We start from the raw sequence: 173,962 nt of genomic DNA on the forward strand, positions 1-173,962 counted from the left end.
AGAGTCCATTTTTCTCCCGGCTGCGGGTTCAGGTCTTCTCCGTTATAAACATACGCCTCATACAGATTTTCCCTCTCATCATTCTCCACACTCTTCATGAACAGGAAGACGTAGTCTTTTGTACCGTTACTCACCGTAACCTCTGCGTCTCGCACTACAAATCTCGAGGCATAATAAACAACCACATTACCAAAAATAGTGTCCCTCATAAGCGTGTTGGCAGCCTCGTCCACCCGGAGGGTCCGGTGTACCCGAACGAAACTGGTTACCAAAGAGTCTCCGGAAAGAATGCCCAGAATGTTGAGCTCAGGTTCATAGTCTGCCTGCACGTCTTCCCATTCCAATTCAGGAGAAAAGTCAGCAACGCAGGCCCAAAACAAAAGAAACAAACAGCTAATTTTAAACTGGCGCATCAAAATTCTATCCTATAACCAAAGGTGAGTAAAAAAGGAAACATGGGGACGGCTGCCCGTTCCAGTCCAAGTGCTTCATCTGTTAGTCTGTTAATTTTATTTCTGTACTGGTAGGTGAGTGCATTCACATGGTTCGTTACATTCACCAGTTGGATGAACCTCTCATAGGGAAAACGGAAAAATTGTTTTTTCTGCTTAAGACCTATGTCCAACCGAAAATAGCTGGAGAGACGGTCCGAGTTTTTTCTGCCCACCAAATTATTTTCGTAATAACTCCAGTTGGGCATATAAGCATCATGCCAGGCGTCCCACTTTTCGTAGCGCCCCAAAGGCGGTGTAAAGGGCTGGCCACTTGATGCCTGCAAGGCGGTACTGAAATATGTTTCCTTAATTATGGGTATTGCCACATCTCCCACAATATTCAAGGTGTGTTTTCGATCATACTTGGGGTAATACCAACCATGTTTTTCAATGTGGCGTTTAGTTTCAGCATAGGTGTAACCCACCCAACCACGTATCCGCCCTGCCGTCTTTTTGAACAACAGTTCAAACCCATAGGCATAAGCCTGTGTTTCGTCAAATTCATTGAAAGGTGTAAAGCGGACTTGATCCGTTTCCTCTGTAAACAGTTCTCCCTGTTTCAGGGTGATGAGGTTCTCAAAATGCTTATAATAGGTTTCGGCCCGGAAGAGCCAGTTTTTTCTCGACAGGTATTCCACACCCAAAATGGCGTGGTCTGCATATGTGGCGGGCCTGTCAGAGGGTAAGCCGAGCCAGAAGTCAATAATACGCAACGTCTCATCTTCCGGGTTGGCGATGGTGAGAAACTGGTGGTAACGTCCTAGAGCAAGTTTTAAGGAGAGGTCTTGGCGGAGCAAGTATTTCAAGCCAAACCTGGGATCGAAATAAAGCTCATTATGGAGAGAGTAATCCATAAGTCGGCCTCCCAACTGCAGTGCAAGTTTTGAGGTGACATCCCATTTGTCCTGAAAAAAAAGAGAGGTTTCCACCGTCTGGTCTTTCATGTTCAGGGGGTTGAGAAAAATTGTAGTGTCAAGGTTCGAAAATTCAAACTCCATGCCCAGGTTATAGTTCACGCGTTTCAGTTGCGCTCCACCCATAAGTTGGTGATTGTTAATACCGTGCCAGGACAGTTCCGTCTCCACTGTTCTGTCGTCAACTATATCAAAAAAGTCAAAGGAAAATTGGTCGCGATAGGTTCCTGTCTCACCCCCCATGCGCCAATCTCCTTCCTCCCGAGCAGTCATATCAAAATGGAACCTGTATCGGCTGCTAGCTATAAAAGAGCGCGCCACCAGCTTTGGGCTCACCAGCCACCGCCAGGTCAGACTATTGGTGTGGTTTCCCCAGGGCCAGTCTATTTCAAAAGACGACTTTGAATTCTCATAATAATCTTCTAAAACATCGTATTCCTCATAATTGTCAGAGATGTTTATCTCCAGAACATCGTCGCCGTAAAACCGGCTGTAGGTAAGGCGGTGGTCGGGGTTTAGATCTATGTTTGCCTTCATTTGGTAGTCGTAGAAATAATAAGGAAACTTGAAGCCGTCGCCACTCTTTCCACTAGATTTAAATAAAGCATTAATAATCTGGTCAAAATATGTTCGCCGGCCAGCCACCATCCAAGATCCTTTCATCCCCTTAAATTCTGGTATAGGGCCTTCCATTAAAACTTTGCTGGAAATGAGGGATATGTTTGCGTTGCCCTGAAATTTTTCCGTATTTCCTTCCCGGTTTATGACATTCAAGATGGCCCCCATTCTTCCCCCGTACCGGGCCGGGAACCCTCCGGCGTGAAAGTCCGCCTCCTTTATTGCGTCTGTGTTAAATGTGGAAAAAATGCCACCTAAGTGATAGGGGTTATAAATCGTAATGCCATCCATCATAATAAGGTTTTGATCCGGTGTACTACCCCGAACGTAGAGAGCGCTGGAAAAATCGTTAAGCGTTTGCACGCCGGGGAGCATTTGCACCGTTCGGAAAAGGTCTGGCTCTACAAAAGCCGGCGCAGTTTCTAGGGTCCGCATATCTAGTGTTACACGACTTGGCTCCACCAGCTGGCGCATTTTTTGTGCTTCACCAAACACATCAATAGTTTCTCCCTCCAGAACCGCCCGTTTCAACCGGAAGTCCAAGCGAAGCTCTTGGCCAGCCTGTATGGTTACCTCTTTTGTCACCATTCCGTAACCAATGATGGAGGCCACCACTTCCTTTGTTCCTACCGGTAAATTGGCAAGCACATAATAGCCATCAACATTTGCGGCTGAGCCTATGTTGGATTCCTTTACAAAAACATTCGTGTAAGCCAGCGGCTCACCTGAAGCATCCTCACGGACAAAACCACTAATAGTAGCCGCTTCCTGAGAAAAAACCATCGATGTCAGAATGAAGAAAAGAGTTAGATCCTGTTTTTTCACGGTTTTTTCTTTAGCTGGGGACTCTATTGTTGGGTCAGTTGGTTCCCAAAAAATTACTGAAAAACGACCAAATCAACTCGTTGGCGTTCGTCCCGGTGTTATCATAAGAATCGGGCCATTCATGTCCCCAATCATCAATTTTGTAATACCACACCTCATGATCATTTATACAATCTCTGTAATAGTAAGCGTGTGTTTTTTGGGGTAAAAACAGACTGTCCATGGTTATGCAACCATTTAAGCCAGACCAATAGTCAATTACTTTATCCATGTGAGGTGCCCCACTCCAGCCTCCCCCAGCGCTCATGCTTCCGTCTATTGGAACTATCTCATCTTTTACCCCTGATATTTGCAAAATGGGAACAGGCCCTGACGGGTCGCAATTCTCCCAGCTGTAACCACTCATGGTGCCAGTTACAGAAGCGATCGCTTTGAAAGTCTCCGGTACTTCACAAGCTAGTGTATAACTCATATATCCTCCGTTTGACATACCACAGGCAAAGGTTTTTTCTGGGTTGAGGTTGTGTTCTGTCTGTAAAAATTCAGCAAGTTCTGAAAGAAACCCAATATCATCGGTTTGGCTGATACTCAAGCGGGCATTCCAGTGGGCCGTACCGCCATAATCTGATGTTCCCTGGGGATAGCATACGGCAAATCCATTTGCGTCCGCAATGTCGTTCATACCAGAGTACCACTGTATTGTCTCCGCACTGCTCGTATAGCCGTGGAGTACAAAAATCAAGGGGGCATTCTGCTCTAATTTGTCTGGCTTGTAAAGAATATAATCCCTTTCAACTCCGTTGTGGTTAAATGTGGGGCTTTTATCGCTCGGTTCTTCCTCTTCACAAGCACTAAAGAAAACAAGTAAAACAAGCGCTGGTAAGAAGTTTTTCCTCCGCATTAATAATCTTACCTCTTTATTTTCTGACAACCTATGAGAAGACACGATGTTGACTGGCTGAGAGTCTTGGCCCTTGGGCTTTTAATTGTATACCATGTGGTGTTGAGTTTCCAACCCTGGGCCCAGTACATTTTCTTTATCCAGAACAAGCAGTCCTTGGAGGGGTTGTGGATCCTCATGGGGCTGATCAACATCTGGCGCATCCCCCTTCTGTTTATGGTTTCAGGCATGGGTGTGCGCTTTGCCATGGAGCGAAGAAACTGGAAACAGCTCCTGAAAGACCGCACCGTCCGGATTTTAATCCCCTATGTTTTTGGTCTCTTTTTCATTTGTCCCATCAGTGTATACGTTGCCATGAATTATTTCGGTAAAGAGGCTCAATATATACCTAACCCAGGCCACTTATGGTTTCTGGCCAATATTTTCTTTTATGTTTTGCTACTCCTTCCATTTCTTACTTACCTGAAAAACAGGCCGGGGAATTTCATCTTTAGATTCCTACCAAAGATTTTTCGGCTGCCCTTTGGAATTTATTTCATGGCTTTGCCTCTTGTGCTGGAAGCGTGGCTAGTGAACCCGGAGAACTATCCAGGGTATGCTCATACGGATCACGGCGGCTGGCTAGGAATGGTATGTTTTTTGACGGGATTTATATTTATTTCATTAAAAGATGATTTCTGGCTGGCGGTGGAACGTATTAAGCAAGGTGCTCTGTTCGTAGCCTTTTTACTGTATCTAGTACGACTGTTTATTTTTTCGTTAGAAGGTCCAAACGTCCTTACCGCTATTGAATCCATAAGCTGGGTGCTGGCCATTTTTGGGTATGCGTCACTGTCCCTCAATAAACCCTCTCGGAAGCTGGCCTATTTCAGCAAGGCCGTCTACCCGGTCTATATTGTTCACATGCCATTACAGTATTTCTTTTCTTACTATATCATTCCCCTATCGCTACCAGCGGCTATGAAGCTTGTTCTTCTTCTGGTGTTGACGTTTGGGGGTAGCCTAACTCTCTATGAGTTTGCTCTAAAGCGGATAAAATGGGTGCGACCCCTCTTTGGGTTAAAGCTTTAGCTCTTCCTCAGCTATTCGCGTGAACCCGGAACAATTTCCAGTTCAATTTTATTATTATCGCGAATAATAATAATTGACGTTGCTTGACCAATTTTTACAGCGTCTATAGCATAGGTATAATCATAAATGTTTTCAATCTTCCGGCCGGCTAATTCTACAATAATATCTCCTGCTGTTAAGCCCGCCTTGTCAGCTGGGCTTCCCTTGGAAACGCCTGAAATTTTGAGCCCAGGAATGCTTCCTTCCCCATAATCAGGAATAGTGCCTAGATAGGCCCGTAGTCCTGCCCGTGCGGATTGCTCTTGTGGCTTTTGCGGTTCCAGATAGTCTGGTTCTTCGTTTGTTACAGCTAGTCCGCGGGCAACAAAACCAAGAAATTTCGTAATGTCTTCCATCCCCTCATAGTTCAGCAGGTCTGGGGTATCTCTTGGTGAATGATATTCGCTATGTGAGCCTGTAAATACACTAAGAATAGGTACTTTTTTCAGGTAAAATGAGGTTGCGTCTGTTGGTAGGTAACTGTCTTCCTTTAATGCCAATCTCAAGCCAATGGGGGCGTTCCGCTGCTCAATCTCCCGCCTCCACATGGAGCTTGATCCCACTCCATTTACAACCAAGGCGTCTTCATAACGACCCACCATGTCCATGTTCAGATAGGCGGCGAACCGGTTTGAGAGGTCGTTACTGTGGTTGGCTGATGCCAGCTGGTCTACGTAATGGGCAGAGCCTAACAATCCCAGCTCTTCTCCCGACCAGGCTGCAAAAATGATGTCCCGCTTCATCTCAAATTTTCCCTGCTGTTTCTGATCCACAAGCCATTCGGCCATCTCTAAAGTGCTGGCTACGCCAGAGGCGTTATCGTCTGCCCCAAAATGAATCTTTCCTTTCTCGTCTTCCCGTGCAAGCGAGCTGGACCCGCCTTCTTTTCCAAGGTGATCAACGTGTCCACCAACAATCAGAGGGGGTTCATTGTTTCGGAGGTCTGACTTCAAGACAGCAAGCACGTTTCTTCCTGTCCGTTTTTCTTTCTTAAGGTCAATTCGCGCCGAAAGTTGAAAGCTTGTTGGGAACCCCATCTGTATACTTCCATCATCAAGTGTCTCTTGTAGTTTCTTTAGTGATTTACAATCTTTCCCACCCTTAGGACATAGTAGAAGTTCTGCTGTCTTATCGGAGGCTGAGATGACCGGTAGGCTAGCTGCCGATGTTGAAGCGTCAAGTCGTATGGGGATCAGCTGCTCCTTAACACCGGACTGTGGGCCACTTATAACAATCATACCCGCGGCCCCTTTGTCCCGTAACGTCATTGCTTTATATCTTAAGCTGCTGTATCTAGACAGGTGCTGTCTGTGCTCTGGGGAAATTTCCTCCGGCATGTATCGTAAGACCATAACCCACTTGTCTGTAACGTCTAGGTGAACAAAAGAGTCATACTCGCTAAATCCATTACCCTCTGGTGCAACAATTCCGTAGTTCCCCCAAACCACCTGTTTTAAAGGTGTCTCACCCGTTGCAGACCAAGTAACAGGCCGCCAGTCTAAATTTATTTTAGGGCTAAATCTTCTTGTAACTTTCCGCGGGCCATCCAGTTTTAGTGTGCTGCTTTTTTCAATCTCCATTCCAGCTGTAAAGTTAAACTGCTGAAAATATGTGCCATTTTCTCCAGCCGGTTCAAGTCCTAAGCGTCGGAATTCTTCCGCCACATACTGTGTTGCTTTCTGCTCCCCTATTGTGCCCGTCATTCGACCTTCAAGCTGGGGTGAGGCCAAGGTTTCAACGTGGCGACGCAGGTCCGCTGCGGTTATTGCGGGGCTTCCCATTGGTTTCAACTGTTCTGTGGTGGTTTTGATTTTTTCTTTTTCGTCCACACCATCCTCATTCAAAATCTCAAGTGCTGCACGATGGTTCCATTCTCCCAAAAATATTTGAGACTGTTTATTGCCAGTTCTTTGACTGGTCCATGCTAGGGTTTCCCCATCTGGAGAGAAGGCTGGAAGTCCATCAAAACGATCTGTCTGGGTCACACGTACAGGTGGGCCACCATTGGCACTCACCAGATATAGTTCAAAGTTTCCAAAACCGTGAATGTTTGTGGCATAGATAAGATACTCTCCCGAAGGGTGGAAAAATGGTGCCCAAGACATAGCGCCCATCTCCGTTATTTGCGTCTGGTTACTGCCGTCGGCGTTCATCGTAAAAATTTCAGCTGTAACGCCGTCTTCAGAAAACCGACGCCAACAGATTTTTTCGCCGTTGTGACTGAAAAACGGGCCGCCATCATAGCCGCGGCTATCTGTCAATTGCTGAAGGTTGCTGCCGTCCATTTTCATTCTATAGATGTCTATCATAAAGGCTTTATCAACCTTGAAAATTTTCTTGTCAGCCACTGACAGGGGTTTTGAATAGGCTAGGCGGTTAGAACTGAAAACAATCCAATTTCCATCTGGAGATATGGCACCCTCGGCATCATAGCCTATGGCATTTGTTAGTTGATTGTAGTTTTTGCTCTTGCGATCATAAAGGTAGAGTTCGAAAGCTTCATCATAGTCCCAAGAGTAGCGTCGTTCTTTTCCGGAGGCCCGAAGCTCAAGCTCTTTCTTTTGTTTGCTTCGTGCTTCAGGGTCGCCATGGGTGGATGCAAACAGTACCTCCTGTTGGTTTGGATGTATCCATGAGCAGGTTGTTTTCCCGTAACCAGGCGAAATTCTCTCAACATCCCCCGTCTCAAAATCCATAAGGTAAATCTGATAAAATGGGTTGTCTGCCTCACGTTCGCTCTGTAAAACCATAAGATTGCCGCTTGAACCAAAATACCCTTCGCCGGCGCGGCGCCCTTCAAATGTTAACTGCCGGACATTACTTAAAAACTGTGCCTCTTCCCCAAAGACGATACTGAAAAAGACAAAAATAAGGCTTTGTGTCGTCAAAAATTTCTTTAACATAAATAAAAAGGGGGCTGTGATTATATCAAAATTACCTAAGCAACTAAAAACCTTTTTAGGAAAAAGCCTTTATCGTTTTAAAAAGTTCATTTCCGCTAAGGTCACACTCTTCGTTCCAGCCAAGAGCACATGTTCTCCAACCTGCATAAGCGGCAGACAGTGAAACTAGAGCAACCGCCTCTGATGTGTTCGCTTCCTTTTTTTCCCCAAACCTTCCAGGCCCTACACAATTAACGACCTCCTTTGGCAAGCCCCTTTCCGTTCTGTCATACAGTTTGCTTACGTCGGGGAATCTGGGGTGATCATCAATTGGCGTTTTACCCATGAGAGGATTGATACCTGTCAGGTTTCGGTGGTCTATAATTTGAATGATGGGTTCGCTCGAGTGTGTTCTGTCAACAATTAACAGTTCATTACCCTCCAGTTCTCTTTTGAGATCAATCAGGTTTGCGGGCGTTGCGGCTTCAGTTAGTGATTGTTGCGGTGAAACAATTGTCTTTTCTCCCCATTTATAGACATTGTGGTGCGCTATTGATTTTTTTTCTTGGCTTACACAAGAAAATGTTTTGCTATACGCATCCAATGATAACGGAAGATAGACCGTCATCGTTGCCGTTCTCCAAATAGGGCTGTTCCGATCCGTACCATTGTTGCTCCTTCCTCCACTGCCATCTCATAATCAGAAGACATCCCCATGGAAAGTTCTGTCAGCTGACCTTCTTCAGGAAGGTGCGTGTTCAGTCTCTCTTTAAGCTGCCTCAGTTTTTGAAACGTTTTCCTAATAGTTGTTTCGTTGGTGGTAAGCTCGCCAATTGTCATCAATCCTTTTACACCAAGGTTTTTCAACTCCAAGACCTCTAATAGGGTGTCAATTTTTCCCGGCTGAAAGCCGTGCTTAGTTGGGTCCCGACCGATGTTTACCTGAAGCAGGGACTCATAGTTGTTGCAGTTTTCCGCCAAAAGCACGCTTAGGCGGCGGGCCAGTTTCAGTGAGTCAATCGAATCAATTGCGTCAAAAAGTTTTATAGCTTTACTTGCCTTGTTGGACTGAAGGTGCCCAACAAGACGTTTTTTTAATCGTGGAAGATCTGGTAGGTGCGGGAACTTCTGGGAGGATTCTTGAATTCGGTTCTCACCAATGTTTTTGATGCCGGCTCTATGTGCCGATTCGATTGCAGAAGCAGGGAAGGTTTTTGTTATTGCAACAATCTGAACGGGGGGGTCGTGCTCGCGGTTGGTGAGTTCTCTTGCTACCTCAATCCGCTCCTGAACGGATTTGAAGGCGTCTAAGTTTATCACGCTTCAGCGCTTTCTTCACCAGTAGGCTCTTGTTGGTCTGTGATTTCTTCGTCTGTGTCTTCCGATTCCACGCGCACTACCCTGCTTAGTGAGGAAATTTTTGCACCTTCATCAAGGCGAATAAGTTTTACACCCTGTGTTACACGTCCTATGGTTCGGATACTGTCAACGGGTTGTCGAATGAGAACACCCGTGTTTGTGATAACCATAAGATCGTCTGTGTCCACAACCTCCATGATTGCCACCATTTTGCCCACTTTTTTGTTTGTCCGCATGGCCAGCACGCCCTTTCCAGACCGCTTTTGAATACGGTATTGCATAACTTCCGTGCGCTTGCCAAACCCTTTTTCGGTCGCAACCAGCAGTGTCCCCTCTCTTCGTACAACAACCATTCCCACTACATAATCGTTTTTTGTAGAGAGTTTTATACCTATAACCCCGCGCGTCTTTCGACCCATGGGGCGGGCGTCCGTTTCTGAGAAACGAATTGATTTCCCTTCTCGTGTACCTAAAACAATGTCATTTTCTCCGGTTGTAATTTTTGCCTCTATGAGTTCGTCTCCCTCCCGTATATCAATGGCATAAATGCCTCCCTTTCGGGGGTTTCCGTAGGCCGACAGCTTTGTTTTTTTAATTATTCCCTTCCGGGTGGCCATAACTATATACTTTTCTTCGTCGAATGTTTTTACACTCACAAAAGCTTTTACCTTTTCACCTGGTTCCGTACCTAAAAGATTTACAATTGCCCGGCCTCTGGCGGCTCGGCCACCAGGTGGAATTTCATGTACTTTTAACCAATAGCATTTTCCTTTGTCTGTAAAGAAGAGTATATAGTCATGGGTGTTTGCCACAAATAGGTGTTCCACAAAATCTTCTTCTTTGGCTTTCGCGCCCTGTAGGCCGCGGCCACCTCTGCGTTGACTTCTATAGGTCGACGCCGCGGTCCTTTTCACATAGCCATTATGTGTAAACGTAAGAACAACGTCTTCTTCCGCAATCATGTCCTCAACTGAAAAAGTTGTCCCAATGGCTAGAATTTCTGTTCTCCTGTTTTCTCCATAACGCTCTTTAATTTCTGCTAATTCTTCTTTAATAATGGCCATCTGCCTTTGACGACTTTCAAGAATTCCTTTAAGCTGTGCAATTAGCTTTATAACCTCTTTATACTCTTGGACAACTTTTTCTACCTCAAGGCCGGTAAGCCTCTGTAGACGCATCTCCAAAATGGCTTGCGCCTGTCTTTCTGACAGCTCGAAACTATTCATAAGCCCTTCTTTAGCCTGTGTCGGATCTTTGCTTCCGCGAATAACTTCTATCACCTCATCTATGTTGTCCAGTGCAATTTTTAAACCCTCAAGAATATGTGCTCGCTCTTCAGCTGCATTAAGCTCATAATTTGTCCTGCGAACAAGAACGTCATGTCTGTGGTCAATGAAGCACCGCAGAATCTCTCTTAACGAAAGAACTTTTGGTATACCATCTACCAGGGCCAAAAGTATGACGCCGAACGTATCTTTCATTTGGGTGTGAACGTATAGCTGGTTGAGAATCACTTCTGGTACAATGTCGCGTTTTGTCTCAATCACGATGCGCATACCATCCCTGTCTGACTCGTCTCGTATATCGGAAATACCTTCTATTCTTTTGTTTCGAACCATGTCCGCAATTTTTTCTATTAATTTTGCTTTGTTTACCTGGTATGGTATTTCGTTTACAATAATATTGGATTTGCTACCTTTTATAGTCTCAATAAAGGCGTTAGCCCTCACGGTTATTTTTCCCCTCCCTGTTTCATAGGCTTGTCGTATGCCATCTAACCCCTCAATCGTCGCGCCCGTGGGAAAGTCAGGGCCCTTCACGTGCTTCATGAGGTCCTCAATTGTTGATTCTGGTTTGTCTATGAGGGTAGTGGTTGCATCAATAATCTCTATAAGGTTGTGAGGTGGAATTTTTGTGGCCATACCAACAGCAATTCCTTCTGACCCATTAACCAAAAGGTTAGGTATAACAGCCGGAAGCACCATGGGCTCTTCCATTGTTTCATCAAAGTTTGGCTGCCAGTCAACTGTCTCTTTTTCTAGGTCTCTAAGCATTTCGGCCCCAAAGCGTGACATCCGAGCTTCCGTGTATCTCATTGCGGCTGCATTGTCTCCATCAACAGATCCGAAGTTCCCTTGACCATCAACCAATTCGTGGCGCATTGAGAAATCTTGGGCCATTCTTACCAAAGAATCGTAGATGGAGGAGTCGCCGTGAGGATGGTATTTACCCATCACGTCCCCAACAATTCTCGCTGACTTTTTATAGGGGCGGTTCCAAAAGGAGCCTAGCTCACTCATGCCATAAAGGATTCTTCGATGAATTGGCTTCAGGCCGTCTCTTACGTCAGGAAGGGCCCGAGAGACAATAACGGACATAGAATAATTGAGATAACTCTCTTTCATTTCGTCCACGATGTCACGGTTCAAGAACATGTCTCTGGTAAGCTCAGCCATTGTTCTTTTTCCCGTTATACATCAAGGTTTACCACAAATTTGGCGTGGGTCGTAATAAACTTCCGGCGTGCTTCTACATCACTGCCCATTAGCTCCATGAAAAGTGTTGAAGCTTCGCTAATGCTTTCTACAGAAACCTTAAGTAGTGACCTTCGCTCTGGGTCCATAGTGGTTGACCAAAGCTGGTCTGCGTTCATTTCACCCAAGCCTTTATAACGCTGAAGATCAATTTTTTGTGTTTTATTATCTTTCTTAAAGCGCTCGACGATCATTTCTCGTTGGTCTTCGTCAAAAGCATATTGCTCTTTCTTGCCTTGTTTCACTTTGTAGAGCGGTGGTTGAGCAATAAAGACATGGCCATCGGTGATCAGCTCGGGCATTTTTCTGTATAAAAAAGTGAGTAAGAGTGTCCGGATGTGGCTACCATCGATGTCTGCGTCTGTCATTATTATTACTTTGTTATACCGCAATTTCAGGATGTCAAATTCGGCTCCCGTTGGCTTTTCGCCGTCTTCCATTTCCCCGTTTCCTCCAAAACCCGTACCCAGTGCTGTAATAATTGACTGGATCTCGTTGTTTGATAAAAGTTTGTCAATTCTAGCTTTTTCAGCATTTATTACCTTGCCTCTTAGTGGTAAAATTGCTTGGTATCGCCTATCTCTTCCCTGTTTGGCTGAGCCACCAGCTGAATCACCCTCAACTAGGAATATTTCACACATTTCCGGGTCTTTGCTTGAGCAGTCTGCCAGTTTTCCGGGGAGTGAGCCACCCTCCAGGGCGCTTTTACGCCTAATAAGCTCACGGGCTTTTCGAGCGGCTGCTCTACTGCGGGCTGACAACACAGCTTTTTCAACAATTCTCCTTCCAACAGAAGGGTTCTGTTCAAGAAACTCCTGTAGCCCTTCAAAAACAATAGAATCAACAAGGCCTTTTACCTCTCCGTTGCCGAGTTTAGTTTTGGTTTGACCTTCAAATTGCGGTTCTGCTACTTTTATGGAGATGACGGCGGTGATTCCCTCTCTAAAGTCTTCCCCAGACAGCGTTATTTTCTCGTTCTTGTTTGATTTAATAAGTTTGTTTTTTGTGGTGTAGCTGTTCATTGCTCGGGTTAGGGCTGACCGAAACCCGGACATGTGGGTGCCCCCTTCAATTGTATTTATGTTGTTCACAAAGGACAGGATGTTTTCGTTGTATCCGTCGTTGTATCGAAGCGCTACCTCCACCGGCATATCCCCTTTTTCTTTCAAAACGGTAATTACCTTCTTGTGTAGGGGGTTCGCGGAGCTGTCTAGGAACTTGACATAGTCCGACAGTCCACCCTTGTATTTGAAAACCTCTTTTCTACCCTCCCCTTCTGGTCGATTGTCATCAATGGTTATTTCAAGTTCCTTGTTTAGGTACGCCAGCTCTCTGAGGCGCTCTGAAATAATGTCAAAGTCCCAATTTCTCTCCTTAAAGATTTCTCCGTCGGGCATAAAGGTAATTTTTGTTCCACTCGTTTTTGCTTTACCTGTTGATTTTAGTTTTGTTTTGGTGTCTCCCTTTTCATATCTCTGATTGTAAATCTTTCCGTCTCTTTTAACCTCCGCCTCCAGCCAGGCGGAAAGAGCATTTACAACCGACACACCTACGCCGTGTAGACCCCCAGAAACCTTGTATGTCCCTTTGTCAAATTTGCCGCCAGCATGCAGTAGTGTCATAACAACCTCAAGTGCGGGCTTTTTTTCTTCTTTATGAATGTCTACAGGAATCCCGCGGCCATTGTCTTCTACAGAAAAGGAGTTGTCTTTGTTTATAGAGACGGCAATTTTCGTGCAGTGGCCCGCCATGGCCTCATCCACACTATTATCAACGACTTCATTAACAAGGTGGTGCAGACCTCGCTTTCCTAAGTCTCCGATGTACATTGCTGGACGTTTTCGAACAGCTTTGAGCCCCTTGAGAACGGTGATTTTCTCTGCACCATAATCTTTAGTTTTTTTTGCCATCTTTTATATAACCCGAATTTTCTTTATTGTTTCTTCCCCTAGTTTTTTGTTTAGTTTTTCAAGGATTTCTTTTTTCTTTATTGCCATTTCGTTTCGCCACACAGGAGTTGATGCCCTCACTATTAAAATTCCGTGCTTTACCTCCTCCGGTGTGCAATTTTTGGCAACGGATTTCCCAACAATATTTTCCCAAATTAAAAGGGCCTTGTTTTGGCGCATCGCCCTGTCAAGACCACCTTGTTTTAAAGCTGTGCTTAGTGCTGATTTAAGTGGTTGCACAGATAGGCCAAGTCTCCCGCTGTTTATAAACTAATATTTTCCGCTCGGCACGAACAGAAAAACTTCTTTTAAACCTGTTCTCCTCCAGTACGCATAGGCATTAGGAGCATTGTTGTTTCTTCGTTTTCTTCCTGTTTGTCTGGGCCTACCAGCGTTGCTGAAATAGGTGAGTTTAACCGAAGAACGACCTTCTCGGTGTCAATGTGCGTCAGAATATCCACAAGATAATTAGCATTAAAACCCACCGTTAAATCTTCGTCTTCATATTGTACCTGAAACTTCTCTTGGGCGCTTGACGCACTCTCCGGGTCTTCTGTTGTAACAACGGCCTCTCCATTTGAGAGTCTCAGTTCCACCTGCCTTGTGGCTCGGTTAGAAAAAATTGATACGCGCCGAACGGAGGCAAGCATTTCTTCCCTGTCCGCGGTTAGTATTTTACTGTTATCTTTGGGTAAAACCGTCTTATAGTCTGGATACCGTTCGTCTATCACTCTCGAAAAGGCTGTAATTCCACTAAATGAGATTGTGAGGTGGTTGTCCCCCACCCAAAGAACTGTTTCTCCTTGGCCGTCTAAGTAGGGCAATAACAAATTAAGAAACTTTTTGGGTACAATAACACGGCCCTCATACCCCCTCGACGAAAAATCAGACCGGGAACAGACGGACAGCCTGTGTCCGTCCGTCGCAACAACCGAAATGCTGTTTTCCAAAACTTCAAACAGGGCTCCCATCAGGGCTGGTTTCAGGTCATCTGAGCTCAAGGCAAAAGATGTTTTTTCAACAAGGCGCTTAAGAACAGAAGAGGCAATCCCAATCTCTTTTTTGTTGTCCACTTCCGGCATCGTAGGAAAATCCTCGGGTGGTGCACCGGAAATGTCGTAATTCCCAAAGGAAGTTTGAATAACAACCCGGTGTTCATCATTTGATTCAATCGTCACGTCTGTCTCTGGCAGCGCGTTCGTTATGTCCATAAGCGTGCGGTGCGGAATAGCAACGCCACCCTCACTCTCTACGGACCCCTGGGCTGTGGTCACAAGCGTAATTTCAAGGTCTGTGGTGCGCATTTCAAGTTCTTCCTTCCGCGCGGTGAACAGTACACTGCTAAGTATTGGAATGGTAGATCTTGTAGGCGTTGCCTTGGCTAGGTTTTGTAAAGCAGACTGGAGCGAATTTCTTGATATTGAAACATTCATAATTTTTTGATTTTGCTTAGCCCGAAAAGAGTAACCTGGGATAAAATCTTGATTTTACGTTACCTAAATTTCGTTTCTCGGACAACACCTTTTTCGTTATTTGTGAGTTTTGAATCTTAATTATTATGTTAATCTTTCTAAAATTTAAATCTTAGTTAATTATTATATACGGTGTGCAAAACAATAAAAACAAGACATTAATCCCCATAACGAGTAAGCCGGAACATTTATAAAGGGGAAGGCTCACTTTCTGCTTTATGTGTATAAGCTGTTGAGAAGTGAGCATCCATGGTTTCGCGCTCCAACAAAAAGAAAAACAAGGGGAACTATTAAGACTTATAGCTTGTTTTTGTGGTTAATTTCTGAAGAGAGCTTCACCGCTCTATCAAAAAGTTTTCCACATAAATAGAGGCGGAAGCCTCTCTGAGCCACTCGTTGAAATGACTTGACTTTTTCCTCGCAAGGGCGAGGCCTTCAATCTCTGACCAATGAGTTGCTAGCGTAGGGGTTCCTCCTTCCTTCACCTCAAGCAAAAGCAAGAGATGAAAGCCGTCTTTGGTCGTTACAGGGGGGGACGGAAACCCAACCTTAAGGGTCGGTAACACTTGGCCGATTTCTTCTATAGGAAATTGATTGGGATTGACCCAACCAAGTCGCCCACCCAGGTCCTTTGTGCTTATGTCGTCAGAGTACTTTTTTGCCAGGCGCGAAAAGTCATCCTCCGTAGTTGTGCTGTCTCTTATGTTTAAGGCAAAAGCGTAGAGACTGTCTTCATCGGCCGGGCTTACCTTGGGAGCAATCAAGATGTGTCGAACATTCACCTTGTCACCCATGGCCTCTAAGACTTCTATAATATGGTATCCAAACTCGGTTTCTATAATATCGCTTAATTTACCAGGTTCTAAAGCGTAAGCCGCCTGCTCAAAGGCAGGCACAAAAGTACCCCGAGTAACGAAACCCATCTCTCCTCCGCTCCTAGCCGAGCCGGGATCTTGAGAAAACATCTCAGCTAGTTGCGAAAAGCTATCGCCAAGGAGGACTCTCTTTTTTAGTGAATCTATAAAACTGTAAGCGAGGCGCCGGCTTTCTCTACCGGGTCTCAACTTGAAGAAAATGTGGTCTGTGTTGTATAGGGTTGGGACAGACCCAAGGCTGTCCTTATAATTGTTGTAAAACACAAACACCTCATCCCTAGTTATGGTTATGCCCCCAAAAAGCCGACCTTGGTACCGCTCGGCAATGAGCTGATCGCGCATATCGGGCCACCACATGCGCCGAATTTCACCTACACGCTTACCTAGAATTTTTTCTAGCTGTTCCTCTGACCCAGCCTGGGAGATTGACTGGGCAAGATACTGCTCGACCGCCTGATCAACCTCTCGGTCTTCCACCTCAATGCTTTCAACCTCAGCAATTTCAAGGATAAGCTTTTGGTTAATAAGAGACTGAAGAACTTGTTTTTGGAGTTTCTCGAGTTTATCCATATCAAGGCGAGGATCTAAGCGTTGCTCAATGGCTGTCATTTGTACAAGTTGTGCAACATCACTTTTAAGTATAACATGCTCCCCCACAAGAGCGGCCACACCATCAATAAGATTTTGCCCCGAGAGGAGAAGGCCAACCCCAAACAGGACAAAAAAGAGGCCGGGCTTTTTGTTTTTCATCTTGGTTTCTGTGCCCCTCCAACATCAGCGTTGGGTGGATAGACATTTCTTAGGCTGTCTAACAAGAGACCATACAGCTTGGCCCGCTTAGACCGGTAGATGTTCTGGCTAATTTCATCATAAACTTCGTCAAGGCCCTGATAAGAACTTTGAGGGAAGAACTCGAGAACCTCTAGAACGTGATATCCATATTGTGTTTTCTCTGGACCCAAGACGCCACGGGGACGGGAAGACCCAAAAAGGAGGAGGTCTAATTCTTCTGGCATGTCACCAGGCGAAACAGTGACGGGAGAGACCCGGTTCTCTTTCAATAAAGAAATTCTTAGCCTGGCATCGTATTGTAAGAGGGTGAATTTGACTTCATTTGCAGAACCCTCGTTTTGGGTAAGGAACTGTATTAGTCGAACCTCGTCTGTGCGCCGCCGATAGGTTGGCCTATTAGAGAGATAGCGATCTCTAATTTCATCCATGGTTACTTTTATTTTTGAGGAGAGGTAATGTTCCAAATACAGGTTTCCATAAACAGTTTTTCTATAATCATCAATTAATTGTCTAACAGAAGCCTCGTTTTGTAAGTTGCTCGAAACAGCGGCACGGTAGAGCAGCTCACGAGAAGCTGGCTGACCCTCGTTTGTTTTGTTGCGCTCTTCAGTTGTAGTGCTTCCAACCCTAGGGGTTGTGGAAGGTTCCTTGTTTGTGTCTTTTTTAGCGCAGCTTGAAATTATGCTCATAAAGAAAGTAAAACAAAAAAGACGAAAAAGAGCTGTCGAAAAGAAGAAAAACACAGCGAAAAACTAACCGGGAGGGCCTTGTGATTCAAAAAGGATTTCCACAGTTCGCAAAGCAGAAGAAAGGGAGCTTGTTTCGACATCAATCCCAGTCCGCTCACCATCATTGACAACGGTAAACGAAGCGTTGTTTTTTTTCAGCACACCGCAGTAGCGGTGGACAACATCAACAACGTTGCCATTGTTGTTCGAGCCTAACCAGAGTTTGGCACCACCCTGTCCAGCCTCCACGGACTCAACGGCGCACCCAGGGGAAGCGAGCCGAATTTTCTTTATATAAAGGAGATTTAACACAGGTTCTGGAAGAGGACCAAACCTGTCTAGGATTTCCTCGGCGGTGTCCTGTATCTCTGAGGTAGAATTCGCGCTTGCCAGTCGGCGATAAAAGTGAAGACGGTCTTCCTGTTGTTGAACATATTTTTCAGGTATTAAGGCGTCACCTTCCACAGACAATGAAAGTTGCGGTTGTGTTTTCTTTTGGGGTGTTTTTTTTTGTTTTTTTTCTTCCGCCACCTCTTTTACAATCTTGCAATAAAGATGGAACCCAACAGTTGCGAGGTGGCCACTCTGCTCTTTCCCAAAAAGGTTACCACCACCCCGAAGCTCTAGGTCTCGAAGAGCAATATCATATCCCGAGCCAAGAGCAGTGTTGTGTTGGATTGTTCTAAGACGCTCATGGGCTTCTGGACTTACATCGGCCCCCGGAATTAACAGGTAGCAGTAAGCCTGTTGAGAAGAGCGGCCCACACGCCCCCGCATTTGGTAAAGCTGGGAAAGACCGTACAGATGAGCGTTATTAATGAGAATTGTATTCACATTAGGCAGGTCGAGCCCCGCCCCAATAATTGTGGTGGAAACCAAGACGTCAACATCTCCCTGGTACATTCTTAGCATAACAGATTCAAGCTCGTCACTAAGCATTTTTCCGTGTGCAACCCCAATGTTTAGTTTGGGAAAAAGGCTTCTAATGCGGCGAGCAATCCGCCCAAGACCAGAAATGTTGTGTTGTACAAAGAAAACCTGTCCTCCGCGATCAATTTCATAGGCAATCGCATTTTTAATTTGATTTACATCAAAATTTTCTATGGACGTAATGACAGAAAGGCGCCCAGGGGGTGGTGTTCTGATTGTTGAAACATCACGAACCCCCATGAGAGAAAATTGTAAAGTGCGCGGAATGGGTGTTGCACTCATGCTTAAAACATCACAACCCGACTGGAGCACACGCAGCATTTCCTTGTGTTTGGCGCCAAAGCGATGCTCCTCATCGATGATAATTAGACCGAGGTGAGGAATTGAGACGTCTTTGGAAAGCAAACGGTGTGTTCCAATGACAACATCAACAGTTAACATTTTAAGCCCAAGCAGTGTTTTCTTTATATCTGTAGGCTTAGCAAAGCGAGAAAGGTGTCGAACCACAACACCAAAAGGTTCAAGCCGAGAAAAGAAGCTATTAAACAATTGATTAACTAAAATTGTGGTTGGAGCTAAAAGTGAGACCTGTTTGCCACTACAAACAGCCTTAAGGGCGGCTCGAATAGCAATTTCTGTTTTGCCGAAGCCCACGTCACCGCAAATAAGACGGTCCATGGGGGCATCTTTCTCCATGTCGAGACAAACATCTTTATAGCAGTTCATTTGATCAACAGTTTCAGTGTAGGGAAACGTTTCTCTAAGGCCGCGAAGGAACTCACCATCGGGTGAGAACGAAAACCCACGTGCCCCCTGCCTATCACTATATATTTGAATGAACTGATCTACGACCCTACCCACAGACGCTCTTGTGCTTTGTTTTGATCGCTGCCAATGGCTCGTACGAAGGTCAGTAAGTGCCGGCTTTTCTTCTGAACCAAGGTATTTGTGCACAACGTCAAGCCTTTCTAGCGGCACATGAACCAAGTCACCATGTTTAAACTTGAGAGCAACACACTCCGTTTTAACACCATTTTTTGTAATCTGAGAAAGACCCCTATAGAGGCCAATTCCAAGGCCTTCATGAACAACAGGTCCATTCCAAGGCAAGCCAACAAACCCGAGACTGGGCTCAGAAGAAACCTCTTTTTCCCGAAAAGGGGCGTCAGGTACCCTAGGGAGATCAATGAGCTGGTCTAATGAAACCCAGAAGAAGCCAAGAGGGGCCGACGCAAAAGAACCACTAAGAGGTAAGTGACAAAACGAAAAGAAATCCAAAACCCCAACTGTTAAGGCCCGGTCAACAAAGGTCTTGTGGAGGAAAACAAACTGTTCAACTATTTGACTTTCTTTGAATTGAGCAACTAGCGCCGTAAAAACCCTGGGGTTGTTTTTAAAACCTCGATGAGAGACACAACCCAAGTCCAACTCACGACCATCCTCATCCATGTAAACAGGCTGAAGATTAAAAATATCGGGGGAACCGGAGGGTTCAACAAAAAAACAGGTAACATTAACAGGGTTTTTGGTGAAGGGATCCTTCTCTTGTTGGGAGCCCATAACCAAAGGGGCCGAAAGGACGACGCCACTGACATCAACCTGCCGGAGCATTCTTTGTGTCGCGACATCAAAAAACCTTGCAGAGGAAAGCTTCTCCTCAGCAAACTCAACTCGAAGAGGCCCAGCAGCCCCAAAAGAGAAAAAGTCAACAATGGCGCCCCGAAGAGCGAACTGACCGGGGGCGCTAACAGCAGGGGCTTGTTTCATTTTCCAGCCCAACAGAAGAGAAACCAAAGCTTCGCGGCTTTTCAGAGAAGAGAGTTTAATACTGTCTTCAGGACCACCAAACAGACTAGACCAGACAAGGCGATACCGGTGCTGGGGCACAATAAGCAAAGGTGTCTCACCAGCAGCAAAAAGATTTAAAACGTGAAGATCTGCACCAGTAAGATGTTCTTCTTCCCCAGAACCAACAAAAGCCAACGCCAAACCAGGCGACAAGGCCGCCAGGGACTCATAAAGCTTCTTTTGAACAGAATAATCGTCAACCACAACAACACATTTTTTTGTTTTTGAACGAGCCAGAGCGATAAAAAGAAAAGGCAACAAGGAACCATGAACGTTGGTGTATGGAGTCCAAAACGAAGGCTTATCACCGCCAAGCTCGCAAAGCCGGCGGGTAATTGACCGCACAATCTTGTCAAGTGAAACCGTAGGCACCGTTTCACGTGAAACAGTCATTCTCGAGCGACCAAGAGGACCGCAAGCGCCGCAACGTCAGAGGGAGAGACACCTGAAATGCGTGAGGCCTGTCCTAACGTTTCAGGCCGAACAATATTGAGTTTCTCTCGGGCCTCGGAAGAAAGGGCATTGCACTCATTAAATTTAAAAGAAGCCGGGATGTGGGAAGACTCATTTTGAATTAACTTTTTAATCAGGGAGTCTTGACGACGAATGTAACCCTCATATTTAATTATTGTTTCCAACTCATCAAGGAGGTCTTCCTGTTGTTCTTTAGAGAAGCCACGCAAATCCAAAGAAAGGACCCCCTCATCAATTAACATCTTTAAGCTAACGGTAGGCCGCCGAAGAAGCCCAGCCAAAGAAACCTTCTCAGGGGCGGGAGTTTCTTTAATAGAAGAGAGAAAAGCATTGGTGTTATAAAGCTCGGGTCGAGAAGTTTGTATTGTTCTAGTACTGTTGTTTAGAAAACGTGATTTTTTACAAACCAAATTAAAGCTAGCACCATCTAAAAGCCCAAGGCGATAACCAGTCTCCGAAAGGCGAAGATCTGCGTTCGTATGCCGAAGCAACAACCGATATTCGGCACGAGCAGTAAACATGCGGTAGGGCTCCAAAGTATCCTTTGTAACAAGATCGTCAATCAACACCCCCAGATAAGCCTCATTGCGACGGAGAACCAACGGATCTTTTTCAAGAAAATACATAGCAGCATTAATCCCAGCAATCAAACCCTGGGCAGCAGCCTCTTCATAGCCAGAAGTACCATTAAGTTGACCAGCAAAGAAAAGTCCTTGAAGGTCTTTTGTTTCAAGAGAGGCTTTTAGCTGAGACGGCAGAAAAAAATCATATTCGATAGCATAGCCCGGCCTGTAAAAGGAGACGTTTTTTAAACCAGGGACCGTCCGGAGGGCCAGCAACTGTGCTTCCTCAGGAAGACTTGTTGAAAAGCCATTTGTATATATTTGGCTAGACCCCAACCATTCCGGCTCTAGGAACAGGTGGTGACTGTCCCGTTCTTTAAACCTTACAACCTTGTCTTCAATAGAGGGACAGTAGCGAGGACCAACACCCTTAATCTCGTTACAGTACATGGGAGAATCAGAAAGGTGATCCAAAATAATCTCGTGTGTCAGCTGGTTGGTCTGAGTTGTATGACAAGCTATGTTTGGTGGGTTGAAGCCACCCGTGCGAAAAGAAAAAGGTCTTGGGTTTTTATCTCCAGAGAACGGATGTACAGCGGCCCAATTTATTGAGGCCCTCCGAAGGCGTGGCGGCGTACCAGTTTTCAGCCTTCCGTGAGCAAAGCCGAGGGAAGCAAGAGACTCAGTAATGCCATCAGAGGCCTCCTCTCCCATTCTACCAGCACGAATTTTTCTCCTCCCCACATGAATGAGACCATTAAGGAACGTTCCACAGGTTAACACAAGGGAGCGACAACCAACCCGAATATCATCACCAACAGTAATACCAACCACCTCACCGTTTTTACAGAGAACCTTGCGCGCCTCTCCTTCTAGGGTGTGGAGATTTGGTTCTAATTGAACCACAGAAAGAACAAGCCGCTCATAAAGCTTTTTGTCTATTTGCGCCCGAGGAGACCATACAGCCTTACCTTTGGATTTGTTTAGCATTTTAAACTGAAGTCCAGCAGAATCAGCGAGAAGGCCCATTTGTCCGCCAAGTGCGTCAACCTCCCTCACAAGGTGTCCCTTTGCAAGGCCACCAATAGCAGGGTTACAAGACATTCGCCCCAACACAGAAAGATCCAAAGAAATAAGGGCGGTCTGCAGGCCCAAGCGGGCGGATGCGAGGGCCGCCTCAACACCAGCGTGACCACCACCAACGACCACCACGTCGTAATTTTTCTTTAGAAACATGGTTTCACGTGAAACATTATTTGCCTATACAAAAGTTTGAAAAAATATTATCGAGAATATCATCAACGGTTGTAATGCCCAAAATTTCATCAAGATGAAAAAGCGCCCCCCGGAGCTCAACGGCTAAGATTTCAGAGGATTCGTTGGAAGAGATAACATAGAGAGCACGCTCGAGAGACTCCGCCACCCCATCAAGGGCAAGCTTGTGCCGGGCATTTGTTAGAACCACCCCCCCAACAAGAGCTGAACGCTGAACAAACCTCTTGTAGATGGACCTTAGCAAATCATCGACCCCATCACCACACAGGGCTGACGTTATTGAAACATTGGGGAACATTGAAAGCCACTGTTCGGAAGGGCCATTGTTCAAGAGATCACATTTATTTAAAACATGAATGACGGGACGTTGGTTATCAGAGTTAATAATGTCCTTTTTTACAGCTGTTTTGGGTTGAGAAATGTCCACAACATTTAAAAGAAGATCGGCCTTATTTACATAATTTCGTGTGAAGTCCATTCCACGTCCCTCGACAGCACTGTTGGGCTTCCCGAGGCCGGCAGTGTCTACCAACCTGACAGGGAAGTTGTTGATTAGGAAAGGAACCTCAACAGCGTCTCGTGTTGTGCCCGGATTTTCCGAAACAATAGTTCTTTCCTCGGATAGGATCGCATTCAACAAACTTGACTTTCCAACATTTGGTTTCCCTACAAGTGCAACCAAAGCACCACGATGCAGAACCTTTCCTGTTGTATAGGTTGAGAGAACCTCTTTTGTTTGGGACAAAACAAGGGAAACAAGGGCAGCCTTGTCTTTTTGCGGTGTTGGTTTTATTTCATCGTCAGTGAAGTCGAGCTCAGCCTCTAAAATGGTGACAAGCCCAAAAAGAGAACTCTTAAGCTTTAACACAAGGTCTGAAAATCTACCAGTTAAAATTTTATAGTTAACCTCTTTGTCCATTGAGGATTCTGACATAATAACACCAGCAACAGCCTCAGCCTGACACAAGTCTATCTTGCCGTTCATAAAGGCACGCCTTGTAAACTCACCTGGGTGGGCAGGAACACAACCTAAAGAGAAACATGCGTCTAGTAGTTCGTTGGCAACAACAACACCACCATGACAAGAGAGCTCTAAAACGTCCTCACCCGTATAAGAATGTGGTGAAGGGAAAAAGGTGAGAACACCTGAATCAATTTCAAGACCCCGGGGAGAAAAGAGGGGCGTATATAGGGCGTATCTTGGCTTAAAAACTTCTTTTCTTTTCCTACTCAATTTTTGCGCGACCGAGAGAGAATTAGGACCACTGATTCGTACGACAGCTATTCCGCTAATACCAGCAGGTGTTGCGAGAGATGCAATTGTTGAGCTTAAACTGGAGGAGAGAGTACTAACCGAAGAAATCACGCCTTCTTTGTAGAAACATTTACCACCCCTGTGGGGTGGATCATATATTTTTGTTGAAGAATTGTCAAAACGTTAAAGAGCGTATAGTAAAGGTTAAGACCTGACGGAAATTGGTTGAAAAGAACAACAAAAAAGACAGACATAAACTGAGTCATCATCTTCTGTTGTGGGTTGGCCTGAGTGGTTGACATTTTTTGTTGTATAAACATGGAGACACCCATTAGAAGGGGCAATAGGCTAATCTGGTTTCCATAAAGTGGAAGAGAGAAAGGGAGGGGGATTAGGGCGTCAGGCTGAGAAAGATCATCTATCCAAAGAACAAACGGGGCGCCCCGAAGCTCAATTGTAGACCTAAAGACAATAAAAAGGGCGAACAAAAGGGGCATCTGAAGAAGCATAGGGAGACACCCACCAAGAGGGTTTGCGCCACGCTCTTTATACATTTTCATTGTTTCTTTATTAAGCCGCTGGGGGTCTCCCTGGTATTTGTCCTTGAGCTTCATAAGTTCAGGCTGAAGAAGTTGCATCTCTTTCATGGACTGATAACTTTTTTTGGTTAGGGGGTAGACCACAATTTTAACAAGCACTGAAAAAACGATAAGCACCACACCATAATTAGGAATGAAACCATAAAAAGCCGTTAAAAGAAACAGCACGCCCCGACCGATGCCACGTATGGGAGCAAGGCCAAAGCTCATAGTGTTCTCAAGCCCCACGTTAAGGGACTTTAAACTATTATACTGTAGAGGCCCGAGATAGACAATAGCAGCTGAGGGAGCAGCGGATGAGAAGCCAACAGACAGGTTGTATATGGGTGCTTTGCTGTTGCCATTGACAAGAGGGGTTGTTCTGGTTCTCCCACTTACTTCTCCGTAATTACTAATAGAGGTAGGGACGATAGCGACAGTAAAGTATTTTGACCTAATGGCGGCCCAATCCGTTCTGCCCGTTGAAGAGACAACATTTCCATCCTTGCCGTTGTGCTTGGTCACCTCCCGACCTTGGGAAAGATTGGCGGCGTAGAAAGATGCCTCATCGCTCTTGTTGGGCTCTGTGGATGGAAGGCCTCCATTCCAAACAAGTGTGAAGCGTTCTTGAGACATCATGTCGCGGCCAACACTTTGTAGGTCCATGGTTAAACCGATGGTATAACTATCAGGATTAAACGTGAGGGCCTTGTTTATAATCTTCCCATCTATTGTAGATGAAAACTCTAGAGACCTGCTTTCATCCATTGCAAAGACAGTGTCATTCTGAGCGTAAGGGTCAGATAATATCCAAGCGTTGTCAAGGATTACGTTTTCACCCGTGAAATCCTTGAATTTGATTAAAAGATTGTCCCTGTTGATTTCGGCCACAACAAGATTAACAAGAGAGGAATCATTTAACGTGTAGTTTTTTAACACAAAAGACACTAGGGAACCACCTCCCCGGGAGGAGACACCAGCCACATAGAGAGGAGTCTTCACATATACTATTGTTTCTTCAAAAGCTGTTTTTATCGGCCAGCCTGGGCTTGCAGTGACCACACCTCCGCGTAAAGCTTTCGGGGTTGACAAAGCCGATTTTTCTGGAGATGTATTATTAGGAGCTGCCGCCTCTTCCTGTGGGGGTGGTGGAGCAAGACCAATCATTTCATAGTAATAGGGCATAGCCATCAGGATGAGGGCGATAAACAGGAAGGCAAAAATGGTTTTCTTGTCCATCAGTCTGGGACGGGATCCTCTCCATGAGTGCCCCATGGGTGACAGTTGGAAATTCTTATGAGCGTCAATATCATGGCCTTACCTGGAGAGTGCTTTTGAAACGCTTCCAGTGCGTAGTTAGAGCAGGACAAGGAGAAGCGACAGGTGGAGGGAAAAAGTGGAGAAAAGACAAACTGATATGCTTGAATTAGAAACCGGGCCAAAAGTGATAAAACAATCGAGGGTAATCGGACAGCCCAACGAGAGCAAGAGCAGAGGGCTAACCGAAACCGTTTTAGGGAGGTCGGCATAAGACTATCGTGTTGAAAATTAAAAAGTGTGGTTAGGCCGAGATCTTCTTTCTCCCCTTACTTCGTCTGCGACGAAGAATGCGTTTTCCACCAGGAGAGGAAGAACGGGAACGGAAACCGTGCTTCTTTTTCCGCTTCCGGTTACTCGGTTGATAAGTCCTTTTCATGATACACCATTTTAAAGACGTGGAAATTAACTATTATAGAAAACCTCAGCAACCACTCCTTCAAGTTTACTGCCTGTGTACTGATTATACCAAAAAACAATTTTTCCGCTTGATATCAGAGGAGAGAAAGGGATAAATTTAAACCCTCCCACAGTGTGGATAAGTTGTGGATAAAACTATTTTAACAGCATCAGATTTATGGACAAATTTGTCAGGAGAAGTCCAATCTTCTATTAGTAAACAAACTTATGCAACATGGTTTGAACCGATTAGAGCGGTTAGCTTAGACGAAAACAGCTTGACACTAGAAGTCCCTAGCAAGTTTTATTATGAATGGATCGATCGTCATTATCGAAGGATGCTATTGTCAAAACTCAAAACTGCAACAGGAAAAGATCTAAAAGTCCGTTATAGTGTCGTTGTGAGTGAACCTGGCAACGGTGAGTTTCCAACAGAGCCAGACACCCTTGTTGAACAAAGAGGTTCGGGTCAGAACTATGATAGTGGCAGCAGGCTGAACAAACGCTACACTTTTGATAGTTTTGTGGAAGGATCAAACAACCAGCTGGCCAAAGCGGCCGCTGTTTCAGTTGCAGACTCGCCAGGACAGACATCATTTAATCCACTGGTTGTTTACGGTGGCGTTGGTTTAGGAAAGACACACCTTCTTCAAGCCATTGGGAACAAGGTCTTGCAGCGGTTGCCGAGGCCACGAGTTCATTATACCACTAGCGAAAAGTTCACTCTTGATTTTATTACAGCTATTCAAAACAACAACAGCGCCCCGTTTACGGAGAGACACAGAAAAGTAGATGTTCTACTGGTGGACGACATTCAGTTCTTGCAGAAAAAGGAGCAAACCCAAGAACAATTTTTTCACACTTTTAATGATCTTTACCAAAGAGGAAAGCAAGTGGTTTTAACAACAGACCGTCACCCGAGTGAGCTATATGGACTAAAGGACAGGTTGCTTTCCCGTTTTAAATCAGGGTTGATTGTTGATGTTCAAGCACCAAATCTTGAAACACGCATCGCAATCCTTCAGAAAAAAGCAGAAGATGACAGTTTAGAAATTCCCTACGAAATCATAGAGTTTATCGCCACTAATATCCGCACCAACATCCGGGAGATGGAAGGGGCCCTCATCAAACTATTAGCATATTCATCGCTGTCACATTCGGACATTACCATGTCTCTGGCCAAGCGGGCTCTTCGTGAAACATTGGGCCGCCCCGGGACTAAAACAGTATCCATTGAAGACGTGATACAAAGTGTTAGCGAAGCCATGGATGTACCTGAGAAAAAACTTGTAGGGCGAGGCAGGAAAATGGATGTGGCCAGAGCTAGGCAGGTGGCCATGTACCTGTCCCGGGAAATTGTGGGCACTTCTCTGGAAAACATAGGGATGCACTTTGGTGGGCGCGATCACTCCACTGTTATACATGCTTGCCGGGCGGTGAAGGGCAAGATGAAAGAAAAGGCAGATTTTTGTCGCAGGGTTGACGGAATTCGCTCACAGCTCGAATTCTAATCTATAGTTTCAACATCTTTATTTTTTCGTGCAATTGGACTAAATTTGTACGCTTTTTGTACTCATGTTCTTAACGAAGCGACAGAAAGAAATTTTCGACTACCTGAGAGGATATATCTCAAGGCATGGCTATGCACCCACCTTTGATGAAATTGCTTCAAGTTTCGGGTTTACATCAAAAGGCACCGTCTATAAGCACATTCGGGCGCTAAAAGAGAAGGGGGCCATTCGTCACGAGTGGAACAGAACTCGTTCCATTGAACTCCATCCAGCCGATTCCTCCTTCAACACCCTTGAAGTGTTAGGAATGGTAGCTGCCGGAAAACCGATTGATGCCATTTCAAACCCGGAGGTCATTGAGGTTCCCGCATCATTTCTCCGGCGCGGCAAACACTATGTTCTAAAAGTGTCAGGCGATTCCATGATAGAAGAACATATTCAAGATGGCGACTTTGTCATTGTACAAGAAAAAATTGAAGCTCAAAATGGTCAGACTATTGTGGCGTTAATTGACGATCAGGAGGCAACCATAAAAAAACTTTATCTCCGCAATGATGAGATAGAATTAAGACCAGCAAACAGAACATTAGATCCTGTGATATACTCAGTGGACAGGGTGAGAATACAGGGCGTGGTGGTTGGTGTTATGCGGAAATACAACGGAGAGTTGTTATGATTGAAGTTGGTGAAACAGTAGACGATTTGACATTGTTAGACCATAACGGCGAGCATAGAAGTCTGGAGACCTCCAGGAAAAAGGTGATTTTTTGTTTCCCCAAAGCAAGCACTCCAGGATGAACGATTGAAGCGACTGAGTTTCAGTCGATATTGAAAAGGTTTGAAAGGAGAAATGTTGATGTTTATGGTCTGTCCGCTGACCCGCCCAAGGCTCTGAAGAAATTTGTGGTTAAATGTGGTCTCACCTACCCGCTTCTAAGCAATGAAAACCACATGATGCTAGACAAGTTGGGTGTGTGGGGAGCCAAGAAAATGTACGGGAAGCAATATGAAGGTGTCATGCGGGGTACCATCGTTCTAGATGAAAACAATGTAGTTATTCACACATTCCCAAAAGCCTCGCCAAAAGGTCACGCTGAGGAAGTAGCTAAGACTCTTGCAGTATAATTGATGAAACTGATTACAGAAGAGAGTCAGCTTCTTGTGATTGATGTGCAGGAGAAGATATTTGCTGTCATGCAAGAACAGGAACAGACCAAGAAAAATATCTGTCGGCTTATTAAAGGTATCAGAGTTTTGGGTATTCCCATCAATTGGACCGAACAGTACCCGGCCGGGTTGGGCCCCACAATGAGCGAGGTAGCTGCGGCCCTGAACAGCACGGAAAGAATGGAAAAGATAACATTCAGTTGCTTGGGTGATAATATTGTATCGGAAAAGATAAAATCTTATGAGAAGAGACAGATTTTGGTCTGCGGAATTGAGACACATGTCTGTGTTTATCAGACCGTACAGGATCTGCTGATAGAAGGTTACGAGGTGCATGTCGTCACTGACGCTGTCATGTCACGACACGAGTCGAACCACAATCTCGGCCTTCAAAAAATGGGAGCCCTGGGGGCTAATATGACCTCGGTAGAAATGGCTTTATTCGAACTACAGCAGGTAGCCAGCGGTGACAACTTCAAGGCTATTGCGAGCATTATAAAATAAACTTTACCTTCCCTTTTTATTTTGACATAAAAGTTGTCCTGTGAGTAAAACCATCAAACAATTTATTCCTGTGAAAGAATCAGGAGGAATTACCGAATATCGGCATAAAAAAAACGATCTCACCGTCCTGCTGCTAGAGAACCACCACGCCCCTGTTATTACCTTTATGGTTACCTATCATGTGGGTTCCCGGAACGAGGCTATTGGCCACACGGGATCGACACACCTTTTAGAACATCTTATGTTTAAGGGATCAAAACAGTTTAATAAAGAAGGAGGAACAGCCATTTGGAATGTACTTCAGGATGTAGGTGCCATGATCAACGCCACAACCTGGTTCGATCGAACCAACTATTTTGAGCTGTTGCCAAAAGAACACTTGGAAAAAGCCATGGAAATAGAGGCCGACAGAATGAGAGGTGCGTTTATTAAAGACGAGGACAGACAGTCAGAAATGACTGTTGTAAGAAATGAGTTCGAGCGCGGTGAAAACGATCCATATGAGGCACTAGACAAAAATATCTGGGCGACTGCTTACCAGGCTCATCCGTATCATCATTCCACCATTGGTTGGCGTTCGGACATTGAAAACGTGACGACGGAGCGACTGAAAAAGTTTTACAACACCTTTTATTGGCCGAATAATTCCACTATCTCTGTCATAGGTGATTTTCAGAAAGACGTTGCTCTTACTCTTTTGGACAAACATTTCGGATCGATTCCAAAGCCGTCACACAGTATCCCCCAAATGTATACCAGTGAACCGCCTCAAGAAGGACCCCGGCGGGTCATGGTGAAAAGAGCGGGAGAAATGCCGATTGTGGGCTTAGCGCATAAAACACCTGAAGGTGTTCATGAAGACACTCATACCTTGCAAATCCTCGGGCGCATTCTGGGCCATGGAAAGATGAGCCGCTTCTACAAAAGGTTCATCGATTCCGGCAAAGCAGCTGATGTGAATGTCTGGTCTCATCCCCTTCATGATAATGGCCTTTTTGTTACCTATGTCTTTCTAGCGGGAAGCATCACATGTGAAGAAGCAGAAAAAGGTGTGTTGGAAGAATACGGCACCATTATTGCTAAAGATGTGCAGGAGAAGGAACTTCACTATGCAAAATCCCAGATACGTGCCGAAACCGCATTCACAAGAGACGGATCTTACTCCGTTGCCAGCAATTTAAATGAGGCAATTGCCCTTGGAGACTGGACATTTTATACCACATTCCTTGAAAAGATTGAAAGAGTCACAGTTAATGATGTTAAGCGTGTAGCTTCTAAATATCTGAAAGAAGACCAAAGCACCACCGGGTTTTTTATTCCTACTTCACAAGGGCCTAACGCTGAGTAAAAGTTTGGAGCTGGCCCCCAAAATAAAAAGTTCGTCACCGTTAGATGGGCTCAACCTTTATTTCCTGAAAACAGATATTAAAGATGTAATTACATTTCGTGGAAGTTTTCTAGGCGGGGATGTCTTTGCAACAAACAATATTGTTGTACCTGAAATAGCAGCTGCCATGTTGGATCTTGGTACACAGAAGCGGGACAAGTTTAAAATAGGAGACGCGCTAGAATCTGTTGGTGCAAAACTTGTATTTACCTCGGGCAGATACCGTGTACACTTCTCAGGTAAATGTCTTAGGGAAAACTTGCCTCTCCTGATCGAGTTGTTGGCGGAGCAGCTTATGATGCCGGCGTATAATGAGAAGGATTTACAATCGATTGTGCAGCGCCGGACAGCGGAAATGAGAAAATCAAAAGAGGACACACGGACTCGAGCCATTGAAGCATTTCTCATGCAACTCTACCCTGAAGGCCACCCAAACCGGGCCATGGGATTGGACCGAGAGATTGAGAACATGGAAAAAGTGACAACCAAACAGTTGCAATCGTTCCATGGTGAAAACTATGGATTAGGGACGGTCCACATCTGTTTTGTGGGTGATGTGGATCACAGAACTGTTGAAAAAGAGATTGCGAAAAGATTTGGAGGATGGAAGGAATCTCCCCTGACCTTGGGAACTGTTGCAAAATCTAAGGCAAACACCATTTACAAGCATCTGTCAGAAGTGGTTCACATTCCGGACAAGACCAGTGCTGATGTGGTAACGGGACACGGGATAGGCATAGATCGAGAGCACGAAGATTATTATGCTGTTATGATGAGCCATTTCATTCTGGGGGGAAATTTTTCGGCGAGACTCATGGCAACGGTGAGAGATAAAGAGGGGCTCACCTATGGGATTCAATCATCTACTGGCGGCGTGGAAGAAGGCAATGACGGCTATTGGTATATCTGGGGGACTTTTGCGCCGGACATCATTGACAAAGCAAAAAAGTCCATGGAGAAACAGCTTAACCTTTGGCTTAGAGGAGGTGTCACTAGAGACGAGCTGGAGGCCAAGAAGACAACCATATCTGGTATGTATCAGGTAGGTCTCGACACAACAGCCGGCATCGCCAACAGAGTTTTGACAACAGTGGAGAGAGGTAAAGAGTTGTCGTTCATGGATGAATATCCCAACCTTATCAATTTATTGACTCTTGAACAAGTTAATGATTCGATCCACGCCTATTGTGATCCCGGCAGGCGCATTACAGTTGTTGCAGGCACCCTAAACGGAACCAATTGAAAACTATGGATGTGATACTCACAGCCGCCGTCACGGTCAACGGCATGATAGCACGCCACCCCACGGAAGTAGTGGACTGGTCAGAAGACTTACAATTGTTTCGGGAGCAAACCATTGGTCAGACAGTGGTTATGGGTTCTAACACAGAATCAACTCTAGCCACAGAGCTTGATGGTAGGGAGGTGGTTGTGATGCACAGAGACATGGATCCTGAGACGGTCATTTCTCAGACCAAGACAGAAAAATGCTTCATCATAGGTGGTGCCCAGACCTATAGTAGGTTTTCTTTGTACTTAACACATATTTTCCTGACGAATCACCCGCATATTTTCCCAAGCGACTCTGTAACGCTATTCTCGAATCTTGAAAAAGAGATTTCACTTTCATACATAAGAAAAGTTGCGATAGACAAAGCCCTTGGAATTTATCAGTTTCAATATCGGGTGATGAGGGTTGATTGAGCTTCCACCAAAAGAGGGTCCGGCAAAGGTTGCTCTTATTGTTTTACACGGATGGGGAGCCAACCAACACGATCTTGTTCCTTTTGTCCAAAGTCTTAGGCTAAAAGGTACTCAAACTTTTTTTCCAGACGGCCTGTTTGATGTTCCTGGGACCGGAGGCCTTGGAAAAGGGTGGTTTTCATTTCCCTTGAATAAAGATTCTGAACAGGAAAGGATAGAGAGCAGAGAGTTGCTTATCTCTTTAGTAAAGGATGTTTGTGCTAAAGGATTTGCCTTTAAAGAGATTGTTCTTCTCGGTTTTTCTCAGGGTGCCGGCATGTGCTTGGATATTATGCTACACTTAGAAAATCCGATAGGTGCCGTTGTGGCCCTGAGTGGTTTTCTTATGGAAGGGGAGGATGTGAAGCGACGTGAAAACATGCCTATAGAGAGCCCAATTTTTGCTGCACACGGATTGTATGACCCTATATTGCCATTGCACCGGTCGAAGGAATCACTTCACTTATTAAAGGAAATAGGATTCAGCCTCACCTGGAGGGAGTATCCTATCGCCCACGAGATTTCGCAGGATGAGGCGCGAGATGTTCGCCAGTTTCTACAGGAAAACAGTCACATAACCGGAAATCCTTGATTGCAATAAAGACAATTGGTATTATATAATATTAGGAAGTAGAAATATTATTGAAGGGGGAATGTAATGAATAAGATGGCAAGACTACTGTGTGCAACCTTCATTGCGTTGTTTCTTGTGGGCTGCCCGATGAAGCAGACTGTTGGTGGAAAAACAATAAAAATTTCGGCGACGGGCGACCACTGCATTAATGATCCTAAATGTCATAACCGATGGCACTGGGCAATTCCACCTGTTGCTCATGCGGATCCAGGTGATGTGCTTGTTTATGAAACCAGGGATGCTCTGGACAGTCCGTTTACTGAGGAGTCAACCCCGGCCGATGTAGCGGGAGCAAATCTGAACGTGGTACACCCACTGACGGGCCCTGTTTACATCAATGGTGCGGAGCGAGGCGACGTCTTAGCGATAACGCTTATAGACATTGAGCCAGGCCCCTTTGGTTATACGGTGATCGTTCCAGGCTTTGGTTTCCTAAGAGATCTCTATCCAGAGCCACACATTGTACGTTGGAACCTGGACAGGGTAGCCGCCACCTCAATAGACATGCCAGGAATACATGTTCCTTTTGCTGGATTTATGGGGACTGTTGGTGTTGCACCTGGACCTGAAGAGGTAGAAAAGATGTATCAACGGGAAACTGCTTTGGCTGATGCCGGGGGATTTGCCCTCCCACCAGAACCAATGGACGCGCAACCATCTGATATCTGTGGCCCGGGAGGTCAACATGCTGAACGTTGTTTGAGGACCGTGCCGCCAAGAGAAAATGGAGGGAACATGGATGTAAAACAGATGCAGGTTGGGACTATCCTCTATTTACCGGTGTTCGTAGATGGTGCACTTCTTTCCATTGGAGATATCCATTATGCTCAGGGAGATGGCGAGGTGTCAGGGACTGCCATTGAAATGAGTGCAATCGTAGAAGTGAGAGTTGAGGTGCTGAAAGGGAAAGGGAAGGATATCACCCAACCTCATGTGGAAGGTCATGATGATCAGTTAAAGAACCTGGCACCAGGATCATTCTACGGAACGGTAGGCTACCCCATTAAGCAGAAGGATAAAGTGACTCCGCAACAAGCCTATCTTGATGGTGAACGGATTGGTGACCTTGAGAATCTGTCAGAAGATTTAACTCTTGCAGCCCGGGATGCTCTACTGCAAATGATCAGTTATTTAGTGAGAGAAAAAAGCCTAACCCGGGAACAGGCGTACATACTTTGTAGCGCCGCGGTTGATCTCAGGATCAGCCAGCTGGTTGACGTACCAAACTTTGGCGTCTTGGCTGTTCTGCCTTTGGAAGTGTTTGAATAGAGTCTTTGCATAGAGAGTGCAAAACGAGAGACCCTCCTTGCGAAAAAGTCACGCGCGCGTCAGTATTTTCTTTTTAATTATTATAGGCTCGGCCAGTTTTCTTTTTGCCCACAGCCCGTATGGTCTCTGGTACAAATGGAGGAAAGATCGACTATTTCTTGTTACCACAGCTTCTGATCCTCAATCTTATCCGATTGGTTTGGAGATTGCGACCGTTCTTGGAGAAGTTCTTCCAAAAAGTGAGGCTATTGCGGTTCGGGCTCCAACGACCCTTGCTGCCCTGAAGCTTCTGTTAAGTCATCAATTTGACGTTGCGCTTGTCCCAATTGATGATCTAGAACTAGCTATACGAGGAGAAGGTGAATTTGTTGAAATTACTCCGTGGCTGAACGGGACGGTATTCGGCAAACAGAAGCTGAAAGGAGGGGCAAAACCGCTAAGAGTAATTTCAGTTTTTGGTACCTACGTACTTATTAGCGAAAATCACTTCTCAGATCACAGAGCGCATATTCTAGCGGAGAAACTTACATCGAAACAAGGGATGTTGAGTTTAGTGTTGAGTGATACACGTGTGATTGGGTTACCGGTGCCTTTGCATGAAGGAACAATAGGCTTTAATGATGGGAGACCGCTTCCCCCGCTCCCACAGGGGGAGAAAAGTTGGCTCTGGTAGTCTATTGAACAAGAAGAGGGGAAAATTAAGATCATACACGTATGCGTGCAGACAAACGGAGATCAAACTTTTTATCCTTGGGCTCGCTTCGCCTTTGCTAAGGCCGACTTGGCTTTAGCCCGCAACACTCTGTCCCCTAGGCCATTGATAAGATCCATGTTGCCTTCCAGGGCGGCCCGAACGGCCTGATCTACGACCGTTTCAGGACCGTCTGAACCAGCAGGAGGAGTTGGGGAAGCTTCTTCTTGAGTTTCCGGAGCTAGTGGCTGGTCAGAAGTTTCAGAGACTTCTGGCATTATGCCGGTGCGTTTTGCCTTAACCAGTGCAGATTTCACTTTCGATCTTAATACACGGTCTTTGATACTAGAGATAGCTTCTTCATCTCCACCCATGGCCTTTGCAACGTAGGTGTTGACGAGAGTCCCTTCATCTATTTTCTGAGTGGGTATTGATGGAGCAGCCGCCGGCTCAGCACCCAGCGGAAGCGTGTCAGGTGGAACTTCCGGACGTTCACCGGTGCGTTTTGCTTTTGTAAGTGCTGATTTCACCTTTGAGCGAAAGACACGATCGTTGATGGAATTAATGATATCTGTATCTCCATCTAGCCCCCTGAGGATGTATTGATTGATTCGTATCTCCTCAGGGACCTCAACTGCAGGCGCTGATGGAGACGCCACACCTACTTGAGGAGCATCACCGGACAGGAATTGGTTGACCGCTTGTGTTGCATCAGGTGTTGTATTCGGAGGTTTTCCGACCCGCTTCGCTTTTATAAGACCGGATTTGGCCTTTCCGCGAACTACTTTTTCGGAAATGCTATTGAGGATGTCCGTGCCGTCGCTGTAAGCTTTTGCAATAAGGGCATTGATAAAATTGTCATCAAAGACGAACTGAGGTACTCTCGCCGCATCTTCGGCAGTATCTTCTTCATAATCGACCTTCGGCATTATGTTATTTAGATTTCTCAAAACTTCTTTTCCCCGCCAAGAAAACATGGCTGTTGTAAGAAAATTGAGGAGGCTATTGCTTGTGGCTGTGTAGGTTACCTCAACACAGTTTTTATAAGGGTGAAGATTGAACGTTACTAATTCTCTGTTTAGTGGAAAAAAGCGCATCTCCATGGCAAGTTTGTTAGGAGGGTCAATTGAGACAAAACGGCAGCTGTTATAGGGTGCCCCAAAAAAAGGCTGAATTTTAAACCGGCTTCCAACTTCCATTTTGTATTTCAAAAGGGAATGTTTATGTGCCCATCGTTTTGTGTTCTCATTTGTTACACGCAAGCGATGCACCCATGGATACCATGTTTTGTAATTAGCCATATCAGTAAGAGTATGCCAGAGGATCTCGGGATCAGACTCAATATCCAGAGTGGCGGTTGCTATAGCTTGCCGGCGGGCATATTCAGTGGAGTAATCAAGGTCGAGATGCTGATTCGCCCCCGTGCTTCGAACAAAATAGTAGATAAGGAATAAAAGAGAGATGGTAGCCGCACCTACCGCCATATTCTTCTCCAACACAGATTCTTCACAATATTTTCCTTAACAAAGAAGGTAAATCTAATATTCATCATGCCCTTTCTGGTATCACTTTGTCCTTAAGAAAATCTTGACTCTTTTTCTAGCATCAGGTAGAATCACTTATACTTCTTCGGGGAGAAACTCAATATGGACTCAAAACTTCTGTGGCTTACTATATTTGTGAGTGTTTACTGGGCCTATTGTTTGTTTTGGGGTTTTAAGGGTGCCCGAAGCGCCCGGACTTCTTCAGACTATTTTCTGGCCGGCCGGTCCATTGGCATTTGGGTCTTTGTCTTGGCTGCAACGGCCACCAGCTTTAGTGGTTGGACTTTTGTGGGTCACCCCGGGAAAATATTTACAGATGGGCTTCCTTATGCGTTTGCTTCCTTCTATGCTTTAACAATTCCGTTTACAGGAGTCCTTTTTCTGCGTCGGCAGTGGGTTCTTGGTCGGGCGTTTAAATACATTACTCCTGGTGAGATGTACAGTGACTATTATGGCGGTAATGCAATTAGGATGCTTACTGTTCTGGTCGCGCTTTTGTTCAGCGTCCCCTATCTCGGTGTTCAGTTGAGAGCTTCTGGAGATTTGTTTAATGTAGTTACTGACGGTCTAGTGAGTGCGAACTTTGGTATGTTTGCCTTGTCTACCGTGGTTGTTATATATGTGGCATCGGGGGGATTGAGATCTGTGGCTTACGTCGACTGCGTTCAGTGTATTTTGTTGGCGTTGGGAATATGCATTTTGGGTGGTTTGGCGATCCATTTTTCAGGTGGCTGGTCTGGCTTTGTTGCCGGCATGGCGGAACATGTAAAAGGCGATTTGACTTCTAATAGTAACTTAACACCGGCTGGACACTCCCCCATTGTTGCCATCCCTGGCAGTATTCAGATGGTGTCGGCCGGTAGCAAAGCTGCGGGAGGGACATGGACAGGTATTATGTGTATGACATACATGTTTGCCCTTATGGGGATTCAATCGTCACCGGCGTTTTCCATGTGGGCCTTCGCGAACAAAACTAGCAAACCATTTCGCTGGCAGCAGGTAGCTGCATCATCAGTAGTAATTGGTATAATTCTTTTTACCTTTACAATTTTCCAAGGAGTTGGGGGTCACGTGCTCATCGCTAACGGCACACTCGAAAGTGCGAACGACAAGAATCTAGTTCCTCAGCTCATTAATCTTATTTCTGACTCATCACCATGGCTGATGGGACTGCTTACTGTTTGTGCACTTGCAGCCATGCAGAGTACTGGCGCAGCTTATATGTCCACCTTTAGCGCAATGGTGACAAGAGATATATATAAAAGATATGTGGCGCCAGGCGCGACTGATTCTGTACAAAAGAGGGTAGGCCGCATTACAGTTGTCCTTGTGGCAGGAGCCGCACTGGTAGTGGCTGCAAAATCGACTTCAGCCATCGTCATGCTTGGCGGTCTTGCTGTTGCATATGGTTTTCAGATGTATCCAGCACTCATGGGTGTTTGTTATTTCCCATGGTTTACGAGAAAAGGTGTGGTGGCTGGATTGGTGGCGGGGTTGGTGGCTGTTACGCTAACAGACCGAACCTCAGCATGGTTTGGATTACCTTGGGGGGCCTATCCACTTACGATCCACAGTGCAGGATGGGGAATTCTCTTTAATCTCGCTATTGCCGTGATTGTATCAAAAATGACCAACAAAGACCCGAAAGAAAAGGAGGCAAAGGAAAAACGGCACAAATTCCTTCAATTAGTGTCAGGAATTTCACCCGCTCAAAAGAGAAAGGTTTCGTTGGCGTGGATATTAACAATCATATGGTTTTTGGTTGGTTTTGGACCGTTTGCAACGATTGGTAACACACTCTTTTCTAACCCAAATAGCCCAGCCACATGGGTACCGTTTGGCCTGCCGTCACTTTGGGTGTGGCAACTCCTTTTTTTGGTATATGGAATATTTGTTATGTGGTTTCTGGCGTTTAAGGTGGGGTTGTCTGAGCCGGTGGAGCCGGACAAAGTTGAAAGGCTACACAAGGAATACTTTAGCTGAATTTCTTAATATTAACCGTTTAAGCAAAAACAGGCGGTGAAGCTCTCTGTTCAGTTTTTGCTAGAGAAACTAATTCTAGTTGCATCTCGTCTAATCCTTGGGCAGTAACAAGAGCCTGTCGGAACTTGGCCGCGCCGGGAAATCCTCTGATGTACCACCCAAAATGTTTCCTCATAAGATTCATTCCCCAGTGCTCGCCCCTATTTTCAAGAAGAAGGTCGAAATGTCGTTGGCACATTTCGACGCGCTCAGAAACAGTGCACTTTTCAGGCAGTGGTTCTCCCCTCAACAGGGCAAGAGTCTCTCTGAAAAACCAAGGATTACCAAGAGCACCACGCCCCACCATGACAGCATCACACCCAGTGTCCTCAAACATTGAAAGCACATGCTTGGGGGTTGAAACATCACCGTTACCAATGACAGGAATAGAGACTGTTTGTTTTAGTTCCTTAATTAAGGACCAGTCAGCTTGACCAAGGTAGGATTGGACGGTTGTACGTGGGTGCAAGGTAATGGCTTTAATCCCGATCTTCTCCAGGCGCTCTCCTGCTTCAGGAGTCACGATCGACTCCTGGTTCCAACCGGAACGCATCTTTACTGTCACAGGGACGTCTGGGACAGATTCAACCACACTCGTCGTTATCTCATCCATTAGACAGAGGTCCTTTAAAGCTGCTGAACCAGCGCCTCGTTTTGTTACCTTCGGTACAGGACACCCATAATTGATATCAAGAATGTCAGGTCTGAAATTGTCAACCACGAAACGGGCGGCTTGAGCCATGACCTCCGGCGAGCTTCCGAACATTTGAATACCGATGGGCCGCTCTTCTTCATGGAAATGGATCAGGTCTAAAGTTTTCTGGTTTTCACGGATAATACCGTCAGCAGAGACAAACTCAGAATAGACCACGCCAGCTCCCATCTCCTTGCAGAGGATTCGAAAAGCATAGTCTGTAACCCCAGCCATGGGCGCTAAAAAAACAGGAGATTCGATCTTTACTGAACCGATTTTCATTGACGCAAAGAATTTACATTTTCCTTACTGTCCGATCTGCCCTAAACTTATATCAAGACTCGAGGTTGATTTAATATGAAAAATGCGATTTATTGCTATTTTTTGGCCCTGGTTATTGGTTTAGCATTTCTTTTTTCGAGCTGCTCCAGTCAAAACAATGAAATTTATCGTGCTCGTGCAGATATTACCGGAGCTGAAGGATCAGGCGTTTCCGGATATGCCGAATTTGTACAGAGTAGTAAAGGGGTGGTTCCAACAGTTCTTGTCACCCTGGAAGTGACTGGCTTGGAGCCTGGCTCGGTCCACGGCTGTCACATCCATGAGAACGGCACTTGTGAACCAACCTTTGGTGCAGCGGGGGGGCACCTGGATCCTGGACCATATGGAATGTCTAATCCAGACGCGAACCACCCATTCCACATGGGTGATCTGCCAAATCTTGTGGCCAACGAGAATGGTGTGGCGAGATTTGAACACCGAACCAGCCGAGTCACACTTTCTGACGGACCACTTACTCTTTTTGACGGCAATGGAAGTGCCATCATTGTTCATGTAGACCCTGATCTGGGGACAACCGGACAGAAGGGAGGCGCTGGCGGGGCAAGACTGGCGTGTGGCACTATCCAAAAGCGCTGAATTAACGGAACAAACACACACCTCTTTCTCAGAAAAGTTTTAGTTTCTCCCTGTGAAATATGAGATACAGCTATTCTTTAGCCTGACCTTTGTTGTGTCAATAAGTACTGGTCAAAATCTGCAAATTCACTATGACTTTGCTGAAGACCGCAGATATTTTACTTCGACGCTCGAGATGTATAAACCAGATGAAAAGGGAGCTACCTTCTGGTTTGTCGATTTTGAATATAACCAGCCAGGAAATAAAAGTGCTTCAGTGGGATATTGGGAATTCGCTCGTTATATGAACCTGTCATTCATGGAAGGACTCTCTGGCACTATTCAGTTTAATGACGGCGTGTCGCGATGGGGGCCGTTGGGCCATGTCTGGCTTACCGGAATTACCTACCCTGTTGATTTGAAAACCACCACAGTTTCAACAGAATTGCTCTATCGTGCTGCCTATGGTTCTAAATCACACGATGGGCAGTTGACGTTTGTATTCTATGTCCCACTGCTAAACGGGAAAGCTCACCTGACGGGCTACGCGGACATCTGGACTCAAGACAGATTTGATGATGAGGGTAAAGAAACGGCAGTTATGAGTCAGCCGCAATTATGGTATGCTGTTTCTTCCAAACTTTATGTTGGCGGTGAGGCACGAATTACGAAAAACTTTTTACCGAAGGATGGTTGGCAATTCTATGCGACTTTCGCGTTAAAATGGGACATGGAGTAAATGTGCCTGAAGCCACCTAATTACTGACCAGCTGATACTACCACGGCATTTAGCAGAGTTTTTTGAACTCTTTGCAGCGATTGTTCTAAAACCACCATCATTTTCTGGGCTTCGCGGGTGTCACCCTTTTCAATTGCCTCACGGACCCCTGGTAGCGTCTTTACGCCGTATCCCGTATAAAACCCGGGTGCGTAGATTTGGTGTCTGAACCAGGGCCTCCCAGGCAAACCACCGTTATCAGTAAAATTTTCTTCAGCCAAAAGAAGATAGCGGTTCACTTCTTTAATCAGTGCTCTATTGGCCCCAGGATTGCTTAGTAGCAGTTCGATCTGGTTGTTCAAAACTAGTGATGTAGCGTGGAGTATTTCGGTGCTCTTCCGTAATGAGGAAAAATTAAGGTGCTTAGCCACGTTTCTATCTTCACTTTCTTTCTCAACCTCATCAATGTATTGGTGAATGGTTTCCGCAGTGCTGGAATAATCGAAAGGATAAACAGTGCTGTTTGCCATTCTTAGAAGGAATTTTGCAACAAGGTCGGTTAAAGCTATTCCGTACACAAAACCGGGATCACCGTATTGGGTGAAAAACCAATGAGTGTCATAGCGGGAATGATAAATACCATTTCCCGACCCAAAACCGAGGTTGATTGAAGGAATTCCCAAATGATCAAGAAAAACAGTATAGTCACTTCCCGATCCAAGGGCCCCCAGCCTCACATTTTCATAACCATTATGCTTTATTAGGCGGTTTTCATTTGAATTTTCTTTCCAAGAGTCATACACAGTTCCCTGACTTCCCGGCATATTAATATCTTTTGTTAACTGGTTTATAAATGGTTGAAGAGAATGAACACCACTGGCACTGAAATTTCCAGCTGTGTAGCTTTCTCGGTTTAAATAAACAACAACGTTATTCTTTAATGTTTCTGCGAATTCTTCACCATACTCCACAGATCCGATCAACCCATATTCTTCTCCGTCCCAACTAGCAATCGCGATTGAACGTTTGGGCCTATATCCTTTTTCTGCAAGATCGCCTAGTAGCTTCCCAGTCTCAAGCAGAACAGTGGCGCCGCTTATAGGATCACGACCGCCGAAAGTCCATGCATCACGGTGACTGCCCACCATCACGATTTTTTCAGGCTCCTCACTTCCTCTCAAAATTCCAATGACATTCATTATAGTTCGGAGGGACCAATCGGATTTTAATTTCATACGGACTTCAGCGGGACCCGGACCTATATGATATGTAATAGCTAAGCCACCTTTCCAGGAATCGGGTGCGATAGGCCCTTCAATATTCCTTAATATTGGCAGGGCATCCCCGTAAGAAATAGGTAAAACGGGGATTTTTTGTAGAGTAGGGACTTTATCAAGCGGAAGCCTTTTAACATCTCCTTTCGCAGCTTGAAAGGGGGTTAGGGGGTCGCCGGGGTAAGTGGGCATATCCATTACGGATCCCCTCTGAACACCCCATTCGGGACGCCATTTTCCCTTTGGCATGACTTCTCCTTGAACAAAACCGTCGTCTTCTGGATCAGAATAGATTAGACAGCCGATAGCTCCATGCTCTGAAGCTATCTTTGGTTTAATCCCTCGCCAACTTCGACCGTATTTTGCCAGAACAATTTTTCCCCGTACGGAAACACCTAAAGAATCCAACACTTTATAGTCTTCAGGCAGACCATAGTTGACGAATACGATTTCACCGGTTATGTCTCCATCAGCAGCATAAGCGTTATAAGGAGGCAAAACGCCATCTTTGGTTAAATCTTGGTCTTCATCGTAGGGTGGTTCGACTAGTTTTAACTCATATCGCTCAGGTGAAATGAGGGTAACTGAACGTTCTATCGGACGGGGAAGAAGCACCTCGTAATGGGAAGTTTGAACTTCATCGAAGCCAAATTCTTTCAGTTTTTCGGCGTAGTAGTGTCCGATTTTGATATTGGCTTCAGTTCCAGCGTGATGGGGCTCAGCTGTCATGATAAGGTGATATTCGTTCATACGTTTGGGCAGCGCCACACCTAGGCGACGCTCCAAAGTCAATTCATCTGATGCTCCCTTTGAGTTAAAACCAAGAAGCTGCTTTTCTTTAGCCCCTGACAAAGAATTCAACATTATCAGGCAGACAACCACACTTTTTAAAATGCTCGTTCTCATCGCTCCCCCCTTTTTCATCTAACTAGAAACTTTACTTATTTTCTTAAACCCCAGATAAGTTACATTATTAAAATGAAAGAATCTTAACCATCCTCCTCTAGGATGAGACTTTTTAATACGGGGCAAAAGAAAAGGCAAGGATTGTTCCATACCTAACGCATTAAAGCCTTGATGGTAGCATTAGATCCCGACAGGCGCTCACTTAACAGTTCCACAATAAATGTGTGAAGTTCTACAGTTTTATCAGGTGTTTCAAGGTTCATTTTCTTAAAACTTTCTTTGGACAGGAAAAAGACCCGGCAGTCTGTGTCAGCTATAACGGAAGCAGATGCAGAGGATCCTAAATATAGACTCACTTCACCAACTACAGTTCCCGGGCCCAGGGTTTTAAGACGAATTTTTTTGCCGGTATCCAATTCCAGTTCTACGGTAATTTTTCCTGATTCTATAAAAGTGATTCCACCGGGGTCTTCACCCTGCTTAATCATTATTGTTCCGGAAGGACAATTTTTAGTTTCAAAAAAGTCTGCAATCTGGGAGAATCGATGCAGGAAAGATCCTGTCTTATCCTTACTCTCCAACCCATCGGTTTCAGGTAAAACACAATGTAGAATGTGTTGCTCACACCATTCCAAGCCGTGATCCAGGTCCTGAAAAATCCGGATAAGGCTGCTTTTTTCAGCAACAATCCCCTCAATATATAATTGAGCCTCCATTTCGTCATGCAGACCACAAAAAAGAATGTGAAATCCGCAATTCTCAGCCAATATTTTGAGTTTGTTAAAGCTATTTATTGCTGACGAGTCAAGACCTGTGACATGACGAAAATCAAAAACTAGGTACTTCAGCTTGCTGAGGTTTTGATTTTCCTGCCTTGATTGTACTTGCATTAGCAATCGGTTGGCGGTGCCAAAAAAAACAAAACCCTGTAAAGGCAGGATATAAATTTCATCACCGTGATCCTGAAGAACCTCTTTTAGGTGACTGGACCGTTCAACGTTGCTGCTGAATGTTTTCCCCGACAACTCGTACTTAATTACCTCAACCTTGGAGTAATTAATCACAAAAAGAATTATGGACATCAAAAGGCCAAGAACTATTCCCTCCAGAAACCCAATAGACCCAATAACGATTAGAATTAAAACAATCACCGCATAGTCAGTTTTGTGCAGTCTTTTCCAGGTATCGAAGAGCCATTCCACCATAAATTCAAGTCCCAAGTTCAATAATAGTCCACCCAGAATTACTTTGGGGAAAATAGACAACACATCAGCCCCGAAGACGAGTGTAATCATACTGATTACGGCCACAACGATACTTGGCAACCGGGTGCGGGCACCGAGATTATAGGACATGGATGTTTCGCTGAGGGTCATGTAACCTGCCGGAGCGCCAGCCATCCCAGCTAGAATGTTGCTGTAGCCAGTTAGGCGAAGTTCTTTATCCAGGTCAAAATCCCGTTTAACAATTAATTCCAGTCCACTATAATTAAATAATACCGAAACAGCGCTCAAGATCATCATTGTTGCAATAGCTGGCAGATGTACAAGAAAGAGATCCCAACGAAAAAAGGAGACATACTTAAATGGAAAACCGGGAAAAAAACCACCCCCAGGGAACGGACCTAATAAATATCCGTTTTGTTCCATGTTGGTAAAGGAAAACCCCAAGCCAAACATAATGATGTAGAACAGCACAATACTGCCGAATAGGATTCCCGGTGTCAACAGGTAATGACTAAAGTAGCGGGTCATTACTAACAGTGTTACTGCAAAAACAAGCCCAGGAAACCATTTGAAAATGGTGGAGCTTTCGAAAAGCATTCCCATATCTGCCAAGCCAAGGTCCAGATCCGTCATCATCATGAAGGAGAATTTGACAATTAGCCAACCTGTTCCAGCCAAGAACCCCCCAACAACAGGAAAGGGAATATAGCGCACTAATTTCCCGAGCTTAAAACGCCCTAAAATGTAAAAAAATAGCCCTACAAGGATGGAGCTAAGACCGATGGCAACAAAAATGAATTGGTACGCATGTTCAGCATCTAATTCACTGCCTACACCCGTAGCCACGGTTGCCGCCATGAGAGCAAGAATGGCAATGGGAATGTCCTGGGGAGCGATGAAGATTAGGGGATAGGTGGCAGTGAGGGCGGAAAAAACAGCAAAAATGACAGTCCCAAACAACAGGATTCCAATGCCCTGAGATAGAAAGCTTGCCAATGGACCAGTAAACACAAGAGCAGCCAGCGCCATGGCTGAAACGATGCAGACAATGGCATTAATAGTTCCAGCAATAATCCCCGGGACAAAATCAGACATTATGGTGTTTTTCTTCATCGCGATATTGAGCCAAGAGCAGGAAACAGCAATTTAGTTACGGGTAAATGCGGGTTTCCTATTATTTATTTTTCATCACTTGTAAACGGGATTAATTACCCGACGAGAACCAAGAAAAAGAGTAGTGCCATTGACCTATAGATCGTCCAAAATAAGAAAGGGCGACTAGATTGCCGCCCTTTAAGGATTTCAAACAACTATTTGTAGGCAAAAAATTATTCCTCTTCGTACTCCTCGCCACCGTCTTCGTATGCTTCAAAATAAGCTTCTAACATTTCCGGATCATATTCAACCTCGTATTCCTCTGGCATCCACATATTTATGTCATCACTCTCAACATCCTCCAGCTCAGTGGACTGAGGTGCGAGCGGAACTACCGGCTGTACAACAGAGGGAGAAGAGGTCACCTTAGGCTGCGCACTTTTCCAGTAGAAAAGAAAGGCACCAGGCGTCATAGCAAGTAACAAGACAACAAAAGAAAAAAGCGCAGCTTCGGGTAAAATGTGGTAACCTCCCCACATATCCTGCTCAATTGCCTGCTCCAGAAAAACGGCCGTCCCAGCAAGGAATCCGAATAGAGTTACCACAAAGGGGAGAGAAGCCACCCTGATTTTCATAAAACTCAGACTGACGAACCAAATAAGGAGCCCACTCACTACAGACATTAGGGCAAGGCGGAATTCACCCAGAGCGGCCGCAACCACAAACCCCGCAAGAGCCAACAGCACGACGACCGTACTGATAAATGCGTTTACATTACTGTTCATTGAATTCGGTATTCTCTACCTCGGAGTAGCTACCGGAGGGGAAATTGACCATAAGAACCAAACCAGGCAACATGAATCTACATATTGGGTGAGGGGACTTTCCCTTTCGGCAATTCGTCTAAACCTCTCTATATTCGTCCGAGAGACACTCTCATGAGTAATCCTAAATCTTTAAAAGCTATCGGAGTAATTGGTGTTGGCCACCTGGGAAAACGACACCTCAAGAATGTCATTAAGCTACCATCTGTAATTTGTGCTGGATTTTTTGATATTGATGGTGAGACATCTAATAGAATTACCCGTGAAAGAGGAGTGGAAGCGGCTGTTTCCATTCAAGAGATTATCGACAAGAGTGATGCACTGATTATTGCTGTGCCCACCTCAGAGCATTTCTCCGTTGGAAAAGCATGCCTTGAAGCGGGAAAGGATGTCTTTATGGAAAAACCGCTCTGTGCCTCACTGGAAGAGGCTGATATATTAGTGGAGCTAGCAGAGAAGAAAGAAGTGGTACTGCAGGTGGGCCACGTGGAAAGACTTAATCCAGCCATTTTAACCTTAAAAAGAGAGAAAATTCCTCTGGAGCCAAAATATATTGAGACTCACAGGCTGGCTCCATATCGGGTGCGAGGAACAGAGGTGCCTGTAGTTCTAGATCTTATGATTCATGATCTTGATGTGATCCTATCTCTAGTGAATTCACCCGTAAAAAATGTATCTGCCACAGGCGTTTCCATCATAACAGATTCCGTGGATATTGCGAATGCCCGGATCAGGTTCGAGAACGGCTGTGTTGCTAATATTACGTCTAGCAGAATAGCCAAGGATTATGTCAGGAAGTTGCGCGTATTTGAGCGAAATATTTATATCACCATCGATTTTTTGCAAGGCATCACAGAAGTTTACAAAGTGCTGGACGCTGAAGAAGAGAATCCAAATGCGTTAATCTCCGCACCCCTGGAACAGGATGGCCATCACAGACAGATTGTTTACGAGAAGCCAAGACAAGAGAAGGTGGATGCCCTTCAGTTAGAGTTGACAAATTTTCTAGAGGCTATCGAAGGTAAGTCAGACCCCATCGTGACCGCTGAAGAAGGTCGTGAAGCACTCCGACTTGCACTGCTCATACAGGAGAAGATCGAACAGGATCTTCAGTGACGTAACGGTTCGTCCAGGTTTTGATATGGATGTCCGCCAATTTTTCTTTAAGAATCGAAGTTATACTCCTATTCCTCTGGCCTTGGCTATTATCATCCTTGCTGACCCTGGTGGACCCGTTACAAGGATGGGGTTGCTCCTGCTCCTCGTTGGAGAGACCTTAAGATTAAATGGAGTTCACTATGCCGGAGGCGCAACACGAACGAGAAAAGTGGGAGCTCCACAACTTTGTACAGACGGTCCCTTCGCTTATGTGCGAAATCCTCTCTACCTAGGCAATATTATTCTCTATGTCGGAGTCGTATTGATGGCCGGCGGGACATTTATGTGGCAACTGTTTGGGGTCACCGTTACCTTCTTTTTTCTACAATATAGTTTTATTATATCTCTTGAAGAACAGACCCTCGCTGATAAGTTCGGAGAGGAATATAGATCCTACTTAGCAGCAGTTCCGCGCCTTCTCCCCCGCATTGTCCCTTGGCCGGGTCGCTACGGCATTTCACCCGCAACATGGAAAAAAACATTCCGTACTGAGCGTAGAACTTTGCAGATGATAGCCATTTATCTCTTGTTTATTATGGTAAAAACTGTGATCTCTCGATGAAATGAGAATGGAAAAAGAAATTCTTATTATAGCAGGGGAAACGTCAGCTGATCAACACGGTGCTGCCCTTGTAAACCAACTAAAAGCTTCTTCAAAAGGAATGTCCTTCTTTGGTATAGGTGGTGAAAAACTGAGGATGGAAGGTGTTCAGTTGGTAGAACATGCTGGAAACATGTCTGTCATGGGTTTTGTGGAAGTAGTGTCACATTACCGACGTATAAGAACTGTATTTAATAAGGTGCTTTCAGAATGTGAAAAGAAAAATCCTGCCCGGGCAATACTCATTGACTACCCGGGCTTTAATTTGCGTCTGGCCAAAGAGCTCAAAAAAAGAAATATTCCGGTGACATACTACATTAGCCCTCAGCTGTGGGCTTGGAAAGAAAAGCGCATTGATGTGATTCGAGGGTGTGTGGAACAGATGCTCTGCATTTTCCCTTTTGAGGAAGATTGGTATCATCAACGGGGGATAAAAGCTGTCTATGTGGGTCATCCGTTCCTAGATGGTCAATCTCAACCAATGGAGAGGTATGAGTTTTTTGAAAAACATGGAATCTCTCATGATGCTATTATTGTTGCTCTAATGCCCGGAAGCCGTCAACAGGAGGTAAACCGGCACCTGAAGACAATGCTAAAAACGGTGGAGATACTTAACAAAGAGGCAGAAATTACTGTTATTGTTGGTAAAGCTCCGGGAGTTGAACTCCCAAAAAATATTCAGGGAAAAATCTTTGTCGAATCAGACATACCTGAAATGGCACTGAAATATGCATCACTGGGTATTGTGAGCTCAGGCACAATCTCACTGCTGGCAGCAATTTTCGGCATCCCAAGCGTAGTCATATACAAAATGAATCCTGTGACCTGGATGGTCGCAAAGGCGGTCACCCAGGTTCCTTATGTCTCCATGACAAACCTTATTGCAAAGGAGGAAGTGTTACCAGAATTATTACAGAACAGTGCTAGGCCTGAAAAAATATCCGACTATCTGAAAGAATGGCTCCAATCAGAGGTAATGAGAGAACGGACGGTGAACCAATTGGCTGAAGTTAAAGACTGTTTGGGTGGCCCGGGCGCTTCAAAGAAAGCGGCCCGACTCATTTTAGATTGTTTAGAAACGTCTTAGATTTATGTTAGGAGTTAGAATGTCTCTCTCAGCATTTTTTGGTTACTGGTTTTTGAAGTTTTTCTTCAGCGTCAACAGGCGGACCGTGTTGAACTGTGAACGGTTAATAGAGACAATATCCACTGGTAGGCCAGTATTAATATGCTGCTGGCACGGTCGTCTACTTTTCCCGGTCTTTCATTGGAACAGATTTCGTTACTATGCACTGGCGGGGTTGCACAAGGACGCTGAAATTATTTCTAGGATTGCGACGAAGCTTGGATGGAGAATGTTACGTGGATCAAGCAGTCGGGGTGGTACTAAGGCCTATATGAAAATGATGCGGGTTCTGAATGATGGAGGTAAACTGTTCATTACCCCTGATGGACCACGGGGGTTGGAATATGAAGTGAAGGAGGGTGCTGTAAAAAGTGCTTTTCTCTCAGGAGCTATTATGGTGGCTGTTTCTGGTCAGGCATCGTGGCGGTGGGAAATAAAAAACTGGGACACCTTCGTGATTCCAAAACCGTTTGGTCGTATAATACACGTTGTGGGGAACCCTTTGGACGTCCGCGACTTTGAGGATAGTGAGAGTTTTAAGGAAGCTATAACTGTAGAAATGACGAGAGTACAGGCTGAAGCTGATGCGTGGATTAAAAGATAAGTTTAGATATCTATTTTTCCCTGTAGCTCTTTTTTACTGGGGGCTCTCCTTCTGGCGAAACCTGTTCTATGTAACAGGATTCTTCGTAAGCCACCGATTACCTGTTCCTGTGGTTAGTGTTGGAAATATTACCCTTGGGGGGACAGGAAAAACTCCCACAGTTGTGACTGTTGCACACATGTTACAGAAGCTTGGAAAACATCCAGCAGTCATTAGTAGGGGTTATATGAGAGAGACAACGGGAACGGTGGTTGTGTCAAAGGGAGAAAAAGTTCTTGTGCCTTGGAATGAAGCGGGCGATGAAGCCCTTCTTATATCACAGCGTCTTCCATCCGTTCCTGTGATAGTAGATGAGGTGAGGTACCGGGGTGCTATTTTGGCGGTGGAGCATTTTGACTGTGATGTGATTGTTCTCGACGATGCTTTCCAGCACCGCGCTATAGAAAGAGATTTGGATATTGTGTTGATAAACAGTTGTGAGCCACCGGAACATTATAAAATGATACCTTATGGCAGGCTTCGGGAGCCGATTTGGTCCTTAAAACGAGCTGACTTGGTAATCTGGAGTAGAGCTGACCAGTCACAGCCTGCGCCAGTCATCAGAAAATGGGTTTATCAACGTTCAATGAAAAGTTTGAAAAGCAGACTTTCCGCGGGGAATATTGAAAATTTGAAAGATTTAAAGTTATTCGCTTATTGTGGTATTGGAGACCCACAGTCATTTCTTTTTCTTTTGAACCAGCTGAACCTGAAAGTGATCGAGTTCCAACCTTTTCCCGATCACTATGTTTACAAAGAAGCCGAAATATTACGGCTGAAAACAAAAGCAAAGAGCTTAGGTGCTGCCCATCTTGTTACAACAGAGAAAGACTGGGTGAAACTTACGGAGGATGAAAGAGAGGAGGGGTTCATTCGCTTTGTCCCGGTTGACACAGTCTTTCTGAATAGTGGAGAGACGGTCCTTGAGGAAACTTTGAAAAAGCTCTTTTAGTGGTCTAGTTCATGGCAGCCACGCCAACGGTAAACATGGTGCCCACAAAGGCAAGCAGAAGTGGCCAGGTTGTGGAGATAAACTGTTGAGAAGAAGGGTCTTCGAAAACATGTACCTGAAATTCATGTGAGGTGGCAGAACCTCGGTCATCCACAGCAGTAATGACAATATCATTGACTCCCCGCTGAGCCATTCTCGGTTTCCACCTGAGCATTCCTGTCTCAGGATCAAAACGGGCGTATTTCGGAATCTTTACGGGCCTGAGTTTGACCTCATCACCATTGAGATCTTCAGTCACCATTCTGTAACGGTATTCAAAATTGGTGAGGGCCACAGGCTTTGGTTGAGTCAGGATACTGGGAGCGATATTCACAAAAAGTCTTGTCTCCTGTATATCAGTAGTGTAGCTGTCGCTTACCTCCACTGAAAACAGACGGCTGTTGATCTGAGATGGTGTCGGATTCCATGATATGCGCCCATCCCGGGAGACCTGCATCCCCTTTGGTGCTTTAGCAAGGCTGAAAGACAGATTCTTATCAGAATTTTTGTCCTCTACCACCACCTTGTACTTGTAAAGTTCATTGACGCGAGCGGTTTTAGGAGCAGTCGAAATAATAGTGGGAGGATGGTTGATATATAGTTCAAAACTTTGTTCATCCCTTGTATAGCCATCAGAGACCATGTAAGTGATGGTGTGGCTGTCGTACTGGTTGGGAGAGGGTGTCCAGGAGATTATTCCTGTGTGTTCATCTACAAACATGCCGTCCGGGAAATCGAGCAAGGTGTATCTCACAAAAGGCACACGATTCACCAGAACCTTGGGTGGTTTGCCTTTATTGCCCTCGAAGAAGTGCCAGAGAACATCCTTGATCTTCACCGTTCTGCCACCGACTTTCTTTATAACAATGATAAGCTGGTCATCCTCATAGAAGACATCTTGAACATAGCGCTTCAGGTTGATGCGTGATACCGTTTCTTCCTCTTTACCCTGTTTTTCACTGTCCAGCTCTTTTTCATCCACGTCTACGAGAATTGATTTCTTAGCTTTGAACTCACCAATATATCGATCAATGTTTTCTCGATATACATCATCATCAATTTCAACTGCAAAGACACGACTGTCTTTTACAGAATAGACAGGTGTAATCTTGGCAAAGGACATTAGAGACCCTTCATTCAAGTCTTTAATTCCTATCTTATAAGTTAACGCTTCACCTACAGAGCCGAGGGTGGGCGGCTCCGACACAATATGGATGGGAGCGTTTACAAAGAAGTCATATGACTGTACGTGAGACATGTGACCGTCTGAAATTTCAATCTCCGCAGTAGAAAAATCGAGAGCGGCTTCCGCCGGTACCCAGAGAATACGACCTGTGGAAGGATCCACACGCATTCCTTCAGGCAGATTGATAGGTTCGTATCTGATGATGTCAAATTCATTGGGATCATCCACCACAATTTGAAAATTGAAGGTGTCGTTTATAGCAATTTTTGTCATGAGCTCAGGGACCGAAGACAGAATTGGTGGATGATTGACAAACAAAGCGACACTTTGAGTGTCTACGGCGATACCGTGATTTGCGGCAATAACAAATCGCTGAGTATCGATTTGAGTGCTCTGGGGCGTCCATGTGATTTGTCCCACGTTATCAACCATCATCCCATATGGTGAAAATACTAGGGTGTAGATCAGTTCCTGCTGTTTGTCTTCGGGCATTCGAACGCCTACCTTATAACGATATTCTTCTCCAACGGTACCGCTCAACTCTGGTAGTGAGGTAATCACTACCTGCCCGCGGGAATAAAGCTTCAAGTTTTGCACGTCACGGTCAAATCCGTCTGAGGTGACAATTCTCACGTCGTAGATGTCAATATGAGAAGCCTCTGTCTGCCATCTCAGCAACCCGTCCTGTTCAATTGTCATTCCCTCAGGTGCTTTTTCAAGTGTATATCTAATTAAGGCATCCTCATTATTATCTGTAACATACACCTGATAGATGAAGGGGTCACCCGCTACAAACTCTGTCTCTCCGGGAGAAGATACGATTAGGGGAGGATCGTTAACATAAATCCAAAACCGGGACTCAATAGTGGCCAGTTCTGGCACTACCTGATATGTCACCACACCCTCTTCATCGGTAGTGATGATATCAACGGTTTCACCTACTTTCATTTTCAGTAGAAAGGACAACTGGTATGCACCCAGTTGCATCTCGTCCGGGACCCACTCAATGGATTTTGTCTCGTAGTGGAAGTACATTCCTCGAGGTGGAGCGTCGACCCATCGGAAGCTAAAAAATTCCCTGTCGTCTTCTTCCGGAATGGTGTAAGCGAAGGTCTGGTTAACAGGGAGGACATAAGTTGGCAGAATCCCGAGAGGCAGGGGTTGACCTTCAGTTGGCGGAACAATAGGCATTTCTTCAACTATCTCTTCCATCTGAGTCTGTGGGATGTACGTATCTACGAGAATTTCTTCAGGATACTCCGGTATGGAGCCCAGTTCAAAGTAGAATATTTCACTTTGTTGCCCGGTCCACCCACCGGCAATGACGGTTCCAAGATATATCCCATCCACAATTTCGGGAATTACAGAAAAGATTTGAGGCCCTTCAGTTCCTTCACCAGCAGCGATAGAAAAGTATTCATTGAGACGCGGCGTATCCATACGGGTGCCGTAAGATGCTGTAACAATACCTTGTTGACCGCTGATAAGTAACAAATCTGTTAGACCGTCCTGGTTAAAGTCAGCGTGTTTTAGATCAGAAAGAGGTCCGGCCTCTATGCCGAGCTCTGCAACCTCAATTTTTTGATCAATCATGGTGAGTGATATAACGTGCCCTGACTGAAAAGGGATTAATACATCATCGGTGTCGTCGCTGTTCCAGTTTAGGGTGGTAAGGGAACTGGTCAGCACGTTTGACATCCCGGGGACACGATGGAGCAGGTTAGGGCCGGCACTCAGGACGCCCCCAGAATTGAAAAAGGACTGAATCCTCAGGATGTTTCTTTCAGGACTGAATGCAAAAAGGTCTGTTAGACCATCCCGATCGAAATCAACGCCCGCCACGTGAACATCACCGGCGCTTGTTGAAAAGTCTTGAAGAAGGAACGACTGGACCTCACTAAAGAGACGTTCTTCCCCACCAGAAAGACCGATGACAGTCACCACAGCCTCAGGACCAGTCAGGGCAATGGCAACCTCTTCTTTGCCGTCCCCTTCAAGGTCTACGACATCCAGATTGCTGATAGCCTGACCGCTTTGAGGACCGGTGAGGGCTGTGGAGAGAGCCGGCGCTGTAGAGAAGCTGCCATCTATCCAATCGTAAACAGAGATCACCCCCTGGGTAAAATCTGGATTGTCCGGTATTCTCACATTTGCGGCGATGACTAGCTCGGCTGTGCCGCTTCCGTCAAGATCTGTGATTCGAGCAGCAACAATGCGTCCATCTATTTGCTGTGGCGTATCTAGATTCCAGATAAGTTGGGGAAAACCGAGAGCATCGATTTCGTAGTACGCAACCCTGGAAACAACCCCACCCGCTTCCCGCGGAAGTAGAGACGGAATTGGTTGTTGCATTGCTACTATGTCCTGCTCGAAAGCAATGAACTCTACGAGATCATCATTGTCCAAGTCATACACACCGTCCATATGGACTATCTGAAGATTTTGCGCCATGATGCTGGACAAAAGTGTAAAGATAAAAGCCACAGAGGGTTTTAGCATATTTTTCATTTATGGTTGTACAAGAACAGTAAACAGGACTGATTCTACTTTAGTGTTTGATCGAACAGTAACTCCTTGACCTCTAACTTCATCTACAACGGGACGACCAGCTCCGCCCTCTACTGTCATCTGAAATTCTATTTGATGTACACCCACTTGGGAAGGGGCTGGAGTCCAAGTAATGACCCTCGAGGAAGGGTCAAAACTTGCACCACCTGGCATGGAAACAGGCCTAAAGGAGACCATGGTGCCGTTGAATGGTTCAACGGGATAAACAAATTTTTCTCCGACATATAAAGTGTCGGAAATTCCAGAACCGGCCGGGGCTCCAGCCCCTTCTCCAAGAGTAGAGAGTTGTATCCGCCGTATTTTCCCAGCTGGCGGAGCTGTCATCGGTCGGGCAGCGGAGGAAGAAGTTATGTTGTTGGAGTTATTGTTCACTGATGAAAGAGCAATTTGTTGCATACGTCCACTGAGCGCAGCCTGGAGATGACTGGGTTCAGTGTCGGCTACCGTTTCAGACGGTATAACGGGAACGGCCGACAGTTGAACTCTGGATAGAGGGCTTTTTGAAACAGGCTCCGGCTCCTCCTCTGGCATCGGCTCAGGGACATCCTCCACCAACAGTGGGTTGAGTTGAGCTTGTGAAAGAGGTTGTGGTTTAGGCTCTACTTCTGCTTCACTTTCTTGGGCTATAACCGGAGAAGCACTTAGGCTTAGCTGTTTCAAAACAGAGCCGTCCATGCCCATTTCAGCGCGGTCAAGGAGAATAGCATTAATGTCATTTTCTGTTAGCGGATCCTTAAACTGGAACAGGGAAGCTTGAGATAAATCAACAAGAACAACCTGAAAATCATCACCCTGTTTTTTGATTGCCAGAACGGTTCCTGATTCAAAAGGCAGCACGACCTCCTTGGTTCCGTCTTGATCAATGTCCACTTCTGCCATACCGTTCGGGATGAGTACCGCAGACATAGGAACTTCATCCGGGTACATCAGTACGGCCGACGTCCCTTTGGAGAAACTGCTACCTTCATTAACAAAAACCTGGACCCTTACACGATTTTGCTCCGGGCTTATGGCCATTAAATCGGGCATTTCATCATCATTATGGTGAACCTTTGTGACAAGGAGTGGCCCGTAACCTACGTTAAGAACATCTGAAGATAAGTCTTGGAGTGTGGTTAACCCGTCGCCTATTTCATTGACCACTTTCACAGATACGAGACGTGTGGGGCTCCCTTCTGCATAAGCGATTTCATCGGTACCGTCATTGTCGAAATCGATAATCGTTAGTCCTGATGGACGGATGCGTACGTTGTCTTTTCCATCGCCGATTGTAAAGGATGGAGAAGGTGAAAAATCAACACCTGTCCATGGAAAAACTTTTAACCAAGGAGGATCATCCAAACCAGCTCCTAGAGACGAAGAACGGCTGAGAAGAACAATCTCCGGTGAATCGTCGCCATTGATATCACCCACTTGGGCTGTTACAAGAGGATCCACAGTCGTGTGGCGCCAGATTTCCATGTGGGCGCCAAAGTCGTCAATCTCATAATAAACAGCACTTGAGGGTTCCGTATCAACAATATTCTGCTTCTCTAATGCAAGGAATTCACTCAGGCCATCACCATCTAAGTCAAAGGTTGGACTCAGGGAGACGACCATTTTCTGAGCGCTAAGGTCAGACGGGAATAGAGTTATGACACAGAGAAGGGATGCAGTGTTCAACAAGGAACGAAGATCCAACGTACAGTGCCTTACTGTTCGGGTCCAATGAAACATTTCTACCTTACCTCGGCTAACGTTTAGAAAGATAGGTGACTATTCAACCTCTCTCCGTCAGCGAATATATCGGGTGTCCCCTGTAAAACCAAGTAAAAATGGCCGGGCAGCATTTGTTTCTTGTTCCTAAGATAGACGGAAAGTTAAATTGCATTCTCGCTTATCCGAGGTGAGCTGAATATGGGAACTCAGATAATTAAGAACTTGGTGTTCTGCCTAATAATTGTGCCCGTTAGTCTGGGTGCTCAGGATGATTATTATCCACCGGAATCTTTCTATGGTGGCGGTGTCGGCTTCAGTCAGATGTTTCTGTTCCAGAATCTAGGTCAGTTGCAAAGCTTTGAAATGTTGGGTTCTGTTGGCGATACAGCTGGTTTTGGGTTTGATTTGACGAAATTTGCTAACCCTTTCATAATTAACGGTGGTGAGGGTTTTTCAAACATAACTGAACGGATTCGCATCGGTGGATATGCTGGCGTTGGTACGTCATTTATAACTGTGAAACCTGATATTACTCTGGTTCTTGATGAGAACGGAGATGGTATATATGATATTAAGGAAGTCTTCGAGAAACCACCCGACCTTCAGGGAAAGATTTCCATGTGGCTCAGCGGGGCAACCATTGAATACCTGTTTCCTCTCTTTCGCGGTTTAGAAGTATCCATAGGTTCGTTCTTTGGCATTGGCCGCCTGAACCTTAACCTTTCTCAGTCTGCAGGCAGTCCTTCGTGGAAGAATCAGTTCAACCCTGTTTTTCAAATAGGGGAAAATGGATATGTACTTATTAAAGATGCTAATGCCGATGGTGCCATAGATTCCACCGATATTGACTATGTACAGCAAAATCAGTTTCCTACCATTGCTATCAATAGTACCATGACATCACCGTCTGGCACATTCTTTAATGTTCAGCCGTACATTGCGGTGAAGCTGCAGCTGCTTGACCGCATGGGGTTGCGGATGACTGTAGGCTTTAATGCCGGGACAATCAATGAAGGTGAATGGCGGACTGAAGACAGGAAGCCGATCCTAGACTCTCCAGAGACCGTGCTTAATTCCATGGCCATTCGGACAATGATTTACTTTGGTTTGTAGTTGCTCCCGCCGCTGACTGTACTGTAAACTTATCTGTTCGAGAAACATTTTATTGAAAACGTTGCGATACAAATGAATTACCTAAAGCGATATCTGGCTATCGGTGCCATTTCTCTCATATTTCTGTTCACCGTGGCCTCTGTAGGCCCTGCCGCCTACAGCAAAGTGGTTAACATATATGACAAAATTCGAGTTCTTAATCAGATTATTTCCATTGTGAATGAAAACTATGTGGAACCGGTGAACTGGGACGAAGCACTGGATGGTGCTTTCCTCGGCCTGCTTGAAGAACTGGATCCTCACTCTTCTTACATATCCCGGGACAAACTTGAGGCAGTGAATGAGCAGTTCCATGGGAAGTTTGAAGGTATCGGTATAGAGTTTGACCTGTTAGGCGGCTACATTACTGTCATTTCACCGGTAGTGGACTCCCCATCCGACCGTGCTGGACTGCAGCCTGGAGATAAAATTGTCGCCATAGATGGAGAAGATGCTTACGAAATCACTCGAGAAGATGTCTACAATACGTTGAGGGGTCCCAAGGGGACTGCAGTGTTGCTCACAATACGCAGGCCAGGCCAGGCAGAGACATTCGATGTGGAGATCATACGAGATCAGATTCCTATATATAGTCTAATCTCGTCTTTCATGATCGATGATCAGATAGGTTACATGAGACTGACACGGTTCGCTTCCTCTACGTCCCAAGAAGTTTTAGAGGCTGTTGAGTCTTTGCGGGCAGAGGGGATGACACGGCTCATATTCGATCTTCGCACAAACAGTGGTGGTTATCTCGAACAAGCGGTGAATGTGGCTGATCTTTTCATTACATCCCCGGATACGCTTGTTTACACGGCTGGACGGAAAACAGAAATGTCAGAAGTTTTCATTGCAAGTTCGAAACGGGGTTATGAAGACTTCGCTGTTATTGTATTGATAAACCGCTGGTCTGCCAGTGCCAGCGAAATTGTTGCTGGCGCTATTCAGGATCTGGATCGGGGCCTTGTCGTGGGTGAGACCAGTTTTGGAAAAGGGTTGGTCCAGCGGCAGTGGCCTCTTAAGGACGGTTCCGCACTCCGTGTCACAATCGCCAGATATTATACCCCTAGTGGAAGGCTGATACAGCGGCCGTATGATAATGGGACAAGGGAGTATTATGGGAATCTGGGCAAAGAAGATAGGGAGGAACTTCTGGACTCTCTGAGAATAGGTAAGCCCAAATACAAAACTAAGCGTGGAAGAGAAGTATACGGTGGCGGTGGCATTTCACCTGACGTGTATGTCCCCATCTCTAAGTATACAACAACCACAGTCCGTATGGTTGGCCACCCCAAGCGATTTACCTTCAATTGGGGAACAGATTATGCCAAAGGGAGGAAGACTGACTGGAAAGATCTCGTGGATTTCAATCGTGATTTTCAAGTTAGCGCCGATTTGGTGGAAGACTTTCTCACCTATGTAAAGGATCAGGATGTAGACTTTGAGAGGGAAGAACTTGATAAAGACATGGGCTATCTCAAGTCTGTTTTAAAGGCAGAGGTGGCAGGTGCTGTATGGGGAAAATCAGCATACTATCAAATGTTTGTAAGTAACGATCCGCAGGTAACCGCCGCCCTATCACACTTTGATGAGGCTGCCGAGTTTTTAGTTCACCATTAGTAAGTAGGTGTTTTGTAAAATCATGAAAGGAAGTTTGACATTCCTTAATGAAAGCATTATTTTCGTGGGCGTTAAAAAGACTTTAGTAAGGAGAAAACGGTAATGGTTCAATACTTTTTAGATGGTGGTCCGTTTATGTATCCTATTCTTGGCTTATTGATTTTTGGTCTCGGATTCGGCATTGAGAGGGTTTATACACTATTTCGTGCTTCTATTAATACGAAAAAGTTTATGAACGATGTACGCACAGCCCTTCATGAGGAAGGAAACGATAAGGCTGTTGAGGTGTGTTCTAACACCCGTGGGCCTGTCGCTGAGATATTCCACGCAGGACTGAGTCGGGCACACCGCGGCCTTGAAGCAGTGGAGAAAGGGATTGAAAATGCGGGAACCATAGAAATGGCTTTTCTGGAAAAGAACATGGTTTGGCTAAGCACCGTCGTCACTCTGGCACCTATGCTTGGGTTTACAGGTACGGTGGCAGGCATGATCCAGGCCTTCGATGACATTAAGGCAGCCAACGACATTTCACCGGCTGTCGTGGCTGGTGGTATTTCCATTGCACTGCTAACAACACTATTCGGTCTTGTGGTTGCTATTATCATTCAAACGTTCCAGAATTTTCTTATCTCCCGTGTTGACAAGCTTATCGTAGACATGGAAGAAAATTCTGTTATGCTGATGGACGAGCTTATTGAAATAGACTTAGCAAGCAAAAAGGAGTAGGGGCAATAATAAGAAGGAGCATTTGAATCCATGAAAAAACGGATTAGAGCTGGCGAAATTCCTACCGCTTCTATGGCTGATATAGCCTTTTTATTACTCATCTTTTTTCTTGTTACTACTACCATCGATACGGATAAGGGTCTCGGGCTTGTGTTACCCCCCAAAGGAGAGGAGAAAGAGATCCCTAAGAGAAATATTTCAAACCTTCTGATCAATGCTCGAGGTGATGTATTACTCGATAAGCAGCCAATTCAGATTCGTGATATCCGTCAGGTGGTTATGGAAAAGATGGCCGCAAACGATAAGCTGATTTTTTCAGTTAAAACGCACGCCAAGGCTAAGTATCAGGCATATATTAGCGTACTGGACCAGCTTAAAATGGCCAATGCAACGAGAATTTCCATTGCTGAGACCGAGAAATGAAGTTCTCTTCCAAGACAAAGGCCTCAGGTGAAATTCCTACAGCGTCCATGCCTGATATTATCTTCATGCTGCTCATATTTTTTATGGTGACTACAGTTCTTCGTGAGTATGAAGGTCTGAATGTTTTCTTGCCGCAGGCGAGGAAGATTGAACGCTTGGATTCAAAACGTCACGTCTCGCACATTTTTGTATCCAAAGATGGCATGATCTCTATTGATGACAAAATCGTCGCTATAGATAATGTAAAGCATGTAATGTATGATAAACGTGTGGCCGACCCCCAACTGACCGTATCACTGAAGGCAGACAGAGAAGCGTCTATGGGACTTATTGGTGACATGCATAACCAACTGCGCGAGGCTGACGCCTTGAAAGTCAACTATTCGTCTAAAGTAGCCCCACCGTTATGATCCTTAGAAAAAACCAGGAGGTATCTCTGAAACTACGTTATCCTATCACGGTACGGATGACGACACTGATAAGTGTTATAATGCTTATAATGTTTTCGGTTGCTTTCCCACGTTTTGAGGCTAAAGAATTTCTGGATAAAGAGATACAGATTGAGATCGAACAGTTCGATATTCCGCAAACTCAGCAGTTTGATCTACCACCGCCACCGTCTAGGCCTTCCATACCCGTGGAATCAGAAAACGAGGATTTGGCTGATGATGTCACCATTGAAGAGACGGAATTGGAGGATTTTGTAGAATGGGATGCGCCGCCACCGCCGCCGACCGAAGGCCCCCGAGTCCGATTTATTCCTTATGACGACCCCCCTGTTCCCTTAGGGGGATATTCCGCTATTCAGCGTAATATTATTTATCCTGAAATTGCACAAGAGGCTGGGATTGAAGGAACCGTAGTAATACAAGCTTTTGTTGATAAAAAAGGGAAGGTAACTGACACTGTAGTGCTTAAAGGAATCCCCAACACTGGCTTGGATGAAGCTGCAATGACCGCAATCGCAAAGACAAGATTTAAGCCCGCCAAGCAACGTGATCGACCTGTGGGTGTCTGGATATCCATTCCGGTGAACTTTCGGTTGAAGGGTTAGTAACCCCCGATTTTTCTAGTAGAATCTCCCTTAAATAGTCCAGAAGACAACAGCTGAGATGATTGTGCCGGCAATCGCCCCACCATAGCAAAGAATGGAGATGACGGTGCTCACGGACTTCAGCCCTACATCTACGAGGGTGAAGCGGAAGCGGTGAGCCCAGTGGAAGAGCGGCAGGGTAATTATGGTAAAAAGGATTAGTTTTATGAGCTGGTTAGATACTGCAGTACTAATCTTTTCGAAATTAAGAGGATCATCGCCTGCCCATCCAAATGGTACCAAGATGCCCGTTATGATGATCAGGATGGGAAGAATCATAGCTGCTACCATGCCGCCAGCGGAAAATAATGACCACCAAATCGGTTCGTTGGACTTTGGCATACCTAAACCCCTAATATCAGCCATGCAATAATCAAGGAAACCACTACCCACCCGGCGTAGAACGTCCCTGCCACTAGCCCTTGGGGAATCCGTTCCTCTCCTCTGTAGAGCACGAGAATTTTTGGCGTCAGGTTAAACCAGGTAATGGTATGGTAAAGCACGAAAGAGAGCGTGATAAAATGCAGCGCCACGCTACTGGGTGACTTCAAAGATGCCATGAAATTGCCGTAGACTTCGGCCCCTTGTGTCAGTTTGTAAACCAAGACCAGTAAAAAAATACAATATCCCGCAACGAAGACACTGGTTAACTCCCTAATCATGAATAAAATGTACGGTTTACGCTTAAGCCACCATGTATTGGGTACAAGTCTGTGGTAGGTACTCAATTCTTTTTCCCCCACGGGGTTAAAATATCCTTGAACCAGTCAACAGTACTGGAGACTTTTGCCCGCTGTATTGCAGCTGCTGGGTCCACATCCTTTGGACAAACAGCACTGCACTCACCCACAAAAGTGCATTCCCAGATTCCATCGTGGCTGGCGATGACTTCCTGCCGGGCATCCCTGCCCTGGTCCCGGGAGTCCAAGTTGTACCGTTGGGCAAGGGCAATGGCGGCGGGTCCGACAAAGGTAGAATCAAGAGCATAAACGGGACAGGCAGCATAACAGAGCATGCAGTTAATACACATAGAGTACTGTTTATAATGAGCCAGCTCATTAGGGGACTGAAGGTATTCACCCTCCTCCAGAGGCTTCTCCTCACCTTCCGTCCGAATAATGTATGGCTGTATCTCTGTTAGTTTTGTCATAAAGTCATCCATTTCGAAGATGAGATCCCGCTCTACAGGAAAACCTGTTAATGGTTCTATACGGATTTTATTTGGGTAGTAGTCCTTTAAAAATGCGGCGCATGATAGTTTCGGTACACCGTTGAGCATCATCCCGCAACTACCACAGACGCCCATCTGGCAAGACCAGCGGTAGGAAAGCGTTCCATCGATCTCGTCTTTAATGTGATTGATGGCGTCCAGCACTACCCAGTCTTCACGGAACGGGACCTTGTATGTCTGAAAGGAGGGCTCGCTCTCTTTCTCAGGTTGGTAGCGGAAGATTTCCAATTTCATGGTTTCTGCCATTGTTTATAATTTATCCTTCTTTTCCATAAACCCTTTCTCCAGGCGGCCATTTAGTAATCACCACATCTTTATAATCCATGCGGGGTTCAGTATCATTTCGGTATGCTAAAGAATGCTTTAAAAATTTTTCATCATCCCTGTCGGGGAAGTCAGTTCGCTGGTGAGAGCCCCTGCTTTCCGTTCTTTCCAGAGCACTATAGGTGATGGCTTCTGCAACATCCAACATGAACTCGAGTTCTAGTGCTGAGGTTAATTCAGTGTTAAAATTGAAACTTCTGTCCTCCATTATAATATTGGAAAACCGGTCTTTAAGTTCTTTTATTTTATTGCATGTTTCTTTCAAACTTTTCTCTGAGCGATAGATGCCGACACTCGTTTCCATCGTTTCGTTCATTTCTTGCCGAAGAGAAAAAATTCTTTCCGTCCCCCCTTCTTTTCTAAAGAAGTTTATCCCGATCCGTTCTTGTTCATCGGCAGCTTGCAGTTCCAGTGAGGCCGTGTTAAGATGGGGGTTCTCCAATGCAAACTGGGCCGCTGCCTTCCCTGCGCGACTCCCAAACACCAGAAGTTCCGTCAGGGAGTTCGATCCCAGGCGATTGGCCCCGTTGATAGAGATGCAGGCACACTCCCCGGCAGCGTACAAACCGGGAAGGGCAGTAGCCCCTGTGATGTCAGTATCGATCCCTCCCATCATGTAGTGGACGACGGGTCTCACTGGGATTGGTTCATATACGGGATCAATGCCAGCATAATTATTGGATAACTCCCGGACAAAGGGAATCTTTTTATCAATTTTCTTTTCACCTAAGTGACGAATGTCGAGATGGACTACGTGGCCATATGGACCGGAGATAGTTCTTCCTTTTTCTCTTTCCGCCACGAAAGCCTGACTCAGCCGATCCCGGGGACCCAGTTCCATGCTTTTTTTTACTGGATGCTTTGAATCATTAATATCCAACGGCTTGCCCAAGTCGTAATCCTGAAGGTATCTATAGCCGTCTTTATTCACCATGATTCCGCCTTCCCCCCGGGCTGCTTCCGTAATGAGAATACCCGTGCCAGGGAGTCCAGTGGGATGGTACTGGATAAATTCCATATCTTTTAGCGGTACACCGGCCCGGTACGCCATGGACATCCCGTCGCCCGTTTTGATGGCACCATTGGTCGTGAACGGGAAAACTCGTCCTGCTCCGCCTGTACACATTATCACCGACCTGCCGGTAATCGCCTCCACCTTGCCGGAGCGAAGTTCGATGGTAGCTACACCTTGGCACCGGCCATTCTCCACCAGAATTTTTGTGGCGAACCATTCATCGTAGCGGGTAATGTTGTTGTACTTAAGGGAGGTCTGAAAGAGAGTGTGGAGCATGTGGAAACCGGTTTTGTCAGCGGCAAACCATGTCCGCTCAATCTTCATCCCCCCGAAGGGCCTCGTCGCCACCGTCCCATCAGTTTCCCGGCTCCACGGACAACCCCAGTGCTCCATTTGGATTAATTCTCTGGGAGCTTCGTTCACAAAAAGTTCCACCGCATCTTGATCACACATCCAGGCCCCGCCGGCTATGGTATCATTGATGTGGTTTTCCAGAGAATCGTTATCTTTGATAACAGCCGCCGCGCCGCCCTCTGCTGCCACAGTGTGGCTCCGCATGGGATAGACCTTACTCACAACCGCGACACTTAAGCTTGGGTTCGTTTCGGCGATGGAAATTGCAGCTCGGAGTCCTGCGCCTCCGCCCCCGACCATGACAATGTCGTGATCTGTAATCATTTAAGATGGGCCAGAGAAGTAAAGATACTGGTGATCATGGCTGAACAGCTGGAAAAATTACAAAACAGGGAGGGGAAAAATCATCCCCAATTATTATGAATTTCAAAAAAACATAGGAGATCAGTTATCTCTCGATGTCAGCATCTATAATCTGAAAAAAGGATAGAAAGTGGTAAGGCATTCAGGCAAATAATCATTCTAGTCAAAGGCAGAAAAATCCCTGAGGCTAAATTGGAGAGCACCTCATTGGCAGCCGGTAATAATACGTCGGCCAAGCTGTTTGTAGTAGCTAAAATTTCGCAATTGGCACTTCTACCTCAACACCTAATTTCTTTGACACCAATTCTGACAGGGCTTAGTTTGTAGCTTTGACCTTACTAAGAAAGCAACTCTGTGGATAAAAACATCATAGCAGCAGGTGACAAGACTACCGTGGAAGCAGCCAAGGAAATTCTATGGCTAGGTGGCAATGCATACGATGCAGCTGTAGCAGCGGTGTTTACATCAATGACGGCAGAACCGTGTCTCACCAGTCTAGGCGGCGGCGGGCATTTTATGGCCTATCCGTCTGGTAGCAAGCCGATCCTGTTCGACTTTTTTGTTGACATGCCGAGCGGCGTGATTGAACCAAAACAGATGGAGTTTTTTGATATTGAGGTTGACTTTGGCCCGGAGCAACAGCAGTTCCACATAGGAAAAGGGTCCATTGCAGTGCCCGGAACAGCGGCAGGTCTCCTCCACGTTCACAAAGGGCTGGGAAAGCTAAAGAGAAAGGATCTAATGGCTCCTGCCATCCGCGCAGCTAAAGAAGGGACGGTTCTTTCTGACGCGCAAGCTTATCTAGTAAAGATTCTGGCACCCATTCTTAATTATGAAACAGCGGGTAGAAGACTTTTTTCACCTGATGAAAGACTGCTTCAAACTGGTGACAGATTGGCCATTCCCGACTTGGCTGATTTCCTGGATGGTTTGGCCTGTGAGGGGGTTGATCTGATGTATAAAGGTGAAGTGGCTGACAGGATTGTAGAATGGGTAGGAGAAGAAGGCTTCTTGAGGAAAGCAGATTTGGAGCAGTATGAAGTGAAGGAGAGGACACCTATTACTACTAATTTTTTCGGCCACAAGGTCTATCTCAATCCACCACCTGCTATGAGCGGCATTCTTGTCGATTTTACGTTCTGTCTTCTGGAGCAGGTGATTCTTTCCGCGGGGTCGTCAATCGAATTGAAAGATGTGGCCTTAGCCCTGTCGATGACTAATGAGGCGCGGCGGAACAAACTTCCTGAGGGAACTGTTATGAGCGGCCGCTCCCGTTTTTGCATGGACAAGGACTTCCAGACGTATGTTGAGGACTTCCCGACAAAACGGCCGAGGGGAGACAATAACCAAGAACCCACCTCCCGAGGTGCCACTACGCAGGTTAGCATTTTGGACACGGAGGGGAATGCCGCCAGCGTTACCACCACAAACGGTGAAGGGTGTGGTTATATACTGCCGGGTCTTGGCTTTATGTTGAACAATATGTTGGGCGAGGAGGATTTAAACCCTCATGGGTTTCATCTTCATAAACCCGGGGACCGCCTACCATCCATGGTGGCCCCTACCATTGTGACGAAAGATGGTGTGCCTGTCATGGTAACGGGCAGTGCAGGGAGTAACAGGATTCGTTCGGCAATTGTTCAGGTGATTACCAATGTTCTCTGCGGTGGCATGGAGATAAAGGAAGCCGTTGTGGCGCCGCGGATTCATGTAGAGGGGGACACGTTACAAGTGGAGCCAGGTGTGAATGAAGTACAACTGAGAAAGCTGACAGATTTTTTTGAGATTCATCAATGGAATGAGATGAATCTATATTTCGGTGGTGCCAATTCTGTGACATCCTACGGAGGTGCCGGTGATCCTCGCCGTGGCGGGGCTGCGGCAACTGTATAATCACGATATTTGATTGAAAGAGTGCTTTTCCTCGCCTGATTAGTCGGCAGCTTCTTCCACCAGCCATTTAAACAGCTTCATCTGTATTTCATCGTGCTGCATCTGTTCAGGATGCCACTGGATGGCGAGGAATTTTGCTTCTCCGTTAACGGATTCGACAGCCTCGATAAGACCATCAGGAGCATACGCCACTGGTGTGAGGTTTTTCCCAAGGTCACGAATGCCCTGGTGGTGAGTGCTGTTCACTGTAGGCGTGTTGCTTCCCAGAACATTCCTGAGAAGACTTGACTGGTGAATTTCAATAGCATGATTCACCACTGGACCTTTGTAATCACCGTGATCCAGTGCACCTTTAAGTTGCGAAGGGACATCTTCGTAAAGTGTGCCGCCGTTCATGACATTGATGAGTTGGATCCCGGCACAGATGGCGAGGATCGGCTTGTTCCTCTTAGCGAATGCGTCGAAAATCTTCCGGTCGAAGGAAACTCGAGCGGGGTGCATGGGCTCCTCACCCTTCAAATCGTATGGAGCACCACCATAGATTTTGATGGGGAGATCAGGACCACCGGTCAGAATCAACCCGTTTAGTTGATCGGCAATATTGGAAACGTGGTGTTCTTTTTCGGGATAAGTGAGAAGAAGTGGGACGCCATCCGCTTTCCAGATGCTCTGACTATATGTTTCTCTCGTCATGTGCCAATAGGCATTCTCCTTAACGAAGTATCCCGGTGCAATGCCGATTAAAGGATTAATTCTCACTTTTATATCTTCATGGCTTTGTTATCTCTTTTAACAGATCTTTTTGCTCTTCCCACCGGTCTTTCAGGAACTGTTCCACACTTTTCCCAGACTTTTCAAATGATGCCTGAGTTGAGAGAGAAAAAGGCCCTACCGATAAAAACTCTTCAGCAAAAAGTGCTAGAAATTGCTTTTCTCTATTGTCAGCCAACCCTTCCAAAGCAAAGGATAAAAACTGTTCACACCATGCCCGCAATGTTTGTCCCGCGACCTCATAGGATAAATCGAGCGTCTGCGCCATTGCATTCAGCTGTTGCCGATCTTCATCGGACCATTTTGCGCAAATCCCCATAACTTTTTCAAGCGAATCTGGTGAACGAAGTATCCCCTGGAAAAAAGCAGCGGGTACCAGTTCATAGCCAAAAGGGGGGCGGTCTGGGCCACGGATCTCAAGAACATGTTTAAAACGAACCTGTGTAAATATCTGGTGCAGAGCTGTCATGACGTCACCCGACTCTAGTTCACCGCGGCTGCCAAGAGAGTCGAGCCACCTTCCCAGGGTCCCGTCATAGGTGCCTATTGAGCCATCTTTTTCAAATGTGAAAAGGGTGGGAGTGTTAAGAACATAGGTTATAAAGTTGTCCACTAGGCCATCAGGCGATTTTATGCCGTGATCAAATAGGCAGTTGCTCCTGATGGGGTCCGTATTCCGCCAAATGATCTCTCGCATGTTCCGGCTGCCTGTAGGTTCACCTCTGTAAAAAGGGGCGTTTGCAAAAATAAGTGCAATGAACGGGTGAAGACAATCGGATACAAAGGCCAACCTTTCCGCCTCTTCCAGGGAAGTATAGTCCAGGTTGATCTGGACGCTGGCTGTGTTGAGCATCATTTCGTGACCGTGCGTTCCAGTCTCGGTAAACCGTTCGTGCATTAGTTTGTATTTCATGTGATTTATAATAGTTATATCACCGGCGGGGACAACAGGCTCCAGCGCAAGATCGGACACTATGAGATTTTCCTCTTCAGAGATGTGAAGAAGATTTGCTATATAAGTTTTCCATTCATTACCCAGATCGCGAAGAAACCTGTGGGGCTCTGAGGCGTACTCCATCTGGCCACCCGGTTCGATGGAGAGGATCGGGGCGATACCCTTTTCAGAGTTCTTATCTTCAAGGCGAACTTTCAAATCTGATGTAGAAATAGAGGTGCCCGGATTGACGGGAATTCTCTTCATTTCGTGATCGTAGATGAGATTCTCCACCTCTAGTCCGACGCAGAGATCACTCATGGATCGCAACTGTGAGGTGATCACCTTTTTTACTTCCGAGTTTAATTCAAAGGGTGACATGAGAAACGAAGTGGCTGGGTCAATAATGGAGATTACTCTTTTCTGGTGACTGGAGACAAGTAAAAGTTGGTGATGCACCTTGCCATAAGTTTATCTGTTTAGTACTTTCATTACCACAGCAAGAAACATCAAAAGTTTTTAATTGATATTTCTAAGGAGAATTAATTATGAGCGGAACATTGGTCTCTTTTCAAGCCAATGGCCGGACCTGTGACGGCTATCTTTCGGTTCCCGATTCCGGGGGCGGCCCGGCTGTCATTGTTCTTCAAGAATGGTGGGGTTTGGTTGATCATATCAAGGATGTAGCGGATCGTTTTGCAAACAGTGGCTTTACTGCTTTGGCTCCAGATCTCTATCACGGAGAATCAACAACTCAACCCGATGATGCCGGGAGGCTTATGATGGCCCTAAACATTGGGGAAACGGAGAAGGATCTTGCTGGTGCTGTAAAGTTTCTTGTAGATCACAATTCAGTTTCCAGTGATAAGGTTGGTACGATCGGTTTCTGTATGGGGGGACAGCTATCTCTCTTTGCCGCCTGTGCGAATCCACAGATCGGTGCCTGTATTGATTTCTATGGTATTCACCCGAACATCCAGCCAGACTTTAAGAATCTGGCGGCACCGGTGTTGGGAATTTTTGCTGAGAATGATGAGTTTGTGACTCCTGGGAATGTAGATGAACTGAAAGTATTGCTAGAGTCACAAGGTCACGAGCCGGATTTCCACATCTATCCAGGTGTAAACCACGCTTTTTTTAACGACTCCCGGCCGGATGTTTACGATGTGCAAGCCGCCACCGATGCTTGGGAGAAAGTAACAACTTTCTTTGGTGAGAATCTGTAACCTTTGAAAAACTTGCTGGACAGCCAGCGGGAATCGTTCCACGCTCGTGTCATCATCATTGAGGGGGATGGAGAGTCTTCTGTTCTCGATCTACTGAAAGTTGAACATGAGGTTCTTGTAGCAGATGATTCTGTACATCGGGGAATGATTACATCCATTGACGGGCTGCAAAATTCTGACTCCGAGTTCTGGAGGTACGCGGTGGGAAATACAAAAATCCCAAAGCCGGCCTCCAAGACTATACCGGGAAAAGGTGATCTTATTATATGGTGGTTTGGAATTGACCCTGAGCCGCCAAAACTCCAGACATAAAAAAACCGCGCTTTGGCGGTTTCTTTAGTGAAGGTCTCTCCTTTATGCGAGGGAGGGGTAGTCAGGCTTCTGTGGATGCTATTTTTTTACTGCCTTTGACCTGCTTGGAAAACAGTTCTCGAATATTCTTGGAGATTGTGTCTTTCAATGTCGTTTCCTTGAGAATCTGCTCCTGAAGTTTCAAGAGACCTTCAATGAGAGATTCAGGTCTTGGCGGACATCCAGGGACATAAACATCTACCGGCACCACAAGATCAACACCTTTAAGTACATGATAACCGTACTGCCAGTAGGGGCCACCACTGGTAGCGCAGCTACCCATGGAAACAACGTACTTGGGGTCGGCCATCTGCTCATATAGTCGTTTGACACGAAGAGCCATTTTCATGGTGACGGTTCCGGCAACTATCATCACATCAGCCTGTCTTGGTGATGACCTAGGCACCATACCGATCCTATCCAAATCGTGACGGGAAGCGGCGGTAGCCATCATCTCGATTGCGCAGCATGCAAGACCGAACTGGAAGTACCAGGGCGATGTCGCCCTTGCCCAGTTTACCAATTTGTTCAACGGTGCTACAATAATGTCGCCCAGTCCGCTTTTATTGCCTGCCTGATCTAAAGTCATTTTTTATTCCTTAATTTGCTGAGCTGTCATGTAAACTGGTTTTTCGCCCATGAAGTCGTGATGGGGGAGAATGGCGTAACCCTGTTGATTCCGTGTGGGGCACGTTGAACAAGAGGTTGTTCCGTTTGTTCGGTGCCTCACAATATCTAATATTTTGTTGTTAGTTTCATCACCGCCCGCCACCAGCTCTTCATCTGTCTCTACATACCATCGGAGGGTCACCAGGTAGCGATAAGATTTTCTCTCTTTTTCTTTACTCATCAGGATATCCCTCGGATTGATTGCTAAACTTTAATCGACTGTGAATTTATACATGGTCTCTTTTTTGGCAAATCTCTTTCGCTTAAAGTGTTGTGACAAGACTAAAGACACCATTAAGGAATGCTAAACAAAGTGTCGATTTTATACCGTTATTTGCAATTGTATCAATCATGCTGTAGTCTCGAACTCCAGTCTATCTGCCGATACGGGCATCATTATTAGGGATTACGCCTACAGTTCGGACTGGACAAAAGAAGAGGTGTGGTAGTATAAAACTATGCTTGTAGGTGAGGAGACACTGGAGTTCTAACAGTCAATTAATTCTTCGGCAAAAATTATAGATAACAGGTTTAAATTGATACCGAGACAGGTATAATAAATAGAATCATGTGACTATATTCACGTCCATTAAATTGGGGTTAAGAACAGTGTTATGACGAAACAAACTAAAACTATAGCAGATAGTAATGTAATGATTGCTTGGAATGAAACTAACATCTCTCGAACGGCTTGCGAATATCCCAATTGTTTTCTCAACAACCATGAAAAAGGTTTGTAATGAACTCAGATAAATATGATTTTGTCATTTCCATCGGCGGTGCTGCAGGACAGGGGATTGCTGCACCGGGTGATGTATTTGCTTGGATTTTTGTCCGTCGAGGACTCCACCTTTACACCTATAATGCTTACCAGTCCATTATTCGTGGTGGCCATATTTTCCTAACTTTTCGTGTATCGACGGAAAAGGTTTATAACCACGGCGATAAAACTGACCTGTTAGTATGCTTGAATCAAGACACGATGGACCGGCATCTGAAACACATGGAGCCGGGGAGTTGGGTCATCTACAACAGCGATACCATTAAGCCGGGCGAGGCTCAGGATGGTGTTCAGTTGTGCGGAATACCCGTTAAGGAGTTAAGTGACAACAACCGCAACAAGCTAGTGCAGAATACGGGGGCTCTTGGTGTCTGCATGCACATTCTCGGACTAGATTTTGGAATCTTGGAAAATATTCTCACTAAACAGTTTGTTCGGAAAGGCCAGACAGTGGTAGATGAGAACATTGGAGTTGCCCGAGCTGCGTGCGACTATGCAGTCGCAAACTTTACGCCTTGCTCGGAAGCGATACCGGAGGGTGAAAAACCCCAGGCTTGGTGGTCCGGGAATGAAGCTTTGGCAATGGGTGGGGCTTGCGCAGGTGTCAAGTTCTACGCTGCCTACCCCATGAGTCCCGCCACAGGCGTACTCCACTGGATGGCCAAGTATGCTCGTGACCTAGGCATCATGGTTCGACAGGTTGAAGACGAAATTGGAGTTGCGACCATGGCCATTGGTGCAGCGGCTACTGGTACCAGAGCCATGTGTGCGACATCCGGGGGCGGTTTTGCCCTGATGACGGAGGCAGTTGGCAGTGCAGGGATGATGGAAATTCCGGTCGTAATGATCAATGTACAGCGAGCCGGACCATCTACCGGAGTCCCAACCAAGACCGAACAGGGGGATTTGTGGCAGATGCTGGGTGCAAGCCAGGGGGATTTCCCAAGAATAATTGTTGCTCCTAAAGATGCTTTGGATGCTTTTAACACCGTCCCAGAGCTGTTCAACTTGGTGGATCGCTATCAGTGCCCCGGTATTATTATTTCCGATTTGTTGATTTCTGAAGGAAGGTCAAGCGTGGATCCTAACGACATCAATTTCCATCCCAATATTGACCTAGGTGAATTGATTACCAAGCACTCCACTAATGGCGACGAATATCTCCGCTACAAAAACACTGAAAGTGGAATCTCACCACGTGCTGTGCCGGGACTCAAGGGCTACGTCCATGTAATGGCAACCGATGAGCAAGACGAGGATGGTGTCCTGATCAGCGATGAATTTACGAACCCAGTCAAACGTCGGATGATGGTCGAGAAACGCGGTCGTAAAATGCAGGATATATTCGAGCACGTCGCAGCGCCGGAAATAGAAGGGCCGAAAGAGGCCGACGTAACACTGGTCGGATGGGGATCCACCTACGGCGTTATACATGAAGCTGTCGAACAGTTGAAAACCGAAGGCATTACCGCCAACCACCTACCGATCAAGTGGATTGTCCCTTTCCACGTTAAAGAAATTATGGAAATCCTTTCCAACTGTAAGAAAGTGATTATGGTTGAAAACAACTATTCTGGCCAGTTTTATCGCTATATGCGTAGTGAGACAGGACTGAATGTAGATACTCACATTCGCAAGTATGACGGCGAGCCTTTTATGCCCCATCAGGTTACAAATGGTGTAAAAGAGATATTGGATGGAGAGACTGAAGTCTTTGTTCCAGAACATAAAATAATGGTTTAAGGAGATTATCTCATGGTAACTGACACAGCAGTACAAGATGTAGAAAGACCTGTCAAAAAATTAAAGGCCAAGGATTTCAACGGAAAGGTCGATCCGGATTGGTGTCCTGGGTGCGGCGATTTTGGGGTCTTAAGTTCTCTTCAGAAGGCCTGTGTTGATCTAGAGCTGCATCCCCACGAGATTCTTACTGTCAGCGGAATTGGCTGCTCCTCTAATTTCCCTGGTTTTTTTAACTCTTACGGAATGCACACTCTCCACGGCCGCGCGCTTCCTTTTGCGACCGGTGCAAAGCTGGCCAACCATGAGCTTACGGTGATTGTTACCGGCGGAGATGGAGATGGCTATGGTATTGGGGGAAACCACCTTACTCATCTTGCACGCAGGAATGTTGATCTTACTTACATTGTTATGAACAACCAGATTTACGGGCTTACCGTGGGGCAGACTTCACCAACCAGCGAGTTCGGCATGAAAACAAAGAGTACTCCCTTTGGTAATCTCGAAACACCATTGAATCCAATTACCGCAGCCATTATGAACGGCGCAACCTTTGTTGCTAGAGGTTATAGTGCTGATCCTAAAGGGCTGACAGACCTGCTGTGCCAGGCAATCCAACATAAAGGGTTTTCATTGGTAGATGTCTTTAGTCCATGTGTCACCTTTAATAAGGATAATACCTACGCTTGGTTTAAACCGCGGGTTAAAAAATTGGAAGATGAAGGACATGATTTCCATGATTGGAAGGCTGCTTGTGAACAAGCCCTGGTCTGGGGGAAGAAGATTTATTATGGAAAGTTCTTTCAAGTTGAGAAGAAGCCCACACTTAATGATTTAGAACCTGTACTGAACGAAGGTGGTCCAATTTGTTTCCGTGAGCTGGGTCTTACTAAGGAGCAGTCGGATAAAATCCTCAAGGAGATGATGTAACTCAAGAACGAATCAATTTTTTTATTTACCAAAAACGGAAGGAGGCTCCACCGAATATTTTGACAAAGATGTGAATCTGGACGAACTTTTACAAGCCACCCAAGAAGAAAGACTTTCGAAGAGGCGTCTGTTTCAAGATTTGGCCAGAATTGAGAAGATTGAAGAATAAATCGAACAAATCTTCATCTGATATATCTTTTCCCAAAGGAATCGAACTTTTACATAACCCCCTTTTAAACAAAGGGACAGCGTTCACAGCCAAAGAGAGAGAACTTCTTCAGCTAGAAGGGCTGCTGCCTCCTCATATCCTGACGCAGGAAGAACAGAAAATCAAAGTTCTTGCGAGCGTAAGAGTTCAGAAAACCGATCTAGACAAATATATTTATCTAACATCGCTTCAAGATCGGAACGAAGCGTTGTTTTACCGCTTAGTAATAGATGAAATAGAAGAATTCATGCCGATAATTTATACGCCTACTGTAGGGTGGGCCTGTCAGGAATACGGCCATATATTCCGCCGTCCCAGAGGACTTTATATTTCTTTAAATGATAAGGGTTGTATAGAAAAAATATTGTGTAACTGGCCTCATAGGAACGTGGATGTCATTGTTATCACAGATGGGGAACGCATTCTGGGATTGGGAGATCTAGGTGCCGAGGGAATGGGTATCCCGGTTGGAAAATTGTCTCTCTATACAGTGTGTGCTGGGATTCATCCAGACAGAACATTACCGATCACCATTGACGTAGGTACAAACAATGAAGAACTTTTGGAGGATCCGCTTTATATCGGGTTGCGTCACAAAAGAATTGTTGGTGATGAATACGATGCTCTTCTGGATGAATTCATGGATGCAGCAACCCATGTTTTCCCTAATGTTCTGATCCAGTTTGAAGATTTTGCAAACCAGAATGCTTACAGGTTGCTGATAAAATATCGAAAACATTATTGCACCTTTAATGATGATATCCAGGGAACTGCTGGTGTGGTTTTGGCTGGACTGTTGTCCGCCATGCGCATTACGAACTCATCCTTGGATAAGCAGAGAATCCTGTTTTGCGGTGCAGGTTCAGCTGCCATAGGCATTGCTGATATTCTAGGCAGGGAAATGACGAACTCTGGGATAGATGAAAAGGCGGCTAGAAAAAAAGTATACTTATTCGATTCCAATGGTCTTGTTACAGTTGATCGAGAAGATTTGTCTGAAGCAAATATGAAGTATGCTCAGAAAGCTGATGCTGAAACTAACTTCTCTGCGGCTGTTGAGAAACTAAAACCGACCATTGTGATTGGTGTGTCAGGAGTCGGGGGCGTATTTGAAGAAAAAATGGTTCGTAATATGGCTAAAGAGAATGACAGGCCAATAATTTTTTCTCTGTCTAACCCTACCTCAAAATCGGAATGCACTGCTGAAGAAGCATATAGTTGGTCCGAGGGCAAAGCCATTTTTGCCAGCGGAAGTCCTTTTGAAAACGTAAGATTGAATGGAAAAACTTACCATCCGGGACAGGGCAATAACGCCTATGTTTTCCCTGGCGTGGGATTGGGGGTTGTTGCCAGCGGTGCTACCCGTGTTTCAGATGAAATTTTTCTTGTGGCGGCCCACGCACTGGCGAACACGGTGAAGGAAGAAAATCTTGAAAGGGGGACGGTCTATCCGGCACTCGCAGAGATTAGGGATGTTTCCAAACGGATTGCAGTAGCCGTTGCTCAAGAAGTTTACAATTCTAATTTAGCATCACAACCTTGCCCGGACGATCTTGAACGACACATAGAAGAAACGATGTATTCACCTCACTACGAATCCTATATAGATTAATTGGGAAAGAAAGAAGAGTGGTAAGCAGCTAATTTGACAAACGGTTAGCCCTGAAATCGTCTCTTAGCCGAACAACCCTATCGAAGGCTTCCTCAGGGACAATCCTCCCGCGAATGTAGGGGTAGACCGTCTTTACTATTGCTTCCCACTCGGCATATTCTTCATCTGTAATTTTGTGAGCAATGAGACCGTACTCGGACATCACTTCTACCGCTTTGTCATCCAGTTTGCGAATCTCCTCGGTCAATTCAATTTCGGCTTCCTTGGAAGCGGTTAGTATAAGCTCCTGTATATTGGGCGGGATTTGGTCCCACACTTTTTTCTGTATAATCGTGGCACCCATCAGAGGCGCCCACTTCACGTCTGTCATATGTTTTGCGCCTGCGAACCACTGATTCCCAAGAGCGAGTAAGGGGGTTGTACTGAATGCGGTAACCATGCTGGTCTGAAGCGCTATGGTGAGATCAGTTGCGGCAAGAGGTACAGGGCTCAGGCCGAGAGTTTTGTACATTTCAATATCAGTTCCTTCATCAGCCCATACGAATAATTTATGCTTCTTCAAATCGTTGGGAACTCTAACCGGTGATTGAGCAAAATAGCGTACCCAGCCCACCTCACCCCAGTGAATGAATGCATATCCTTTTTTTTCAAGTTTTTGAATCAGTTCAGGGCTCAACTTTTCACGAACGTAATCTTTTTCTTCATCGGAGTTGTAAAGCAGAGGGATGTGAGTGACAGCAGCAAATTCTGGCACGATGTAAGCGAGGCCACTGGTAGATAAGGATGCTGCGTTGAGTTGGCCGATACGCATTTTGCGGATGACCGCTGATTCATCACCTGCAACACCCCCAGGATAGATAGTGAGCTTAACCTCACCGTTAGATTCATCGCGCCAATTTTGACCCATCTCACGCAATCGAAGATCCCACGGAGAACCGTGACCAGCAAGTGTCGCAAGTTTTATATTGACTTTTTTCCCTTCGGCCGGGAAGACGGCCAGGCAAAAGATGAGTATGCAGGTTTGTCTTATCATGACTCTGAAGTTAAGATGAGTCAAAAGGAATCAGAAACGTTACTCTTCCAGGAAAAGTGACTTATCAAGACTGGCGAAAAATCGTTGGAAGAACTCAGGCTCATGTACACCACCGGTTTGTAAAATTTTTCCATCCTGCTCCGTTTCACCTTGCGCACTGACACGGACACTTATTTCATTATTGTTTGCCTCATCAAGGTTCACCGTTATTCGATAACGGTGAATTTTTGGGCCATCAGGGCTTTTATCATTACCGCCATGATGAATAACATGCGTTTTATTATCCCTGTCCTTCTTATCGCCATCTTTCCCACCGAACAGCAAGCTCAAGATTCCAATTATTAGAAACACACCCCCAACAGTAAGAACAACTTTTTTCCATGTGGGCATGGATGGTATAACCTCTTCATCTTCCGATAAGCGTGCCTGTTGTTCTTGAGTTGTTCTGCTGGCAGTCAGAAGGCCAAACTCAATATTGATGACATCCACTGTGTAACTGAGATCCTGCAGGACATTTACGGAAGATTTCAAAATTTTCTGCCTATCAGCAGTATAGGTTCGTGTCTCCATAGCGCGGGCTACAGTAGTGGGAGGAGCTGGTAGTCTTGGGGCCACACAGCTAAGAAAGGTTATGAGGTAAAACCTTAGGGCAAGCCCAAAACCTTTTTGTATTGGACTTGTAGGATTACGAAAACGGTTCAAGAGTTAAAATTCTAAACGCTGATATTTAAAGTTAGCCACCTGCTTGTTGTCATTGAAGGTGATTAACACTGTAATCGACTTGGAGGTAGTGGAGGATCTTGAGGCGGTTCCTGATGCAATACCGCCCAACCAGCTGATGGGGTTCCACCAAGACACCACCATGCCACTGCTTGCTTGTGCCTCCCTGGATATTCTATCATAAGTCCAGACTTCTTTGCCGTCTGAATCCTTGGTTATAATATTCGGCGCACCCATCGTTTCCATTATTTCAGCCTGATTTGCACCTTCATACACGGATTTTTGAATAGTTCCCAGTGTAAGCCTGTCTGTTTGCGGTTTGTTCGCTGCACAACCGAACAAAAACAATGTGGTGAAAGCAAAAGCAGTGATTTTATCCATTTGAGTGTCTCCTTTCAAGAAGGGTCAGTTTCATTAAAAGTTACATCTCTGAACAATCTCAATAATGAAAAAGTTTCAACCATGAGAAACATCTACTCTCATTATGGTTACTTTAATTCAGAACAGAAGGTTGAATATTGCCGGGAATGTGTGGAAATTTGATTTCGGCTTAATGGAAATAGGATCATCACCAAAAAAATGAAAAAGAAAGAGTAAACAGTGAGTTATCTCATAATGGATATTGAAACCGTTCCCAGAAAGGGACTGGACGATATGGTTGAGGCAGAAGTGGCTAAGCGGACGGAGAGACGACTTGAACAGAGTGGAGGTGATCCGGCAGAGGCTGAGTCATTGATTCGTTCCACGTCCCCTTTTTTCGGGGAAGTGGTTTGTGTCGGCATGCGTTGGCTCAAAGGTGATGGGACACATCGGGATAATGTCATCTGCGAGTCTAATGAACACGATACCTTGGAAAGATTCTTTGATGTGGTGAACCACGAATCAGCTCAATCGGTGCGGTTTGTGCACTACAACGGTCTCGGATTCGACATCCCTTTTTTAATCATTCGCGCAGCCCATCACGGAACCAAGATTACAAATCAAAAATTCACTGATCTTCGCCGGTTTAGTTATAAAAGCCATATTGATCTTATGCAGTTTCTTGCTAATTGGGATTTCCGGGGTCGAGTCAGTTTTGATATTGCATGCCGTTCTTTCGGCATCCCTTCGCCAAAGGAAGGAAAGGTGACAGGTGCAACAGTAGGAAAGGCTTTTAAAGAGAGAAACTTGGAAGGAATAAAGCAATACGCCATGGAGGATGTGAAAGCGACCCATAAACTATTTGAAAAACTGAGAGACTATATATCTTGATGCGTGTTAACATATGTCTAACCGCTCTTTTTCTTCTGAGTTGTGAGCCGCTGGTGACACAATTCGAAGATTTGGAAGAGGCGGTCTATTATCAAGCCGCTAAAATAACAACGCCACCTTACAGAATTGTTTCGTTTACAGTAGTTACTTGGAATATCCGTTTCGGTGCGGGCCGAATTGACTGGTATCTCGATTCATGCGGTGATCGTGTACTACTTACCGAGAAAGAGGTCGTTGAAAATCTGGAGACCATAGCCAGGGAGATGGGTGAGATCGGAGCAGACATTCTGTTGCTCCAGGAAGTGGATAGAAATTCTAAGCGCTCTGCTTACATAGATCAGATACAGTGGTTTCTCGATCATACAGAACTGAACTATGGTGTCTATGCTCCTATTCAAAAAAGCCAGTTTATTCCAAGCGATGGACTTGGTCGAATGGATCTGGGAAATGTGATTCTCTCTCGTTGGGAGATTAATGATGCCGAGAGAATCCAGATGGCACTCCGTGGTGACCAGAGTGCTCTGACACAATATTTTTGGCCCCGGAGGAACATTATCAAATGTAAGATTGAGGTTCCGGGACATGACAACTTTTGGGCGGTGAATATACACGCAGCGGCTTTCTCCACGGACGATACAAAAGAGAAACATGTAAAGCTCTTCAAGTCTGAATTGGATGAGCTTAATGGCATTGGGGCCACATTTGTTGGTGGAGGTGATTTCAACACGGTTCCACCGGGTTCGGAGAAAACAGAATATTGTGATGAGGACAGATGTCCTGGTGAAACCTCAGATCAATGCGGAGATGGTCTGGATTATACCACGGAACAAGACTGGCTCACTTCTTTATATGGTGACTACACACCAGCAGTGGCTCTGAACGATTATTTAATGGACAATTCTTCCTATTTCACCCACAATCGCTCAGGGACGGAGTGGTGGGACAAGAAAATTGATTATATTTTCACAAACGGCGGTTGGGCAAACACCACTGGTACAACCCACCAGGACATGTTCAATTTTTCTGATCATGCGCCTGTGAGCGCAGAATTTTTGTTGACCCAATGAGACGTACCATATTTTCCCTCCTTTTATTGTTTAGTCTACCAAAAGCCCAGGTCTGGTCAGGCGGTACGGCCGTGACCATACCTGCTGGGCGCTGGGAGATAGGGGTCTTTCAGCCATTGAAATACGGGCAAACAGAGGAGTTGGAATGGTCTGTCCATCCGATCTCCTTTTTAATCATACCCAACGTGCAAGTAAAGAAGTATTGGGGTCGTAGTGATTTTGGAATGGTATCGACACGCCACAGCTTGGTATATCCCACACCACTTCTGCGTAAGCTAAGGTTGAAAGGTTTCGGGAATAGTACACTTGCGGATATGGACGTAGGCGGAATTATCTCCGGAGATCCGGATATTTCTGAGATTCCTGTTGCCTTTTCTTCAAGAAACGAAGTGTTGATCACGCGTCATCTTGGTAATGGGATGCAGTTAACGGGAAAATTTGGCATGGCACTAGCGATTGCTTCAGGGGATTGGGACAAAAGGACAACAGTCGATCTGCCTTTGGTCTACCCAAGGATAGCTGTGCTTTATAATGGTTACGGCTTAAATGTCGGCGCTGATCTCATACGAGCTCTAACAAAGCGATTGCAATATCTCTTGGATGTGGATGTTCAACTTCTGCCGGGCTCGGAGAGCGATTTTTTTCTTGAACACAAATCACTGTTTCTTTGGAGCGGCAATGACCGTATCCGAATTTCTCTTGGCTACAAAATTGTTTACGGTCACTATCCTTTTGGTATCCAATGGCATCTATTTCCCCTATTTGATGTACAATGGGGATGGTAAATACCAAGACCGAGTTCCTGATATCTTGCAACTAAGCTTTCCTTCGGACAAAGGACGTGGCGAAACCAACAGGCACGGCTATATTCGCCAAAAACTGAACGGTTAGAGAACACTATGTCTTCCAATAGATTTATTATTCTTGTTAATCCTCAAGGGGGGACCAAGCGGGGACTGGAGATTCTTAAACAGGTAGAGCCTCTTTTTAGGGAGGTTGGTGCTGATCTTGATATTCGAGAGACAGAATATGCCGGCCACGCCACAGAGATTGCTTGCAAAATCGATCTTGAAGGTATCACAGGTTTCTGTCATATCGGCGGCGACGGGACGTTTCATGAAATCATAAACGGCCTGCTTACAAGGACTGATGGAAAGCAAGTTCCTCTTGGCTACATCCCGGGCGGGACGGGGAACTCATTTATGTATGACATGGAATGCCTCGATCCTGTGGAGGCTGCTAGACGAATTGTTTCCGGGGGCACTACACCAATCGATGTGGCTGAAGTTGAGATGCCCGAAGAGAAGGTTTACTGCATGAATATTGTAGGGTGGGGAATGGTAACCGATATCAATATGAGCGCCGAAAAATTGCGGTGGCTTGGTGAACAAAGATATAATGTTACAACACTTCTCCACGTGATGAAGCTGAAGCGACGTTCAGCAAAACTGGTCATAGAAAAAGAGGAGATTGATGACGATTTCCTATTCACAATTGCGTGCAATACACAGCACACAGGTCGTGGTATGAAAATGGCTCCCAAGGCTGAACTCAATGACGGACTCATAGATCTCGTTCTGGTAAGAAATGCCGGCCGTCTTAAACTTCTGCAGATGTTTCCGAAGGTTTTTGACGGATCTCATATTGATGATCCTATTGTGGAGTATCACCAAGTAAAAGAATTTTCAATCACACCGGCGGAAGATGAGATTCTTAATCTTGATGGTGAATTGAAAGGTTCCACACCATTCTCCGTTCGGATGATTCCGTCAGCATTTTCTGTATTTGCCTGATGAATAAATATCATTTTTTTCTTTTTTCTTTTGTCTTAAGCAGCGGAGTGCTTCCAGCCCAGGACTGGGAACTTGTGCTTGCATCAGGAGATACTGTTCGAGACCTTTCTTTCAAGGAATTGCAAGATGAAATACTGCTGGCTACGCAGCTGGGCAAACCGATAACTGATGTTCAAACTTTTGATATTGAAAAGATTGATGAGTTGAGGTATGTAGAAGAGAAAAAAGTTCGAGCGCCTTGGAAAACCCGAGCTGTGGGTATGACTGGCGGTACTTTTGTTGGTTATGGCGCTGGCTTCATGATGGGCAATATCATATTATGGTGGCTTTCTTACGAAGAGCTGGGTTCATTGAAACTGTTTGGTCCAAGACCAGAAAATATGGACAGCGGAGAAGAGCTTATCACCAAGATTGCAATTAAGATGGTAACGATGATGGGATTACTGGCTGGCTATGACTGGAAGATGGAAATTGTGGACAATGTGACAGGCTATGAACTGTCAGAACTTTCCATGAAAGAGCGGAAAACTACGGTTCAAAATGCCATCTGGCCGGAACGTCCAAAGCGACTCAAAGAGTTCATTAAAAAATCTGCCACCGCAGTGAGAGATAAAATAAGGAAAAAATGACCAAAGAATTACGCCGCCAGCTGGGGCTGGTGGCCGTTATGGCCGTAGTTGCCGGGGATATGATGGGCTCCGGCATTTTTTATACCCCTCAGGAACTTGCTCCCATTGCCCAGGCCACTTGGCAGATATATCTTTTCTGGGGGCTGTGTGGTGTTATTACACTGACGGGGGTTATGACCGTAGGGCAGTTGGGTGCTGCTCTTCCGCGATCAGGCGCGGACTATCATATCATCCGGAAAAGTTTCGGCGAGCTCTTGGGATTTGTGAAACTGTGGCAGAATGTGTGGGTGTCAGGGCCTGGCTCTGTGGCAGCGGTGGCAATCCTCTTTGGGAAGTTTTGTTCTGATATTCTTGCATCCGCAATCTCTCTTTCGCCTGTAGCGTGGGGTGTAGTGGCTATTGTCGTTTTTACAGGGATCAACCTTTTAGGCGTTAAATGGGGTGGCAGAACCCAAATTGTTCTGACTATAATAAAAATATCAGCACTGCTAGTGCTTGTTGCCGGAAGCCTTTTCTTGGTGGAGGGAGCTCACTCCACATCAACGGCAGATATGGCTGTCGCTAGTTTCTCTGAAGGGATTTGGGGATTTTTTCGCCTCATCGGACTTGGTATAGGTGCTGTCCTTTTCACCTATGACGGTTGGGTGGATATTATGCATGCTGCTGGAGAAGTAAGGGATCCGAAAAAAAATTTACCGCTGGGGCTTACTCTGGGTCTGGTTCTTATAATTATAGTGTATCTGCTTACAAACTATGCTTACCTGAGGGTTGTGCCTCTTCATGAAATGGCAGGAAGTGAATCATTGGCAGCTGTAGTGGTGGCTGAAAAAACATTTGGGAGCGCAGGGGGGAAATTTATTAGCCTGTTGATGATGATATCCATCCTTGGTGCTCTTGGCGGACTGGTGATGACATTCCCACGTCTGCTTTTCGCCGCGGGCATTCAGTACAGTGAGGAGGCAAAGAGAGGGGGAATAGTGGGGAGATTATTCCACCTTCTGGCCACTGTTTCATCAGGCTCACAAGCGCCATTAGGAGCCATTTTGATGAGCTGCGTTACGGCTGTTATAGCTTTGGTCTTTTTTCAATCTTTCAGCAGGATTGTGAACTTTTTTGTGGTGCCCAACCATCTGTTCAACATCTTGCTGGTGGCTTCCGTCTTTAAATTTGCCCGGGGTAATGATGGTGAGAAATTCAAGTCTTTTGGATTTCCCGTTATACCCATTATCTATATTGTCACAATTGCAGGATTTCTCATCAGTGCCCTTGTTTATCGTCCGGGTGATACTTTGATGGGTGTGGCCCTATCGGCGACTGGGGTTCCTGTTTATTACTGGCTTGAAAGGAGAAAGAAATGAAAGAGTTCGGTGTTGCCACGGCATACGGTACAATGAAACGGGTCCTTATGCATCGACCGGGGGAGGAACTGCAAAAAGTGACGGATGACACCCTTGAAGAGTTCCACTTTCAGCGCCCCGTGGAGAGAGACAAGTTTGTTGCTGATTACAACGGTATGCTGGAACTGTTCCAAAGCCACGGGGTGGAGACAATTCTTCTGACAGATGTTTTGAAGAGTGATGATGACGCCATGTCTTACATCTGTCACCGACCAAATATGACCTATACTCGTGATCTCGCTTCTGTTTTTTGTAGCGGGGCGATACTCATGGGACCCCATTTGAAGGGGCGGTGGGGAGATCAGTGGATTGTTGGACGGGCTCTTGAAAGATTGGGTGTCCCTATACTCGGGCGCATTGATCAGCCCGGATTTCTGGAAGGTGGTGGTGTGACACTCATTGGTGACGACATGGTAGTGGCATCCCTCTGCGACCGGGCCAACGAAACAGGGACTCGGGCATTGAGAGAGCTGATCATGGGCAAGGATGTAAAATATTTTCTTGAAGTACCCCTACCTCATGGGAATGTACATATTGATGGCCTGTTCATGGTACTCGATGAAAAGCTTTGTGTCATCTATGAACCTATGTTTGATGTCTTCCCTTGTCGGCTTTATGAGGACGGTAGTTCGGGTTTCAGGAATGTTATGTTTCGGGAATTACTGGATGAGCGGGGATTCGACTGTATTGCCACCAATCTTCAGGAAAGGGAAATGGGGATGTTGAACATAGTGGTGACGAAACGGTCAGAGCGTACCATCGGCTTCGCAGGTACTACAAGAATTGGAGAAGAAATGGCAAAGTATGGGATAGTCTTGGAGAGCTTTTCTGCTGATGAAATGTGGCAGGGAAACGGTGGTGCCCACTGCATGACCTGCCCAGTTTTATTAGGCTGAGCTTAGTTTACAAAACGGCTGAAAGGGCGTCAAACAGGCGGTATGCATCGTCATCGGTGTTATATAAATGAGGTGAAACCCTCACTGAATTTCCTCTCACGCTGACATAAACCTTTCTTTCCGCCAGTTTCTCTAAAAGTCCTTTAGGCACACCATCCAGAAAACGAATGCCCATAAGGTGTGATGCTCGTTCATTAGCCGGCACCACATTAAGGCCCAATTTAGTAGCTCGAAGCGCGATGGTTTCGGTGAAAGCAGCCAGCGTCTCACTTACATTTTCTACATCCCATTCAAGCAGTTGCTTCAACGCTGCCACAGCCATGGGCATAAGGGCAAAGTTGCTTCGTTCTCCCACATCAAATTTTCTGGCCCCGGGTTGAAATTCATCCCGGTAATTAACAAGACCGGCAAAGTCTTCACTATTAGCGCGGTCGATCCAGTTGTGCTCTAGAGGATCGCAACTTTGCCGTCTCGGTGCAACATAGAGGAACCCCAGTGAATAAGGCCCAAGAAGCCATTTGTAGCAGGGAGCAATAACGAAGTCGGGATCAATCTCCTTAACAGAGAAGGGCATGGCACCAGCGGATTGAGCTAGATCAAGAACGAGGGCTGAACCGGACTGTCGACACTTTTCGCTTATTTTTATGAGATCGATAACGGCCCCGTCTGTCCAGTGACAGTTGGGCAAGGCCACCACGGCTGTCTTTTCACTGATTGCTGTTAGGATAGCTGAAGTGATTGACCCTTCCGCCGGACGCTTAACGACAACCAGCTCTCCGTTCGCACGTTTAACATTTTCTGACCATACATAATAGTTGGATGGAAACTGTTCTTCCAATACTACCACATTTTCATCTTTCTTTATGGGCAGATTTAAGGCAGCTATGGCAATTCCGTAACTGACAGCGGGTATGATAGCAATGTCTTCCGAAAAGGAGCCTATGATCTGGGAGAAAAGACTCCGGGCCTCCTCCGATTCCTTAAAAAAGTCTGGAGGGGTTATGGACCACGGTTGAGATTTTTTCCCCATTCCCCGGCGCCCGGCCTCAGTAACGGACTTCAGAGAGGGTGAGATATAGGCGCAGTTGAGATAAGTTACGTCATCAGGGATATCAAAGAGATGATGCTGGTTGGGTAGTAACATGATTTTGTATTAAACGGCGGCAAATCTTGTGGTGGCTGATCTAAAGATGCAACGGAAAAACTGATCACACCTTGGTAACTTCTGGGAAATTCAGAGGGAGAGACGGTAATGATCAATCAAAAAATACTTACTCTTTTTTCCGTGTTATGGCTTGTAGGTCTTTCAACGCATCTTTTGGCTACCGAGGCGTCACACTACAGGCCTGTGTCAACATATTCCGTTATTGCTTTCGACCCCGAGACCGGGGAGTTCGGAGTGGCTGTCCAAAGCCACTGGTTTTCTGTAGGTTCATTGGTTCCTTGGGCACAAGCGGGCGTGGGTGCTGTGGCGACGCAATCTTTTGTGAAAGCTGATTATGGACCTGATGGGCTGGAACGGATGAAAAATGGATACACAGCGAATAAAGCATTAAAGGAATTATTGGCAGAAGATGATGGGGAGGCCTTACGCCAAGTCGCGATGATTGACATAAACGGGAATGTCGCAGTGCACACTGGGGATAAGTGTATTCAGGCTGCTGGGCATCAGATCGGTAAGACTTATTCTGTGCAGGCTAACATGATGGAGAAAGAGACTGTCTGGCCGGCAATGGCTAGAGCTTTTGAAAACACTCAAGGCGACCTTGCAGACCGCATGATGGCTGCGCTGGAGGCTGCTGAGGCTGAAGGTGGTGACATTCGCGGTAAGCAATCCGCGGCAATGCTTATCGTTGCTGGCGAACCGACCGGTGTTCAATGGAAAGATGTTGTTCTTGACTTGCGAATAGATGACCATGCCAATCCCTTAAGACAACTTAGGCGACTCATTCGCATTCATCGTGCTTACCAGCATGCAAACAGAGGTGATTTCCTCATGGAGAAAAATGATATTACGGGAGCACTTAAAGAGTATGAAGCCGCGACCAATTTTTACCCAGAGAACCTTGAACTGCCTTTCTGGACAGCCGTTACGTTGGCCAGCAGTGGTGAAGTTGAGAAAGCACTCCCCATATTTAGATCTATTTTCCAGCGTGATGAAAGATGGAAACGTTTTACGCCCAGACTGGTGCGGTCTGGACTTTTGCCTGATGATAAGAAACTTATTAAGCGAATTTTGAACCAGTAGCGCGTGCCGAAGATAACTTATCAGTGTACTTGGTGTGGAGAGGAATCACCTCTAGAAGGTGTTCAAACCGCCTGTGCCTGTGGTAAACCACTTGAGGTTGTTTTCGATTGGGAGAATACCCCACCGAAAAGAAGTGATCTCGATTCTGATAATAAGACGCTCTGGAAATATAGAGATGTGTTGGCCCCCATAGATGATGATCATATAGTGACACTGGGGGAAGGATGGACGCCCACAACTGATGGCGTTGATTATGATGGTGTAACAATCTTTTTCAAGGATGAAAGTGTCAATCCCACAGGATCTTTCAAAGATAGGGGTATGTCCATGGCAGTTTCACACGCCCGGGGAAATGGTATATCTGAGGTGTGTCTACCATCAGCAGGAAACGCAGGCGTAAGCGCCTCGGCCTATTGCCAAGCTGCGGGGATCGCATGCCATGTTTTCTTGCCTGAGACGATACCTACTCCCTTCATTGATGCGACGGAAGAATATGGTGCTGACTTGCGGCTGGGAGGAAGAACTATCGCCCAAGCCGCCAGTAAGATGCGTGAAGAGATGAAAAAAGAATGGTTTGACCTTTCCACGCTGAAGGAACCTTTCAGGGTTGAAGGTAAAAAGACCATGGGATACGAGATTGCAGAGCAACTGGACTGGAGACTGCCGAATGTTGTAGTTTATCCCACTGGAGGCGGCACAGGCCTCATTGGTATGTGGAAAGCGTTCAATGAAATGATTGATCTTGACTGGCTGGATCAAAAAGAGACAGACAGGCCGCGCATGGTGGTGGTCCAATCTGATGGGTGCGCCCCTATCGTGAAGGCATTTGATGAAGGGCTTCAGGAAAATGACCTGTGGGAGAAGAGTCATACAGGAGCGCTTGGTCTGAATGTCCCCTCTCCTTTAGGAGGTGCATGGATATTAAAGACGCTGTGGGACAGCGGCGGGATAGCTCTTATGGTAGATGAAGCTCAGATTATGGAGGCGTCACATGAGGTTAATGAACTGTCCGGTGTAGATGGTTCCTGTGAGGATGGTGTGTCATGGCTCGGATTTAAAACTTTGGTTGAAACAGGATGGATAAAGGAAGGTGAGAAGGTGGTGATTCCCATCACGGGCGCCGCTGAGAGATATGTTTGATCAAAATATGAGGATAGCAGTATGAACAGTCAGGAAGTACGTGATAAACACAAGAAACACCTTTTTGAAGCTGTAAAGAATTTTTACCAAGAACCTGTCGTGATAACGGAGGCTAAGGGAACCCGTGTCTCAGATATGGATGGTAATTCTTATTTGGATTTTTTCGGTGGCATACTGACTGTTTCTGTGGGGCATGCCAATGAAGAGGTGAATGACGCTGTTATTGCTCAGGTAAATCATTTGACACATATATCTTCTTTGTACCCCACAGTGCCGGTGGTGGAGTTGGCCGAGCGGTTGGCTAGGATCGCCCCGGGGAACCTTGAGAAGGTATTTCTCAATGCTTCCGGAACGGAAGCTGATGAAACAGCCGTCATGATGGCTCAGCTTTATACTGGGAACTCAGAACTGATAGCACTGAGGCACGGTTATTCGGGACGTTCTCTTTTGGCCCAATCCCTCACGGCTCATGCATCGTGGCGTGCCCTACCGACCCAGGTCTCCGCTGTAAAACATGCCGTGGCGCCTTACTGTTATAGATGTCCGCTGAAGCTCACTTACCCGGAGTGCGGTGTCGCCTGTGCGGAAGACGTTGATGAGTTGATCCGCACCACCACCACAGGACAGGTTGCCGGCATCCTGGCTGAACCTATTATGGGTGTAGGCGGGTTTATTACACCGCCTGACGAATATTTCAAGATCGTGGCGGAGATTGTCCGGAATTACGGTGGTGTTTTCATCTCAGATGAGGTGCAGACAGGTTTCGGCCGCACCGGGAAACGGTGGGGTATTGAGCACTACGGCGTGGAGCCTGACATGATCACCGTTGCTAAGGGGATAGCCAACGGCATGCCACTGGCTGCTGTGGTTACCACCCAAGAGATCGCAAGCACACTTACCAAGAATACCATTTCCACCTTTGGCGGGAGCCCGGTAAGCTGTGCTGCGGCAAATGCCACCATTGATATTATAGAAAGAGATAATCTGAAAGGTAATTCGGCGGAAATGGGCAAAATTCTCCGGGATGGGCTTGAGGGACTTAAAGAAAAATATCCAAAGGTCATAGGGGAAGTGCGTGGAAAGGGCCTCATGCAGGGGATAGAACTTGTGATGGATGAAACGGCAGGTGACAGGACACCCAACGTTGCAGCGACCGACCAATTGATGGAAGAGACAAAGAAGCGAGGACTTTTTATCGGTCGAGGTGGACTTTACGGGAATTCCATAAGAATATCACCGCCGCTTATCATCACAAAAGTAGAAGTGGAAGAAGCTGTTGGAATTATGGATGATTCATTTAAAGCCATAGAGGTATAATGTGAATTATGGGTACCAAAAAGCAAACCAGAGCTTGAAAACAGCCGTAGACGCTGTGTAAACTTTTAGTGTAGCTATGCCGATGTTCGATTACAAATGCGCCAGATGCGATCACACCTACGAGGAGCTTGTTTTTTCTTCTGGTGATGAACCTAAGGTGTGCCCCATTTGTAATGCCGAGACGCCAGAAAAACTGATGAGTGCCCCCGCACCGCTGGCAGGGTCAGCCGCTCCCATGTCATCTGAGGCGTGTCCCTGTGGAGAAAAACAGGGGACGGGTTTTTCTTGAGCTTAGCACAGCCCCCGGTCGGGGATATTTGACCTCCCTCATTCATTTTGACTCCTGAACATTACGGCCTCTGGTCTCTTCTGCCACCGGTGGGAGCTCTTGGCCTGGCCCTCTGGAAAAAGCAGGTCTACCCAGCACTACTATTTGGTTTATGGCTCGGTTGGCTGGTACTGAACAACTGGAATCCCATAAGTGCAACAGGTGCCACGGTGGCAAGTATTGTGAATGTTTTTTCCGATGCGGGTAACACACGAATATTGCTCTACAGCTTGGCCGTAGGAGGTACACTTACACTCATGAGTGCTACGGGAGGCGTTCAGGGATTTGTTAACTGGCTTGAGAAGAAGCGATGGGTCCGAAACAGAACCCAGGCGCAACTTGTCCCTTTTCTGGTAGGTGTACTGGTGACAGTAGAAAGTTCCATAACATCTCTGGTGGCGGGGACTGTTGGCCGGCCCCTCACAGACCGTTTTAAGGTAAGTCGGGAGAAGCTGGCTTATATATGCGACTCCACCTCAGCCCCAATCTGTATTTTGGTTCCGTTCAACGGGTGGGGAGCGTTTATTATCGGTCTGTTGGCGGTTCAAGGAATTGAATCACCGGTGGCTGTGTTGTTTCAGAGCATTCTGGTAAATTTTTATCCAATGGCGGCTATTGTAATTGTATTCCTGAGCATCGTGCGCAAATGGAACTTGGGCCCCATGAAAGCGGCCGAGCTAAGGGCTGAGCATGAGGGAAAAGTTTACGGAGATGATGCCCGGCCCATGGTGGCAGACGATGTGGTGGGTGTGAAGCCCCTGGAGGGAATTCAACACCGTGCGGTGAATCTTGTTGCACCTGTCATTACCATGGTGGTGAGCATTGTAGTGGGGATTTACGTGACGGGCCGACTGAATGTAGGAGAGGAGGCAGTGCTTTGGGACATAATCAAAGCCAGCTCCGGGTCAACGGCGGTGCTTTGGGCGGTGATAATGAGTCTAGTGGTCTTGGCAGCCCTTAATCTGTTTAGAGGACTCCCACTCAACACATTTGTGGATCTTATTTTCAAGGGGATGGGCGGGATGATTCCTGTGGTCAGTTTGCTTCTACTGGCTTTTGCACTGGGGGATGCAGTTCGCCAGCTGGGGACCGGCGTTTATGTGGCTGGTGTTATCTCGGGAGTCCTTAGTACAAAGATGGCAGTCATAGGGCTTTTCCTCATTTCATGTTTTGTGGCGTTCTCAACTGGAACTTCCTGGGGGACATTTGCTGTCATGGTCCCCATAGCGGTTCCCATGGCGGCGACTTTGGAGGGAAGTACTTCCATGTTTCTTGCTGCTGTTCTGGGGGGTGGGGTATTTGGTGATCACTGCTCGCCCATCTCGGACACCACCATCATCTCTTCCATGGCATCGGCTTCCGATCACATCGATCACGTCAGGACGCAGATTCCCTATGCATCTGTAGGTGCCGCTGTGACGGTTGTTTTATACCTCATAATCGCCTAGCTCAGCGGGGAAGCTATTTACTCAGTGCTCTATTTAAGAATATTAGGTACCAGCCGGTCTGTCTCTAGCGTTAGATCGAGGAGTCTGGCGATGAGTGAAGCTGTCTGTGTGATGTGGCTCGATTCTACGGTGGCACCAGACCGAATCCCCCGTCCCATGGCAAAGAGTGTTGATTTTAACTGAGGGTTATTCGGGTCTCCCCCGTGACCACCGCCAGGATGGGGATGAATGAATGGCTGGTCCAGCTCGCCGGGAAAGTTGTAGCCGTCTTTAGCCAGAACGACAAAATTCGTTTCGCCGTAGCCTTTCAGCGTTGCCGGCAGGTCTGACCCTTCAACAAGCCGCCCCCATTCTACATTTGCCAGTAGAGACCTCACTTTTTGACTTACTGCGGCGTCAGAGGGATTTTTCAGATGAATAAAAGCTGCCCCGCCGGACGGGTGAGCCACTGCTTCCCAGTTGGTGATACCCCCATTTTCTATAGTGAGGAGTCCTTTTTCATGCAAAAGAGCATTGAGACGGATGTCGGTGTGGTGATCCACGTGTCCGTGATCTCCGGTGACGATGAGTGTTGTCTGGTCCCACTGGTTGAGTTCGGTGATCAGATCCATGACGGCACCTACCAGTGAATCAGCGAACAGAAATGCTTCCCGGACGCGGTCGTGATGCCGGCCGTATGCGTGTTGTACGTCATCTGTTTGGAAAATGTGATAACCTGTGAGATGAGGGAGGCCTTTCCTGAAGATAGTTTTGAAAATATGGTGCAGGTTCAGGTCCCTCTGAAAGCCGTGAGTCGATTTTTCACTGGAGTTGAGATCACTGAAAAAAGAGAAATATTCAATCATCATTGAAGGTCGATCATGTTGTCGCACAAGATCGAGAGTTGACTCCTTTTCATCCCACACCGGCTCAATTTCGGGAATTAGGTAGTCAAACGGACCGTTCACGGAGACCGGCCAAGGCGTGGCCGCCGTCACTAGACCTTTCTTCTGAGCCAAGTGAAAGACAGTAGGGACTTTCAGACTATCGGCCCACCAGTACCATGGCTCAAAGTTACGTTTGGGGTCGAACGGGTGGTTGTGGTTGATCCCGTGTTCAAAAGGAAGCCGTCCTGTTACCATAGAAGTGTGGGCCGGGAAGGTGTGGGAAGGAAACACAGTAGTCACTTCCTTTATATGCGCGCCCTCAGCCGCCATCTTGTTCAAGCTGAGTAGATCCTCTGTTGAAAATCCGTTTACTTCGGGGTTGGTAAAAATGTCAGCCCGGAGGCCGTCTATAGAGATGAGGATTACCCTAGGATCTGAAGGTTTTCCTTTGGGGAGGCAGCCGACAATGAACAGACAGGAGAAAAGGAAAGCAAGTAGAGTGAAACGGGTGGCTGAGAGTCCTATGGTTCTGACCTCGTCCTACTTCAAGTAGAGAACTTTCCGGGAGTGTCGCTCAATCATGCCATGAAAGTTGGTCCGCTCCAGTGTGATAATATAGAGTCCGCCGGCAAATTGAGATGCATTCCAAGGTAATTCAAAGTGACCTGCCGGGAAAGGGCCTCTAGCAAGCATCTCCACTTCTTTGCCTAGCAGATCGAGGACTGAGATCTTTATATCGGAACGCTCATTGAGAGTGAAGCTAATCTTTGTGGAGCTATTGAAGGGTGAAGGATAGACTGATAGAAGGCTGTAGCCTTCAGGCGTAATATTATCAGCCACCCGTAGAGGTTGGCTCTTGTCCGTTAGACCCTGTATCCATGCAAACCCACTGAAAAGCAGTAACGCGGCTGCTTCTCCATGTGTCCCGCAGTCGCACTCGAACAATTCAACCTGGGTAGCGCCGTTTTCCTGGAATGTTTCATAAGCCAGTCGTGAATTTTCCACAGGGACCAGATCATCACCAGTGCTGTGAAACAGACGCATGGGTGACTGAGGCGCCCAGTCGTAGAGATCGTTATCACGCAACGCCTCACGAAGGGGGTGATTTTCATCTTTGCTGAACGCATCTACAACGTCCGGTTCCATAATCTCCATGGGTACTGCAGGCATGGCAGCGTTTATTTCGCTGGATGAGTGGGTTCCATCGAACAGTGGCGGGAGCAATGTGGCATATTCTTCCTTGAGAAAATCGGATGGACTTTCCCAGAGATTATAGTATTCGTCAAATGCGAAAAGCGTATAGGGGAGATAGAAGGGTGAGGGATACTCTTCTCCCGATAGCATGAGATCAACCATGACCCCAGACATATCATAGGCACCCGCTCCCGGGGCTGAGGCTGTTATGGTGAATTCTTCCGGGTGTTCTTCTTCTATCATCTTGTGGGCAGCCATCATGGTGTAGCCGCCTTCTGAATAGCCCGTGAGAAAAAGCTGTCCGTTAGTCTCTAACCCCTCTTGGTCGCAGAAAGTACGGGTTGCTCTAAGCATGTCGATAATGACGGTGGCGTTCGGTTTGGCCATCTGATAGGGGTGGAAAAGTTCAGATTCACCCAAACCCAGATAGTCGGGTATGACCGTCAAGTAACCAGAAGAAGCAGTCCACATAGCAACAATTCCGTACCCACCATCAAACCCTGTGGCCGAGGACGCTTCGTCCCGTTTTATCATGGTTCCCGATTGAAAGCTGAGTGTGGGTAGCGCAAAGGTCGGTTTTTTCGGGGCTGTAACCGATCCTGATGCGATGGTGGGCTCTCCGTTAGGGTCGATGGTTTCATAAATTAGCTTATAAATGGATGCGCCGTATGTGGCTCTAAAGAAAATGATTGAACCTGACAGTGCCTGGTCAATCTGGTATGCTGTTTTGTGCTCTAAAAGTTCTGATGATATGAGACGGCCCCGGTCACCAGTTAGGGATTGACTACCAACCAGATTGAGCACAGTGAAAATTGTGAGTATAAACAGTCTGTGTAAATTCTTCATTGTGTGGATTTTAAAGAGGTTGAGAAAGTTTATCCCTCGAAGAAGAACAAATCTTGATTGTTGTAAAAGTTATCGTAAAGACTGTCCATAGAGTCGAGGATAAAATAACGATCTTGAATGTTACTATAGTCGAAGCGTGTCATAACCACTTCTTTCATATCAAATTGAAGGAACTGAGAAAAATCCGACTCGCCTTTGCTGCAAGCGACTACATTCATTACTTCATCATAACCTGAGATAATGCCAGAACCGAAAATCTCGTGGTCAATGTCGTTAAGCAGAAACCGTCGTTCCTCGCTGCCAAGCTGCTTTTTTTGGATACCAAATTCATAACCCCACCAGACAAAATTCTGGAGACGTTTTAGATTGTGTGCTATAAGATCCGGCCCGAGCTCACGTTCGTCATTAAGGAGTTCCAATCCCAACTTGCCTACATCACACAGAAAGTCCCCAAACTTTTTGTTCATCAGCAAAGGTGTGTGACCAAGGATGTCGTGAACAATATCTGGCTCCGGCGTGTATTCGTCCGTGTTAGCGATGGGAGTGCTTTCATATTTCTGCTCAAGTCGCTCTGACTGGCGAATAATATCTGTAACGGGAAATTCCCGGTTAGCGTTTAATTCGAAGAAGGGCCGTTCCTCCAAAAAGCCGGCAACAGGTGTCAGTTTCCAGTCACTTGCAGCTTTGGTACGGCGTGAAAGTTCGGTGAAGTTGGGCCACTTTTCAGCAGTGAGCCCTAACGCTTTAAGACCGTCCAGGTATTCCATACTGGCATATCGTTTAAGAGGCTTTTCGAGATTGTCAAAGAGTCTTTGCCAAACTTCCAGCTCAGCTTCCGTCACTGCCTCATAATCTTGTTGAATGAGGTAGTCATCTTCTTTTGAAAAAATCTTAATATCGCCTACAGCGTTGGGGATAAGGTGGTGAAACAGGTGGTCGTACTTTGTATATCTGTCTATCACTGTTAAACAATTTACAGACTCTTACTAAAAACTGCATGGCTTACAATCTGAGGCTTTTGCATTTTTGCATTTTTTCTTGACATATATGACACAAACAGGTTACACTCGGGACGATTGGCCTCCCTAATCCGGGGTAGATAGCTAAATGACAAATTCGAGGTAAGCTGTGAAGCAAATAGCTAAAAGTGTATTCATATTGTCAAGCCTGTTTTTCTTAACAACGGCTCTACCTGCTAAGACGTACAAGATTTCCGGTAAGGTCATCGACCTTGAAGGTGAGGGTGTACCCGCAGCCCAGGTTGTCCTACTGGATGCCGATGGTGAAGAGGTGGGGAAAGAGACCACTAAGAAAAGGATCGGGAAAGGTGGTTTTGAATTCAAAAAAATAGATTCAGGAACTTATACTCTCAAGGCCAGTGGTGACGGCGGCGAAGCGACCCAGGAAGTGACTATTGATGAAGATAATGTTAAAGGTGTTGAACTGACGCTTGGTGCTGAACCTGCGCCAAAGAGAAGGGCTGCTGCTGGGGTTGGTGAAGGTGAGGAAGAAGGACCAGCGGAGCGATTGCCCCAGGAAGAGTATGTGATGACTGAGATCAGTTTTGAGCTGAAGAAAATGGCGGCTGAGCTGGATCATATGTCAGGGCAGGTCCGGGACCTTCAGGCCAGAAGTGAAATGTGGGTTAACCCACTCTCCATTTACCAGAAAGAGATTATTCTTGATAACGGTAGTACAATGTTCGGCAAAGTGGTCTATCAGGATGAGGATATCTTGAAGGTGGAAACAATTGTGGGCTACCTGGTCATTGACAGGAGTACTGTTGTGAGGATCGTGGAAAATGTAATGGCACAGGAGGAGCCTGAATATGTACCGGAGCAGATCCGGGAATCTTACAGTCCTCCACCCATGCCCAAGCTAGCTCAGCCTCGTTATGTTTCTGCCGAATCTGCTGACCGCGCCTCCAGCCGTCGTAGGGCCGCTAATATTGTTCTTGTAGGCAACATTTCTGAGAAAAAGGACCGATCTAATAACGTTGCACTGGCGGGGCAGGTGAAAAATGTAGGCGGCCACCGGGCCGATTTTGTTAAAGTTAACTTTGTTATCCGGAAAAACTGGAGTGGTGAGACCAGAACACTTACAACTTTCGTAGCTGGTTCTTATTACACTTTTGATTCCGGGATTACAACCGATTCTTCACTTCTCCCGGGTGCCACAGGGAATTTTGAACTTATCATTCCCGCTGATGTGGGGTCATTTCTCGGTTATTCGTATACTATTGACTGGGAAGAGTACGAATGAGTAACAGCTGGTGTCTCTGGCTAAGGTCGTTCTTGATTCTCGGCTTTGTTTTTTCCACTCTTATTGGTCAGCAGTCGTCATCTGCGTTCTCTTCAAATTCCGATGCCTTTTTTCTTGATCTGGGCGTGGTCATTGAACCCGCAACAGGGAAAGAGGAAGTAGACCGCTATATCAAATCACCTCCGGAGGAAGCTTCCTTTTTTCTTGATAAGAAGCCTAGCGGATCGGTCTACATGGCGACCACCAAACAATTGCATGAAACACTCCTGCGGATTCATGAAAAAATTGAAGGTCTTGAGACAAATCTTCATAACGAAATGACCGGTTTTAAAGAAGAGAATTTCCGGCGTATAAATGACCGTATCACTTTGTTAGAAAAGGCGCTTGGTGCTCAAATGACAACACTCCGGACAGAAAACAAGGATCTGCGGGGCATGATCTCCGATCTTCTTGCGCAGGAGGCACCTGTAATCGCAGAAGCGTTTTCTCCTTCTGTGATGGAAAAAATCGCCCCACCTGTTCCCGGTGTTACGTTGGAAGAGTTGACGGTATTAGAACCTGAAGAAGATGCTGTGACGACTTCAGAAGCGCCACCTTTCAACAGGATGGTCTACATGAACGGTGTTCTTGCTTACCAGCGGGGAGATTACGGTGCAGCGGTTGGACATTTTGAGAAACTGTCCCTGGCTGAACTGGATGATATCACAGCCGGCAACATTCTCTACTGGCTTGCTGAATGCTACTTCCGCCTGGACAACTTCCGTGAGGCGTTACGCCTGTTACAATGGGTTGATGTGCTATTCGAATCTGATAAACGTGATGACGCCATGGCCCTCACCGGCATGGTGTACCGAGAGATGGGAGAGTATAACCAATCGCAGCAAGCCTTTGCTGAAATCATTGACTTTTTCCCTGACAGTGAATATCTCCGCCTTGCCCAAATGGAGCTGAGGAAGGGAGTGAAATGAGATGATATCGCGGCGACTTTTAAGACTTCTCGTTCTTGCCCTCTGTTTTTTGGCTCATCTGTCTGCGGTGACGCGTGTGTCGTTCACTCATCCAGGTTTCATGATGAAAATCCCAACCACCTTTATTAAACGGTCCCCCTACCTATTTACCTCCGGTTTTACTACAGAGGTTCACAGCTTTTCACCGTTCAATACGGCGAAGGGGGTCTTTTTCAGTATGGATGTCTCCGACCGTTTTACCCTTGGTTTTTCTTCCGGACAAGGGGCGGACACCACAGCAGTGGAGAAGATTCTAGAGTCGACTTATATTCCCCCAGTGGAGTTCGGCTTTCATACACAGTACAAAGTTTTTGTTCGTCAGGATATGTCAGTCACAATTGGTTTGCATGACGTCATTTTTGAAAATGATGCAAGCGAAGGTTTAAGGCTCGATCCCAAGCAGCTTACCTTCTTTGTCGCCGTGGGGAGCGAGAAAGAATTTGGCCAGTATCACATGAGTACCTATATGGGGTTTGGGACTGGTGGCTTCTCTGTACAGCCCACAGCCCTTGCTCCCGGTACTGCTGAGGCTGACACCGTATCGCAGGGGATGGGTGCAGGTGTCTTCGCTGGCGTTTTGCTAAAGACACCATTCATGCCCAAGTGGGGCGGAATAGATTTTGTGGGTGAATTCGACGGTGCAGGCCTCAATGTGGGACTCCGCATCCCCCTTACCTCGGATTACCGCCTGGGCCTAGGATTCACCCACATAGAAAATTTGCCTGAGTTTTCTAATAAATATGATGCAAAGCACCCCGGTCTTGTGATGAATTTCACAATGACGATCCCGAAGGGTGTGCCTGGGTTACCTGGTCTTCCAGGAGCGCCGTCACCTGTGCCTGATAGAATTGCGGGCCCGGGGATCGGTATCATCGACTCAACACTCATGGCAGCGGACGGTGCAGTAACTGTACTGCGGGATTCACTAAAATTGTCACGACACCAAGTGCGAAACCTTGCCACGCAGGTTTCCCTTTTGCAACAGAAGTCAGTTTCCCTGGCAGATTCTGTGAAATCACTTAACCTTGAAAAGAATGTGTCGCAGAAAAGTATTAACCGCGCCATGCGCCATCTGTCCCGGTCGCTCCGTTATTTTCATTCCGGAGACTACAGGGAAGCACTTCAGGAAGTGGAGACAGCCCTTGATATGAACCCCAACCTGGCTCTTGCCTATGCTCGCCGGGGATCTATCTATTATCAGCTTGGCGATCCGCAGAGAGCGACAATTAACTGGAATCTTGCTCTCCAGATGGATCCAGAATATGATGATGTGCGAAACATTTTAAAGGCTCTTCATGAGAATAGACTTAAAACAACAAGTTTCTCCAGAGATGAGGATTAGTTCATGGATATTGCCACACTCGTAGGAATTCTTTTAGGGCTTGGCTTCACTATTGGGGGTATTGCCATGGCCGCTATAGCAGCTGGTGCTTCAGCCATGGTCTTTGTTTCCGGTTCCAGTTTTGTCATTGTATTCGGGGGGATGATTGCTTCCGTATCGGTGGCCTTTCCTCTTTCAGAAGTACTGAAACTGGGGGCAGCCATGGGTGCTGTTTTTAAAGGCAAAGACGAAAAGCTTGGCGGGCTGGTAGACGAAGCGGTTGATTTGGCCGATGTGGGGCGAAAAGGCGCTGCGGACCTGGAAAAAGGTGTTGAAAGCGTCAAAAATTTTTTCTTCAGAGACGGAGTTCAAATGGTGATAGATGGATACTCAGAAGAAGAGATTGTAGACATTCTTAATACACGAATTGATTACAGAGAGATCCGTGAGAAGAGTCAGGCTGAACTTTTTAAAACCATGGGAAACATGTCGCCGGCTTGGGGAATGATTGGTACGCTTATTGGCCTGGTTATCATGCTGTCCGGTTTCGGCGGTGAGGGCGGTGGTACTGACGCCCTTGGAATTGGTATGTCCGCAGCTCTTATCACTACTTTTTATGGAGCACTTATGGCAAATCTTTTTTTCTTGCCCATGGCAGCAAAACTGAATTCACGTATTAGCCAGACAAGCACGGCACAAGCCATGCTAGTGGAAGCATCACGGTTGATCCACCAGCGCAAACACCCTCTTATCGTTAGAGAAAAATTAAATTCGTTCATTCCTCCGAAGGAGTGGAAGAGAGAAGAATAATCCTCATGGCAGCTACTGCCCAAGAAAAGAAAAAATATATAGCTAAAGGCCGTGACCAGGTAGATGAAGGCCTGCCTGGCTGGTTTGGCACCTTTGCTGATATGATGACTTTGCTCTTTGCGTTCTTCGTATTGCTTGCGGCGATATCTACAATTGATCCGGTAAAGCTTCAGGAAATGGCTGATGGTATGGGTAAATCGGTAGGCAAAAAGGAAAAATTGGACAATCAGTCCATGTCCCTGTCTGATGTGAAGAAAGCGGCAGAAAAAATGGTAGAAGAGATGGAAGCTGATCCTGAGACGGGAGAAAAGCCCGTAGAGGTGACAACTGGGCCCAAAGGTGTTACTATCGGCATATCCTCAGATATCAGTTTCTCCTCTGGTTCTGCTAACCTTAAGTCAGGGATCGTGGACGTTCTAGACAAAATTGTGCCCACCATTCAGTCTTCCTATTTCATGGTGGCTGTAGAAGGACATACAGATACAGATATACTTCCTCAATCCATACAGTCAATATATCCCTCAAACTGGGAACTTTCAGGCGCCAGGGCTTCTGCTGTGGTAAGACAGCTGATAAATATGGAGGTGTCCCCCACGAGGCTTCAATCTGTCGGTTATGCGCAATATGTGCCGAGAGATCGACCACAAGACAGAGTAATAAATGATGAGCTCATCGCAGAGCTTAATGCTACAAAAGAAATGAAAGCCCGAAATCGTCGCGTGGAAATCACCTTTCTTGCGTCCGGTATTTCGGGATCACAATTGTCTAAAATCGAGGAGGAAACTCCCGTAAAACAGTAATATTCCGAGGTAAAGGGAGAGCGGTAAAATGAAAATGCGGATTATTAAGTCCTTCATAGGACTCACACTCATAGCGAGCATAACGGCCCAGGAGTCAACCTACCTAGCCCAGAAATTGATGCTCGAGAACGACCTGCGCAGCCGAATCGAATCGGCTCTGCAGAAAATCATGGACGATCACAGGTATGTCCTTGATGTGACTGTGGACCTTAAGTTCACGCCTACTATAACGGAGGAAGTGACCTTTCGTCCGGCAGGTTCTGATGATGCGAAGTCAGCAGTCATGTCAGGCAGACAGGAAGCGGAAAGATCCATTCCCATCACATCTGAATCTCGAGAGCCACGCTCACGGATGACAGGTATTCCCATACCGGGATTCGATTTTCAGAGTATGGAAGATGAAGAGCCTGTGGTGGAATCTGTAGCTGAAGAGCCAGCTGATATGCTGGTGGCAGCACCTAAAGGTCCCAGGGAAGGTTCTCAGATTTTGAGTCAGTCCTACAAGGATACGAAAGCTTCAGTTCCTATTATTGAGAGACTGGAGGTGAGCTGTATTTTGCCCGAAGGTTCTGCACCTGAGCTCATTGAAAACGTAAGACAGATTATTATGGTGGCATCTCATTTTGACAGAAATCGCGGAGATATGCTTTCTGTGATGACCGCCTCTTTCCGTCAAAGGAAAGATGAGCGGACGGCGGAGTCTATCATACTCCGTTCTATTGCTGCAAAGATCGATCATCTGGAGGAGAAACAGGCTGATGCTGAGGCGCAGGTTGCGGAAGACTGGCGTATGGAACTTGAGAGTTGGAAGGGTGAAGAAACCCGGCGCCGGGAAGAAGAACGTGCTGTCTGGCGAGCTGAACTGGATCGACTTGAAAATGACCGGATGACCAGGGAATTTGATAACGAGCGGAAAGCATTGCTTGAAAGAGATTCACTCCGGATGAACCAGTTGACTGATGAGATCTCTCAACTCAGAGATGTTCTTACGGGGCCTCAGCTCTCTGAGGAAGAGCAAGCAGTGGCTGTGCAAGCCATGACCAGCAAAGAAGTGGAGAAAGCTGCACTGGATTCTCTGATTGAAGAAAAACTGGCCATGCTTGAACAGGCACAAAAAGAAATGGAAAGCATGGGAGGCGGGATGAGTAATATTCCCATTTATCTCATGAGTGCCATTTCATTGTTAGCTGTTCTGGCCTTGGCAGCGGTGATTCTGTTCAACGGACGTTCCAAACCCAAGTATGTTATGCCACCGCCATGGATGATGCAGCCACCGAAAAAAAAAGCAATGAAAAATAGTAACGGGGATGTTTCAACAGCTACCACAGCTACCACAGCTACAATGGCTGCCCCTGTTGCGGCACCGCCCACCCCGGCTCCGGCATTTCAAGAGGACCCCAGTGTTCTCCAGTCTGAAGTGAGTAAAACTCGCGAGTCTGTTGTTAGCATGAGTGTGGGTGACCCAGAGGTGGCCACTTCCGTAGTTCAGGATTGGTTAGAGCAAGAAGCACCTCCTCCGCCGGAAGAACCGGCTGCTACACCGGCACCGGCTCCAGAGGCTGAAGAGGATGATGGTAAAAAGAAGAAAAAGAAGAAAAAGAAGTAGGTAGGCACAGGCAATGATTACTGAATACTACAAACTAGCCGGAATTGACAAAGTTGCTGTCCTCTTCTCCATCATCGGGGAGAGTGTTGCAGTGAAACTGTTAAAGAGTCTCAGCGAATCAGATATTCGTCGTATTCGCGCGCGAGATAGGGAGATGGAGCCTGTTTCCACTGCTTTAAAAAAGCAGATATTGGATGAGTTTTACCTTGGTATCATTTCTCAAAAGCTGAAAAGTGAGGGAGAACCAGAATCGAGGAAGCCGTTTGATTTCCTTGAGGAATTGGCTGATGAACAGCTCATTGCTTTACTGGAAGTGGAAGAGCCGCGCATCATTGCCATCGCCCTTGCTCAGGTTTCGTCTGAGCGCAAGATGAAAGTTTTGGAACGCCTAAATCCTGAGACTAAGGGCCAGGTACTGATACAGATCGGGTCATTGCAGAATGTTCCTCTTGAGGGGATTGTGAATGTGGCCAGTCAGCTCAGGACAAAGTCGCTCTACCTACCGAAAGGGGTAGAGTTTGCCCGCGGCGGCGGGAAGGATGTGGCGGGTCTTCTTGGGCAGATGTCTTCTTTTGAGGAAGAGCAGTTTATGGAAACCATCACCCGAGAGAACCCTGAGTTGGCAGAAGAGATTAAAAAGTACCACCTTACATTTGACAATATTCTTTCCTATTTCCCTGAAAATCTGCTTCGTGATCTTATGAACTCCGTGGAGCTTGATAACGTCGCTCTTTCCCTTAAGGGCTACAGTCAAGAAGAAGTGGACAAGGTAATAAAAAACCTTCCTAAAAAGAAACAGGCCATGTTTGAACCGGTGGAAGGTGCGGCAGCGAAACGTGATGTGGACAAAGCTCAGAAGTCCATTGTTGACGCCGCTCGGCAAATGGAGAAGGACGGCAGATTTAATCTGGAAGACCTTCTTGGCTCTGCCGAAATGGTTGAATAAACCAATACCTGACCCTCTAATAAGCTTTTCTGCCGAGGAATCAGATATTATCTGATTTCCGGTTTTTACTTCAGTTATTATGATCCGCTGAAAAGCGGTGGGTGGGCACTCTCAAAATCTGTCTCCTTCTGAAACTTCCGTGCCACTTCCAGAAGGGATGCTTCATCATAAAGATTACCCACAAGAATAATGCTTGTTGGCCTTCCCTTTTTATCAAACCCGGCTGGGATAGATAGTGCTGGGTGGCCCGTTAGGTTGGTAATAAGGGTCTGGTTGCCGCCCCGCTGGGGTGAAATGATCACATCATAATCTTTCATCAGCTCATGCATGGCCTCAATGAGCCTGCCCCGGTGACGGTTGGCTTGGAGGTACTCAACAGCGGGAATAAAACGGGACTGCCTCAGGGAGTTGACTCGGGAACGTTTCGTCTGTTCAACCATGAGGTCATCTCTGTTAGAGAGTAACAACTCATCAAAGAAAGCACCAGCCTCAGCCCTCAGTATAATATCGAAGGTACGGAAAGGAAAATCTTCCGGGAGTTTCACCGGCTTAAGTTCAATACCCATATTAGTAAACACCGCCAGAGCGGCCCGGCCGTTTGCTCCTGAATCTGTGGTGTCCTTTTTAAAAGCCTCTTCTAGATAACCGACCCTTAATTCCTGACCAGGGCTGGCCCAGAAATTATTGAAAGAGGCTTCAGTGGTCGTAGGATCTTTTTTATCCTTACCTCGAATAGTATCAAATACAATGGCACAGTCCGTAGCAGAGCGACAGATGGGGCCTACTTTGTCCATGGACCAGGAGAGGACCATGACGCCCGTTCTGCTCACACGGCCGTAGGTGGGTCTAAGACCCGTCACTCCGCACCGTGTAGAGGGAGAGACGATGGACCCCCAGGTCTCTGTCCCTAAAGCAAAAGGAACCAGCCCAGCGGCTGTTGCTGCGGCTGGGCCGGCGGAGGAACCGCTGCTCCCTTGTGTGGTGTCCCAAGGGGAAATAGTTTTCCCCCCAAACCAGACATCGCCCCGGGCTAGGGCCCCGGAAGTGAGTTTGGCCACCAGCACGGCACCGGCGGCGTCCAGTTTTTTTACCACTGTTGCCGTCTCTTCAATCACCTGGTCTTTGTAAGGTTCAGATCCCCAGGTGGTCTTGTATCCTTCCACAGCAATAACATCCTTCACCCCGTAGGGGATGCCATGGAGTGGGCCCCGGTAGTTGCCAGCGGTAATCTCTTCATCGGCTTGGTGGGCACTTTTCATGGCTCGGTCTTCCGTTAAGGTGATAACCGCCTTGAGTATGGGGTCGTACTTTTTCAACCGTTTAAGGAAAAATTGTGTTAGTTGTACGGAAGTGATTTGTTGTGACTGCACCAGAGCGGCCAGTTCCATAACGGAATAGAAGGCGAGGTCATTACTGTCCTCCGGCAAGGATACGCCATCGGGAATTTTCCAGGTGACCGGTTTCTGATCCACGGAGACTTGGAAACCGGTGGGATGAGGGTTGAACTGTATCACCGGCAGATCACTGTAATCTAGAGGAAATGTTCGCATGGTGTCGTAATTGGCACGGTTGCGGAGGAGATAATTATACATAGTGTCAATCTCCTCCGCAGTGAAGTCAAGCCCCAACATGCGCTGAGATGCCATTATATCTAATTTGGTGAAATCTGCATCCTGGGTTTTCTCCTCTCTTGCACTTTTCATGGGTGCACAGGCTAAGAAAAAGAGAAAAGGGACCAAGTATGAAAACAGAATGGTTCTGTTTTTATTCATATTAAGCAAGGGTAAAGTCCCCGGTCAGTATTTGATCTGATCGGGAAGTTTTGGAAGCTGGCCGGCGTTTTTTCTCGGCCGGATGTCATTGTTGGCAACACTCCACCCAGTGAGGTAGACGAGACGGGACACTTTTGCCAGTTTATTAAAGTTGATCTTGTCAACCGTGTCCGTCGGTTTGTGATAATCCTCATGTGTCCCGGCGAAATAGAAAATGATGGGGATACCGTACTGGGCAAAGTTGTAGTGGTCACTCCTGTAGTAAAATCTTTCAGGATCATCCTTGGAGTTGTACCGATAGTTGAGGGAGATATCATCCAAACTGGAGGCGGCGTATTCGTTAATCTCGTGGAGATCCTGGCTGATCATGTTGGAGCCGATAATATAGATACTGTCCGGAGCATTCCTTCCCACCATATCAATATTGAGATCAGCAACTGTGTTATTAAGGGGAATAAGCGGCTTTCTGGCGTAATGCTTTGACCCTAAAAGCCCTCTTTCCTCACCAGAAACAGCCAGGAAAAGAAATCCTCGTCTTGGCCCGTTTTTATTCTTTACCACAGCTTCGGCGATTTCCATGAGAGCGGAAGTTCCTGTGCCATTATCATCAGCACCATAGTAAATCTTTCCTTCCGCATTTTTCCCTACATGGTCGTAATGGGCGGAGATAACAACTGTCTCGTGCCCAATAAAGCTGTCGCTCCCTGGGAAATAGCCTGCCACATTCTGTGATGCGATGGCCTCTTTTTCCAGATCCACATTGAGTCGCACGTAACTTCCTGACAGTGCCTGGCTGTTGGATCTTCCTTCTGCCTCCAGCTCCACCTGGAGTTCTCTCACTGTTTTGCCTGAAGTGGCCACGATCCGATCCGCCGTTGTCTCGGAAATGGTTAAGACAGGGACAGTGGATTCTGATGTGGGGAGTGACATGCCCTCCCGTCGGAGCCAGCTTTTCCACCGCTTGAACTTGTCGGAAAAAAGTTCATCGGATTTGGGATTAGAGGCCACAAGTATGGCGGCGGCACCATTCTTTTTTGCGGCGTCTAGCTTTTGTCTAAGGTCCGCATACCGGGTATCTTTTGAGCCGTTGAACCGGCTCGGATTGTCTAGCTCCGGCTCACCGTCTATAATGAGGATAACGGAATTCTTCACATTTATTGTGGCATAATCGTCATACTGGTGCTCCTTGGCCGTAATGCCGTACCCGCCAAACACAACAGGCGCCTGCACTTCCATACTGGCCGTCAATCCTCGGGGAGAGACGAAAAAATCCTCGCCGTACTGGAACCGCTCCCGGACAGAACCGCTCCCGTGATCTACAAGGAGGGAAAGTTCATTATCGCTTCCCAATTTTGTTTTTACCAGCTCATATCGCTGGAAGTATGATTTGTCGGGACCAAGGGGTGTGAGGCCCAGGCGCCTGAACTGGGAGGCGATATATTCGGCCGCGATCTGAAGTCCCGGTTCGCCGGTGGCTCTGCCTTCTGTAACATCAGACGCTAAAAAAGTGAGGTGTGCCTCGAGGCCAGTGCTTGAGATAGACGCCATTCCACTGCGGGCTTCCTCAATGTCAAACGTGGGTGAAAAATAGATTCCCGCCTGAGCCAGCAGGCAGGAGAAGGGAAAGGCTGTAACAGTAAGAATTTTCACGGCAGAGCGAAGTTAAGACAGGACCTTCATAGAAAAAAGATTGGAGGTCCTATTGCTAACTTAGCTAATTATTTTCAATCACCGCCTGGGCAGCGGCAAGACGGGCAATGGGGACTCGGAAAGGTGAACAGCTCACGTAGTCCAGACCTATCCTGTAGCAGAAATGTATGGAGGCGGGATCACCACCATGCTCACCACAGATACCGATCTTTAGTTCACCGTTTTCACCGCGACCTTTTTCTACTGCCATCTCCATGAGCAGCCCCACACCTGACTGGTCCAACGACTGAAAGGGATCTTCCGGTAAGATGCCTTTTTCAAGGTAAGCCGGCAGGAAACCGCCGATGTCGTCCCGGGAAAAACCGAAAGTGGTCTGTGTAAGATCATTAGTGCCGAAAGAGAAGAACTCAGCTTTGCGGGCAATCTCATCAGCGGTGAGACATGCTCTCGGGATCTCAATCATGGTCCCCACGAGGTAGGGGTACTCAATATTAGTTTCGTTCTTTACTTTCTCTGCTACTTTCCGCACGATAGTTTCTTGATGATCATATTCAGCCTGCGTTCCCACCAGTGGAATCATCACTTCCGGCAGTGCATTGACTCCCTCTTTGGTAAGCTGTGCGGTGGCCTCAAAAATGGCCCTCGCCTGCATTTCAGTAATCTCGGGGTAGGCAATCCCCAAACGGCATCCGCGGTGCCCTAGCATGGGGTTCAATTCATGAAGAGCGTCAATTCTGGCCTTCAGTTTTTCTTCATCCGTTCCCAGTTCTCCTGCCAACTCCTCTATTTGGTCTTCAGCCAAAGTGACGAATTCATGCAACGGAGGATCCAGCAGCCGGATTGTGACTGGAAAATCATGCATTGTTTTCAGGATCTCGTAGAAATCTTCCCGTTGGAAGGGGAGAAGTTTCATAACAGCTTTACGGCGGGCCTGTTCATTTTCAGCCACGATCATTTCCCGTATGGCAAGGATTCTCTCCGGGTCAAAGAACATGTGCTCTGTCCGGCAAAGACCTATACCCTGGGCGCCGAAAGCACGGGCCTGGGCTGCGTCTTCAGGTCTTTCAGCGTTTGTCCGGATGCCCAGTGTCCGGAAGTCATCTGCAATTTCCATGAGTCTGTTAAAAGATTCATTTTCACTGAGGTCGACCTGTGCCAGGGCCAGCTCACCCAAATAGACCACACCTTTTGTACCGTTGAGGGTGATTACATCTCCTTCATTCAGGGTCCGCCTATCTACCGTCATTTTTTTACTGCGGCTGTCAATGTTCAGGACGCCACACCCCACCACGCAGCATTTACCCCATCCTCGGGCTACCAGTGCAGCGTGGCTAGTCATACCTCCCTTGGCTGTGAGAATGGCTTCGGCGGCGTGCATGCCGTGAACATCTTCCGGTGATGTTTCATTACGGACAAGGATGACCTTTTTTCCGTCCTTGGCCCAGGCCTCGGCGTCGTCCGCCGTAAACACTATCTGACCTGTGGCCCCGCCGGGCCCCGCCGGCAGACCATCCGCCAGCCTTGTGGCTGTCACTTCCGCTTCCGAATCCACCATAGGGTGAAGAAGCTCATCCAGTTGGGACGGTTTTACACGGCCCACGGCTGTCTTTTTGTCAATGAGCCCTTCAGAAAGCATATCTGTGGCCATCTTTACGGCGGCCATGCCATTCCGTTTGCCTACCCGTGTCTGGAGCATCCAGAGGCGGCCGCTCTCAATGGTGAACTCGATATCCTGCATATCGTTGTAATGTTTTTCCAAGTTTGACCGGATCCCGTCCAACTCATCATAGATCGAGGGCATGGCCTCATGAAGGGTGGGAAGCTCCCTGTTTTTTTTCGTCCGTCCCCACTGGTTGATGGGGTTGGGAGTCCGGATGCCCGCTACAACATCTTCACCCTGGGCATTGGAAAGCCATTCACCAAAGAACTGGTTCTCCCCTGTAGCAGGGTTCCGGGTGAAACCAACACCGGTGGCGCAGTCGTCACCCATGTTGCCAAACACCATTGTCTGCACATTAACAGCTGTTCCCCACTCTTCTGGGATGCCTTCAATACGGCGATAGGAGATGGCCCTTTTCCCGTTCCAGGATTGGAACACGGCACTAATACTGCCCCATAATTGTTCATGAGGATCATCGGGGAACTCACTTCCCAGAACATCTTTCACCGTGGTTTTGAAGAGTTCTGAGAGCTCTTTCCAGTCGTCACCGTCCAATTCCGTATCTTGGGTTACACCTTTCTCTGCTTTCCGCTGGTCAATGAATTTCTCCAGCTGCTCCCGTATGGGAATCCCGTTATTAGGTTCCACTCCGCCGGCTTTCTCCATGACCACATCTGAATACATCATTATAAGGCGCCGGTAGGCATCGTAGACAAATTGGGAGTTGCCGGATTTTTCTATAAGCCCCGGAATAGTTTTTGAAGTAAGACCTACATTCAGCACTGTCTCCATCATTCCAGGCATGGAAATACGGGCACCGGAACGGACGGACATGAGGAGGGGATTTCCCGGGTCACCAAAATTGAGGTCCATAATTTCCTCAGTTTTAGAAATAGCCTCCTCCACCTGATTCTGTAATTCAGGCGGAAAGTTTTTCTCATTTGCATAATAATAAGTGCACACTTCCGTGGTAATGCTGAAACCGGGCGGGACTGGAATCCCCAGGTTTGTCATCTCTGCTAAGTTAGCCCCTTTGCCACCGAGCAGTTCTTTCATTGCGGCGGTGCCGTCTGCTTTTGAGTCTCCGAAAAAGTATACGTATTGCAAAAGTTTTTTCCTCTGGCCCAATAAATTAACGAGGAATTTAGAGTGAGGTACAAGTTGAACCAACGGCTAATTGAGTTGATTTTCAGACAAGCGGTGTGTACCATTCCGGCCAATCGATTATGGGGGAAGGATAATGTCGGAAATATTGTGGCGGCCTTCACAAGAGCGGGCAGAGAAGTCACAGATGAATCAGTTCAGGCTATTTGTGAATAAGAAGTTCGGACTCGGTCTGGACGATTACTCGGATCTCTATAACTGGTCTGTTAATGAGATTTCCGATTTCTGGGCAACTATGTGGGCTTTTAGTGATCCTGTTGTATCACAGGGGTACCACCAGGTGGTGGATGATGAAACCAAAATGCCTGGGGCAAAGTGGTTCAGCGGCTCCAGGCTGAACTTTGCAGAGAACTTGCTCCGCCGCCGGGACAGCCACACCGCAATTCTTTCAAGGGCGGAAGGGAAAAGTGACAGGCGCATTACTTATGCCGAATTGTATAGTGAAGTAGAGAAGATGGCAGCAGCTTTTCAGGAGGCCGGTGTTGAGAAAGGCAGCAGGGTGGCTGGATTTCTGCCCAATATTCCTGAAGCCATTGTTGCCATGTTAGGGGCAGCCTCCTTAGGCGCTGTTTGGAGCTCTTCATCGCCCGATTTTGGAATTAAAGGTGTGCTGGACCGTTTTCGCCAGATTGAGCCAAAAGTTCTCTTTGCAGCTGACGGATACCAGTATAATGGGAAGCCTGTTAATTCCTTGGATAAGCTGAAAGGGATTCTTACTGAACTGCCCAGCGTAGAGAAAGTGGTCATTGTCCCTTTTGAATCAGAGAATCCGGATCTGTCAGGCATTGAACAGGGGATCCTCTATGAAGACTTCCTGTCAGCTAAGACACCCGCTATTGATTTTGCGCAGTTGGCTTTCGATCATCCTCTTTACATTATGTATTCTTCCGGCACCACCGGCTTACCGAAATCTATTGTCCACAGTGCCGGTGGTACGATGCTCCAACATATGAAAGAATTGCGTCTTCATTGTGATATCAATGACGAAGATACCGTCTTCTACTTCACCACCTGCGGTTGGATGATGTGGAACTGGTTGGTGAGCAATCTGGCTATGGGTGCAACAATTGTACTGTATGATGGCTCTCCCTTTCACCCTGAGCCGTTAGCCATGTGGCAAATGGCTGAGGATTTTGGTATTACCGTTTTCGGAACCAGCGCTAAGTTCATCGCCGCTTGCCAGGGGCGCGGGTTAAAACCCAAAGAGCGACACGATCTCAGCTTAGTTAAAACTATCCTTTCCACCGGTTCGCCACTGGTGGAGGAGAGTTTTGATTATGTTTACAATAGTGTGAAAGAAGACGTTCTGCTTGCCTCTATCTCCGGCGGAACAGATATTATATCGTGTTTTGCAGGAGGCAACCCTACGTTGCCAGTCTACAGGGGTGAGCTTCAGTGCCGCGGGCTTGCCATGAAAGTTGAATCTTTTGACGGGACTGGTAAGTCACTTATTAATGAAAAAGGGGAGCTGGTTTGCACGCGGGCATTCCCCTCCATGCCTGTCACTTTCTGGAACGACCCGGATGGTTCAAAATATCGCAATGCCTATTTAGTTGATTTTCCCGGTGTTTGGGCTCACGGTGACTACATTTCAATCAATGAGCATGGCGGTGTGAAAATATTCGGCCGCAGTGATGCAACACTGAATCCCGCCGGTGTCCGCATCGGCACCGCAGAGATCTACCGTGTTGTGGAGGCCTTTCCTGAAATAGAGGATTCCCTTGCAATAGGCCAACAGTGGGAGGGTGACGAGCGGGTCATCCTTTTCCTCAAAATGAGTGAAGGAGAAGAAGCCAGTGCTGATCTGGAGAGCAGATTAAAGGAGGCCATTCGTTCCGGTTGTTCACCTCGACACGTGCCGGCAAAAATGCTTGTCGTACCTGACATCCCTTATACTATCAACGGGAAAAAGGTGGAAATTGCTGTTAAGAAGATTATTCATGGTGATGAGGTACTAAACCGGGATGCACTGGCCAACCCTGAATCACTTTCATTTTATAATAATTTAGAGGCGTTGAGGAACTAGATGGACACCTTCAGTCACGCATTCTGGGGTAGAGGACTTTTTGGTTATCGCGGGCATCCGTGGTTTGCCCTTTTCTTTGGTGCCGCGCCTGATCTCTTCTCGTTTGGAATTCTTTTTCTTGTTCGCCTGGCCACCCTCCAATTTCGGATGGGACCGCCGCCGATGGAGACAATACCGTGGTGGGTGTTCATCAATTATGATATCTCACACAGTTTTGTGAGTGCGTTTGTGGCTATCGGAATTGTCAGTCGATTCCGGAAAGATCTAGCTTTCGCCATGCTTGGGTGGCCTTTCCATATTCTGCTGGATTTCCCGTTCCACACACGGGCGTTCTTCCCTTCAAAGATATTCTGGCCTCTGTCGGATTTTACTGTAGATGGTATCAGCTGGGGGCAGCCTATAGTGTGGTTCCCGAACTTGGCTGGATTGATCATTCTATTTGTTTATAGGCGGTGGTTCTGGCCTGCAAGGAGACGATTTGAATAAGAGGTGTTTCTAGGGCAGTTGCAGTAAATTCATCAATAAGCAATTTCTGAGAACAGCAGTTAGTAATGAATCAATCCCTTGTTGGAAAAATCTACCCTGCCATGGAATATGAAGTGGGTAGGGAGAAGATTTTTGAATATGCCCGTGCCACACTCTCTACCAACCCCTATTGCACAGACCCGGATTTTTCGTCAAAGTCCCGCTATAAAACAGTAGTAGCTCCCCCAACCTTTGTGGCTACCTACAGCCATCAGGCCATGCGGTATGTTTTCGAGGACAAAGAGCTTGCCATGGATATACCAAGAATTGTTCACGGTGAACAGTCATATGAGTTTGGTAAAGTGGTGAGATCAGGAGACAAAATATCGACTACGGTAAAGATTGTTGATATTTTTAGAAAAGAGAATAGGGAAGGACTTCAAAATGAGTTTCTCATTATAGAGACGGAATCGGTTAATCAAAAAGATGAGTTGGTGTGCAAAGGCAGGTGGACTCTAGTGGAGAGAGCCCATGAGTGACCGTATAAAAATTGATAAATTCCTACCTTACTATTATTCAGGGGCCAGTGGTGATTTTAACCTTATTCATATCGATCCCGATTTTGCTCGAGCAGCTGGTCTTGAAGGAATTATCCTTCAAGGACTCTGCACTATGGGTATTGCTGCAAATCGTCTTATTGGGGATGAGGACCCTGGACGATTGAAATCCATTAACGTCCGATTCGCATCTCCGGTCTTTCCTGAAGATGAACTGGAGATGGAGACGGAAACGAGAGATGATCATGTACGTTTTATAGTGCGGAAGGATTCAGGAGAAGAAGTCATCTCCAAAGGCAAAGCTGTTTATCGATGAGTGAAGCCTTTGGGGGCCTGACTCAGGAGGTTGTTAGTGGTGTCGCCCTCGGTTGTATTTATGCCCTCATCGCTCTCGGATTCACCTTAATCTTTAAAGCCACGGAAGTTGTCAATTTCGCCCAAGGGGAGTTGATGATGGTGGGTGCGTACGTCAATTTTTTCTTCGTCTCCACACTGCTAGAGATTCCTGTTTTGAACGGAGCCTGGGTGTTTCTCCTAGCATTGGTTGGAGCCATTGCTTTTGCCTTTCTCTTCGGAACGTTCCTTGACCTTATTATAAACCGGCCTTTGAAGGATGAACCGGTCTTCTCGGTTATTATGGCGACCATCAGTTTGGCCATTATACTCAGAGCAGTCATGGCGATCATTGCCGGACCTATCACACGAATTCCACCATCCCCGTTCGGCAGCAGTGTTGTGACTGTTGGGAATGTGGCCATTTCAACACTGGACATATTTATTATTCTCAGCGCTGTGATACTTGTCATTGGTTTTTATCTCTTTTTCAATCGCACGAAGTGGGGAATAGCTATGAAGGCGACATCTGAAGATTCCATGGCGGCTCATCTTGTGGGAATCCCGGTGAAAAAAGTGTACCGTAATGTATGGATTTTCTCCATGGTGGTGGCAACCATCGGAGGCGTTCTTTTAGCCCCGCGAACCTTGCTTGACACGAACATGGGTTTCCTTGGGCTTAAGGCATTCCCGGCTGCGGTCTTGGGCGGATTTGGCTCAATTCCCGGTGCCATTTTGGGAGGAGTAATCATGGGTGTTATTGAGACGTTGAGTATGGGAACGCTCTCTTTCCATTTTCCCTGGGTGAAGGAAATCAACGACGTCATCGTCTGGATTGTTCTCATTGCAGTGCTCATGATACGGCCAACAGGAATTCTTGGACGGGAGGAGATTGACCGGGTTTAACTACAGGTAAACAGAGAATGAAAGGTAGATACGATGATGAGAATTTGAAGTGGGTCGCACCGCTGATCGTTCTTGTCATTCTTGTGCCGTTTCTGGTGCGGGGGATGACTTTCAGCTACCGGTATTACTTGTATGTCTTGAACATTGCGGGAATCTATACCGTTCTCACGGTGGGACTGGATATTCTGAGCGGGTATACAGGACTTATATCGCTGGGACACGCCGGATTTCTGGCTATCGGGGCGTACACATCGGCGATTCTCGTAGATCAGGCGGGCGTCCCATTTGGTCTGTCTTTGATCATAACACCTCTGGTTACTGGGCTGTTCGGGCTAATGGTTGGTTTCCCCGCGCTGAGAATCTCTGGGATGTATCTCGGACTGACCACCATGGGATTCGGTTTCATTGCCCGCCGTCTGATTATCGCCCTCAGGGCGTGGACTGAAGGCTCGGCGGGCTTGGAGGTGTCAAAGCCTGTACTGTTCGGGTTTACATTTGCGAACGACTGGGACAATTATTTCCTCATTTATGCTTTTGTAATCCTAGTGATTGTTCTTTCCAGGAGAGTGGTGCAATCAAAAGTAGGCCGAGCCCTCATGGCCATCCGGGACTCGGAACGGGCTGCTGAAGCTGCTGGTGTGGATCTTACGCGATATAAGCTGTTCGCTTTCTTCATATCTGCGGTTTTGGCAGGTCTTGCGGGGGTGCTGTTTGCACATACCATGCGCTTTATCAGTACAGATCATTTCGATATCTTATTGTCTATCTATTTTGTTATCATGGGGCTTGTTGGAGGGCTCGGTTCTATATATGGTGCTGTCTTGGGTACGGTATTTATTGTATTACTTGATTTTCTTTTTATTCCTTTGTTTAAAGATTGGCTTGCATTGTTCTTTTCTATCGAGGTAGCGGACATTCAGTCCCTAATATTCGGGCTTATAATGTTCCTCTTTATTATATTCCAACCGATGGGCTTATACGGCATGTGGCTTAAGTTGAGGATTTACTGGAAACTGTTTCCTTTCAACCCAAGGAAGAAGTTCACTTAACTGAAGGAGGACTCATTATGACACGACTCACTCAATTATCGCTGACATTTTTGCTTTCCATTTTTATGGCTTGTGCTGGCCGTGAGCCAACACCGGGCGTCACCGATTCGGAGATTTTGATCGGCAATATTCAAGACCTGAGTGGCCCTATGAAGGAATTAGGTATGATGCTTCCACACGGCTCAAATCTCTATTTTAGTTACATCAACGAAAAAGGAGGCGTGCACGGAAGGAACATCAAAATGGTCATAGAAGACCATCAATACAATCCTCAGAAATCAGTAGCAGCGGCCAAGAAACTTATTGATGTGGATCAGGTTTTTTGCCTTTACCAAGTGATCGGAACTTCTCCATGTGAGGCGCTCCGGCCACTATTGGAGGAGAATGGTGTTCCTCTTATTGCACCGGCCACACAGTCTGGGACGATGTCCGACCGGTCTAGAACAGGGTGGAAATACATTTTTCATACCGATACAGGTTATGACAAACAAGCGAACATTCTCGTGGACTATGCTTACGAACAAAACGCCGATGCTAAAGTGGGTGTGATCTATCAGGACGACGATTATGGTGCAAACGTGTTGAAGGGAGTCGCTGAAGCTGAGCAACGACACGGCGTCACGGTTCAGAAGGAGGCCTATCAGAGAGGAGCCACAGATTTTGCCGGGCAGGTGATGAACCTGATGAAAGGTGAAGCAACACATGTCATAATTGGCGGAATCGTACGAGAGCCTATTATTGTAATGAAGACTGCTGCTGCCATGAACTATGCACCTCAGTTCCTCGGCATCAGCCCAACCATGGATCATCGCGTGGTTCTTGGCGCCGGCGAAGCAGGAGAAGGATTCATTGCGGCGAACTTCGCTGAACTCTATAACTCTGATACGGAAGGTGCCAAACTCTATCGGGAGCTGTTTAAGAAGTCTGGTACCGATGAGAAAGTGATGGGGATGTATAACTTCTACGGCTTCATGACAGCCATGGTTCTTGTGGAAGGATTGGAGCGTGCCGGTAAACGGCTGACACGGGAAAAGCTTATCACAGCCATGGAAGGGATAAAGAACTGGGATGGCATGGGTGTTTTCCCCGGCCTTTCTTATGGTCCAAATGACCGTGCCGGCACAGAAGCGGTTGCCCTCGTTGCAATCAAAGATGGGAAACAACAGATCATCTCGGACTGGATCAAATAACAGTTTGAGCAGATATGGAGAAGTGGGGGGAGGCACTCTCCATTGCTCCAGGTTTCGTTTGTTCCTTTCTAATCCAACCTCAATGGTTCAGTAAAACGAGACACTTTTTGCTTGATGTCTGATCTGCAAATCGAAGATCTTCATGTTCATTTTTCCGGTGTAGTAGCTCTGAACGGAGTCTCCATGGATGTCCGCGAGGGTGAAATCTTTTCTCTTGTGGGGCCGAACGGCTCAGGGAAGACGACACTTTTTAATTGTATTAACGGTTTCGTCACACCTCGCTGTGGCGGAATCCGCTTTGGCGATGTTGACCTCCTCTCTCAACCTTCTCACAGAATTATCGATGCCGGTATTTCTCGTACATTTCAGAATCTTCAAAATGTACCGTACATGACAGTTCTGGATAACGTTCTCCTTGGTAATCACAGCAGAATCGGAAACCCTGACACGATAAAGCGATGGTTCTCGCGGCAGCAACGTGAAAAGGAAGAGCGAGTGGCTCTGGAGATGCTTGCTTTCCTCGGTCTCGCAAATTATGAGCAGAAGTACCTTTCCGGTCAGCCATATGGGATACAGAAATTGGTTGAAATTGCTCGAGCACTGGTCTCCCACCCAGATCTGATACTCATTGATGAGCCCGCCGCTGGAATGAACGATCAGGAGACCATGGAGATTGCCAAGATTGTTACTGAGATCCGTAATGATCTCGGGATCACAGTACTGGTGGTAGAGCACGACATGAGCTTGGTTATGAGGATCTCTGACCGGGTCTGTGTCCTCGACTCCGGCAATATCATTGCGGTGGGCGCTCCCGATGAAGTTAAAGAACATCCAGATGTGATCTCGGCGTTTCTCGGGGAGGGTGCCGTTGCTTAAGTTGATCGGCATAGAAACTTTCTACGGGAAGATCAAGGCGCTGCACGGCGTATCGCTTGAAGTTGAGGAAGGGATGCTGGTCTGCATCTTAGGAGCGAACGGTGCGGGCAAAACAACTATCTTGAAGACCATCAGCGGGATTGTGAAACCAGAAATGGGAACGATACATTTTGATGGACAGCGAATCGACGGGATGGACCCAGAAGAAATTATCAAACTGGGTATCTCCCTTGTACCTGAAAACAGACGCATTTTTCCGGGATTAACGGTGTATGAAAATTTGTTGATGGGTGGGTTTCTGATAAAGGATAAAGGTCTTTTTGAAAAACGCTTGGAAAAGGTTACAGATCATTTCCCGGTGTTGTTAAAACGTGAAAGCCAGCAGGCGGGGACGTTGAGTGGTGGGGAACAACAAATGCTGGCTCTAGCAAGAGCATTAATGCTGGAACCGAAATTATTGTTGTTAGATGAACCATCTTTAGGTTTATCGCCAAAACTCGTCCAGGACATTTTTGCCATAGTTAAAGACTTGCATCAATCGGGTGTAACCATGCTTCTCGTGGAACAAAATGTGAATCATGCTCTAAAGATCTCGGATTATGGGTATGTCCTTACTTCTGGAAAGATCTTTTTGAGCGGTACGTATGATGAATTGTATGAAGAAGAAAAAGTACGAGAAATGTATTTAGGTGAAGGGAAATATACCCGTCGAGCCAGATTATGGAGTGGTGACAGATGAATATTGATTTAAACAAGTATAATACCATTCCGAAATTATTCTGGCGTCAAGTGCGCAAGTTCCCTGATAAAACGACAATCTGGCGAAAACAGGGAGGTTCGTGGAAATCTGAAACTTGGAAACAGTACGGAACATTTTCGGAAGAGGTTGGTAATGCGCTGTTGGCTTCTGGTGTTCAAACAGGGGAAAAAATTTCCATCCTGAGTCAAACCCGGCCGGAATGGGTCATGTGCGATATGGGAATTATCTGTGTTGGATGTGTGACTGCCCCGATTTACCATTCCAATACCAATGAACAGGTATTCTATATGGCTGATCAGAGTGACAGTGTTCTTGCCTTTGTAGAGGATCAGGAGCAATTGGATAAAATGCTGGCCATTTGGGACCGTCTTCCCAAAATCGAGAAAATTGTCGTCTTCGACCGATACCACCCATCGGATATGCCTAATGTGTGTTCCTTAGACCAATTCTTGGAACTCGGACGTGAATATGGGAAAAAACATCCTGATCAATTTGAAGAATTGATTGAGAGCTGCCAACCGGATGATATAATAAGTCTTACCTATACTTCCGGTACAACTGGAAACCCAAAAGCGGCGATGTTTACTAGTAGAAATATCATTGCCAGCTCACGGTATTTACCTGAGGCGACGAAAATTAGTGCTGAAGATCTTTATGTGTGCTATCTGCCCCTAGCCCACGTTGCGGAACGGTTAATCGGCCATTTTCTAAGATTTCTTGTGGGGAACGCAGCCGTGTTTGCCGAAAGTATTGAAGATATGCCCAGCAATATCCGACAAACCGGCCCAACGGTCGTTTTTGGTACACCTAGGGTTTGGGAGAAATTTTATGCCAGAATATTTACTGGGATTGATGATGCTACCTGGTTTCAGCAAAAGATATATCATTGGGCAATTCATGTGGGTAAAGCCAATTGTGATGTTAGGGAAGCCGGGAAAACTCCTGGTTTTTGGCTGAAGATAAAATCGATAGTGGCCAGATTCCTTGTTCTGGACAAGATTAAGGAGATCTTTGGGGGTAAAATTCGATATATGCTTACAGGGGCAGCACCGATTTCAGAGCAAATTCTTTATTTTTTCAATTGGGTCGGAATACAGGTATTCGAAGGGTATGGTATGACCGAAACTTCTGGTATCATCTCAATACAAACAGAAGGTGAAGTGAAAATTGGTTCGGTTGGACGTGCTATCCCCGGCACAGAATTAAAAATCACCGAGGATGGTGAAATATGTGTCCGCGGGGAGCAAAATATAAGTGGTTATTACAAAGATGAGGAAGCCTCCAATGAATTGTTGAAACCTGATGGTGAAGGCGGATACTGGCTCCATACTGGCGATGTGGGACATCTTGACGAAGACGGATTTCTATTCATTACGGACAGGATGAAAGACATTCTCATCACCTCCGGCGGCAAGAACGTAGCGCCGCAGAACATCGAGAACTTATTAAAAACAAGCCCCTACGTGAGCCAGGCCATGGTTTATGGGGACAGGAAACCGTACCTCACTGCGCTGATCACATTGGATGAAGATGAAATAAACAAGTTTGGACGGGACAGAAAAATCCTATATCAAGATCTGGGTGACCTGTCAAGAAAACCGGAAGTCTTGGATTTAATGAGGAGCGAAGTGCATAAAATGAACAGTGAATTAGCTTCTTATGAAACGATCAAAAGGTTTCGCATTCTTGAGGAGGATTTTGATCAGGATAAAGATGAAATTACTCCTACATTCAAAATTCGACGGAAGGTTATAATTAAACATTATAATAACTTGATCGATGAAATGTATGCTTAGCAATTCAAATGTTGTGCAAAGATTGAGCTTGCTACTAGCAGTTTCTTTTGGTGTAGCACAGCAGCGTTCTACCTGGGAGGTGATTCAAGAAGAAGTTTGGACACCACGATGTGTGGAATGCCATCAGGAAGGAACCACTTTCGGTGAACAATCTGATCTTTATCTCACGTCTGATGTAGCCTATGAGGAGTTGGTGAATACACTTCCAAACAACACTGCCGCAAGGGGTGACGGGTTTCTTCTTTTAGGCAATGATGGTTTGGCAAGTCTTCCTACAAGTTTCCTTTGGGAAAAAATAAATGCTTCAGATAAAGAGCACTTCTATTCTGATCACCCTTACTATGGAGCTCAGATGCCGCTTGGGGCATCATATCTGACTAACGGGCAATTGGCGTTTATAAAAGAGTGGATTCTGGGCGGTGCTCCCAAGGAGGGGATTGTGGAAAAGGCAAAGGAGTCTCTTCTAGATGACACCACAAGATACGATCCCCCGGAATTTATGGCTATTGACACACCGGAACAGGGAATCCAACTTCATTTGGGGCCTTTTGAGATCTCACCACAGTTTGAGAGGGAATTCTATTACTTTCAACCGCTGGATACGACCGGAAACATATATATTGAGCGGGCTGAACTCACCATGCGGTCCGGTAGCCATCATTTTATTGCTTATTCATTCTCTGAATCTATTCCCGCATGGGTTGGGCTGACACCTTTTGAATATCGTGATATACGGGCTGAGGACGGCTCTTATATTCAGTCTAGCCTATTAGCCACACTCTGGCACAGTTTTGGATTTGGAGCTCAGATCCCTTTTATGAATTACCAATTTCCTAATGGTGTAGCACTGCGGCTTGATGCTGATCTAGGTTTGGATTTGAATTCACACTATATCAATCTGACGGACACAGCAAGCGTTGGTGAAGTGTATATAAATATGCATCTACTTAAACCGGAAGAAGTTGACCGGATCGCAGAAGTCCTCTCTCTTAATCACCTTACACTGAGTCTACCGCCGAATAAAGTAACGACACTTGATACAACATTCACATTCATTGAAGATGCAAGTGTATTTCAGCTTATGTCACATGCACATGAACATATGCTGGAATTCAGAGTGGAAAAAGTTGGTGGTGAACTGGATGGAGAATTGGTTTATATCGCATATGACTGGGAGCACCCACCAATATTGGAACTGGATCCGCCCATCCACGTCCGGGCCGGGGAAGGGTTGAAACTAATCGTTACATATGACAATTGGACGGACGAAACATTAAGGTTTGGGTTTTTGAGTGAAGATGAAATGATGATACTATTTGGTTATTACTACTTTGGATCACCTAAGGCTTCAATTGAAGAAGAGCCCCTTCTGCCCGTTGCTTTTGATTTGAGACAGAATTACCCGAACCCGTTCAATGCTGAGACGAAAGTGGAGTTCACACTGAACAGGAATTCAAATATGAAACTTTATCTGTATGATATGATTGGCCGTCCGGTCACAACACTTCTGGATGGTAACATGGCTGCGGGCACCCATACGGTTAACTGGTCAGCTTCAGATAACAAAGGACGACCGCTCCCCTCGGGAGTATACCTAATAAAATTATCAGTTCAGGATCAGTTTCGGGTAATAAAGGCTGTGCTGCTGAGGTAGCCCGCGCCGGTTAATGCTTGAAACAGCGTTGGCCAGTAAAAACCATAGCGATGCCGTGTTCGTTACAAGCATCAATCACTTCCTGATCACGAATAGAGCCACCAGGCTGGATCACGGTGGAAATCCCCGTTGTGCCAATGGCATCAATACTATCTCGGAAGGGGAAGAATGCATCAGAGGCCAGCACGCCACACCTCACATTTTCACCTCCCTTGCGAAGCGCCATGTGCACTGCGTCCACCCGGCTCACTTGACCGGCTCCAAGCCCCACTGTGGTATAATCCTTTGCTATAAGAATTCCATTAGATTTGGCGTGGCGCAATACCTTCCAAGTGAATAAAGCAGTGTCGATTTCTTGGTCTGTTGGTTTCTTTTCAGTTACAACATTAAGATCATCCCGGGTTAATATTTTTGTATCTACATCCTGGACCAATAAACCACCATCAACATTTCTTACTTCTAATTTGGGTTGGCGTTTGCCAAACTCACCAATCTCTAAAACTCGCAGATTTTTTTTCTTTTTAAAGGTATCTAACGCTTTGGGCTCAAAACCTGGTGCCAGAACAATTTCAACAAACACGGAAGTGATAGCCTCCGCCACTGCTTTGGTGCAAGTTCTGTTGAAGGCGATAATACCTCCAAATGCGGAAAGAGAATCAGCATTGAAAGCCCGATTATAGACATCCAGTATATCATTACCCATGGCTACACCGCAGGGGTTGGCGTGCTTTACCACCACACAGGCTAGTTCATCAAATTCTCGGACGCAGGCCAACGCTCCATCTGCATCCATGATATTATTATAAGATAGTTGTTTTCCTTGGTGGATGGTGGCATTAATAATATTTGGCTCATCATTGCCCGGGATTTTGTAAGAAGCAGCAGATTGGTGGGGGTTTTCACCATACCGCATTTCAGAATGTTTTTCAAAAGTGATTGAGAAATCATCCGATAAATCCTCACTTTTCAGATAATTATGGATAATGGTGTCATATTGTGCTGTGTGGCCAAATGCTTTGGACGAAAGATATTTTCGCGTCTCGAATGATATTTCTCCCGACTGGAGTTCATCGGAGAGGGAGGAATAATCAGCCGGATCCACAGCGACGCAGACCCACCCCACATTTTTTGCTGCTGAGCGGATCATGGTGGGCCCACCAACATCCACATTCTCCAATGCCAAGGCCAGATCGCAATCTTCATGGGAAATAGTGTCTGAAAATGGATAAAGATTACATACCACAAGATCAATCCATTGAATATTGTTGGATTCAGCATCACCGCTGTGTAGATCACGAAGACCAAGGATTCCGCCTTCTACCAATGGGTTGATGGTTTTTACCCGTCCATCCATGATCTCCGGGAATTGGGTGTAATCACTTACATCCGTAACGGGAATATTTGCATCACGAAGTGCTTTAGCAGTACCGCCCGTGGAAAGCATTTCAACACTAAGACCGTTCAGTGATTCGGCCAATTCTACTACGCCTGTTTTTTCGAAGACAGATATAAGCGCCCGTTTTACTTGAGTTGGGTTTTGATTTAAGATAGGATTATTAATCATATTTATCAGTTTGGATCAATTTTATCGCTTCAATGAAAGCTTCACCTTCCAATGCTTGGACTTTTGTCTTTAAAGATTCAACGGTATCCTCAGGTGTAACGGTGCATTTTTTCTGGCTCAGGATCGGTCCAGCATCTACTTCTTCGGTGACAAAATGGATCGTACACCCTGTTTCAGCATCACCATTTTTTATTACTTCAGCGTGAACGTTGGTATCCATTCCACCAGCATATTTTGGCAGTAGAGAAGGGTGGACGTTTAAAATTCTGTCACGCCATTCCTGGCAAAATTCCACTGACAGAATCCGCATGAAGCCGATGAGAAGCACCAGTTCAACACCATAGTTTTGCAGAACCGTGGTCATTTCTCTATCAAACTCTTCTCTGGCTTTTCCTTTATGGGGAATGAAAAAAGTTGGTACTCCGTGGTTTTTGGCCCGTTCTAGGATGTAAGCGCTTTCTTGATTGGAGACGACCACCGATACTTTCGCATCTAACAGGCCGTTATTTACGGCATCCAGTACAGCTTGTAAGTCTGTCCCTTTTGTGGATCCAAGAACACCAAGCTTAATCATCGGAGACAAACCATATGATCAATTCTTTTTTGCACTAGTGCTTCGGTACCTATATCTGTCCGATGAAAGAGGGGGCCGGTTACTCTTGAAATTTCCCCTTCAGCAAGTTGCTCTGCCGCGGTAATAGAGTCGGCTATCCCCACTACGGCCACAGTTCTGCTACCTGCTTCTACCAACTGGTCATTTTTCATATCCACCGATGCGTAAAATAGGCCTTCCCGATTTTCAATACCTGACACATCAATTGGCTCGCCCTTCACTGGATTGTCAGGATATCCTTCAGGCACTGCATACTTGCAGACCGTGGCCTGGTTTCTGAACTTGACATCAACATCATGGAGGTTACCATCCGCAATGGCTCTACAAAGTGCAACAAAATCTGATTCTAGCAGAGGCAACACATTCATGGCTTCTGGATCACCGAAACGGGCGTTGTATTCAATGAGCTTGAGACCGGTTGCAGTGGCCATAAAACCGCCGTAGAGAATACCTTTGTAACCTTCTCCGCACTTATCTTTCAATGCAGTGACCATCGCCAGGTTGATTGCCTGTGCCTGTTCAATATCAGCATCTCTGAGAAAGGGGAGGGAGTGGTTTGCATCAGAGTAGGTCCCCATGCCGCCGGTGTTGGGGCCTGTATCTCCTTCGTAGGCTCGCTTGTGGTCCTGTACCACTGGCATATGTTTCAGAGTTTCTCCATCGCAGAAGCTCATGAGAGAAAACTCCTGCCCCGTCAGTTTTTCTTCGATGACAAACTGACCGCCTTTTTCCACTAGCTCTCGGCAATACTCCACGGCTTCCCCATAGGAATAAAGGTGTTCCCCTGAAACTTTTACACCTTTGCCTCCCGCCAGACCATCATACTTCACTACATAGTTCTCACCTAGTTCATTCAGATAATCAGTAACACCCTCCATGGATGAAAATGTCTTGTATTCAGGACAGGCAGGAATATTGTATTCTTTGAGAAGATCTCGGGCGAACGCTTTAGAGGTTTCGATCTGGGCCAAGTCTTTTTTGGGTCCCACCACTTTGACACCCGTTTCCCAAAGTGCATCAGCCACACCGCAGGCCAGTGGATTCTCCGGCCCGATGATGGCAAGCCCCACTCCGTTTTTCTCTACATACGAAATGACTGAATCTGAGTCGTTAATGTCACCTTTAGTTACATCGTCACATAAGTCGGCAATGCCGGGATTGAAGTTTGTGGCGAGGCAAAAAATCTTTTTTTCTTGGGGAGAACAATGCAAAGCTCGGCAGATGGCGTGCTCCCGGGCACCGGAACCCACCACCAGAAAGTTATTATTCACCATTTCGGTCATTTAGTCGCATGGTTTCCATCTCGATCATTTTTTCTTCGTCTACGTTCCCTGAAACATACCAGCCATCGAGACATGCCATGCACGGACGATCAATGTTGTGATCGCCTCTTCGGGTCACTGCTTCTACTAGGTCGGGGATTTCCTGGTAAAGGAGAATGTCCACACCGATATAGGCCTGGATTTCATCAACCGATTTCTGGGCAGCAATCAGTTCTGACCGAGTTGGCATATCCACACCGTAGAAACAGGGATTCTTCACCGGTGGACAGGCAGAAACAAAGTAAACTTCTTTTGCACCCATGTCCTTAACCATACGGACAATTTGCCGACTTGTGTTTCCACGGACGATGCTGTCATCAACGATCATCACTTTTTTGTCTCGGATCTCGATTTCCTGCGGAACCAGCTTATATCGGATCGATTTCTTCCGTTCGGCTTGGCCCGGCATGATGAATGTTCGTCCAATGAATGGATTTTTATATAGACCTTCAGAGTAACGGACGCCCAGTTCGTAAGCTAATGACAAGGCGGCGGTATTGGCTGTGGAAGGTGCTGGGATGACGATGTCCGGATGAATATCGGGATATTTTTCAGCCCATTTTTTTGCCAAGTTCTGACCCATCCTTAGTCTAGAGCGGTAAACACTTACGTCATTCATCATTGTGTCCGGGCGGGAGAAGTAGACGTACTCGAAAATGCAGGGTGTGAATTCGTCCGACGCAAGTTTTTTACTGAAAACTTTGCCACTTTCACTTACATAGTAAACTTCGCCTGGTTCAACATTGCCTTTCGGTTTGAATCCCAGTGAATGAAACATGGTAGTCTCGCTAGAAAATATGTGATCAACAGAACCGTTGTCACTTGTGCGCTCACCTCTTGACAGTGGCCGTATACCATGTGGATCCCTGAAGGCGATAAGTCCTTTTCCCACGATTGCGGCTACCACCGAAAAAGACCCGGTGGCACGGGCAAAGACACTTTTTACTGCACCACAGATTTGTTCGAAAAATGCTTTGTCTGATTTTGATGAACCGTTTTGTTCCAGTGCACTGGCAAACATGTGGAGCAAAACTTCTGTGTCGCTGTTAGTGTTGAGGTACCGTTTCTCTCTATCCGTGATCTCTTTCGCCAACTCTTTATAGTTGACAAGGTTGCCGTTATGTCCCAGGGCGACACCGTAAGGTACTTCCGTCCAGAAGGGCTGAATCTCGCCATGACCAAAACCACCATGAGTTGGGTATCGGGTGTGGCCAATTCCTACGTTACCCTTGAGCAGGTTCATGTTTTGCTCATTAAAGATATCCCGAACTAGACCGAGACCTTTCTCTTTATGCATGCGAAGATCATAAGTGATAATTCCGGCGGCATCCTGACCCCGATGCTGGAGATGGATCAGGCTGTCATAAAGTTCAGATGCTACGGACGTCTGTGCCTGGATTCCCACAATGCCGCACATCAGATCATCTCCACAAGCTTTGGGGCAAGCCCGGTGTAGTCAGCTGGTGTGAGCTTAAGAAGTGTCTGTTTATCCTTATCACCGAGATTTAGTTGGGACACGAATTGTTTTATTGAATTAGCATCAACCTGTTGACCTCGGGTCAGTGCCTTCATTCCCTCGTAGGCATCTTGCTTTCCCGCTTTTCGGAGGATGGTTTGAACCGCTTCAGCTAACACTTCCCAGTGTTTGTTCAGTTCGGCTGATAATTGAGATCTGTTAACAGAGATACGACTGAGACCATTCAAAACATTTTTCAGTGCTAAAGTGCTGTGCCCAAGGGCAACACCTTGGTTGCGCAATGTGGTACTGTCAGTAAGGTCCCGCTGCATTCTGGAAATGGGGAGTGTGGTGGCGAGATGATTCAGCAGTGCATTTGCCACACCCAGATTACCTTCAGCATTTTCAAACTGAATAGGATTGATCTTGTGAGGCATGGTGGAGGAGCCTACTTCACCGGCCACGGTTTTCTGACCTAGTATTCCACGACTGATGTATGACCACATATCTCTGCAGAGATTGGTGAGGATGGAATTGATCCTTACAATTTGATGATAACTTTCCGCAAGTGAATCGTGGGATTCAATCTGAGTGGTGACAAGATTCGGTTCCAGTCCGAGACTTTTAATGATCCTGTTGGTAAAGCGTATCCAGTTCACTTTGGGATACGCCACTTTGTGTGCTGACCAAGTTCCTGTGGCACCGCCCAATTTCCCTGACAGTTGATGGGTTTTGATCTGATGGATCTGGCGTTTGAGTCTTCCGGAGAAAACAGCCACTTCTTTTCCGAAGGTGGTTGGTGTGGCGGGCTGGCCGTGGGTGAGAGCCAGCATGGATGAATTTTTATAGCGGCGCGCAAGCTTCTTCAATTCTCTGTTAACATTATGTAAAACAGGCAGATACGCCAGCTTTAATCCGTCCCGCCACATAAGTGAATATGCCAGATTGTTCACATCCTCTGAAGTGAGAGCAAAATGAATCCATGGATGCAGGGTCTTTTTCATCTTGGATTGAAGAAAATATTCCACCGCTTTAACATCATGGTTGGTGCTCAATTCAATTTTTTTGATTTTTTGAGCGGCGGCTACATTAAAGTTTCTGTAAATATTGCGCAGTTTGGTTTGTTTTGTGTTGGTGAATGGTTCTATTTCCTTTATCCCTCTTTCGCTACCAAGAGCAATGAGGTATTCAACTTCAACCATGACGCGGTAGCGCATAAGTGATGATTCGGAAAAGATGACGGAAAGCTCTTTTACACTTGCAGCGTAGCGGCCATCCAAAGGGGATAGATTGTTTAAGGTATCAGACACCAAAGAGACGTTTAACCGCCAGGGCACAGTTCCCCGGATCAATCACTGTCATCACCGGTGTATTACTGGGCATCTGCAGAGTGGAATGGATGTTTACAAGCATATCTGCTTTGTCCGAGAAGGGGGGGCAGGCTAAAGTGGGGTGTTCGGAATTGGCCGCCACGAAACCAGACAGGGCATTGGATCGGCCGGCTATGGTGATGTACACCAGATCTTTTTCACCCTGGTTAGCCTCCAAGATCTCGAGAACTTTCAGCGGCTCTTTGTGGGCCGAAGCGGCGTGTTGTTCCCAGGGGATGTTGAATTCATCCAGTTTATTGGTGATTTTCTTGGTGTGGGGTTCATCCGATGTAGAACCCATGATGATGACAGCCTTCATAAATGATCCTTTAGGTTTTCGTTAATTCGTTCTTGAACCGGTTTGTCTTCAGGGAAGATAAATGTTCCACCGGTAATGGTCTCGTATAAATAGATGTAACGACTGGATAGCTCTACTATTAGTTCTTCCGGCGCTTCAGGGAGGGTCTCATCGTTATAAGGGTCACAATTGTCCACAAACCAGAGCCGTAAGAATTCCTTATCCACATTCTGCGGTTCTTCTCCAGCTGCCATCTTTTCATCATACGTCTCGGTGATCCAGTAACGGCTGCTGTCCGGTGTATGGATTTCATCAATCAAAACGATGTTACCGTCTGAATCGCGCCCCATTTCATACTTAGTATCCACCAGGATCATACCGTGCTCGGCTGCTTTTTCTTGTCCAAAAGCGAACAGTTCCAACGATTTTTGACTGCAATAGTCCCAGTCTTTCTGTGATATCCACCCTTCGTTGACGATTTCATCTGGGGCAATGGGTCTATCATGATGTTCTTCTTTGGTGGTGGGGGTAAGCATGTTGGAATCCAGCTTTTGGTTTTTGATGAGTCCTTCCGGAAGTGCGTTACCGCAATATTCCCTGTTGCCGTTATTATAAACGGTCCATAGGGCCGTGCTGGTGCTGCCGGTGATGTATCCTCGGACAACGAATTCAATAGGGAGGACGTCGCATTTCTTTGCCACTGTCACATTGGGGTCTGGTACTGAGATCACATGATTTGGAATGATGTCTTGTGTCTGGTCAAACCACCAGGCGCTGGTCTGGTTCAGAACCTGCCCTTTGAAGGGAATGGCGGCAAGAACACGATCAAACGCACTTTGACGATCAGTGGTGATAAGAGCGATCTTATCGTTGAAATCATATTGATCTCTCACTTTACCCTTTCGTTTTGTTCCAGCCGGCAGATCGGTTTCGGTGAGCGTATTGTTTAGTTCGATGCGGATGCGATCCGCATATCCTTCACTGTATTTTATAGCAGTCATGTGATAACGGATTGAAAAATATGTGTGTCTCCAAAATGTCTCCTAGAACAGTGTCCAAATTACCGCTCGCAATCGTCACATTCCAGATGGTCCCGTATGTGAGGTGGGTAATGCCATCTATTTCGAAGCGCTCTCTCAGCGATTCGAATTTTGATCGACCCTTTATGTCCTCTTTCTGACGGACGAGTAAAGCAGCACTATTCTCTTTATGTAAAATATTGCTGATGAACTCCTTATTAGAGTTATAAAGTTCACCGGAAGCATCGATCTGTTGTAGAATAGATTCTCTGTTTCCGTTTGTTCCAATTTCCCAGTGAGTCTGGCGTGTGATCTCCACATCAAACCCCAATTGATTCAAAGCATTCTGTACCGATGCTGCTTCATTATCAGTGATGATCATGTCGATGACCCATTCCGCTCTTTGCTCATCTGTTTCATACTCTTCCAATGCAAAATGAGGTCGCTCAAAAGAGAGTTCATGGTTTGTGGTAGGATGGTCCGCCTCAATAAACGTTTTCATGGATGAAAAAATCACATCCCCTTTTTCAGTCCGTTCCGGGTGCGGCATCATGGCCATGACGTTCCCGGAGGGATTACATACCGCCGCCAGGTTGTACATGGATCCGTTGGGGTTCGTGGGGAATTCCTCTACAATAATACCGTCATCATCACAGTAGCGAAAAACGGTCTGATCATTCTCCTGAAGTTTGGAAAGCAATTCTTCAGGGACAACAAAACGCCCTTCACCGTGGGCTAGGGGGATATTGATCCAGTCTCCTGTTTTCATGTGATGAGTAAAGGCGCATCGCTTTGGAGGGACAGTCATCTGCAGATTTGCCCAGGTGTTATAATAACCCACACCCACCACATGACCGCCTTTGATACGCTTATTATCCGTGAGGGCTATTCCTAAGCGGTAATCTGGAAGACCGGGTACTAATCCTGTTTCTACCAAGATTTGAGCGCCGTTGCATATGCCTAAAACGGGTTTACCAGCTTCGGTTTCAGTGCGAAGTTGTTTCATAATAGGATCAAGGGAAGCAATTACCCCTGCCCGGGATCTATCCTCGTATGCGAATCCGCCAACGATAACATAACCATCAAAATCGGACAGTTTTTCCGCCGGTTCATTCCATAGAAATTCTACGGGATTCAATCCGATCCGTCGGCAGGCTATAAGCGTTTCCCGTTCTGTGTTGGAACCAGGGAATTGAACGATAGCGATTATGGAACTCATTTAATTATTACTTCATTTTTCCCGCTTACCACTGAACCGATCTCGTAAACTTTTGTCAGATCTTTTAAGGCACTCTTCACTGCGTCCACATTATGGGGATCAACAATAAATACTATTCCAAGACCCATATTGAAGGTGCGGTACATCTCTTCTTCATCCACATTACTTATAGATTGCATCACATCAATAATAGGCAAAGACGGCCATGATCCTTTCTGGATCTCCACTCCAAGCCCATCAGGTAAAACTCTCGGAATATTTTCCACCAATCCACCACCAGTAATGTGAGCGATGCCTTTTAAATCAATCCCATTATCAAGCGCTGCAAACAGATGGTTCGTATAATTAATGTGGGGTTCAAGTAAAGTGAGCCCCACAGATTTTTCCAATTCCGGAAGAGTATCATTTACGTCATATCTTCCCAATTCAAAGAAAAGTTTCCGGGCAAAAGAATAACCATTGGTATGCAGTCCGTTGGATGGTAACCCAAGCACCAGATCGCCGGGCCGTATGGATTGACCGGTAATGATCCTGTCCTTTTCCACCACGCCGGTTATAACACCCACAAGGTCATGTTCACCTGGTAAGTATGTGTCGGGCATTTCAGCGGTTTCGCCGCCAACCAAAGAGACACCCGTATCGCGACACGCCGTTACCATCCCACGTACAATTTCTTCAATGATCCCCGGCTTTAGCCGGTCATTGGCAATATAATCGAGAAAGGTGAGAGGGCGGGCGCCCATGACGAGAATATCATTGGCACAAGCGCTCACCAGATCCATGCCGATGGTATCAAATTTCCCCAGTTTCCGGGCGATAATGACCTTGGTGCCCACGCCGTCAATGCTTTGGACTAGGACGGGGTTTTCATAGTTCTCAAGAACTGATTTAAGATCATAAAGAGAACCGAAACTACCAACCTCTGTCAGCACACTGCTCGTAAAAGTAGATTTAACACCATCCTTAATACGTTCCACCGCATCATTTCCTGCATCAATGTCTACACCTGCTGATTTGTAGTCTACTTTGTTTACGTTCAATTTATTTGCTCCATAGGTAGGTGCCAGTTCCCAGAGCGATACAGTCATTCTCATCGTTGTGCATTTCCATGCGGCAGACGGTCACCCTTTTGCCGGCACGGATCACACGTCCTGTGGCGGTGAAATTCCTGCCCTTTCCTGGGAGCAGATAGTCGACCCGCAAATCGATGGTCCCCATGCGACTGATACGATTTTTTATATAATCAGATGACTGATCTTTTTCCCGGGAAAGAAAATTACCTATAGCTACAAGTCCTCCAATAGAATCCAGGACTGAAGCAGTGACACCGCCATGAAGGGACTCCTGTGCTACATTACCCAATAATTCTTTCTTGTCTGAAAGAGTTATTTCAGCTGACTCAAAATCAAATTTTGAGACCTTCAGGCCTAGTAATGCATGAAAAGGGACAGAATTTGTATATCGTTTCTTGATGGTCTCGAAGATGACTTTGTCTTTTATTTTTCCCAACATTTTCTTTTTTTATAGTCTGTTTCTTAGTCCGTTGACCCACGCCTCTTTTGCTTCACAGACGGGCAACTGTACGACCTTATTAATCTTTAGAGATCCCTCATCTGTGGTGGAGCCAACCTGTGTTATCTCCAGTCTCTGTTTTTCGAAATAGCTTTTTACTTTTTTTTCATTGTCTGGGATAGTTTCTACCACGAACCCCCCTGTTTCAGAGAACAGAAGTGTTTCAGTGGACAGATCACCGGGAACTGTCACTTCACAACCTATCTCATTTCCAAATGTCATTTCAGCCAAGGCTACTGCTACACCTCCCTCTGAAATGTCATGGCAAGAAAGTAGGAGGTTTTTATCTATGCAATCCGTCAAGGCAACAATCTGATTTTTCACTTCTTCTAGATCTGGTTTAGGAACATTGGCACCTAACTCATTGTGAAGACTGTAGTAGACACTGCCGCCCAATTCATCTTTGCGTGTTCCAACCAGGAGAATAACGGAATCTTTTTCCTGAAAACTCATGGTGATTGCTTTGTTTACATCAGTTAGCTTGCCTAGACAGCTGATGATGGGACTGGGTGGGATGGCGCCGTTTCGAGATTCATTGTAGAAGGAAACATTTCCTCCAATTACAGGGACGGGGTGTTCCGGATATTCCTTCAGTGTTATAGATTTGCATGTTTCTGCCACTCCCCTGACAGCTTCAACGAACTGCCACATTTGATCGGGCTTTTCTGGATTTCCAAAACATAGGCAGTCGGTGATGGCCTGTGGTGTGGCGCCTACAGCAGCTACATTCCTCATAGCTTCTACTACTGCGTTCACCGCACACCAGTAAGGTGAGATTTTGCCATACCGTGGATTGTGATCGGTTGAGAGGGCGATTCCCGTATTCTGGATCTCTTTAGGATAATTATCATCGTTAAACAGTTGCATTACACCGGCATCGCTTTCCCCCGATTCAATGACAGTCCGGCCTTGTACCTGCTTGTCATAGCTCTCAAAAACTACATCTCGACATGCAACATTTTCGTGCGACAGGATTGAAAGCAGTGTTCTATTATAGTCTTTTGGCTTCGGCAGATCTGGTTCGTTGAAGGTGCGTTTCGGCGCTTCATAATTTCTATGATAGAGGAACCCTTTTGTCACTTGTGATGCTGGTGCATCCACAAGAGTCGTTCCGTTGCTATGGACGATATATTGTCCATCCGCGCGCACTTTACCTATAATGTGGGCTTTGGCACCTCGGGAAACTGACGGCAGGGCAAAAACTTCATTATAGTGCTTTACAATCATATCCGAAATATCAGGATGGGCCGCCCACATGAACCTTTCCTGTGTTTCTGAACACAGGATCACGGACGGGTGAAGATTCTCCATACTTATATGAGCCTTTTCTAGAAACACTTCGGCACCCAGACCAGTATTGTCGGCTAGTTCTACAGAGGCACAGGCGATACCGCCGGCACCAAGATCCTTGAAACCGACCTTGTCATAAAGTTTTTTCTCTCTCAAAATTTCAAACAGGGCGTAAGTTGCTTTCAGAATATGTCTTTCCAGAAAGGCGTTCGGTTCCTGAACCGCTGCTTTTTTTGATTCTTTTTCATCTTCATTCAGTTCCAGAGAGGCAAAGCTGGCGCCGCCGAAGCCGCTGTTATCCGTCGGCTTGCCAATGAGAATAAGGTGATAGCCATCAGAATTCTTCGGAACGGCTGAGTGAATCATCTCATCCTCCCGTACCACCCCCAGCGTTACTACTGTAACAAGACAGTTGTCATTGTAGCCTTCATCATAGTAAAGATCACCGCATATGTTGGGAACACCAAGGGGATTGCCGTAACCGGCGATACCCGCCACCACACCATCATGGATCCACTTTGTTTTCGGGGAGTTGATATCACCAAACCGAAGAGCATCTGCAACAGCAATGACCTGGGCTCCCATACAGCAAACATCCCTTACATTGCCGCCGATGCCCGTTGCTGCTCCCTCATAGGGGACGATTTGGGATGGGTGATTGTGAGATTCATGGCTCATTACAACACCGTATCGTCGCCCCTTCTTATCCATGGCGATAGAAACTATTCCCGCATCTTCTTTAGGGCCCAGAATAACGGTAGGTCCATTGGTCACAAATTGTGATAGGTGGGAACGGCTACTTTTATAGGAGGAATGTTCAGATCCTTGGATAGACCAGAGAACACATTCGGTTAGGGTAGGGGGCCGGCCCAGGATATCATTCTGTATTCGAAGCGCTTCATCAACTTTCAGGGCCAGACCGTTTGTCTGAAGTGTTGATTCTATTTCGGTTTCTGAAAGTGCGTTGAAGTCAAATGTTTCGTTCTCGAAGGACAACAGTTACCTCAAGATGGTCTGGTGTCTTTGAGGTCCTAGGGAAATGATGGTGACGGGGCATTTCACTTCTTCCTCGATAAAATTGATATAGTCTTTCATTGTTCTGGGCAGATGGTCGTATCCTTTTGTACAGTGAGATTCAATTTCTTTTTCACTTAATTCAGGCCAACCTGAAAGAGTGCTGTATTCCGGAATAGCTTGGCGCATCTTTCCCAGACTGCCGGGCATTTCCGTTACCTTTTCTTCTCCGATAGTATAAGTGGGACACACTTTCAATTTATTTAAACCGCACAGAACATCGATTTTTGTCAGGGCAATTTCCGTAAGGCCATTAACTCGCACGGCCTGCCTCAGTTGGACCAGATCAAGAAACCCAACTCTGCGGGGCCTGCCGGTGGTGGTGCCATACTCCTGTCCTTTCTCTCGGAGCAGTTTAGCTTCGTCACCATCCAGCTCCGTGGGAAACGGGGAAATGCCAACGCGACTTACATAAGCTTTCGCCACACCGATAATACGATGCTGCCCATTAAAACCGATTCCCGTCCCCACATTGATCTGGCCGGCAACCGTGTTGGAGCTTGTGGTGTGAGGATAGAGACCATGGTCGAGATCAAGGGAAACCCCCTGTGCGCCCTCTAACAGGAAGGATTTTCCGTCACGATAAGCCGTATATAGATCCACTTGTGTGTCACATATATAATTTTTTAACGTTTCACCGTAGCTTAGATAGTCGGTGTAAATATCCTCCAAAGCTAGATCGAAGGTTGCTTCAAAAGCTTTCGTCACCACTTTTTTGTTAAACTGATAGGCTCTTTGGAGTTTTTCTTCAAAAATAGCTGGCTCCAAAAGATCGCCCATGCGGATTCCATGACGATAGGCTTTATCCGCATAAACAGGAGCGATCCCGCGTTTTGTACTGCCTGCAGCCAAATCACCTTGGTGGCCGGTGAGGCAATCGTCCATAACAATGTGATACGGCATGATAACATGGGCCCTGTCACTCACCTTCAGGTTTGGTTCCACGCCCCGACCTTTCAAAGATTCGATCTCTTCAATAAGCCCTTTCGGATTGATCACCACGCCATTCCCAATGACAGAGACTGGGTGAGAGTAGAGGACGCCCGAAGGGATGTGGTGTAACTTGTACACTTCTCCTTCAACGATGACCGTATGTCCAGCATTGTTTCCTCCCTGAAACCTGACCACATAGTCGCAGTCGCCAGCGAAATAATCGGTGATTTTTCCTTTTCCTTCGTCGCCCCACTGAGCGCCGACAATGACAGTTAAGGAAGTAGAATGACTTTTTTCAGTCATTTAATGACAAGGTGGACGGATTGATAGGTGAAAAAACTGAAGGAGAAAAGGTAGTGCTAGAATTTATTCCGCTCATTGCGGCAAAACCGGCCCACATCCGGTGTGTGAAAAAAGAAAAATCCCGCTACCATCATTTTGGTAATAAAGAACCGTTCAATATTTCTCCTTAAGGAAAGATTAAGTTTACGGTGGTGGTCGAAAAAGAAAAATGTGAAAGTCCTACCGAAAATAAAAAAGGGCCGGATACCAGCTTTTTTATTTATTTAATAGAGTTTGAATTACTGCTCTTGATCAGTGTCAATCGGAGCTTCTTCCCAAGAATACTCCCGATCTAATGCATACTTCTCAAACCAATCAAGTTCAATATTCACTTTATATAGTTCGTGCCTCAATTCTCGCCAGCCGTGGGGTTCCCGAGGTGCCACATAAAGATGGGTTGGGACTCCGTTGGATTTGAGAGCTCTGTAAAGTTCTACAGATTGTGGCATAGGGACACGAACATCATTTTCACCCACAAGAACAAGTGTGGGTGTTGTCACTTTCGAGATATCTTTCAACGGAGAGTGATCCCAGTAGGCATCTATGGGAGCATCCTTTTGCCAAGGGGTGCCACCGAACCACGGTGTCCGGTAAATACGAACATCACTCTGGGCATACATGGAGATCCAGTTCACAGCTCCGGCCCCTGATGAAGCAGCTTTGAAGCGGTCCGTGTGTGTGATGATCTTGTTTGTCATGTGGCCACCACCACTCCATCCCATCTTCACCATTCGGTCGCCGTCAGCGAGACCTTTTTCTATAAGATAATCTACACCTGTCATCACATCCAGATGAGACTGTCTGTAGTAGTGACCAACCATGTCTCTAAGATAGTCGTCTCCATAACCAGTGCTGCCCCTGTAGTTAGGTTTGAAGACCATCCATCCTCTTGATGTGAGGACTTGAACATATCTACTCCAGCTCCCAAAGCCGAACTTATCTGAAGCTGCCGGACCACCGTGGGTTTGGACACAAAGAGGGGAACTCTTTCCTTTCTCATAATCGAGTGGATAGTAGAGCAAACCTTCCACCATGACACCATCTGTTCCTTTCCACTGGATAGCTTCTTGTTTCGGCAGGCGAAATTCATTGTTTAGATAGTTATAAACTTTGGTGAGTTTCTGTGGGAAAGCACGACGCTTGTTTTCAAGGGAATAAATATCACCGACGTTTGTCTGTTCACTCATGCCGAACACAAAACGGTCAAGTCTGGGATAATATCTGAAGCTCCTGAGAGCATGGTCACCTTTGGTTAACTGAGCGAGCTTTTCTCCTTTTACAGTAACTGAGAACAGCTCCGTTCTGACTCCTGTGTTGGCAGTGAAGTAGATACTCTTCCCATCTTTAGACCATGTGGTGCTTCCAACCTCATGGGGCATCTTTTTTAGCATCAGTTTGTGTTTGCCTCCTTTTGCAGGAGCTAGGAAGATGTTATCATTATAATAGAATTCAAACTCTTCGTTGGAAAAACTGGTGAACAGAATTGTGGCGTTATCGGGTGACAGTTGAGCACCTTGTTCTGATACATTGTTGTTTGTAATCTGAATTGCACCTGTACCATCTGCGTTCATCACCCACACTTCGTTATGGTTGGCTGAGCCATATAGTGGATTGGGTCCCCGATGATGAGCGATCTTTGTTCCATCCCTGGAAAGTTTGTAACTCGTGATGGAAAAGTCACCTTCAGTAATTCGACTGCTTTCTTTACTGCCGAGGGATATTTTCCAAAGGTGCTTCTGCTGATAGTTCTCATCAAAGGCAAAGACATCATCCTTCGCTTTTTCCCGCTCCTTTTCTTCGTCACTTTTAGCATCGTTGGTCAGGAAATAGATGAATTTGCTATCGGGCGACCATTGAATGTTTGAGATGCCTGTCTCATTTTCAGTCAGTGGCTCAGCTTCACCACCGCGATTACTGATGAGAAAGATTTGATTTTCTGTGTCGTCTGATTCACCCCTTTTTGTGATGAAGGCGATGATAGAACCGTCAGGAGACCACCGGGGCGAACTTTCTCCATTCTCACCATTTGTCATCTTAATCGGGCTTGTGCTGTCCGTGTTGATTCTCCAGATGTGGCTAACCCGTTTGTTCTTTTCCCAGTCGGATTCTGAAAGTGTGTAAAGCAGTTGGATGCCATTAGGTGATAACTGGGGATCTCCCAAAGAAGGCACATTAATCAGGTCAACGATGGTCATGGCTCGTTTGGTCTCCGAACTGGCCATAGAGACCATCGAGATCAGTATGAAGCATGTGATATTATTAATCTCTTTTAACATTGATACTCATTTTTCTTTTACTCGCACTGTGTGTAAAATGTAGTTACAGAGCTGGCAAAATAAAAGCGTTGACGGTCAGGCTGCACGCTTCTTTTCCCTGAAAATGCCCATTACACCCAGCACGACCAGAAGCGTCCCGCCGATGGTAAACCGTGTAATAGGTTCATCCAAAATAATCCATCCTAGGGTAATAGCAATCACCGGATTGACGTAGGCGTAGGTCATGACGATCCCTGTGGGAAGTAACCTCAGTGCTTTTACATAAGATGTAAATGCGATCACCGAACCAAAGATCACCAGATAACCCCAGGCCAGCCATGCTTCATTTGTGGGATTGGGGAGAGGTTCGCTGATAAGGATGGCACAAAATGTAAGTCCCAAAGCCCCACTCATTTGTTGCCAAGCTGAGCTCGCTTCAGGTGTGATACCTATCTTGTTTCTGCCTTGGATAATTGAACCCGCCCCCCAGCTGATACAGGCGATGATAAGTATTCCTGCAGCCCACAAATCGCCGATATTTCCGCTTACAAGTGCCGGACCGTTTATAACTGCCAGACCACCAATTCCAATGAATAAGGATCCCAATAAAGCGATAGAAGGTTTACGACGATCAAGGAATGATTCCATTATGGCAACACAGAGAGGTGTTACCCCGATGATGACTGCAGTGTAAGCAGAATGGACCCTTGTTTCCGCAATGGCCACAAAACCGTTCCCGCCTAACCACAAAAGCAGACCTGATATTGCCACCACGGTCAATTCCTTCCCTTTCGGGATTATTCTACCTTTCCGGAAAAGAGCCACCAGCACGAACAGAATGAGGCTCCCAGCAAACACACGCGTGGCGGACATAATAAGAGGTGGGAATCCTGACCCTTCCCGTACAGCCACCCGGATGGCGAGGTAGGTACTGCCCCAGGCAATGTAGATTACTCCTAAGTGAAAAAGACCACGAAGGCTCACAGTTTATTTATATGAGTTGCCTCTAATGGATATAAAAAAATGCCCGATTAATTTGTGCAGAGCTCCACAGAAATAGTCGCTCCTGAGATGACTGAACTCAGTGTTTTTGGATTTCCCTCTACTTTTCCCAAGACATTACACGCTGTTACCAGCCGGCATTCGTTTCCCTCCGAGATGGGTGTAGGGCCGAAAGGGATGGCTAGGGCGCTTCCTTCCGTCCAGAAACAGACAGTGCCGGGATTCACCACCTGATGAGCGTCCTTTTCCAGATCAGCCGATAGTTGCACCGAGAAATAGATCTCATCTCCCCAGGTGTTGGCAGACGATTCAAATGGGAGAGCATATAATAAAGCCCGCGAGGTAGGGCTATCTTCAAGATTGGCAGTGATTTCTCCTTGTGGCCACTGAATCCGAATTTGCATTGTCAAGTCTTCGTTATTGGTTGACGTAAGACAGTTTTCAATTTTTCCGGTTTCGATCTTCGTGGATCACTAAGATAGATTTCGTGGTGCTTCATGTGGAGCTGATAGCCATTCTCATCAATGAACTTGTGCATTTGTGCAATTGTGGGGCCTTCGTCATCATAAGGCCCGATGTGCAAGATTTGAACTGAGGGACCTTCATGGTAGGACTCAAATCGTATCTTGTCTAGTGCCAACGGATTTTTCTTTTCCCTGAGTTGTTTTGTGGCCGCATTCACATGTTTGGCGGTGACATGATCTGGTTGCATGATCATCATTTTCCATTGCCATTCGTCTTTTCTATCCGCGGAAAACGCTGTTATATCTTTTGCCCACCAAAGCCCTTCCAGTGGCATGACCGTATAATCCGGGCCGACGCCTTTTTTTACATCAAGCTTTACCGTGAATGAGAGACCGTACAGTGCTTCAATGGCCTGCTGGTAGCTTTCTGCGGCGGGTCCACCCTCCCCATCCACCATGAAGTAATTCATGGAAGGAACCTCGACTATGACGACTTTTTTTGAAGACGAACCGTAGAGGTGCTTTAATTCTTTCTTATAATCAACTTTTTTCATCCGCTACTTCGACGTATCTCCCAATTCATCTTTGTATGCTTCTTTCAGTGCATCAAGATAGTCGTTGAACAGCCCGGCCATGGTTTCGTGCTCCATGTGAACGGATTTTTTGAATCCATCATCCGTCAAATAGTGATAAAGGATAGCCGCCATTACTTTTGCGTCCAGCAGGAAACCAGTGTGACCCACCTCTTTCATGGAATCGAGCCAACGCTCATAGGAGTGCCCTGGCGCTGACGAACTGTAAACACTGACGCTAACGCCGGGGATTTTTCTTGTGACGAAACCGGTCTCTTCGTAACCGGCTGGCCGCTGTGGTTCGGGATTAATCTCAGGAGCATTAAGTTTTTCTGCATAGGCAAAAGCCAGCTCTTCCAGAGAACCAACCGTAATTCCGTCTCTGTATTCACCATATCGGTCGATAGTCACTTTTGTGCCTGTAGCCAGAGCGGCGGCACGGGCGGCATTGGCAATCATGGCATCTATATGAGCGAGGTAAATTTCATCGGGGTAGCGAATGTAGTAATCCACGACAGCTCGGTCGGGGACAACATTAGGTGCCACGCCGCCTTCGGGGATAACCCCTTGGATGACCGCCTCTGGCCGGAATGTGGGACGCAGATGATCCACAGTGGTGTAAAACTGTACAGCAGCTGTAAGGGCATTACGACCGTTCCAGGAACTGCGCTGATGGGCCGGGCGTCCTTCAAAAATATATTTTACTTGATTGATGTTAAGACAACAAACGCCAAAGCCCGGTTTATTCCGTGTAGTCTCACTCGTACCGTGACTGCGAACGATGAGATCAGTACCGTCAAAAACACCTGCCTCAAACATTGTCACTTTGGCCGGTGGTCCCATTTCTTCAGCGGGTGTTCCGAAAATCTTTATTGTTCCGGGGAGCTTTTGTTTTTCCATGAACTCGGCGAGGGCTACGGCGCTGGCAAAAGCTGCCGGACTCTGACCGTTGTGCTGACAACCGTGAAACGGTTCTTTAGTACCGCGGAGGGCGTCATACTCGGCGAAAAGGCCAACGGTAGGCCCCTTTCCCTTAGCCGGAGATTTCCACTCACTAACAAATGCTGTTTCCAAACCTGCCTGGCCTGTTGTTACTGAAAAACCGAAGTTTTGAAGAACTTTGGTCAGAGTGTCTACGGACTCATATTCCTGGAAACCGATTTCAGGGTTCTGCCCTATATGGTCAGACAGATCACGGAACTGACTGTCCCAAAGTGTTTCTACTCTTTTCAGAAGTTTGTCTCTATTTCGATCTTTTTTTGCCGCCATCTCTTTTGCCGTTTGTGTAGGCTGAATCTTTGACTGCAATTGGTCGATTTTTTTGATAATATCACTGGCGGCCTGGCGTTCAACCGTTGTTGTCTGTGCAGTGAGAAGCGATAATGCCACCAATGAAATAATTGTATAGTTCTTCATGTCCAATCCTCCTAGAGTATGAATTAAAATTTAATCTTTGATGGATGCGAGTACTTTTTCAATGAACTCATTGAAGTGTCTGCGATCGATCCACCGTACAACCACCAAAAGATCATTGTCCCAATCTATATAAATTATGTTGGATCCCGCTCCTCGAAAAGTGACAGTTGATTTCGGTGCTGCTGGGATAGCCAAGGTGGTTTTGCCATCCCTTTCAACCGGGGTATTTAAAAACCAGTTCATATAACCATAGCGAGGATTAGCGGGCCCGGGTGTTCTTGCCATCTTCACCCATTTGTCTGATATAATACGCCGGCCATTCCATTCTCCTTCCCGTAAGAAAAGATATCCAAAGCGGGCATGATCCAGAGCATTGATCCACATGCCACCTCCCCAGTGACCACCGCCGCTGACAGATTGCATCATCTGGCCATCCATGAGCACCCAGGAATTCTCATATCCGTGCCACCGCCACGTGTTGGAGGCGCCAATGGGATCCATCACATATTCTCGGAGTATCTGCGGAAGGGGCCTCCGCCAAACATGCAATGCAGCCAGAGCCAAGAGATTAACCCGGACATCATTGTACTTATAATGGCTACCCGGTTCGTTAAGAGGCTGATTTTGCATCTCATCCCATGAAGCGTCCCATGGAGGTCTGTCGGCCCAGTCCGGCTTGTCCCATAGGGTTCCGCGCCAGTCACTTGTTTGCCGGAGCAGGTGATCCCAGGTGATCTTACTATTGTGTTCCCCAGTGAAATGATTAGTAGGTAAATATTCTTGAGCACGATCTTTAACATCCCGTATCATCCCCCGGTCATAGGCAAGTCCCACAGTAGTGGATAAATATGTTTTGGTGACACTAAATGTCATATCGACACGATCAATATCTCCCCATTCGGTGATGATATAGCCATCCTTGACAATAAGTCCTGTCATATCTCCCCGCTCTTTTGTGGGGCCGATGATATCACCGTGAGGTTCCTGAGTGAGTGTGGACTTAATAAAATCTTCCAGTTTTCTTGGCGCTTGGTTTTCATGTTCAATGGCAAACTTCACAGCACGCTCCAGAAGCCGGGAATTCACTCCCACGTCCTTTGGCTGTTGTCTTTCCCATTGGCCGTAGGGTGGGAAATAGGTCTGTCCCCACACGCCACCAATTGCCCAAATGAGGTAGGGTAGATTCTTTAGAGTTCTTCTGAATAACTGTTTTCTCAGATAGATGTTTTGGGTCACTTGACTTTCTAATTAACTAAACGCCACCGGGGCGATGACGAGGGCAATGATGGATAGTACAACGATTCCTATAATGTTCAGTAATAACCCCGCTTTCGCCATTTCCGGAATTCGGATGTATCCCGATCCATAAACGATTGCGTTCGGTGGCGTGGCTACGGGCAGCATGAAAGCACAGCTGGCGGCTAGGGCAGCTGGGAGGGTAAAGATCAATGGGTTCACATTGATGCCGATGGCCAACGCGGCTACAACAGGAAGAAAGGTTCCTGTTGTAGCAGTGTTACTCGTGAGTTCTGTCAAGAACGCGATGAGTGTTGTAATAACCACTACGAGTACTATAGTTCCAGCCTCCCCCAGAACAATGAGACTATTTCCAATCCAATCGGCAAGACCGGTTCGGGTTACTGAAGAAGCGAGACTCAGCCCCCCCCCGAATAGGAGTAAAAGACCCCACGGCAGGTTTGGCATGATCTCCCATTTCATGAGATATGGATCATCCGATTGGCCGCTTGGTATGAGAAAGAGGACAATGGCAGCGATCATCGCAATACCTGCATCGGACAGTCCGGATAATCCGGGCAAAGTGTTTAGCAAGGGTCGGGTCATCCATGTAAATGCAGCTATAGCAAAAACAACTGCTACCCGTTTTTCAGAGATACTCATAGGACCGAGGTCAGCTCGCATCTCTCTTAACACACGGCGAGTTTCGGGGGAAGTGACGAAGTTCACGGGAAATACGATTCGTGTAAGTGCAAACCATGAGAGAGGCAGCATACAGATCGTTAGCGGGAAGCCCACAAGCATAAACTGTCCAAATCCAATCTCGCCGAAACCGTTCTCTTTCATGAAACCGGCCAGGAGTGCGTTTGGAGCTGTTCCCACTAGTGTCGACATTCCGCCAATGGTGGCGCTGTAGGCGATACCCAATAACAAGGCTAGCTGGAAGTTGTGTTTTTCCTCTTTGCTCACTTCATCAGCTGTCTCGGAAACGATCTTGACGATAGAGACGCCAATGGGTAGTAGCATTAATGTGGTAGACGTATTCATTACCCACATACTGATTGAGGCACTTGCAAGCATAAAACCGGCGATAAGTGACCGACCGCTGTTTCCCACGGAAGTGAGGATAGTAAGAGCCATGCGTTTGTGAAGGTTCCACCGTTCGATAGCTAGTGACAGTTGACTTCGGTGCTGCTGGGATAGCCAAGGTGGTTTTGCCATCCCTTTCAACCGGGGTATTTAAAAACCAGTTCATATAACCATAGCGAGGATTAGCGGGCCCGGGTGTTCTTGCCATCTTCACCCATTTGTCTGATATAATACGCCGGCCATTCCATTCTCCTTCCCGTAAGAAAAGATATCCAAAGCGGGCATGATCCAGAGCATTGATCCACATGCCACCTCCCCAGTGACCACCGCCGCTGACAGATTGCATCATCTGGCCATCCATGAGCACCCAGGAATTCTCATATCCGTGCCACCGCCACGTGTTGGAGGCGCCAATGGGATCCATCACATATTCTCGGAGTATCTGCGGAAGGGGCCTCCGCCAAACATGCAATGCAGCCAGAGCCAAGAGATTAACCCGGACATCATTGTACTTATAATGGCTACCCGGTTCGTTAAGAGGCTGATTTTGCATCTCATCCCATGAAGCGTCCCATGGAGGTCTGTCGGCCCAGTCCGGCTTGTCCCATAGGGTTCCGCGCCAGTCACTTGTTTGCCGGAGCAGGTGATCCCAGGTGATCTTACTATTGTGTTCCCCAGTGAAATGATTAGTAGGTAAATATTCTTGAGCACGATCTTTAACATCCCGTATCATCCCCCGGTCATAGGCAAGTCCCACAGTAGTGGATAAATATGTTTTGGTGACACTAAATGTCATATCGACACGATCAATATCTCCCCATTCGGTGATGATATAGCCATCCTTGACAATAAGTCCTGTCATATCTCCCCGCTCTTTTGTGGGGCCGATGATATCACCGTGAGGTTCCTGAGTGAGTGTGGACTTAATAAAATCTTCCAGTTTTCTTGGCGCTTGGTTTTCATGTTCAATGGCAAACTTCACAGCACGCTCCAGAAGCCGGGAATTCACTCCCACGTCCTTTGGCTGTTGTCTTTCCCATTGGCCGTAGGGTGGGAAATAGGTCTGTCCCCACACGCCACCAATTGCCCAAATGAGGTAGGGTAGATTCTTTAGAGTTCTTCTGAATAACTGTTTTCTCAGATAGATGTTTTGGGTCACTTGACTTTCTAATTAACTAAACGCCACCGGGGCGATGACGAGGGCAATGATGGATAGTACAACGATTCCTATAATGTTCAGTAATAACCCCGCTTTCGCCATTTCCGGAATTCGGATGTATCCCGATCCATAAACGATTGCGTTCGGTGGCGTGGCTACGGGCAGCATGAAAGCACAGCTGGCGGCTAGGGCAGCTGGGAGGGTAAAGATCAATGGGTTCACATTGATGCCGATGGCCAACGCGGCTACAACAGGAAGAAAGGTTCCTGTTGTAGCAGTGTTACTCGTGAGTTCTGTCAAGAACGCGATGAGTGTTGTAATAACCACTACGAGTACTATAGTTCCAGCCTCCCCCAGAACAATGAGACTATTTCCAATCCAATCGGCAAGACCGGTTCGGGTTACTGAAGAAGCGAGACTCAGCCCCCCCCCGAATAGGAGTAAAAGACCCCACGGCAGGTTTGGCATGATCTCCCATTTCATGAGATATGGATCATCCGATTGGCCGCTTGGTATGAGAAAGAGGACAATGGCAGCGATCATCGCAATACCTGCATCGGACAGTCCGGATAATCCGGGCAAAGTGTTTAGCAAGGGTCGGGTCATCCATGTAAATGCAGCTATAGCAAAAACAACTGCTACCCGTTTTTCAGAGATACTCATAGGACCGAGGTCAGCTCGCATCTCTCTTAACACACGGCGAGTTTCGGGGGAAGTGACGAAGTTCACGGGAAATACGATTCGTGTAAGTGCAAACCATGAGAGAGGCAGCATACAGATCGTTAGCGGGAAGCCCACAAGCATAAACTGTCCAAATCCAATCTCGCCGAAACCGTTCTCTTTCATGAAACCGGCCAGGAGTGCGTTTGGAGCTGTTCCCACTAGTGTCGACATTCCGCCAATGGTGGCGCTGTAGGCGATACCCAATAACAAGGCTAGCTGGAAGTTGTGTTTTTCCTCTTTGCTCACTTCATCAGCTGTCTCGGAAACGATCTTGACGATAGAGACGCCAATGGGTAGTAGCATTAATGTGGTAGACGTATTCATTACCCACATACTGATTGAGGCACTTGCAAGCATAAAACCGGCGATAAGTGACCGACCGCTGTTTCCCACGGAAGTGAGGATAGTAAGAGCCATGCGTTTGTGAAGGTTCCACCGTTCGATAGCTAGAGCAATGACAAAACCACCCATAAAGAGATAGATTATAGGATTGGCATAAGGCGTAGCAACCATTTTAATGTCACCGATTCCAAGAAGAGGAAAGAGAGCAAGAGGCAGAATAGCCGTCACTGCAACAGGCACTGCTTCCGTACACCACCAGATGGCCATCCAGCCCCCTGCAGCTACTGTCCGCCACGCAGGAAGCGACATGGCCTCCGGATGTGGCAGTAATATCAGCACAATGCCGACCAAGGGGCCCAGCCAAATCCCAACTTTCTGGTATCCGGTTTTCATCGGTCTGCTATCTTCTCCTTCTCAGTAGAAGAAGCGGAGAGGATAGGACTGAGCATCTGAGTCATCAAGAAGAAGTTGCCAGTCCCCTCCGTATTAGGATGGAGGAAGAAAATCGCAAATTTGAGAAATCAATTGTAGTGTTGCCCCGGACGAATTGATTGAAGAATTGCAGAGTACTTCGATTCACAATTTTTACCATTTTTCGACCATCTGGAAAACCGACAAGACCCAAGATTTGCATAATTGGGGAAAATAAGGGCATGTCAGCATAATCGTAGTGTTTGGATCCTATTATGGAGAGGTGATACGCGTTTTCTCCGCTCTGGGACATGATAAGATCAAGGTAATGTCTGTGACGTTGTTCGTTCCAGCTTTTCCATGACATCTGGCCGACATAAAGAAATGGGACGTCCATCTTGGCTTCAGCGTCCGGAATGGCGAAGGGGACAAACCATCCATCAAGAGCTACAGCAGCTTTGAACCTGTTGTCCTGCATAGCGGAAAGGACAGCCGTGGCTCCGCCAAATGAGTGGCCAGCAATTCCGATCTTTTGAAAGTTGATGCGGGAAAGGAGAGGTGTGTTGACAGCCTCCAGTTGTTGAAGGATAAAAAGTACATCCGCAATGCGAGTGTTCAGCTGGCGGTTACGGATCTCCAGCCAGACCGAATCGGCCGTACCTTCAGGTATGGCCGATCGATAATCGGCAATTCTTTCGACAGATGCCTCACTATTCAGGGGAAAAACAGTCATGTTTGCATCGTAAGGATGATCCATAGCCACCACCGCATAGCCGTTACTGGCAAGTTCCTCCATAAGGACAGTGTTCTGGGTACGCATACCCCCCAGCCCGTGGGAAAAGATGATGAGGGGAAATAGCTCCTTGCTCTCAATGGGGCGAGCCTCTATGAGTGAATGTGTTTTCACAAGGTGGAGATGGTCTAGCATGAAAGATGGTAGGCCCACTCGATCAGCAATAGCCTGAGCACGAAGATCAATATGATCAATGTAGGGTGACACTTTGTTGCTGGAGCTATTCTCAGCCGGATACCACAATTGTATCATCATCTTTCTAAGATCGTCAGGTTCCTCTGTGAACCATTCGGTGCGGGTGGTGTCGGTCCAATGGAATATGGTTGTTCCGATCTTAAAGGGCCCTGTGGGTTTTGGCAATTTAACAACGGGAACTGCTGCCGGGAGTAAAACAGAGAAAACCCAGATGATGGATACTACCGCTGTAACAATTTTTTCAGACTCCTTGTTTCTGACCAAGGTGATAAGCCCAAGAAGTAAATATAACGGTACCATCTGCCACCGGTAACCTTCAATGAAAAAGTGGAGAAAAGTAGTAAGAATCGTGATCAGAAGTAGAGGGCTTGTCCCTTTTCGCCGGGATTTCGCTATGGCGATGTTCATCACAAGAGTAGCGGAGAGCAATATGACCGTGACTTCAAGAAATCTCATGGGATTATTCTCATTGAAGTTGGTTTGCTATGGAAGAAAGTAGAGGGGAAATCTTCTCCGTTTCATTTCACATAAACCAGCAGTGCAGCCAGAGTTTCAATTCCTTGCCAGTAGTGGCCCATGCGAATGTTCTCATTGGGCTGATGCTGGTTGTTGTCGTGATTGACGATGGGGACGCTGATAGTGGGGACATCCAGCATTTGAGTGAAGATATAGAGGGGGACGGAACCACCGCTTGTGGGGATAAGCACCACCGGTTTATCGTGGTAATCTGAAAGAGCCTCAATGGTGAGTCGCGAGATTTCCAGATCCATGGATGTACGAGACGCGGGGTAACCACCCCGCTTAACGATCTTTGCTATGTCAGCGTATTTCATTCGTGTGTCCTGACCGGGATCTTCAGAAACCACATGAAAGCCTTTCCGCTTTACATGTTCAATCACTTTGTAAACCATATCATCTGGATCATTTCCTTTAACCATTCTGATGTCAATGGCGGCCGTTGCTTCAGCGGGGATCACCGTTCTTGCTTGAGGACCAACCCAGGCACTCTCCAAACCACGGATGTTCAATGAAGGGAGATTAATCCTCTCCATAAGAGACTCCCCACGGCCTTCCGGCTGTGCGAAACCGTAAAGCCGTTTGATCTCTTCGTCATAAGAGGGAATAGTTTTTAGAGCTTCTTTCTCGCGCCGATTTAGTGGCGTTACTGTATCATAGAATCCTCTGATCTTGACGTTGCCGTTTTCATGTTTCATGCTGGTGAGCAAACGGGCCAGCTTGATGCCGGGGTTGGGAGCCCAGTTTCCGTAGTGGCCGCTGTGAACATTTACGTTGGGGCCGTAAACAGTGATATCGATGGTGGTGATGCCCCGGGCACCGAACTTTAGTGTAGGCTGATTGCTGAAATACATTGGGCCGTCACAGACATAGAGTACTTCTGTGTCGAAAAGATCTCTATTTTTTTCAGCGAAAGATTGTAAAAACGGTGAGCCGACCTCCTCTTCACCATCATAAATGAACCTGAGATTGGCACCAAAGTTCAAGCCCGCCGATTTTAAAGCGTCCATGGCAGCCAGCAGTGCTGTAATAGGAGATTTGTCATCGCTGGCGGAACGGGCGTATAGGCGCCACTCTTCATCAATCTTTTCGCCTTTTTTTGGCAACGGGATGGGTTTGGGTTCTGTGAATCCGGCTTCCATTTTGCCGGGGCGCATGGTCGGTGTGAACGGTTCCATATCGATCCATTTCGTCGGGTCAACAGGCTGGCCATCGTAGTGGGAATAGAACATGATGGTTCGATTAGCTCCCGGTACATTCAACTCGCCATAGACCACAGGACTTCCGCCCGTTTCGAGAATTCTCGCCGTGATTCCCCGCCGTTCCATAGCAGACTTCAGCCACGCCGCGCACTTTCTGATGTTGGGTAGATCGTCTGCCACATTGGGGATAGAGAGCCATTCCACCAGTTCATCGAACAGTTCCTGTTCGTGAGCAATACGGTATTCACGTACCTGTTTTCGCAATTCTTTTTTAGAGGGTTGTTGAGAAATAACCAACCCGGGTACCATTGCAATGAGGGAAGTCAAAATCATCCTGTTATATCGCATTATTTTTCTTTACTGTTTTTCGCAGAATCGTTTTACCACACTACAGTAGATATCCGTCGCTTTGCTCAGACTTTCTATTCTGATCCGCTCGTCGTTGCCATGGATTCGAGAGTACTCTTCCATGCTAACTGGTCCCGGGAAAAAGCCGTAACAAATTGCACCTTTTTCACGGAAGAATCTCGAGTCAGTTCCGTAAATAACTAGGTGAGGGATTGTAATAGACTCAGGATAAATTTTAGCTGTCTCTTCTTCAATTATCCGGAAAAGATCACTATCATAAGGCGAAACCACGGATTCCGATTTTGGTTCCAGAATTGGAGTTATTATAATTCTATCATCATCAATGACCTCTTTTAGTTCTTTCATAAACTCATCTTTGTCCTGTTCGGGGAGAAGGCGGCAGTCTAGGACTGCCTCTGACTTTTCAGGGATCACGTTAGTTTTCGGAGGATCACCTACAAATCCTTTCAAGACGGTGAGTGATATAGTGTTTCTCCTGACGGCATTGTTGTATACTGTATGCTCAAGTCCGCCCAATCGATGCTCCATTTCTTTTGCTACCGGAGTGAGGTTTTCTGGTGTGGCATAAGTAGCGACACGACCTAACGCTTCAGACAGAATGAAGTTTGCATTTTCCATTGGTGGCATAGATGCGTGTCCCGGCGGTCGCTTAATGGATAAGTTGAGTGCGTACATTTGCTTTTCGGCAACACCCACAGAAAAGATAAGTCGATTGTCTTCGGTGAAAAAACCTTCGGTCCCAAACCCTCCTTCGTCCAAAACGAATTCAGGTGCCATATCATCCCAATGATTTTCCACAATCCATTTTGCACCCAAATCACCACCAATTTCTTCATCACAGACAGCCAAAAGCAACAAGTCTCGCTCTAATTCTATGCCCTGACGTGCTAGTTGAAGCATTGACATAAGCTGTACAATGCCGTAGTTCTTCATGTCAAGAGCACCCCTGCCATAAATAAAGCCGTCTTTTTCAACTTCACCGAAAGGATCCACGGTCCAACCTCGCTCATCCACGGGTACAACATCCATATGGTGAAGTAAAAGAAGAGGTCTTTTAGTACCCGTACTCTCTAGGCGAGCAAGAAGATTTACCCGTCCTGTCGATTTGTCGGGCCAGTAAAGCTTTACAGGAATATTTTCTTTTTCTAATATAGTCTTCAGAAAATCAGCCGTAGGTGTCACATCTCCCGGAGGATTGACTGTATTAATGGAAATATATTTTTTGAGAAGCTGAATTGCTTCTTTATATGTAGTTGTTATATGAACCCCACTTTTTATTTTAGCAGCCTTAAATCCTTAATTGTCAAATCAGATTACTGAAGAATCCGGCATGTGATGTTTTAGCTTCTAGTATTTGCTAAACCGTTATTATCCTTTATTCAATAACAATTAATTGTTTTTGTCCGGCCAGGAAAGCTCTACAGGATTGAGAATATTGTCCAAAAATGTCAATATTGCCTCATAACCTGCGATTTGGTTTTCCTTTTTAACAAAACCATGTCCTTCATCTTCAAAGACGATATATTCAGCTTTTACTCCATTTGCCCTGACAGCTTCCACCATTTCATCTGATTCTATCTGCAGAACTCTTGGGTCATTAGCGCCTTGTAGAACTATGACAGGTTTTTCAATGTTTTTTGCATGGAAAAGTGGGGAAATACTTCGAAGATAATCTTCCTGCGTTTCTGGATTCCCCAGTTCTTTATATAAGGATAGCCTTGAGGCTTCCCACCAGGGGGGAATACTTTTTAGGGTGCGAACCCAATTTGTTACGCCAAATATATTTACGCCCACCTCAAAAGCTTGAGGTCTAAAAGCCAGCGCAGCCATTACCATATAACCGCCATAACTGCCACCTATAATGCCAATTTTATTTTTATCAACGTAACCAGTGGAAACAAGATATTCTTTTGCAGCCACACAGTCGTCAAGATCTCCTTCGCCGTGAGCCTGATCGTCCAGCGTCTGAAAAGTTTTGCCGTATCCACTACTGCCTCGATTATTTACTGCAAGAACGGCATAACCGTGATTAGCCAGGTATTGAATGAGGGCCCGATAACCTAACCGTGATTGACCGCCAGGGCCACCGTGGACCCATATCAAGCCGGGTGTTTTTTCACTTCGTTTTGCATGAGGGGGTTTGTAGTAAATAGCAGGAATTTCTCTTCCATCAAAGGATTTATATCTTATCACCTCCGCTTCAGCAAGATGGGATGGATTGATTTCAGGATTCATTGAATTTGAGAGTCTTTTGTAGTTCTTGGTTCCAATTGAATGGACAAATAAATCTGAAGGTGACTTAGCTCCTCCATGATAAAAACTCATCAGTTTTTCACTTTTTGAGATACTTACCGATGTGACATTACCAGCAGGGAGCTCAGGTAATGATACTAACTTCATTGTTTCTGTATCAAAAACTTGTATTACGGTTTGAGCATCTTGATTAATGCCTGTGACTCTATATTTTCCTGATTTAGAAAAATACATGTAAGAAATATCCCAGGATTCTTTTTGAAAAGAACTTTTTCTACCTGTTCGAATATCATATTCAACGAGATAATTAAATTCACTGTCTTTGTCGGTAAGATAATAAAGTCGTTTGGAGTCGGTTGAAAACTCAGTCGGGCGGTGATTTATATCACCTTCGTGTTCACTAATGAGTGTTAGATTATTATTATTTAGATCATATATGTAAATATTTGAATTATCCCGCGTGTCTGTTTTGCCAAACACCAAATACCGTTTATCATTGGACATCCCACCAAAATTGAGGGCTTTGTCATTTTTGAAAACAAGTTGTGACTTGAAAGTTTCAATATTCATCTCGTAAACATCCATATATTTAGGATTACGCTTATTCGAAGTATAGAAAAAACTTTGCTCATCATCTGACCAGCCTGCGAACAAGGCTCGTTCGTCTTCTCCAGGAGTCAGGTCTATTATCGTCCCATTCTCATTTCTGACATAGATATGCCAAATCTCATTACCGCCTTGATCGCTACGATAAAGGATTCGCTTATCTTGAGGAAAAAATGAGATGGTAAAAATTGAATTCTCTGTGGAACGTGTAATTGCAGTGGCTTCGCCTCCATTTACCGGAATGGAATAGGCGTTAAAGACACCTGTTTCATTACTTGAAAAGAGTATTTCCGATTCATCAGGTGAAAAACTACTCCCACGAATTGAAGTGGTTTCCATGAATTGATTGATGGTGTATTCTTTGTGAGGAATATTTTGGCATCCAGTTAGACCTAACACAGCTACTTGCAGGATAAGAATCGTTTTTTGATATTTCATTTTCATCCCCATCAAAGAGTTAATTATTTTGTTAGTCTTAATTGTACCCTTCCAAAAACCTAATAAAAAACATTGAAGTGCTAAATCATGACTAAGAGACAAACCTCAATATACCACGACAAAGTTTTTTGCGATAAGGTCATTTATTTTAGCGGTCTCCCTTTTGAATACGCAAAATAAGTAGATAGGTATCAATAGGAAAGACGTCAAAGCTACTCGAAGATAAACACCAAATGAAAAAATTATTCATAGATTTTAAGACCAGAGAAAAATATTAATGTTTAAGAAAGCTTCAACAGAAGGAATTTTAGCTAAGGTTTTTCTGCTTCATTGTTTTTTAATGGCTCAGCTGATGCCGTCATTTCAAGCACTACATTGGTATTTTCTCTAAAACAATTATGCTGAACTTTGATCATTTTGAAAAAATGAAAAAAAGCAATATAAAAAAGTACGCCATGAATCCACCCTGGGATAACACCTGTGTCAACTCCACCACCAATAATGAATACGGTCATTACAAAGAGTACATTGAGAAGAGTGGGGGGGTAGAGTTTCCGTTTGATTTGGATGGAACGTTGATGGAACTGAATATCAACACTGTTTTCTTGAACGTACTCTTTAATGCTGACACCTGTCCCGACAAAGAAAAACATAACAAGAACTTCTGTGAAGAGGTAGAGTATGGCAGCAACAAAACCAAATGAAGCGTGATTAACACCAAATATCGAAAACTCGAGCAAACCTTGTAGACCAGCGAGTGCCAGCGCCACAAAGCTGAACAATGACAGGAAATATATTAAGATCATAAAAAAATACATGGGTTCATTCAATCATATATTGAATTTGAAGAAAATGATATCACCATCCTGAACAACATAATTTCGTCCTTCCAGACGGATTTTTCCTGCATCCCGGAGAGCGGTTTCTGAAGAGTACTGGAGCATGTCTTTGTAGTGATACACCTCCGTTTTGATGAATCCTTTCTCAAAATCGGTGTGAATTTCTCCCGCCGCTTTTGGAGCTGTGGTCCCTTTTCTGATTGTCCAGGCCCGAACTTCCTTTGGACTGCCGGTGAAAAATGTTTCCAGATCCAGCAGGCTGTAGGCGGCATGGATAAGTTTGTGGAGACCAATCTCAAATAAATTGTACTCTCTGAGGTATTCCGCCTGTTCAGTGGGCTCGAGGAACGCCAATTCCTGTTCCAGTATTCCGCAGAGGCGGATGGCAATATTGTTATCTCTTTCAGCAAAGTTGAACAGGGCTTGTGTCTGTTCACTCCGCTGAGTAGATGCGATTTCATTTTCATCCACGTTGACCACATATAGGGTGCGCTTTTGTGTCAGAAGATGAAGCTGTTGTATGATTAACACTTCTTCAGGCGTACAATCTAATATTCGCGCCATCTTCCCGGCGTTACAATGTTCCGATAGTCGGGTCAGGAGATCCAGCTCTATCTTATGTTGTTTGTCACCAGACTTAGCTTCCTTAGCGGCTTTCTCGATCCTACGTTCAATGGTTTCCAAATCTCTCATGAGAAGCTCTGTTTCTATCAGTTCAGCATCTCTCACCAGATCGAGACTTCCTTCCACGTGGGTGATGTTTTGATCATTGAAACATCTCACCACGTGAATGATAGCCTCAACCTGCCGGATCTGCCCCAGAAAGTGGTTGCCAAGCCCTTCACCCTCACTTGCTCCTCGCACCAAGCCAGCGATATCCACAAACTCAACTGTTGCAGGTGTGATTTTCTCCGGGTGGAAAAAGGCGGTGATTTTTTCTAGGCGGGAATCAGGGAGAGGCACCACTCCAACATTCGGATCCACAGTACAAAAAGGGTAATTCTCAGCTGGCACAGTCGAAGCTGTCAACGCATTGAAGATAGTAGACTTCCCCACATTGGGAAGGCCTATTATGCCGCACTGGAGTGGCACTTAGACTTTACTGAATACCAGAGAGCAGTTGGTGCCACCGAAACCGAAACTGTTAGACATTACATGATTTAGATTGTGATTGTTCATAGGCTCAAGTACGATCGGATAACTCTCTGCTTCAGGGTCGAGGTTTTCAATATTTTCGGAAGGGCAGATAAAATCGTTGTCCATCATGAGAATACAGTAGATCGATTCATGAACACTGGCAGCGCCGAGAGAATGGCCCGTAAGTGACTTGGTGGAACTAATGTGTGGCAGTTGACCGTTGCCATTGAAAACATTTTTAATGGCCACAAGCTCCGTGATATCACCGGCAGGGGTTGATGTGCCGTGTGCGTTCAAATAATCGATGGGGCCATCTACGGTTTCTAAAGCCATTTTCATGCAACGTTCCGCCCCTTCGCCGGATGGCCGAACCATATCATTCCCATCAGAGCTGATGCCGTAACCGGTCACTTCACAGTAGATCTTAGCACCTCTCGCTTTCGCCCGTTCATACTCCTCAAGGACTATGGTCCCACCACCTCCAGAGACCACAAATCCGTCTCTGTCGCGGTCATAGGCGCGGCTGGCTGACTGAGGCTTATCATTGAAGTTAGAACTCAGGGCCCCCATTGAATCGAAGGCGATAGAGACTATCCAGCTCACCTCATCACCACCACCGATAAACATAAGATCCTGTTCATCGGACTGTATCAACTGGTAGGCGTTGCCGAGACAGTGGCCGCTGGTGGCGCATGCTGAGCTGAGGGTATAACTGTAGCCTCTCACCTTGAAAGCGGTGGCGAGATTGGCAGCGTTGCAGCTGGACATAATTTTTGGGACGTAGAAGGGGGCCACCTTCTTGGCGCCTTTGTTACGCAAAGTGTCAGCCATTTCCACAATAGGCAGACCGCTAGCAACGCCTGATCCGATGATGAGCCCTGTTTTTTCGCTGGTCAAATCATCCTCAGTGAGACCCGCATCTTCTATGGATTCTGCCATAGAGATATAGCTGTAGGCTGAACCATCTCCCATGAACCTGAGGTGCTTGCGTGGCACCAGTTCCTTGATAACTGCCGTAACTGTACCGCAGACGTGAGAACGGAATCCCAAATCAGCGTATTCCTGATGAAATTCGATGCCGCTTTTTTGATTTTGAAGGGATTGCAACACCTCATGGCGATTGTTACCTATGCTTGAGACAATCCCGAGCCCTGTCACAACGATTCTTCTCATTATTTAGAAGGGTTCAGTCTCTCCTTTGGGAGAAGGATAAACGAGATTTTCGAAAAACCCCACTTTAATATTCTTTGCAAAATAGATTGTCTTGTTGGCTACTTCTACTGTTGCATCAGCCAGGACCATCCAGATCGGTTTTGAGATGATTTTCTTGATGTCTAATTGGTAAATAACTTTCTTATGGTGAGGACGAATCTGGCCTTTGAATTTCACTTCACCACAACCCAAAGCACGGCCCTTGCCAGTTCCACCGATCCACGATATGAAAAAACCAGTGAGTTGCCAAAGGGCATCCAGTCCAAGACAACCGGGCATGACGGGGTCGTCTTTGAAATGACATTCAAAAAACCATTTATTAGGATGGATATCCATCTCCGCAAGGACCAACCCCTTATTGAATTTTCCGCCCTTCTCAGTGATTTTCATGATGCGGTCCACCATGAGCATGGGAGGGAGAGGAAGCTTCCCTCTTTCAGAACCGAGCAGACCGCCCGCAAAATCCATCAATTCTGTTTTGTTGTAACTTTCTTTCTTCTCCATAAACTTTTTATATCTCGAATCTATACGAGTTGCAAGTTTACGTTCATTTTGATTTTTTACCTATGGTGGCTTACCCTTTTGAGCGGGGGTTGTTTTGGAATAAATTGCCTCGGTCAGTAAAGGAGTTAAGCAATGAAACAGTGGGTATTAATCTTGGGGTGTTCCACAGGTCATGGCGGAGCCACCACCCGGAAACTAGCGGAAGACGGTTACGGTATTATCGGCTTTCACTTTGATCGGGGGGATATCAAAAAAGAAGCCAAATCGTTTTGCGAAGACTTGAAAGGACTTAACGACGGCCGCACCCACTTTTTTAATAAAAATGCAGCCGATAGCAAAGTGATGGATGAATTTATTCCTCAGATTAAAGGTATTACCAGTGGCCAACCGCTGAAACTGTTGCTTCATTCCATTGCTTTCGGCACAACCACCAATTTTTTCGGTGAGCGTCCAGTAACCCAAAAACAGATGGATATGACGGTACATGTCATGGGGACTTCACTGCTGTACTGGGTCCAGAAATTGTTTGATGCCGACCTCTTGGGTAATGGTTCCAGAATACTGGGCCTCACCTCTGAAGGTAATTATCTTTGCATGGATGGATATGGCCCCGTTAGTGTAGCCAAGGTTGCGTTGGAGAGTATTACTCGACAGATAGGGTGGGAATTGGGCCAGCACGGCATTACCGCCAACTGTATCCAAGCGGGCGTTACGCCAACGCGAGCACTCACAAAGATCAGTGAGAACTGGGAAGAGTGGATAGAGAAAACGAAAAAGCGTAATCCCATGGGCAGAACCACAGAGCCTGAGGATGTTGCCAATGTTGTTCACCTCATGCTCCAGCCGGGTGCTGATTTCATCAACTGTTCCATCGTTTACACAGATGGAGGGGAGCACCGGTCGGGCATATTTGTCTGATACCACCGTGGATTTAACGAATCCTCATTACAGAAACACCGTGATACTTTGGACTGTAGCGGCGCAGCTTTTCCTGAGTTCATGCGGTGGTAAAGATCCAACAGGAAATAACCCCTCAGTTACAGATTTTTCCCTGGAGGATCTAAACCCCAATTCCTCAACCTACCGACAGATAATAGGTCCTTCCACTTATGAGGGGAGTGTCTCAGGCTACTATTTTGGGGACCAGGGGTGAGGCACCTGTCGACACCGGTTCGGTGTCTTGAATGACCTTTTATTAGAGCTCCGGTCCGAAGGGATAAACGATGTTTATATATTGGGTATCAACGGCATCGATTATGAAGACAAATCGCTTGCGGGCATGATTAACGGAAGGATTTTGCCTTGGGCACAGGACAATGCAGATCAACGCGTTTGGGAATCGTGGAAGGTGTTTATACGTGATTTATTTGTTCTGGACAGAGACGGACATGTTGTGGAAGTGGTGAATCTTACATCATTCAATCCTGATCCGTCCCAGAATGACGGTGAGAATTACCGCGCCATCAAGAATTTATTGTTAGGCGCGAGAGACCAATAATCTTGCAAGTTATTGATCTCCTCCAAGATCTGGACCATCCGGCTATCTTTTACCTTATGCGGTTTGTCTCTTTGCTGGGTGACGATATTTTCTATGTTGTGCTGTTTCCCACCATTTTTTGGTTCTGGAAACGATCCAAGGCAGTCAGGCTCACGGTTCTTCTTTGTACCAGCATATATATCAACTTTGTTTTGAAGGAGGCATTTCAGCTTCCTCGTCCGGAGAATGTTGGGTTTATTGAGGCTGACGGGTTCTCTTTCCCCAGTGGGCATGCCCAGCATGCTGTGGTGCTGTGGGGATACTTGGCATGGACTGTGAGAAAGCACTTTGCATTTGCCAGTTTTACGTCTTTTTTCATTGGCCTTTCTCGCCTTTATCTCGGTGTACACTGGCCCGGTGACGTTGTAGGCGGTTGGGTAATCGGTGCGACTTTACTCGTGTTGTTCATATTATTAAGTGGGAAAATAGACCGAAGCCGGTATTCTTTGTCAGCGCCGCCTGTCGCGGGAATTCTGCTGGTAGTGACTCTCTGGCTTGGTCTTTTCTCTTCTGTCACTTATTCAGGTATTGTCATGGGAGCTTTGCTCGGGTTGATAGCTGGGGCTACCGCTGCGAATTATGTGAACATTCCATCTTTTTCTCGCTCCACGATTGCCGGGGCAATGGTGGTGACAATCGGTGCCGCCGGGCTCTACGGGATCTACCGTGTTGTATCATCTCTGAGGGATGGTGGAGAGGGAGCTCTATTCACCGTTTTAGCGGTTATCGGATTCTGGATCAGCCTCGGCGCACCGTGGCTTTCTGGAAAGGTTGTTGAGATTATTGGGTTGGAAGTTGCTGGAGAAGAAACGGATTAAGTGTCCGTTTCTATGTTGAGTCTTTCCAAGCCCCGACGCTTTTTGAGAAGTTCCACCATTTCATAGTTTTCATTTGTAGGCCACATATCAAATGTGGTTTCAGCTTCCTTCAGAGCGTAGTCGTACCACCCTTTTTTGGAATAAGCTATGGCGAGATTGTAGTGGGCTTTGGCAGCCATATCCAACTCTTCTCGGTTCATTATGCGTACCTCAATAGGGTAGAGGCGGATTGCTTCACGGTATTCCAGGATAGCGTCATCTACCAACCCTTTCTGGTAATACCAATTGCCCAAATTGAAATGACGCTGGGGCTCATCTTTGCATCCCAATGCAAGTAGACAAAGAACTATAAAGAAAATACTTCTGGAGCGTTTTAACATATTCAGACTTGAGCTTACGGTAATTTAGAAGATGACGAAGACTAAGAACAACCAAAAATATGAATGCTATATGATCGTCTCTAGCGGAGCAAATTTAGTTCTTACGGTTTTTGGTTCTTTGGTAAAAAAGGCTAGTGATAGAGTGCCTAGAAAAATGAAGAAGCCAAGACCCACAAGGACTGATGCGATTCCGTGACTGGGGATGAAAATCCCGGACAGAATGATAAATGTGACGACGAATGGCGCTGTGAGGCTGTCCGTCAGTGCAAAATAGATTTTCTTATCGCCTTCATCGCCGGCGAATTCGTAAATGAGACTCATGGCTGTTGTGAGAAAACCGCCTTGCCCTATACCAAGGAAGACGAATATGAAATAGGTCTGCATCATGGTGTTCGCATTCAGTGCTGTAACCATTGCGGCAAGGTAACTGATGAATACAAGCACCAAAGCATGTTTGTGCCCCGCTTTATCTCCGATTTTTCCCATGGTGAAGCTGGAAAATCCTGAAAGCAAAACAGTGATGGCTATAAAAATTCCAGCTTCACTCACATTGAATTGGAGTTTCTCATGGGCATACACAACATAGAGGGATATAGCCGGATAGTTTGCTGCCAGCAAGATGCGGCTGAACAGATAGCGTCTGTAGTTGCCGTCTGTTTTGAGTACATGTTTCAACTGATTGCGAAACAACCTGAAATTCCTGTTGGGTTTCTTGCTCTTTTTTGGTTTTAGCCGGTAGCCGACAAATAGCACCACTGCCGCCATGATACAGGCAGAATATATAAGGAAACCGTATCCAAAATTGGAGGGGAAGGGTACCGATTCTAACAGTTTCTTTACAGCAAACCCGCCTAAAAATCCTGCACCGTTAGTTATAGCAAAGGAAATACCAAAGAATTCACCTCTCCGTTCCGACAGATGAACAAGTTCAAGGAAATCTACCCAAATGGGGAACACTACTCCAACCCCAAGTGAGAATAAGACGAAACATCCAAAGTAAATAGCCCAGGCGTTAGGGCCAGTAGGGGCTAGAAAACCAAAAATAAAACCTGCCAACATTATAGGTGGGATCATGACGGAGTGTGCCAAAATTATCCCTTTTTTTACATTTTGAATCCGTTGACCGATGAAGGCCATGGTAATCTGAGGTATTGCAGCGCAGGCGGTAAATACACCAGCAGCTGAGCCTATTACAATTGGAGGTGCGTCTAGCAGTTTGAGAAAAAGTGGAACCACGGCATAAGTAGAATGAAAAGCAATCCCGAATCCCCAGAACCCTTCATGTATAGCGTTTAAAATGAGGTTATGCTTATGATCTCGGAGACTGAACCCCTGGTCGGTCATGAAGTACTGTTTTTCTGTTGCCTGGAGAGAACGACTGAAGCTCCTACAAGCAACAGTGCTCCCATAAACTGTTCCGGCATGAGTGTTCTTTCCCGGATGAACAGATCAATTAGCATTGCTGACAGTGGCCAGAACAGTTCATAGATGGTGGCATGTGTTGCGAGAACGTGCTTTAATCCGTAATAATAAATAAACAGGGCAACTGTTCCTGTGGATAGAACGATGGTCAAAATGATGAGCCATTCGGTTTGGCTCAAACTTATGCTGATAAGTGGGTTGCCCATAAAGAGTATAACTACAACCACTATGAAAGTGGTTATCCAAAGCCTGAGTCCGGTCAGTACAAAAAAGGAGAGATGTTGCAAAGCGTGCTTTCCCAGCACTGTGGAACTTCCCCAGGCAAAAGCGGCACAGAGTGCCATAAGACTGGCGATGAGTGTCTCATTATCCAATGCCAGTATGGATAGGCCGTTATCAAATGTTACAAAGTACCCTCCTGCTATAGCAGCCACAGCACACAAAAGATAGTTTTTTGTCAGAGGCTCACGCAGAACAACAGCAGCGAGGCCAATAGCAAAGAAGGGCTGGAATTTTTGCAGTAGCACAACCACAGAAAGATCGATGTAATTCAAATAACTCAGGGCTTTGGTATAGAAAAAAGTGCCAAGAACGCCTCCAAAAAGTGAAACCCATATCACCGAAATCCAACCACGATTGGAGAGTATTTTTACCTCTTTCCAGCCTTTAAGAAGAAGGGGAGTAAGTAACAAAGCGCCGAAAAAATGTTCAAGCAGGACCACCAGAAGTGATGGGACCTCCGATAGATTCTGACGTAAAAGACCATCAAAACTCCACAGAACCGCCGCGACCACAATGGCTGCTGGACCAAGATATTTTATGTTTCCCATTGAGGTCAATTTACCATATTTTTGTTACGGAGACTCAGTACCTTGAATGTTCCTGAAATCACAGTAACAGAAGTTCATACTATGCAGAAAAAGGGAGATCCGTTTACTTTGTTGGACATTCGTGAGAAATGGGAAAATGATTTGGTTACCATTGAAGGATCACAATTTGTAACAATGGAGGAAGTACCTTCTAAACTTTCAGAGTTTGAGCAGGACAAACCCATGGTTATCTACTGCCATACGGGAGTGCGTTCGGCTGCTGTTGCTGCCTATTTACTCAACCAAGGATTCTTGGATGTAAAAAGTATGGTAGGCGGAATTCACGCGTGGGCCCTCCAGGTAGATCCAACTCTTTCCACTTACTAAAAGACCCCGCAAAAAGCCACCTGCGGAGCCTTTCAACTAATAACTGGTTACGTCAGGCTATCTTTCTTTAGGCCAGATTAATTTGGGGTCCTCGGAACCAATCATCACCGCCGGGATTTCCGCCTTACTTACCATTTCATTGAATTGCAACAGGTCATCCTTAAGCACTTGGTCCAGTTGAGTGTAATGACTCTCGGCCTGGGCCGCGAGGTCACCCAAGACCTGGTAGGACTGTGCGGTTGGTTTGGCGTCAACACTGGCAACAACCCTGACTAAGGCGGCAATCTTGTTATCCAGTTTAATAGGATAGTTTAATGGATCCTGCCCCGATTTTGATTTCACTTGGATCAGTTCTTCCTCAATTGTTGACAACTTTTTCGAGAGCTCTTTTCCTGCCATAGTAATATTTTCATTCTCAAAACCGGATTTTTCCATTAGATCAGCCAAGGTTTTCACCTGAGATTTAATACTTCGAATGGTGATGACTTTTTGATTGATCTCAGATGTTCTGTCCCGGATTTCCATTAAGAGCTCAAACTGATCCTGAAAATCGGCCTGTGTTGTGGCAATCCTTGGATCTTTCAGAATTCTGAAAGATTGGGACTGGGATTTTCCGTTTACGGTCATCCTCACCTGGTATTCTCCCGGCACAGCTTTAGGGCCGATGTGGGTACCGCCCCACATAACAGCATCTGGGACCTTTGTGGCATCGGGATAACGTATGTTCCAGACGAAACGGTTCATCCCTTTTTTAGTCTCAGCGGTAGGATCCGGATTCTTTTTATCTTTCTTATTGGTGAAAGTTTTGATTATATCACCATCTGATTCCAGATATTCTAGTGTGAACTCACTATCTTCATCCAGTTCTTCGGACAGGGTGTAAAATGTCATAACACCGTTGGGAGGATTGGTACCGGAGGTAGGACTTGCCCCCCCCCCCAGCCGCCTCCTCCTGGGAGGCGGTGGGTATCCCTGGGATCAAAAAGGTGTTCCTTCGCGCCGGCAACTTTACCGGAAAGCTGATAAAGGGGAGTAAGGTCATCCATAATCCAGAAAGACCGACCTTGGGTTGCCACCACCAGATCATTTTCTTTCACCAGCAAGTCTGTAACGGGAACAACGGGAAGGTTAAGTTGAAACGGTTGCCAGTTTTTTCCGTCATCAAAGGAAATATACATGCCTGTCTCAGTTCCGGCATAGAGAAGACCTTTCCTAGTCGGATCTTCCCGTATAACACGGGTAAAAGCATCTTTTGCAATACCCGAGGTGATGAGCTTCCATGATTTCCCGTAATTGGTTGTTTTGTAAAGATAGGGTTTGAAGTCATCCAGTTTGTAACGGGTTACAGCCATATAGGCAGTGGAGGGATCATGAGGGGACTGGTCAATACTGTTTACCATGCTCCATTCTGGCATGTTGCTTGGTGTAACATCTTTCCAGGCTTCCCCTCCGTTCTTGGTAATGTGGACTTTGCCATCATCCGTACCAATCCAGATGACCCCTTTTTCATAAGGTGAAGGGGTGATAACAAAAATGGTGCAGTAATATTCCACACCTGTGTCATCCTTGGTAATTGGACCACCGGACTGATCCTGCATTGAAACTGTATTGGTGGTTAAATCGGGACTTATCACCTTCCAAGATTCTCCTTCGTTTGTAGTTTTGTGAAGATACTGTGAACCAACATAAAGTGTGTTTGGATCGTGAGAATCAAATTCAATGGGGAAATTCCATTGGAAACGGTACTTCATATCTTTTACCCCATGGCCCATAGGGTTATCGGGGAAAACAGTAATATTTCGCCGCTCTCCGGTGGTGTGGTTGTACCGGGTCAAGAAACCGCTGTAAGACCCGGCATAAACAATATTAGAATTTTTCGGGTGGGGAGCTACGTGGGCACTTTCTCCGCCGCCAACGGAGAAATAGTCTCGTTCTGTAATTCCGCCTCCCATGGTTCTGGAGGCGATAGCAACGGTGCTGTTATCCTGCTGTCCAGCATAAACCCGGTAGGGAAAATGGTTATCCACATCGGCGCGGTAAAACTGGGCCGTGGGCTGGTTGTGGTAGGTGCTCCAGGTCGCACCCGCATCAAAAGAGATTTGACAGCCGCCGTCATCGGCAATGATGAGATGCTGGGCATCCAGGGGATCAACCCACAGATCATGGTGGTCACCGTGGGGGGTCCGAATTGAATTGAATGTTTTACCCCCATCTTTGGAGCGCCAGAACCGGACATTTAGCACATAAAGAACATCCTCGCTTTGTGTGTCGGCATAAATCCGGGTGTAGTACCAAGCCCGCTGTCTAAGGTTATTGTCAGAAGTTGTTTTTGTCCAAGTTTCACCGCCATCATCAGAACGAAAAAGTCCCCCTTCCCTGTTTTCGATGAGGGCCCAGATTCGCTCCGAGTTTAAGGGAGAAATTGCCACACCGATAATTCCCACATTACCTTCTGGCAGACCTTCATTTCCGGTGATTTCAGTCCAGGTGTCTCCTCCATCCGTGGATTTCCAAAGGCCAGATCCTTCGCCACCGCTAGACAAGCTGTAAGGGGTCCGCTTTATCCGCCACATGGAAGCATAGATGATTCGCGGATTGTTGGGATCAAGAACAAGATCACAAGCACCGACCTCATCGCTGACGTACAAAACTTTTTCCCAGGTTTCGCCGCCGTTTTTACTTCTGAAAACACCTCTTTCTTTATTGGGTCCGAAAAGATGTCCCAGAGCCGAGACATAAACTAGGTCCGGATTACGGGGGTGAATCCTGATTCGGGGAATCCTCCGGCTGTCTTTTAAACCCATGTGTTTCCAGGTTTTTCCTGCATCGGTGGATTTCCAAACACCATCGCCGTGTGAAACATTCCCTCGAACGGTTACCTCACCGCCGCCGACATAAATAACGTTGGGATCCCATTCACTGACAGCCACGGCCCCAATAGAGCCACCGAAAAAACCGTCAGAAATATTCTCCCAATTGGCACCGCCACTTTTAGTTTCCCAGACGCCACCGCCAGTTCCGCCGAAATAGGCGACCCTATCATTTCCCGGAATGCCGGCCACGGCCGCTGAGCGACCTCCCCGGAAGGGGCCGATATTCCTGTATTTCAGTGCTTTGTAGAGAGATTCATCATAAGTCTCTGCTATCAGCACAGTGGCTCCGGAGGTCATCAAAAAAGTGACAGCAATTGTAACAATAGAACGGACGGACAGTTTCATACTAAACTCCTTGTCTTTATTTAACCCCACGAGATAATTGGATATAGAAGGTGAAGAGAACTGGTTAGAAAGTCAATCAGTTTTTGCCGGGGCTGCTAGGTGAGAGGACTTGGAAGGGAAGAGATAATCTTATATGGTCTTGTAAAAGTCTGTTTCCCCTTCAGATTTGGCGACTATAACAGTGCCGATACTATCACTGGTCACATTAACTACGGTGCGATACATGTCTAGCGGTCTATCAACAGCGAGCATCGTTCCCACAAGGAGGGCGGCAGTGGGGTGGTCTCCGAGCCCCACCGCATTGAGGACGATGAAGATCATAACCAGTCCTGCTGAGGGGACGGCTGCGGCGCCAACAGAAGCCAAAAAAGCGGTAATAACTACTACCATTTGAGCGGAAAAGGAAAGATCAATGCCCGGAATTGCCTGGCAGATGAAGAGAACTCCGGCACATTCATAGAGGGCGGTTCCATCCATATTTATAGTAGCTCCTAAAGGGAGGACAAAACTGGTGACCTTGTTTGAGACGCCAACATTATTTTCTATGCAATCCATTGTTACCGGAAGTGTTGCACCTGAGGAACTGGTAGAAAACGCTGTAGCCATGGCAGACATCATCGCACGACCGTGCTTCAGGGGACTTTCACCTGTGAAGAGAAACAGCAATAGAGGTAGGACAATTGCAAGGTGAAGTGTCAAGCCTGAAGCGATGGTAATCATGTACATCCCCACAGCCTTAAACAGTTCAAAGCCAGATGTGGCAACGGCATTCGAAATCAAGCCAAAGACACCGATCGGTGCAAGTCTGATAATAGCGTGGGTCAACTTCATCATGGCCTGGAAACTATTATCGAATAGATTCACCAAGAAGTCGTGAGGCTTGCCCTTGAGTTGTGTTATGGCGAAACCGAATATAATCGCAAAAAAGATCAGGCCCAGAATGTCTCCCTCAGCAGCGGCTTTCACTGGGTTTGTCGGAATCATTCTGATGAGAATACTTCCCAGGGAATCTGGCTGTTGGAGTTGAGATGGGTTGAACTCTTCCACCGTATCGGGGACTTTGGCACCGACACCGGGTTGTATGATGTTGGTGAGGACGAGACCGATAAGAATGGCAAGCATGGAACTCATTAAATAGTAACCAAACGTTTTGATTCCTACCCTCCCCAATGTCTTGGGATCGCCCAGTCCCGCCACGCCAGAGGTGATGGAGGTCAGAATGAGCGGCACAATAATCATCTTCAGAAGTCGCATAAAGATCGTTCCCAACGGTGCGGCAATGAGTGCTTTTTCGCCCAGAACAAGAGCAAAAATGGCTCCCAGCGCCATAGCAATGAAAATCTGCCAGTGGAGTTTCATAAGAGGAGACGGAATTTAATTGTCATGGTGACAATGGCAAAGGTGTTCAAACAAAGATGACTTACCGGATAATCTATACACATGGAAGTTTCGGTATAATCTTATCAATTGTGGATTGTGATAGCAATTGATAACAGATTGAACCGAGTGTCTGTAATTTTATCAGACAGTAAATTGAACCAGATCATGTTCCAACTAAGCTTCTTGGGAGGTCGAATATGAAAATGTACCGCAGAAGTTTTATCAAGATAGTATCCACTGCAGTAGGCTACTCGGCTCTGGGAACCGGCCTGGTGGCATCTTCAAGAGAACAATCCACCCCCACCCAGAAAACTTTGATATTTGATGCTATGGGAGAAATCCGTGATGTCTATCCTCGAGAATTGGTAGAGGAAATCTTAGATAGCGGTCTGAATGCCATAACAGTCACGCTCTGTGATCCTAAAACTTTTGAACATGAAGCTTTTGAAGTTGCGAAAGATGGAATCTTGCACTATGACCGTCTTATTTCAAAACATCCCGATCTATATATGAAAGCAATCAAAGTCTCAAATATCGATAAATCTCGTCAGGAAGGCAAACTTGCCATATTCTATCTGTTCCAAAATTCTACACAGTTTGGCCGTGACTTGGACTTAGTCGAAATGTTTTATGAACAAGGTGTTCGTTCAACCCAAATAACCTACAATTTTCAAAATTGGGCAGGCGCTGGATGTAAAGAAAGGACAGGCGCTGGTTTGACCTATTTTGGACTTGAGCTTGTTGAAAAAATGAATGAAGTTGGTATGTTGATCGACCTTTCTCACGCCAATATGCAAACCATGTCTGATACGATTGATGCGTCTAAAGTACCGGTCATCATCTCACATACAGCCTGTGAGGCAGTGTATAATAATGTCAGAAACACCACGGATGAAAATCTAAGATTTGTTGCAAAGAAGGGTGGTGTAATTGGCATATGTCAGATCAGACCGTTTGTGACAAATATTAGGAAAGGAGCTTTTGAACATTATTTAAATCATATTGAACATGCCATCAAAGTCGCCGGGATTGACCATGTAAGTATTGGCAGTGATCGTGATCACCGTGTAATTGAAATGTCTGATGAATATATCGCTGAACTTAAACGGGAAGAAGGCAGCAATTTCGATGCAAGCCACTGGCCTCTTTTCATGGATGAACTTAACGGCCCTCGGCGCATGGAAGTGATTTGGGATGGTCTCAAAAAAAGAGGTCTTTCCGAACGTGAACGTGAAAAAGTTATGGGATTAAATAACTATAGGATCTACAAAGAAGTAATCGGATGAATCACAAATGCGTCTAGGCACACCGGGTGTTCCTCAGCCCCGGGTCTTGCTCTCAACCATAGTCCGCTCTAACTTCAAAGTTTCTTCACCGTGACAGTAATCTTTTGAGTTGGATCAAGAACATATTCTTCTTCCAGTTGCTTTACTGGATGACCGCTGTCTCGGCGCAGACGAGCATTGCTGATAGCCTCTTGACATCCTTGGCTTGTGGGAATTGCCATCTCGGTGTAAGGCAAAATCCGGAGATCAGGGAAATGACGCCAGATTTAAGCAGTGCAGGACTTAGGTATCGGCCGGCCTATATCTACAAATTCCTCCAACATCCTATACAGGTCCGGCACAATATTGGTGCGGCACGCATGCCAGGATTTCATTTTGATGAAAGGGAGGCTCTCGCCGTGACGCTTTTTCTCATGGAGCAGAAAAAAGATGTGAACTTGGCTGGCCTTCCAAAAAGTTTAGTTTCTACTAGTCAACTGGACGCTGAACGGCTGATTGAGGAGGAGCTTGAGTGTACGCGCTGCCACGGTTTGAACGGGCAAGGTAATAATACATCCACCGATCTCACCGATGCCGGGGCAAGACTAAACAAAGAGTGGCTGAAAAATTACCTTGTGGCACCGCGGCTTTTTGATGGTGATGACACGGCCATGCCTAGTTTCTTCTATCAAGTCGATGCATCTACCAAAAACTACAAACCTGTCACACCTGATGCATCTGCACGAATTGATGCTGTTGTCGCTTATTTCATGGCACTTACCGCAGATGAAGCAGGAGAAGGAGAAAAGCAATTCTCCGCCACCCGCCATCGGTATCCAGAGATAACTGCTGAAACCGGCCGCAATATTTTCCAGTCCCAGAACTGCCAGGTTTGCCATACTCTTGATGGTTTGGAGCCATGGTTTGAGCGCAACGGTCCCGATCTGTCTATCGAGTCACAGCGGGTTCGGCGAGAATGGTTGGCCAGTTATATGTCAGAGCCTCATGCTGTGCGGCCGTTCGGTTATTTCCCGGGCTCCGGCAGTCGCATGCCCAACTACAGGTTAACCGATAATGAAGCGGAAGCATTGACAGAACATTTTGTGAAAAAGAGGAGAAGTGGCTCAACAACTTCACCTGATAAACTCTCAGCATTTTCACAACAAAAGGCGGTGTTGCTCCTTCAGGAAAAGCTGTCATGCCTAGGGTGCCATCGCTTGGGTGACCTGGGTGGCAAGATTGGTCCCGATCTCACCAACGCTGCTAGCCGCTTGAAGGCACCTTTCGTAGATATGATGATTCTTAATCCTAGGATGCTGGTTCCTGAGTCTATCATGCCGAAAGTACCGTTGCCATCGAAGACAGCGAGACTCATCGGGAACTATCTAAAAGGTGCAGAATCCCGGTCCGAAAATCCTTCTTATCTTTCCCTCATTGATCACGAACCCTATAATCCCAAGGGAAGTTTATACCGGGAATTCTGCTCCGTTTGTCACGGCCTCACCGGCGGCGGTGACGGCTTTAATGCGCGGTATCTTCCCAAGACTCCCATTTCACATTCCGATCCAATCCTTATGAGTGAGCGGCCGGATGACACTTTGTATGATGGTATCCACGCTGGCGGTGCTGTTTTGAACAGGCACCACTTCATGCCGCCGTGGGGAGAGACACTTGCACCTCATGATATGCAAAGTCTGGTGGAAGAAATACGGAAGTTTTGTCAATGCCAAGGACCGGAGTGGTCGGAGTTACAGTGAGCCAGTTCTTCCGGTCAGTGTTCATCGTTCTTATCCTTTTTGATCTGGCTTTATCACAGGCTTACCGCCCTTTTCCTCCCGTTAAGGCGACAGAGAGCACCCAGGTTGAATTCGAGGATTTTGTGGGTTCAAAAGTGTGCGGCGAATGCCATGATGCTGTTTATGATGAATGGCGCCAATCTACCCATGGTCAGGCAGGAGGTGCGCCTTCGGAGGAGATGGTCATCGGACGATTTGATGGACAACCGCGGCGCTATGCTGATGCTACAGTAACACCGCTACGTGATGAAAAAGGAGATTACAGGTTCATTGTGGATTGGATGGGAGGGAAGAAAGATATCAAGGTGGACGGTGTTGTAGGGAAGGGACATATGATAGGTGGCGGTACTCAGACCTACTTTTCGCGGTTTTCTGACGGGACCATGCGGCTGCTTCCCTTCGATTTCCATCGTGGCGACAGTATCTGGTTCAGTGAAACGTCCACTGGGCAAGGGTGGGTCCCTATATCAGAAGATCTTTCCATGTTGAGTCTCAGCGAGTGGCCGCCGAACCGCCCACTAGGTACAAAAGCGCAAGCTCAAAATTGCCAGCAGTGCCACGGGAGCCAGATCGAGCTGACGTTCGATTATAGCAAGAAGCAATATCAGACCCGTTTCATGAGTCTTAACATCAACTGCGAATCGTGCCACGGCCCTGGCCGGCGCCATGTGGAAATCGTACGAAAATCGAATTGGGAATCCCGTAATGACATTGGTCTAACGAGCTTGTCAACACTTGCGAAAGATGAAGCGTTGAATGTCTGTTTTCAGTGTCATGCTTTAAAAGATCAAATCACCACGGGCTATCTGCCCGGTGAAGACTTGGAGGCACACTATTCACTGAAGTTCCCCGTACTTGGGCAGACGCGGTACTATCCCGACGGTCGTGTCCGTGCCTTTGGATATCAGCAGAATCACATCTTCAGCGACTGTTACCTTAACGGCTCCATGGCCTGCGGCGACTGTCACAGTCCTCATTCACTTTCATACAGGGACATTAACGGACGATTATTGGAGGGGAGATTTGATAACGGTCAATGTACCTCCTGCCACGCTTCGAAAGCACTGGACGTTAAGGTTCACACATTTCATCCGGAATCGTCTGAAGGGAGCCGCTGCACATCCTGCCATATGCCGTACCTTCAGCATAAGGCCATAGGTACACGGTTGCGGTACGCCAGGTCTGATCACACTGTAAGTATCCCGAGGCCTGTGTTTGATGATCTGCTGGGGGTTGAAAATGCCTGTTCGCAGTGTCACGGCGATATGGGAATATCAGTCCTCCAGCGGACTGTAGACAGGTGGTACGGGGAAGTTAAGCCTCACAAGCGGCTGGTGATGGAACTGATGAAAAATATCAATGAGACGAGATCGTCATTATCTGCTGACCTTGTAGGTTCGCCGGAAGATCCACCTGCCATGACATTCGCTGCTCTTTCCCATATCTTTGAAAATCAGCTAAAACCTGATATGAAAACTGTCTCGCCTGAAGTCATAAAGAAGCTAAAATCATTAACCTCCTCAACTGACCTGGATGTTAAGGCCTTGGCTTTGGCATCAATTCATCTCGTCAAAGGATCAGATGATGAAACACGAAGATTTCTGGAAAAGCAAATTTCAATACTTGGGACAGATGAAAAGAAGGTGCGGGACCGGTGGGCCTTGTCACTCGCATTTCTTGGGGATTTGTCTAATACACATTCCGGTAGTTACCGAGAAAAAAGGAAGTTTGAAAATTCAGTCACTGCTTACCGCAAGTCTTTGGAAGTTAGTCCCGATGATGCCGTCACGCTGCAAATGTTGGCTCTGATATTCCAGCAAAACAGTGATAATCAAAAGGCGGAACAGACATTCAAGCTGGCATTGAAAAAAGACCCCAATGACTGGACCCTTTGGGTTAATTACGGTAACCTCCTCTGGAACCAGGAGAAAAGGGGTGAGGCGGCTGAGGCCTATGAACAGTCCATTGATATTAACCCGCATTATTCCTTGGGTCAGTTCAATATGGGGAACGTCTTTTACGGCAAGGGCGATTATAAGCAGGCCCGCTATCATTATGAGCAGGCTGTAGAACTAGACCCCTCCATTGCTCTGGCACACTTTTATCTGGCCAGAGCCTATCTGAAGCTTAAGCTGGGGGAGAAAGCTCTGGCATCCGTAGAGAGAGCAGTTATTCTGGATCCCAGTCATGAGAATTCCAGAATGATGCGGAAGGACTTAAGATCAATACTGGGTAAGTAGTCTCCATAAAGAGTGAATACATTTAACTCATTGAAAAAAGAAATTATACTTTTTCAAAAGTGTCTGGTTATTTTACGAAACATTGTTTTTGTTGTGATGTTTTTTGAACTGCACGCCCAACCTTTTGCACAATCGTTTAACTTGAAGGGTCAATTCTGGGGTAGCGGTTTAACCAGTGATGACCCGGCTGAAGATCAGTCTTCTATTGAAACACAACTGGGATATATTCCAACCCTTTCTCTGCTCAGCCATTTGTCCGGTGAACGGCTGTTGGATATGGAGTGGGCCTATCGTGTGAGCAGGGCTTACTCAGGGGAGGCTCTCCTGACCAGTGCTGAAAAGCCCTATCGGGGGTGGGTAAGATATTCAACTCGGCGCGTTGAGGCCCGCCTTGGTCTGCAAAAGATCGCCTTTGGCCCGGCCCAGTTTCTGCGACCAACATCCTGGTTTGACACCATCGATCTTCGGGACCCTACGGGTCAAACTGATGGGGTAGAGGCTTTCAGGTTAAGGCTATTTCCGGTAAGTTCACTGGCGTTCTGGGGTTGGTTTATCAATAGTGAAATGGACACCCTTTCTTACGGGGGGAGAGCTGAACTATCCGTAGCTTCAGGGGACTGGGGTATAACCTTACATCAGGACCCGACAAAAAGTCCGCAACAGGTAGGGCTGTTTCCTGTGGTCATGCCTGGGCCCCACAAACGTGCCGCCATCGATTATCGTTATGACGGCTTCATGGGCTTCTGGTTTGAAGGAGCTTCACTTTTCTCCGATGATGATGATTATCCAGGTTTTAATCGGTACACTCTATCCACCCTGGGTGGTGATTTTACTCTGCCCGTGGGTAACGGCATATTGATCATGACTGAATCCATGCAAATTAAAGGAAAATCATCTCAAAATTCGGACAGTTATGACCAGACCTATACGGTCTTTATGGCCAGCATGCCCATGGGTCTTCTTCACCAGGTCATGGCCATAACTCAGATAGACTGGAAGAGTGAACGAGCGTACTATTATTTCCGCTGGGGGATTACTTATGATTATCTCAGTATAAACTTTTTATTATCCGCGAACCCAAGAAGGGTCGACTATGTTTTTCAGGAAGAGTATCTTCCGCCCAGTTTGGCCGGTTTTGGGAACGGTATACAGTTCATGCTTATCTACAACCACTAGGAAGGAAAAGATGGAAAACAACTGTGTTATAATGATAAAAAATCTAGTCAAGCGGTTTCCTGTAGGTGCTGATTTCTTCACCGCTCTGAAGGATGTGAACCTGACCTTGAACACAGGTGAATTCATGGGTCTGGTGGGACCCTCTGGCTCAGGCAAAACGACACTACTTAATATTATTGGTGGCCTTGATTCAGCAAGTGAAGGTGAAGTGGCTGTTCTGGGTAAACCATTGGGTAACACTTCCCACGGTGAGCGGGCCCGCCTGCGCCGTACACATATGGGTTTTATCTTCCAACATTATAATCTTCTTCCTGTCTACACCGTTTTTGAGAATGTTGAACTGCCCCTGATTCTGAACAAGGTGGATCCCAAGGAACGGGCAAATACAGTCACCCAGGCTATAGAATGGGTTGGCCTGAGTGATAAGCGTGATTCCCGCCCGGCCATGCTCAGCGGAGGTGAATGCCAGCGGACAGCAATTGCCAGGGCCATTGTTCACCGGCCAACACTTGTTCTGGCAGATGAACCCACGGCCAATCTGGATGCTGAGAATTCGCATCATATCATGGAGATTATGGTGGGCTTAAATAAAGAACTTACCACCACTTTCGTCTTTGCCACCCATGATGAAAAGATTATGGCCTACCTGCGGCGCATTATTTATCTGGATGATGGTCAAATAACGGAAGATAAAAAAAACGATAATCCACAGGCAGGTGAATAGGGATGCTTTTTAAAATTGCACTGAAAAACCTCCTGGGCGCCAGGCTTCGCACCTTTCTGAATGTTCTTGTGACCGCTTTTTCATTTTTCCTGATCCTGTTCATGTCGGCCATGTACAATGGTATGCTGGAACACGCAAAACAGGTTACCATGGATACGGAGATCGCCGGCGGCGCCTACTGGCACCCGGAATATGACCCTCTGGATCCCATGACCTTTGAAGAGGCTCACTCTGCTTTGCCCGGGGTTCTGCAATCACTGGTGGATCAGAAAAAAGCGTTCCCGGTTTTGGTAAGCCAGGCTTCCATCTATCCGGGCGGCCGCATTATGCCGGCCATCATGAAGGGCATTCCACCAGATCAGAACATTGTTAACATGCCAACAGACGCGCTGGCCGGGCATGATGATATTGCCATACCAGTACTGATCGGGAAAGGAATGGCCAGCAATACCAAGCTAAATGTAGGGGATTCGTTTACCATTCGGTGGCTGGATACGGACCGCACCTATGATGCCGATGAAGGGACCGTTGTGCATATTATGGATACGGAGAATTTCAAGCTGGATATGGGCCATATTTGGATACCTCTGGAAAAGGCACAGACCATGCTGGCCATGGAAGAAGAGGCCACCTATGTGACTTATGAAAAAGGACTTCCATCGGTTCAAGACAAAAATGACTGGATCCCTCGTGATATCAACTACCTGGTGCAGGACATGGAGGCCATCATCGCAGCGGACAAACCGGGAGCTCAGATCATGTATATAATTCTCTTGGCTCTGGCGGCCATGGGCATTTTTAATGCCCAGGTATTGTCTATCTTTCACCGGGGAAGAGAAATTGGTACACTTATGGCTATCGGGATGACACGTCCCCGGGTGGTGGGACTTTTTACCCTGGAAGGTGGCCTCAATGCGGTGCTGGCCGCTGTGGCAACATTGATTTTCTTCGGTCCCGTACTCTGGTATTTTGGTGTGTATGGGATTCCCCTGCCCATTGATTACACGGAAATGGGCATGATTGTGGCCAAACGTCTGATTCCGGTTTATACCATCGGACTTGTTGTATCAACCACTATCCTGGTATCTATCATTGTACTCATAGTGAGCTACTTGCCTTCACGGCGAATTGCCCGCATGAAACCTACTGATGCCTTGCGGGGAAAGGCGGTGGCATGATCAAGTTTTTGACCAAAGGATTGCTCCGGGATCGTTCCCGAAGTCTGTTCCCCGTTTTGGTTATTACTCTCACCGTTGCTTTGGTTGTTTTCGCAATCGGCTTTATGAGAGGTACGATGAACAGTTTATTTCTTGATACGGCCGTCATATTAACAGGCCATGAAAAAATTGTCACCCGCGCTTATAATGAAGAAAGCCAGCTTATGCCTAATGACCTAGCGTTGCTGGATGCGGACCAGTTGATTCATGACCTGAACCAGGATTATCCCGATTTTTTCTGGACACCCCGGATAACCTTCGCCGGCCTTTTGGATATTCCAGATGAGAACGGAGAGACCCAGTCCCAAGGGCCTGTCATTGCATTGGGAATCGATCTATTGTCAACGGATTCCCGTCAAGCAGAAATCTGGGAGATGGACAGGGTGCTTGTGGAGGGCAGTCTTCCTCAAAACAGGGATG

The 173,962-nt window shown here is 46.4% G+C and carries 148 protein-coding genes and 2 pseudogenes; 73 read left to right on the top strand and 77 right to left on the bottom strand.

Annotation, left to right across the window (positions count from 1 at the left end; translation table 11 throughout):
- From EYO21_09085 to EYO21_09095, 3 genes are all read right to left on the bottom strand, one after another.
- Window positions 1-413 (bottom strand): hypothetical protein (locus EYO21_09085; protein ID HIB03957.1); only part of this gene is annotated, 413 nt, incomplete at its 3' end.
- Window positions 413-2,851, bottom strand: a complete 2,439-nt coding sequence (locus EYO21_09090) for a TonB-dependent receptor (GenBank protein HIB03958.1) — start codon at window positions 2,849-2,851, stop codon at window positions 413-415. The genes EYO21_09090 and EYO21_09085, both read right to left, overlap by 1 nt.
- Before the next feature lie 34 nt (window positions 2,852-2,885).
- The gene (locus EYO21_09095; protein HIB03959.1) at window positions 2,886-3,752 is read right to left on the bottom strand and encodes a hypothetical protein; all 867 of its coding nucleotides are present in this window, start codon (window positions 3,750-3,752) and stop codon (window positions 2,886-2,888) included.
- A 33-nt stretch (window positions 3,753-3,785) separates the two neighbouring features.
- Between EYO21_09095 and EYO21_09100 the strand changes: the two genes are divergently transcribed.
- Entirely contained in the window at window positions 3,786-4,823 is a 1,038-nt protein-coding gene (locus tag EYO21_09100; protein ID HIB03960.1) for an acyltransferase, read from the top strand.
- Between the two features lie 11 nt (window positions 4,824-4,834).
- On the opposite strand, the gene EYO21_09105 is transcribed toward EYO21_09100, so the two are convergent.
- From EYO21_09105 to EYO21_09175, 15 genes are all read right to left on the bottom strand, one after another.
- Window positions 4,835-7,765 (bottom strand): M28 family peptidase, encoded by a 2,931-nt coding sequence (locus EYO21_09105; protein HIB03961.1) that lies wholly within the window; start codon window positions 7,763-7,765, stop codon window positions 4,835-4,837.
- 55 nt (window positions 7,766-7,820) lie between these two features.
- Complete coding sequence (locus tag EYO21_09110; GenBank protein HIB03962.1) at window positions 7,821-8,372, bottom strand: hypothetical protein; 552 nt, start codon at window positions 8,370-8,372, stop codon at window positions 7,821-7,823.
- Window positions 8,369-9,064, bottom strand: coding sequence for a YggS family pyridoxal phosphate-dependent enzyme (locus EYO21_09115; protein ID HIB03963.1), 696 nt, complete (start codon window positions 9,062-9,064; stop codon window positions 8,369-8,371). The genes EYO21_09110 and EYO21_09115 overlap by 4 nt, the downstream gene beginning before the upstream one ends.
- Complete coding sequence (gene gyrA, locus EYO21_09120; protein HIB03964.1) at window positions 9,061-11,538, bottom strand: DNA gyrase subunit A; 2,478 nt, start codon at window positions 11,536-11,538, stop codon at window positions 9,061-9,063. The genes EYO21_09115 and gyrA overlap by 4 nt, the downstream gene beginning before the upstream one ends.
- A 35-nt stretch (window positions 11,539-11,573) precedes the next feature.
- Window positions 11,574-13,547: a DNA topoisomerase (ATP-hydrolyzing) subunit B gene (gyrB, locus tag EYO21_09125; GenBank protein ID HIB03965.1), complete on the bottom strand. Its 1,974-nt coding sequence runs from the start codon at window positions 13,545-13,547 to the stop codon at window positions 11,574-11,576.
- Between the two features lie 3 nt (window positions 13,548-13,550).
- Complete coding sequence (locus tag EYO21_09130) at window positions 13,551-13,853, bottom strand: DUF721 domain-containing protein (GenBank protein ID HIB03966.1); 303 nt, start codon at window positions 13,851-13,853, stop codon at window positions 13,551-13,553.
- A 41-nt stretch (window positions 13,854-13,894) separates the two neighbouring features.
- Entirely contained in the window at window positions 13,895-15,019 is a 1,125-nt protein-coding gene (gene dnaN, locus EYO21_09135) for a DNA polymerase III subunit beta (GenBank protein ID HIB03967.1), read from the bottom strand.
- A gap of 374 nt (window positions 15,020-15,393) precedes the next feature.
- A complete protein-coding gene (locus tag EYO21_09140; protein ID HIB03968.1) occupies window positions 15,394-16,683 on the bottom strand; it encodes a hypothetical protein in 1,290 nt (429 codons plus the stop codon).
- On the bottom strand, window positions 16,680-17,414 hold the full coding sequence (locus EYO21_09145; GenBank protein ID HIB03969.1) for a peptidyl-prolyl cis-trans isomerase: 735 nt from the start codon (window positions 17,412-17,414) through the stop codon (window positions 16,680-16,682). Before EYO21_09145 ends, EYO21_09140 begins: the two co-directional genes overlap by 4 nt.
- Window positions 17,415-17,477: 63 nt before the next feature.
- Window positions 17,478-20,624 carry a DEAD/DEAH box helicase gene (locus tag EYO21_09150; protein ID HIB03970.1) on the bottom strand — a complete coding sequence of 1,049 codons (3,147 nt, stop codon included), beginning with the start codon at window positions 20,622-20,624 and terminating at the stop codon, window positions 17,478-17,480.
- On the bottom strand, window positions 20,621-22,504 hold the full coding sequence (gene mnmG / locus EYO21_09155) for a tRNA uridine-5-carboxymethylaminomethyl(34) synthesis enzyme MnmG (protein ID HIB03971.1): 1,884 nt from the start codon (window positions 22,502-22,504) through the stop codon (window positions 20,621-20,623). Before mnmG ends, EYO21_09150 begins: the two co-directional genes overlap by 4 nt.
- 16 nt (window positions 22,505-22,520) lie before the next feature.
- Window positions 22,521-23,957: a tRNA uridine-5-carboxymethylaminomethyl(34) synthesis GTPase MnmE gene (mnmE, locus tag EYO21_09160; protein HIB03972.1), complete on the bottom strand. Its 1,437-nt coding sequence runs from the start codon at window positions 23,955-23,957 to the stop codon at window positions 22,521-22,523.
- Window positions 23,906-25,651, bottom strand: a complete 1,746-nt coding sequence (gene yidC, locus EYO21_09165) for a membrane protein insertase YidC (protein ID HIB03973.1) — start codon at window positions 25,649-25,651, stop codon at window positions 23,906-23,908. Before yidC ends, mnmE begins: the two co-directional genes overlap by 52 nt.
- Entirely contained in the window at window positions 25,615-25,905 is a 291-nt protein-coding gene (yidD, locus tag EYO21_09170) for a membrane protein insertion efficiency factor YidD (protein HIB03974.1), read from the bottom strand. The genes yidC and yidD overlap by 37 nt, the downstream gene beginning before the upstream one ends.
- Before the next feature lie 32 nt (window positions 25,906-25,937).
- Window positions 25,938-26,072: a 50S ribosomal protein L34 gene (locus EYO21_09175; GenBank protein ID HIB03975.1), complete on the bottom strand. Its 135-nt coding sequence runs from the start codon at window positions 26,070-26,072 to the stop codon at window positions 25,938-25,940.
- A gap of 166 nt (window positions 26,073-26,238) precedes the next feature.
- On the opposite strand from EYO21_09175, the gene dnaA reads away from it, so the two are divergent.
- The 10 genes from dnaA (at window position 26,239) to EYO21_09225 (ending at window position 34,980) form a co-directional block, all read left to right on the top strand.
- A complete protein-coding gene (gene dnaA / locus EYO21_09180; protein HIB03976.1) occupies window positions 26,239-27,603 on the top strand; it encodes a chromosomal replication initiator protein DnaA in 1,365 nt (454 codons plus the stop codon).
- 64 nt (window positions 27,604-27,667) lie between these two features.
- Complete coding sequence (lexA, locus tag EYO21_09185; protein HIB03977.1) at window positions 27,668-28,279, top strand: transcriptional repressor LexA; 612 nt, start codon at window positions 27,668-27,670, stop codon at window positions 28,277-28,279.
- A 125-nt stretch (window positions 28,280-28,404) separates the two neighbouring features.
- The gene (locus EYO21_09190) at window positions 28,405-28,728 is read left to right on the top strand and encodes a redoxin domain-containing protein (GenBank protein ID HIB03978.1); all 324 of its coding nucleotides are present in this window, start codon (window positions 28,405-28,407) and stop codon (window positions 28,726-28,728) included.
- Between the two features lie 3 nt (window positions 28,729-28,731).
- Window positions 28,732-29,274, top strand: coding sequence for a hydrolase (locus tag EYO21_09195; GenBank protein HIB03979.1), 543 nt, complete (start codon window positions 28,732-28,734; stop codon window positions 29,272-29,274).
- Window positions 29,275-29,314: 40 nt separating this feature from the next.
- Window positions 29,315-30,622 (top strand): insulinase family protein, encoded by a 1,308-nt coding sequence (locus EYO21_09200; protein ID HIB03980.1) that lies wholly within the window; start codon window positions 29,315-29,317, stop codon window positions 30,620-30,622.
- A gap of 4 nt (window positions 30,623-30,626) precedes the next feature.
- The gene (locus tag EYO21_09205) at window positions 30,627-31,904 is read left to right on the top strand and encodes an insulinase family protein (GenBank protein ID HIB03981.1); all 1,278 of its coding nucleotides are present in this window, start codon (window positions 30,627-30,629) and stop codon (window positions 31,902-31,904) included.
- 5 nt (window positions 31,905-31,909) lie between these two features.
- A complete protein-coding gene (locus EYO21_09210) occupies window positions 31,910-32,365 on the top strand; it encodes a hypothetical protein (protein ID HIB03982.1) in 456 nt (151 codons plus the stop codon).
- Window positions 32,358-32,996 (top strand): hypothetical protein, encoded by a 639-nt coding sequence (locus EYO21_09215; GenBank protein HIB03983.1) that lies wholly within the window; start codon window positions 32,358-32,360, stop codon window positions 32,994-32,996. Before EYO21_09210 ends, EYO21_09215 begins: the two co-directional genes overlap by 8 nt.
- A 129-nt stretch (window positions 32,997-33,125) precedes the next feature.
- Window positions 33,126-34,307: a formamidase gene (locus tag EYO21_09220; GenBank protein HIB03984.1), complete on the top strand. Its 1,182-nt coding sequence runs from the start codon at window positions 33,126-33,128 to the stop codon at window positions 34,305-34,307.
- A gap of 37 nt (window positions 34,308-34,344) precedes the next feature.
- A complete protein-coding gene (locus tag EYO21_09225; protein HIB03985.1) occupies window positions 34,345-34,980 on the top strand; it encodes a hypothetical protein in 636 nt (211 codons plus the stop codon).
- Window positions 34,981-35,051: 71 nt separating this feature from the next.
- Here EYO21_09225 and EYO21_09230 read toward each other — a convergent pair whose 3' ends face one another.
- Complete coding sequence (locus EYO21_09230) at window positions 35,052-36,482, bottom strand: SRPBCC family protein (protein ID HIB03986.1); 1,431 nt, start codon at window positions 36,480-36,482, stop codon at window positions 35,052-35,054.
- 162 nt (window positions 36,483-36,644) lie between these two features.
- Here EYO21_09230 and EYO21_09235 point away from each other — a divergent pair, with 162 nt between their 5' ends.
- Complete coding sequence (locus EYO21_09235) at window positions 36,645-38,525, top strand: sodium:solute symporter family protein (protein ID HIB03987.1); 1,881 nt, start codon at window positions 36,645-36,647, stop codon at window positions 38,523-38,525.
- A gap of 19 nt (window positions 38,526-38,544) precedes the next feature.
- Here the strand turns inward: EYO21_09235 and dusB are convergent, their stop codons facing one another.
- Window positions 38,545-39,540, bottom strand: a complete 996-nt coding sequence (gene dusB / locus EYO21_09240; GenBank protein ID HIB03988.1) for a tRNA dihydrouridine synthase DusB — start codon at window positions 39,538-39,540, stop codon at window positions 38,545-38,547.
- Between the two features lie 75 nt (window positions 39,541-39,615).
- Between dusB and EYO21_09245 the strand changes: the two genes are divergently transcribed.
- Both EYO21_09245 and EYO21_09250 read left to right on the top strand, forming a co-directional pair.
- Window positions 39,616-40,176, top strand: coding sequence for a superoxide dismutase family protein (locus EYO21_09245; GenBank protein ID HIB03989.1), 561 nt, complete (start codon window positions 39,616-39,618; stop codon window positions 40,174-40,176).
- A gap of 52 nt (window positions 40,177-40,228) precedes the next feature.
- The gene (locus tag EYO21_09250) at window positions 40,229-40,894 is read left to right on the top strand and encodes a DUF5020 family protein (GenBank protein HIB03990.1); all 666 of its coding nucleotides are present in this window, start codon (window positions 40,229-40,231) and stop codon (window positions 40,892-40,894) included.
- Window positions 40,895-40,914: 20 nt separating this feature from the next.
- On the opposite strand, the gene EYO21_09255 is transcribed toward EYO21_09250, so the two are convergent.
- From EYO21_09255 to EYO21_09265, 3 genes are all read right to left on the bottom strand, one after another.
- Window positions 40,915-43,071 carry a M28 family peptidase gene (locus EYO21_09255; protein HIB03991.1) on the bottom strand — a complete coding sequence of 719 codons (2,157 nt, stop codon included), beginning with the start codon at window positions 43,069-43,071 and terminating at the stop codon, window positions 40,915-40,917.
- Window positions 43,072-43,205: 134 nt separating this feature from the next.
- Window positions 43,206-45,392: a cyclic nucleotide-binding domain-containing protein gene (locus EYO21_09260; GenBank protein ID HIB03992.1), complete on the bottom strand. Its 2,187-nt coding sequence runs from the start codon at window positions 45,390-45,392 to the stop codon at window positions 43,206-43,208.
- 215 nt (window positions 45,393-45,607) lie between these two features.
- Window positions 45,608-46,159: a hypothetical protein gene (locus EYO21_09265; protein ID HIB03993.1), complete on the bottom strand. Its 552-nt coding sequence runs from the start codon at window positions 46,157-46,159 to the stop codon at window positions 45,608-45,610.
- A 153-nt stretch (window positions 46,160-46,312) separates the two neighbouring features.
- On the opposite strand from EYO21_09265, the gene EYO21_09270 reads away from it, so the two are divergent.
- Genes EYO21_09270 through lpxK form a run of 5 tightly spaced genes read left to right on the top strand, consistent with a single transcriptional unit; the run spans window position 46,313 to window position 50,678 of the window.
- The gene (locus EYO21_09270; GenBank protein ID HIB03994.1) at window positions 46,313-47,314 is read left to right on the top strand and encodes a Gfo/Idh/MocA family oxidoreductase; all 1,002 of its coding nucleotides are present in this window, start codon (window positions 46,313-46,315) and stop codon (window positions 47,312-47,314) included.
- Between the two features lie 25 nt (window positions 47,315-47,339).
- A complete protein-coding gene (locus EYO21_09275) occupies window positions 47,340-47,918 on the top strand; it encodes an isoprenylcysteine carboxylmethyltransferase family protein (GenBank protein HIB03995.1) in 579 nt (192 codons plus the stop codon).
- A 1-nt stretch (window position 47,919) separates the two neighbouring features.
- On the top strand, window positions 47,920-49,044 hold the full coding sequence (locus EYO21_09280) for a lipid-A-disaccharide synthase (GenBank protein ID HIB03996.1): 1,125 nt from the start codon (window positions 47,920-47,922) through the stop codon (window positions 49,042-49,044).
- 4 nt (window positions 49,045-49,048) lie between these two features.
- Window positions 49,049-49,687 (top strand): DUF374 domain-containing protein, encoded by a 639-nt coding sequence (locus EYO21_09285; GenBank protein HIB03997.1) that lies wholly within the window; start codon window positions 49,049-49,051, stop codon window positions 49,685-49,687.
- Window positions 49,668-50,678: a tetraacyldisaccharide 4'-kinase gene (lpxK, locus tag EYO21_09290; GenBank protein HIB03998.1), complete on the top strand. Its 1,011-nt coding sequence runs from the start codon at window positions 49,668-49,670 to the stop codon at window positions 50,676-50,678. Before EYO21_09285 ends, lpxK begins: the two co-directional genes overlap by 20 nt.
- A 4-nt stretch (window positions 50,679-50,682) precedes the next feature.
- Here the strand turns inward: lpxK and EYO21_09295 are convergent, their stop codons facing one another.
- Both EYO21_09295 and EYO21_09300 read right to left on the bottom strand, forming a co-directional pair.
- Window positions 50,683-54,411, bottom strand: a complete 3,729-nt coding sequence (locus EYO21_09295; GenBank protein ID HIB03999.1) for a hypothetical protein — start codon at window positions 54,409-54,411, stop codon at window positions 50,683-50,685.
- Window positions 54,412-56,151, bottom strand: a complete 1,740-nt coding sequence (locus tag EYO21_09300; GenBank protein HIB04000.1) for a VCBS repeat-containing protein — start codon at window positions 56,149-56,151, stop codon at window positions 54,412-54,414. It lies immediately after the preceding gene.
- A 216-nt stretch (window positions 56,152-56,367) separates the two neighbouring features.
- Here EYO21_09300 and EYO21_09305 point away from each other — a divergent pair, with 216 nt between their 5' ends.
- The 6 genes from EYO21_09305 (at window position 56,368) to EYO21_09330 (ending at window position 61,144) form a co-directional block, all read left to right on the top strand.
- Complete coding sequence (locus EYO21_09305; protein ID HIB04001.1) at window positions 56,368-57,282, top strand: hypothetical protein; 915 nt, start codon at window positions 56,368-56,370, stop codon at window positions 57,280-57,282.
- 72 nt (window positions 57,283-57,354) lie between these two features.
- Window positions 57,355-58,941 carry a S41 family peptidase gene (locus tag EYO21_09310; GenBank protein HIB04002.1) on the top strand — a complete coding sequence of 529 codons (1,587 nt, stop codon included), beginning with the start codon at window positions 57,355-57,357 and terminating at the stop codon, window positions 58,939-58,941.
- A 102-nt stretch (window positions 58,942-59,043) separates the two neighbouring features.
- The gene (locus tag EYO21_09315; GenBank protein HIB04003.1) at window positions 59,044-59,667 is read left to right on the top strand and encodes a MotA/TolQ/ExbB proton channel family protein; all 624 of its coding nucleotides are present in this window, start codon (window positions 59,044-59,046) and stop codon (window positions 59,665-59,667) included.
- 30 nt (window positions 59,668-59,697) lie between these two features.
- Window positions 59,698-60,090 (top strand): biopolymer transporter ExbD, encoded by a 393-nt coding sequence (locus EYO21_09320; protein ID HIB04004.1) that lies wholly within the window; start codon window positions 59,698-59,700, stop codon window positions 60,088-60,090.
- Window positions 60,087-60,500: a biopolymer transporter ExbD gene (locus EYO21_09325; GenBank protein HIB04005.1), complete on the top strand. Its 414-nt coding sequence runs from the start codon at window positions 60,087-60,089 to the stop codon at window positions 60,498-60,500. The genes EYO21_09320 and EYO21_09325 overlap by 4 nt, the downstream gene beginning before the upstream one ends.
- On the top strand, window positions 60,497-61,144 hold the full coding sequence (locus tag EYO21_09330; GenBank protein ID HIB04006.1) for an energy transducer TonB: 648 nt from the start codon (window positions 60,497-60,499) through the stop codon (window positions 61,142-61,144). Before EYO21_09325 ends, EYO21_09330 begins: the two co-directional genes overlap by 4 nt.
- 30 nt (window positions 61,145-61,174) lie before the next feature.
- Here the strand turns inward: EYO21_09330 and EYO21_09335 are convergent, their stop codons facing one another.
- From EYO21_09335 to frdA, 4 genes are read right to left on the bottom strand one after another with little or no spacing between them, the layout of a single operon-like run.
- Window positions 61,175-61,525, bottom strand: a complete 351-nt coding sequence (locus tag EYO21_09335; GenBank protein ID HIB04007.1) for a fumarate reductase subunit D — start codon at window positions 61,523-61,525, stop codon at window positions 61,175-61,177.
- 2 nt (window positions 61,526-61,527) lie between these two features.
- Window positions 61,528-61,950 (bottom strand): fumarate reductase subunit C, encoded by a 423-nt coding sequence (locus EYO21_09340; protein HIB04008.1) that lies wholly within the window; start codon window positions 61,948-61,950, stop codon window positions 61,528-61,530.
- Window positions 61,908-62,660, bottom strand: a complete 753-nt coding sequence (locus EYO21_09345; GenBank protein HIB04009.1) for a succinate dehydrogenase/fumarate reductase iron-sulfur subunit — start codon at window positions 62,658-62,660, stop codon at window positions 61,908-61,910. Before EYO21_09345 ends, EYO21_09340 begins: the two co-directional genes overlap by 43 nt.
- Window positions 62,661-62,670: 10 nt before the next feature.
- Complete coding sequence (gene frdA / locus EYO21_09350) at window positions 62,671-64,431, bottom strand: fumarate reductase (quinol) flavoprotein subunit (GenBank protein ID HIB04010.1); 1,761 nt, start codon at window positions 64,429-64,431, stop codon at window positions 62,671-62,673.
- Window positions 64,432-64,824: 393 nt separating this feature from the next.
- Here frdA and EYO21_09355 point away from each other — a divergent pair, with 393 nt between their 5' ends.
- Window positions 64,825-66,363, top strand: coding sequence for a gamma-glutamyltransferase (locus EYO21_09355; protein ID HIB04011.1), 1,539 nt, complete (start codon window positions 64,825-64,827; stop codon window positions 66,361-66,363).
- A 39-nt stretch (window positions 66,364-66,402) separates the two neighbouring features.
- Here EYO21_09355 and EYO21_09360 read toward each other — a convergent pair whose 3' ends face one another.
- Window positions 66,403-67,128, bottom strand: coding sequence for a gamma-glutamyl-gamma-aminobutyrate hydrolase family protein (locus tag EYO21_09360; GenBank protein HIB04012.1), 726 nt, complete (start codon window positions 67,126-67,128; stop codon window positions 66,403-66,405).
- Window positions 67,129-67,132: 4 nt separating this feature from the next.
- A complete protein-coding gene (locus EYO21_09365; protein ID HIB04013.1) occupies window positions 67,133-68,527 on the bottom strand; it encodes a hypothetical protein in 1,395 nt (464 codons plus the stop codon).
- Between the two features lie 89 nt (window positions 68,528-68,616).
- Between EYO21_09365 and EYO21_09370 the strand changes: the two genes are divergently transcribed.
- Both EYO21_09370 and EYO21_09375 read left to right on the top strand, forming a co-directional pair.
- Complete coding sequence (locus tag EYO21_09370) at window positions 68,617-69,294, top strand: dienelactone hydrolase family protein (GenBank protein HIB04014.1); 678 nt, start codon at window positions 68,617-68,619, stop codon at window positions 69,292-69,294.
- A gap of 3 nt (window positions 69,295-69,297) precedes the next feature.
- The gene (locus EYO21_09375) at window positions 69,298-69,606 is read left to right on the top strand and encodes a DUF4430 domain-containing protein (protein HIB04015.1); all 309 of its coding nucleotides are present in this window, start codon (window positions 69,298-69,300) and stop codon (window positions 69,604-69,606) included.
- Between the two features lie 61 nt (window positions 69,607-69,667).
- Here the strand turns inward: EYO21_09375 and EYO21_09380 are convergent, their stop codons facing one another.
- Together EYO21_09380 and EYO21_09385 are read right to left on the bottom strand one after the other, a co-directional pair.
- Window positions 69,668-70,234, bottom strand: a complete 567-nt coding sequence (locus EYO21_09380) for an NADH-quinone oxidoreductase subunit B (GenBank protein HIB04016.1) — start codon at window positions 70,232-70,234, stop codon at window positions 69,668-69,670.
- Between the two features lie 3 nt (window positions 70,235-70,237).
- Window positions 70,238-70,495 (bottom strand): hypothetical protein, encoded by a 258-nt coding sequence (locus tag EYO21_09385; protein ID HIB04017.1) that lies wholly within the window; start codon window positions 70,493-70,495, stop codon window positions 70,238-70,240.
- A 558-nt stretch (window positions 70,496-71,053) separates the two neighbouring features.
- Between EYO21_09385 and EYO21_09390 the strand changes: the two genes are divergently transcribed.
- The 3 genes from EYO21_09390 (at window position 71,054) to EYO21_09400 (ending at window position 75,585) form a co-directional block, all read left to right on the top strand.
- On the top strand, window positions 71,054-72,838 hold the full coding sequence (locus tag EYO21_09390) for a 2-oxoacid:acceptor oxidoreductase subunit alpha (GenBank protein HIB04018.1): 1,785 nt from the start codon (window positions 71,054-71,056) through the stop codon (window positions 72,836-72,838).
- A 12-nt stretch (window positions 72,839-72,850) separates the two neighbouring features.
- The gene (locus tag EYO21_09395) at window positions 72,851-73,765 is read left to right on the top strand and encodes a 2-oxoacid:ferredoxin oxidoreductase subunit beta (GenBank protein HIB04019.1); all 915 of its coding nucleotides are present in this window, start codon (window positions 72,851-72,853) and stop codon (window positions 73,763-73,765) included.
- 158 nt (window positions 73,766-73,923) lie between these two features.
- Window positions 73,924-75,585 (top strand): NAD-dependent malic enzyme, encoded by a 1,662-nt coding sequence (locus EYO21_09400; protein HIB04020.1) that lies wholly within the window; start codon window positions 73,924-73,926, stop codon window positions 75,583-75,585.
- A gap of 28 nt (window positions 75,586-75,613) precedes the next feature.
- Here EYO21_09400 and EYO21_09405 read toward each other — a convergent pair whose 3' ends face one another.
- The 3 genes from EYO21_09405 to EYO21_09415 all read right to left on the bottom strand — a co-directional run bounded on the left by EYO21_09405 (window position 75,614) and on the right by EYO21_09415 (window position 77,719).
- The gene (locus EYO21_09405; protein ID HIB04021.1) at window positions 75,614-76,618 is read right to left on the bottom strand and encodes a hypothetical protein; all 1,005 of its coding nucleotides are present in this window, start codon (window positions 76,616-76,618) and stop codon (window positions 75,614-75,616) included.
- 39 nt (window positions 76,619-76,657) lie between these two features.
- Window positions 76,658-77,233 (bottom strand): hypothetical protein, encoded by a 576-nt coding sequence (locus tag EYO21_09410; protein ID HIB04022.1) that lies wholly within the window; start codon window positions 77,231-77,233, stop codon window positions 76,658-76,660.
- Window positions 77,234-77,323: 90 nt separating this feature from the next.
- Entirely contained in the window at window positions 77,324-77,719 is a 396-nt protein-coding gene (locus tag EYO21_09415) for a hypothetical protein (GenBank protein ID HIB04023.1), read from the bottom strand.
- Between the two features lie 219 nt (window positions 77,720-77,938).
- Here EYO21_09415 and EYO21_09420 point away from each other — a divergent pair, with 219 nt between their 5' ends.
- The 7 genes from EYO21_09420 to EYO21_09450 all read left to right on the top strand — a co-directional run bounded on the left by EYO21_09420 (window position 77,939) and on the right by EYO21_09450 (window position 84,371).
- A complete protein-coding gene (locus EYO21_09420; GenBank protein ID HIB04024.1) occupies window positions 77,939-78,589 on the top strand; it encodes a hypothetical protein in 651 nt (216 codons plus the stop codon).
- Window positions 78,589-79,656 (top strand): hypothetical protein, encoded by a 1,068-nt coding sequence (locus EYO21_09425; GenBank protein HIB04025.1) that lies wholly within the window; start codon window positions 78,589-78,591, stop codon window positions 79,654-79,656. Before EYO21_09420 ends, EYO21_09425 begins: the two co-directional genes overlap by 1 nt.
- The gene (locus EYO21_09430) at window positions 79,653-80,441 is read left to right on the top strand and encodes a hypothetical protein (protein ID HIB04026.1); all 789 of its coding nucleotides are present in this window, start codon (window positions 79,653-79,655) and stop codon (window positions 80,439-80,441) included. The genes EYO21_09425 and EYO21_09430 overlap by 4 nt, the downstream gene beginning before the upstream one ends.
- Window positions 80,442-80,555: 114 nt before the next feature.
- The gene (locus EYO21_09435; protein ID HIB04027.1) at window positions 80,556-81,449 is read left to right on the top strand and encodes a diacylglycerol kinase family lipid kinase; all 894 of its coding nucleotides are present in this window, start codon (window positions 80,556-80,558) and stop codon (window positions 81,447-81,449) included.
- A gap of 47 nt (window positions 81,450-81,496) precedes the next feature.
- Window positions 81,497-82,078 carry a hypothetical protein gene (locus EYO21_09440; GenBank protein ID HIB04028.1) on the top strand — a complete coding sequence of 194 codons (582 nt, stop codon included), beginning with the start codon at window positions 81,497-81,499 and terminating at the stop codon, window positions 82,076-82,078.
- On the top strand, window positions 82,075-83,436 hold the full coding sequence (locus EYO21_09445; protein HIB04029.1) for an amino acid permease: 1,362 nt from the start codon (window positions 82,075-82,077) through the stop codon (window positions 83,434-83,436). The genes EYO21_09440 and EYO21_09445 overlap by 4 nt, the downstream gene beginning before the upstream one ends.
- Window positions 83,433-84,371, top strand: a complete 939-nt coding sequence (locus EYO21_09450; protein HIB04030.1) for a hypothetical protein — start codon at window positions 83,433-83,435, stop codon at window positions 84,369-84,371. Before EYO21_09445 ends, EYO21_09450 begins: the two co-directional genes overlap by 4 nt.
- 7 nt (window positions 84,372-84,378) lie before the next feature.
- Here EYO21_09450 and EYO21_09455 read toward each other — a convergent pair whose 3' ends face one another.
- Window positions 84,379-85,515 carry an aminotransferase class V-fold PLP-dependent enzyme gene (locus tag EYO21_09455; GenBank protein ID HIB04031.1) on the bottom strand — a complete coding sequence of 379 codons (1,137 nt, stop codon included), beginning with the start codon at window positions 85,513-85,515 and terminating at the stop codon, window positions 84,379-84,381.
- A 111-nt stretch (window positions 85,516-85,626) separates the two neighbouring features.
- On the opposite strand from EYO21_09455, the gene EYO21_09460 reads away from it, so the two are divergent.
- From EYO21_09460 to EYO21_09480, 5 genes are all read left to right on the top strand, one after another.
- Window positions 85,627-86,619 (top strand): DUF1028 domain-containing protein, encoded by a 993-nt coding sequence (locus EYO21_09460; GenBank protein HIB04032.1) that lies wholly within the window; start codon window positions 85,627-85,629, stop codon window positions 86,617-86,619.
- A 3-nt stretch (window positions 86,620-86,622) separates the two neighbouring features.
- On the top strand, window positions 86,623-87,759 hold the full coding sequence (locus tag EYO21_09465) for a threonine synthase (GenBank protein ID HIB04033.1): 1,137 nt from the start codon (window positions 86,623-86,625) through the stop codon (window positions 87,757-87,759).
- A gap of 21 nt (window positions 87,760-87,780) precedes the next feature.
- The gene (locus EYO21_09470; protein ID HIB04034.1) at window positions 87,781-89,076 is read left to right on the top strand and encodes an aspartate aminotransferase family protein; all 1,296 of its coding nucleotides are present in this window, start codon (window positions 87,781-87,783) and stop codon (window positions 89,074-89,076) included.
- Between the two features lie 76 nt (window positions 89,077-89,152).
- Complete coding sequence (locus EYO21_09475; GenBank protein HIB04035.1) at window positions 89,153-89,365, top strand: zinc ribbon domain-containing protein; 213 nt, start codon at window positions 89,153-89,155, stop codon at window positions 89,363-89,365.
- Between the two features lie 47 nt (window positions 89,366-89,412).
- On the top strand, window positions 89,413-90,852 hold the full coding sequence (locus EYO21_09480; GenBank protein ID HIB04036.1) for a sodium:solute symporter: 1,440 nt from the start codon (window positions 89,413-89,415) through the stop codon (window positions 90,850-90,852).
- A gap of 29 nt (window positions 90,853-90,881) precedes the next feature.
- On the opposite strand, the gene EYO21_09485 is transcribed toward EYO21_09480, so the two are convergent.
- The 3 genes from EYO21_09485 to EYO21_09495 are packed head-to-tail and all read right to left on the bottom strand — an operon-like array spanning window position 90,882 to window position 94,720.
- Complete coding sequence (locus EYO21_09485) at window positions 90,882-92,243, bottom strand: alkaline phosphatase family protein (GenBank protein HIB04037.1); 1,362 nt, start codon at window positions 92,241-92,243, stop codon at window positions 90,882-90,884.
- A 15-nt stretch (window positions 92,244-92,258) separates the two neighbouring features.
- Window positions 92,259-93,758, bottom strand: coding sequence for a hypothetical protein (locus EYO21_09490; GenBank protein ID HIB04038.1), 1,500 nt, complete (start codon window positions 93,756-93,758; stop codon window positions 92,259-92,261).
- A gap of 29 nt (window positions 93,759-93,787) precedes the next feature.
- Window positions 93,788-94,720 (bottom strand): hypothetical protein, encoded by a 933-nt coding sequence (locus EYO21_09495; protein ID HIB04039.1) that lies wholly within the window; start codon window positions 94,718-94,720, stop codon window positions 93,788-93,790.
- Window positions 94,721-94,886: 166 nt separating this feature from the next.
- Between EYO21_09495 and EYO21_09500 the strand changes: the two genes are divergently transcribed.
- Genes EYO21_09500 through EYO21_09530 form a run of 7 tightly spaced genes read left to right on the top strand, consistent with a single transcriptional unit; the run spans window position 94,887 to window position 102,510 of the window.
- On the top strand, window positions 94,887-96,020 hold the full coding sequence (locus EYO21_09500; GenBank protein ID HIB04040.1) for a carboxypeptidase regulatory-like domain-containing protein: 1,134 nt from the start codon (window positions 94,887-94,889) through the stop codon (window positions 96,018-96,020).
- The gene (locus tag EYO21_09505) at window positions 96,017-96,988 is read left to right on the top strand and encodes a tetratricopeptide repeat protein (GenBank protein HIB04041.1); all 972 of its coding nucleotides are present in this window, start codon (window positions 96,017-96,019) and stop codon (window positions 96,986-96,988) included. Before EYO21_09500 ends, EYO21_09505 begins: the two co-directional genes overlap by 4 nt.
- 1 nt (window position 96,989) lies before the next feature.
- Complete coding sequence (locus EYO21_09510) at window positions 96,990-98,369, top strand: tetratricopeptide repeat protein (protein HIB04042.1); 1,380 nt, start codon at window positions 96,990-96,992, stop codon at window positions 98,367-98,369.
- Window positions 98,370-98,372: 3 nt separating this feature from the next.
- A complete protein-coding gene (locus tag EYO21_09515) occupies window positions 98,373-99,158 on the top strand; it encodes a motility protein A (GenBank protein ID HIB04043.1) in 786 nt (261 codons plus the stop codon).
- A complete protein-coding gene (locus EYO21_09520) occupies window positions 99,140-99,958 on the top strand; it encodes a hypothetical protein (protein HIB04044.1) in 819 nt (272 codons plus the stop codon). The genes EYO21_09515 and EYO21_09520 overlap by 19 nt, the downstream gene beginning before the upstream one ends.
- A gap of 28 nt (window positions 99,959-99,986) precedes the next feature.
- Entirely contained in the window at window positions 99,987-101,564 is a 1,578-nt protein-coding gene (locus EYO21_09525) for a hypothetical protein (GenBank protein ID HIB04045.1), read from the top strand.
- 13 nt (window positions 101,565-101,577) lie between these two features.
- Window positions 101,578-102,510 (top strand): hypothetical protein, encoded by a 933-nt coding sequence (locus EYO21_09530; protein HIB04046.1) that lies wholly within the window; start codon window positions 101,578-101,580, stop codon window positions 102,508-102,510.
- Window positions 102,511-102,587: 77 nt separating this feature from the next.
- Here EYO21_09530 and EYO21_09535 read toward each other — a convergent pair whose 3' ends face one another.
- From EYO21_09535 to EYO21_09545, 3 genes are all read right to left on the bottom strand, one after another.
- Window positions 102,588-104,282 carry an amidase gene (locus EYO21_09535; GenBank protein ID HIB04047.1) on the bottom strand — a complete coding sequence of 565 codons (1,695 nt, stop codon included), beginning with the start codon at window positions 104,280-104,282 and terminating at the stop codon, window positions 102,588-102,590.
- Between the two features lie 24 nt (window positions 104,283-104,306).
- A complete protein-coding gene (locus EYO21_09540; GenBank protein HIB04048.1) occupies window positions 104,307-105,932 on the bottom strand; it encodes a M28 family peptidase in 1,626 nt (541 codons plus the stop codon).
- A gap of 64 nt (window positions 105,933-105,996) precedes the next feature.
- Window positions 105,997-108,720: a pyruvate, phosphate dikinase gene (locus EYO21_09545; protein HIB04049.1), complete on the bottom strand. Its 2,724-nt coding sequence runs from the start codon at window positions 108,718-108,720 to the stop codon at window positions 105,997-105,999.
- A 112-nt stretch (window positions 108,721-108,832) separates the two neighbouring features.
- Here EYO21_09545 and EYO21_09550 point away from each other — a divergent pair, with 112 nt between their 5' ends.
- The 11 genes from EYO21_09550 to EYO21_09600 all read left to right on the top strand — a co-directional run bounded on the left by EYO21_09550 (window position 108,833) and on the right by EYO21_09600 (window position 120,368).
- A complete protein-coding gene (locus tag EYO21_09550; GenBank protein ID HIB04050.1) occupies window positions 108,833-110,782 on the top strand; it encodes an acetoacetate--CoA ligase in 1,950 nt (649 codons plus the stop codon).
- On the top strand, window positions 110,783-111,268 hold the full coding sequence (locus tag EYO21_09555; protein ID HIB04051.1) for a hypothetical protein: 486 nt from the start codon (window positions 110,783-110,785) through the stop codon (window positions 111,266-111,268).
- Between the two features lie 65 nt (window positions 111,269-111,333).
- Window positions 111,334-111,786 (top strand): MaoC family dehydratase, encoded by a 453-nt coding sequence (locus tag EYO21_09560; GenBank protein HIB04052.1) that lies wholly within the window; start codon window positions 111,334-111,336, stop codon window positions 111,784-111,786.
- The gene (locus EYO21_09565) at window positions 111,779-112,120 is read left to right on the top strand and encodes a hypothetical protein (GenBank protein ID HIB04053.1); all 342 of its coding nucleotides are present in this window, start codon (window positions 111,779-111,781) and stop codon (window positions 112,118-112,120) included. The genes EYO21_09560 and EYO21_09565 overlap by 8 nt, the downstream gene beginning before the upstream one ends.
- Window positions 112,117-113,043, top strand: coding sequence for a branched-chain amino acid ABC transporter permease (locus EYO21_09570; protein ID HIB04054.1), 927 nt, complete (start codon window positions 112,117-112,119; stop codon window positions 113,041-113,043). The genes EYO21_09565 and EYO21_09570 overlap by 4 nt, the downstream gene beginning before the upstream one ends.
- 17 nt (window positions 113,044-113,060) lie before the next feature.
- The gene (locus EYO21_09575; GenBank protein HIB04055.1) at window positions 113,061-114,092 is read left to right on the top strand and encodes a branched-chain amino acid ABC transporter permease; all 1,032 of its coding nucleotides are present in this window, start codon (window positions 113,061-113,063) and stop codon (window positions 114,090-114,092) included.
- Between the two features lie 17 nt (window positions 114,093-114,109).
- Complete coding sequence (locus EYO21_09580) at window positions 114,110-115,282, top strand: hypothetical protein (GenBank protein ID HIB04056.1); 1,173 nt, start codon at window positions 114,110-114,112, stop codon at window positions 115,280-115,282.
- 114 nt (window positions 115,283-115,396) lie between these two features.
- On the top strand, window positions 115,397-116,158 hold the full coding sequence (locus tag EYO21_09585) for an ABC transporter ATP-binding protein (GenBank protein HIB04057.1): 762 nt from the start codon (window positions 115,397-115,399) through the stop codon (window positions 116,156-116,158).
- Window positions 116,151-116,897, top strand: coding sequence for an ABC transporter ATP-binding protein (locus EYO21_09590; protein HIB04058.1), 747 nt, complete (start codon window positions 116,151-116,153; stop codon window positions 116,895-116,897). Before EYO21_09585 ends, EYO21_09590 begins: the two co-directional genes overlap by 8 nt.
- On the top strand, window positions 116,894-118,714 hold the full coding sequence (locus tag EYO21_09595) for a long-chain fatty acid--CoA ligase (protein HIB04059.1): 1,821 nt from the start codon (window positions 116,894-116,896) through the stop codon (window positions 118,712-118,714). Before EYO21_09590 ends, EYO21_09595 begins: the two co-directional genes overlap by 4 nt.
- Window positions 118,698-120,368: a T9SS type A sorting domain-containing protein gene (locus EYO21_09600; GenBank protein HIB04060.1), complete on the top strand. Its 1,671-nt coding sequence runs from the start codon at window positions 118,698-118,700 to the stop codon at window positions 120,366-120,368. Before EYO21_09595 ends, EYO21_09600 begins: the two co-directional genes overlap by 17 nt.
- A 10-nt stretch (window positions 120,369-120,378) precedes the next feature.
- On the opposite strand, the gene purH is transcribed toward EYO21_09600, so the two are convergent.
- The 29 genes and pseudogenes from purH to fabA form a co-directional block, all read right to left on the bottom strand.
- Window positions 120,379-121,917 (bottom strand): bifunctional phosphoribosylaminoimidazolecarboxamide formyltransferase/IMP cyclohydrolase, encoded by a 1,539-nt coding sequence (purH, locus tag EYO21_09605; GenBank protein ID HIB04061.1) that lies wholly within the window; start codon window positions 121,915-121,917, stop codon window positions 120,379-120,381.
- Window positions 121,918-121,924: 7 nt separating this feature from the next.
- Window positions 121,925-122,506 carry a phosphoribosylglycinamide formyltransferase gene (gene purN / locus EYO21_09610; protein HIB04062.1) on the bottom strand — a complete coding sequence of 194 codons (582 nt, stop codon included), beginning with the start codon at window positions 122,504-122,506 and terminating at the stop codon, window positions 121,925-121,927.
- The gene (purD, locus tag EYO21_09615) at window positions 122,503-123,819 is read right to left on the bottom strand and encodes a phosphoribosylamine--glycine ligase (GenBank protein ID HIB04063.1); all 1,317 of its coding nucleotides are present in this window, start codon (window positions 123,817-123,819) and stop codon (window positions 122,503-122,505) included. Before purD ends, purN begins: the two co-directional genes overlap by 4 nt.
- On the bottom strand, window positions 123,809-125,284 hold the full coding sequence (purF, locus tag EYO21_09620) for an amidophosphoribosyltransferase (protein HIB04064.1): 1,476 nt from the start codon (window positions 125,282-125,284) through the stop codon (window positions 123,809-123,811). The genes purD and purF overlap by 11 nt, the downstream gene beginning before the upstream one ends.
- A complete protein-coding gene (gene purB / locus EYO21_09625; GenBank protein HIB04065.1) occupies window positions 125,284-126,633 on the bottom strand; it encodes an adenylosuccinate lyase in 1,350 nt (449 codons plus the stop codon). Before purB ends, purF begins: the two co-directional genes overlap by 1 nt.
- Window positions 126,626-127,012, bottom strand: coding sequence for an AIR carboxylase family protein (locus EYO21_09630; GenBank protein HIB04066.1), 387 nt, complete (start codon window positions 127,010-127,012; stop codon window positions 126,626-126,628). Before EYO21_09630 ends, purB begins: the two co-directional genes overlap by 8 nt.
- Complete coding sequence (locus tag EYO21_09635; GenBank protein HIB04067.1) at window positions 127,009-127,992, bottom strand: phosphoribosylaminoimidazolesuccinocarboxamide synthase; 984 nt, start codon at window positions 127,990-127,992, stop codon at window positions 127,009-127,011. Before EYO21_09635 ends, EYO21_09630 begins: the two co-directional genes overlap by 4 nt.
- Window positions 127,970-129,229: a phosphoribosylformylglycinamidine synthase I gene (purQ, locus tag EYO21_09640; protein ID HIB04068.1), complete on the bottom strand. Its 1,260-nt coding sequence runs from the start codon at window positions 129,227-129,229 to the stop codon at window positions 127,970-127,972. Before purQ ends, EYO21_09635 begins: the two co-directional genes overlap by 23 nt.
- Window positions 129,226-130,317, bottom strand: coding sequence for a phosphoribosylformylglycinamidine cyclo-ligase (locus EYO21_09645; protein ID HIB04069.1), 1,092 nt, complete (start codon window positions 130,315-130,317; stop codon window positions 129,226-129,228). The genes purQ and EYO21_09645 overlap by 4 nt, the downstream gene beginning before the upstream one ends.
- Window positions 130,271-130,741 (bottom strand): thioesterase family protein, encoded by a 471-nt coding sequence (locus EYO21_09650; GenBank protein HIB04070.1) that lies wholly within the window; start codon window positions 130,739-130,741, stop codon window positions 130,271-130,273. The genes EYO21_09645 and EYO21_09650 overlap by 47 nt, the downstream gene beginning before the upstream one ends.
- Window positions 130,742-130,750: 9 nt before the next feature.
- Window positions 130,751-133,087 (bottom strand): phosphoribosylformylglycinamidine synthase subunit PurL, encoded by a 2,337-nt coding sequence (gene purL / locus EYO21_09655; protein HIB04071.1) that lies wholly within the window; start codon window positions 133,085-133,087, stop codon window positions 130,751-130,753.
- Window positions 133,088-133,090: 3 nt separating this feature from the next.
- Window positions 133,091-134,401, bottom strand: a complete 1,311-nt coding sequence (locus EYO21_09660) for an adenylosuccinate synthase (GenBank protein HIB04072.1) — start codon at window positions 134,399-134,401, stop codon at window positions 133,091-133,093.
- 278 nt (window positions 134,402-134,679) lie between these two features.
- Window positions 134,680-136,716 carry a S9 family peptidase gene (locus tag EYO21_09665; protein HIB04073.1) on the bottom strand — a complete coding sequence of 679 codons (2,037 nt, stop codon included), beginning with the start codon at window positions 136,714-136,716 and terminating at the stop codon, window positions 134,680-134,682.
- Window positions 136,717-136,791: 75 nt separating this feature from the next.
- Window positions 136,792-137,679: an EamA family transporter gene (locus tag EYO21_09670; protein HIB04074.1), complete on the bottom strand. Its 888-nt coding sequence runs from the start codon at window positions 137,677-137,679 to the stop codon at window positions 136,792-136,794.
- A 47-nt stretch (window positions 137,680-137,726) separates the two neighbouring features.
- Window positions 137,727-138,101, bottom strand: a complete 375-nt coding sequence (locus EYO21_09675) for a hypothetical protein (GenBank protein HIB04075.1) — start codon at window positions 138,099-138,101, stop codon at window positions 137,727-137,729.
- A 2-nt stretch (window positions 138,102-138,103) separates the two neighbouring features.
- Window positions 138,104-138,715, bottom strand: a complete 612-nt coding sequence (locus EYO21_09680) for a hypothetical protein (GenBank protein ID HIB04076.1) — start codon at window positions 138,713-138,715, stop codon at window positions 138,104-138,106.
- 3 nt (window positions 138,716-138,718) lie between these two features.
- Window positions 138,719-140,149 (bottom strand): amidohydrolase, encoded by a 1,431-nt coding sequence (locus tag EYO21_09685; protein ID HIB04077.1) that lies wholly within the window; start codon window positions 140,147-140,149, stop codon window positions 138,719-138,721.
- Between the two features lie 30 nt (window positions 140,150-140,179).
- The gene (locus EYO21_09690) at window positions 140,180-141,319 is read right to left on the bottom strand and encodes a class C beta-lactamase-related serine hydrolase (protein HIB04078.1); all 1,140 of its coding nucleotides are present in this window, start codon (window positions 141,317-141,319) and stop codon (window positions 140,180-140,182) included.
- A gap of 78 nt (window positions 141,320-141,397) precedes the next feature.
- Window positions 141,398-142,606 (bottom strand): DASS family sodium-coupled anion symporter, encoded by a 1,209-nt coding sequence (locus EYO21_09695; GenBank protein HIB04079.1) that lies wholly within the window; start codon window positions 142,604-142,606, stop codon window positions 141,398-141,400.
- A gap of 13 nt (window positions 142,607-142,619) precedes the next feature.
- Window positions 142,620-143,567, bottom strand: a pseudogene (locus tag EYO21_09700) (class C beta-lactamase-related serine hydrolase).
- A gap of 78 nt (window positions 143,568-143,645) precedes the next feature.
- On the bottom strand, window positions 143,646-145,091 hold the full coding sequence (locus EYO21_09705; protein HIB04080.1) for a DASS family sodium-coupled anion symporter: 1,446 nt from the start codon (window positions 145,089-145,091) through the stop codon (window positions 143,646-143,648).
- 64 nt (window positions 145,092-145,155) lie between these two features.
- Window positions 145,156-146,553 (bottom strand): hypothetical protein, encoded by a 1,398-nt coding sequence (locus EYO21_09710; protein HIB04081.1) that lies wholly within the window; start codon window positions 146,551-146,553, stop codon window positions 145,156-145,158.
- 62 nt (window positions 146,554-146,615) lie between these two features.
- A complete protein-coding gene (locus EYO21_09715) occupies window positions 146,616-148,163 on the bottom strand; it encodes a M20/M25/M40 family metallo-hydrolase (GenBank protein HIB04082.1) in 1,548 nt (515 codons plus the stop codon).
- 9 nt (window positions 148,164-148,172) lie between these two features.
- Window positions 148,173-149,366 carry a M20/M25/M40 family metallo-hydrolase gene (locus tag EYO21_09720; protein HIB04083.1) on the bottom strand — a complete coding sequence of 398 codons (1,194 nt, stop codon included), beginning with the start codon at window positions 149,364-149,366 and terminating at the stop codon, window positions 148,173-148,175.
- A gap of 207 nt (window positions 149,367-149,573) precedes the next feature.
- Complete coding sequence (locus tag EYO21_09725; protein HIB04084.1) at window positions 149,574-151,481, bottom strand: S9 family peptidase; 1,908 nt, start codon at window positions 151,479-151,481, stop codon at window positions 149,574-149,576.
- 311 nt (window positions 151,482-151,792) lie between these two features.
- Complete coding sequence (locus tag EYO21_09730; protein HIB04085.1) at window positions 151,793-152,251, bottom strand: hypothetical protein; 459 nt, start codon at window positions 152,249-152,251, stop codon at window positions 151,793-151,795.
- Window positions 152,252-152,311: 60 nt separating this feature from the next.
- Window positions 152,312-153,412: a redox-regulated ATPase YchF gene (gene ychF / locus EYO21_09735; protein HIB04086.1), complete on the bottom strand. Its 1,101-nt coding sequence runs from the start codon at window positions 153,410-153,412 to the stop codon at window positions 152,312-152,314.
- Entirely contained in the window at window positions 153,413-154,630 is a 1,218-nt protein-coding gene (locus tag EYO21_09740; GenBank protein ID HIB04087.1) for a beta-ketoacyl-ACP synthase I, read from the bottom strand.
- A 3-nt stretch (window positions 154,631-154,633) separates the two neighbouring features.
- A complete protein-coding gene (gene fabA / locus EYO21_09745; protein HIB04088.1) occupies window positions 154,634-155,173 on the bottom strand; it encodes a bifunctional 3-hydroxydecanoyl-ACP dehydratase/trans-2-decenoyl-ACP isomerase in 540 nt (179 codons plus the stop codon).
- A 132-nt stretch (window positions 155,174-155,305) separates the two neighbouring features.
- On the opposite strand from fabA, the gene EYO21_09750 reads away from it, so the two are divergent.
- Genes EYO21_09750 through EYO21_09765 form a run of 4 tightly spaced genes read left to right on the top strand, consistent with a single transcriptional unit; the run spans window position 155,306 to window position 157,528 of the window.
- Entirely contained in the window at window positions 155,306-156,091 is a 786-nt protein-coding gene (locus EYO21_09750; GenBank protein HIB04089.1) for an SDR family oxidoreductase, read from the top strand.
- Window positions 156,084-156,326 (top strand): hypothetical protein, encoded by a 243-nt coding sequence (locus EYO21_09755; protein HIB04090.1) that lies wholly within the window; start codon window positions 156,084-156,086, stop codon window positions 156,324-156,326. Before EYO21_09750 ends, EYO21_09755 begins: the two co-directional genes overlap by 8 nt.
- Before the next feature lie 27 nt (window positions 156,327-156,353).
- The gene (locus EYO21_09760) at window positions 156,354-156,671 is read left to right on the top strand and encodes a hypothetical protein (protein ID HIB04091.1); all 318 of its coding nucleotides are present in this window, start codon (window positions 156,354-156,356) and stop codon (window positions 156,669-156,671) included.
- A gap of 2 nt (window positions 156,672-156,673) precedes the next feature.
- Window positions 156,674-157,528: a phosphatase PAP2 family protein gene (locus EYO21_09765; GenBank protein ID HIB04092.1), complete on the top strand. Its 855-nt coding sequence runs from the start codon at window positions 156,674-156,676 to the stop codon at window positions 157,526-157,528.
- Here the strand turns inward: EYO21_09765 and EYO21_09770 are convergent.
- The 3 genes from EYO21_09770 to EYO21_09780 all read right to left on the bottom strand — a co-directional run bounded on the left by EYO21_09770 (window position 157,525) and on the right by EYO21_09780 (window position 160,160).
- On the bottom strand, window positions 157,525-157,908 hold the full coding sequence (locus EYO21_09770; GenBank protein HIB04093.1) for a tetratricopeptide repeat protein: 384 nt from the start codon (window positions 157,906-157,908) through the stop codon (window positions 157,525-157,527). The two genes, EYO21_09765 and EYO21_09770, sit on opposite strands and share 4 nt — an antisense overlap.
- A gap of 66 nt (window positions 157,909-157,974) precedes the next feature.
- Complete coding sequence (locus tag EYO21_09775; protein HIB04094.1) at window positions 157,975-159,252, bottom strand: MFS transporter; 1,278 nt, start codon at window positions 159,250-159,252, stop codon at window positions 157,975-157,977.
- Entirely contained in the window at window positions 159,249-160,160 is a 912-nt protein-coding gene (locus EYO21_09780; GenBank protein HIB04095.1) for a DMT family transporter, read from the bottom strand. Before EYO21_09780 ends, EYO21_09775 begins: the two co-directional genes overlap by 4 nt.
- Before the next feature lie 42 nt (window positions 160,161-160,202).
- Here EYO21_09780 and EYO21_09785 point away from each other — a divergent pair, with 42 nt between their 5' ends.
- Complete coding sequence (locus EYO21_09785) at window positions 160,203-160,526, top strand: hypothetical protein (GenBank protein ID HIB04096.1); 324 nt, start codon at window positions 160,203-160,205, stop codon at window positions 160,524-160,526.
- Window positions 160,527-160,583: 57 nt separating this feature from the next.
- Here EYO21_09785 and EYO21_09790 read toward each other — a convergent pair.
- Window positions 160,584-163,744, bottom strand: a pseudogene (locus EYO21_09790) (glycosyl hydrolase).
- A gap of 129 nt (window positions 163,745-163,873) precedes the next feature.
- Window positions 163,874-165,103, bottom strand: coding sequence for a dicarboxylate/amino acid:cation symporter (locus tag EYO21_09795; GenBank protein HIB04097.1), 1,230 nt, complete (start codon window positions 165,101-165,103; stop codon window positions 163,874-163,876).
- Between the two features lie 218 nt (window positions 165,104-165,321).
- Here EYO21_09795 and EYO21_09800 point away from each other — a divergent pair, with 218 nt between their 5' ends.
- The 7 genes from EYO21_09800 to EYO21_09830 all read left to right on the top strand — a co-directional run.
- Window positions 165,322-166,410 carry a hypothetical protein gene (locus EYO21_09800; protein HIB04098.1) on the top strand — a complete coding sequence of 363 codons (1,089 nt, stop codon included), beginning with the start codon at window positions 165,322-165,324 and terminating at the stop codon, window positions 166,408-166,410.
- A gap of 104 nt (window positions 166,411-166,514) precedes the next feature.
- The gene (locus EYO21_09805; protein HIB04099.1) at window positions 166,515-168,146 is read left to right on the top strand and encodes a c-type cytochrome; all 1,632 of its coding nucleotides are present in this window, start codon (window positions 166,515-166,517) and stop codon (window positions 168,144-168,146) included.
- Window positions 168,113-170,425 carry a tetratricopeptide repeat protein gene (locus tag EYO21_09810; protein HIB04100.1) on the top strand — a complete coding sequence of 771 codons (2,313 nt, stop codon included), beginning with the start codon at window positions 168,113-168,115 and terminating at the stop codon, window positions 170,423-170,425. The genes EYO21_09805 and EYO21_09810 overlap by 34 nt, the downstream gene beginning before the upstream one ends.
- Before the next feature lie 30 nt (window positions 170,426-170,455).
- Window positions 170,456-171,601, top strand: coding sequence for a hypothetical protein (locus EYO21_09815; GenBank protein ID HIB04101.1), 1,146 nt, complete (start codon window positions 170,456-170,458; stop codon window positions 171,599-171,601).
- A gap of 10 nt (window positions 171,602-171,611) precedes the next feature.
- On the top strand, window positions 171,612-172,325 hold the full coding sequence (locus EYO21_09820; protein ID HIB04102.1) for an ABC transporter ATP-binding protein: 714 nt from the start codon (window positions 171,612-171,614) through the stop codon (window positions 172,323-172,325).
- A gap of 2 nt (window positions 172,326-172,327) precedes the next feature.
- Window positions 172,328-173,503, top strand: coding sequence for an ABC transporter permease (locus EYO21_09825; protein HIB04103.1), 1,176 nt, complete (start codon window positions 172,328-172,330; stop codon window positions 173,501-173,503).
- The coding region (locus EYO21_09830) for a hypothetical protein (protein ID HIB04104.1) at window positions 173,500-173,962 on the top strand (463 nt) is incomplete at its 3' end. The genes EYO21_09825 and EYO21_09830, both read left to right, overlap by 4 nt.

It is taken from the genome of Candidatus Neomarinimicrobiota bacterium (assembly GCA_012964825.1).
GTDB lineage: Bacteria > Fidelibacterota > Marinisomatia > Marinisomatales > S15-B10 > UBA2125.

Excerpts from the sequence above, each read along its gene's own strand:
- EYO21_09095 (HIB03959.1), bottom strand. The coding sequence starts at position 3,752 with ATGCGGAGGAAAAACTTCTTACCAGCGCTTGTTTTACTTGTTTTCTTT.
- EYO21_09100 (HIB03960.1), top strand. The coding sequence starts at position 3,786 with ATGAGAAGACACGATGTTGACTGGCTGAGAGTCTTGGCCCTTGGGCTT.
- EYO21_09105 (HIB03961.1), bottom strand. The coding sequence starts at position 7,765 with ATGTTAAAGAAATTTTTGACGACACAAAGCCTTATTTTTGTCTTTTTC.
- EYO21_09110 (HIB03962.1), bottom strand. The coding sequence starts at position 8,372 with ATGACGGTCTATCTTCCGTTATCATTGGATGCGTATAGCAAAACATTT.
- gyrA (HIB03964.1), bottom strand. The coding sequence starts at position 11,538 with ATGTTCTTGAACCGTGACATCGTGGACGAAATGAAAGAGAGTTATCTC.
- gyrB (HIB03965.1), bottom strand. The coding sequence starts at position 13,547 with ATGGCAAAAAAAACTAAAGATTATGGTGCAGAGAAAATCACCGTTCTC.
- dnaN (HIB03967.1), bottom strand. The coding sequence starts at position 15,019 with ATGAATGTTTCAATATCAAGAAATTCGCTCCAGTCTGCTTTACAAAAC.
- EYO21_09140 (HIB03968.1), bottom strand. The coding sequence starts at position 16,683 with ATGAAAAACAAAAAGCCCGGCCTCTTTTTTGTCCTGTTTGGGGTTGGC.
- EYO21_09145 (HIB03969.1), bottom strand. The coding sequence starts at position 17,414 with ATGAGCATAATTTCAAGCTGCGCTAAAAAAGACACAAACAAGGAACCT.
- EYO21_09150 (HIB03970.1), bottom strand. The coding sequence starts at position 20,624 with ATGACTGTTTCACGTGAAACGGTGCCTACGGTTTCACTTGACAAGATT.
- mnmG (HIB03971.1), bottom strand. The coding sequence starts at position 22,504 with ATGTTTCTAAAGAAAAATTACGACGTGGTGGTCGTTGGTGGTGGTCAC.
- yidC (HIB03973.1), bottom strand. The coding sequence starts at position 25,651 with ATGGGGCACTCATGGAGAGGATCCCGTCCCAGACTGATGGACAAGAAA.
- yidD (HIB03974.1), bottom strand. The coding sequence starts at position 25,905 with ATGCCGACCTCCCTAAAACGGTTTCGGTTAGCCCTCTGCTCTTGCTCT.
- EYO21_09175 (HIB03975.1), bottom strand. The coding sequence starts at position 26,072 with ATGAAAAGGACTTATCAACCGAGTAACCGGAAGCGGAAAAAGAAGCAC.
- lexA (HIB03977.1), top strand. The coding sequence starts at position 27,668 with ATGTTCTTAACGAAGCGACAGAAAGAAATTTTCGACTACCTGAGAGGA.
- EYO21_09195 (HIB03979.1), top strand. The coding sequence starts at position 28,732 with ATGAAACTGATTACAGAAGAGAGTCAGCTTCTTGTGATTGATGTGCAG.
- EYO21_09210 (HIB03982.1), top strand. The coding sequence starts at position 31,910 with ATGGATGTGATACTCACAGCCGCCGTCACGGTCAACGGCATGATAGCA.
- EYO21_09220 (HIB03984.1), top strand. The coding sequence starts at position 33,126 with ATGAAGCAGACTGTTGGTGGAAAAACAATAAAAATTTCGGCGACGGGC.
- EYO21_09230 (HIB03986.1), bottom strand. The coding sequence starts at position 36,482 with ATGGCGGTAGGTGCGGCTACCATCTCTCTTTTATTCCTTATCTACTAT.
- EYO21_09235 (HIB03987.1), top strand. The coding sequence starts at position 36,645 with ATGGACTCAAAACTTCTGTGGCTTACTATATTTGTGAGTGTTTACTGG.
- dusB (HIB03988.1), bottom strand. The coding sequence starts at position 39,540 with ATGAAAATCGGTTCAGTAAAGATCGAATCTCCTGTTTTTTTAGCGCCC.
- EYO21_09245 (HIB03989.1), top strand. The coding sequence starts at position 39,616 with ATGAAAAATGCGATTTATTGCTATTTTTTGGCCCTGGTTATTGGTTTA.
- EYO21_09255 (HIB03991.1), bottom strand. The coding sequence starts at position 43,071 with ATGAAAAAGGGGGGAGCGATGAGAACGAGCATTTTAAAAAGTGTGGTT.
- EYO21_09260 (HIB03992.1), bottom strand. The coding sequence starts at position 45,392 with ATGAAGAAAAACACCATAATGTCTGATTTTGTCCCGGGGATTATTGCT.
- EYO21_09265 (HIB03993.1), bottom strand. The coding sequence starts at position 46,159 with ATGAACAGTAATGTAAACGCATTTATCAGTACGGTCGTCGTGCTGTTG.
- EYO21_09270 (HIB03994.1), top strand. The coding sequence starts at position 46,313 with ATGAGTAATCCTAAATCTTTAAAAGCTATCGGAGTAATTGGTGTTGGC.
- EYO21_09275 (HIB03995.1), top strand. The coding sequence starts at position 47,340 with ATGGATGTCCGCCAATTTTTCTTTAAGAATCGAAGTTATACTCCTATT.
- EYO21_09280 (HIB03996.1), top strand. The coding sequence starts at position 47,920 with ATGAGAATGGAAAAAGAAATTCTTATTATAGCAGGGGAAACGTCAGCT.
- EYO21_09285 (HIB03997.1), top strand. The coding sequence starts at position 49,049 with ATGTTAGGAGTTAGAATGTCTCTCTCAGCATTTTTTGGTTACTGGTTT.
- lpxK (HIB03998.1), top strand. The coding sequence starts at position 49,668 with ATGCGTGGATTAAAAGATAAGTTTAGATATCTATTTTTCCCTGTAGCT.
- EYO21_09295 (HIB03999.1), bottom strand. The coding sequence starts at position 54,411 with ATGAAAAATATGCTAAAACCCTCTGTGGCTTTTATCTTTACACTTTTG.
- EYO21_09305 (HIB04001.1), top strand. The coding sequence starts at position 56,368 with ATGGGAACTCAGATAATTAAGAACTTGGTGTTCTGCCTAATAATTGTG.
- EYO21_09310 (HIB04002.1), top strand. The coding sequence starts at position 57,355 with ATGAATTACCTAAAGCGATATCTGGCTATCGGTGCCATTTCTCTCATA.
- EYO21_09315 (HIB04003.1), top strand. The coding sequence starts at position 59,044 with ATGGTTCAATACTTTTTAGATGGTGGTCCGTTTATGTATCCTATTCTT.
- EYO21_09320 (HIB04004.1), top strand. The coding sequence starts at position 59,698 with ATGAAAAAACGGATTAGAGCTGGCGAAATTCCTACCGCTTCTATGGCT.
- EYO21_09325 (HIB04005.1), top strand. The coding sequence starts at position 60,087 with ATGAAGTTCTCTTCCAAGACAAAGGCCTCAGGTGAAATTCCTACAGCG.
- EYO21_09330 (HIB04006.1), top strand. The coding sequence starts at position 60,497 with ATGATCCTTAGAAAAAACCAGGAGGTATCTCTGAAACTACGTTATCCT.
- EYO21_09335 (HIB04007.1), bottom strand. The coding sequence starts at position 61,525 with ATGCCAAAGTCCAACGAACCGATTTGGTGGTCATTATTTTCCGCTGGC.
- EYO21_09345 (HIB04009.1), bottom strand. The coding sequence starts at position 62,660 with ATGGCAGAAACCATGAAATTGGAAATCTTCCGCTACCAACCTGAGAAA.
- frdA (HIB04010.1), bottom strand. The coding sequence starts at position 64,431 with ATGATTACAGATCACGACATTGTCATGGTCGGGGGCGGAGGCGCAGGA.
- EYO21_09370 (HIB04014.1), top strand. The coding sequence starts at position 68,617 with ATGAGCGGAACATTGGTCTCTTTTCAAGCCAATGGCCGGACCTGTGAC.
- EYO21_09380 (HIB04016.1), bottom strand. The coding sequence starts at position 70,234 with ATGACTTTAGATCAGGCAGGCAATAAAAGCGGACTGGGCGACATTATT.
- EYO21_09385 (HIB04017.1), bottom strand. The coding sequence starts at position 70,495 with ATGAGTAAAGAAAAAGAGAGAAAATCTTATCGCTACCTGGTGACCCTC.
- EYO21_09390 (HIB04018.1), top strand. The coding sequence starts at position 71,054 with ATGAACTCAGATAAATATGATTTTGTCATTTCCATCGGCGGTGCTGCA.
- EYO21_09395 (HIB04019.1), top strand. The coding sequence starts at position 72,851 with ATGGTAACTGACACAGCAGTACAAGATGTAGAAAGACCTGTCAAAAAA.
- EYO21_09405 (HIB04021.1), bottom strand. The coding sequence starts at position 76,618 with ATGATAAGACAAACCTGCATACTCATCTTTTGCCTGGCCGTCTTCCCG.
- EYO21_09415 (HIB04023.1), bottom strand. The coding sequence starts at position 77,719 with ATGGATAAAATCACTGCTTTTGCTTTCACCACATTGTTTTTGTTCGGT.
- EYO21_09425 (HIB04025.1), top strand. The coding sequence starts at position 78,589 with ATGCGTGTTAACATATGTCTAACCGCTCTTTTTCTTCTGAGTTGTGAG.
- EYO21_09430 (HIB04026.1), top strand. The coding sequence starts at position 79,653 with ATGAGACGTACCATATTTTCCCTCCTTTTATTGTTTAGTCTACCAAAA.
- EYO21_09435 (HIB04027.1), top strand. The coding sequence starts at position 80,556 with ATGTCTTCCAATAGATTTATTATTCTTGTTAATCCTCAAGGGGGGACC.
- EYO21_09445 (HIB04029.1), top strand. The coding sequence starts at position 82,075 with ATGACCAAAGAATTACGCCGCCAGCTGGGGCTGGTGGCCGTTATGGCC.
- EYO21_09450 (HIB04030.1), top strand. The coding sequence starts at position 83,433 with ATGAAAGAGTTCGGTGTTGCCACGGCATACGGTACAATGAAACGGGTC.
- EYO21_09455 (HIB04031.1), bottom strand. The coding sequence starts at position 85,515 with ATGTTACTACCCAACCAGCATCATCTCTTTGATATCCCTGATGACGTA.
- EYO21_09470 (HIB04034.1), top strand. The coding sequence starts at position 87,781 with ATGAACAGTCAGGAAGTACGTGATAAACACAAGAAACACCTTTTTGAA.
- EYO21_09475 (HIB04035.1), top strand. The coding sequence starts at position 89,153 with ATGCCGATGTTCGATTACAAATGCGCCAGATGCGATCACACCTACGAG.
- EYO21_09490 (HIB04038.1), bottom strand. The coding sequence starts at position 93,758 with ATGAAGAATTTACACAGACTGTTTATACTCACAATTTTCACTGTGCTC.
- EYO21_09505 (HIB04041.1), top strand. The coding sequence starts at position 96,017 with ATGAGTAACAGCTGGTGTCTCTGGCTAAGGTCGTTCTTGATTCTCGGC.
- EYO21_09510 (HIB04042.1), top strand. The coding sequence starts at position 96,990 with ATGATATCGCGGCGACTTTTAAGACTTCTCGTTCTTGCCCTCTGTTTT.
- EYO21_09515 (HIB04043.1), top strand. The coding sequence starts at position 98,373 with ATGGATATTGCCACACTCGTAGGAATTCTTTTAGGGCTTGGCTTCACT.
- EYO21_09525 (HIB04045.1), top strand. The coding sequence starts at position 99,987 with ATGAAAATGCGGATTATTAAGTCCTTCATAGGACTCACACTCATAGCG.
- EYO21_09530 (HIB04046.1), top strand. The coding sequence starts at position 101,578 with ATGATTACTGAATACTACAAACTAGCCGGAATTGACAAAGTTGCTGTC.
- EYO21_09535 (HIB04047.1), bottom strand. The coding sequence starts at position 104,282 with ATGAATAAAAACAGAACCATTCTGTTTTCATACTTGGTCCCTTTTCTC.
- EYO21_09550 (HIB04050.1), top strand. The coding sequence starts at position 108,833 with ATGTCGGAAATATTGTGGCGGCCTTCACAAGAGCGGGCAGAGAAGTCA.
- EYO21_09555 (HIB04051.1), top strand. The coding sequence starts at position 110,783 with ATGGACACCTTCAGTCACGCATTCTGGGGTAGAGGACTTTTTGGTTAT.
- EYO21_09560 (HIB04052.1), top strand. The coding sequence starts at position 111,334 with ATGAATCAATCCCTTGTTGGAAAAATCTACCCTGCCATGGAATATGAA.
- EYO21_09565 (HIB04053.1), top strand. The coding sequence starts at position 111,779 with ATGAGTGACCGTATAAAAATTGATAAATTCCTACCTTACTATTATTCA.
- EYO21_09570 (HIB04054.1), top strand. The coding sequence starts at position 112,117 with ATGAGTGAAGCCTTTGGGGGCCTGACTCAGGAGGTTGTTAGTGGTGTC.
- EYO21_09575 (HIB04055.1), top strand. The coding sequence starts at position 113,061 with ATGAAAGGTAGATACGATGATGAGAATTTGAAGTGGGTCGCACCGCTG.
- EYO21_09580 (HIB04056.1), top strand. The coding sequence starts at position 114,110 with ATGACACGACTCACTCAATTATCGCTGACATTTTTGCTTTCCATTTTT.
- EYO21_09585 (HIB04057.1), top strand. The coding sequence starts at position 115,397 with ATGTCTGATCTGCAAATCGAAGATCTTCATGTTCATTTTTCCGGTGTA.
- EYO21_09595 (HIB04059.1), top strand. The coding sequence starts at position 116,894 with ATGAATATTGATTTAAACAAGTATAATACCATTCCGAAATTATTCTGG.
- EYO21_09600 (HIB04060.1), top strand. The coding sequence starts at position 118,698 with ATGAAATGTATGCTTAGCAATTCAAATGTTGTGCAAAGATTGAGCTTG.
- purN (HIB04062.1), bottom strand. The coding sequence starts at position 122,506 with ATGATTAAGCTTGGTGTTCTTGGATCCACAAAAGGGACAGACTTACAA.
- purD (HIB04063.1), bottom strand. The coding sequence starts at position 123,819 with ATGGTGAATAATAACTTTCTGGTGGTGGGTTCCGGTGCCCGGGAGCAC.
- purF (HIB04064.1), bottom strand. The coding sequence starts at position 125,284 with ATGTGCGGCATTGTGGGAATCCAGGCACAGACGTCCGTAGCATCTGAA.
- EYO21_09630 (HIB04066.1), bottom strand. The coding sequence starts at position 127,012 with ATGAAGGCTGTCATCATCATGGGTTCTACATCGGATGAACCCCACACC.
- EYO21_09635 (HIB04067.1), bottom strand. The coding sequence starts at position 127,992 with ATGACTGCTATAAAATACAGTGAAGGATATGCGGATCGCATCCGCATC.
- purQ (HIB04068.1), bottom strand. The coding sequence starts at position 129,229 with ATGAGTTCCATAATCGCTATCGTTCAATTCCCTGGTTCCAACACAGAA.
- EYO21_09645 (HIB04069.1), bottom strand. The coding sequence starts at position 130,317 with ATGACTGTATCGCTCTGGGAACTGGCACCTACCTATGGAGCAAATAAA.
- EYO21_09650 (HIB04070.1), bottom strand. The coding sequence starts at position 130,741 with ATGTTGGGAAAAATAAAAGACAAAGTCATCTTCGAGACCATCAAGAAA.
- EYO21_09660 (HIB04072.1), bottom strand. The coding sequence starts at position 134,401 with ATGACTGAAAAAAGTCATTCTACTTCCTTAACTGTCATTGTCGGCGCT.
- EYO21_09665 (HIB04073.1), bottom strand. The coding sequence starts at position 136,716 with ATGTTAAAAGAGATTAATAATATCACATGCTTCATACTGATCTCGATG.
- EYO21_09675 (HIB04075.1), bottom strand. The coding sequence starts at position 138,101 with ATGCAAATTCGGATTCAGTGGCCACAAGGAGAAATCACTGCCAATCTT.
- EYO21_09680 (HIB04076.1), bottom strand. The coding sequence starts at position 138,715 with ATGAAAAAAGTTGATTATAAGAAAGAATTAAAGCACCTCTACGGTTCG.
- EYO21_09685 (HIB04077.1), bottom strand. The coding sequence starts at position 140,149 with ATGAAGAACTATACAATTATTTCATTGGTGGCATTATCGCTTCTCACT.
- EYO21_09695 (HIB04079.1), bottom strand. The coding sequence starts at position 142,606 with ATGGCAAAACCACCTTGGCTATCCCAGCAGCACCGAAGTCAACTGTCA.
- EYO21_09705 (HIB04080.1), bottom strand. The coding sequence starts at position 145,091 with ATGAAAACCGGATACCAGAAAGTTGGGATTTGGCTGGGCCCCTTGGTC.
- EYO21_09710 (HIB04081.1), bottom strand. The coding sequence starts at position 146,553 with ATGAGATTTCTTGAAGTCACGGTCATATTGCTCTCCGCTACTCTTGTG.
- EYO21_09715 (HIB04082.1), bottom strand. The coding sequence starts at position 148,163 with ATGCGATATAACAGGATGATTTTGACTTCCCTCATTGCAATGGTACCC.
- EYO21_09725 (HIB04084.1), bottom strand. The coding sequence starts at position 151,481 with ATGAAATATCAAAAAACGATTCTTATCCTGCAAGTAGCTGTGTTAGGT.
- EYO21_09740 (HIB04087.1), bottom strand. The coding sequence starts at position 154,630 with ATGAGAAGAATCGTTGTGACAGGGCTCGGGATTGTCTCAAGCATAGGT.
- fabA (HIB04088.1), bottom strand. The coding sequence starts at position 155,173 with ATGGAGAAGAAAGAAAGTTACAACAAAACAGAATTGATGGATTTTGCG.
- EYO21_09750 (HIB04089.1), top strand. The coding sequence starts at position 155,306 with ATGAAACAGTGGGTATTAATCTTGGGGTGTTCCACAGGTCATGGCGGA.
- EYO21_09770 (HIB04093.1), bottom strand. The coding sequence starts at position 157,908 with ATGTTAAAACGCTCCAGAAGTATTTTCTTTATAGTTCTTTGTCTACTT.
- EYO21_09775 (HIB04094.1), bottom strand. The coding sequence starts at position 159,252 with ATGACCGACCAGGGGTTCAGTCTCCGAGATCATAAGCATAACCTCATT.
- EYO21_09780 (HIB04095.1), bottom strand. The coding sequence starts at position 160,160 with ATGGGAAACATAAAATATCTTGGTCCAGCAGCCATTGTGGTCGCGGCG.
- EYO21_09795 (HIB04097.1), bottom strand. The coding sequence starts at position 165,103 with ATGAAACTCCACTGGCAGATTTTCATTGCTATGGCGCTGGGAGCCATT.
- EYO21_09800 (HIB04098.1), top strand. The coding sequence starts at position 165,322 with ATGAAAATGTACCGCAGAAGTTTTATCAAGATAGTATCCACTGCAGTA.
- EYO21_09810 (HIB04100.1), top strand. The coding sequence starts at position 168,113 with ATGCCAAGGACCGGAGTGGTCGGAGTTACAGTGAGCCAGTTCTTCCGG.
- EYO21_09820 (HIB04102.1), top strand. The coding sequence starts at position 171,612 with ATGGAAAACAACTGTGTTATAATGATAAAAAATCTAGTCAAGCGGTTT.
- EYO21_09825 (HIB04103.1), top strand. The coding sequence starts at position 172,328 with ATGCTTTTTAAAATTGCACTGAAAAACCTCCTGGGCGCCAGGCTTCGC.